Raw genomic sequence first — 229866 nt, forward strand, 5'->3', positions numbered from 1 at the left:
GGCAAGGGCCGCCCCATTTGGGGCGGCCCTTCGCATTTCCCCAGCGAGCAAGTGCTGGCACGATGGTGACGGTAGCGGCGAGACTCGCCCGCGCCGTCCGCAAGGAGACACCTCAACATGGCTGATTCATCGCACACCAACGGTTCCGACGACCGCCGCGATCGCAACGATCGGACGGACCGCGACCAAGGACGTCCCCGGAACAATGGTTCCGGTCGTTCGAGTGGGTCCGGATCTGGTGGTGGTTCACGAGGCCAACAGCGTTCCAGTGGCGGGCAACGACGCTCTTCCTACGACGATCGCCCCGGTCAGAACCGCTCTTCTGGTTCCCGCGGCAACTCTCAGAGTCGTGGACGCTCCAGCGGCGGTCGTGACGGCGCGCGGTCGTACGGTAGCCGCAACGGCGCAGGTACTTCGGGTAGCCGGGACGACCGTGATCGTGGAGGGCGTGACGGCCAGCGCACTGGCGGAAACCGTGACGGTTCCTCCCCCGACGACCGCAGTGGAGGATCACGCGACAGTTCCTCGCGCGGCCCCGCACGTGGGTCAACCTCCAGGCCTAGTTCCTCACGCGCCAGCGGCGGTCGTGACAACAGGGGCTACGACCGCGGTGGTCGGTCTGACGATCGTCGCGACGGTCGAAGCGATGATCGCAGTAGCGGTCGGCCCAGCTACGGCGGGGGGTCACGTGGCAGCTATTCGCGTGATGACCGTGACGGTCGAGGCGGCCGTGATAGTCGTCCCGGGGGAGATCGGTCGCGTGCGGGTGGTTCCTACGGCAGGTCCGATGACCGCCGTGGTGGTACCGGCGATGACCGTCGAGGCGGTTGGCGCGACGGACGGCGCGACGGTCGCCGCGACGACTCGCGTGGCAGTGGCCGCTATGAGCGTTCTGGTTCGCGTCCGCAGGGTGGACGTGACCAGGTGCGTCGTGATGACCGCCGCACGGAGCGCGACGACGGTTCACGTCGTGGCGACCGTTCGACAGTGCGTCCAGTCACCGAGGTGCCCGAGATCCCCGAGGAGATCTCGATTGGTCAGCTCGACCGTACGGTGCGGGCGCGACTGCGAACGCTGAGCAAGGACAACGCAGAGGACGTCGGTCGTCACCTCGTGATGGCTGGACTGCTCCTGGAACTCGATCCCGAGCGTGCATACAAGCACGCCCAGGTCGCCGTGGCCCGTGCGGGTCGCGTCGACGTTGTTCGCGAAGCCGGCGCGGTCGCTGCATACGCGACCGGTCGCTACGGCGAAGCACTGAGGGAGTTCCGCACAGTGCGCCGTCTCAACGGGTCTAACGAGCACGTTGCTCTGATGGCCGACTGCGAGCGCGGCCTGGGACGCCCGGAACGCGCCATTGCGCTTGGTCGTGAGTCAGAGAGCGCTGACCTTGACGCTAGGCAGCGGGCGGAGCTCGACATCGTGCTGGCCGGCGCGCGCATGGATCTCGGTGAGAACGAGGCGGCATACGTTGCACTCGGCCGGATTACGGCGCCCGACCTCGAGATTCAGCAGCAAGTCGATACTGCTCGCGCAACTGTTCTTCGTGCTTTGGGGCGCATTGCCGACGCCGAAGCGATTGAGGCAACTCTTCCCGCACCGGCTGAGGTCGAGGATCCTTGGGCCGACGACGTCACACTGTACGACGTCCAGGAACTTCCCGATCCCGCCGAGTACGAGGCACGCGAAGCCGCTCGTCAAGCTGCGTTTGCAGAGGCCAACGCTGTCGAGGAGCCCAACGTGCCCGACGTGCCCGAGGCGTCCGAGGATGCCCAACTCGATGGCGCGGACGACTCCGACCTGGCTCCGGACGCCGGTGCACCTAGCGACTACGAGCCCACGACCAACGAGGATTCACAGGAGAAGTAGACATGCTGCTCGGCACAGACGTTCCATTGTGGGAAGCGCACGACGCGGCCTTGGTCGATCTCGATGGCGTGGCCTACCGCGGCCCGCACGCAATCCCTACAGCTCCGGATGCCCTGCAGGCGGCTCGCGGTGCAGGGATGCGCATCGTCTTCGTGACAAACAACGCCAGCCGGGAGCCAAGCACCGTTGCCGACCACCTCACGGAGCTCGGGATGCCCACTCAGACCCACGAGGTGCTGACCGCGGCGCAGGCCGTCTCCTTGATGGTGCGCGACGCAATGCCGGAAGGGTCCCCGGTGTTTGTCGTGGGTGGCCAGGGCCTGAGGACCGCACTGACGGACGTCGGAATGCGCCTCGTTGATTCGGCCCACGACAATCCCGCAGCAGTCGTCCAGGGTTTCAACCCGGACGTGTCTTGGAAGGACTTCGCCGAGGCGTCGTACGCCATTTCACAAGGCGCCAAGTTCTTCGCGTCCAACATGGACCTCACCATTCCCAATGACCGCGGAGTGGCGCCAGGCAATGGTTCACTCGTCAACGTCGTGATCACCGCTACCGGCGTGACGCCTCCCAGCGCGGGCAAGCCTGCGCCAGAAATGTTCACGCTCGCCGCGCGTCAGGCAGATGCGCGAACGCCTTTGGTCATTGGCGACCGCCTCGACACCGACCTCAAGGGCGGCCGCGCTGCGGGGTACCCGGGACTCATGGTTCTCACCGGCGTCAACGACGGCCGTGACGCGGTGCTTGCGGTACCCGACGAACGCCCGTCATACATCGGCGAGGACCTCCGCAGCCTTGCCCACCCTCACCCCGCCCCCGAGCGGGACGGAGAAGGGTGGAAGGTCGGTGAGTGCAGCGCGCGTGTGAGCGATGGACACCTCTCCGTTACGGGACCAGCCGATGTGGATCGCATCCGGGCAGCGTGTGCCGCGGCGTGGGAGGCGGCCGATGCCGGGGTCACGATCGAGGTTGAGTCCCTGCCTGACCTGGGCGTATCCTCAACCCATGACTGAGTTCTCCGAGCAGCGTGAGCCCCTGGGCGAGGTCCAGTACCCATCTGAGGTCCGTGAGGCACTGCGGGCGGTCACTGAGTTGCCGACTGACTTGAACGAGCAGGCTGACTTCTTCGACAAGATCCAGTCATCGCTGTCGAATCGCCTGCGCGAAGACCAGTAGAGCGCGCTGATGCGGCTCGACCGCGCGCTCCACGTGCGCGGACTCGCTCGCTCGCGTTCCCACGCGCAGCAACTCATTGACGCTGGTGTGGTCTCCGTCGCCGGGCGTACCTTGCTCAAGGCCTCGACGACTGTCACCGACGACATCGCCATCGTGATCGACGAGTCCGAGGCCCACTACGTATCCCGTGCAGCCCACAAACTCCTAGGCGCCCTCGACGTTTGTGAACCTTTGGGTTTGAAGGTGGCCGGAGCATCGGCCCTTGATGCGGGAGCCTCAACTGGCGGCTTTACTCAAGTTCTCTTGGAACGCAGCGTAGCCCGCGTGCTCGCCGTTGACGTCGGCCACGGTCAACTCGTGCCTGAGATTGCCCAAGACCCCCGGGTGGATGCGCGGGAAGGAATCAACGTTCGCGACCTCACGGCTTCGTCGGAGGGCGCGGGTGTCGATCTCGTGGTGGCAGATCTGTCGTTCATTTCGTTGACGCACGTCATCGCTCCTTTGGCTGACTTTGCCGGCCCCGCGAGCGACTTTGTCCTCATGGTCAAGCCCCAGTTCGAGGTCGGCCGGTCAAAGCTGTCGAGCAGGGGAGTCGTCACCGATCCGCGAGATCGCGTGGCCGCGGTGACGCAAGTGGCAAACGAGATGCGGGCGCAAGGCCTTAGCCTGCACCACATTGCCCGTAGTCAGCTGCCGGGTCCACAGGGAAATCACGAGTTCTTCGTGTGGGGCTCGCAAGCATGGCAGGCTAGTGACAGTCGCGGCGGGACCAGGCCGGTTCTTAACGACATTGACCTGAAGGTACAGATCAAGCAGGAGGTGAAGGCAGGCACATGACACGCACCGTTCTGATTGTGTCCAACCCTCACCGACCCGAGATCGTTGATGCCGTCGCAGATGTCGAGGCCGCCCTGCGCGCCGAGGGCATTGATGTGCGTCATGACCTGGTCGACGGCGCCGACATCGAAGCGGCCATCGTCCTGGGCGGCGACGGCACCATGCTGCACGCCGCTCATCTCACGCATGGCACGGGCATTCCGCTGCTGGGCGTGAACCTCGGCCGTGTCGGCTTCCTCGCAGAGCTCGAGCGTGACGACGTCGTCACTGCCGCGAAGCGGTTGGCGGCGCGGGACTACACGACGGAAGCGCGCGGAACTCTGCACGTCACCGTCAAGCGTGCCGACGGCACCGTCGAAGACGGCTGGGCGCTCAACGAAGTGACGCTCGAACGCGATGAGCGCTTGCGCACCCTCGAGGTCCAGGTGGGCGTAGACGGTCACCCGCTGTCGTCCTTTGGGTGTGATGGCATCGTCGTGTCGACAGCTACCGGTTCCACGGCCCACGCATTCTCTGCGGGTGGACCGGTGATGTGGCCCAATGTTGACGCGTTGCTGTTCGTTCCGCTGTCCGCTCACGCGCTGTTTGCGCGACCACTTGTCGTGGGGCCGGACTCGACGTTCGCGATCGAGGTCGTCGATTCGTCCGATGCTGGGGGACAGGTCGTACTCGACGGGGCTCGCGCGATTGATGCCGGCCGTGGTTGCGTCATTGAGGTCAAGCGCGGTTCTGGCACGGTGCGGTTGGCGCGTATGTCCGATGCTCCGTTCACCCAGCGACTCGTCGACAAGTTTTCATTGCCAACGCAGGGGTGGCGTGGAGAGCGGGCCCGCACCACGCCTATCGGTCGTGAGATCGACGGGCACGACGCCGATGCTGTTGTCGAGGTGGAGCCGAACGTCCCCGACGAGGACGGCTGATGCTGCACGAACTATCGATCGCAGATCTTGGAGTCATCGAGTCTGCGCGCGTGGAGCTCGGGCCTGGCCTGACGTGTGTGACCGGCGAGACCGGCGCGGGCAAGACCATGGTGCTCACCGGGCTCGGGCTCATTCTTGGTGCGAAGAGCGCTCGGGCTACGGTCCGTGAAGGCGCGAAGGAAGCACTCGCCGAGGCCGTGATCGACATTCCCCGTGACTCAGAATCTGCGTTACGCCTCGAAGACGCCGGAGTGATCGTGGACGACGACGGCACTGTGGTCGTGGCCCGGACCGTGGGCGCGGCAACTCGGTCACGCACGGTGATCGGTGGGCGCACCGTTCCCCAGGCGCTCCTTGGCGACCTCGCGTCTGAACTCGTGACTGTGCACGGCCAGAGCGATCAGGTGCGCCTTCGGTCGGCGTCGCGACAGCGTGACACTCTCGACCGCTACGCAGGCCCCACGCACGCTTCATTGCTGGCGACGTACCGCGCCGCATGGGATGCGTGGAAACTCGCTGAGGAAGAGTTGCGGGTGATGCAGGAAGGCGCTGACGCCGAGCGCGCTGAGGTGTCACGCCTACGCGACGATGTTGACGCGATCGATGCCGTCGCGCCCCGTGAGGGAGAAGACGCTGAGATCGAGGCCCAGGTCCGCGTTCTCGATAACGCGGAGGCCGTGCGGATGTCAGCGGCTGCGGCACATGCCGCACTGACTGGCGACGATGAGTTCACAGTTGCTACCGCTCTCGAAGCGGCCCGCAAGGCACTGGGCGACGGCGCCCGCCACGACGCAACACTTGAGGCTCTTGAGCAACGTGTCGCGGACTTCCTCTACGGTGCGACCGACGTGGCGTCAGAGCTGACGAGTTACCTCGACGCGCTTGACGCTGACCCTGAGCGCCTCAACGAACTTCATCAACGTCGTTCTGATCTCAACACTTTGATGCGCAGAATTGGCGTGCCCGACCTTGCCAGTGTCATCGAGTACGCGGAGACGGCGCGACCCAGGATCGCGGCCGATGACGACTGGGACGCCACGCTCGAGCGCCGAGCCGCTCAGGAACGACAAGCCCGGGAGTCGCTCGAAGCCGCTGCTGGCGTGGTCCGGCAGTCCCGAGAGGGTGCGGCGGAGCGTCTGTCGCATGCGGTGGACGCCGAGCTCACGGAGCTGGCGATGGCTGACGCGTCGGTACGGATCGTGATCGAACCAACGGACCTTGCTCCCCATGGTGGCGACACCGTGACCTTCACCCTGGCTTCCCACCCTGGGGCACCGCATCGGCCCTTGGCGGAAGCCGCGTCCGGCGGTGAACTCTCGCGCATCATGCTGGCTCTCGAAGTGTCACTCGCTTCGACAGACGCCGACGCATCGCGAACCTTTGTCTTTGATGAGGTCGACGCCGGTGTCGGTGGCCGTGCTGCCATTGCGGTGGGCAACCGACTCGCTGAACTCGCTCGATCCCACCAGGTGATTGTCGTGACGCACCTCGCGCAAGTGGCGTCCTTCGCAGACACCCACGTCGTCGTGCGCAAAGCGACCGACGGAGCCGTCACGCGGGCCCAGGTCACGACCCTCGACGGCGATGCGCGCGTCGAAGAAATCGCGCGACTGCTCTCAGGGCAAGAGTCCTCGTCTGCTGCACTCGCCCACGCGCTTGAGCTACTGGAGGCATCCCGCGTGGCACGATGACGACATGAGTCGTTCCTCTCGCACACGGGACGCGGACGACGGCACGGTCATTGGACCCGTTCGCATCGATCGCAGCGCCTCCGCGCTTGCTCGTCGCCTGCGCGCGGGCGACGTTGCCGTCATCGACGTTCTCGACCTCGATCAGGGCTCCGCTGAGTCCCTTGCTGCTCGCCGTCCAGCCGCCGTCGTCAATGTCAGCACGTCGATCTCTGGTCGCTATCCTGCCGGGGGTCCACGGGTTCTGCTTGAAGCAGGAATTCCACTCCTGGATGCCGCCGGCCCCGCGGTGCTCGACCTCAAGGAAGGCACCACTGCACAGCTGCGCGACACGGACCTCGTTGTGGGTGACGCTGTCGTGGCGTCCGGCACCATCCTCGATGGCGACGCCATTGTCGACGCGATGCAATCCGCAGGCGAAGGCATGCGGGTGCAACTTCAAATGCTGACCGCGACCGCGATGGAACAGATTGCCCGTGAGGGTGACGTGCTCTTGGAGGGCCAAGGTCTTCCCGAGACTGGAGTCGACTTCACTGGCCGCCACGTCGTGATCGTCGCTCCGGGCTATCGGCACAAGGAACAGCTGAAGGAAATCAAGCGCTACCTGCGCGACGTGCGGCCCTTGGTCGTGGGCGTCGGCGCAGGGGCTGATGCGGCGCGCGACTTGGGGCCCGCCGCATCCGTCGTCGTTGGCGACGTTGAGGGCATCGAAGAAGAGACCCTCGCCACCGCCCAGCACATCGTCTTGCACGACCCTCACGGGAGCGACGTAGGTCTCATCCGCGTAGAGGCTCTCGGGGTCGACCACTCACACGTCGACTCGACGCTGTCTGCCACTGACGTGGCAATTTTGATGGCGCACGCTGGGGGAGCCGAGGTCATCGTCACAGTCGGCGTCGAATCGCGGCTGATGGACTTCCTTGAGCGCAGCCCTGCCGAGGGGGCTGGCACACTGCTGTCGCGGCTGAGCGCTGGAGCGCGCCTGGTTGATGCGACCACGCTCGCCCTCGTGTATCGCCATCGCTACGGAGCCTGGACGTTGGTTGTGCTGCTCATCAGCGCACTCCTCGCCCTCGGCGCCGCGATCTGGGTCACGCCCGCAGGACGAGCTTGGGTGGAGAGCATCTGGAATGGACTCACCGCATGGATCGGGGGCGCGTGATGATTGATTTCCGCTATCACTTGGTGTCACTTAGCGCGGTCTTCCTCGCTTTGGCCGTAGGCGTGGTCTTGGGAAGCGGGCCGATGCGCGACGCGCTCGTCGGGGACCAAGCTGGACAGATCGACGAGCTTGAACAAGAAGTGCATTCGCTCGAGGACGACATCCTGGTTCAGCAAGAGGCCGCGGTTGCTGGGGAGCAGTTCGCGGACGAGTCGTCCCAGCGTGTGCTGGCTGGCGCCCTTGGGGACGTCCAGGTCGCCTCGGTCGAGGTGGGGGAGCCTTCGGTCGAGTCAGCAGATGGCGTGCGAGCGCGTCAGGTCCAAGCCGGCGCTACCGTCACGGCACAGGTCAGCGTGCTCGACGCGTGGACTGACCCCGGCCAGGTCGCGTTCCGTAGCTCACTGGCGTCGACAGTGTCGTCCCAAGTAGCGGGAGCCACTGAGGACATGGCACCAACCACCGTGTTGGCGCACGCACTGGCTCAGGCGCTCATGCCTGGGGTTGTGCCGCCTGGCGCGGACGCGGACGCGTTCGCAGATGATCCACAGGAGCGGGCGAGCGCGCTCTTTGATCTGCTGTCAGAGGCCGACCTTGTCGATGGCAGCGTCTCCGCTGCCGCTGGCGCCGTCACCGTGATCGCGGGACCAGCTGATGAAGAGTCCTCGAGTGACTCTGCGACGTTTGCCGAGTTGTCCGGAGTCCTCGCGCAGTATGCGGAGGGCATTGTCGTGGCCTCGGGGCTGCCGTCATCAGGAGACGTTCCGACGGCCATCGCAGCGGCGCCGGACGCATCGGGCCTGGTGTCGACGGTCACGACCGGCACGACGTACTACGGACGGATCTCGACGGCGCTGGCGCTATCGGAGAACATTGGCGGAAGTGTGGGGCAGTACGCGGTCGGTGAAGGACAGACCTATGTACCGGCTCCGTAGTGATTCTTATCGCTAGAGAGGCGTTTCGGCATTCGCGGACCGCTCACGCCTGTTAGTGTTGAAGCCCGTGGAGAGATCTCGAATTTCGTCCGGTACGGACCATGTAACACGGCACATCTTCGTCACAGGGGGCGTCGTTTCCTCCCTGGGCAAGGGCCTCACTGCTTCCTCCCTGGGACGCCTTCTGCGCTCGCGCGGGCTCCGGGTGACGATGCAAAAGCTCGATCCCTATCTGAATGTGGATCCGGGCACGATGAACCCCTTCCAGCACGGCGAGGTGTTTGTCACCGACGACGGTGCAGAGACTGACCTCGACATTGGGCACTACGAGCGCTTCCTCGATGTGAAGCTCTCCGCTAGTTCTAACGTCACCACGGGTCAGGTTTACTCGCAGGTCATCGCCAAGGAGCGCCGCGGAGAGTACTTGGGTGACACCGTCCAGGTAATTCCGCACATCACCGATGAGATCAAGCGACGTATGCGCGATCAGGCGGGCCCCGAGTGCGACGTGATCATCACTGAGGTCGGCGGCACCGTCGGTGACATCGAGTCCCAGCCGTTCCTCGAGGCCGCGCGCCAGGTTCGTCACGATGTGGGTCGCGACAACGTCTTCTTCCTGCACGTATCGCTGGTGCCGTTCATTGGCCCGTCGGGGGAGCAGAAGACCAAGCCCACCCAGCACTCCGTCGCTACGTTGCGCAGTATCGGTATCCAGCCCGATGCGCTCGTGCTGCGCTCGGACCGGGACATCCCTCAGCCGGTGAAGTCCAAGGTCGCGCTCATGTGCGACGTGGAGAACGAGGCGGTCGTCACGGCGAAGGACTCGCCGAGCATTTACGACATCCCGAAGGTGCTCCACTCGGAGGGCCTCGATGCCTATGTGGTCCGTCGTCTGGACCTGCCGTTCCACGACGTGAAGTGGGGTGCATGGGACAAGGTCCTGGATCGCGTCCACCGCCCCGAACATCACGTCGAGGTCGCGTTGGTCGGCAAGTACATCGACCTGCCCGACGCGTACCTTTCCGTCTCAGAGGCGCTCCGTGCCGGCGGCTTCCACCACAGCGCCAAGGTGCGCCTGCGCTGGGTGGCCTCGGATGAGTGCCAGACGCCCGAGGGTGCCGAGAAGTCCCTCAGCGGCGTCGACGCAGTGCTGGTGCCCGGCGGCTTCGGCATTCGCGGCGTTGACGGCAAGATCGGTGCCCTGCGTTGGGCGCGCGAGAACAACGTCCCAACGCTCGGCATCTGCCTGGGCATGCAGACCATGGTGATGGAATACGCGCGCAACGTTGTCGGTCTTGAGGGAGCGTCCAGCTCTGAGTTCGATCCCGACACGCCGCACCCGGTCATCGCGACCATGGAGGAGCAGCAGGCGATCGTGGACGGCGACGGCGACTTGGGTGGAACCATGCGTCTGGGCGAGTACCAGGCCGTCCTGAAGGAGGGGTCGGTGGCCGCCGAGACCTACGGAAAGACGCAGGTAGGGGAGCGCCACCGCCACCGGTACGAGTTCAACAATGCGTACCGCGCCCAGCTCGAAGAGGCTGGACTGGTCATCTCGGGTGAGTCTCCCGACCGCAACCTGGTCGAGTTTGTCGAGCTCCCACGAGACGTCCATCCGTATTACATCTCGACGCAGGCGCACCCGGAGTTCCTGTCGCGCCCCACGGACGCGCACCCGCTGTTCGCCGGGCTGATCGGTGCGGCTGTCGCTCGGCAGTCTGCATAGGTGTCTGACTCGTTGAAGGACTCACCACGGGATGCTCCCGTGGTGAGTCGCACGCGCCAGTTCACCGGCGCGGTGTGGGACATCGACTCGGATGTTGTGGACCTCGGCGACGAGGTCACAGTGACCCGTGACTATGTGCTCCACACCGGCGCCGTCGCGATCATGGCGCTCAACGACCGCAACGAGTTGTACCTCGTCAAGCAGTACCGGCACCCGGTGCGTATGGAGTGCTGGGAGCCTCCGGCTGGCCTGATGGACATGCCCGGTGAAGAAGCGCTCGGTACCGCGCAGCGCGAGCTGTGGGAAGAAGCGGATCTCACCGCGCGCCAGTGGGACGTGCTCGTCGATTCCTACACGTCGCCTGGGGGCTCCACTGAGAGCATTCGGATCTTCCTCGCGAGAGACGTTGCTGAGGTGCCGGCCTCCGAGCGTCATCAGCGCGAAGCCGAGGAAGCTCAGATGACCGGTGCCTGGATCCCGGTGGCCGAGGTAGTGGACGCGGTCTTGACTGGTCGTGTCCACAGCCCGCCGCTCGTCATGGGTGCCCTCGCACTCGACGTGGCGCTGCGCAACGACTTCTCTACTTTGCGTCCCGTGGACGCGCCGTGGGACCGTCCGCCAACGCGCGACCTGTAAGTGTTCGCGCGCTCAATCGGATCACCGGCCGATGCTGTGGAGCCACTCCCGTCGGCTTACGAAACCCGTTGATTTCCGCCGTAGTGGCGGTACTCATCGGCCGACCGGCGAGATTCGAGGGGCAACAGTTCCGCGCTAGCGCGCGAGAGCGGGGTCAGCCGACGTCTTAAGCAAGTAGTGCAGCGCCGCGTGCGCCGCTGCAAACAAGCCAATACCGATGAGGTGAAGAGCCACGAGGACTTCGGGTAGCCCAGTGAAGTACTGGACGTAGCCGACAGCCCCTTGGAAGAGCGTGACAGCGGCAAGCACGATCCACGCTTTGCGCACCTCATCCCGGCCACCGACCGAGTGGTCGCGTCGAATCCGCCACACCAATGCGGCGAAGACGGCGAGGAAGATCCATACCGCTGCAGCGTGTGCGCGGGCGATCGCCGCAGGGTCGAGCGCGAGCCGTTCTGTGGCGTCAATGTCGCCCGAGTGGGGGCCTGCGCCCGTGGTGAGCGCCCCTAGGAACAACAAGATTGCGACGATGAGGGAGAGCCCACGCTGGTGCCACACGATTGACTTGCCGTCCCTCCTCGGTGCGCGGCGGTGTGTCAACGCGAGCCATACGGAGAACCACACGAGCGCCGCGGACAGGAGGAGATGGGGAGCGACCACCAGCGGGTGGAGCTCGACGAGCACAGTGATTCCGCCCACGACGGCCTGAACGATGACGCCGATCCCCGGTACGAGGCCCCACCATTTGAGGTCCGGGCGCGACCGCCACAGGCCGATCGCGACGCCGAGCGCCACGGCAGCGAGCACGAACGTCAGCATGCGGTTGCCGAATTCGACTGCGGGATGCAGCCACTGTTCGGGGTGGAACTCCGGCGTGAAGCTTCCCGGCTCACACTGGGGCCACGTCGAGCAACCAAGGCCCGAGCCGGTCAGGCGGACAATGCCTCCCGTGACGATGATGCCGGCCTGGGTGACGATGTTCGCCAAAATGAAGCCACGGGTGTGACGCGTGATCCAGTCAAGAACCCAGATGAAGGCGCGGCGTACGGCGGATACAGAGCGGGTGAGCACTGTCCTATCCTAGTTTCGCAACTCCGTGGGTCTGTCCACGGTGGCGGGATCCCCTGACGGCGTGCGGCTCACCCGGCGCGCAGCAGTGAATTACGCAACACTTAAGTAAGGCTTCCCTTGCTTGCCGGGAACGAATTTAGCAACAAGAATGTTGTCTACAAAGGACACCTTTGCTACCCACCTCGCATCCCTCTGGAGGGCGCTATGACGACTGACACCACGCGGGACCGCGTGCTCGGGCTCATCGCCTCGGCAGGGCCAATCACAGCATCGGCCCTTGCGGAGGAACTCGGCGTGACTGCCGCCGGAGTGCGTCGGCATCTGTCGGCGCTGATCGGTGACGGCCTGATCGAGGACCACGAACCTCCAGGGCAGCACACCCGTGGCCGTGGCCGGCCAGCCAAGTCGTACGTCGCAACAACGGATGGGCAGCGTTCGCTTACCTCGGCTTACTCATCCGTCGCGGTCGATGCCGTGGCGTTCATGCGCGAGCACGGTCAGCTTGACGAGTTCGTCGAGACCAAGGCAAAGGAACTCGAGGCGACTCTCGTGAGTTCCATTCCTGAGGGCACGCCCATCGAAGAGCGCGTGAAGTTGCTGTCCGACGCCCTCGCCGAGCAGGGCTATGCCACGTCCGTCCGGCCGGGGCCAGGCGGCTACACCGTTCAACTGTGTCAGGGACACTGTCCCGTCCAATCGATTGCCGAGGAAGCTCCGGAGTGGTGCGAGGCGGAAACTCGCGTCCTCTCCCGCGTCCTCGACGTCCATGTCCAGCGCCTGTCAACACTGGCAGGCGGAGCACACGTGTGCACCACGACCATCCCCGTCGCGCTTGCGACGTCCAAGGAAGGATGACTATGAGCACCCCTACCGAGAATGCGCCCCAGGCGACCGATGAGGAGATCATCGACTCCATCGGTGGTTATGAGTACGGATGGCACGACTCCGATGCCGCCGGCGCCATTGCCGAGCGCGGTATCAACGAGGATGTTGTCCGTAACATCTCTGCGCTGAAGGACGAGCCCGAGTGGATGCTGAACATGCGTCTCAAGGGTCTGAAGATGTTCGACAAGAAGCCGCTGCCTCACTGGGGTAGCGACCTGTCGGGCATCGACTTCGACCGCATCAAGTACTTTGTGCGCTCGACCGAGAAGCAGGCCACGAGCTGGGAAGACCTCCCGGACGACATCAAGCAGACCTACGACAAGCTTGGTATCCCCGAGGCTGAGAAGCAGCGCCTGGTCGCTGGTGTCGCAGCTCAGTACGAGTCCGAGGTCGTTTACCACCAGATCCGCGAGGACCTGGAGGAGCAGGGTGTCATCTTCATGGACACCGACACCGCTCTTAAGGAGCACCCGGAGATCTTCGAGCAGTACTTCGGCACCGTGATTCCGGTTGGCGACAACAAGTTCGCTGGACTCAACACGGCTGTGTGGTCAGGTGGCTCGTTCGTTTACGTCCCGCCGGGCGTCCACGTCGAGATCCCGTTGCAGGCCTACTTCCGTATCAACACGGAGAACATGGGTCAGTTCGAGCGCACTCTCATCATTGCTGACGAGGGTTCGTACGTTCACTATGTCGAGGGCTGCACGGCCCCCATCTACTCGTCCGACTCGCTGCACTCCGCGGTGGTTGAGATCGTCGTGAAGAAGAACGCCCGCGTTCGCTACACGACCATCCAGAACTGGTCGAACAACGTGTACAACCTGGTCACCAAGCGCGCCACCGCCGCTGAAGGCGCCACCATGGAGTGGGTCGACGGCAACATCGGCTCGAAGGTCACCATGAAGTACCCGGCGATCTACATGCTCGGCGAGCACGCTCGCGGCGAGACGCTGTCCATTGCCTTTGCAGGCGAGGGCCAGCACCAGGATGCCGGCGCCAAGATGGTGCACGCTGCCCCCAACACCTCGAGTTCGATCGTGTCGAAGTCCGTCGCCCGTGGTGGCGGCCGAACCTCGTACCGCGGACTGGTTCAGGTGCTGGAAGGCGCCAAGAACTCCAAGTCGAACGTGCTGTGCGACGCGCTGCTCGTCGACCAGATCAGCCGCTCCGACACCTACCCCTATGTCGACGTGCGTGAAGACGACGTCCACATGGGCCACGAGGCATCCGTCTCGAAGGTGTCCGAGGACCAGCTGTTCTACCTCATGTCCCGCGGTCTGGACGAGACGGAAGCCATGGCCATGATCGTGCGCGGGTTCGTTGAGCCCATCGCGCGCGAGCTGCCCATGGAGTACGCGCTCGAGCTGAACCGCCTTATTGAACTTCAGATGGAAGGATCCGTCGGTTGACCGTCACTGACCACTCCCGAGCAACTGCCGACACCGCGCACAGCCACGGTCTCGGCACCCCGACTCCCGACGCCTCGCGCGCCGACCGTCCCACCTCGTTTGAGGTGTCGGACTTCACCGTCCCCGGCGGTCGTGAGGAAGAGTGGCGCTTCTCCCCTCTCAAGGACATCAAGCCGATGCTCGCCGACGAGGCAACATCCGGTCACCTTGAGTGGGACGTGCCTGAGCTTCCTGCCGGCGTGACGCTGACCGACATCGATGTGGCGGCTGCTCGCGAACGTTCCGTTCGCGCCCCAGGCGACCGCGCATCGGCCGTCGCAGCCGCTCACTCCGGTGGAGCCCGAGTGCTGACCATTGCACCCAACACGGTTCTCGACGAGCCCCTGCAGATCTCCGTGACTGGAACCGGTCAGGACGTGCGCGGCCACCTGCTGGTCGAGGCCGGCGAGTCGTCCGAGGCAACCGTGATCTTCGAGCGCAAGGGCACTGCAACGTACTCCGAGTTCGTCTCTGTTGACCTCGCCCAGAACGCAGGCCTCAACCTCGTGTTGCTGCAGCTGTGGGACGCGGACGCCGTACACGCGGGAGAGATTGTTGCCCGTCTGGGCCGCGACTCCCGCCTGCGCGGATCCGTTGTCACGCTCGGCGGCAAGTCGGTACGCCTGAACACCTCAGCCGCTTTCGCCGGCGAGGGTGCCCGCGTTGACCTGTTCGGTCTTTACTTCGCCGACTCCGGTCAGCACCAGGAGCACCAGCTGTTCGTCGACCACGCGGTGCCGCGTTGCACCTCGCGTGTCACGTACAAGGGCGCCCTGGCAGGCAAGACTGCTCGCACCGTCTGGATCGGCGATGTGCTGATCCGCAAGGAGGCCGAGGAGACCGACACCTACGAGCTCAACCGCAACCTGGTGCTCACCGACGGTGCTCGCGCCGACTCGGTGCCGAACCTCGAGATCGAGACCGGCGAAATCGCCGGTGCCGGACACGCCTCGGCGACCGGACGCTTCGACGACGAGCAGATGTTCTACCTGCGCTCGCGTGGAATCTCCGAGGCTGAGGCCCGCAAGCTGGTCGTTCGCGGCTTCTTCGCGGACCTGGTCCAGGAGATTGGCGTGGCAAGTGTCGAGCAGTCGCTCATGAAGGCGATTGAACTCGAACTCGAGCACGTCAACGAGGAGCTTGCGGAGACAGAAGCGTGAGTGAGCAGCTCGCCTGCATGGTGACCGACCTCGAGCCGGGCTCCGCGATGGATGTGGAGCTCACGCTCGCATCCGGCGCAGACACCCCGATCGCGGTCGTGCGCAGCGATGATGGCGATTTCTACGCCATCGGTGGCATGTGCACCCACGGCGAGGTACCGCTGGGCGAAGGCGACGTTGAAGGCTGCTTCATCGAGTGCTGGGCGCACGGTTCGCGTTTCGATGCGCGTACCGGCGTTCCTGACGAGTTGCCTGCCGTCACCCCTGTGTCGACCTACCCCGTTCGGATCGATGGCGAGCGTGTGCTCGTGGACATCGACAACCCCAAGTCTTAAGAAGAGTGAATCAAGGAGCATCATGAGCACCCTGGAAATCAAGAACCTCCACGCCTCCGTGGATACCCCTGAGGGCACCAAGCAGATCCTCAAGGGCGTCAACCTGACCATTAACTCCGGAGAGACCCACGCGATTATGGGTCCCAACGGATCGGGCAAGTCGACCCTGGCTTACGCCATCGCCGGTCACCCCAAGTACGACATCACCGAGGGCTCCGTGTTCCTCGACGGTGAGGACGTGCTGGAGATGAGCGTCGACGAGCGCGCCAAGGCTGGTCTGTTCCTCGCGATGCAGTACCCCGTTGAAGTCCCCGGCGTTTCGGTGTCGAACTTCCTGCGCACCGCCAAGACCGCCATCGACGGCGAAGCACCCAAGCTCCGTACCTGGGTCAAGGAAGTCAAGGGCTCGATGGAGGACCTCCGTATGGATGCCTCCTTCGCCGAGCGCAATGTGAACGAGGGCTTCTCCGGTGGTGAGAAGAAGCGCCACGAGATCCTCCAGATGGAGCTCCTGTCGCCGAAGATCGCTGTGCTGGACGAGACCGACTCCGGCCTGGACGTCGACGCGCTGCGCATCGTCTCCGAGGGCGTGAACCGCGTCAAGGAGAACACCGGCCTGGGCGTCATGCTCATCACGCACTACACGCGCATCCTGCGGTACATCAAGCCCGACTTCGTGCACGTGTTCGTCAACGGCCAGGTTGCTGAAGAGGGCGGCCCCGAGCTCGCCGAGCGCCTCGAGGCCGAAGGCTACGACCGCTACCTGGTCGAGGCGTAAGGAATCCGTAAGCCGATGCTGCTTCCCGATCTACGCGAAGACTTCCCGCTCCTGAACCGCACGGTCAGGAACGGGAAGCCCCTCGTGTACCTCGACTCAGGAGCGACCGCGCAGAAGCCGCGCGTGGTACTAGACGCCGAGCGCGACTTTTACGAGCAGCACAACGCTGCCGTGCAACGTGGCGCTCACTTGTTGGCGGAAGAGGCGACGGAGCTGTTCGAGGGCGCGCGCACTGATGTCGCGTCCTTTGTAGGCGCTGGACCCGACGAGATTGTCTGGGCCGAGAACGCCACGGCGGCCCTGAACCTCGTAGCCAGCGGTATCGGTAATGCGTCTGCTGGCATTGGGGGAGAGGACTCCGCTCAGTTCCGCATCGGCCCCGGTGACGAGATCTGCGTCACGCAGACCGAGCACCACGCGAACTTGGTTCCGTGGCAGGCGTTGGCGACCCGAACGGGCGCGACCTTGCGATGGATCCCGGTGGATTCTGAGGGTCGCATAATCCTCGACGACCTGGACTCCCTGGTCAATGACCGTACGCGGGTGCTGGCGTTCACGCACGCGTCCAACGTGACCGGAATCATTAGCCCGGTGACAGCGTTGGTGGCCCGCGCGAAGGCCGTGGGCGCACTGACGGTTCTCGATGGGTGCCAGTCGGTGCCGCACCTGCCGGTGGACGTGAAGGCGCTTGATATCGACTTCATGGCCATGAGTGCTCATAAGATGCTCGGTCCCACGGGTATTGGCGCGCTGTACGGACGCAAGGACCTTCTCGACGCGCTCCCGCCCAGCATCTTCGGTGGTGGAGCGGTCAAGATTGTGTCGATGGAGGAGACCAGCTGGCTTGAAGCGCCAATGCGCTTCGAGGCAGGCTCGCAACCCGTGGCTCAGGCCGTCGGGATGGGGGCGGCAGCGCGGTATCTGTCAGCACTTGGCATGGACCGCGTCGAGGAACACGAGCGCGAGATCGCAGCGATCATGCGCGCGGGAGTGGCAGAGATTCCAGGCGTCCGGCTCCTCGGTCCCGTAGGCGATGCTGATGCTCGCGACGTGATTGGTGTCGCCGCAGTGGTCGTGGACGGTGTCCACCCCCACGATGTAGGACAGGTGCTCGACGACGCCGGCGTGGCCGTACGCGTTGGTCACCACTGCAATCAACCGCTACACCGGCACTTTGGTGTGACGGGTTCTACTCGGGCAAGCGCCCATGTTTACACGACCGCGGAAGACGCTCACGCCTTCGTTGAGGCGTTGGCGGGCGTCCCCGCATTCTTCGGAGTGAATAGATGAGCAGCCTTGAACAGATGTACCAGCAAGTGATCATGGACCACGCCCGTGAAGCGCACGGTCGTGGACTGAAGGATCTTGACCTCATCCAGGTCGGCGAGTCGCATCAGGTCAACACGACCTGCGGTGACGAGATCCGCCTGCGCGTTGGCCTTGACGGCGACACCGTGGCTTCCGTGACATGGGAAGGCCAGGGATGCTCGATTTCCCAGGCTTCCGTGTCCGTGTTGCACGAGCTTGTCGAAGGCGAAAGCCTTGAAGAATCCGAGCGCACGATGGAAGCATTCCGCGACCTCATGCAGGCCAAGGGCGAGGGACTGGACGAAGACAGAGAAGACCTTCTCGGCGACGCAACCGCGTTCGTCGGAGTGGGCAAATACCCGGCGCGCATTAAGTGCGCAATGCTGGGGTGGGCGGCGTTCAAGGACGCGCTCATTCAGGCACGAAAGGATCAGTGATGACTGAGACAACCACCCCGCCGAACGCGGCGGACGTCGAAGAGGCGTTGCGAGACGTCATCGACCCCGAGTTGGGCATCAACGTGGTCGACCTCGGGCTCGTGTACGGCGTCTCCCTTGACGAGAACCAGCACGCGGTCGTCGACATGACGCTGACGTCGGCGGCATGCCCGCTGACCGACGTGATCGAGGACCAGACCGGCCAGGCCCTTGAGGGCTTGGTCAACGGCTTCCGTATCAACTGGGTATGGATGCCGCCGTGGGGTCCGGACAAGATCACGGACGACGGTCGCGAGCAGCTTCGCGCGCTCGGATTCAACGTCTAAAAACTTCATGTCTCGTGAACCACGAGATGTGACCGTGGCCACCGCCGAGGGCGGTGACATTGATTCCGCGATCGAACTGATCGCAGAGGTCTTTGTCGCCGATCCGGTGGTGGCCGCGCTCGTTTCTCCCGATCTTCCCCGCCGCGACCGGGCACTACGCGCGCTGATTCGTGCTGACGCGTCGCCGCGCGGTGCCGTCGTCGACATTGCGTCGGGGGCGGATGGGGCAGTCGTCGGGGCCACGGTGTGGCATAGGGCCGATGCTGGCTCACCCGCGTTGTCGGCTCGCCTTCAGCTTGCCTGGTACGGCGGCCGTGGGACCGTGCGCGCGTTGAAGGAGTACGACGACACGGTTCGGAAGATTTTCCCCGCAGAGAATCACTGGCATCTGTTGAATATCGTCGTTTCACCGCAGGCGTCAGGAAGCGGAGTCGGGAGCACACTCCTGCAACATGGGTTGGACCGCGTTGACGCGGACGCACAATCCGCCGTGCTGGAAGCGTCGACGCCGGACAGCGCGCGGCTGTACGCGCGACACGGCTTTGAAGAACTCGCTGTGATCGAGGGCGGCCCGGCACACGGTGCCACGTTGATGCGGCGGCCACCAGGAGGCACACAATGACGGCGAAGCCGCGAGAGACATGGACGACGTACCGCAGCTCGATCGGCGACAGATCCGCCATGTTTGCGCAGGTCGCTCGCCGCTGGGACATCTCCTCCGCGGTGTACCCGGGGGCTTACCTTGACCTGTCGCCATCGGTGTCGATTCCCACCGTGACGTACAACGACATGGACCGCCGTGCAGCGCGGTTTTTCGCGGACGAAGCTCTCGTGACACAAGAACTGGACGGGCGGTCGAGCCTGGAGGCCCGTGAAGTGAGGTTCATCCACGGTGACTACACGCAGCCGTTGGACATTGACGATAACTCCCACGACCTGCTGATCTCGCTGTATGCGGGGCCGGTGTGGGATCACTGTCGACGCTACTTGCGCGACGGCGGATATCTGCTCGCCAACACCAGTCACGGCGATGGCTCCGTCGCGGCGCTAGATCCAGCGCTCACTCTTGTGGGAGTCATCGGTGGATCGGGGGAGTCGGCGGTGCTTGATGAGTCCGAGTTGGACTCCTACCTCATTCCAAAGAAGCCCGGCGAGGCTGATGCGCAGCGCATCCGGCAAGCAGGCAAAGGCATCGCGTATACCCGTACCGCGTCCGCGTATCTCTTCCGGTACGACGCCGCGCTCTAAGCGGAGGAGCTCCCGGCACGGTCGGTCCTTTCGGTCGCTACAGCGCGATCCAGCCATTGACGAGCGCCACGATGCCAACGATCGCGCCCGCAAAGGTGACCACACAGACGATCATCTCGCCCACGGTGAAGACCGTCTTGTTGCGCTGCTTGCGTGCCCATATGTAGATCAGGCTTGCTGGGGCATAGATCATGAACGACAGCAGCACATACTGGGTGCCCATGGCGTACACCAGGTACACGGTGTAGAGCGTTGCCACCACGGCCGCCGCGACGGCTGTGGCGACCCGTGATCCGCGCAAGGCAATCTTCAGGCCAAAGCCAGCCGTGAGCAGGTACGGGAGGATCGCCAGCGCACTTGTGAGTTCCAGCGAGAAATCGAACGCGCTCTCCGCGAAAAAGGCCACCACGAAGAACAACTGAGTGGTCAACGAGGTGGCTAGCAGCGCACGGAATGGCACCTCATTCTTGTTGAGCTTCGACAGCACTGGCGGCGCGTCGCCATGGACGGCAGTCATGTAGAGCGATTCGACTGCCAGCAGCGACCACGCGAGGTACGCGCCCAAGACAGAAATGAGCAACCCGATCCCAATGACCCACGCGCCCCACGAGCCCACCGCCGCTTCAAGCACGCCCGCCATGGAAGGCTCGCGGAGCGCCGCGATCTCATCCCGGGGCAGCACCCCGTAGCTGAGCATCGTGACGGCCACGAATACTGCCAAGACGGTGAGGAATCCCCACACGGTGGCCTTACCGACGTCCTCGCGCTTCTTGGCCCATCGCGAATAGACGCTGGCGCCTTCGATGCCGATGAAGACAAACACGGTGACGAGCATGGTGCTACGGACTTGGTCGGACAGGGAGCCTAGGGAGGCGTCCTCCGCATAAAGGTTGTCAGTGAAGACCTCCCAGGAGAATCCGCCACCGACAATGAGCACCGCAAAGATCGCCAGCGGCACAAGTTTCGCGACAGTCGCGATGCCATTAATCAACGTCGCGCGCGTCACACCCTTTTGGATGATGAAGTGGAAGACCCAGATGCCTGCTGTTCCGAGGGCAAGGGCCCACGCGGTGTCACCATCGCCGAAGGCAGGGACCACGCCACCGAGCGTGGAGGCCACAAGCACCCAGTACGTCACGTTTGCGACGCAGGCGCTGGTCCAGTAGCCGAACGCGGAGAAGAACCCAATGAAGTCCCCGAAGCCTGCGCGAGCGTAGGCGAAGATTCCGGAGTCCAGGTCGGGCCGGACAATGGCGAGTCGCTGAAAGACGAAGGCGAGCGCGAGCATGCCGCCACCTGCGATGGCCCACGCGATGGCGGCGCCCACGACGCCCGTGGATGATGAGAACTGTGCCGGGAGCGAGTAGACACCGGCACCGATCATGGTGCCGACGACCATCGCCGTGAGGACGGGGACCGACATCGTCTTGCGAGAGCCGCTCACCGGCGCGACGCCCGCGGCTGTGGGCGGTGGATTCTCGTTGCCGCTCATGTGTGCTCCCGTACGCCAGGGGTCAGTAGCGTCAGCCTAGCGGCGCAAAGAGCCTGGTGAGCGGTCGTGACGTGCGCTACTTGTCTGAGCTTTGCGGCCCGAGAAGGCGTTCGAAGGCCTCTTCCTTCGTCATGGTGTCCTCGCCCGTCGCGCCTTCAGGGGCCGAGTCAGCGGGGGAGTCGCCACTGTCAGGCGGAGCTTGTTGAGTGACCGCCGGGCCACGTCTACGACCGCGTCCGCGTAGCCGCTTGGCGGTCTTCTCCGCCTTTTTGGCACGGCGCCGTTCGCGCTTGGACCGGGCTTCATGAGTTGCATCGGACTCCTCGCCGATGCCCCGCGCGTGGATCGCCTGACCCAGGTCCAGTGCGAATCCCACGGTGCGCGTGGTGGTGGGGAACAGGACGGCGCGCAGCGACCGGTCAAGCCCGCGCGCACGCGCTGCCTGGCGTGACTCCGCATAGATCTGCGCGACCTCGGGTAGCGCGCGGAGCATCAGCGCGAACATCAAACCGAGCGTGTCCGGCGGCAGGATCGCGCGAATGGGCCGGGCGAGCGTGGCAATGAAGTCGAGCATCGCCGCCATCGAGGTCGAAGTGCTGACGGCAAGCGCAAGGGACACGATCGCGACCAGGTCTGCCACAACATCGGCCGCCCGTAGCCAATCTCCACGCCACATGAACAGCGCGGACGACAACAACGCGATGAGGACTGTTCCTGCGATCGTCCACAGCGTGACCTTCGCTGGTGGAACCGTGCTCACCAGCAGAAGCAGCGCCGCACACATGATGCCGAGTGACGTCACGATGTCAGAGGAAACCAGCACGACGATGGTCGTGGCGACCAGCAGGCTGACCTTGAACCACGCCGGTGCGCGGTGCAGCGGCGTATCGCGCGGCCGGTAAAGACCGAGCGTGGAGATCACTGCGAATCCGCCCTCGTCGTGCGGCCGAACATGAGGTCACGGTAAAACTTGATCGACTCGGCGGGGGCGCCATCGAAGACGACATTTCCACTATCGACCACGAGCGTGCGCTCGGCGCGTGAGGCAGAGTCCAGGTCGTGCGTGCACTCGATCAACTGCACGGGCAGCGACCTCAGGAGCGACCCCACGTGCGCGCGCCAGCGCAGGTCGAGGAGCGTAGTCGGCTCATCTGCGATGAGCGTGGTCGGCGTCACTGCAAGCACGCCTGCCATCGCGAGAAGCTGGCGTTGCCCACCGGACAACGCGGACACGGAGACGTCAGCGCGATCGCCGAGACCAATCTCTTCAAGCGCGTCCAAAGCGGCACGCGTGCGGGCGTCCTTGTTCTTGATCGAACGTCGCAGCGACAGCATCACATCTTCCACGGCAGTGGGCATGATCAACTGAGCAGAGGGGTCGGTGAACAGGAATCCCACGCGCCGGCGTACTTCTGCGCCGTGCTTGGCGACGTCCAGACCGTCAACCTCGATGGAGCCCGTCGTCGGTGGGATGAGCCCGTTGATGAGGCGTACCAGCGTCGACTTGCCACCACCGTTGGCGCCCACGATGGAGACGTGCCGCTCGGTGAGTGTCAGCGTTGTGGGCTCCAGGATCGTCACGCCGGTATCGGGCGCGATGACGGACGCCCCCTTGAACTCGATCATGCGACAAGGTTATGCGGTCGTGGGCTGCTCCACGTCCACAGGCTTCTCAGAAGGCTCGGTGCGAGGCATGAGGCGAGGGTAGGCGCGGTGGATGATCGCGGCGAGGGACGCAGCGATGGCGATCTTGATGAGGTCACCGACCATGAAAGGCGCCATCGCCACAGCGGCCTGCCACAGCGTCAGTCCGGTGTAGACGGACAGCCACGGGATGCCGATCGCGTAGGTGATGGGGATGGACACCAAGCCCGCAAGGAAGAGGACGCCGACATTCAGGCGAGTGCGCTTACGCGCGGCTCGGGTGATCCAGCCCACGGCGAAGGCCGCTGGAATGAATCCGAGGAGAAAGCCACCGGTCGGTCCCGCAACAACTGCTGGCCCGGCAGCCAAGTTGGCAAACACGGGAACACCCGCGAACCCGACCAAGATGTACAGCACTGCAGCCGCGGCTCCTCGCCACGGCCCCAGGCACATTCCTGCGAGCACGACGGCAAGAGTTTGCAGAGAGAACGGGACGCCAAATGCCAGCGTGATTTCGGGGACGAGCGTGGACGCCGCGATGAAGGCAGCGAACACCGCGATCAGCGCGACATTGCGGCCAGATAGGGCCTGGTGTGAGGACATGGCTTCTCCTTGCGATAATGGACTGGCGCTCACGCTACTGGGGTGCCCACGCCGGGAATGGGCCTTTTCGTCCTCGCCGTGAGATCGTTGTAGGAATCCCACCAATTCCCTCACCAAACGGAGAGCTCTTTAGTGATTAGCGCGCAAAATCTCGAGATGCGCATCGGCGCCCGAGTCTTGCTGCACCCCACGTCCTTCCACGTGAATGCGGGCGACCGCATCGGCCTGGTGGGACGCAATGGCGCGGGTAAGACCACGATGACGCGCATTCTGGCGGGAGAGGGACAGGCGTCAGGCGGTTCGGTGTCGCACAAGGGATCGGTCGGCTACTTGCCTCAGGACCCACGGTCGGGAGACCTGACGCAGCTCGCGATGGACCGCATCTTGGCCGCGCGCGATCTCGCCGGAATCATCACCAAGATGCGCGAGGCCGAGCAAGCGATGGCCGGCGAGGATGAGAAGGCCTCGATCAAGGCGATGGAACGCTATCCCCGCCTCGAGGAACGGTTCCGCGCCGCAGGCGGCTACGCGGCAGAGTCTGAGGCGCACCGCATCGCGTCCAACCTGGGACTTGACGAGCGCATCCTTGGCCAACCCCTCGAAACGCTCTCGGGTGGTCAGCGTCGTCGCGTGGAGTTGGCGCGCATCCTGTTCTCGGACGCCGAGACCCTGTTGCTAGATGAGCCGACGAACCACCTGGACGCGGACTCCATCGTGTGGCTGCGCGACTTTCTGAAGAACTACTCGGGCGGGCTCATCGTGATCTCTCACGATGTCGACCTGGTCCGTACGGTCGTGACCAAGGTGTTCTACCTGGACGCGAACAGGGGAGCGCTCGACCAGTACGCGATGGGTTGGGACTTGTACCTGCGCCAGCGCGAAGACGACGAGAAGCGTCGCCACACCGAGCGCCGCGTCGCAGAAAAGAAGGCCGGCGTGCTTGTCGCGCAGGCTGAGAAGATGCGTGCGAAGGCATCGAAGGCCGTCGCCGCTCAGCAGATGCTGAAGCGTGCAGAGAAGATGCTCGAGGGCACGGAGTCCGAGCGCGTGAGCGACAAGGTGGCCTCGCTGCGCTTCCCAACCCCCGCGGCGTGCGGCAAGACCCCGCTACGCGGCCATGGGCTGTCGAAGAGCTATGGCTCACTCGAAGTCTTCATGGACGTCGACCTGGCCATTGACCGTGGATCGCGCGTTGTGGTGCTCGGCTTTAACGGCGCGGGCAAGACGACTCTGCTTCGCCTCTTGTCCGGCACCGAAGACCCGGATACCGGGCTCGTCGAGGCCGGACACGGGCTCAAGCTTGGCTATTACGCGCAGGAGCACGACACCCTCGACATGGATGCAACGGTCGCGGAGAACATGCGCCATGCCGCGCCGGACCTGGGCGACACCGAAGTGCGTAAGGTCCTTGGCTCGTTCCTGTTCTCAGGTGACGACGCCGATAAGCCCACCCGGGTGCTGTCGGGAGGCGAAAAGACCCGCCTCGCCTTGGCAACACTGGTCGTCAGCCAGGCAAACGTCTTGTTGCTCGATGAGCCGACAAACAACTTGGACCCTGCCTCGCGTGCGGAGATCCTGGGCGCTCTGCGCACCTACGAAGGTGCCGTCGTCCTGGTGACTCACGATGAGGGCGCAGTTGACGCTCTCGAGCCCGAGCGCGTGCTGTTGCTTCCGGACGCGGACGAGGACCTCTGGAACGACTCCTACCGCGACCTCATCACGTTGGCGTAGCGACTACAGCGCGTCTTCGATCTCTTCGTCGCTTGGCCCACTGCGGCGTTTCTTGCGGCGGGCCGATGCTGGCTTGCGCGCCGTAGCAGCGCTCGCCTGGCCGGGTGCGGGCTCCGCGGCCCCAGGTGTTGACACGCGGGCGGCGGCAGCGATCTCGTTCGCGTCACGACGCAACAGGAGGACTGCGCCCGTGGGTGCGAGCGCGGCGAAAACCCACCACTGCCATGCGTAGGACAGGTGTGAGCCCAGAGTCAGCTCCGGCAGCGGGACTTCGTCGCCGACGACCGTGGCGGTGCATTGGTCGGCATCGCAGTACTCGCGGATCATGAGATAGCCAGGCGAGACATCCCCATGTGGCTGAGGTACCTGAGCCGGCGTGATGCGAGAGACCGAGTCCGTGGCTTCCTTGCCATCGTCCTCTTCCCATGCCCGGATCACGCCAGTGACGGTCGCCGTTCCGTTCGTGTACTCGGGCGCCTCGGGGTCCTCGTTCGGGCCAGGTTGTGGCACCCAACCAACAGATACCAGCACGGAGCGCCCATCCTCGGTGTCGAGCCATGCCAGGTATTGCCATGCCGCGGTGGAATCGATCGGGCGTCCTCGCAACACCGTCGTCGTGTCCGGCTCGAACACGCCCGTCACTGTCACCGTGCGCCACTCGGCGTCGGCGGGAAGATCCTCAGCATCGGCCGGAACGACGTCGTTCAATGGCGCAGCGGGTTCCTCCACCGCGACGCGGTACGCGTCTCTAGCCTCAACTCGGACCTCGTAACGCCCGTACTGCCACATGCCCAACACAATCGCGACCGCGGAAACAGACAGTGCAATGCCCAAAGTGAGCGCGATACGCGCAAACGACAGGCCACGGAAGAACACCTGAGCGATCGTAGTCGCGCTGGCCCGCTGATCAGAATCTGTTCGGTACCGTGGCACCCATGACACGTCACGTTCTCGTCACTGGAGCGAACCGCGGCATCGGCCGTGCAATCGCTGAATCCTTCGTCACCGCTGGCTACACCGTCAGCTCTATTCACCGCAGCGGAGACTTGCCGGAGGGCGTCGACAGCGCCATCGCGGACATCACCGACACGGAAGCGGTCAACGCCGCGTTCGACACTCTTGAGGAACGTCACGGCCGGGTCGAGATCCTCGTCGCCAATGCGGGTGTCACGAAGGACGGGCTGCTCATGCGGATGTCCGACGAGGACTTCGAGTCGGTTCTCGACGTCAACCTCGCAGGCACGTTCCGTTGCGTGAGGCGCGCGTCGAACTCGATGCTTCGTCAGCGCTTTGGCCGCATCATCCTGGTCGGATCCGTGGTGGGCCTCATGGGCAACCCCGGCCAGGTCAACTATTCGTCGTCCAAGTCCGCGCTCGTGGGCATGGCACGCTCCATCACCCGCGAGATCGGTGCGCGTGGCATTACTGCCAACGTCATCGCGCCCGGGTTCATCACGACGGACATGACCGGGGAGCTCGACGAGGACCTCGTGAAGCAATACGAGGGCAACATTCCCGCGAAGCGCTTTGGCTCTACGGACGATGTTGCGGCGGCGGCTCTGTACCTCGCTTCTGACCAGGCTGGCTACGTCTCCGGAGCCGTGCTGCCGGTCGACGGCGGCCTGGGGATGGGTCACTAATCCAACCTTCACTGCCGTGATTTCACGGTGGCAGATACTGTCTCGCGCCAGCATGGCTGTCGCGCTGACGCGAATGATTGGCTAGGCCGCTAGGCTCTGGCTCAGGAGGAAACACTTACATGGGAATTCTTGAGGGAAAGAACATCCTCGTCACCGGCGTGCTGACGGAAGGCTCCATTGCCTTCGACGTCGCACGGTTGTGCCAGGAACAGGGCGCGACCGTTGTTCTCACCGGAGTGGGACGCACACTGAAGATCACGCAGGCGATGGGCCGGCGCTTGCCCGTTGAGGCCCAAGTGGTGCCGCTTGACGTGACTGACCCTGAGCAGCTTGGTCAGTTGGCCGACTCTGTGCGTGAGCACGTGCCTCACCTCGATGGCGTGGTGCACTCCATCGGCTTCGCTCCCCAGAACGTCATGGGCGGCGGCTTCATGGACGGCCCTTGGGAAGACGTCGCGACGGCCATGCACATCTCTGCTTACTCGCTCAAGGCGCTCGCTGAGGCGACGTTGCCACTGATGAGTGGCGGCGGCTCGATCGTGGGCCTGACCTTCGACGGCACCGTTGCCTGGCCTGTCTATGACTGGATGGGTGTAGCCAAGGCCGCACTCGAATCGACGAGCCGCTACGTGGCCCGCGACCTGGGCCCCCAGGGCATCCGCTGCAACATGGTGTCCGCTGGTCCAATCAAGACCACTGCCGCGAAGAACATCCCCGGCTTCGAGCAGATGGAAGGAACCTGGTCCGAGCGCGCGCCGCTGGGATGGGACTCCACAGCAACAGAACCCACAGCCAAGGCCGTGACCGCGCTACTAAGCGACTGGTTCCCGGCCACCACCGGAGAAATGGTGCACGTCGATGGCGGCGTGCACGCGATGGGACAGTGACATGCCGACTTTGATTCTCGCGCGCCACGCTAAGGCGGAGCGCCCCGCAGGACTGCAGGACATGGACCGACCGCTCGCGCTGATTGGTCGCAAGGCCTCAGCACACCTGGGCGAGGAGCTCGTGTCTGCGGGCCTGAGCCCCACCCTCGCGCTGGTGTCCCCAGCCAATCGCACCCAGCAGACATGGGGCCTCATGTCTTCCGGGTTTGACCAGTGCGAACTGCGCACGGTTGACGACCTCTACGAGACGCACGTCGACGGACTCCTTGACGTCCTGCGTGAACTCGGTGATGAGGACTCTGTTCTTGTGGTCGGGCACGAGCCGACGTCCTCGGCCACCGCCGCATACCTGGCCTCAGATGAATCCGACACGCCCGCTTTGAAGTCCGTGGCACAGGGCCTGAGTACCGCGACGGCAGCAGTGTTGACGTTCGACGGCGCTTGGTCTGAGCTGGGCTCGCGTACCGCGCAGCTCACGCAGGTTGTGTCCGGCCGCGACGTCGAATGACCTCGTAGTACGTAGCGTGGGCGCGTGATGAGCGCGTCCACGCTTCCAGTCAGTCGTGACCGTCACCCCTGTCCATGGTGCCGGACGCATTGATCTCGATTGTGCGGTGTACCGAAGCGCGTCGTTCCGCTATCGCCCAGCGCTGAGCCTTGAGCGTGAAGTTGTCCTCATAAGTTCCAGCGGTCAGCGTGCGCGTGCCATCGGAATGCTCTGTGAGTACCCACACATCCGTGAGCACATATGCCTCGTCCGCTCCGCGCAGGGTGACAACCGTGTTGGAGTTCCAGTGGTGCATGCCAGGCTGACTGTTCCACTGCCGCAAAATGGCCTGGCGGGTCTCAGCGTGTCCGGCGAATGCGGCGCTTCCCACATCCCACACGCCATCGGGGTGAAATGCTCCCAAGAACCGAGTGAGATCACGTTTGTTGGCGCCGTGCGAGTAGGCCGCAATGACCTCTCGAATCTCTTCCCGAGCCTCGAGCGCCGCTAGGCGCTCGAGCACAGACTCGACAAGAAGGTCCGGCTTAGGGGACACCATGGCGCTTCGTGAGATGCGGGGCTCTAGCCGCGGGCATCGATGACGTCGACGACTGCCATCAAAGACGGCTCGTTCACCGCAGCATCGGCTTGACTTTGTACAACGGGCTTCGCGTTGAACGCGATCCCGAGCCCCGCTGCCGCCATCATGTCCAGGTCGTTGGCGCCGTCGCCGACAGCCACTGCATGGGCCGGATCGACTCCCACCTGTGCGGCGTACTCACGCAGCGCCGTCGCCTTCGCGGCACGGTCGATGACCGGCCCCAGTGTGCGTCCCGTGAGCTTGCCGTCTGCGACCTCGAGCCGGTTGGCCCGGTACAGCGAGATACCGATCTTTTCCGCGAGGGGACCAACGACCTCCTCGAAACCGCCAGAGACGAGCGCTGCGGTCCATCCGCGGGCCTGGAGCGTGGAGATGAGCTCGTGAGCACCAGGAGTGAACTGAACTTCGTCCAAAACTTCCGCGAAAACGGTGTCGGGCACGCCTTCGAGGGTTGCCACCCGCTGTCGCAGTGACTCTCCAAAGTCGATCTCGCCACGCATGGCGGCCTCTGTCACTGCCGCTACTTCAGGCTCCGTGCCAGCGCGCGCCGCAATCATCTCGATGACTTCGGAGGTAATGAGGGTGGAATCAACATCCAGGATGATGAGTCCTGCGCTCATGCGCTCACCACTGTGCCCTTGGGGATGACGGTGATGCCGGAGTCCGTGACAGTGAATCCGCGCTCGATGTCGCTTTGGCGGTCGATGCCGACGCGTGCGCCCTCTTCGACGACCACGTTCTTATCCAAAATGGCGCGGTGAACTTGGGCATGCCGGTGAACCATGACGTGGTCCAGCAAGATCGAGTCAGACACCGTTGACCACGAGTGCAGGCGCACGCCAGGCGAGAGCACTGAACCCGTCACTGTGGCACCTGAGACGATCACGCCAGGGGAGACGACAGAGTCTGCGGCGTGGCCGAGGCGTCCCTCCTCCGAGTGAATAAACTTCGCGGGAGGCTCGGTAATGAGTCCCTGGTGGAGGGGCCATTCGTGGTTGTACACGTTGAAAATTGGCTGCACAGCGATGAGATCCATGTGTGCGTCGTAGTAGGAGTCAATAGTTCCCACGTCGCGCCAGTAGTCGCGGTCCCGGTCGGTGGAGCCGGGCACATCGTTGTCGACGAAGTCGTAGAAGCCGCACGTGCCCTTGTCGACGAAGTGCGGGACGATGTCGCCGCCCATGTCGTGCTTGGAACTGTCAGATTCCGCGTCGGCCTTCAGCGCAGCCAGAAGCGGTTCCACGGACGCGACATAGTTACCCATCGACGCCAAGACCTCGCCGGGGGAGTCAGGCAATCCCTCGGGGTCAGTGGGCTTTTCTAGGAACGCGCGGATGCGTCCTGGGTTTTCCTTGTCGATGTCGATCACGCCGAACTGGTCAGCGAGCTCAATGGGCTGACGGATTCCTGCAACCGTGAAGTCTGCTCCCGAGGCAATGTGAGAGTCGACCATCTGCGAGAAGTCCATGCGGTACACGTGGTCGGCACCGACAATCACCACGATGTCCGGCTGCTCATCTTCGATGATGTTGACCGTCTGATAGATCGCGTCAGCGCTTCCCAAATACCAGTGCTTACCGCGGCGCTGCTGCGCCGGAACGGGAGCCACGTAGTTGCCCAGCAACGGCGACATGCGCCACGTGCGCGCAATATGGCGGTCCATCGAGTGAGACTTGTACTGCGTCAGCACCACGACGTGCAAGTAACGCGAGTTCACCAAATTGGACAACGCGAAGTCGATCAGCCGGTACGTGCCGCCAAAGGGAACTGCTGGCTTGGCACGCGCAGCGGTGAGGGGCATCAGGCGCTTGCCCTCACCTCCGGCAAGGACGATGGCAAGTACTTTCGGTTCGGGCATATTGTCAGCATAGGGGCATGTTTGGCGCGTGAACAGGGTGTACGCGCCGCTCAAAGCGATACCGTGGGATACATGCGAGCAGACATCCTCACCCGCGAGTACCCACCACACATCTATGGCGGCGCCGGTGTACACGTCACCGAACTGGCTGCAGTGCTGCGTCAACACATGGACGTCGAAGTCCGCGCGTTCGACGGGCCGCGTGATGAACCTGGCGTGACGGGCTATGACGCCCTTGGCGGTGGCGTGGGTGATGCCTCGCTCGACGTGCTGGCCCACAACCTCCCAATGGCGAACGACTGCGCCGGCGCGGACCTTGTGCATTCGCACACCTGGTACGCGAACATGGCCGGTCACTTGGCCGCGAAGCTGCATGGCATTCCGCACATCATTAGTGCCCACTCGCTTGAACCTCTGCGCCCGTGGAAGGCAGAGCAGCTCGGCGGCGGGTATCGCGTGTCCTCGTGGATCGAGCAGACGGCGTACGAAGGCGCCGACGCGATCATCGCGGTCTCCGGCGGGATGCGCGACGACGTTTTGCGCTCGTACCCCAACGTTGATCCCGAGCGCGTGCACGTGATCCACAACGGCATCGATGTGGACGCGTGGGCCGCCCCTGAGACTGATGACGAACGCACGGCGGCCGATGCCGTGGTCGCCGATTGGGGTATCGACCCCAATCGTCCTGCGATCGTTTTCGTAGGCCGCATCACGCGACAGAAGGGCTTGCCGCTGTTCTTGCGCGCTGTGGAGCAGTTGCCGCCCGAGGTCCAGGTGGTGTTGTGCGCCGGTGCACCTGACACCAAAGACATCATGACTGAGGTCTCTGGCTTGGTCTCGAGTCTTCAGGAGCGCCGCGACGGTGTGATCTGGATCGACAAGCACTTGCCGCGTCCTGAATTGGTCGCGGTCCTCGATGCCTGCACGGCATTTGTGTGCCCCAGTGTGTACGAGCCGCTGGGCATCGTGAACCTTGAAGCAATGGCGGTCGGTCTGCCCGTCGTCGCGACGGCGACGGGAGGAATCCCCGAGGTCGTTGTCGACGGTGAAACGGGAATCTTGGTCCCCATCGAGCAGGTCAGCGACGGTACGGGGACCCCGATCGATCCCGATCGGTACATCGCCGATCTCGCGGCAGCGCTGGCAGAGGTGGTGTCTGACCTAGACCGTGCCAAGGAGTGGGGCGCGGCCGGTCGAGCCCGAGCCGCGGAGCACTTCTCGTGGGAAACCATCGGCGAGCGCACGGCAGCCCTATATAACGACATCCTCCGATAGGCTGAGCGACCATGACCGAGGTGCTGAATTTCGCAGGCGTGCAGTTGCGCCGCGGAGACAATCCGATCCTGCGAGACATTGACTGGAGTGTCGACTCCTCACAGCGGTGGGTAATTCTGGGCCCCAACGGTGCAGGCAAGACGACGCTGACCAACATTGCCTCTGCCCGCATGCACCCGTCTGAGGGGCAGGTCACGGTGTTGGGCGAGGTCCTGGGCCACACCGACACTCACGACCTCCGCACTCGAGTGGGTCTCACGTCCGCAGCGCTTGCCGACCGAATCCCCGACGACGAAACCGTGCGTGACGTCGTCATGACCGCCGCGTACGGAGTGACCGGACGTTGGCGAGAAGAGTACGAGCAGATTGACGAAACTCGTGCGGATGATCTCCTCGCGGCTTTCGGCATGCTCGATTTCACGAACCGCGCGTTCTGGACGCTCTCCGAGGGAGAACGTAAGCGCGTACAGATCGCCCGCGCGCTCATGACCGACCCGGAACTTCTCATCCTGGACGAGCCTGCAGCTGGTCTGGACCTCGGAGGCCGCGAAGAGTTGCTTGCGGCCTTGACCGAGATCGCTAGCGATCGGCGTTCGCCCGCCATGGTGATGGTGACCCATCACGTCGAGGAAATCCCGCAGGACTTCACGCACGCACTGCTGTTGCGCGAGGGTCGGATCGTGGCCGCTGGACCGCTTCACCAGACCATCACGTCGGCCACCTTGTCTGAGGCCTACAACATGCCTGTTGCGCTCCACGCTCACCAGGGTCGCTGGACCGCCCGCAAGGCCTAGCTGAACCGCGCCCAAGTCATCCTTGAGGCCGATGCCTTCACAGCATCGGCCCTGCTAGGTTTCCCCGTATAGGAGGTGAAGCCATGGATTCTCTGTGGTGGTTTGTCGCTGCGATCGTGCTCGGCATCGTTGAGATCTTCACGTTAGACCTGGTGTTTGCGATGCTCGCCGCCGGGGCTCTCGCAGGTGGTGCAGCCGCGCTGCTGGGAGCACCTTTCTGGCTGTGCATGGTCATCGCGTGTGTTGTCGCGGCGTTGATGATTCTGACGCTGCGACCGTGGCTGCTGAAGTCCATTCGCGCCCGGTCTGTCCTGGTCGAGACGAACTCTGCGGCACTCGTGGGCGAAGACGCCCGCGCAGTCGATGAGGTCACCGAATTTCGTGGCCGCATCAAGTTGGGCGGCGAAGTGTGGTCAGCACGTACGCGCGATGACGCCGAGCCCATTTCAGAAGGCACGGACGTCACCGTGATCGAGATTAAGGGCGCGACGGCAATCGTCGAGCCAGAGAAGAAGGGGGAGTAACTCATGTCTATTGCACAGATTGTGATTACCATCATCGCGATTGTTTTGGCGATCTTCGTGATCGCAGCACTCGCCAAGGCGGTCCAGATCGTTCCGCAGACGGAAGCGCGCGTCGTCGAGCGCCTCGGACGCTACAACCGCACCATGGAGGCCGGCATGCACTTGCTGGTTCCCTTCATCGACAAGGTCCGCCAGAAGGTCGATCTTCGCGAGCAGGTGGTTTCCTTCCCACCGCAAAACGTCATCACCTCGGACAACCTGAACGTCGAGATCGACACGGTCGTCTACTTCCAGGTGACGAACGCCAAGGCGGCCGTTTACGAGATCGCCAGCTACATCGTTGGTATGCAGCAGCTCACGGTCACCACGATCCGTAACGTGATCGGAACCATGGACCTCGAGCAGTCGCTCACCAGCCGTGATCAGATCAATGGCCAGCTGCGCACTGTGCTCGATGAGGCCACGGGCAAGTGGGGCATCCGCGTGGGTCGCGTCGAGCTCAAGGCGATTGACCCGCCGCTGTCCATCAAGGACTCGATGGAGAAGCAGATGCGCGCCGAGCGTGACCGTCGTGCCGCCATCCTGACGGCGGAGGGTGTCAAGCAGTCGCAGATCCTCACCGCAGAGGGTGAAAAGCAGTCGGCCATTCTGCGCGCTGAGGGTGAGGCTCAGGCCGCGATCCTCAACGCCGAGGGTGAGGCCCGAGCCATTCTTCAGGTGTTCGACGCCATTCACGAGGGTGACGCGGACTCCAAGCTGCTCGCATACCAGTACCTCCAGGTGCTGCCGGAGATCGCGAAGACCGACTCGAACAAGGTGTGGTTTGTGCCCACCGAGTTCACCGGAGCGCTCAAGTCCATTTCCGCCGCCTTTGGGCAGGAAGAGCAGCTTGATCCGTTGACTCGTGACCAAGATCGCGATCGTGAGCGTTCCTCACGCATCACCTCAGCACTGGCGGACCCGGCCGAGGCGCTCCGCCAGGCCAAGCAGGAGGTCGAGGACGCGACGTCTGACGCCACCGACGCCGGAACGCGCTCTGGCCGTCCCTTCAACCCGGACGCCGAGCGCGGCCAGCAGTAGTCGCCTGTACCGCTCGTCAGCGCCCCCGTCACCGTCAAGGTGCCGGGGGCGTTGCGCTCTACCCACCCATTTCCCCTGGCCGTACATACTCGGCGGGAATTCGAGCCCCGCCGGCTCCTGGCCGTCGATTCTCGGTGGCCCGGGCGCACTGAGACAATGAGGCTGTGATCACCGACCCCACCGACCCGCGGCTTGACGACTACCGCAACCTCACCGACGTGGCGCTGCGCCGCAAACTCGAGCCCGAGCGCGGCCTGTACATGGCGGAGGGCGCCAAGGTGATCGAGCGAGCCCTCACGGCCGGACACCAGCCCCGGTCAATTCTCGTGAGCGAGAAGTGGGAACCGGGCATCCGCGAGGTCCTTGAGCGCACCGGCGCGACGACAGACGTCTACGTCGCACCAGAGTCGCTCCTTGAGAACGTCACCGGCTACCAGGTCCACCGCGGAGCTTTGGCCGCCATGCATCGGCCCGCTCTCACCGATCCCGCGGACCTGGTGAAGAATGCGCGGCGCGTGATTGTGCTCGAAAGTATCGTCGACCACACCAACGTTGGCGCGATTTTCCGCTCGGCCGCAGGAATCGGGGCTGACGCGATCCTGGTCGCGCCCACCTGCGCCGACCCGCTCTACCGACGCAGCGTGAAAGTGTCGATGGGCACGGTGTTTCAGGTGCCGTGGACACGCGCGGAAAACTGGCCCGGGACGCTCACCGACCTTCGCGACCAAGGCTTTGCTGTGGGGGCGCTGGCGCTATCGGCCGATGCTGTGAGCCTGGATGAGTTTGCGGCCGCCGGTCACGAGCGAATCGCCTTGGTTATGGGGGCTGAGGGGGATGGATTGAGTCGCGCGGCGCAGCAGGCGGCCGAGAGAATCGTCACCATACCCATGGCGGGAGGGGTGGACTCGCTCAACGTCGCCGCAGCCGCCGCGGTGGCGCTGTGGGCGGTGCGCTGAATCACGGTGAATGACCACTCTGTTGGTTGACGAAGTGGTGCATGTCAGGGTCTACTGAGATACTCGAACATATGTTCGAACGCGAGGGTTTCTCGCGATGACCAGTGGAGTGACATGTCGACCCAATCGCCGACCCCGGACGCCGCTCAGCAGCAGCGACTGGCTCGCGCGCGCGATGCGCTTCAGGGCGTGCAGGCGCGCTGGGGTGTGACGCGTGAAGCGCAGCAGGCTCCAGCTGTGTTGCCCCTGTCGGAGGGCGTAGCCGAGGTGATGCCGGCGGGGCTCACTCGCGGCCACGTGGTGCGCGTGCAGGGCTCAACCTCACTCATGCTGGCGCTAGCGGCGGAAGGGTCCAAGGAGGGGTCCTGGGCTGCAGTGATCGGCATGCCCGCGGTGGGTGCTGTCGCGGCTGCACGGCGAGGAATGGACTTGTCGCGGCTCGTCCTCGTTCCGCAGCCGGGGGCTCAAGCGGCGGCTGCTGCGGGCGCCTGCGTTGACGGCATGGACCTCATACTGCTTGGCGCGAACCTTGCCTTGTCCGACGGCGATCGTCGCCGGCTCGCGGCCAGGGCGAAGGAACGCGGTTGCGTGATCCTCACTTCGGGACGGTGGCCCGGGGCGCAGACGGACCTCCACGTGGAACGCACGCGCTGGAGCGGGCTAGGAGCAGGGGGTGGACGGCTACGCAAGAGCGAGATGACGGTGGCGGTCACCGGTCGCAGACAGTCGGGGGTGCGGCGGGTCCGGGTGGTCCTGGATCGGGACGATGCTTGGGTGTCGTCGTCAGCGTCCGCGACGGTTCGCGAGGGGGCGGCATGACCGCTCCTGTTCACGCCGGCTCTGGCGCTGTGTCGACCACACGGCGCATGGTGTTGTGGGTGCCTGATTGGCCCGTGGTTGCCGCGATGCGTGAGGCTGGCCTGAGTCCGGACGTGCCAGCGGCCGTGTTGCATGGGCGAGGGATTACGGCCGTCTCGGCCGCAGCGCGCGCTGCCGGAGTGAAGCGGGGCAGCACTAAGCGGGTGGCGCAACGACTGTGCCCTGACCTGGCTCTCTTGCCCTACGACGAGGGACGCGACTCGCGCACGTTTGAATCCGTGGCGGCGGCGGCAGAAGACGTCGTTGCCGGTGTTGAAATCTCCCGGCCCGGGCTGTTGATGATCCCGGCAAACGGAGCGGCGCGCTTTCACGGATCCGAGGAGGCCTTGGCCGAAGCCCTTGTGGGGTCAGTGGCACAACTGAGCGAACACGAATGCCTGGTGGGAGCCGCCGACGGACTGTTGGCTGCAGTCATGGCGGCACGGTCCTCCGTGCTGGTGCCCCCAGGACAGTCTCAGGAGTTCCTCGCCCGCGCGGGAGTGCAGGTGCTGACACTGGCGGCGATGGAGCGACGGCAACGCGAGGCGGTCGAGAACCTCGTAGGCGTGCTGACCCGGTTGGGGATCCAGACGCTCGCCGAGTTCACGGCGCTGCCGCTGGGGGATGTTTTGGCTCGGTTCGGCCAGGTGGGCCGGTGGGCGCATCGCGTGGCTCTGGGCGAAGATGTGCGTCCGCCAGTGCTGCGGCGCTCCGAAGAGGACATCGCGGTCTCGTTTGAGTTTGAGGAACCAGCCCAGCGGGTCGAGCAGCTTGCCTTTGTCGCGGAGCATGTCGCGACACAACTGGATGCTGCACTCTTGGAGGGCGGGGTGCGGTGCGGGCGGGTCAACATCAGTGCCAGGACGGAACACGGAGACGTGCTGGAAAGGGTGTGGCGCACGGATGTGGGGGCCCGCTCGGGAGCGTTCGCAAAGCACATGACAGACCGCGTGCGCTGGCAGCTGGAGGGATGGCTATCGGGTACGGCAACGGGGCCGGAGCCAGCCCCCATTTGCGCACTGACGGTCACGGCTCAGGACGTCGTGGCCCTCGGTGACGAACAGGCCTATCTGTGGGGAGGAACCTCAGGGGCCGATGCCCGGGCGCAGCGCACCGTTGAGAGAATGCAGTCGTTGCTGGGCGCTGATTCCGTGCTGTCGGTGCGTGAACAAGGTGGCCGTGCGCCACGCGACCGGATGCTGACATTGCCGTGGGGCCAAGAAGCGCGGACCGCACGCAAGGTTGAACACCCGTGGCCAGGGCGGATTCCTGACCCTGCACCGGCCACCGTGTTGCCGATCGCGGAGCCCATGGAGGTGCTCGACGCCGGAGGCACTCCGGTCTCGGTGGGCCGGCGTCTCACCATGAGCGCGCCTCCTACCTGGGTGCGCCTGCAGGCAGAGCCTGGCAAGGGCCCCGTCGCCGCCGCGCGCAGACACCCCGCATCGGGCCATGTGGGAGCCAGCCCCACCTGGGGCCAGGCCCGTCCGGTGGAGGCCTGGGCCGGACCGTGGCCAGTGGTGGAGCGATGGTGGTCTGAGGACTCATCCAGGCGCGCCTATGTGCAGATCACGGTGCGCGCTGAAGACGAAGGCTCTGACCTGGCCGTGCTGGCGGCATTCAGTGAAGGCCAATGGTGGCTGGAGGCGGTCTATGACTAGCCCTCCCCAGTACGCGGAACTCCACGCGCACAGCGCCTTCAGCTTTCTTGATGGGGCCAGCCAGCCGGAGGAGATGGTCGCAGAGGCCGGGCGTCTGGGGCTGAGCGCGCTCGCTATCACCGACCACGACGGTCTTTACGGCGCAGTCCGGACCGCCAACGCTGCGCGAGCGATTGGCATGCCGGCCGTCTTTGGGGCGGAACTGCACCTCGGTGCCCCCGAGGTTCCCGGCGGTCCGCCCGTCTTGGATCCCCCCGCAGGAAAACCTGATCCCCGCGGCAGTCACCTGCTGGTGTTGGCCCGCGGTGCTCGTGGCTACGGGCGCCTGTCTCACGCCATTGGCATGGCGCACCTGGCTACAGGAGAGAAAGGACTCGCGCGCTACACCCTCGAGGACCTCGCGGACGCAGGGGCAGGGGAGTTCCTCGTCCTGACCGGATGCCGTAAGGGATCGGTACGGCGGGCGCTCGCGGGCATCGGCGTGCCCGGGGTGAGTGCGCTTGGCGGGACTGTGACGCCTCAAGGATTCACGGCTGCGAAGCGAGAGCTTGAGCGCCTCACGTCCTTGTTTGGTCGCGACAACGTCGCAGTGGAAGTGACCGACCACGGCGACCCCCTCGATTCTGAGCGCAACGACGCCTTGGCGGACCTTGCTTTCGACGCCCACCTTCCACTCGTGGCCACCACGAACGCGCATTACGCCACCGAACGCGACGCCGACCTCGCCGGAGCCATGGCTGCGGTGCGGGCGCGCTCGTCACTTGACGACATGGAAGGGTGGCTACCGGGTGGAACGGGTAGTCATTTGCGGTCGGCCACAGAGATGCTGAATCGGCACCGTCGCCATCCTCAGGCGGTGGCGACCGCCGCGGCCCTTGCTGCAGAGTGCGCTTTCGATCTGCAACTCGTGGCGCCCAACCTCCCGCCGTACCCGGTGCCTGAAGGTCACACGGAGGCATCGTGGCTACGAGAGCTCGTGCGCCGGGGCGCCCATGCTCGCTACGGCTCGCCTCACGACGAACGCATTCCGGGCGCATGGAAGCAGCTGGAGCACGAGCTCAACGTCATCGAAGCGCTCGACTTCCCCGGCTATTTCCTGATCGTCCACGACATCGTGAACTTCTGTCGCGAGCAGGACATCCTGTGCCAAGGCAGGGGATCGGCGGCGAACTCAGCTGTCTGTTACGCCCTGGGGGTGACTGCGGTGGACGCCGTCACGCATGGGTTGTTGTTCGAGCGTTTCCTCGCGCCCGAGCGCGACGGTCCTCCTGACATCGACGTCGACATCGAATCCGACCGCCGCGAAGAAGTCATCCAGTACGTCTTCCAGCGCTTTGGGCGTATCAACGCCGCGATGGTGGCCAACGTCATCCAGTACCGCCCACGCTCCGCCGTGCGCGACGCTGCGAAGGCGCTGGGATACGACGTCGGTCAGCAGGATGCGTGGTCCAAAAGCATCGACCGGTGGGGCCATCTCAAAGCGCCGCAACGTGACCTGGAGAAGTGGGCCGCGACCCAGCGCGACGCCATGTGGCCTGAGCCTCCGCCTACGCAAGACCTCGATCACATTCCCGAACCCGTCGTCGACCTTGCGGAGCGACTCATGCGCCTTCCACGCCACTTGGGGATTCACCCCGGCGGCATGGTGCTGTGCGATAGGCCGGTCATTGATGTGTGTCCGGTGGAGTGGGCGCGCATGCCCGGTCGCACCGTCTTGCAGTGGGACAAGGATGACTGCGCCGATGCCGGGCTCGTGAAGTTCGACCTTCTAGGTCTCGGCATGCTGTCCGCGCTGAAGTATGCGTTCGGGTTCATCCGCGATACCGAAGGCCGTGAGCTGGGGCTGCACTCGCTCCCTCAGGAAGACCCCGCGGTCTACGACCTACTGTGCGCCGCGGACACCGTTGGTGTTTTTCAGGTCGAGTCGCGCGCCCAGATGGCGACGCTTCCGCGACTGCGTCCGCGACGTTTCTACGACATCGTCATTGAGGTCGCACTGATCCGGCCCGGTCCCATTCAGGGTGGCTCAGTGCATCCGTATATCTCCAGGGCACGGGGGAGGGAGCCCGTGACGTTCCTGCATCCATTGCTCGAGAAGTCGCTTGGCAAAACGCTTGGGATCCCCCTGTTCCAAGAGCAACTCATGCAAATGGCGATGGATTGCGCCGGATTTGATGGGGCGCTGGCGGATCAACTGCGCCGCGCGATGGGCTCCAAGCGCAGCCCGGAGCGCATGGAACAGCTCCGTGCGCGGTTCATGGTGGGCGCCCATGAGCGGGGGATTACGGCCGATGTCGCGGTACAGATTTTCGACAAGCTCAAGGCATTCTCAGACTTCGGTTTCCCCGAGTCTCACTCGTATTCGTTTGCGTACCTGGTGTACGCCTCGAGTTGGCTCAAGGTGCATCAGCCAGCCGCGTTCTATGCGGGACTCCTCGCCGCCCAGCCGATGGGGTTCTATAGTCCGCAGTCCTTGGCCGCAGACGCCCGCCGTCACGGTCAGGTGGTTCTCCGGCCGTGCGTAGATCGCTCGGACGTCTTGGCAAAGGTGGAAAGACTGGATTCCCCGTTCGAGACTCCGGAAGAGGCTCGCGATGATCTGGCGCGTCTCAGTCGCGTTGACCGCACTCTGGCGGTGCGGATGGGACTGGCCGCCATCAAGGGACTGGGCAAGGACGCTGCAACCGCCATCGCTGCGGCGCGGGAAGCAGGCCCTTTCGCATCGCTGACAGACATGGCCCGCCGCGTTCGGGTGACACCCGCGGGAGTGTCAGGTCAGGCGGGTCTTGCCCCCGCCAAGGGGCTCACGGTGGCGCAGTGGGAAGCCCTGGCCACGGCAGGGGCGCTCGAGACGCTTGGCGTGACGCGCCGTGAAGGGTTGTGGGCGGCCGGCGCACTGTCAAAGGAAGGGCCAGACACCCTTCCGGATGCAGTGCCGGGCGTTCAGGCCCCCATGCTGCCCGGAATGAGCGTGGTCGAAGAGGCAGTCGCGGACGTGTGGGCGTCCGGAGTTTCCGTGGACAGTTACCCCACAGTGTTCGTGCGCGACGGGCTCAATGCGCAAGGCGTTCTCACCGTGGCTGGGGTTCTTGACCACGAGGCAGAACGGCGCGTGAGTGTGGCGGGCGTCGTGACGCATCGTCAGCGCCCGGGGACCGCCAGGGGAGTGACCTTCATCTCCTTGGAGGACGAGACCGGGTTCCTCAACGTGATCTGTTCGGTGGGAGTGTGGAAGCGATTCCAGAAGGTGGCGCGCCGGTCCCCAGCCCTCGTGATCCGCGGGAGGATCGAGCGCGCAGACGGTGCCACGAATCTGGTCGCCGAGCACTTGGCGCCCATGTCGCTGGCTGTACCGGCGAAGAGTCGAGACTTCCGGTGACGAATGCGGGCTCGCTGGTTAACTGAGCGCCCTGAATGCGTGCTAGAGTTTCTTCTCGCTGAGCCGCTCGGAAGAGCGAAGCAGACACCCTGTCCGGGTGGCGGAATTGGCAGACGCGCTAGCTTGAGGTGCTAGTGCCCGTTTTAGGGCGTGGGGGTTCAAGTCCCCCCTCGGACACCACAGTGAAAGGGCCGGAGCAGACGCTCCGGCCCTTTCTGTATTTCAACCCTCCCGTGGCATGCGATGCCACCGCATGCGCCAACGGCGGTCACGCCACCCAGGTTTCACCAGGGGGGAATACCTGACAGACGCATCGGCGTTGCCCCTGATGTCCGAAGCAGTACTGGAATGACCAAGGCAAGGAGCGACCTCATGGCCACCATCTTGTGGATCATCGCAGTGATTGTCGGAATCATCGGAGTGATCCGTCTTATCCAGCGCGACTTCGTCTGGGGAGCAGTCCTCATCGTCGCAGCCTTCCTGATTGGCCCGGGTGGAGTCAGTATCTTCAGCCCGTAACGGGTGCGGCGTCATCACGGGCGCCCCACCCACATCAGTGAAGCCCGACGTCGAGGCTCATGCACCAAGGGCGTTAGCCTGAACGCATGAGCCTCGACGTCGTGAAAATCTGCCAGGACCTCATCCGCATCGACACCTCCAACTACGGAGACGAGCCAGGTCCGGGCGAGCGTGCCGCCGCCGACTATGTGGCCGAATTGCTGAGCGACCTCGGCCTTGAGCCCACTATCCGCGAGGCCCAGCCGGGCCGCGCCTCTGTCGTTGCCCGCTGGAAGGGCTCCGACCCCAGCCGTGATGCCCTCGTGGTGCACGGCCACCTCGATGTCGTCCCCGCATTCGCTGAGGACTGGTCCGTTGACCCCTTCGGCGCGGAAATCAAGGACGGACTGCTCTACGGCCGCGGCGCGGTAGACATGAAGAACATGGACGCGATGATCCTCGCGGCCGTCGCTCAGATGATCGGGGCGGGCGTCCAGCCTCCGCGCGACATCATTCTCGCCTTCTTCGCCGACGAGGAGCACGGCGGTCATCGCGGCGCCAAGTGGATGGTCGAGAACCACCCCGAGGACTTCGCAGGGGCCACAGAGGCCGTGAGTGAGGTCGGTGGTTTCAGCGCCTACGTCAACGGTCAGCGCGCCTACCTTGTCCAGACTGCGGAGAAGGGCATCCAGTGGCTCAAGCTCATCGCCACGGGCAAGCAGGGTCACGGATCCCTCGTGCACAGCGATAACGCCGTGGCACACCTCGCGGGCGCGCTCCAGCGCATTGCCGCCCATGAGTGGGAGGTCGACGTGACCCCCACGGTGGAGCACCTCCTACGCGGCGTTGCCAAGCTTGAAGGCGTCGAGTATGAGCCCACTGATGAGTGCATCGGCCGCCTTGTCGACGGTTTGGGCGCAATGGCTCCCATGATCGATGCCTCGATCCGCAACACCTCGAACCCGACCATGATGGACGCGGGCTACAAGACCAACGTGGTGCCCGACAACGCGGTGGGCTACGTCGACACCCGCTACCTCCCTGGCCAGCAGGAGCAGGTGCTGCGCAAGATCGAGGAACTTGCCGGCACCCACGTGAAGGTCGAGCCGTACATCACCGAGCGCAGCCTCGAGGCACCCTTTGAGGTGCCGCTGGTGGACAAGATGATCGGTGCGCTCGGCATTGAAGATCCTGGTGCGCCGGTCCTGCCGTACTCGCTCATGGGCGGCACGGACAACAAGCACCTGGCCGCGCTGGGAATTACCGGCTACGGCTTTGCTCCGCTCCAGTTGCCGCCCGAGCTCGACTTCCCGTCGCTGTTCCACGGCATCGACGAGCGCATCCCGGTCGATAGCCTGCACTTCGGCACCCGCGTGCTCGTGAACTTCATGACGGACTGCTGAGAGCCCGACGCAGACCGCTTCAGGCGGCGTCGGTCCGCTGCATGCGAATCACACGCCGCTTGAGCCACACGCGCCGCGTACCGCCCAACAGGATCTGCGAGCGGGCCAGTTCCCACTGCTCCCGCTCGGCACGCTCGGTGAGCATGGCACGGGCGTCGCCGCGACTCATGCCGCGCGGAATCTCCACGACGCGCCACTCGTAGCTTCTGGCGCGCGAATTTCCCTGTCGAGTCGGGGTGACTCGGTGAGTTCGCTGATCGTTGGAATGCATCACACCTCCCATTGAAGCGCGTTCGCGGTTATCGTCGAAACCATGAGCGCTGACGCACGCGACGCCTTACGACGTTTGACGGCCGCCTTCGAGGAGCATCTCGGGGCGATAGCGACGCGCCGCAGCGATGACGATCCCGCCGTCGATGACGCGTATGAAGCGCTCGGCGCCGCCTTCTTGGCGTATGAGGATGCGCTCGACCAGGAGTTCGCCGAAGGCGTGCCGCTGGTGATTGATGAGGACTTCGAGGACGATGCGCTCGATGGCCATGTCGCAGAAGACGACGATGCGCTCGACGACGACCTGGATGACTTCGACCTCGACCGATAGCGCACCGTCATGTCGTCACCGCCGCTCGGGATAGCCGATGCTTGGGGCAGAGATCTCGTCCAGCGCCTCACTGATGGCAGCCGGGAGTTCTTGGGTTTCGGCGTAGAGCGAGGGCTTGAGCTGCTCGGCGGTACGGGCGCCCACCACGGTTGACGCCACCGCCTCTTTGGCAAGGACCCATGCCAGTGCGGTGGCCTGCATGCTCCACCCAAGGCCCTCGGCTGCCGTAGCGAGTGCGCGTGTGACCGCGGTCGCCCTGTCATCCAGGTATGGCTCAACGAATCCGGCGAGGTGGTCCGACGCCGCGCGGGAATCCGCGGGGATCGCGTCCAGGTATTTTCCCGTGAGGACTCCGCGTCCCAGGGGAGACCAGCCCATAAAGCCCATGCCGAGTGCCTCGACGGCGGGCAGGACCTCGCGCTCGACTCCGCGCTGGAGGAGCGAATACTCGCATTGACTCAGAGCGACCGCAGGACGCCCGGTTGCCAGCGTGGCGATGCGCGTCATCGCCCAGGCCGGGAAGTTGGAGACGCCGACGTAGCGTGCCCGCCCTGAGTTCACGGCGATCTCAAGCGCGTGAAGCGTCTCTTCGAGCGGGGTGACGCCATCAAAGGCGTGGACCAGCCAGACGTCGACGTAGTCGGTTCCCAAGCGGCCCAGGGACGCATCGAGCGCCGCCAGCATTGAATCGCGCGAGGCGTCGATCATGCCGCCGCGTGCGGTCCTCCTGATTCCCGCCTTGGTGCAGATCTGAATGTCCGAGCGCTCGACGGTTCCACCGAGCATTGCTCCGATGGTCGCTTCCGCACCGCCGTCCGCGTAAGAGGCAGCCGTGTCGAGGAGGCTTCCGCCCGCGTCCAGGAACAGGTCCAGTTGCGCGCCAGCCTCATCGGCGTTGGTGTCGCGCGACCACGTCATCGTGCCCAGCGCGAGCCGGGAAACCTCGAGGCCGCTGCGGCCAACCCTCCTGCGTTCCATAACCCGTGACGCTACCGGTGTCGCGCGGCGGTGCGCGGGTGCGACGCGCGGGCGCTAGCCTTGCCGACATGAGTTGGTGGGAAGCAGTCATCCTGGGCCTCGTCCAGGGCATCACGGAGTTCTTGCCGATTTCTTCGTCGGCACACGTCCGCGTCGTTGGCCCGCTGCTTCCTCACGGTGCCGACCCGGGCGCGGCGTTCAGCGCCATCATCCAACTCGGTACGGAAGCGGCAGTGCTGCTGTACTTCCGAAAAGACATCGCACGGATCATTGCTGCGTGGTTCCGGGCCCTCGCTGGCCAGGACGGCACCTCGCGCGCGGAGCGCCTCGGTTCCAAGAACTCCGACGCTCGCATGGGCTGGTGGGTGATCCTGGGTTCGATCCCGATCGCGGTGATTGGTTTCCTCTTCCAGGACTTCATCGAAGGACACCTGCGCAACCTCTACTTGACGGCAGCGATGCTGGCAATCTTTGGTTTGGTGCTGGGCTTCGCCGACAAGATTGGCCGGAAGCAGCGCGAGTTGACCTCGTTGCGCGGCAAGGACGCGTTGTTCCTGGGACTGGCGCAGGCGATGGCCCTGATTCCTGGAGTCTCGCGTTCTGGCGGAACCATCTCGATGGGACTGTTCTTGGGGCTCACGCGTGAGGCCGCCGCGAGGTATTCGTTTCTGCTCGCGATCCCGGCCGTGCTGGGCTCAGCTGGCCTTGAGCTGGTGACCAACGCGGACGAACTCACGGCCGCCGGCGGCCCAGGCATCGTGAATACGGTGATCGCCACGATCGCCGCGTTCGTGGTGGGCTACATCGTGATCGTGTGGTTCCTCAAGCTCATCACGCACCACACGTTCTGGCCGTTCGTGTGGTACCGCCTCGGCTTCGCGGCACTGATTGTTGCGCTGCTTGGGGCCGGCATCATTCCGGCGCTGTAGCGCGCGCCGAAAAACGGGTGCGAACTACTCGCACGAGGGCTCTTGAAGTCTGCTGAGCCGATGCTGTGGTTGGGCGCGCGCTATGTGTCAGTCAGTGCGCTTGGGGCCACCATCGTCACGGCGGCGCAGGAAACGCTCAAACTCCGCGGCGATGGCGTCCCCGGATGCTTCGGGAAGGCTCGTCTCGTCCATGAGTGCTTCGAGTTGCTTGACGTGGTCGGCGATTTCTTCGTCCTCCTCGGCAAGTTCGTCCGCGCCGCGCACCCAGGCATCGGAGTCTTCGACGAGATCGCCGAGGTCGATGGACGTGTTGAGCAAGCGTTCGAGTTGGACAAGGAGCGCGGCGGTGGCCTTAGGGCTAGGTGGGTGCGCAATGTAGTGCGGCACGCCTACCCACAGGCTGAGAACGGTCATGCCGCGGTGCTGCGCCTCGTGGCCGAGAATTCCGACGATTCCGGCAGGGCCCTCGTAATCGGAGCGTTCAAGCCCGAACCGGGCGCGGGCGGCCTCCTGTTCAGAGGTGACGAAAGTCGGCAGCGGGCGGGTGTGAGGAACATCGACCAGCAGTGCGCCGCATGTGATCAGGGTGCTCACTCCCAGATTCTCCGCATGATCGAGGATCTCCTTGCAGAAGGAGCGCCAGCGCATCGACGGCTCAATGCCACGGACAATGCTGACCTCAGGCGCACCCTCGATCGAAGCCGTTGACACGATGGAGCCTGGCCAGGACACGATGCGATCGCCGTCTGCGTCGCGGGTGACCGTGGGGCGTGACACCTGGAAATCGTGGTAATCCTCGGGGTCAATCGCTGCATGCTCTTTGGCGTCCCACGTCTGCGCAAGGTGATCGAGCGCGGCTGAGGCAGAGGAGCCAGCATCGTTCCACCCCTCGAAGGCCGCGATCATCACGGACTCATCGGGACCCAATGCTGCGGTGAGATCGTCGGGAGTCATTGCGCCAGCCTAGACTCGGGAGGCGTGACTGCGCATCTCTCAAATCCCCAAGCCGTCCTGTGGGACATGGACGGCACCCTCATCGACTCCGAGCCGTACTGGATTGCGGCGGAAACGGAACTTGCCAGCCGTTATGACGTTCCGTGGAGCCATGAGGATGGGCTCCAGTTCGTCGGCAACCCGCTGCCCGTGTCAGCACGTGTTCTCCAGGAACGCGGCGTGGCCCTGAGCGAGGACGAGATCATCGGCTATTTGCTGATGCGTGTGCGCGAACAGGTTGTCGCGAACGTGCCGTGGCAAGCCGACGCCCGCGCTTTGCTCAATGCAACGGTGAGCGCTGGAATCCCGTGCGCACTCGTCACGATGTCGTACACGTCCTTGGCGCAAGCCCTGGTTGCCGCGGCTCCGGACGCGTTCTCCGTCATCGTCACCGGGGACCGCGTGACGCGAGGCAAACCGGATCCAGAGGCTTTCCTCACCGCCGCCGATGAACTGGGCGTCGACATCACCCGATGCGTGGCGTTTGAGGACTCGCCGGCGGGAGTGGCATCGGCATGGACCTCAGGCGCGCGCACGGTCGGAATTCGCAGGCTGATACCCATCGAGCAGCGAGACGGACTCAGCCGGGTGCAGTCTCTTGAGGGCTGGGATGTCGACACAGTGCGGCGCATTGCTGCCGGAGACGTCATCGATGAACTCGGTGACTCTGTCTAGCGAGGCACCGAGCAGGGAGCGCGGGCATCTAGTTTCCCGCCGACTCCTCGAGAGCGACAGGCCGCACGCCGAGAGCACGCTCGACCGCATCAGGGTCGATGTCGGGTGCGGTGCCGCCAAACTCGGGGCAGATGTCCTGGAAGTTGCACCATCCACACAGCTTGCTCTTCTTGGTGCGGAAACGGCCCGTTGAGGCGGCCGCGATGATCTCATCCCACAGTTCACGGATCTCATGCTCAACAAGGTCGAGATCTTGGTCCGTGGGCCGCAACACGAGCGTGCCGCCGTCCTTGAGGAACAGCAACTGCAGTAGCGCTGGGCGGCGTCCACGAAGCCGCTCAACAAGGAGCGCGTAGAACTTCATCTGGAACTTCTCTTTGTGCCCGTACTGGGGCAGGGGAGTCTTGCCGGTCTTGTAGTCGACGATCCGGATGGAACCGTCTGGAGCGACATCAACGCGGTCAATGAATCCGCGCAGCAATGGCCCGTCGGGGAGCGCGAACTGCACAAACTCCTCCCGGCCGGCCGGTTCGAGGCGCTGGGGGTTTTCCATCGTGAAGTAGGTGCGTAGCCGGGTGCGGCCGTCCTCGAGCCACGTCGCTTCCGCGGCGGGGCTGTCGTGCAGGTCGGCCAGTTCCGGCTTCTTGTCGAGCATGACTCGCCACTCGGGCTCGAGCATGGCGGTCGCGGTGTCTTCCGTGCGCTCTGCAGCCGGACGGTCGTAGAGGTGCTCCAAAACCGAGTGCACGAGTGTGCCGAGCGTCGCAGCGGCCGAGGGCGGCTCGGGAATCTTGTCGACCACGCGCAATCGGTACATGTAGGGGCATTGACGGAAGTCTCCGGCGCGCGAGGGCGACAGAGCGGGGGAGCGTCCAGCAGCAACCATGAGCCCAGCGTAGAAGGATCCGGTGACATCACCGTCGCGGGAGCGTCTACCGTGGTCGCCATGACATCCCCGTCTCCACGCTCCCGCGGCTGGACCTTCGGTCACGCCTTTGGCGCCCGTCTGGTGATCCAGCCCTCGACAGTGCTGATGCTGCTCCTGTTGGCGCTTCTGTTCAGCACGTCCGGTGGCGGCGAACTCAACCGGCAGACATTCACGCTGGGCCTCATCTTCGCGAGCCTGCTGTTTGCGTCCGTCTTTGTCCACGAATTGGCTCACGCAGCTACCGCGCACCGCTTCGGGCGGCAGGTACATGAGGTGGTCATCACGCTGTGGGGCGGGCACACCACCTATGACGCGAAGGGCCTGACACCCGCGGTAAGCGGACTCACGTCGGCGGCGGGGCCGGTCGCGAACCTGGTAATCGCGGCGCTGGCCGCGGTCCCGATCTGGCTGGGATGGGTAGACGTGTCACTGATTGATGCGTTGGCCGGCGACATCTGGCTGTACGCGACGCTCCAGTGGCTCGTGTGGGCGAACTTCGTGTTGGCGATTTTCAACGCGTTGCCCGGAATCCCGATGGATGGTGGACGCGTTCTGGAAGCGATCGTGTGGAAGAGCACCGGTTCACGCACCCGGGGCATGAAGATTGCCGCGTGGGGCGGGCGGGTTGTCGCGATCGGCTTCGTGATCTACGTGTTGGGTTGGCCCATCCTTCAGGGGCGTCCTCCGACAGTGTTCGAATTCGCGTGGGCCGCGTTGGTCTTCATGATCCTGTGGCCTGCGGCCTCGCAAGCGCTCAAGGCGGCCGATGCTTACGCGGCACGCGAGCGATTCTCGATCGCAGCCATCATGGTGCGGTCGTTGGCGATGCCTCATCACGCCACGGTGGCCCATGCCCGCACTGCGGCCCGTAGCCACGGCGCGGGTGAAGTCATTGTGACGAGCCCTGACGGTCACCCCGCAGGGCACTTCCCAATCGACATGCTGGATGCCGTGCCAGAAGCCGACCGAGAGAGCACCACGCTGGTGTCCGTCACCATGCCATTGCCTCGTGGCGCGCAGATCGACGCTGAAGCGGGTACGGACAGCGTGATCGAGGCCGTGCAGCAGTGGTGGGGCAAAGCCGACGCGCTCGTCGTGACCCATCACGGCGCCTATGTGGGGTTGCTGCGCTTGCAGGACGTGCTGAAGAGCCTCGAATAGCTCGCCCTAGACTGGGGGGATGACATCCACCCCTCCCACGGGCGCCTGTGAGCGCCGCGGCCCGCTTCGCGCGGGCGACCGCGTGCAGCTGACCGACGCCAAGGGCCGCCACCACACGATCATCCTCGAACCGGGCAAGATCTTTCACACGCACCGCGGGCAGTTCAGCCACGACGACATCCTCGGTGGCGACGAAGGCACGGTGGTGAGGAACACCGCCGGCTACGAGTACCTCGTGCTGCGGCCGTTGCTCAGCGACTACGTCATGTCGATGCCCCGCGGCGCTGCGGTGATCTACCCCAAGGACTCTGGGCAGATCATCCAGATGGCCGATATCTACCCGGGTGCGCGGGTCGTGGAAGCGGGCGTCGGTTCCGGCGCCCTCACCATGTCGCTGTTGCGCGCTGTGGGAGACAACGGCTCGCTGACCTCGATCGAGCGACGTGAGGATTTCGCGGACATTGCGCGCGCAAATGTGGAGAACCACTTCGGTGGCGAACACCCCGCATGGGACCTGCTGGTCGGCGACTTTGCCGAGAGAGTCAGCGAGGTGGCCGCGGAGGCTCCGGTCGATCGCATCGTTCTCGACATGCTCGCCCCGTGGGAGAACATCGAGGCTGCGGCCAATGCTTTGGCACCGGGAGGTGTCTTGCTCGCCTACGTCGCGACCACGACCCAGTTGTCGCGGCTGGCGGAAGATTTGCGCGAGCACGGTGGTTATACCGAACCTCAGGCGTGGGAGTCCATGGTCCGTACGTGGCACCTCGAAGGTCTCGCGGTGCGTCCCGATCACCGAATGATTGGCCACACAGGGTTCTTGCTATCGGCGCGACGGATGGCGCCAGGAGTCCAGGCTCCGCTACGCAAGCGGCGCCCGGCCAAGGGTTCGTACCCCACGGAAGCCGAATGGACTCCTGAGGACCTCGGAGAACGTGCCGTGTCGGACAAGAAGGTAAGGCGCGTCCGTCGTGATGTGACGGCTACGCGCGCCAGTGAGGAGCAGGAGTAGATGGTCGCCGAAGGACAGGATCGGGTTGCGGCGCTTCAGGCGCGCAACACGGAACTGCAGCGTTTGCTGGAGGCCTCCCGCGAAGCAATGGGGGAGATGCGGGCCAAACTTGCTGAAGCATCGGCCCCACCCCACACCTTCGCCACGTTCGTGCAGACAGTCGGCGACCACGCTGACGTCGTGTCCAACGGACGCCGCATGCGTGTTGGCGTGATGCCCGATCTCGATCTCGATCTCGACCTCCAGCCCGGAGACGAGGTTCTCCTTAACCCCATGAGCGTGATCGTGGGTGGGGCTGATGCTGAATTCACCGGCCAAGGTGCCCTGGTGCGTGAAGTCCTCGACGACGAACGTGCTCTCGTTGTCTCGCGCGGTGAAGATGAGCGCGTTGTGCGACTCATCGGCGGCAACGCACGTGAACGCCTCACCGAAGGCGACACCGTGATCATCGATCAGCGCACCGGCTTCGCCTCCGAGCGCATTGAGCGCACCGGTGTTGAAGCATTGCTGCTGGAAGAGGTTCCCGACGTGGACTTCGAGTCCATCGGTGGACTGGGCCGCCAGATCGACCGCATTCGCGACGCCATCGAACTTCCGTTGCGTCACCCCGACCTGTACCGCGAGCACGCGCTGACGCCGCCACGTGGGCTGTTGCTGTACGGCCCGCCGGGATGCGGCAAGACGCTGATCGCCAAGGCGGTGGCACATTCATTGGCCGATGCTGTGGGAGCCGATCGCTCCTACTTCCTATCGGTCAAGGGTCCCGAACTGCTGAACAAGTACGTCGGCGAGACTGAGCGCTACATCCGCACCATCTTTGAGCGCGCACGCGCCAAGGCGTCGCAAGGTTCCCCTGTGGTGGTGTTCTTCGATGAGATGGAAGCACTGTTCCGCTCGCGAGGCTCCGGCGTCAGCTCCGATATGGAGACCACGATCGTCCCGCAGTTGCTGACCGAACTCGACGGTGTTGAGCAGCTCGGCAACGTCATCGTTATTGGTGCCTCGAACCGCGAGGACATGATCGACCCCGCCATCATGCGCCCCGGCCGTTTGGACGTGAAGATCGAGGTGTCGCGCCCCGACGCTACCTCCGCTCGTGACATCTTCTCGAAGTACCTCACAGCGAATCTGCCCCTGGCGTCGGCTGTCGTGGACTCCAGCGGCGGCGACCGCGAGCGTGCGGTGACCGACCTCGCCGCGCACGCCGTGGGTCACCTCTATGCGGACCCCTCCAATGCGGAGTACATGTCTGGCGCGCTGATCCGCAATGTCGTCGACCGTGCCAAGACCAACGCCATCAAGGCGCTGATCGCCGGCGGCGAGCGTGGAATCTCCACGGAGCACATGGATGCCGCGTGCGAAGCGGAACTGGCTGAGGCCCGCGCCGTCGCCAGCTCTCACCTCCGCGAAGGCTGATACGTGCGCATCGCAGGAATCGAGACCGAGTACGGAATCGCCGACCCCAACAATCCCCAGGCAAACCCCATCCTGATGTCCTCACGGCTCGTCGAGGCGTGCCGGACCTGGGCGGGGGAGAACACCGCGCGCTGGGACTACGGCGGCGAAGACCCGCTCCAAGACCAGCGCGGGCACCGGCGCGAGCGCGCCCAAGCGCACCCCAGCATGCTGACGGACGAGGCCGAGTTCGACGAGAACGTGGGAGCGGTCTCGTTGCGCAAGCGCAGAGGATCGTGGGAAGACCCCGCGCATCTCAACGCCGTCCTGCCCAATGGATCACGGTTCTACGTCGACCACGCCCACCCGGAGTACTCAGGGCCCGAGGTGCGTGCGGCACGGGACGCGGTGGTGTGGGACACCGCGGGCGATGCCATCGCGCTCGCGGCGCTCGCGCAGTACCGGGAAACCGAGGGTCTTGACCTCGCGCTGTACAAGAACAATGTCGACGGCAAGGGCGCGTCGTACGGAACTCATGAGAACTTCCTGGTCCGGCGGGATCTGGACTTCGACCAGCTCGGGCGCTGGCTCACGCCACACCTCGTGACTCGCCAGGTCCTGGTGGGCGCAGGGCGTGTGGGGCTGGGCCAACGCGGGGAGGGTGCTGGATTCCAAATCTCCCAACGCGCGGACTACATGGAGGCAGAGGTCGGGCTTGAGACGACCCTGCGCCGTCCCATCATCAACACCCGCGATGAGCCTCACGCTGAACGATCCCGCTGGCGCCGGCTGCACGTGATCATCGGCGACGCCAACTGTTTCGAGATGGCCACCTTCCTCAAGATCGGCACCACGGCGCTCGTGTTGTCTGCGATTGAGGCTGAGGACGAGCGTCTTGATTCCCTCGTGCTGGCAGACGCGGTGCCCGCAGTCCAGACCGTTTCCCACGACATCACTTTGCGGGCAGCAATACCGCTGGAGTCCGGGGAGCAAGCCACAGCACTTGAGGTCCAACGCGCGCTGCTGGCGATCTGCCGGGATTACGCCGAGGATGCCGCTGACCACACTCTGCTGGCGCATTGGGAACGCATCCTTGACGCACTGTCTATCGATCCGTTCTCCGCGGCGAGAGACGTCGAATGGGTCGCGAAGCTGGCGCTCCTGGGGCGTTTGCGGGAGCGCAACGCCACACGCCACGATGATGGCTCCACGGAGCTACTCGAGTGGTCCGATGCTCGGTTGGCGGCTCTTGACGTTCAGTGGAGCAGGCTTGGCGACGGCTGGGCGGCGAAACTCACGGCAGCCGGTCAGGTCAGTCGGTTGACCGACGACATGGAAGTTGCCGAGGCAATGAAGCGCGCGCCGCGGGACACTCGAGCTGCGTTGCGGGGCCGGCTGATTGCGGCACGCCCTGATCTTGTTGACGCAGCCGGGTGGTCGTCCGTGGTGATCGACCGTGACACTGACCACGGCAACCTCGAAGTGATTCACCTCGACGACCCGCATGCGTCCACGCATCCGCTGATCGACGCCCTCGCAACTCAAACACTCTGACGCGCGCGTCTAGACTGGCGGTATGCCTCAGACACATGCTTCCGGACAGCCCTACGAGGACGATGCGCCCGAGCCCGCGGCAGCGCCCGCCAAGGCCGAGAACACTGACGCCCTTGACAGTCTGCTTGACGAGATTGACGACTCACTCCAGGTCAATGCCGAGCAGTTTGTGCGTTCCTTCGTGCAAAAGGGCGGGCAGTAATCGCGTCCGCTACACCAGTGGGTGCCGAGGTGCCCGAACCGCTCGACGTTCCCGCGCATCGGCGCATCTTTGGGCTCGAAACTGAGTTCGGGCTACACCTCGACGCCCCCAACGCGCGCTCGGTAACCCCTGAAGAGGTGGCCGGGCATCTGTTCCGTTCCGTCGTGGAGTGGGGGCGCTCGTCCAATGTGTTCTTGACGAATGCATCGCGCCTGTACATCGATGTTGGCGCACACCCCGAATACGCGACTGCAGAGTGCGACAACCTCACGGACCTGATTGCCTCGGATAAGGCGGGCGAGCGGATCGTCCACAACCTCATTGCCGACGGTGAACGACGGCTCCAAGAGGCCGGTATCGACGGCACCATCCACCTGTACAAGAACAACACGGATTCCGCCGGCAACAGTTATGGCTGTCACGAGAACTATCTCGTGCGCCGCCGCGCGGACTTCAGGGCCTTCGCCTCGGCTCTCCTGCCATTCCTCATCACTCGCCAGATCGTGACGGGTGCAGGGTGCATTACGCGCACCCCAGATGGCGGGCACTTTAGCTTCTCACCGCGCGCGGATCACATGTGGGAGGGCCTCAGTTCCGCGACCACCAGGTCGCGTCCCATGATCAACACGCGCGATGAGCCACATGCGACGGCAGAGCTGTACCGCCGCATGCACGTCATCGTCGGCGATTCCACGATGGCGGAGCCCACGGCGTTGCTCAAGGTCGGTGCCACCGATCTGATGCTGCGCTTGATGGAAGCGCACGTGAAGCTCCCCGACTTCACGCTCGCCAACGAGATGCAGGCTATCCGGGCAGTGGCCCACGACATGACGGGACAGGCGACCGTTGAACTTGCAGACGGCCGTCACCTCACCGCAGTCCAGATTCAACAGGCATACCTCGATGAGGTGAGTTCCCACGTCGGTGGCGTGATCGAACGCACAGATGAAGTCGACCAAATTCTTGACCTCTGGGACCGCGGAATCCGGGCGGTACGGGACCAGGACTTCTCGCTCGTCGAGACGGAGTTGGACTGGGCAATCAAGCATCGGCTCGTGGAGCGCTACCGGGACCGCCTGGGCTGCCGCCTCGACGATCCGCGCCTTGCCCGACTGGAGATGGCCTTCCACGACGTGTCGCCGCAGCGCGGCTTGTACTACCGGCTGGTGGAGCAGGGGCTCATCAAGCGCATCATCGACGATGCCGCGATCGAGCGCGCGATGACGGTTGCTCCGCAAACCACCCGTGCCAAGCTCCGGGGCCGCTTCGTGGATGCCGCGCTGGCGTCTGGGCAGGACTTCACTGTGGACTGGGTGCACCTCAAACTCACGGGTGCTCACCAGACGATTCTCTTGAAGGATCCCTTTCGCAACGACGATGCCCGAGTCGACGCGCTTGTGGCGAAACTTGACGCTTAGCGCCAGGTAGAATCGTCCGTTCCGTCTGCTTTGTCTGAGAGGACCACTCATGCGTAGGGCTTTTGCTGTCATGGCGACCGGTGCCGTGGCGCTGAGCGCATGCACGGGACCGTCACCGTCACCCAGCGTGTCGCCGTCGATGGTCGGTGACATCTCATCGATCGTCGTCGGTCAGAGCGATACCCAGGCGCCGTCGCTGGAGTACACGCCCGGCCTCGAATACTCCGACGAGCAGGTCGAGGTGCTGTGGGACGGCGAAGGCGAGGCGCTGACATCTGGGCAGTCGTTGCTCCTTGATGTCTACGGTGAGTCCCTGGACTCAAGCGACGTGGTGATCAACACCTTCGATGGTTCTCCTGAGCCCTACATCTTGACCCCTGACTCCGTCGGAGGCGCACTGTACGACGCGTTGCTGGACGCGCACGTGGGTGCGCGCATCATGGTGGTCGAGCCCTCGGAAGTCATCGAGAACGCCGAAGGCGTTGAAGTGGGAGACGGTGCAAACGTCGACAACTCCGCCGAGGGCGAAGCGCCGCCGGTCGCACTCGTCGTTGACGTTCGCTCCGAGCACGCGGTAGGCGCGGCTCAGCCAGCGCCAAAGACCATGCCCGAAGTAGTCGTCGGGGATGGCGGCGTGCCCCGGGTCGTGGTTGACCCGGAAGCACCACCCGTCACCGACCTGCAAGTAGCCACCCTGATCAAGGGTGTGGGCCCGCAGATCACCCCGAGCTCGCGCGCGCTCATCAACTACACGATGTTCTACTACGCCGATGGTGAGATCGAGGGCGAGGACAGTCCTGAGTCCTGGAGCGCTGGCGATGTCTTCGACACCACGTGGGACGTCGACCGTGCTCCGTACCTTCTCGATATGGCATCCGGAAGCGTCGTCACGGGACTGTCACAGGGCCTACTGGACCAGACAGAAGGATCGCAGGTCGAGCTACTCGTTCCGGGCGCAATGGGCTATCCCTCGCGTGGCACGATGGTGATTGTCGTCGACATCCTCGACGTGTGGAATTCGGAGACTTAAATGGGCGTAGCAGTAAGGGTCATTCCCTGCCTCGACGTTGATGCGGGCAGGGTCGTCAAGGGCGTCAACTTTGTTGACTTGCGCGATGCCGGCGACCCCGTTGAGCTCGCATCCGCCTACGGTGCTGCCGGTGCCGACGAGGTCACTTTCCTCGACGTGACGGCTTCATCGGCTAATCGCGCCACGACGCACGACGTTGTTGGCCGCACGGCCGAGCAGGTCTTTGTGCCGTTGACCGTTGGCGGGGGAGTGCGCACGGTTGAGGATGTTGACACATTGCTGCGCGCAGGCGCGGACAAGGTGGGAGTGAACACTGCCGCCATTGCTCGTCCGGAGCTCATTGCCGAGATCGCGGAGCGCTTCGGTGCGCAGGTTCTCGTCCTGTCTGTCGACGCCCGCCGGTGCCAAGGCGACACGTCCACTCCGTCGGGCTACGAGGTAACCACGCACGGTGGCCGTGAAGGCACAGGCATCGACGCGGTGGAATGGGCTGTGCGCGGCGAACAACTCGGCGCCGGAGAAATCCTGTTGAACTCCATGGACGCCGACGGCACCACCGACGGCTTCGATCTCGAGATGCTGCGCGCGGTGCGCGGACAAGTCTCGATTCCACTCATTGCCTCGGGCGGCGCGGGTACTGTCGACCACTTTGTCGAGGCGGCCAAAGCCGGTGCGGACGCGGTCCTCGCGGCAAGCGTCTTCCACTTCGGGAAACTATCTATTGAGCAGGTCAAGAACCACATGCGTAGCCACGGAATCGAGGTGCGGTGAGCACTCCGTCTGACGCCGCAACCGACTACCGACTTTCAGGATCGTTCAACCGCAAAGCATTTCAACTTTTGCGGCACGCGATTCGCACCGAGCGGCTGCGGTTCAGCCTTGCCATTACCTTCGCGGCGCTCTTCTCCCTCCTGACAGTCCTTTTCGGCACCCTCCTGGGTGACATCACCGACGCTGTGGTGATCCCCGCGGTCGAGGGCGACCCCATTCAGGGCGTGTGGGGAGACATGACGCAGGACCCCATCACCGCAATCTGGATTGCAGGTGGCGCTTTCCTCGCGATCGGTCTTGTCAACGCTGTCCTGGTGGGCCTGCGCCGTGGTGTGCAGGGAATCGCGGTGGCCGGTGTGGCCGCGCGCCACCGCGGCGTGGTCGCCGACGCCCTGGCAAGCCTGCCTCTTGGCTGGCACCGCGCGAACCCGTCGGGCCGTCTGTTGTCGGCAATGTCGTCGGACTCCGAGTCCGCCACCAACACGCTGCACCCATTCGCCTTCACGGTCGGATCATTCGTCATGATGTTCGCGGCCGGCTGGTCCATGTGGCGCATGGACCCGTGGCTGGCAGTGACGGGCCTCGCAGTCGTTCCCGTGATCTTCGCGATCAACCTGGCGTACGAGAAGATCATCACGCCCCGGTGGGACCTCGGACAGTCGCGTCGCGCTGAGGTGTCCACGATCGCCCACGAGAGCTTTGAGGGCGGCACTGTCGTCAAGGCGCTGGGCGCCGAGAACATCGAGAGCGAGCGGTTCCGCGAGTCCGTGTTTGCGCTACGTGACGCCGACATCAAGGTGGGGCGCACCAGTGCGTGGTTTGAGCCCATGATGGACCTGGTGGTGCCGTTGGGCTCTGTTGCGCTCATGGTCGTCGGGGCGATTCGGGCCGATGCTGGGTTCGTTTCCGTAGGCGACGTGGTCTCCGCCATTTATTTGGTGACACTGATGGCGGTTCCGATCCGAGGGCTCGGATGGGTCTTGGGCCAGATGCCTCAGGCACTCGTGGCGTTCCGCCGCGTCGGAGAAATTGCCCAGGCCGCTACCGAGGTAGACGAGCCGGGAGACACTCCGATCGCGCGTGACGGCGCGGGCCAGATGAGCTTCTCAGGCGCGGACATCGGCGCTGACGACGGGGACGGCAACCTTGTGACCATCCTGCGCGACGTGTCGCTGGACCTGACACCAGGAACCGTCACGGCACTCGTGGGCGCGACAGGATCCGGAAAGTCCACGGTGGCATTGGCCGCATCGCGACTTGCCAGCCCCACGGCCGGCACGGTTGCTTTGGATGACACCGACCTAGAAACAATCGCGAGCCTGGGTGACCACGTCGCCCTCGTTCCGCAGACGGCGTTTGTCTTCGCTGGCACAGTGCGCGAGAACGTGACACTCGGCGGCGACTTCACGGACGACGAGGTCTGGACCGCATTGCGCAGCGCCAATGTCACCGACGTTGTCGAGAAGCTGGCTCGCGACGGCGGATCTGGTTTGGACGCGACCTTGGCCGAGCGAGGTATGAACCTCTCGGGTGGCCAGCGTCAGCGCATCGCGTTGGCGCGAGCGTTGGTCCGCCACCCGCGCGTGCTCGTCCTAGACGACGCGACAAGTGCCGTCGATCCGCGCGTCGAGCAAGAGATCCTCCGTGGACTCAACGCGGACGGCAATGGTCCTACGGTCTTGATCATCGCTTACCGATTGGCCTCGATTCTGCTCGCAGATCATGTGGTCCACGTCGAGTCGGGATCCGTGGTGGACTCCGGTTCCCACGACGATCTCGTCAAACGCGACGCGGGGTATCGGGAACTGGTCCTCGCCTATGAAGAGGATTCCAAACGGCAGGCTGAACAGGAAGCGGGGTACATCGGATGAGCGACTCTCAGCCCGACATCACCACCTTCCGCGGCATGCTCAAGCGCGGTCTGCAGGTCAGCCCCGAGATTCGTAAAGGATTGTGGTTCACGCTGACGTTGGCGGCCGTCGCCGCCTCGGGAAGAGCGGCCGTCCCGTTCCTGACCCAGCGCATCACCGACTTCGGCCTCCTCGCCCCCACGGGCGTCGACGTCGAGTACGTGGTGCGGTTGGCGATTGCTGGCGCCATCGTGCTCGTCTTCACGGCGATTCTCGCGTGGCGCGTCCGCGTGCGCATGGTGTCTGCCTCGGAAAAGGGACTCGCCACGCTGCGTATCCGGGCCTTCGATAAAGTCCACGAGCTGTCAGTGCTGACTCAGAACGAGGAGCAGCGCGGACGCTATGTCTCGCGCGTCACCGGCGACGTCGAGACCATGCGTGACCTCATGCAGTGGACTGGCGCGGCGATGATGATTGCCGCTCTCGAGTCGACCATTGTGTTCCTCGTCATGCTGGCCTACTCGTGGCAGCTGTCGCTGATCATCCTGCTGGCGTTCTTGCCGATGGTGGGGTCCCTCATCTGGATTCAGCCGCGCGTTCGTGAGGCATTCCGCCACGTGCGCGAGCAGATGGCTGACCTGCTTGGCCGGACCTCAGAGCAGATCGTCGGTGTTGCCACGATCCGCGCGTATGGCGTGCAGCAGCGCATGCGCGATGAGCTCCACCAGGAGAACGAGGACATTCTGAAGGCAGAGCGCCGAGCGTCCCTGCTCGCTTCGGTGAACTTCTCGTCCACGGTCATCGGCCAGTCGCTCGCCACCGGTTTGGCGCTCGTAGGCGGAACCATCATGGCGGTGGGCGGCTCGATGTCTGTCGGTACCGTCGTGGCGATGGCCTTCTTGGTCTATCAGTTCTCCGGTCCGCTGATGTGGATCATCGAGATGCTCGCAGAGATGCAGCGCGCCGTCGTTGGTTGGCGTCGGGTCCTCGAACTCGTCGACCAGGAAGTCACTGTGAAGGACCCCGGCGAAGACGGAACGCCGATCCCTCACGGTCGTGGCGACCTTGACGTTGAGGGCGTCCGCCTGACGTATCCCGGCGGCCCGGAGGTGCTCAAGGGCGTTGACCTCAACGTCCCAGCGGGGAAGCGGATTGCGCTTGTGGGTACGACAGGATCGGGAAAGACATCCCTTGCGCGCCTGATGTCGCGGTTCTTCGATCCCTCTGGCGGATCGGTTCGCGTCGGGGGAGTGGACCTCAAGGACGTCCCCCACGGCTCGCTGCGTCGGTCCGTCGCCGTGGTGCCGCAGGAGGGGTTCCTCTTCGATGGGTCCATCTTGTCGAACCTGGCGTATGCCCTTCCAGAGGCCTCACCCGAGGATCTCGCCCATCGATCGCTTGCTGCATTCGAGTCGCTCGGCCTCGAGGGCTGGGTTGACGCGCTTCCGCTTGGCCTCGACACGCAAGTTGGGCCACGCGGAGAGTTGCTCAGCGCAGGAGAACGCCAGTTGGTGTCGATTGCTCGGGCGTACCTGCGCGACCCGGATCTGTTGATTCTTGACGAGGCGACGAGTGCCGTCGACCCCGCGACCGAGGTGCGCATTTCACGGGCCCTCGAAGGCTTGATGCAGGGCCGCACCGCCGTCGTCATTGCGCACAGGTTGTCGACCGCCGAGCGTGCCGACATCGTGGGTGTCATGGAGCACGGCGAGCTGATTGAAGTGGGTCCGCACCGTGAACTGGTCAATGCCGGCGGCGTGTACGCGTCGCTGCACCAGGCATGGGTGTCGCAGACGCGGTGACGGTGGGCCGGGCCGATGCTCGGGAGAGTTGGCAGGTCGTGGAAGGATAGGCGCCATGTCATTGGATGCGGGTATTCGCGATTCCCTCAAGCGTAATTCCGACGGTCTTGTCTGCGCAGTTGTGCAGGAGCGAGACAGCCGCGAGGTGTTGATGGTTGCGTGGATGAACGATGAGGCGTTGGCGCTGACTCTCAGTTCGGGCCGGGCGGTGTACTGGAGCCGTTCGCGCCAGGAACTGTGGCGCAAGGGCGATACATCTGGACACATTCAAGAAGTCCACTCGGTGGACCTTGACTGCGACGGCGATGCGCTGCTGCTCACTGTGACGCAAACGGGACCTGCGTGCCACACGGGCACGACAAGCTGCTTCGAGGCCGGCGGGACCCTGGCGATGGCCGGGAAGGGCGAGCAGTGACGTCGGCGCCGGAGAACATCGAATGGGGTCAGACCTGGCCAACCCTGGAGACATTCGTCGAGTTGGGTCGGACACATCGCGTTGTGCCGGTGGTGCGCAAGGTCTTGGCCGACGGTCTGACGCCCATCGCGGTGTACCGCGCCCTTGCGCAGGAGCGCCCCGGTACCTTCATCCTCGAATCCGCCGACCCCGATGGCGCTCGTGGCCGTTTCTCCTTTGTCGGCGTGAACTCGCGCGCCACGCTCTCGGTGCGCGGCGATGACGCTTCGTGGTCTGGAGACGTGCCAGTCGGTCTTGACGATGGCGCACCGCTGACCACGATCCGTGACGTTTTGCGCGAGCTGAACACGGACTCGATCCCCGGCATGCCGCCGCTGACTGGTGGCATGGTCGGAGTGTTGGGATGGGACATCATCCGTCAGTGGGAGCCCACACTCCCTGCGAAGGCACCACGAGAGATCGATGTGCCCGACGTGATGCTGCTGCTCGCGACGGACATTGCTGCGATCGACCACTACGACGGATCCGTGTGGCTCATTGCCAACGCGATTAATGGCAACGCGCAGGCGACCGGCATTGAAGACGCGCATGCCGATGCTGTCGCACGGCTGGACCGCATGGAGATTGCGCTCGCCGGGGCCGAGTCCGGTGACGTGTGGACGTTGGATCCCGACATCGAAGAACCTCAGATGCGCCAGCGCAGCGCGCCAGGGGAGTACGAGGCGGCTGTGCGTTTCGCGAAGGAAGCCATTCGCGATGGGGAAGTCTTCCAGATGGTGCCGTCGCAGCGGTTCGACGTGGACTGCCCCGCGAAGCCGCTGGACGTATACCGCGTGCTCCGCACGCTCAATCCGTCGCCGTACATGTACTACTTCCAACTTCGCGATGATGAAGATCGTGACTTTGCGGTTGTAGGAGCGAGTCCCGAGTCCTTGGCAGCCGTCAAGGACGGGCGGGTGTCGACATTCCCGATCGCCGGCTCGCGGCCACGAGGGTCCTCGGTGGTTGAGGATCAGCGACTCGAGGACGAGCTGCTGGCGGACCCGAAGGAAATCGCGGAGCACGTGATGCTCGTCGATCTCGCCCGCAACGACCTCGTGAAGGTGTGCGAGCCGACGTCGGTCGAGGTGCTCGAGTTCATGAAGGTCAACCGCTACAGCCACATCATGCACATTTGCTCGACCGTGGTCGGTGCCCTCGAACCGCAGTACGGCCCGGTTGATGTGTTGTCCGCGACCTTCCCCGCCGGCACTTTGTCGGGCGCGCCGAAGCCTCGCGCGATCGCGCTGATTGACGAGATTGAGCCCACGCGCCGCGCTTACTACGGAGGCGCGGTCGGGTACTTCGACTTCGCCGGCAATATGGACATGGCGATCACTATCCGCACCGCCCTGATCGAAAGCGGCGTGGCGCACGTCCAGGCTGGGGCGGGAGTCGTTGCAGACTCCGTGCCCGCCTCTGAAGACCAAGAGACCAAGGACAAGGCAGCCGCGATGGTGCGCGCCGTGCGCATGGCGTGTCGCCTGACGTCCACCACCACTGACTAGACTTTGGCACGCCCAACCCAAGCAAGGAGCACGCATGTCCAGCATTGAGATCGCCCCGGAAGATCTCCCTGAGGTCGCCCACACCAACCACGGCCGCACCACCGCCGCTTGGGTGACGAACATTGGCCTCGTGATTGGTGCCCTCATCGCCTCGATCGCGATGGCATTCCCCGTCTGGCCAGTTGTCTGGGTCGGCGTCGCCGTGTGCGCCGTGGCCCTCATCGTTGGCGGAGTTCTCCGTGCGCTCGGACACGGTCAGCCGCTAACCTGACCAGGTACGCGCACGCGTAGAACTTCAAAGGAGAACACCAATGTCTGATCTACCCCCTCCCTCCCAGCCGCCTAGTCAGCCGCCCTACGGTGGTCAGCCGCCTTACGGCTCCGCTCCGCCCCCCGGTGGGTTTGGTGGCGCGTCCGAGGAAAAGAACAGCCTCGGCACGTGGGCACTGGTTCTCGGAATCTTGAGTTTCGTCTGCTGTGGTGTCATCGCAGCCATCATCGCCATCGTCGTGGGAAAGCAGTCGATGACTGCCGCTGAGCAGGGCCTGGCAACCAACGGAACGCTGGGTAAGGTCGGCTGGATTCTCGGTTGGGTCAACGTGGCCCTGACCATCGTCGCCGTGGTCATCTACGGAATCCTGTTCGCGACCGGCACCTTCACGCTTGACGACTTCTCGTACTAAACCGCTGTGAACGCAGTTCTGGCCGATGCGGCTACCCGGGGTGCCAACCGCTCCCGGGGGCGGCGCCTCGTGGCGCCCGCCGCCGCATCGGCCGTTCTGCTGTCTCTCACGATTTACAACGCGCAAGGCGACCCCTACTCCGCGGGCCACTTCCCGGGCTGCATGTGGCTTGGACTGACCGGCATGTGGTGCCCCGGCTGCGGTGGACTGCGGGCCACTCACGAACTGGCGCACGGCGACATCGCCGCGGCCATGGCGCTCAACCCCGTGGTCGTCGTGCTGATTTTGCCGATGATCGCAGGCGGGCTTTTGCTGTGGTGGGCCAACGCCTGGCGAGGCAAGCCGTTTCCACGGATTCCCCTTTGGGCTGCAATCGCGGTTCCGGTCTTTCTGGGCGTTTTCTGGGTGCTGCGGAACATCCCTGCGCTCGAGCCATTTCTGGCGCCATAACAAGTGCCGCGTGGCCGCGCGTAGCGTGGGGTTCGCTGTGTATCAGGTGGGCTTACGAGGCTCAGGGACGGTCAGGAGCTTCATCTCACGGCGCTACCATGGTGGCCATGGGAGAGGTAGCCGCATGAGCGTTTTGGACAGCATCATCGCAGGAGTACGTGAGGACCTCGCTGTGCGCGAGGCCGCTACTCCGATGGACACCTTGAAGGAGCGCGCTAGCCGCCTACCGGGAGCAATCGACGCGCGCCAAATGCTGGCGCGCGACGAGGTCGCGGTGATCGCGGAAGTGAAGCGTTCAAGCCCCTCAAAGGGCGATCTTGCCGACATCACAGACCCAGCTCTCCTTGCCACGGAGTATGAGGCCGGCGGTGCATCGGTCATCTCCGTCCTCACTGAAGAACGACGCTTTGGCGGATCGCTCGACGATCTCGACAGCGTGCGCTCCAAGGTGGAAATCCCCATCCTTCGCAAAGACTTCATCGTCACTCCGTACCAGGTGTGGGAGGCCCGTGCCCACGGAGCAGATGTCATTTTGCTCATCGTGTCCGCACTGGACCAGATGGCCCTCGAAGGTCTAATCGAGCGCGTCCACTCGCTAGGAATGTGCGCGCTCGTGGAGGTGCACGACGAGGAAGAGGTCAAGCGCGCCGCTGACGCAGGTGCCCGAGTGATCGGCGTCAACGCCCGCAACCTCAAGACTCTCGAGGTCGACCGCCACACCTTCCAGCGCGTGGCTCCGATCATCCCTGAGGGGATCGTGCGCGTTGCTGAATCCGGTATTCGCGACAGCCACGACGTCGTTGAGTACGCCCGGATGGGAGCCGACGCCGTGCTCGTAGGCGAGGCACTCGTGAGGCACAAAGATCCGCGCCACGCAGTCGCGGAAATGGTGGCGGCAGGAGCGCACCCCGCACTGCGGGCGGTGCGTCCGTGACGTCTTCCCTCCAGTCAGCCCCCGGACCTTTCTTCGGTGACTTTGGCGGACGCTTCGTTCCCGAGGCGCTCATGCCCGCGCTGGATGAACTCACCGACGCCTACGAAAAGGCACGCATCGACCCCGCTTTTACCGAGGAACTGGCGCGACTGGCTCGCGACTACACCGGTCGGCCTTCGATCCTGACTGAGGTACCGCGCTTCGCGCAACACTGCGGTGGTGCCACCGTGTGGCTCAAGCGAGAAGACTTGAACCACTCCGGATCGCACAAGATCAACAACGTGCTGGGACAGGCGCTGTTGACGAAGCGACTGGGCAAGAAGCGCGTCATCGCGGAAACCGGTGCAGGCCAGCACGGCGTCGCCACTGCGACCGCAGCAGCGCTCATGGATCTCGATTGCGTGATCTACATGGGCGAGGAAGACACGGAGCGGCAGGCCCTCAACGTGGCGCGCATGCGTCTGCTTGGTGCCGAGGTCATTCCGGTGGCCACGGGCACCCGCACCTTGCGAGACGCAATCAACGAGGCATTTCGAGACTGGGTCGCGAACGTCGACACCACGAACTACATCTTCGGAACCGCCGCCGGACCACACCCGTTCCCGGCCATGGTGCGTGACTTCCAGCGCGTCATTTCCGTCGAGGCGCGCGAGCAGATGCTCGAGCGAGGCGGTCTTCCCGATGCAGTGATCGCCTGCATCGGTGGCGGGTCGAACGCGATCGGTTCGTTCGATGCATTCTTGGACGATGACGGCGTGCGGCTCATTGGCTGTGAAGCGGCCGGGGAGGGCGTCGATACGGACCGCCATGCCGCGACGCTGACCGGTGGACGCCCCGGAATCCTCCACGGCTCGCGTTCCTACATACTTCAGGACGATGAAGGCCAAACCTTGCCCTCGCACTCCATCTCTGCCGGACTGGACTATCCGGGAGTAGGACCCGAGCACACGTGGCTCGCCAGCATCGGCCGTGCTGAATACTGGCCCGTTACGGATGCCGCGGCAATGGAAGCGTTCCGTTTGCTGTCGCGGACCGAGGGTATCCTGCCAGCAATTGAGTCATCTCACGCTCTCGCGGGCGCGATGACGTTGGGCGAGGAGCTCGGACCTGATGCCACACTCCTCGTGACGCTCTCTGGGCGCGGCGACAAAGACGTAGAGCAGGCCGCTCGTTGGTTCGACATGCTCCCCGGGGGTGACGCGTGAGCGCGCTTGAGGCACGGCTGGATGAGATCAAGGCGGAGGGGCGAGCAGCCCTGATCGGGTACCTCCCCGTCGGATACCCGTCGGTCGACACGTCGATTGCCGCCATGGTCGCGATGGTTGAGGCGGGCGTTGACATCGTCGAGATTGGCCCGCCGTACTCTGACCCCGTCCTTGACGGCCCGGTGATTCAGCACGCCGCGGCCACTGCCTTGCAACGTGGGGTTCGCGTCGACGACACCTTCACTGCCGTGCGAGCCGTGGCCGATGCCGGGGCCCAGGCAGTCGTCATGTCGTACTGCAATCTCATGCTCAGCCGCGGCTACGCACGTTTCGCCAAGGACCTGCGCGAGGCCGGAGGAGCAGGCGTGATTACGCCGGACCTCACACCGGACACCGGTCAAGACTGGATCGAGGCCGCCCGCGCGGAGGGCATCGACACGATTTTCTTGGCCGCGCCGTCCACAACTCGCGAACGCATGCACATGACCGTGGAAGCGTCACGCGGATTCGTGTACGCCACATCGCTCATGGGAGTGACCGGCGCGCGAACCTCGGTCGGCGACGCGGCAGCGAAGGTTGTTACGGGCGCACGCGAGGCGGGCGCTGAGCGAGTCTGTGTGGGACTTGGAGTGTCCACTGGAAAACAAGCCGCTGAGGTTGCGACCTATGCCGATGGCGTGATTGTGGGTTCCGCGTTCGTCAAGGCGATGGGCGATGAGGGTGACCTCGATGCGCTGAAGATCAAGGTGGCAGAACTTGCCGCAGGAGTACGAGGCAACGCGTGATCGTCACATCAATTCCTAGCCCGCCTCCTGAGTGGTCCAGCATCAGCCTGGGACCCATCACGATCCACACGTACGCGCTGTGCATTTTGGCGGGAATCTTTGTTGGACTGTGGCTCACCACGAAGCGGTGGGTCGCACGCGGCGGCGATCCCGACGCCGTCGCCGACATTGCCATCTGGGCAATCCCCTTCGGCATCATCGGTGGCCGTCTCTATCACGTCATCTCCACCCCGGGCCCATATTTCGGTGAGGGCGGCAACCCTTGGGACGCGTTCAAGATCTGGGAAGGCGGCCTCGGAATCTGGGGCGCAGTCGCACTCGGAGCCGTGGGTGCTTACATCGGTGCGCGGCGCAGCAAGGTGTCGTTCTCCGCCTTCGCGGACTCCGCTGCACCAGCAGTGTTGTTGGCACAAGCTATTGGTCGTCTTGGTAATTACTTCAACCAAGAGCTGTTCGGTCGCCCCACGGATTTGCCCTGGGGCCTCGAGATTGACCCTGCCTTCCGGCCCGATGGCTATGAGCAGTACGCAACCTTCCACCCCACGTTCTTGTACGAAATGGTGTGGAACCTTCTTGGAGTCGCACTGATCATTTGGCTTGATCGCAAGTACGACCTCCGTGGCGGCCGCGTGTTCTGGCTGTACGTGATGGTCTACGTCTCCGGACGCCTGTGGATCGAAACCGTACGCATCGACACCGCAGTCCACATCCTGGGCGTGCGCGTGAACGTGTGGGTATCCATTGCGGTCCTCGCTCTCGCGATCGTGATGTTCATCGTGATGGGACGTCGTCAACGCGACACCGCGTTGTCCCGCGTGCCGCGAAATGAGTTGGCGGCGTCGACTGTTGCGGTAGCCTCGACAAGCGCATCGCACGACGCGGAGGCCTCCACCGAGGACTCCTCAGACGGCGATGCAACTTCCAGCGAGGAGGGGCCGGAGAGCTCCTCATCGTCCGCGCAGGTAGACGCCACCGACCCGGTGGCCGATGCCGACGACAGCGACCGGCGGGACAACACCTAGCCGATTCTTTACCAAGCCCTGGTTCGCGGTAGGCTTGACTCCCGTGTGTTCACCGGGTCAACGGCGCCCCGCAACCAACGAGTTCCCGGCCCCTGGCCCGGGATAAGCAAGGACGGTGTGATGGCTGCGCTCACTGGCGCCTCCCAGCCCGCAATTGGGCTGTATGACCCCGCGTACGAGCATGACGCGTGCGGAGTCGCCTTCGTGGCGACCCTGCGTGGAAAGGCTGGACGCGACATTGTCGATGCTGGCTTGACTGCTCTCAAGAACCTCGAACACCGCGGTGCCGTTGGTGCCGAGACTGAAACCGGTGATGGGGCGGGAATCCTGACACAGGTCCCCGACGCATTCCTGCGCGCCGTCGTCGACTTCGAGCTGCCCTCTGCAGGCGAGTTCGCTGTCGGGATTGCCTTTTTGACTCCCGGTGACGAGGCCTCCGAGGTCGCTGCTTTCCAGGCAGCTGCCGATGCTGAAGGCGTCACGGTCCTCGGATGGCGTGACGTTCCGGCTGTGGGCGACACCCTCGGGCCTTCGGCCCGCGCTGCTATGCCGACGTTCCGACAGGTCTTCTTGAGCGCAGACGGGCTCTCCGGCGTCGAACTCGACCGCCGTGCCTACCGTGTGCGCAAGCGCGCGGAGAGTGACGGCGGACCATTCTTCGCCTCGCTGTCGAGCCGCACGCTCACGTACAAGGGCATGCTGACGACGTATCAGCTCGAGCAGGTCTATCCCGACCTGAGCCACGAGCTGTACGCCTCAGAGATCGCACTGGTGCACTCGCGCTTTTCGACGAACACTTTCCCATCGTGGCCGCTAGCGCAGCCGCTCCGTGGCATCGCCCACAACGGTGAAATCAACACCGTGCAGGGCAACCGCAACTGGATGAGCGCCCGCGAGGGAACCCTCAAGTCAGAAATTCTGGGTAACCTCGCCGACCTCATGCCTGTGTGCACGCCGTCGGCCTCGGATACCGCGTCCTTCGACGAGGTACTCGAGTTGCTTCACTTGGGTGGCCGTTCGCTGCCGCACTCGGTGCTGATGATGATGCCGGAAGCCTGGCAGAACAACGATGAGATGGACCCCGCCCGCCGTGCCTTCTATGAGTACCACTCGGCACTCATGGAGCCGTGGGACGGTCCAGCAGCCCTGCACTTCACCGACGGCACCGTCATTGGCGCCACGCTCGACCGCAACGGGCTCCGTCCCGGTCGCTTCTGGGTGACCGACGACGGCCTCGTGGTCGCGGGCTCCGAGGCGGGCCTGCTCGACATCGACCCCGCCAAGGTTGTCCGCAAGGGTCGCCTGCAGCCAGGGCGCATGTTCCTCGTCGACACTGCGGCAGGCCGCATCGTCGAGGATGAAGAGATTAAGTCTCGCCTGGCGGCCGAACACCCCTACGAGCAGTGGGTACGTGACAACGCCGTACGCCTGTCAGAGGTACCCGACCGCGAGCACATCGTTCACTCGCAGGCCTCAGTGAAGCGTCGCCAGCGTGCGTTCGGCTACACCGAGGAAGAACTCAAGAAGCTCCTGATCCCTATGGCGGACAAGGCCATGGAACCGATCGGTGCCATGGGCTCGGATACGCCTATCGCGGTTCTGAGCGACCGGCCCCGACTGCTGTTTGATTACTTCACACAGATGTTCGCCCAGGTCACGAACCCGCCGCTGGACTCGATCCGTGAGGAGATTGTCACCGCTGTCGGCGGCGCGATCGGACCAGAGCCGAACCTGCTGGCCAGCACCTCGGACCACGCGCGCAAGATCATGCTCGAGTTCCCCGTGATCGACAACGACGAACTTGCAAAGATCCTGCACATCGACGCGGACCCGCGTCTGACCGGCATCTTCTCGTCGCGCAAGATTCGCGGCCTTTACCGGGTGCGCGACGGCGCTGAAGGCCTTGAGCGGCGCCTCGCCGACATCTTTGACGAGGTTGACCAGGCAATCAAGGAGGGCGTGTCATTCATCGTCCTGTCGGACCGTGACGGCGACCAGGACTTCGCTCCGATTCCGTCGCTCCTGCTGACCTCGGCCGTGCACCACCACCTGGTGCGCAACCACACCCGTACCCGTGCCTCGCTCATTGTTGAGGCCGGTGACGTGCGGGAAGTCCACCATGTCGCGCTCCTCGTGGGCTATGGATGTGCTGCGGTCAACCCGTATCTCGCCATGGAAACCGTTGAGGACTTGGTGGCCCGGGGATATTTGGGTGACCTCGAGCCGCAGGCAGCGGTCAAGAACCTCATTAAGGCGCTCGGTAAGGGCGTCCTGAAGATCATGTCGAAGATGGGCATCTCGACGATTCAGTCGTACCGCGGTGCTCAGGTATTCGAGGCCGTGGGACTGTCACGCGACTTCGTGAACCGACACTTTGTGGGCACGCCAAGCCAGATCGACGGCGCTGGAATCGACGTCATCGCCGAGGAGGTCGCACTGCGCCACGCGGATGCGTATCCGCCCTCGGGCGAACTGCCTGCTCACCGCCGCCTCAACACCGGTGGTGACTACCAGTGGCGTCGCGACGGCGAAGAGCACCTCTTCGATCCCGAAACCGTGTTCAAGCTTCAGCACGCCACGCGGACCGGCAAGTACGACGTGTTCCGTCAGTACACCGACCGTGTGGATGACCAGTCCAAGCGCCTCATGACGCTGCGCGGACTCTTCGAGTTCGCCTCGGACCGCGAGCCTCTCGCGATCGATGCGGTCGAGTCAGTCGAAGAGATCGTCAAGCGCTTCTCGACCGGCGCGATGTCCTACGGCTCGATCTCGGAAGAGGCGCACGAGACTCTCGCAATCGCTATGAACCGGCTCGGCGCTAAGTCGAACACGGGTGAAGGCGGCGAGTCCGTCGAGCGCTTGTACGACCCCGAGCGCCGCAGTGCCATCAAGCAGGTGGCATCTGGCCGCTTCGGAGTCACGAGCGAGTACCTCGTGAACGCCGATGACATTCAGATCAAGCTCGCGCAGGGTGCCAAGCCCGGCGAGGGTGGTCAGCTGCCCGGTTCCAAGGTCTACCCGTGGGTAGCGGAGACCCGTCACTCGACGCCTGGCGTTGGCCTGATCTCGCCGCCGCCGCACCACGACATTTACTCGATCGAGGACCTCAAGCAGCTCATCCACGATCTGAAGAACGCCAACCCTGAGGCCCGTATCCACACCAAGCTGGTGTCGGAGATCGGTGTCGGAACAATCGCGGCCGGTGTCGCGAAGTGCAAGTCCGACGTTGTGTTGATCTCGGGCCAGGATGGCGGAACGGGTGCAAGCCCACTGAACTCCCTCAAGCACGCAGGTGCACCGTGGGAGATCGGTCTGGCCGACACTCAGCAGACGTTGGTGCTCAACGACCTTCGTGACCGCATTGTGGTTCAGGTCGACGGCCAGATGAAGACCGGCCGCGACGTGATGATTGCTGCGCTCTTGGGAGCCGAGGAGTTCGGCTTCGCGACCGCACCGCTGGTGGTCGAAGGTTGCATCATGATGCGCGTGTGTCACCTCAACACCTGCCCGGTGGGCGTGGCTACTCAGAACCCTGAGCTGCGCGAACGCTTCACGGGTCAAGCGGACCACGTCGTGAACTTCTTCATGTTCATCGCACAGCAGGTCCGTGAGCTCCTTGCTCAGTTGGGCTTCAAGTCCATCGATGAGGCCGTGGGCCACGTCGAGGCGCTTGACACTCGCCAGGCGATTGATCACTGGAAGGCCAAGGGACTCGACCTCGCACCTGTGCTGGCGCGCCCCGAGCCCGGACGTGCGCTACGCAACTCGACCACGCAGGACCACTCGCTCGACGTCGCGCTTGACCGCGAACTCATCGCAGCATCGGCCCCCGCCTTGGAACGCGGCGAGAAGGTGGAACTCACCTTTGGTATTCGCAACGTGAACCGCACGGTGGGCACCATGCTCGGCAACGAGGTCACCAAGCGCTACCGCGGCGCTGGTCTGCCCGATGACACCATTGCGATCACGTTCAATGGCTCGGCTGGACAGTCGTTCGGCGCTTTCGTGCCGCGAGGCATCACGATGCGACTGCACGGTGACGCCAACGACTACGTCGGCAAGGGACTGTCGGGCGGCCGGATTGTCGTCCGCCCCGTGCGCGAGGCCATGCTCGACGATTCCAAGGACGTCATCGCTGGAAACGTGATCGGCTACGGCGCGACGTCGGGAGAGATCTTCCTGCGAGGCTTGGTCGGTGAGCGGTTCTTGGTCCGTAACTCTGGCGCGACTGCAGTCGTCGCCGGCGTGGGTGACCACGCGCTCGAATACATGACCGGCGGAACCGCTGTGATCCTCGGGCCCACCGGGCGTAACCTCGGAGCAGGAATGTCCGGCGGTACGGCCTACGTGCTCGACCTGAACTCCGAGCGCATCAATGCTCAGGCATTGGCGGCAGGGGAGCTCACGCTGAGCCCGCTCGACGCGGAGGACGAGGTTATAGTCCGCTCACTCATTGAGCGCCACGTCGAAGAGACCGGTTCGCCACGAGGCAAGGACCTTCTGGCGAAGTGGGATGAAAGCAAGGAGCGCTTCACCCGCGTGCTGCCCGCGCAGTACGCTCGGGTGCGTGAGGCGCTCGCCGAGATTGAGGCCTCCGGTGGCGACTTGCGCGCCCCCGGTGCCTGGGCCGAGTTCCTGGAGGTGACTGGTGGCTGACCCCCAAGGTTTTCTGAAGCACCGCGAGCGGGAGGTTCCCAAGAGCCGCCCGGTCCCGATTCGCCTGCTCGACTGGAAGGACGTCAAGGACGAACTGTCCAAGGACGAGCCGACCCTACGTCGTCAGGCAACTCGTTGCATGGATTGCGGAATTCCGTTCTGCCACCAGGGTTGCCCGCTGGGCAACATCATCCCTGAGTGGAACGATCTGGTCCGTCAGGGGCAGTGGGAAGACGCGATCGAGCGCCTTCACGCAACCAATAATTTCCCTGATTTCACCGGGCGCATTTGTCCTGCTCCGTGCGAGACTTCTTGTGTGCTTGGCATCAATCAGCCCGCAGTGACGATCAAGAACATCGAGGCCGAGATCATCGACCGCGCGTTCGCTGACGGCACTGTGACACCGCACATCCCGCAGCGCCAGACCGGCAAGACGGTCGCCGTCGTGGGATCCGGGCCTGCAGGGCTAGCCGCAGCGCAGCAGCTCACGCGCGCCGGGCACACTGTCCGCGTCTACGAGCGGGACGACCGTATCGGTGGTCTGATGCGTTACGGCGTTCCCGACTTCAAGCTCGAGAAGATCCACATCGATCGTCGCATCGAGCAGATGGAGGCCGAGGGCACGCGTTTCCGTACCGACGTAGAGATCGGCAAGGACATCACGTGGGAAGAACTGCGCGCCCGCTATGACTCGGTGCTCGTGGCGACCGGTTCGCCCAAGCCCCGCGACCTTCCGTTGCCGGGCCGAGACCTCGACGGCATCCACTACGCGATGCCGTACCTGCACCAGGGCAACCAGGCCGCTGCTGGTGAGACAGTCGAGAACCAGATCACAGCCGAGGGCAAGCACGTCATCGTGATCGGTGGCGGTGACACCGGCTCCGACTGCATCGGTACCGCGTTGCGCCAGAAGGCGGCCTCCGTCACGACGCTCGCGATCGGCAAGGAGTTGCCGCACGACCGTCCTGACACCGAGCCGTGGCCCACCGACCCTCGCGTGTTTGAAGTGTCGTCGAGCCACGAAGAGGGCGGCGAACGTCACTTCCTCGCCTCGACCGTTGAGTTCCTCGGAAATGAGGCGGGCCAGGTGCTTCGCTCCGGGTCGCCGAAACGCAGTACAACGCTGACGGGTCCCGTACCCCCAAGGCCGGCACCGAGCGGGACATTCCCGCGGATCTCGTGCTGATCGCCATGGGCTTCACCGGTCCCGAGACGGATGCGTTGAGTTCACAGGGCGGCGTTGCCGTCACCGACCGCGGGCGGATCGAGCGCGCGGACGATTTCCACACGTCGGTCGATGGTGTGTTTGTCGCTGGCGATGCCAGCCGCGGCGCTTCACTTGTCGTGTGGGCCATCGCGGAAGGCCGATCGGCTGCCGCGGCCATCGATCAGTACCTGACCGGCAGCACCGAGTTGCCGGCGCCCGTCACAGCCAGCACGGTAGCGCTCCGTGCGTAGAGAGACACGAGGAAGCTAGATGTCGCGAAAAGCAAAGATTGTCTGCACGATTGGGCCGGCCACCGCGCCGCTCGAGCGCATGCGTGAACTGGTCAATGCGGGCATGGACGTCGCCCGCATCAACCGTTCGCACGGCAGCACCGAAGAGCACGAGACGGTTTACAAGAACGTTCGTCAGGCAGCTGAGGAAGCTGGCCGCAACGTCGCCGTCCTCGTCGACCTGCAGGGTCCCAAGATCCGCCTTGAGAAGTTCGCCGATGGCCCCCACGACTTGGCGGTTGGTGACGTCTTCACGATCACCACGCGCGACGTCGAGGGTACCAAGGACGTCTGCGGCACGACCTTCAAGGGTCTGCCCGGAGACTGCTCCGCCGGTGACGTCCTCCTGATCGATGACGGCAAGGTTCGCCTTGAGGTGACTGAGGTCACCGACACGGACGTCGTCACCAAGGTTGTCGTTCCCGGCCCCGTCTCCAACAACAAGGGCATCAACCTGCCCGGTGTCGCTGTGTCCGTTCCCGCACTGTCGGAAAAGGACCAGGACGACCTGCGTTGGGGCCTGAAGATTGGCGCCGACTTCATCGCGCTGTCGTTCGTGCGTTCCGCGGCCGACTACGAGGACGTCGCACGCATCATGGCCGAAGAGGGCGTGACCGTTCCGGTCGTGGCCAAGGTTGAGAAGCCGCAGGCCGTGGACAACCTCGAAGAGATCGTGGACGCCTTCGACGGCATCATGGTCGCTCGTGGAGACCTCGGTGTTGAGCTTCCGCTCGAGGAGGTGCCGCTGGTTCAGAAGCGCGCCATCGAGTTGTGCCGTGCCAACGCCAAGCCCGTCATCGTCGCCACCCAGGTGCTCGAGTCCATGACTCACGCACCAGTTCCGACCCGCGCCGAGACCTCTGACTGCGCCAACGCCATCCTCGATGGAACCGACGCGGTCATGCTCTCCGGTGAAACCTCGGTGGGTGACTTCCCGATCGTGACGGTCGAGACCATGGCGCGCATCGTGCGCAACACGGAGGAGAAGGGCTACAGCCGTATCGCCCCGTTCCTCACCACGCCCAAGACCCGCGGTGGCGCGGTCACCCACGCGGCAGCAGAGATCGCCGACGTCTTGGATATCAAGTACATCGTGACGTTCACGCAGTCCGGTGACTCGGCAGTGCGCATGGCGCGTCTGCGCCCGTCGGTTCCCATGCTGGCCTTCACGCCGGAGGCCAAGACTCAGAAGCGCCTCGCGCTCAGCTGGGGAGTGGATGCCGAGCTCGTTGAGCGCGTCGACAGCACCGACGACATGGTGAACTTGGTCGACAAGTACCTCAAGGACAACGGCAAGGCCGTTGACGGCGAGTATGTCGTGGTGGTCTCTGGTTCGCCCGTGGGCGTCGCTGGTACAACCAACGCCATCTTCGTGCACAAGGTGGGCCAGGTCCGCGGCTAACTCCGCAACCCGCTTGAACGACGAGAGCCCCGCACCGGTTGGTGCGGGGCTCTCGTCGTGTGTAAGGGGGATAAACGACGTGGGGGAGGGCCGATGCCAGGGTCACCGTGGCATCGGCCCGTTACGTGAGTGCGGAAATCAGACGGAACACACCGTCGAGGAAGCGTGATCGCGCTGGCTCTTGCAGCCACTGGTCAAGGGTGAGTTCGCGGCTGGCTTCGCGGTACTTCGTCTCGATCTCGCGCATCTGGTTGACGAAGTCGTCGCCGCGGACCATGAGCGACATCTCAGCATTGAGGGTGAACGAGCGGATATCCATGTTGCTCGACCCGATCACAGCGAGGGTGTCGTCGATCGAGAAGTGCTTGGAGTGCAAGATGTACGGCGCGGGATAGAGGAAGATCCTCACGCCGGCGCGCAAAAGCGTCTCGTAGTACGACCGTTGCGCGTGGTAGACGGTGCCCTGATCGCCCACCTCAGAGACAAACAGTTGCACCTCGAGGCCCCGCTGGCAGGCCGTGGTGATCGCGTAGATCATCGCTTCGTTGGGCACAAAATACGGGCTCGTGAGGATGATGCGCTCGTTGGCGCCGTGAATGAGCGACAGGAACATACGGAGGTTGCTCTCCGTGTCGTACGCCGGCCCACTGGGCACCATCTGGCATTCGAGCGTGCCGCCGATGGGCTGTGGGACCTGCGACGCCGGAACTCGTTCTGTATCTGACAGGTCCTCGCCAGTCTCGAAGTACCAGTCGGAGAGGAAGACGGCATCGACCTGTGCGACGACCGGACCTTCGACTCTTGAGACAAGCTCGTGCCACATGAGGCCACGCTTGATGTTCTTCTCCGCGTTGTAGTCGCGCGAGATGAGGTTCTGTGACCCGACGAAGCCCACCTCACCGTCGACGACCACCAACTTGCGGTGGTTGCGGAGGTCCGGGCGCTGGTACTCGCCCTTGAACGGCCGCACGGGTAGCATCCAGGACCACTTGACACCAATCCTGTCGAGTTCCGCGAAGGTCTCCTTGGACTGCGGGATCCTGCGGGACGCGACGTAGTCTGCCAGGAAGCGGACGGTCACGCCTCGCTTGACCGCGCGCTCCATCGACTGGAAGAAGCCCCGCGTGGTGTCGTCCCAGGCCGCGATATAGAACTGGATGTGGACGTAGTCGCGCGCCTGATCGATCGCACTCGCCATGGCGTCGATCGAGCCCTGGTAGTCGTCGATGAGCTCCGCCGACGAATTGCCCACGACCGGAAGCGCGGTGAGTGACTCATTTTGTTGCGCGACGCGCTGGAGCCACCGCGGAGCGTCCACATCCGTGTGACCGTCAGACAGTTCGGCGATTCGCTTCGTCGCCGCTCTCTGTGCTTCGTGGCGCCGCTTGGGAAGGCGGAAGTTACCGATCAGGAGGTACAGCGCGAGCCCGATGAAGGGCGTCAGGAAGATCAGCAGGAGCCACGCCATCGCTGCGGTGGGCTTGCGGCCGCGCGGGATGTAGATCAGTGCGATGATGCTGATCGCGAGCTCGACGATCGCAAGGATCGGCCAGACCTGGAGCGCTGAGAAAAAGGCGGGCATGGGGTTCCTTCATGTGGGGCAGGGCCGATGCTGTGATCGCCGCGTGCCTCAGTCCGTCAGTCGTTCTCGTCGGCCTTGAGCGTGGTCCAGTCACGTGGGCCGTGCGTGGGCGTGGTGCGCTTGTAGGTGCCGCTGAACAGGGGAGAGGAGATGAGGAAGTCTGCCGTGGCCACGTTCGAGGCCATCGGAATGTTCCACACGCTTCCCAGGCGCAACAAGGCCTTCACGTCTGGATCGTGCGGCTGCGCCTGAAGTGGGTCCCAGAAGAACACCAACATGTCGATGCCGCCCTCGGCGATGCGGGCACCCACCTGCTGATCGCCGCCGATGGGGCCGGACAAGAACCGGGTGACTGGCAGCTCCAGCGCTTCCTCAAGCATCGAGCCTGTGGTGCCCGTGGCGTAAAGGTGGTGGCGAGAGAGCGAACCCTTGTTGAACGTTGCCCATTCAAGGAGTTCAGGCTTCTTGTTGTCGTGTGCGACAAGAGCGATGTGCTTCGCTCCCGCGATGGTCCGGGTCTGTTCGGTCACAGCATCCTCCAGGGACGAGAGCGTCTTCGCGCACGGCACGGGCGCCAAGGGCGCCGCGTGCCCCGAGTGGGATTCGAACCCACACTGGTACGGGTTTGAGCCGTATGCCTCTGCCGGTTGGGCTATCGGGGCCTTCGGAGACTAGGCTAGCGCCTGTGACGGATACGCAAGACACATCAGAGACCATTGCCGCGCCTGAGACGGCTGAAACTGCCGCGACCGAGGCGCCGGCGACCAAAAAGCGCCGTGCTGTCGTTGCGGAGGATGAAGCTCTCATCCGCATGGACATCGTGGAGACGCTCCGTGAGGGCGGCTACGACGTCGTTGGCGAGGGCGCCAACGGTGAAGAGGGCGTAGCGCTGGCCAAGGAGCACAAGCCCGACGTCGTCGTCATGGACATCAAGATGCCCGTGATGGATGGCATCACCGCCGCGGAGCAGATCGCTGCCGCGCGTGTTGCCCCCGTCGTGCTGCTCACCGCGTTCTCCCAGACAGAGTTGGTCGAGCGCGCGCGTGACGCGGGAGCCATGGCGTACGTCGTCAAGCCCTTCACTCCGGCAGACCTTCTGCCCGCGGTCGAGATTGCTGCGTCGCGCTTTGTGGAGATCCGCGCGCTCGAGTCGGAAATCGCCGACATCAATGAGCGCATGGACACCCGCAAGAAGGTTGAGCGCGCCAAGGGCCTGCTCATGGAAAAGATGAAGCTCAACGAGCCAGAGTCCTTCCGCTGGATTCAGAAAACGTCGATGGATCGCCGTTTGACGATGAAGGAAGTGGCAGAAGCCGTCATTGAGCAGATGTCAGGAAAGTAGTTTCCCCACTGCTACATGTCCGCATTGTCATGAATCTCGCGACAATATGTCCGGCACATCACGGAATTGTGATGCGGTTGTCCCCTACACGAAATCTAAGTTCGATAGCGTGAACTCATTGCTACCAGGGACGGTCCCTGGGGCTATGGGCTGACGAAGGCTGGTTCTTCGTCAGTTGTGGAGGGATACACCATGGCACGATGGAACACCATCGCGCGAGGTGGAGCCGTACTGGCTGCAGCCTCGCTCGCTCTCGCCGCCTGCTCGTCAGGTGACTCCGACGCTGATGCTTCGGCATCCGGCGGCGGCAGCTCCGAGGGCGGATCAACCGAAGCGCTCAAGATCGGCACCGTATTGCCGCTGACCGGTTCGCTGGCATTCCTTGGACCCCCCGAGGTCGCGGGAGTCGACCTCGCTGCGAATGAGATTAACGACGCCGGCGGCGTGCTGGGCAGCCCTGTGGAGATCATCCACGGTGACTCGTCCGACACGCAGCAGGCGAACATTGCTCCGCAGACGGCATCCGACCTCATCTCGGACGGCGTGTCCGCGATTGTCGGTGCTGCGTCGTCTGCAGTGACACTGAACTTCGTCGATGACGTTGTTGCAGCCGAGGTCGTGCAGGTGTCGCCTGCTAACACCGCGACTGCGCTGTCCGGCTACGACGACTTCTTCTTCCGTACCGCTCCGCCGGACTCGGTTCAGGGCAACGCGCTGGCCAACCTCATCCTTGATGACGGTCACACCAATGTTGGTCTGCTGGTCTTCAACGAGGACTACGGCACCGGCCTGCGCGACGTTGTGAAGGCCACGGTCGAAGAGGCTGGCGGTACCATCACGTACGGTAACCCCGGTGAAGAGTTCGACCCCGCTGCGACCAACTTCACCGCCGAGGTGGAGGCCGTCATGGCGACCGACCCCGAGGCCATCGTCGTGATCGCGTTCGATCAGACCAAGCAGATCGTTCCTGAACTGCTTTCGGCTGGCATGACCTCCGACATGCTCTACATGACGGACGGTAACACCGCTGACTACTCGGGTGACTTCGACCCGGGTGCCATCCAGGGTGCACAGGGAACCATCCCCGGTGCCCAGGCATCGGATGAGTTCGCTATGCGCCTCGAAGAGGCCTACGGCGAGCCCCTCGACTCGCTGGCATACGGTCCTGAGTCCTACGACGCAACCATGCTGATCGCGCTCGCCGCGGTTCACGCTGGTGCCACCGACGGTCCTTCGATCCAGGGCTCGATGGCTGCTGTCTCGGGTTCGACCGGCGGCACCGAGTGCACCGGATTCGAGGAGTGCGCTGGACTCCTTGAGGATGGCGAAGAGATCAACTACCAGGCAGTTTCTGGTGTTGGACCGTTCAACGAGTCCAACGACCCGTCGGCCGCATTCGTGGGTGTCTACGAATTCGACGAGAACAACACTCAGAGCTGGGTCTCTGAGGTCTTCGGTGAGGTTCCCGAGAGCTAAGCTCGCGACTCGCTGATAAGCATTAATGGAAGGGCCCCGGCTTCGGCCGGGGCCCTTCTTTGCGTCCCCTGCGCGATCTGGTGCACGGCAGGTCCGGCAGATTGCGTCGCCGTGAGGGGAGCGGTAGCTACGGGGCATTCTGCAGAGCCGCGACCATCAAGTCCCGTGGTGAACTTCCGACATCTGTGCGGTGACGGGGGAGTGCTGGCGAAGGCGTGGCCTCGTGGCCTCGTGGCAACTGGCACGGTTGGGGAGCCCCAGCGCATCCGTGGGACGTTCTCACCGGGCTCCGTGATGACGGATCCCAGCGCCTCAGGCAGCGTCATGCCTCGCTCCATCGCCACAGGCTGGGAGCGCTGCTCTACCGCCCCTCTGCGCGACAAAGCGTGCGTAGCGCTAGAGAGACGACTGAGGCCCGCCAGCGCAACGCTGACGGGCCTCAGAAGGTGAATCGGGGGAGTGCGGGACTTAAGCTCCCAGCGTTCCCAGATAGAGCTCGATGACCTTGGGGTCCTTGAGGAGTTCCTGACCCGTGGCGGTGTACGCCGTGGTTCCCTGGTCTAGGACGTACCCGCGGTCACAGATCTGCAGGCAGCGCCGTGCATTCTGCTCGACCATGATGACGGTGACTCCCGTCTTATTGATCTCGCGCGTGCGGACGAACGTCTCATCCTGACGGTCCGGTGACAACCCCGCAGACGGCTCATCGAGGAGTAGCACGCTGGGATTCATCATGAGTGCGCGGGCCATTGCGACCATCTGACGTTCACCACCAGAGAGGGATCCAGCGCGCTGATCCTTGCGCTCAATGAGCTTGGGAAAGAGCTCGCCAATGCGCCCCATCTGTTCTTTGAACATCTTGGGTCGCTGGTAGGCGCCCATTTCGAGGTTCTCCGCAACGGTCAACGAAGGGAACACATTATTGTTCTGCGGGACAAAGCCAATGCCACGCTTCACGAGATCGTCAGCGCGCTTATTGGTGATGTCTTCTTCGCCGAGTTTCACCGTTCCTGTGCGGATCGGAACCAGACCAAAGAGCGACTTCAGAAAGGTCGACTTACCGGCACCATTGGGGCCGATAATGCCGATGAGTTCGCCTTCGCGAACCTCCATCGAACAACCGTTCAGGATGTCGATACCGGGCAGGTAACCCGCGTAGAGGTCGTCAGCGTGGACGATGACAGGTGCGTCGCTCATGAGGCGTCCTCCGATAGGTCGGTGTCGTGGTGGGCTCCCAGGTATGCGTCCTGGACGGCCTTGTTCGCCATGACTGTGTTGGCGGGGCCTTCGGCAATGATCTTGCCTTCTGCCATCACCACAACCCAGTCCGCGATCCTGCGGACCATGTGCATATCGTGTTCAACGAACAGAACCGTCTTACCTTCGTCACGCAGCTCAACCACGTGCTCCAGCAGCGACTCGGTGAGGGCTGGGTTCACACCAGCCATCGGCTCGTCGAGCATGATCATCTCGGGATCGGACATGAGCGCGCGTGCCATCTCGAGAAGCTTGCGCTGACCACCGGAGAGTGAGCCCGCGTAGTCATCCTTCTTCTCGTACAGCTTGAAGCGCTTGAGGAGTACGTCAGCCTTTTCGGTGATGTCCTTCTCGCGTTGCTTCCACAAACCCGGCACGAGCGCCTGGAAGAACTTCTCTCCGCGCTGGTCAGCCGCGCCCAAGCGCATGTTCTCAATGACAGTCATGCGGTTGAGAGCCTTGGTCAACTGGAACGTACGGACCTTTCCGGCCCGTGCGATTTTTGCCGGCGAGGTGCCCACAAGCGAGTGGCCATTGAACTGCCATTCACCCGTCTGCGGCTTGTCGAACCCCGTCAAGAGGTTGAAGAAGGTCGACTTGCCTGCACCGTTGGGGCCGATCAACGCGGTGATCTGATTGCGCTGCACCTCGAAGTGTTCGACATCGACGGCCGTGAGTCCGCCGAAGTGGCGGTGCACGTGGTCGGCAATGACGATCGGGTCAGGCTTGGGTGCGCCCGGCTCGTGGGGAACATCTGCGAATGGATCAGTCATTGAAAGCCAACTCCCTCTTGTTACCGAGGATTCCTTGCGGTCGGAACACCACCAGGCACATCAGGGTGACACCCACGAGGACGAGCGAGAACGGCTCGAGCTCAACGGGCGACAGCACTGACGTCGGAATGAATGCAGACGACAGGCCCTTGACGATGACCAGCGCGCTCCAGAAGATCATGGAGCCGAGGATCGGGCCAAAGACAGTGGCCGCGCCACCGAGGAGCAGCAGTGTCCATAGCCAGAAGGTTGTGGGACGGCCCATTGAGTCCGGTTGGACCGAATTGCCTAGTGCCCACAAGATTCCGCCGAGCGCTCCGATCACGCCACCCAGAACCAGCGCCTGCATCTTGTACGCGTAGACGTTCTTGCCGAGCGATCGCACGGCATCCTCGTCTTCACGAATGCCCTTGAGCACTCGTCCCCAGGGGCTGCGCGCCAGCTGCCAGAACAGCAGGGCAAAGAGCAACACGATCACCCACGCGACGATGTGCAGCCACCAGCTCGACGACTTGGTGCCGTGGTTGGTCCAGAAGAGAATCGTGATGTTCTCATCCGGTAGCGGGCTGAGCTCTTCGAAGGTGAACTTGAAGTCGCTTCCGCGGATACCGGTTGATCCTCCGGTGAGCGCTTGAAGCGAGTTCGAGCGACCCAGGTAGCGAATGAGCTCCGCGGCGGAGATCGTCGCGATGGCGAGATAGTCGCCACGGAGTTTCAGAGTCGGCCAGCCAAGAAGCAGACCGAACGCGGCTGCAGCGAGGACACCGATCACGAGCGCCACGTAAATCGGGAGCCCGTTCTGTGTCGAGATTGCGTAGCCGTACATACCGAGCAACATGAAGCCGGCGTGGCCCATGTTGAGCAGTCCCGTGAGACCGAAGTGGAAGTTCAGACCAATAGCGGCCAATGCGAAGGCGGCTGTTGCGGGCGCAAACAGGGCCGTTACTGCATCGAGGAGAATATCCAACATGACTTAACCCACCCTTTCCGCTCGTCCGAGGATTCCTTGTGGTCTCACCAGCAGCACCAAGATCAGGATGGCGAGGGCCACCGCGTACTTGAGGTCGGTTCCGAGCCACAGGGTGGACATTTCGACAGCCACGCCAATGACCAGCGAGCCGACGAGTGCACCAAAGGCCTGGCCCAGACCGCCCAGGGTCACTGCCGCGAACATGAGGAGCAGCAAGCGCGCGCCCACGTCGAACGCGGCGGCGTTGTCGTAGATGGCAAGAAGAATTCCGCCGATGGCCGCAAGACCGGTGGCCATGATCCACACCAGGCGAATGACGCGTTCGACACGGATGCCGGAGGCCGATGCCAGGGCTGGGTTGTCGGACACTGCGCGAGTCGCGCGGCCGGTACGGGTCTTGAGGAGGAAGAACGCCACGGCTCCCAGGCAGATCACGGAGATCGAAACTGACCACAAAGTGGACTGCCCAACCTCGAACATGCCGAAGTCGATGCGGGTATCGATCGAGGTCGACAGGCGCTGGCGCTCAGCGCCAAACCACCACTGGATGAAGTTCAACAGGGCGAGAGACAGTCCGATCGACACGATCATCTGTTGCACGATCGAGACGCGGCGTCGGCGTAGCGGGGACCATAGGAAGCGGTCCTGGAGCCAACCAGTGCCGGCTGCGAGCACGATCGCGACGAGCGCCGACGGGATGAGTGGCCACCCGATCGTGAACTCCACTGGCACGAACGGGATCGACACCGTCTGCTGAGTAGTGAAGAAGAACGTCAGCAGAGCTCCGAGCGAGACCTGCTCGCCGTGGGCAAAGTTGCTGAGCCCGGTTGTTCCGTAAATGAGCGATAGGCCGACTGAGGCAAGAGCGAGCAGCAGTCCAAAGACAATGCCGTTCACAAATTGCTGCAGGTAGCGGTTGGTTTCAGTGGATCCGTCATCGGAGACGGCCTCTGCATGAATGGTGTTCGCCTGCGTGATCCCCGCTGTCGCGTCACTTGTCGCACCGGCCGCGTATGACGCGACCTCCGGCGTACTCGCGACCGCTGAGCTTCCTAGCGATCCGAGAAAAGTAACGGCGGCAGCAGCCACCACGAGGACGATCAGCGCACGGAGCACAACGCGCCGGTCGATTCTGTTCGTCAAGGCCCCTCCCAGGGTTTCGTTGTGCCGTACAACCTAACGGAGTGATGTTTCCGTCATGTGGCACGGCGCGGCCGAATCGCACAAGTCAATCGCGCCGTTGCGATTGTTTGTCCGGATTCGTCCGTAATGCCCACCGCATACGTGGCTGTCGTGCGTCCCAGGTGTAGAGGCTGGGCGACTCCGTACACGTGACCCGCTGATGCGGGGCGATGATGAGTGATGTTGAGGTCGACTCCGACGGCGATGCCGTCGGCTCCTGCATGGTGCATGGCGCCGATCGACGCCAAGGTCTCGGCGAGGGCGGCAGATGCGCCACCGTGGAGCAGGCCGTAGGGCTGGGTGTTGCCCGCGACCGGCATTGTGCCGGAGACTCGTTCGGCGGCTTCCTCGTCGATTGTGATGCCCAGCAGGGTGATGAGATTCGCCTCATCGCCGGGCAGCGAGGTGGCCGCGTCATTGTCGGTCATAGGAGATAGGTTGTCACAGTGAGCGACAACACCAGACCAACACTCTTGCTGATTGACGGATTGTCGATGGCTTTTCGAGCGTTCTTCGGGCTTCCCGTCGAGAACTTCGCGACCTCGACTGGCGTCCCAACGAACGCTGTCTATGGCTTTACGACCATGTTGGCGACTTTGATGCGCGAGCATGAGCCCACGCATGTGGCGGTGGCGTTTGACCTGCCAGGTGGCACATTCCGTACTGAACGACTCCCCAGTTACAAGGGGACGCGCGATGAGACCCCTCCGGACTTTGAGCCCCAAGTGCCACTCATCCGCGAGATGCTCGACGCGCTGCGGATCTCGGCAGTCGACAAACATCGTTATGAAGCTGATGACTTGCTAGCCACGTATGCGCGCATGGGTCGCGAAGCTGGCATGCGGGTCCTGGTGGTCTCCGGCGACCGCGACACCATCCAACTCGTGACCGAGGACGTCACGTTGCTGTATCCCCGCAAGGGAGTCTCGGACTTGGTGCACTTCACTCCCCAAGCAGTGGAAGAGAAGTACGCCGTCATTCCATCGCAGTATCCGGATTTGGCGGCTCTCGTAGGGGAGACCAGCGACAACCTTCCAGGTGTTCCCGGTGTGGGCCCCAAGACAGCTGCCAAATGGATCGGGCTGTACGGCGGTCTCGAGCAGATTCTTGAGCAGGCTGATGACCTTCCGGGTAAAGCCGGCCAGAGTTTGCGCGACCACCTCGACAACGTCAGGTTGAACCGTGAACTCAACCACCTCCTGACGGACCTTGAGGTCGTCGTCCCGCTCGAAGACCTCGAGTACCAGGGCGCGGACGCCGCCGCTGTCCATCAGGTCTGCGACGCACTCCAGTTCCGCACCTTGCGCGAGCGACTGATGCCGCTGGTGATCGGCGACTCCACGGACGACGCTCCCGACCAGCCTGACGAGGTTGATGTCGTGACAGAAGGCGCTGTCGATGCGATCGTTGGGCTCGCCGGCGAGGTCACGATCCATGTCGACGGCCGCACCGGCGAAGATGCGGACGCGTGGGCACTCGGTGTGAGCGTCGACGAACATGCCTGGGGCGTAGACCTCGCGGACCTGTCGACCAAGGACGAGAAGCGCTTGGCGACGTGGCTCGCCGACCCCGACGTTCGCGTGACGTGCCACAGCGCCAAGGACACGTGGCACGCATTGCAGTCCCGGGGATGGGAACTCAACGGGATTGTCGGTGACACGCAGATCGCGGCGTTCCTGGTGAACGCCGACCAGCGTGGCTTCGACCTCGAGGCCGTGCTTCAGCGTTACCTGGGTATCTCACCCGCGACCGGTGGCGGAGCCGGCGAACTCGACCTTGGGCTCGGTGACAGTGTTGCCATCCAAGCTGGCACCACAGCGGCACATGTCGCTGCGTTGGCGGCCGAGTTGATGGCAGAAGTCGACAGGCGTGGCATGACGCAGGTGTATCAAGAACTCGAGATTCCACTGATCGAGGTCTTGGCGCGCATGGAGCATTCCGGAATTGCCGTTGACGGCGACCGCATGGGCCATCGTCGCGACGCCGCCAGGGAGCGGGCCGATGCTGCGGCTGAGCAAGCATTTGCGGCTATCGATGGTCTTGAGGTCAACCTTGGGTCGCCTAAGCAGTTGCAAGAAGTGCTCTTCGAGCGCCTGGGTATGCCGAAGACCAAGAAGATCAAGACCGGTTACTCAACGGACGCATCGTCCCTTGCCGATCTACAGGCAAAGAACCCGCATCCGTTCCTCGAAGCGCTTTTGGCTCACCGCGACGCCACCAAACTGGGTCAGATCATCGAGACCTTGTCTGCAGCGGTTCGTTCGGACGGACGGATTCACACCACATTCAGTCAGGTTGTCGCGTCGACAGGGCGCCTCAGCTCGCGCGATCCCAACTTGCAGAACATTCCGATTCGCACCGAAGAGGGGCACCGAATCCGCGAGGCCTTTGTGGTCGGTGATGCCTTTGAAACGCTTTTGACTGCCGACTACAGCCAGATCGAGATGCGCATCATGGCCCATCTCAGTGGCGATGAAGGGTTGATCGAGGCTTTCCGTGCAGGAGAGGACCTGCACCGCTTCGTCGGTGCCCGGGTTTTTGGTGTCGAGCCTGACGATGTCACGGCGGAGATGCGCTCCAAAGTGAAGGCGATGAGTTACGGGCTGGCCTACGGCCTGTCCTCCTTCGGCCTGGCTCGCCAACTGGGAGTGCCGGTGGGAGAAGCCCAGCGGCTGATGGACGACTACTTCGCTCGCTTCGGCGGAGTACGTGACTATCTGCACCAGGTCGTCGAACAAGCTCGGCGCGACGGTTACACCGAAACGATCGCCGGGCGCCGCCGCTACTTCCCAGATCTGACATCGACAAACAGGCAGCGACGTGACATTGCGGAGCGCGCGGCGCTCAACGCCCCGATCCAGGGGAGCGCGGCCGACCTCATCAAGCGTGCAATGTTGGGCGTTGACCAGGCCATTCGGGACCAAAGTCTGCGGTCTAGGCAGCTCCTCCAGGTCCATGATGAACTCGTCGTTGAAGTTGCTCCCGGTGAATCTGAAGCCATGGAGCAGATTCTGCGCGAACAGATGCACGCCGCGGGTGAATTATCGGTGCCGCTTGACGTGAATGTCGGGTCGGGATCCGATTGGCGATCCGCCGGACACTAGGGTGAACATATGCGTATTGGAATTTTGACCGGCGGGGGAGACTGCCCCGGACTCAACGCAGCTATTCGAGCGGTGGTGAAGCGAGGAAGTTCCGAACACGGATGCTCGATCGTTGGCTTCCGCAACGGTTGGGAGGGTGTGATTGCCGGTGACGCCATCCCGTTGACCCGTGACGATGTCAGCGGAATCTTGGTCCACGGTGGCACCATGCTGGGCACCGCTCGGTGCCACCCGCACAAGGTCGACGGCGGCATGGAAGCGGTCAAGGACACCTTCGACAACGAAAAGCTCGACGGCTTCATCTGCATCGGCGGCGACGGCACGCTGAAGGCGGCCGGTAAGGTCTCGCAGAAACTGGGCGTACCCGTCATCGGAATCCCGAAGACCATCGATAACGACGTGGTCGGGACCGATGCCGCTATCGGCTTCGATACCGCCGTCTCCATCGCGACGGAGGCCATCGATCGCCTCCACTCCACGGCTGAATCGCACAACCGGGTCATGGTTGTCGAGGTGATGGGACGCCACAGCGGCTGGATTGCCGTGACGGCGGGCGTCGCCGGCGGCGCAGACATCATTCTGGCGCCAGAGGATCCTTTCGACATCGACAAGATCGCCAAGAAGATCCGCCACCGCCACCGCTACAAGGACTTCTCCATCGTTGCGGTCGCTGAGGGCGCTGTGCCCAAGGAGGGGTCGCGCTGGAACGCCGAGGACACTCTGGACGCCAAGGGGAATCCCATTGCGGGATCGATCGGCTCTGCAGTGACCCGAGCCATCGAGGAAGCGACCGGCTTTCCCACTCGTCTTACCGTGCTCGGGTATGTGCAACGCGGTGGCGTTCCGACGGCGGCCGATCGTTTGCTCGGTACCCGCATGGGAATCGCTGCCATTGACGGCATCGTCTCGGGGGAGACGGGCAAGTACACGGCGCTTCAGGGCGAGCACGTCGTGCTCGAACCTTTTGAGACCATGATGGGCAAGACCAAGTGGGTTCCTGAGGAGCTGTTCGCAGCCGCAAACGGCCTGTAGAGGTCCCCGGATATCGCGAAGGGGGCCAGCCACAATTCTGTGGCTGGCCCCCTTCGCGATGTCTACATGGCGGGGCTGACGCTAGTGAAGCAATGTAGGCGGTGCCGGCGGTAGCAACTCTTCTAGCGAGGGGTCCTCGGGGAAGAGCACGTGCGGGTGAGGGGTCCATCCGAGCACCGTCGTTGGCACCGAGCCATCGCGCGGCGGCTCTGGTTGCACAACGTCCTCGTGGAGGAATACCTTGCGCACGACGAGTTCCGCGGCGTTGCCTTTCTCGTAGGTACAGAAGCGTTCGCGAAACGATGCCCGCTTCTCTTCGTACTCGGGAGACTCATACGAAGCTGTGAGCACTGCATCGAGCAGCCCATTGGCGTTGAACGTGACCTGACCGGGGGCGTCAACCGTGATGTCGAAGTATGCCCCGCGTTCGAAGCGGTAGCGGTCCCAGTCAAAGCAGAACAGCAGGATGGGTCGATCAATGAGGGCGTAATCGAACATGGCCGACGAATAGTCGGTGATGAGCGCGTCAGAGGCGACGTACAGGTCCTCTACTTCCCAGCCCTGTGAAACATCGATCACGGAATCGGGGATCGCTTTACGCCCACGCTTGTCGTGGTAGTAGTGATCGCGAACCAGGAGACGGACTCCTTCAGGCAGCAAGGAAGCGAAGGCGGACAGGTCGAAATCTGCCTCCTTAGGGCCGCGTCGCGTTCGCCATGTCGGCATGTAGAGCAGAGCCCTCTCGCCGTCGGCGAGTCCAAGGCGCTCTCGAGCCGCTTCGCGGTCTTCGTCGGTCGCGTGAATGAGGCGATCGTTGCGTGGCGATCCGACGGGGAGTTGCGCGCAGTCGTTGTTGTACGCGCGCCGCCACACCTCGGTGAGATACGGGCTTGTTGACAGGCTGTAAGTCCAACGCTGACAGCGCTTGTGCATCGTGACGATGGTGTCGTTGGAGGGACGCTTGCCGGAGAAGTGGCGATCCGCACCCATGTACTTCAACGCCGTGCCGTGGTGAGTCTCGACATAGACCTGACCCTCGCGCGGAGGCACGCTCCAGTGCGGGTTGGCATCATCGACGAAGTACTTCGCGGTCGAAATGAGCCGCAGGTAGTCCACAGTGCGCGGCGTGACGTAGTCGAAGCCTTCGGGTACCAAGTGGACATCCTGCTTGCGGACAATCCACACGGCCTTGAGGTGTGGCGCGAGTTCCTGCTGTTTGCGGTAGATCGCGAGCGGGTTGCCGCGTGGCGCACGGTGCCACACGCACGTATAGACAATGACGTCTTCTTGCAGGGGTTGCTTAAGGAAGCGCGGTCCGAGAGTACGGTCCTGCACTGCGCGCACCAGGCGTGCCATGCGCGCACGGTTACGCCGGTATGCCCGAGAAATCCTGTTCACGGTGTACCAGTCTAGGGGCGCGAGCGGTGTTTCCCATCGCGTAACCTGGGCGTATGACCCGTGTACTCACGTTTGGAACGTTCGACGTCTTCCACATCGGCCACGTCAATATGCTTGTGCGCGCCGCAGATCTTGGCGATCACCTCACGGTCGGTGTGTCGTCAGACAACCTGAACTTCTCGAAGAAGCAGCGCTACCCGGTCTACCGCGAAGAGCACCGTGTATCGATCATCAAGTCGTTGGCGTGCGTCGATGAGGTCTTTGTTGAAGAGTCGCTAGAGCTCAAGGGCGAGTACATTCAGCGCTTCGGCGCGGACATTCTCGTGATGGGTGATGACTGGGCCGGCAAGTTCGATCACTACCGTGAGCTTTGTGAAGTGGTTTACCTTCCGCGGACCGCAGATGTGTCGACGACGGACATCATTCAGGACATCAAGGAGCGGCAGGACTGACACGCGGGCACAGCATTGTGCCCAGTGGGAGTTTCGAGGTAGGATATCCGTTGGCCGTGTGTGCGTACGTGCGCGCGGTGCAGTAACAACACACTTATCCACTTACCACCGTCCATCGGAGCTACTCCTTAATGTCCGTATCCACCCCCGAGTCCACCCCTATCGCCGTCAACGACATCGGCTCCGCTGAGGATTTCCTCGCAGCCGTCGACGCGACTATCAAGAACTTTGACGACGGCGACCTCGTCGAAGGAACCATCGTCAAGGTTGATCGTGACGAAGTTCTTCTCGACATCGGTTACAAGACCGAAGGCGTGATCCCTTCACGCGAACTGTCGATCCGTCACGATGCAAATCCTGACGAGGTTGTCGAAGTTGGCGACACCATCGAGGCCCTCGTTCTCCAGAAGGAGGACAAGGAAGGCCGCCTCATCCTGTCCAAGAAGCGCGCTCAGTACGAGCGGGCATGGGGCTCGATCGAGAAGATCAAGGAAGAAGACGGTGTTGTCACCGGTTCCGTGATCGAGGTCGTCAAGGGTGGTCTGATCGTGGACATCGGCCTGCGTGGCTTCCTGCCCGCATCGCTGGTGGAGATGCGCCGTGTGCGCGACCTCGCTCCCTACATCGGTCAGCAGATCGAAGCGAAGATCATCGAGCTCGACAAGAACCGCAACAACGTGGTCCTGTCGCGCCGTGCCTTCCTCGAGCAGACGCAGTCTGAGGTTCGTTCGACCTTCCTCACCGCTCTGCAGCCCGGCCAGGTCCGCAAGGGCACCGTGTCGTCGATCGTTAACTTCGGTGCGTTCGTTGACCTCGGTGGCGTTGACGGCCTCGTGCACGTGTCCGAGCTGTCCTGGAAGCACATCGACCACCCCAACGAGGTTGTGTCGGTCGGCCAGGAGGTCGAGGTCGAGGTTCTCGACATCGACATGGACCGCGAGCGTGTTTCGCTGTCGCTCAAGGCAACGCAGGAAGACCCCTGGGCTGTGTACGCACGTACCCACGCCATCGGACAGATTGTGCCCGGCAAGGTCACCAAGCTCGTTCCGTTCGGCGCATTCGTGCGTGTGTACGACGGCATCGAAGGCCTCGTTCACATCTCCGAGCTGGCTGTTCGCCACGTCGAGCTGCCCGAGCAGGTCGTCCAGGCTGATGAAGAGGTCTTCGTCAAGATCATCGACATCGACCTCGAGCGTCGCCGTATCTCGCTGTCCATCAAGCAGGCCAACGAGGGTGTCGACCCCGCTGGTGAGGACTTCGACCCCGCGCTGTACGGCATGACCGCGGAGTACGACGAGCAGGGCAACTACAAGTACCCCGAGGGCTTCGACCCCGAGACCCAGGAATGGCGCGATGGCTTCGACGAGCAGCGCGAGGCCTGGGAGGCGGACTACGCCAAGGCTCACGAGCGCTGGGAAGCTCACAAGAGCTTCGTTGCGAAGCAGGAGGAGCAGGCCGCAGAGGCTGAGACCACCGAGGCCGCAGCACCCCGTCGTCGTACCAAGGCTGAGGGCGGCGCAGCGTCGTACTCTTCGCAGGACGAGTCGTCGGACAGCGGAACGCTCGCTTCGGACGAGCGCCTCGCTGCACTGCGCGAGAAGCTGACTGGCAACTAAACGCCACACGCTTGACAAACGGCCCCGACACCGCATGGTGTCGGGGCCGTTTGCGTTTGTTGTGACCGGCAAGTTGCTTTAGTGGGATTCGTACTGCCAGACTCACGTCATGCTCCGCATTGGACTTACTGGGGGGATCGCGGCCGGCAAGTCCACCGCATCGGCCCGCTTCAAGGAACGTGGCGCGCTTGTCGTCGACCACGATGACCTTGCTCGGCGCGCCGTCGCGCCGGGTTCGGCCGCGCTTGTCGACATCGTCAGCGCATTTGGTGACCGGATGGTGGTTGACGGCGCGTTGGATCGCGCGGCACTTGCTGCAGTGGTCTTTCGCGACGACCACGCGCGGCAAAAGTTGAACGACATCGTCCATCCTTACGTATTCGCAATGGGCCAGGCCGCCGACAAACGTGCGCGGGCAGACGGGGTCGCTGTGGTCGTTCATGACATTCCGTTGTTGGTGGAGAGCGGGCAAGACGCCGACTTCGACATGGTGGTGACGATCGCAGCTGATCCGGATGTACGGCTGAGCCGACTCGTCGAGGGGCGCGGCCTGTCACTTGAAGAAGCCCGCGGGCGCATCTCTGCGCAAGCTTCAAACGCGGACCGTGCCGCGATCGCCGATGTCGTGCTCGATGGCAACGCGAGTCCTGAGAGTCTGCGCTCTCAGGTCGATGAGTTCTGGAAGCATCACATCCCGCAACACTGACGTTGCGTGTCACAGGTGACGCGTACCGTAGTGGCATGACCTTCGACATCCGCCGTTCTGAAGCACCGTTTCGTGTCGAATCGGAGTTTCAGCCTTCAGGCGATCAGCCGAAAGCGATCGATGAACTCGCCCGCAGGATTGAAGCGGGGGAGGACGACGTCGTGCTCTTGGGCGCGACCGGCACCGGTAAGTCCGCGACGACAGCCTGGTTGATCGAGCGGTTGCAGCGCCCCACGCTTGTGATGGCGCACAACAAGACCCTCGCCGCCCAGTTGGCGACAGAGTTTCGAGAGCTGCTCCCGCATAATGCGGTCGAGTACTTCGTCAGCTACTACGACTACTACCAGCCTGAGGCGTACGTGCCACAGACGGACACCTTCATCGAGAAGGACTCGTCGATCAACGAGGAGGTCGAGCGGCTCCGCTACTCGGCCACGAACTCCCTGCTCACACGGCGCGACGTCGTGGTGGTGTCGTCCGTCTCCTGTATCTACGGTCTTGGCACGCCGGAGGAGTACATCCAGGCGATGGTGACGCTCCAGGTCGGCGACGTCGTGGATCGCGACGCACTGCTTCGTGAGTTTGTCCAAATGCAGTACAGCCGCAACGACTTGGCGTTCACGCGCGGCACGTTCCGCGTCCGCGGCGACACTGTCGAGATCATCCCTGTCTATGAGGAGCTGGCGATCCGCATCGAGTTCTTCGGTGACGAGATTGATGCTTTGTACTCTCTCCACCCGCTCACGGGGCAGGTCGTTGAGCAGAAGAAGGACGTGCACGTGTTCCCGGCCTCGCACTACGTGGCGAGCACGGAGCGCATGGAGCGCGCGATCAGCACCATCGAAGACGAGTTGGCGGTCCGGCTTGAGGAATTGGAGCGTCAGAACAAGCTGCTCGAGGCGCAACGACTCAAGATGCGCACCACCTTTGACCTGGAGATGATGCGGTCGGTGGGCACATGTTCGGGCATCGAGAACTACTCGCGTCACATCGAACAGCGCGCAGAAGGCACGCCGCCACACACTTTGCTGGACTACTTTCCAGACGACTTCATGCTCGTGCTCGACGAATCGCACGTCACGGTGCCGCAGATCGGCGCGATGTTTGAAGGCGACCGTTCGCGCAAGCGCACACTCGTCGAACACGGCTTCCGCCTTCCCTCGGCTCTCGACAACCGCCCGCTGACGTGGGGCGAGTTCCTCAACCGCACGGGACAGACCGTGTACCTGTCGGCGACACCAGGCAAATACGAGCTTGATGCAGCCGATGGCGTGGTTGAGCAAATCATTCGGCCAACGGGCCTGGTGGATCCCAAGATCGTGGTGAAGCCTACTGAAGGGCAGATTGACGATCTCCTGGAACAGATCCGGCAGCGCGTCGATAAGGATGAGCGGACCCTGGTCACGACGCTCACAAAGAAGATGGCGGAGGACCTCACCGAGTTCTTGTCGGACAGGGGAGTGCTCGTGGAGTACCTCCACTCCGACGTCGACACGTTGCGTCGCGTGGAGTTGCTCCGAGAACTGCGGATGGGCCGCTTCGACGTACTCGTCGGTATCAACCTCCTGCGCGAAGGCCTTGACCTTCCCGAGGTCTCGCTGGTGAGCATCCTCGATGCGGACAAGGAGGGGTTCCTGCGCTCGGGGACGTCACTGATCCAGACCATCGGACGTGCCGCACGTAACGTCTCGGGTGAAGTGCATATGTACGCCGACACCGTCACTGACTCCATGGAATCGGCGATCGACGAGACCAACCGACGGCGCGAGCGTCAGGTGGCCTACAACACCGAACACGGCATCGACCCCACGCCGTTGCGCAAACGCATCGGCGACATCACCGAGATGCTGGCGAGAGAAGACGCGGACACTGCGCAGACCCTCGAACGAGCGTCCAAGAGCGCTACAAAGGCTACCTCGAAGTCGCCGATGTCGGAGCGTCCGTCTGATGAACTTGCGCAGTTGATTGAGGACCTCAGCGCACAGATGAAGCAAGCCGCCGCGGAGCTCCAGTTTGAACTCGCGGCTCGCTTGCGCGATGAGATCGGTGAGTTGAAGAAGGAACTCCGGCAGATGCTCGGTGCCACAGGTGACAGCACGTAGGATTGCCCGGTGACTGATGCATCCGTCTGGGCCGTGACCATCGCGCTGATCATTGCCCTGTTCATCTTTGACTTCGCGGTCGTGATCCGCCGGCCCCACGAGCCCACATTCAAGGAGTCAGTGGGGTGGTCGCTGTTCTACATCGGCGTCGCCGTGGTGTTCGGATTCTTCCTGCATTGGTGGCACGCGGACTTTCCGACCGCTGAGTACTTCGCCGGCTACATCACCGAGAAATCTCTCTCGGTAGATAACCTCTTTGTCTTCCTCGTCATCATGACGAGGTTCGCCGTGCCGCCTAAGTACAGATCGCGCGTTCTGCTCGTCGGCATCGCTGTCGCGCTCGTCTTGCGAGGCATCTTCATTGCGGCCGGAGCCGCTGCCCTCGACGCTTTCTCGGCGCTGTTCTACGTGTTTGGCGCTTTCCTGATCTACACGGCCTGGGGGTTGGCCAAGGAGGAACCGGAAGACGCGGCCACCGCGGAGTATGAAGAGGGCCGCATGGTGCGCATGGTGCGCAAGATGTACCCGGTGACCGACGGGTACCGCGAGGGCAAGATCTTCGTCAAGGAGAACGGCCGCAAGCTCGTCACCCCCATGTTGCTGGTGATGGTCGCGATCGGTTCCACGGATGTCCTGTTTGCGCTGGACTCGATCCCTGCGATCTTTGGACTGACTCAGGACCCGTTCATCGTCTTCACGGCCAATGCGTTCGCGCTATTGGGTCTACGTCAGCTGTACTTCCTTGTCCAGGGACTCCTTCAGCGCCTGGTGTACCTGCACTACGGGCTCGCTGCGATCCTGGCGTTTATCGGCGTCAAGCTTGTGTTGCACGCGCTTCACGAGAACAACATCCCGTTCATTAACGGTGGCGAGGGATTGCACGTTGTTGAGATCTCGACCGTGACGTCGCTCGCCGTTATCTGCGGAATCTTGGTCATCGCCACGGTGGCAAGCCTCTGGGCTACACGCAATGGTGAAGAGAGCGCACCGCCTGCCCTCGAGGACGAAGACGGCGATACCGTCGCGCCACGCTCTGGAGGCGCTAGCGACGGGGATTCCGCCGCAGGGGAGCCCAAGGACAACCGGAACTAGGCGCCTTAGGCCGCGTCGGCCCACACCGCGGGCCACTCCCGAATACGTCGGTTCGCGATAAGCCCCGCCTCTGCGTAAGGGTCCTCATCGAGCATCGCTTCAACGTCGCTACGTTGTGGGGCCTTCGCGATGAGCAACGCCCCAGCTGGTCCTTCATCCGTGTACCGGCCAAATGCGGGGAGTGATCCCTGCTCCGCGAGTTGAGACAAATAGGCCCGATGCTTGGGACGGAGTGCGTCGCGCTGCTCGGCCTGGTCGTCGTACGAGTATTCGATCATCCACGTGGTCATGTGCTCAGTCTGGCAGGTGCGCACAGGCAGAGGTGGTGCGAGTGTCAGGGGCTTGGGTGTGCCGACGAAACCCGCCGCTTGCGATTCGAACATGCGTTCGACTCGGCAATTGCGTAGCATTGCGGTGTGAATGACAGACTTCTGGTGCGTGGAGCACGCGAACACAACCTCAAAGGTGTCGACCTCGACCTCCCTCGGGATGCGCTGATTGTCTTCTCGGGGCTCAGCGGCTCGGGGAAGTCATCGCTGGCGTTCGACACGATCTTTGCCGAGGGCCAACGTCGCTACGTCGAGTCCCTGAGCGCCTACGCGCGGCAATTCCTCGGGCAGATGGACAAGCCCGACGTGGACTTTATTGAGGGCCTCTCGCCCGCAGTGTCGATTGACCAGAAGTCCACGAACCGCAATCCGCGGTCAACGGTCGGCACCATCACTGAGGTGTACGACTACCTGCGTCTCTTGTTCGCGCGGGTTGGCAAACCTCACTGCCCCGTCTGTGGCGAGAAGATCCAGGCGCAGACTCCGCAGCAGATCGTCGACTCGGCGTTGGAACTGCCCGAGGGGACGCGCTATCAGGTGCTTGCTCCCGTCGTGCGCGGTCGCAAGGGAGAGTACGCAGATCTGTTTGAGGAGCTGCAGCAGCAGGGCTTCGCCCGTGCTCGCGTTGATGGCGAGACAGTTCAACTCACGGAACCGCCCACTCTGGAGAAGAAGCTCAAGCACGACATCGAGGTTGTCGTGGACCGCCTCGTCGCGCGCGACGGTGTCCGGCAGCGCCTGACAGACTCGGTTGAGACGGCACTTAAGATTGCCGACGGGCTCGTGATCATCGAACCCGTCGACGGTGACGTGCCCTCGCGCCGCTACAGCGAGAAGCGCGCATGCCCTAACGACCACGTCCTCACGCTAGAAGAGGTCGAGCCGCGCACGTTTTCGTTCAACGCGCCGTACGGAGCGTGTCCCGAGTGCACAGGAATCGGCGTGCGGCTGGAAGTTGACGCCGGCCTGGTTGTGCCAGATCCCGAACTAAGTCTCAACAAGGGCGCCATCCACCCCTGGAGCAATACGTCGTCGGAGTACTACGGTCGCATGCTCAAGGCGTTGGCGAAGGACCTCGACTTCAGCATGGATGCCCCGTGGAACACGCTGGGGGAGGACGTTCAGCAGGCGCTCCTCGTCGGCAAGGACTACGAGGTACACGTGTCCTTCCGCAACCGGTTTGGGCGTGAGCGTCAGTACACCACCGGGTTTGAAGGGGTGCTGTCGTGGATCGAGCGCCTTCACGGCCAGACGGAGTCGGAATGGTCGCGCGAGAAGTACGAGGCCTACATGCGAGAGGTGCCCTGCCACAAGTGTGGCGGGACCAGGCTCAAGGATGAGGTCCTCGCGGTTACGATCGGCGAGAAGTCCATCGCGGAGGTGTGTGAACTCTCGATCGCACAGGCGCGCGACTTCCTGCTGACCGCGGAGCTCGATGAGCGCGGTCGCCAGATCGCCGTTCAGGTCTTGAAGGAGATTGACGCACGACTCGGCTTCCTCCTCGACGTCGGGCTCGATTACCTCACGTTGTCGCGTGCTGCCGGAACTCTGTCGGGTGGAGAGGCGCAGCGGATTCGTCTCGCGACCCAGATCGGATCTGGCCTCGTTGGAGTGCTGTACGTCCTGGACGAGCCGAGCATCGGCCTGCACCAGCGCGACAACCGGCGGCTGATCGACACGCTCACGCGCCTGCGCGACCTCGGCAACACGCTCATCGTGGTTGAACACGACGAAGACACGATCCGCGCGGCGGACTGGATCGTCGACATCGGTCCCGGTGCGGGCGAGCACGGGGGAGAGGTCGTCCACTCCGGATCGGTCGAGGATTTGCTGGCGAACGAAGCCTCCGTGACGGGCGCGTATGTTGCCGGTCGGCGCATGATCGACCTCCCCGACGACCGTCGCGTCCCCTCGAGTGATCGCCAGATCACCGTGGTGGGCGCCCGTGAGAACAACCTCCAAGACGTCGACGTGACGTTCCCATTGGGCGTGTTCACGGCGGTGACCGGTGTCTCGGGGTCCGGCAAGTCGACGCTCGTGAATTCAATCCTTTACACCGCGCTGGCGAACCAACTCAATCGCGCGCGCCAGGTCCCGGGCAGGCACACGCGCATCCTTGGTACGGATCAGCTGGACAAGATCGTCCACGTCGACCAAGGACCAATCGGCCGGACGCCGCGGTCCAATCCCGCGACGTACACGGGCGTATGGGACAAGGTGCGTAAGCTCTTTGCCGACACCAACGAGGCAAAGGTTCGTGGCTACGGTCCCGGTCGGTTCTCCTTCAACGTCAAGGGTGGGCGTTGCGAGTCGTGCTCGGGCGACGGCACCTTGCGCATTGAAATGAACTTCTTGCCCGACGTATACGTGCCCTGTGAAGTCTGCAAGGGTGCCCGGTACAACCGCGAGACGCTCGAGGTCTTGTTCAAGGGCAAGTCGGTCGCGGATGTCTTGGACATGCCGATCGTCGAGGCCGCAGACTTCTTCGAAGCGATTCCGTCGATCTCGCGCCACCTGCGCACCCTCGTCGACGTCGGCTTGGGGTACGTTCGCCTTGGACAGCCCGCACCTACGTTGTCCGGTGGTGAGGCGCAGCGCGTGAAGCTCGCCTCCGAGTTGCAGCGCCGGAGCACTGGACGGACCATTTACGTCCTCGACGAGCCCACGACAGGCCTGCACTTTGAAGACGTGAGTAAGCTCCTCGCCGTTCTGCAGGGCCTCGTCGACAAGGGAAACACCGTGATCGTGATCGAGCACAACCTCGACGTGATCAAGTCTGCCGACTGGGTCATCGACATGGGACCTGAGGGCGGCTCCGGTGGCGGCCTCGTCGTAGCCGAGGGGCGTCCTGAGGATGTGGCGGACGTCCCGGAGAGCCACACTGGCCGGTTCCTGAAGGAGTTGCTGTCCTCGCCCGCGACCGTGGCGTGAGGGTGTCGTGACTGACCCCGCCTCGTACCGCCCGGCGCCTGGAACCATTCCCACTCAACCTGGGGTTTATCGGTTCAAGGACCCTCACGGGCGCGTCGTGTACGTGGGCAAGGCCAAGAACCTTCGTGCCCGGCTGGCGAACTACTTCCAGGATCCAGCCATGCTCCATCCGCGTACCCGGATGATGGTGACCACTGCGGCTGAGGTGGAGTGGACCGTCGTCCGGTCCGAGGCGGAGTCCTTGATCCTCGAGCACACCTGGATCAAGCAGTACGACCCGCGCTTCAATGTTGTCTTTAAGGACGACAAGTCCTACCCGTACCTTGCCGTGACCCTCAACGAGAAGTATCCGCGCCTCGTCGTGATGCGGGGAGAGCGCCGCAAGGGCGTGAAGTACTTTGGCCCGTACGCCAAGGTGGGCGCAGTGCGCCAGACCGTCGACACGTTGCTGACGGCGATGCCCATGCGCTCGTGCGCACCTGGAGTGTTCCGCAAGGCCGAGCGCCAAGGGCGCCCATGCCTCCTGGGCTACATCGATAAGTGCGCGGCGCCGTGTGTGGGCAAGATCTCCGAGGAAGATCACCGTGATCTCGCGGAACGCGTCTGCGACGTCCTTGGTGGGGATGCCAAGACCATGATGCGGGACCTGACGCGATCGATGGAAGCCGCAGCGGAGCGTCAAGACTTCGAGGCCGCCGCGCGCGCACGCGACCGGATCCGCGCTCTCAATAGCGTGCTCGACCGCAACGCCATCGTGCTTGATGCCGGCACGGACGTCGACATCTTCAGCCTCGCCGATGAAGAGATGGAAGCCGCCGCCCACGTGTTCTACGTGCGTGACGGGCGCATCACTGGAGAGCGTGGCTGGGTGGTCGACAAGCCCGAGCCGCTCGATCCGTCTTCGATGGTCCTGCAGCTCGTGCAAGAGGCCTATGGCGGGGCCGATGCTGATGACATCCCTCCGGAGGTTGCCGTTCCCATCGTTCCCGCGGCTGCCGACGCTCTGCGAGACGTACTCGCATCAACCCGCGGCGGCCGCGTGAGCATCAAGGTTGCGCAGCGCGGAAAGAAGGCGGAGCTGGCCCAGACCGGCCACGCGAACGCAGAACAGGTCCTTGGTCACCACCGGCTCAAGCGCGCCTCTGACCTCACGACGCGGTCCGCGGCGCTCCAGGAACTCCAGGAGAGCCTGGGCTTGGCACAGGCGCCGTTGAGGATCGAGTGTTATGACATTTCGCACACCTCCGGCACCAACCAAGTGGGCTCGATGGTGGTCTTCGAAGACGCCATCGCCAGAAAGAAGGAGTACCGCCAGTTCGGTATAGCCGATGCTGTTGACGACACAGCGGCGATGGACCAGGTTTTGACCCGGCGTTTCACCCGCTACCTCGAGGAATCGCAGTTACCTCCCGAGGAGCGCGAGAACGCGAAATTTGCCTACCCGCCTCAGCTCGTTGTGGTCGACGGTGGACTTCCGCAGGTAAATGCGGCCAAGGCAGTGCTCGACAGGATGGGGGTGACAGGCGTTGAACTCGTGGGGCTGGCCAAGAGACTCGAGGAAGTGTGGATTCCCGGGGACGACTTTCCCGTGATCCTGCCACGTGGCTCCGAGGCGTTGTACCTACTACAACGGGTGCGCGATGAGGCTCACAGATTCGCGATTAAACACCATCGCCGCAAACGCACTAAGGCGATGACAGCATCGGACCTTGATACTTTGCCCGGGGTGGGGCCTGCGCGAGCCAAGGCGCTACTGCGTCACTTCGGATCCCTGGCGCGCGTGAAGGAAGCCTCCGTGGAACAGATCGCGCTGGTTCCGGGAATCGGCAAGGGCACTGCGCGCGTGGTGCACGATGCCGTGCGCGGTAGCAGTGGCATGCTGGAGTCATGACTGACGCTCATCCTGCGACCTATCCGTCAGGAATCCCGCGGGCCAGCGTGGCGACGGCAGCGGGCGCGGAAGTCCTGATCCTGACAGGAATGTCCGGCGCGGGACGGACGCGAGCGGCAGGAGTCTTGGGCGACCTAGGCTGGTACGTCGTCGACAACCTGCCTCCGCACATGCTCAGTGAGTTGGTGACGTCGCTCGTCGTCACAGGGAAGATCCAGCGGCTGGCCGCCGTGGTCGACGCGCGCGGCGGTCCCTTCTTCGGCGACCTCGAGCCCGTCGTGGCCGACCTTGAGGCTCATGGGTGCCCGGTAAATCTTGTGTTCCTGGAGGCCGATGACGCCTCGCTGGTGAGGCGCTTCGAGGAAGCACGTAGGCCTCATCCGCTACAGCAAGATGGCACGATCTTGGAAGGTATCCGGCGCGAGCGCGAGTTGGTGGCGCCCTTGCGGGATGACGCAGACCTCGTTCTCGACACTAGCCGGCTCAGCATTCACGACCTTCGCGACATCATCACCGAACGGATCGCTGAGGAGTCACCGGTCACGCACATCAACGTGATGTCCTTTGGCTTCAAGAACGGCGTGCCCGCGGACGCCGACTTTGTGGCGGACGTGCGGTTCCTACCGAATCCTCACTGGAATCCCGAACTACGGCCACTTACGGGACTCGACAAGCCCGTACGTGATCACGTCGTGGGATCCGTTGGAGCGTCCCAGTTCCTGGAAGGCTACGCGAGCGTCCTGGATAACGCCTTGTCCCTCTTTCGCTCGCACCACAGGCCTTCCGTGACGATTGCGGTCGGATGCACGGGAGGAAAACACCGGTCGGTTGCGATGGCGGAGGAGCTCGCGATTCGCTTGCGCGACGGCGGGCACGACGTGCGCGTCACGCACCGTGATCGGCCAGCAATATGAGTGTCTCCATCGTGGCGTTCGGGGGAGGGCACGGCCTCTACAACTCCTTGACGGCCTTGCGGGAACTCACTCACGAACTCACTGCCGTGGTCACGGTCGCCGATGACGGGGGATCGTCGGGCCGCCTCCGCGGTGAAATGGGCATTGTGCCGCCAGGGGACCTGCGCATGGCACTGAGCGCGTTGTGTGAGGACAGCGAGTGGGGGCGCACGTGGCGAGATGTGCTCCAGTGGCGGTACACCACGGACGGCCCCCTCGATGGGCACGCTGTCGGCAACCTCCTCATCGCAGCACTATGGGACAGGGACGCCGATGTCGTTGCGGGCCTTGATCTCGTGGCATCCCTCCTGAAGGCGCGTGGCCGTGTATTGCCGCTTGCTGATGAACCGCTCACGATTCACGCCGAGATTGAAGGTGCCAACGGTCGAGAAATCATCACCGGCCAGGCCGCCGTCGCCACAGCGGAAGGGCGTGTCGTTCGCTTATCCCTCGAGCCCGCACAGCCTCACGTACCCGGTGAGACCCTCGAGGCGATTGCTCAGGCCGATGTTGTGGTCCTGGGCCCCGGAAGCTGGCATACGAGCGTGCTCACCCACTTTGCTGTCGAGCCGGTAGCAGCGGCGCTGCACGACGCCGGTCCCCGATCAATTTTGGTTCTCAACGTGGGTGACGCCGACGATGAGATGAAGGGGCAGGGAAGGGTTGGCGAGGTGCGAGCACTGCGCGCGGCCGCGCCTGAGTTCACGCCCTCGGTCGTGGTGGTCGATTCCGCGGACGGAGACGACGGAGAACTCCGCCAGGAGCTTTCACGATGGGGCGTGCCCATGCGGGTGTTTCCCATTTGCGCGGCGGGAGGTGCACACGCCCACGATCCGGTCGCATTGCGCCGTGCAATGGCCCTACTGATCGCTGAACGTGAGCTAAGCGTCCGCGACGGGGGCCCGTCAATGGCAGGATAAGTGCCATGGCTCTGACGGCACAGGTGAAGGACGAACTCGCGCGGGTTCCAGTCGAAAAGACTTCCGCGCGCAAGGCTGAAGTGGCGACCATGTTGAGGTTCGCTGGCGGGCTTCACATTGTCAGCGGCAGGATCGTGATCGAAGCGGAACTGGACACAGCGGCGGCTGCCCGTCGCCTTCGCGCGTTCATTCACGAGGTCTACGGCCTCTCCAGCGAGGTCATCGTCGTCTCGAGTGGGGGCCTGCGTAAGGGCAACCGCTACGTGGTGCGCGTCGTCAAGGAAGGCGAGAACCTCGCACGCCAGACTGGTCTGCTCGACCACCGTGGACGTCCGGTCCGGGGCCTGCCGCCGCAGGTCGTCGGCGGCGCCCTTGGCGACACGGTCGCAGCTTGGCGCGGTGCCTTCCTCGCGCACGGATCTCTCACTGAACCGGGACGCTCGTCTGCCCTCGAGGTCACGTCTCCTGGGCCGGAAGCGGCCCTCGCCCTCGTCGGCGCAGCGCGACGTCTAGACATCGTCGCGAAGTCGCGCGAAGTGCGCGGCGTGGACCGCGTGGTCATCCGCGATGGAGAAGCAATCTCGCAACTCTTGGCGCGACTGGGAGCACACGATGCCGTGCTCCAGTGGGAAGAAAAGCGCACCCGTCGCGAGGTGCGTGGCACGGCCAATCGCCTCGCGAACTTTGACGACGCAAACCTGCGCCGCTCCGCACAGGCGGCCGTCGCTGCGAGTGCACGCGTCCAACGTGCGTTCGACATCCTGGGCGATGAGGTTCCCGAGCACCTCAGAGAAGCCGGCGGTCTCCGTCTCGAGCACCGTGACGCGTCGCTCGAGGAGCTCGGCAAGATGGCTACCCCGCAGCTGACGAAGGACGCCATCGCGGGACGCATCCGTCGCCTGCTCGCGACTGCCGACAAACGTGCCTCGGAACTAGGCATCCCTGACACCGAGGCGGGCATCAGCCAAGAGATCCTGGACATGGACTAACGTCCACCAGGACTTTCGTCGCGTGGGCAACGCGCTCATCGGTGTAGGGTGAATATCAGTGCCCCAGGGAAACCAAGCGGGCCACACAGTGCACGTAGAGGTGCGCAAAGAATCCACACACAATCGCGCCGGCGTTGGTCGGCGCAAGCCGAGGAGAAATACTGTGACCATCAAGGTCGGAATTAACGGCTTCGGCCGCATCGGACGTAACTACTTCCGCGCGATCCTCGCCTCCGGCGCGGACGTCGAGGTGGTCGGCATCAACGACCTCACCGACAACGCGACCCTCGCACACCTCCTCAAGTACGACTCCATCCTGGGTCGTATCGACGCAGAGGTGTCGCACACCGAAGACTCCATCACCGTCGGCGGCACCACTTTCGCCGCCTCGGCTGAGCGTGACCCCGCGAACCTCAAGTGGGCAGACCTCGGTGCTGACATCGTGATCGAGTCGACCGGCTTCTTCGTTGACGCAACCAAGGCAAAGGCTCACATCGACGCCGGCGCCAAGAAGGTCATCATCTCCGCTCCCGCGAAGAATGAAGACGCAACCTTCGTCATGGGTGTGAACCACGAGGACTACGACCCCGCGAACCACCACATCATCTCGAACGCTTCGTGCACCACGAACTGCCTCGCGCCGCTGGCCAAGGCACTGAACGAGGGCATCGGCATCGAGAAGGGTCTGATGACCACGATCCACGCCTACACCGCAGACCAGAACCTGCAGGACGCTCCTCACAAGGACCTGCGTCGTGCACGCGCCGCTGCGCTGAACATCGTTCCCACCTCGACCGGTGCTGCCAAGGCTGTCGCCCTGGTTCTGCCCGAGCTCAAGGGCAAGCTGGACGGCTACGCACTCCGTGTGCCCACCCCCACCGGCTCGGCCACTGACCTCACCTTCACCGCATCGCGCGAGACCTCCGTCGAGGAGATCAACGCGATCGTGAAGGCTGCTGCAGACGGCACCTTCCTGGAGTACACCGAGGACCCCATCGTCTCGAAGGACATCGAGACGCACCCCTCGTCCTCGATCTTCGACGCCGGCCTCACCAAGGTCATCGGCGACCAGGTCAAGGTTGTCTCCTGGTACGACAACGAGTGGGGCTACTCGAACCGCCTCGTCGACCTCACGGTCTTCGTTGGCGACAAGCTCTAAGACTCCCTAAGAGTCATCGTGGCAACGCCCGCGCACGCGCTGCGTGTGCGGGCGTTGCTATGTCACCTACGTGTGTTTGAGGAGTAATCATGAAGACTATTGACAGCCTCGGGGACCTCACCGGTAAGAAGGTGCTGGTCCGTTCCGACCTGAATGTGCCCCTGGATGGCACGACCATTACCGATGACGGCCGCGTGCGCGCATCCGTTCCGACGATCAAGAAGCTGCTCGACGCTGGCGCAGCCGTGATCGTCACCGCCCACCTGGGACGTCCCGGTGGCGAAGCAAAGCCTGAGTTTTCGCTCGCACCAGCAGCTGCGCGCCTTGCTGAGCTGCTCGGCCAGCCTGTGACGCTCGCCGGTGACCTCGTGGGAGATTCCGCCCGCGCCACGGTCGACGCTCTCGAGGCCGGCCAGGTGGCCATGCTCGAGAACGTGCGTTACGACAAGCGCGAGACCTCGAAGGTCGACGAAGAGCGCGCGGAACTCGCGCAGCAGCTCGCGTCCTTCGCCGACGCGTTCGTGTCCGACGGCTTCGGTGTCGTCCACCGCAAGCAGGCTTCGGTCTATGACGTGGCCCAGATTCTGCCGGCTGCCGCGGGCACGCTGGTCCAGAACGAGGTCGAGTCCCTCTCGCGTACGACGACCAACCCAGAGCGCCCCTACGCAGTCGTGCTCGGTGGCTCCAAGGTGTCCGACAAGCTCGGTGTCATTGGCAACCTGCTCACGAAGGCCGACCGCCTCCTCATCGGTGGCGGCATGGTGTTCACGTTCCTGAAGGCCCAGGGCTACGACGTCGGTTCGTCGTTGCTCGAAGAGGACCAGCTCGACACCGTCAGGGAGTACCTCGAGACCGCGAAGGCCAATGGCGTCGAGATTGTGCTGCCCACCGACATCGAGGTCGCGGACAAGTTCGCAGCCGATGCCGAGCACAAGACCGTTCCTGCCAACGCGATCGAGGACGGCTGGATGGGCCTCGACATCGGTCCCGACTCCGGCGCACTCTTCGCATCGAAGATTGCCGATGCCAAGACCATCGTGTGGAACGGCCCCATGGGCGTCTTCGAGTTTGAAGCGTTCGAGGGCGGCACCCGCGCTGTCGCGCAGGCCATGATCGACTCCGACGGGTTCTCCGTGGTTGGTGGCGGCGACTCCGCAGCCGCTGTGCGCCGTCTCGGTTACGACGAGGCTGGCTTCAGCCACATTTCAACGGGTGGCGGCGCGTCACTCGAACTGCTTGAAGGCAAGGTCCTGCCGGGCCTGGCCGTACTGGAGGACTGAACAATGGCACGTACCCCACTCATCGCGGGTAACTGGAAGATGAACCTCGATCACCTCGAGGCGACCCACACCGCACAGAAGCTGGCCTGGCTGCTCCAGGACGCCAAGCACGATTTCGAGGACGTCGAGGTCGCCGTGCTGGTGCCGTTCACCGACATCCGCTCCGTGCAGACCCTGATTGATGCAGATCAGTTGCAGCTCAAGTACGGCGCTCAGGACATCTCCGAGTACGCATCGGGTGCCTACACCGGTGAAGTCTCGGGAGCCATGCTGAGCAAGCTGGGCTGTGACTTTGTCGCCGTCGGCCACTCGGAGCGTCGCCAGTACCACGGCGAAACCGACGAGGTCGTGGCAACCAAGACCAAGGCCGCATTCGACAACGGCATCGTCCCCATCGTGTGTGTGGGCGAGGGCCTGGACATCCGCAAGGAAGGCAAGCAGGTCGAGTACACCCTCGCTCAGGTCGACGGTGCGCTCAAGGACCTGCCGGCCGAGCAGGCCAAGGATGTCGTCATCGCCTACGAGCCCGTCTGGGCAATCGGCACTGGTGAGGTCGCGACCCCCGCAGACGCACAGGAAGTGTGCGCAGCTATTCGCGGACGTCTTGCTGAACTGTATGACGCCGAGCTCGCCGACGGCGTGCGCGTCCTGTACGGCGGCTCCGTGAAGTCGTCGTCGATCGCACAGCTGATGGCCGAGTCCGACGTTGACGGCGGACTCGTGGGAGGCGCCAGCCTCGACCCCGAAGAGTTCTCCAAGATCGCTCGGTTCCGCTCCCACCAGGTGGGCGCCTAACCGACACTCGTCCAGGGCGGGCATCAGGAGCGCATAAGTCGCGTATCCTGGTGTCCGTCCTGAACGCGTTTGAGGAGAGCTGTGGATTTTCTGGAGACTGCGCTGTGGGTACTTCTCGTGCTCTCAAGCCTGATTATCATCGGCCTGGTGCTCATCCACCGGGGACGCGGAGGCGGCATCACTGACATGTTCGGTGGCGGGTTCGCCTCGGGTGTTCAGTCATCGGCCGTCGGAGAGCGCAATCTCACCCGGATCACGTGGATCGTCGCGATCATCTGGTTTATGACGATTGTGCTGCTCGGCCTGATCACGCGTTTCTCAATCTAGTTAACTGTCGGAGGGGATCATGGCAGGTGGTAACGCCATTCGAGGGTCACGCGTAGGCGCGGGACCCATGGGCGAGGCGGAGCGCGGAGATTCAGCGCCGCGTCAGGTTGTGCAGTACTTCTGCGCCCGCGGTCACGTCACGACGACGCAGTTTGCGCTCGGTGACGAGAATGACGCGCCCGAGGTGCCCGTGGAGTGGGACTGCCCCAAGTGCGGCCTTCCTGCGGGTCTCGACGCGCAGAACCCGCCGGAGCCGCTGCGCAATGAGCCGTACAAGACGCACCTTGCGTACGTGAAGGAGCGCCGCTCTGAAGAAGAGGGCGAAGAGCTGCTCAAGGAAGCGCTGACAGACCTGCGCGCACGCCGTGGAACGGTGACCGCAGCAGAGTAGATTCTCTACGTTGTTTCTGGCCCGTCAGTACCCACGGTACTTGCGGGCCAGAAGCATGTAGAGGGCCGATGCTGTGGTCATCACACGCTGGCCGAGCCGGGGGAGTGCGGCGGGGATGGAGCCTCGTATCTGAGAAGATAGAGGGGTCCACACCACCATGACTGGAGGCCTCGTGAAGATCGACATCGAATACTGTGTTCCGTGCGGATACCTGGACCGTGCCATTGACGCCCAGCGCACCTTGCTGGCGACCTTTGGCGGGCAACTCGACGCTGTGTCACTGACGACCGGCGACAAGGGCGTGTTCCGCGTGACCGCTGACGGAGAGCAGATCTACTCCAAGCCCGACGACTTCGACATCACGCAGCTGGTCGAGTCAGTCAAGGAACGCTTGTCCGCATAAACGACGAAAGGCCGCTACCCCCATCTCACAGGATGAGGGCAGCGGCCTTTGTCGTGTGTGAGCTAGATCTGCGTCGCAGCCGCGACGTCCAGCAGCCACAGCGTGCGGCTGGTGCCGTCGACTGCACCTCCGGGGACGCCTGTGCGCCTCACGCTGTCAGCGACGGCGTCAGACTTACCCGATCCCGCAGCGACAACCCAGACCTCACGGGCCCGATTGATGCTCGCAAGGCCCAAGCTCACGCGAGTCGGCGGGGGCTTGGGGGAGTCGTGAACGGCGTGCGTCTCGGCAGTAGGCCCGGTGAAGACCGGGTGGCCCGGAAAGAGCGACGCTACGTGTGCGTCCGGCCCGAGGCCGAGCAAGAGGACATCCCAGGCCGGCGTGCCCGCCGCAGCGATCTCCTCTTCATACGAAGCCGCCGCTTCTTCGGCCGAGGCGAAACTGTCGGAGTCTCCCATCCGGTGAATGTTGCCCTCCGGCAGCGGGACATGCGCCAGAAGCGCTTCCTGTGCCTGAAGTTCGTTGCGGTCGGAGTGGCCGGCCGCAACGAAGCGTTCGTCGCCCCACCACACGTGGACTGACGTCCAGTCGATCGATGTGACCAGGGGAGAGGCTGCGGCCGCCGCGAGGGTGGCGATGCCGACAGTGCCGCCGGTGAGGACGACGTCGGCCCGTCCCCGCACGGCGACAGCGTCACTGATCGCGAGGAGCAAACGCGCTGCCGTGGACTCAGCCACCGCATTGGAATCGGGGTAGACCCGCACTTGGCGCATTACGCCTCCTTCGCGAACTGTGCCAACGCGCCGCCGTAGACGGGGTCGTCGTCGAGTCGGCGCAGCTCTTCAGCCAGGCAGTCACCCAGCGAGCGGGGCGGCAGTGCCATGGTGTGGTCCGGCTGTCCGGGCTGGCTCAGAGTCGCATTCTCTTGGTCCGGGCGGGAGATTGAGATCTCCCCGGACTCGGTTTCGAGAACGATCGACTGCAGGCCGCGCACGTTGTCTTCGTATGACGCCTGGTAGTCACAGCCGAGCGCACGAGTGAGCCATGCCCCCAGCAACAGAATCGAGGGGCTTCCCGTGTCTCCGTGGAGACGAGCGCGCACGACCTTCTGATCCTCGACCTGCTCCAGTGCCGACGCAAGGAGCGCGCGCCAACGAGTGACGCGGGTCCACGCGAGATCCGTGTCTCCTGGCTGATAAGCCGAAGCCAAGCTACGCAAGGTCGCCGCAGCATCGGCCGCTGTCTTGGAATCCGTGATGCGTCGCGATGCCATCCGGCCGATGCCGGTACCAGCCGCGTTCTCGGGGACGTCGCCGGGCCACCAGGCCACGATCGGAACGTCCGGTAGCAGAAGCGGCATCACGAGTGTGTCGCCGTGCTCAACCTGGACGGCAGAGGGGCGTAGGACGATCACCTCGGAGGCGCCTGCGTCACCCCCGAGTCGAATCTCCGCGTGCAGGCAGTCATCGTCCCCATCGTGAGGTGAGATCACGATGATGCGGCACGGGTGCTCCCGGGACGCGACGTTGGCCGTGTCGATAACGTCTTCGACATCGGTACCCGTGGCGTCAATGACGAGGGTCATGACTCGACCAAGGGTGATGACGCCGAAGTCCTTACGTGCTTTGAGCATCCGCTTGCTGACCTCGGAGGTCGTGGTGCGGGGGAGGTCGATAATCATGGGCGCCTCCAGACACGTCCGTCTTTCGCCATCATTGCGTCCGCCGTTGCGGGTCCCCACGTGCCCGAGCGGTACTGCTCAGGTTGGCCCTCTTCCGCCCAGTGCGCGATGACAGGGTCGAGGAGCCTCCACGACAGCGCCACTTCTTCGTGCCGAGGGAACAGGGGCGGGTCACCAAGGAGCACGTCAAGAATGAGGCGCTCGTAGGCTTCGGGCGAGGACTCGGTGAAGGCGTTGCCGTACCCAAAGTCCATGGTGACGTCGCGAACTTCCATCTGCGATCCGGGCACCTTGGAGCCGAACCGCAGAGTGACACCCTCGTCCGGCTGGACGCGGATGACAAGGGCGTTCTCGCCGACGTCAGCGCCTTCGACCTCTTGGAAGTAAGGAGATGGCGCCTTCTTGAAGACTAGGGCGATCTCGGTAACGCGACGTCCAAGACGCTTGCCTGCGCGCAGGTAGAACGGCGCCCCGGCCCAGCGGCGGTTGGGAACGTCCAGGCGGATTGCCGCATACGTCTCGGTCGCGGAGTCGGAGGAGATCCCGTCCTCGTCGAGGTATCCGCCCACCTGCTCGCCGCCACGCCATCCCGCGGAGTACTGACCGCGAGCAGTGTTGGCACTGAGGTCCTCGGGGAGCTTCGCCGCCCGGAGAACCTTCTCCTTCTCTTCACGCAGGTCGTTCGCGTCGAAGGTTGCGGGCTCTTCCATGGCGGTGAGCGCGAACAACTGGAGGAGGTGGTTCTGAATCACGTCGCGGGCTTGACCGATACCGTCGTAGTAACCGGCGCGCGATCCGATGCCGATGTCCTCGGCCATCGTGATCTGCACGTGGTCAACGTATTGGCTGTTCCAGATCGGCTCGAAGAGCTGATTGGCAAATCGGAGTGCCAGCAGGTTCTGCACTGTCTCCTTGCCCAAGTAGTGGTCGATGCGGAACACCGAGTCGGGCGGGAAGACCTCGGACACGACAGCGTCGAGCTCGTTTGCCGTTTTGAGGTCGTGACCGAACGGCTTCTCGATGACGACACGGCGCCATGCATCGTTCTTGGAATCCGACAGGCCTGATTCGCGCAGTTGCGTCAGCACCTTGGGGAACGCCGATGGTGGGATCGACAGGTAGAAAGCGTGATTACCACCGGTGCCGCGCTTCTCGTCGAGTTCTTCGACTGTGGAGCGTAGGCGCTGGAAGGCCTCAGGGTCATCGAACGTGCCTTGGACAAAGCGGATGCCTTCGGACAGCTGCTTCCACGTCTCTTCGCGAAACGGGGTGCGCGCGTACTTCTTGACCGACTCGTACACGACCTCTTCGAAGTCCTGACGGTCCCACTCACGACGAGCAAAGCCGGTGAGGGCGAATGCTGGCGGCAGGAGCCCGCGGTTTGCGAGGTCGTACACGGCCGGCATCAGCTTCTTGCGAGCAAGATCTCCGGTGACGCCGAACATGACGAGCCCGCAGGATCCAGCAATGCGGGGCAAACGTCGATCTCGGGGATCGCGCAACGGGTTAGCCATGGCTCGCACTCCTCCCCTTGTGGTGTGCGAAGGGCGAGATCACCGGGCGGCCTCCACGGACTCGCGAGCCTTGGCGGCGACGTTGTCAGCAGTGAAACCGAACTCGGCGAACAGCAGGTTGGCGTCCGCGGAGGCGCCGTAGTGCTCGATCGAGACGATGCGGCCGGCGTCCCCAGCGATGTCGTGCCAAGGCTGTGCCACGCCAGCTTCCACGACGACGCGAGCCTTCACCTCGGTGGGGATCACCGACGTGCGGTACTCCGCGTCCTGCTGGTCAAACCATTCGCGGCAAGGCATGGAGACCACGCGGGCCTGGATGCCTTCTGCAGCGAGCAGGTCCTTGGCACCAAGCGCGTGCTGGACCTCAGAGCCCGTGCCGATCAGGACGACGTCAGGCGTGCCTTCGGTGTCGGCCAGGATGTAGGCGCCGCGCAGAACGCCTTCGGCGGAGCCGAATTCCGTGCGGTCGACCGTCGGGACACCCTGGCGGGTCAGGATGATGCCAGCCGGGCGATCGGTGCGCTCAAGAATTCCGCGCCAAGCCCAGGCGGTCTCGTTGGCATCTGCCGGACGGACCACGTCGAGACCGGGGATCGCACGCAGCGCTGCCAGGTGCTCGATTGGCTGGTGCGTGGGGCCATCCTCGCCCAGTCCAATGGAGTCGTGGGTCCACACAAAGGTCGACGGGATGCCCATGAGCGCCGACAACCGCACCGCGGGGCGCATGTAGTCGGAGAACTGCAGGAATGTTCCACCGTACGGGCGGGTCTGACCGTGGAGCGTGATGCCATTGAGAATTGCTCCCATGGCGTGCTCACGGATACCGAAGTGCAGCGTGCGGCCGTAGATGTTGCCGGCGAACTTCTCCGTCGAGCGGCGCTCGGGGAGGAAGGACGGCTCACCATTCATCGTGGTGTTGTTCGAGCCAGCGAGGTCGGCGGAACCGCCCCACAGTTCGGGAAGGGTGTCGGCGAGGGCGCTGAGCACTTCGCCGGACGCGGCGCGCGTCGCCAGTGACTTGCCGGCTTCGAACACGGGGAGGGAGTCTTCCCATCCTGCAGGTAGTTCACGCTTGCGCAGGCGGGCCAGCAGGGCAGCCTGCTCGGGGTTCTCGGCCTCCCAGCGGGCGAAGTCTGCGTTCCAATCGGAGTGTGCCTGCTGTCCGCGCGTGCGGGCCTGGAGAGCGTGCTCACGAATTGCGGGGTCCACCTCGAAGGTCTGCTCGGGGTCAAAGCCCAGGAGTTCCTTGAGTCCCTTGACCTCGTCGCCACCCAGCTTGGAGCCGTGGATTCCGCCAGTGTCCTGCTTGGTGGGTGCAGGCCAGCCGATGATTGTCGAGAGTGCGATGAACGACGGCTTGGAGGTCTCTGCCTTCGCGGCGTCCAGGGCGGCAGCGAGTGCGTCGATGTCCTCGATGTACTCCTGACCGTCCTGCTTCCACGCGACGTGGTGCGTGTCCCAGCCATACGCGGCATAGCGGGCGATGACGTCTTCGGTGAAGGCGACGTCAGTGTCGTCTTCGATCGAGATGTTGTTGTCGTCCCAGATCACGACAAGGTTGCCCAGTTCTTGGGTGCCCGCGAGCGACGAAGCCTCGGCAGAGACGCCTTCCTGAAGGTCTCCGTCGGAAGCGATCACATATACGTGGTGGTCGAACGGGCTGGTGCCAGCAGGCGCGTCAGCGTCGAAGAGGCCACGCTCGCGGCGTGCCGCCATTGCCATGCCGACTGCGGTGGCAACACCCTGGCCCAGAGGACCGGTGGTGGTCTCAACGCCGTCGGTGTGGCCGTACTCCGGGTGACCGGGGGTACGCGAGTTGAAGGTACGCAGCGCCTTGATGTCATCGAGGTCGAGGTCGTACCCAGCTGCGAACAGCTGCAGGTAGAGCGTCAACGACGAGTGGCCCGCGGACAGCACGAAGCGGTCGCGTCCAAGCCAAGATGAGTCAGACGGGTCGTGCCGCATCACGTTCTGGAAGAGCAAGTAAGCGGCGGGTGCCAGCGAGATTGCCGTGCCAGGGTGGCCGTTGCCTACCTTTTCCACGGCATCGGCGGCGAGAACACGGAGGGTGTCCACGGCGCGGCGGTCAGCATCGTTCCAGTTGACGGTCACAGATTTCTCCCCAGAATTGTGTGGTGATGTCGAGGCCAGCCTACCGGCCTTCGTCTCTGCACTGTCACAGCAACGGACTTCCTCGACCGAATAAGTTGTGAGCATAGCGAAATTGCCCTTGATTGACAATGACCACCGCCGTGGGTCTGTGGTGTTCACGCGCCAGGTACGATGGTCCGCATGTCGACGGCCAGTCCCGTGCGCCCTGACGCAGCCGCAACCCCCATCTCACGTTGGGCACACACGCGCGCACGCGTCGGAGCATATGTGGCACTCACGAAGCCGCGCATCATCGAACTCCTGTTGGTCACCACGATCCCCACGATGGTCCTGGCTGCCAACGGTTGGCCTGGATGGGGTCTGACGCTAGCGACCTTGGTGGGTGGCGCACTCTCCGCCGGCTCGGCCAATGCTTTCAACTGCTACCTCGACCGCGATATCGACGCGGTGATGAAGCGCACAAAGAACCGACCATTGGTGACCGGAGATATCACGGGTCGCCAGGCGCTGACCTTTGCGTGGGTTCTCGCAGTTTTGTCCACGGCGTGGTTCTGGGTCGTTGTCGACTCTCCGCTTGCGACGCTGCTTTCGGTCCTGGCCATCTTTGGCTACGCGGTCGTCTACACGATGTGGCTGAAGCGCCGTACTGCGCAGAACATTGTGTGGGGCGGAATGGCTGGCTGTATGCCAGTGCTCATTGGCTGGGCTGCCGTGACACAGAGTCTGTCGTGGGCCCCCGTGCTGCTGTTCGGCGTGATCTTCTTCTGGACGCCGCCTCACTACTGGCCGCTGTCCATGAAGTTCAAGCGCGACTATGCAGAGGCAGAAGTGCCGATGCTGCCGGTCATTGCGACCACCAAGAGGGTCGCGATCGAGATGATCGCCTATGCCTTCGGCATGGTCGTGTGCTCGCTGCTCCTGGTCCCCGTGGCCGATATGACATGGGTGTACGCCATCGTTGCGGCCTGCGCCGGTGCATGGTTCACCGCGGGGTGCATCCGTCTCTATCTGCGAGCCCAGCGCGATGAGAAGAAACTGCGAGAGATGCGCTTGTTCCATGACTCGATCACGTATCTCACGATCGTCTTCGCTGCAGTCATGATCGATCCCTTCCTGCCCGACTCTCTGACCGTGGGGCTGTTCTGAGCTCACTAGCCGACCAGCGTGAGGGCTACTTGGCCCACATCGCAGTCGAGCGTGGCCTCAGCCGCAACACACTTGCCGCGTACCGGCGAGACCTCGCGCGATATGAGCGATTTCTGGCAAGCAAGGACGTGGGCGACCTCGCCTCAATCACGCAGCGCGACGTCGAAGAGTTCGCACAAGAGCTCGGCACCGGAACTGCGGACGCCAGCCCACTCGCCCCCGCATCGGCCAGCCGAACCGTGGTTGCCGTTCGCGGCTGGCACAAGTTCGCACTAGCCGAAGGCTGGGTCACCACGGACGTGTCCCGGGACGTAAAACCGCGAGCAATTCCCCAACGTCTTCCCAAGGCCTTATCCACGGGGCAGGTTGAAGCGATCCTTGAGGCAGCATCGGCCGGGGACGGAAGCGCCCCGCTGCGGGACCGCGCACTGCTGGAAGTGGTCTACGGAACCGGCGCGCGTATATCCGAGGCCGTAGGCCTCGACGTCGACGATGTCAGCCTTGACCCCGGCGGCGCGAGCGTGTTGTTGCGAGGCAAGGGCTCAAAGGAACGCGTTGTGCCACTAGGAACTTTCGCGGTTCAGGCGCTTGAGGCGTACGTGGTGCGCGCACGATCCCCATTGGCTCAGGCCGGACGGGGGAGTGCGGCCCTGTTTCTCAACACTCGCGGAGGCCGACTGTCGCGCCAGAGCGCGTGGAGCATCTTGCGCGTGGCCGCTGAGCGAGCCGGAGTTCCCGACGTATCTCCACACACGCTTCGCCACTCGTTCGCCACGCATTTGCTGTCCGGAGGCGCGGATGTCCGCGTGGTGCAAGAACTCCTGGGACACGCCTCGGTGACGACGACCCAGATCTACACCTCTGTCACCCAGGACACCCTGCGAGAGGTCTACACGACGTTCCATCCGCGTGCCCTGGGGTAACCCTCAGTTCACGCGGGTAAGGTTGCCCATGTGACAGCCTTTCCCGTTCCCGAGCCCCTGACCAGCCACGGACCCGCACGCGTAATCGCTCTGTGCAACCAGAAGGGTGGCGTGGGTAAGACCACGACATCGGTGAACCTGGCCGCATCGCTCGCGGAGTACGGCCGCAAGGTTCTTGTCGTGGACTTTGACCCGCAGGGCGCTGCCTCCGCCGGCTTGGGCGTGAATGCCAATGAAGCTGATCTCACGATCTACGACCTGCTGATGAAGTCCTCCGTTGACGCGAAGGACGCTATCCGTCCTACGCGCGTTGAAAACCTCGACTTGCTCCCCGCCAACATTGACCTCAGTGCTGCAGAGGTGCAGCTCGTCGGTGAAGTAGCGCGCGAGAGCTCGCTCGACAGGGCGTTGCGTGGCCTCGAGGACGACTATGACGTCATCCTGATTGACTGCCAGCCGTCGCTCGGTTTGCTCACCGTTAACGCCCTCGTCGCAGCTCACGGCGTCGTAATTCCGCTCGCGTGCGAGTACTTCGCGATGCGTGGTGTCGCACTGCTGGTGGAGACCATCACGAAGGTGCAGGACCGCCTCAACCCACGTCTGACCATCGACGCGATCATTCCGACCATGTATGACGGGCGCACCCTGCACTCGCAGGAGGTCGTCGAACGCGTGCGCGAAGCCTTCGGCGAGCGTGTCACCGAGAGCATGATCCACCGGACTGTGAAGTTCCCCGACGCCTCCGTGGCCGCAGAACCCATCACGACCTTCGCCCCGTCGCACACGGGCGCTGAGGCGTACCGCGAGCTGGCACGCGAACTCGTCGCTCGCGGCGCAGTCGCATAACTGTCGTGACGGAGGAGAGCCTGACGGTAGCCCAGGAGGCGCCTCCTGGATTTGAAGTACATCTCGACAACTTCACTGGTCCGTTTGACCTCCTGCTCTCGCTGATTTCCAAGCATGAGATGGAGATCACGGACGTCGCGCTCGCACGCGTCACCGATGAATTCCTTGCGACTATCGCGGCTCACGAGACCGACTGGGATCTGTCGCAAGCCTCAGAATTCCTTGTTGTGGCCGCCACCTTGCTGGACCTCAAGACCGCGCGCCTGCTCCCGCAAGGCGAGGTCGACGACATCGAGGACCTCGAACTGCTCGAGGCACGTGACTTGCTCTTTGCCCGGTTGCTTCAGTACCGCGCTTTCAAGCAGGTGGCCGGACAATTCGCCGTGGCACTCGAGGCGCCGCGTCGCGTTCCCCGTGACGTCACGCTAGAGCCGCAGTTCGCCATGTTGTTGCCTGAACTGGTGTGGCGCGTGACGCCTGACCAACTCGCGCGTATGGCCGCCCACGCGTTGCAGCCCAAGCCGGAACTGTTGGGTGTCAACGTCGATCACCTGCACGCCCCAGCGGTAAGCGTGCGGGAACAGGCCGCACTCGTGACGACGCGCCTCCAGCGCGACCACACCGTCACCTTTCGGTCCTTGGTGGCCGATGCCGACCACGTCAATGTCGTAGTCGCACGCTTCTTGGCGCTGCTCGAGCTGTTCCGGCAATCCGTTGTCGCCTTTGATCAAGTACGCTCGCTGGGCGAACTGACGATTCGATGGACCGGCGGCGAAGATGGAGTCGACGTGTCTGACGAGTTCGACGACACTGCGGAAGATGCACAAGGATGACCGTGACGAGGCCCGATGCTCGGGTCACCAAGGAGAGCTACGCACAGTGACGAACGCGCATACCAGGGGAGCCATTGAGGCCATCCTGATGGTGGTCGATGAGCCGGTCGCATCCGCGGACCTGGCGACCGCCCTTGACGTTCCTGAGCCTGAGATCACATCCACGTTGCACCAGCTGCGCGATGAATACGCCGACGTCGAGGCGCCACGGGGCTTCGAGCTGCGTGAGGTCGATGGCCGGTGGCGCATTTACTCTTCGAGGCTCTATGCCGATGCAGTGGGAGCCTTCATCGTTGACGGTCAGTCTGCGCGCCTGTCCCAAGCGGCCCTCGAGACGCTCGCGGTCGTGGCGTACCGGCAGCCGGTGACTCGGGGCCAGGTGTCCCAAGTACGTGGCGTCAACGTTGACTCCGTCATGAAAACGCTCAGTGCCCGTGGCCTGGTGTCCGAGATCGGCGAGGTTAGTGGCGCTTTGCAGTACGGCACCACCACCGAGTTCCTCGAACGCATGGGCCTAGGGTCATTGGATGAACTTCCGGCGCTTGCGCCGTATCTGCCAGACCTGGCAGACGTTGATGGTGAGGGAGAACGATGAACCTTGAAGTCCACCGCCCCGAAGGGGTCAGGCTTCAGAAAGTCCTTGCCTCGGCAGGCGTCGGGTCTCGGCGCAAGTGCGAGGTCTTGATTGAACGCGGCCTGGTGAAGGTCAACGGACAGGTCGTGGATCAACTCGGTGTCCGCGTGGATCCACACGACGTGGTCATTGAGGTCAAGGGCGAACGCGTGTGCGTGGACGATGGCGCGCTGACCATCGTGCTGAACAAGCCCAAGGGCGTGGTGTCCTCGATGCAGGACGAACAGGGCCGCCCGGACCTCCAGCGGTACGTCAAGGACTACGACGCTCGTCTGTTCCACGTGGGCCGGCTCGACGCCGAGACCACGGGCGTATTGTTGCTCACCAACGACGGCGACCTGGCTAACAGATTGGCTCACCCCACACATGGTGTGTCCAAGACGTATGTTGCGAAGGTCTCGGGCCAGGTCCCCAAGACCATCGGCACCACGTTGCGTGCCGGCGTCGATCTCGACGATGGCCCGGTCCGCGTGGCGGCGTGTCACGTGCTCGACGTGGCCAAGGATCACTCCCTGGTGGAGGTGGTCTTGCACGAGGGCCGCAACCGCATCGTGCGACGGATGTTCGACAAGGTCGGTCACCCCGTCGAAGAACTTGTGCGCACGCAGTTTGGTCCCATCTCCTTGGGGACGCTGGTGCCTGGCGCGGTGCGTGAACTCGATCGCCAAGAGCTTGGCACGCTGATGTCTGCCGCGGGACTCTAGGGAGCCTGTCACGCCGATACGATGGTGGGCATGGCACTGCGAGCGATCCGAGGCGCGACAACTCTTGACCACGACGAGCGGGAGCACCTGCACGCCCGGACTCAAGAACTCATCACCGAGTTACTGACGGCGAACGATCTCGACACCGACGCAATTGTGTCCGTGCTCTTTACCTGCACGCCCGACATCGTGAGCGACTTTCCGGCTGCCGCCGCACGTGAGCTCGGCTTTGGCGCCGTGCCGCTGATGTGTGCCCAGGAGATGGCCGTTCCCGGCGCGCTGCCGCTGGTTGTGCGCGCGATGATCCACGCGGACACAGACCGACCACGCGACGACATTCAGCACGTGTACCTTCACAACGCCGTGTCGTTGCGTCGAGACCTCGCCCAGTGAGCACCGAAGCCCCCTGCCACGCCCACATCGTGGGGGCCGGGTTAATCGGCTCATCCATTGGCATCGGTCTGTGCAGTGCTGGATGGTCCGTGTCCCTCGAGGATCCGGACGAGCGGACGGCGAAGCTGGCACGCTCAATTGGCGCCGCAAATGTGCCAGGTACCGAGGAGCCCGCGATCGTCATTGTCGCCGCGCCCCCGGCGGTTGCCCCTGAGGTTGTTCGCGACGCGCTTCGCCGGTGGCCAAGCGCTGTAGTCACGGATGTCGCCAGTGTGAAGGCACCGATCGCCAACGCCATCGACGAGGCCGACGCTTCGCGGTACGTGGGGTCACACCCCATGGCCGGTCGAGAAATCTCCGGCGCGATTGCTGCGCAGGGAGACCTCTTCAAAGCTCGGCCGTGGGTAGTGTGTGCGGGAGCTGCTGAGGAGTCCGCAGTGTCCCTCGTGACGGATGTCGCACGCGCACTCCAAAGCGATGTGGTCTCCATGGAGGCAAAGGCTCACGACATCGCCGTTGCGCGTGTATCTCACGCGCCGCAAGTTGTTGCGTCGGCTGTGGCTGCAGCGCTCGGGTCACTCGAGGCCGATGACGTCGCGCTGGCCGGGCAGGGGCTGCGGGATGTCACGCGCATCGCCGCCTCCGATCCCGCGATGTGGGCGGATATCGCTCGATTGAACTCAGCCGCACTGGTGAGGACGTTGGATCACATCATCGCGGATCTTGAGGACGTGCGTGAGTCGGACGACATCGGCGAGGCAGTCACCGACCTCATTGCGCGTGGCCGGCTTGAGGTGCAGCGCATTCCTGGCAAGCACGGTGGACCCACGCGCGACTGGACTCCCGTCACAGTCGTGGTGCCCGATGAGCCCGGTCAGCTACTCACGCTCCTTCAGGATGCCGCTGCCGCCGGCGTCAACGTTGAAGACATCACCATTGAACACTCGCCGCGTCAGCCCGTTGGTCTGACCACGCTTCACGTCTTGCCCGAGAACGCCGGCGCGTTGCGCCAGGCACTCATCGACCACAACTGGGAGATCGCATCATCATGACCGGCATCGTTATCGCCATCGACGGACCTGCAGGCACGGGTAAATCCACGGTCTCTCGTGAGGTCGCGCGCCGCCTGGGACTGTCGTATTTCGACACAGGCGCCACGTACCGGATCGCGACGCTGACGTGCCTGCGCGAGGGTGTCGACCTCACCGCGACATCAGATGTTGCGGCCATGGTCGAAACAATGAACGTTGAGCTCGTACTTGACCCCGGCAACCCTCATTTCCTCCTGGACGGTGAGGATGTTTCCAAGCTCATCCGTAGCGACACCGTGGCGCTGTCGGTATCCAAGGTCGCGACAAACCTCGAGGCGCGCCCCATTTTGCAGCAGATGCAGCGCGACACTATTGCTCACGAAGTCGAAGGCGGCTTCTCCAAGGGCGCCGGAGTGTGTGCTGAGGGTCGTGACGTGACGACGGCGATCGCCCCAGAGGCTGACGTCCGTGTCTTGCTGACCGCCGATGAGGAGGTCCGGGTCGCGCGCCGCGCGGGCGAGGGCGCTGACGCAGCGACTGTCCGTGAGGCCGTCTTGGGCCGGGACCGGCAGGACTCGACGGTGTCGAGCTTCCACGAAGCGGCCGATGGCGTGGTCACGATTGACACGACCGCCCTCACAATCGACGAGGTAGTGTCAGCGATCCTTGACCTTGCCGAGGCCTCGCGGTCGTGACAGCGACCAGGTTGCCCAGTCCGTGGGGGCCGCGTTGGTCCCGGTGGGTGGGGCGCGCCCTCGCGCGGGGGTTGTGGAACACCGACGTCCGCGGGCGCGAAAACGTCCCGGACTCAGGTCCCGTCATCGTGGTCGCGAACCACGTGGGGCTGGTTGACGGCCCGATTCTTCACGGCGTCGTACCGCGCGGTTCCTACTTCCTGATCGGCACCCACATGTTCAAGGGTGTCCTTGGCGCGCTGCTGCGTGGAGCACAGCAGATTGAAGTCACGGGATCTGGCCGTGAGGCGCTCGCTCAGGGCTTGGGTGTCTTGAAGCGCGGCGATGTGGTGGGAGTGTTTCCCGAAGGCACCCGGGGTGCCGGACGGGCCGATGCTGTCCACGGCGGGGCAGCATGGCTCGCCGTGCAGTCCGGGGCACCCATCGTGCCCACTGCGATCGTCGGAACACGCCTGACGGGGGAGACCGTGAGCGTCTGGCCTCCGCCGCGCCGCAAGTTCGTGGTCGAGTTCGGTGAGCCCATCTCTCTTGACCTATCTCCGGACCTCAAAGGGCGTGCTCGACAAGAGGCGGCACAGGCTCAACTCGCTGAAGCCCTGCGTGGACGCGTAGAGTCGACCCTCGCCACTACTGACTTGCGACTGCCGGATGACGACGGCGACCGCACCCACAAACCTAAGGAGGACCGATGAGCGACGATCAGGAGTACTTCGGCATCGACGATGTACCGCCCGTGATGCCGATCGAGTCCGACCCAGAAGAGTCGTTGGACGAGGTGCGCGAGGCCGCTCTGCGCGCCGGCTTGAGTGACTACGACCTGACCGATGAAGACCTCGCAACCCTCGCTGGTGAGGAAATCGAGACTGAGCCGGAGCTTCCCACGCTCGCGATCATCGGCCGCCCGAATGTCGGAAAGTCGACCCTCGTCAACCGCATCCTTGGCCGGCGTGTGGCGGTCGTGGAGGACACCCCTGGCGTCACACGTGACCGAGTGTCGTACCGTGCTGAGTGGTCAGGCCGTGACTTCATGCTCATGGACACCGGCGGCTGGGAAGCGAAGGTCGAAGGACTCGACTTGTCCGTGGCTCAGCAGGCCGAGGTCGCGATCGACATGGCAGACGCCATCTTGTTTGTCGTGGACGTGACGGTCGGTCCCACCGCCTCGGACGAGCACGTTGTGCGCCTGCTACGCGCAGCCAAAAAGCCCGTAGTACTGATTGCCAACAAGTCCGACGGCCCTCAGGCTGAGCTCGAGGCCGCGGCGCTGTGGAACTTGGGGCTGGGCGAACCGCACCCTGTCTCGGCGCTTCACGGCCGTGGCATGGGCGACATGCTCGATGCCGCGATCGGGGTTCTGCCCACCGAAATGCCCGAGGTCGAGATCGACCCGGACGCACCGCGTCGCATCGCGCTGGTGGGGCGTCCCAACGTCGGCAAGAGCTCGCTGCTCAATCAACTAGCGGGGGAGAACCGCGTCGTCGTGGACGAGGTGGCGGGTACCACTCGCGACCCTGTCGACGAGATTGTTGAGATCGGTGAGCGTCGCTGGACTCTCGTGGACACCGCAGGTATTCGTCGGCGCGTGCACATGACGAAGGGTGCCGACTTTTACGCGTCGTTGCGCACCGGTGCCGCGATCGACCGCACGGAGGTCGCGCTGGTGCTACTCGACGCATCGACGCCACTGACCGATCAGGACACGCGAGTCATTGGGCAAGTAGTCGACGCGGGACGCGCCATGGTCCTTGTATTCAATAAGTGGGACCTCGTGGGCGAAGACGAGCGATTCCTGCTTGAGCGTTCTATCGAACAAGACCTGGTTCAGCTTTCGTGGGCGCCGCGTGTCAACCTGTCCGCCCGCACTGGCTGGCACACCAATCGCCTGATTCCGGCGATCGACCTTGCGTTGGGAAGCTGGGATCAGCGCATCGCCACCGGACGTTTGAATGCCTTCCTCGGTGAACTGGTGGCCGAACACCCGCACCCCGTGCGATCCGGCAAGCAGCCCAAGATCCTCTTTGCGACGCAGGCGTCCAACCGCCCACCTCGATTCGTGATCTTCGCGTCAGGATTCTTGGAGCCCACGTATCGCCGGTTCATCGAACGGCGGTTGCGTGAGGCATTCGGCTTCGAGGGCACGCCTATCCAGGTGTCCGTGCGCGTGCGTGAGCGCCGCAAGCGACGCTAAGTAGGGCCGATGCCGTGGTCTAGTCGCGTTTCCAGGCCATGGCGATGAGTTCCTTGAGGGCGGCCTCATCGATCGCGTCAAGACGCTTGATGTACAGGCACGCGACGCTGGTGGTGTGAGGACCAAGACGGTCAAGTAGGTCTGCGGACTCGGGGTGTCCCGTCAGTCCGTAGAGCGTGAGTGCCGTCTTTCTGGGCGAGAAACCCACGCGCGGCATACTTCCGGTGCGGCCGGACTCGTAGGCGTAGTCGACGCTGCCAAATCCGATGATGCTTGGGCCCCACATCACTGGTGTTTCGCCCGTCACCGCTGTCATGAGGGCGCACATGTCCTGGCCTTCAGCCTTCCTTCGCGCGGGCGCTACACCGGCGAGGAACTCTTCGACTGACGCATCGGTCGGTTGAGTCTTGTTCTCCGCCATGAGGTCACTTCTTCCTGGTCGGGTTCTGGCGGGTGGATCCCGCGAGCGTTGCAAGGTGTGCCTTGAGCGCGAGACGTCGGCTCTCGCGTGTGGCTGCATCGGGAAGCCCGGTCCACGTCGCTGTCACGACAGCGTTCTCGCCGCGTATCCCGACGTCCACGCCCAGGCGGGAGCCATCGCTCACGGATGTGCGCCAGCGACGCCACTTCGCCGTCGCGGAGGTGGTCGCCTCGCCTATGGAGACTCCGTCGAGGACCAGCCCGGTGGGAGCGGAGTCTGCCCACAGTTCGAGAGCGTCATCCCGAGATACGGCCAACGTGGTGCTCGCTGAGACTTCAAAGGTGCCGTCCTGCGCTTGACCAGGCAGGCGCCGGCCGATGTGTCGTTCGAAGGCGACAGTGACACCTTGCGCCCACCATGCAGGATTGGAGACCTCACCGGGCATGGCTGACTGAGCCACAGCAGCGAGCTGCTTGTGAGTCAGCGTTTCGCCTCCGGCGTCGCCCAGGATCGCGCACCAGTCGTTCCATGCGCGAGATGTAGCGCGCTCAATGGCTTCCGGACTGTCACTACCCATCCTCTGATCCTAATGAGGAGGCGCGCGTGGTTCTCGTCACACTCGCTATGGACGGTGTGTCCAGACGGCTACGCTCATCTCATGCTCGACATCCCGACGTTACGCCTGGCACTCAGCCTGGTTTCCGTCGTCGTGCTCGCGCTGTTCTATTTGGCTGTCTACCGACCCACGCGGTCGCTGTTCGCACTGTGGTGGTGCGTCGCGCTGATGTGTTCGGCTCTCAGCCCCATGTTGCTGCTGTTCAACGGCACCAGTCTGCAGGCGGTCGCCAATCCACTGTCATCGCTGGTGTCGGTGCTGGGCGCACTATCCGTGTGGTTCGCGACGCGTTCGCTCCGCGGGTTGCGCCCCAAGGTCTGGATCGGCTTTCTGGCGATGGGCGTCGTGTTGGCAGGCGCGGCCCTCGACTCCCCGGACACAAACATCTGGGCCGGCAATGGGCTGCTGTACATCGTCATGACAATCCTCTTTGGCCTTGCTGCCGCATCGCTCTTGGTGGCGCGTCGGGAGCGGGACAGTACCTACGACGTTCTCCATGACGCTCAGATTCGCGGAGCGCTCAACGTCGCCACGCTTGCGGCCTCAATCTTGACGGTGTTCTACGGTCTGCGCGCGGTGCTGTTCGTGTTCGTCGGTGAGACCTCAGACCTGTTCACGACCTTGGCCGGCACTGGGCCAACGACGTTGGTGTACCTGGTCACGCTCGTCGCCACGACGTTTACCGTCGCCTCATTGGGATACGACCAGCAGACGCGAGTCCTGCGTCGCCGCATCGCACACGACGACCTCACGGGCTTGCTTTCTCGCGCAGCGTTCTTGGAAGGAGCCCGTCGCGCCGTCGACTCGCTTGATTCCGGGGTCTCTGATGCGGTCTTGGTCATTGCAGATCTGGATCACTTCAAGCAGATCAATGACACGCGAGGCCACGCCGTTGGCGACGAAGTGCTGCGGGCCTTCGGAGCCGCTTTGGACAAGGCGATTGGACCGGGGGAACTGTGTGGCCGGTTGGGTGGCGAGGAATTTGGCATCGTCTTGCGAGCGGGCTTCGACGCGGATGCTGAGGAACGCCTGATGCGTGTGTCCCAGCGATTCAGCATGCTAGCTCGTGAGCGGGAAACCCCGGATGTCACCGTGAGTTATGGCGTGACGCGAATCACGAAGGGCGCTGAGATCTCCGACCTACTCGCGAGGGCGGACGAAGCCATGTACTCGGCGAAGGAACAGGGGCGCGACCGCGTTGTCGTGGCCCAGGACTCGAACCTCGACTAGTGCTCGGTACCTGCCGAGACCGACGAATCGACAGGGGAGTCCAGGGCCGTTCTGAGTGCATCGCGTAGCGCTGTGACCTGAACATCGAGCGCAGTCCATGGGAGATCTGCGGCGCGGGCGAACTCCTCGGTGGCCGGCACATGGATGAAACCTGAGTGCACTGAGCTACCCGCGGTTGCGTTTTGCAGTGCGTAGAAGAGGGCATTGCACACGTACGTGCCTGCCGAATAGGACACTTGCGCTGGCGCCCCAACTGCAGCCATGGCCGCCGTCATCGCCTTGACAGGCAGTGTGGTGAAGTAAGCCGCAGGTCCGTCCGGAACGACCTCCTCGTCGAGCGGAGCGAAGCCGTCGTTGTCCGCGATGCGTGCATCGATCAGATTGATGGCAACGCGCTCAGGGGTGAGGTGCGTGCGCCCTGCCGCGACACCCAGAGCAACGACCAGTCGCGGCTGATGTGCTGCAAGCAATGAGTGCATGTGTGTGGCTGCAGCGCCAAAAGACACTGGCAGTTGCTCGATCTCGAGCGACTCGGGCCCGCTCCAGGCGTCTGCGACTCCCTGCGCGACGTCCCACGAGGGGTTTGATTCCGCGCCATCGAACGGTGCGAATCCGGTGAGAACGATGTCTGCCATAGGTGAATGCTACGTCGCCTTCGGTCAGCGGCCTTGACGCTCAATCGCCTGAAGCGTGGCGAGGATCTGTGCGAGCAGGTCACTCTGCCTCTTCATTTCTTTGTGAAGGGCGTCGAAGTCTCGTCCGTAGTGAGCCATGGTGCTTCCTTTGTGTCGGGAGGGCCGGATGCCCGTGCCCTCCCGACAGTAAAGGAGCGGTGTGACAAAGCCTGGTCTACGAGTTGGTGCGCGACTCTTCCATCTCGCGCAGGCCACGGCGGAGCACCTTGCCGACGTTGGTCTTCGGCAGCTCGTCAAGGAACTCGATTTGCCGCGGACGCTTGTAACCCGTGAGGCGCTCCTTGAGGAAGGCCTTGAGCTCGTCGACTGTGAGGGAGTCGTCGCGGCGGACTACGAACAACTTCGGGACCTCGCCGGCGTGCTCGTCGGCCAACGGGATAGCGCCCGCCTCCAGAACCTTGGGGTGAAGCATCGCGGCGTCTTCAATGTCTCCGGGATAGACATTGAATCCGGACACCACGATGATCTCCTTCTTGCGATCAACGATGCGCAGGTAACCGTCGTCCTCGAAGCTAGCGATGTCGCCGGTGAGCAGCCAGCCGTCGTCGGTGAGGACCTGGGCGCTCTCCTCAGGCTTGTTCCAGTACCCCTGCATCACCTGCGGGCCCTTGACTACGAGCTCTCCGGGTTCACCGTTTGCGACCGGGTTGCCGTCCTCGCCAATGACCTTCACGTCAGTGGAAGGCAATGGCACACCGATGGTGCCGACGCGAGGCTTGAGGTGCGTCGGGTTCACACTGACCACGGGCGAGGCCTCGGTCAGTCCGTAGCCTTCGATGATGTCGGTGTCTGTCAGCTCGTGCCATTTCTGGGCTACCGATGACCGCAGCGCCATTCCTCCCGCAACCGAGATCTTCAAGCCGGAGAAGTCCAGCTTTGCGAAGTTCTCGTTCTCCATGAGAGCACCCGCGAGGGTGCTGACGAGCACCAAGGCGGCAGGCTTCGTGGTGTCAAGAGTCTTCACAAACGCCGGAATGTCGCGAGGGTTGGTGATGAGGACGTTGTGACCGCCGAAGCCAAAGAAGCCAATGCAGTTAACGGTCAGTGCAAACACGTGATACAGCGGCAGCGCGGCGATCACGACGGCGCCGTCATCGAGGACAGCGCGCATCTGGCCAATGAATTGTGCTTGGTTCGCGAGGAGGTTGCCATGGCTCAATACCGCTGCCTTGGTACCCCCGGTAGTGCCGCCGGTGTACTGGAGGAACGCAGTGTCATCGGGTGTTAGGTCTGGGTCTGTCCAGGCCGAAGCCTTGCCCTCAAGAAGCGCACGGAAGGGCACGGCGCCCGGCAAATTGAAAGCCGGGACCATCTTCTTGACGTTCTTGGCGACAAAGTTGACGATCGACCGCTTTGGCTGACCCAGCATGTCGCCGGCCTCGGTCACGATGATGTGTTCGACCGACACGTCCTTGAGTGCCTTCTCCAGCGTGGCCGCGAAGTTGGCGAGGACGACGATGGCGCGTGGTTCCGCATCCGCGATCACCGCGGATAGCTCCGATGCCGTGTACAGCGGGTTCGCGTTCACGACGACGAGTCCTGCGCGCAGCGCGCCATACAAAGCGACCGGGTACTGCATGAGGTTGGGCATCTGGAGCACGATGCGATCGCCGCGCTTGAGCCCGAGGTCGTTTTGGAGGTAGGACGCGACCTTGGTCGCGAGTGCGTCGACGTCGGAGAAGGTCAGTGAGCCTCCGAGGTTGCTGAACGCTGTGTTGTTGCCGTATTCGCGGGCCTTGCGGCGCGCAAAGTCGCTCAGTGACTGATCCTGCAGCGGCTCGATGACGCGGTTGACTCCTGGCGGGTAGAACTCGAACCAGGGACGCTCCTCGCCTGAAACGGGGTCAATCGAAGCGCTAGTAATGGGGTTGGACATCATCATCTCCGTTGATGTGAGTGGACAAGAAATGAAATCACGATGGGGAAGAGGGTACCCGTGTCTGGTGGGTCCATTCGCGCATCCACGCGTCGACACGCAGGTGATCTGGAAAGCCGCCGAGTGCCTCTTCAAGATCTTCAACGGCCACACTGCCGCCGGACTTGCTCAGGAATCTGGTCCGCACCAGCGCGTGGGCGTGGACGGTCTCGCCCACCATGAATCGCTGTTCGAGGTAGCACCAGCGTTCGTCGAAGCCCACCACTCGAGTGGTGAGATCAAACTTCTGGCCCAGGCGCAGCTCTTTGCGGTACGTAATGGTTTGGCCCGCGACAACCGCGAACCATCCACGTTCGTCGGCCTCGTCCCACCATCCTGATCGCTTGAGCAGGTCATACCGGCCCAGGTCCATCAGCGTGAGATACCGGCCATTGTTCATGTGACCGAGGACGTCGAGATCGGTGGGCACGACGCGAAACGAGGTGCGGGCTTCATCCCAGATCGAGCACTGGGGAGCGTTGCGGGCGCGGCCCCATCGAAGTGCGAGTCTCCACCACAGGTTCACGAAACCGCCTCGACGCGCATACGGAGGTGAGGCTTGGTGCCGTCCTTCGTCGTGACGTCAGCGGTGGTGACGCCGTCCTCGTGGCTCGATGAGAAACCGATGGTGCCCGGAAGCAACACCGGCTTCACAAAGTCCACACCGACTGAGTACGAGCTCCCCAAGGAACCTTCCAGCGCAGCCAGTGCACGTGCATGTGTCCACATTCCGTGGACGATGGGCCGCGGGAACCCGAAAGCCTTCGCAGCCAAGCGGTTGGTGTGGATCGGATTGGGGTCGCCAGAGACTCGGCGGTAGTCCTTCGCGGTACGTGCGGGTACGCGCCAGCGGGCGTGGGGTGTGACAGCTTCGAACGGCTCATGCGAGCCGTCTGGAGCATCGCCCGGCGCGGTCATGCCGCTTGCGAGGTAGGTGCTGACACCGTCCCATACCGTCTCGTCACCTGAACGGATGTCGGCGACGAGATCGACGAGCGCGCCCCGCCGATGCGGGCGCACATTGTCGGCTCGTACACCGATGGTGAGCCTTTCGGACACTGACACCGGGCGGAGCATCGTCATTCGGTTCGCGACGTGTACTGCGCCCATCAAGCGAATGGTCGAGTCCTGGCTCCCGAGCGCCTGGATGTGCAGGGGGAAAGCCAGCACGTGCAACCACGTTGCGGGCACTGTGTCGCGAAGCGTGAATCCGCAGACCCGCGCGTAGTCGGCTAGCCGCGCTGTCTCTTGCACCAGGTCGCGTACCTCGAAAGTCGAGGACGGGACGCGGGCCCGCTTATCGCGGGAGGGGACCAGCGAGCGAGCCGCCGCACCTCCCATGGACGGCATGGATTCCAAAACGATGGTGTCCGCAGGCACTATGCACCCACCAGGTTCTGGCCGCAGACGCGAATCACCTGCCCGGTCACCGCCTGCGAGCCCGGGTCCAAAAGGTAAGAGATGGTTTCAGCGACGTCGACTGGCCGTCCGCCCTGATCTAGCGAGTTACTCCGGCGGAAGATCTCGCGCTGGACAAAGGGAATCTTGCCCGTCATCTCGGTCTCGATGAACCCTGGAGCGACAGCGTTGACCGTGATCTCACGTGAAGCCAGGTCCGATGACATGGCGATCACGAGGCCTGCGACACCCGCCTTGGATGCCGCGTAGTTGGTCTGACCCTTGTTGCCTGCGAGCCCCGACGTCGAGGCGACACCGACGATGCGGCCGCCGTCGTCAAGGCCGCCGTCGGTGTCGGGGTCAAGCAGCACCTCGTTGATGCGCATCTGCGCCGCCAGGTTGACCTCGAGAACTGATTCCCAGCGGGCCGTGTCTGTGTTCACGAGCATCTTGTCGCGGGTGATGCCGGCGTTGTGCACGATTCCGTGTAGCCCACGCCCTCGTTGGGCGACGTGCTGCGCGAGCACCGCCCCAGCATCGGCCTGCGTAATGTCCAACTGGATCGCGATGCCACCTACCTCGTTTGCGACGGCAGCGAGCTGTTCACCAGCCGGCGGAATGTCGACAGCGATGACCTCAGCACCGTCGCGGGCTACAACACGAGCGATCTGTGCGCCGATGCCGCGGGCGGCACCGGTGACGATCACAGTGCGGCCCGCCAAGGGTGCGGTGACGAGGTCGTCAATCTTGGTCGCGGTAGACGCGACCTTCCACGCTTGGCCGTCCACGAACGCGGAACGTCCCTGCAACGCGAAGCCCAAGGTGGTGAGGAGGTCCGATGCGGTGGTGTCGCCAGCGACCCACACCAGTGTGGAGGTGGCGCCGCCGCGTAGTTCCTTCGCCACGGTGCGGTTGATGCCGTCGAGCGCGCGAGCAGCGGCGGCCGCCTCCCAGCCGTCATGGTCCTCGCGGGCGACGATGATGATGCGACCCGAACGCTCAATACCCCTGACGGCAGGTCGCAGCAGCGCACGGAGGCGTTCAAGCTGCGAGATGCTCGTCAGTTCCGTGGCATCCACGACGAGGGCGCCGATCTTCTGTCCGTAGCCCGGTGCGTCGGTACCGGCATCGACGACGGGCTCTTCAACCGCGCGCCCGAGGAGGTGGAGAGTGTCGGCGACAAGCGAACCGTCGCCGATGGTTCCGTGAATGATGGCGCCTGAGGGCCAGGTGCGTCCGCGGCGCAAACGTGGCGGATCCTTCAGACCCGCCTTGCGCGAGATAGCGCGTCCTGGTGCGGACGTGAACGTCTTCTCAAGAATGCTCATCACACGGCCTCCAAAATTGCGACGACGCCCTGACCGCCCGCGGCGCACATCGAGATCAGACCCCGCGAACCCGGCCCACGTTCCTGCAGGAGCTTGGCGAGTGTGGGCACAATGCGCGCGCCCGTGGCGGCGAATGGGTGGCCGGCGGCCAGCGATGAGCCCGTGACGTTGAGAATTGAAGGGTCAATGGTGCCAAGTGCACCGTCGAGTCCCAGTCCCCGGCAGTAGTCCTCGTCGTTCCACGCCTTCAAGGTGGTGGCGACAGTTGAGGCGAACGCTTCGTGAATCTCGACAAGAGCGAAGTCGTCGAGCGTGAGTCCCTGGCGTGCGAGCATGCGACCCGCAGCAGCAACGGGGCCCAGCAGGAGGTCTGCGCCGCCCGGGTGGTCCACAGCTGCGACCTCGGCATCGACGATGCGCGCAAGGATGGGCTGGTTGTGCTCCTTGGCCCACTCTTCGCTTGCGAGCAGAACGGTGGCCGCGCCATCCGAAAGAGCAGTCGAGTTACCTGCGGTCATGGTGCCCTGGGGGCCGCCAAACACGGGCTTGAGCTTCGCCAGCTTCTCCACGGAAGTGTCGGGACGCAGAATCGCGTCGCGTGCGACACCGAGATATGGCGTCACCAAGTCGTCAAAGAAGCCGTCTTCCCAGGCCTGTGCAAGCTTGTGGTGCGAAGCCTCAGCGATCGTGTCTTGCTCCTCGCGAGTGATGCCCCACGCTTCCGTGGTGAGCGCCTGGTGCTCGCCCATGGACAGCCCGGTACGCGGCTCGGTCACGCTAGGAGCCTTGGGGGCGAGGTGGCGAGGCCGAACCTGGGCGAACGCCTTCATGCGGTCGGCAGCGGACCGGGCTGCGGAGGCCTTGAGGAGGATGCGGCGAAGTGGGTCAGACACTGTGATGGGGGCGTCGGAAGTGGAGTCCACGCCGCCCGAGATGCCCGAGTCAATCTGACCCAGAGCAATCTTGTTCGCAATGTAGACCGTTGTCTCAAGTCCAGTGCCACATGCCTGCTGGAGGTCGCATGCCGGGGTGTTCGCTGCGAGTGCAGAACTGAGGACTGCTTCACGAGTGAGGTTGAAGTCGCTGGGGTGCTTGAGGACGGCGCCTGCGGCGACTTCGCCCATGCGCGCGCCACTCAATCCATACCGGGCAACCAGTCCGTCAAGTGCCGCTGTGAGCATGTCGTGATTGCTGGCATCCGCGTACGGGCCATTGGACTTAGCGAAGGGGATTCGATTTCCCCCGATTACCACCGCGTTGTGGGACATTGTGCCTCCGTCGTTGGAAGAAGTAAGTGATACCCAGAGTAGCAGATACTCGCCGTATCGGTTATATTGTCTCTATGGCCATCGACGGCAGGACCTCCCGCTGGGACGAGCATCGCGCAACGCGGCGCACCGAGCTCATCTCGCATGCGTTGCGTGCGATTCGGGTTCAGGGGCCCGCGATCGGCATGGAGGATATTGCCGTCCGCGCTGGCACGTCCAAGACCGTGCTGTACCGGCACTTCGGCGATCGTGCCGGTTTGCACGAAGCGGTCGTCGAGTCGGTCCACACCTACATTCGCAATGGTGTGTTGGCAGCCCTCGAACAGTCGGATGCGCAGGATGTCGCCCACATGATGGAGACGCTCGCGGGGACGTACCTCAACCTCGTTGAGAAGGACCCTGCGATCTATCGCTTCGTCATGAACGGCCCGGGGTCGGGGGAGACAAACCCCGCGGGCCGCGTGCCGGCGGCCATCGCCGATGCAGTGGCTCAACTGTTGGCCGAACGGCTCTCCCATGTTTCACGCCAGCGGGCTCACACCTGGGGGTACGGGCTCGTGGGCTTTATCCAAGCATCAGCTGACGCCTGGATGGACACAGAAGCAGAGGCGAGGCCGTCACGTGAAGACGTGGTTCTTGATATCTGTGCCGCCTTCTCTCATGCATTTTCCGATGCCAGCGTTCCAGCAGCATCGGCCCTGACCACCTGAACCTCACTACAGAAGGATCGACAATGACGTTGACACCCGAAGCACCCCAGACGGTCTCATCGGAGCGACTCACGACGCTGGGCTCATCTCTTCGCCAGCACCTCGACGGCGCCTACGCGGCCGAGCGCTCAGTCGCGCGCGCCACGTTCCCGACTGACAGCATGCTGCGCGATCCGGAGTGGGACGTTGAGCAGTCCCGCGAATGGACGTTGCAGCGTCTGATTGACCTTGAGAAGCACGGCTTCGGATCCGCAGGAGTGCCCGATGGGGCCGATGCTGTGCAGGACCCGCTCACCGCAGTCGTCACGTTCGAGACACTCGCGCACGCCGACCTCTCCGTCACCATCAAGTCGGGTGTGCAGTTCGGACTCTTCGGCGGCGCAGTCACGAATCTCGGTACAGCCTGGCACCACGAAGAGTTCCTTCCGAGCATCACCAATCTCACCCTGCTGGGCGGATTCGCGATGACGGAATTGGGACACGGCTCCGACGTGGCCAGTGTTGAAACAACGATCACCTACCTCCCTGAGAGCGACGAGTACGAGGTCCACTCGCCCTCGCCTGCGGCCACAAAGGCGTACATCGGCAACGCGGCCTCGCACGGAACGATGGCAGCCGTCTTCGGGCAGCTGATTGTCGGCGGCGAGAGCCAGGGAGTCCACACCATCTTGGTGCCCATTCGCGACGACAATGGCGCGGATCTCCCAGGTATCACCACCGGTGATCAAGGCCACAAGGGCGGACTCCTGGGCGTCGACAACGGCACAATCAGCTTTGACCACGTCCGTGTCCCGCGCCGGATGCTGCTTGACCGATACGGCGGAGTCACGGAAACCGGCGTGTACGAATCGTCGATCGATAACGCCAACCGCCGCTTCTTCACGATGCTGGGCACACTCGTGCGTGGCCGAGTCTGTGTTGGGGGTGGAGCGGGCATTGCCGCGCGCCGCGGTCTGTCGATTGCAATCCGCCATGCGCTGAAGCGCCGCCAGTTCCCGGCGTCCGGGCGTCCTGATGGCGTGCTCCTGCTCGACTACCTCACCCATCAGCGCCGCCTGATGCCGCGCCTGGCGCGTTCCTACGCACTGGGCTTTGCGCAGAATGAACTCATCGAGGCCCTCGTCAAGGTTCAGGGCGGGGAGCCCTCCACCGAGGATGAGCAGCGAGAGCTCGAGACGCGTGCTGCCGGCATGAAGGCCGTCACCACATGGTTTGCGAACGACACGCTTCAGGAAGCTCGTGAGGCCTGCGGCGGCGCCGGCTACCTGAGCGAGAATCAACTCGTCGAGATCCGCCGAGATGTGGATATCTTCGCGACCTTCGAGGGCGACAACACTGTGCTGATGCAGCTGGTGGCGAAGGCCTTGCTCACCGACTACCGCAAGGAGTGGAGCGACCTCGACCGCAGCGGGGTAGTGCAAGCGACCGCCCGCGTTGCTGGTGAGCAGATGGCGGAAGCGACCTCGGCGAACATCGTGCTTGACCGCCTGGCGTCTGCCGTCAGGCGCAAGCCGGAGGAAACCACCTTGGTGGACCGCCGCTGGCACGCGCTAATGTTTGAGGACCGCGCGCGCCACTCGCTTGAGTCACTTGCACGCCGCATGCGCGCGGCGTCGAAGGACAAGGGTGATCAGTTTGAGTCCTTCAACGCGATGGGCCCGCACGTGCAGTTCGCCGCGCACGCGCACATGGAAAGCGTCATTCTCAAGGCCTTCATCGATGCCCTTGAGGAGTGCCAGGACCCCGATGTGAAGGACGTCCTGGAGCGCGTGTGTTCACTCTTTGCTCTGGGGTCCATCTACGAGGACCGTGCGTGGTTCATGGAGCACAACCGCATTAGCTCAGGACGCTCCAAGGCGCTCGAGCAGCAGATCGACTCGCTGTGCCGCGAACTGCGCCCACATGCACTGCCGTTGGTCGAGGGGCTCGGTATCCCCAAGAGCTGGCTCGGCGCCGCAATCATCGACAACTGAGTCCTGTTCGTCGGTGGCTGGCGAACAATGAACTCGCTGGCCACCGACGCGCGTGGCCCTACGTTGCGCGTATCTTGCGCGGTGGGGTGGGAGGCCACGCGCCATCGTCGAGGTATTGCGCGGCGTCTCTGACGATCACGCGCGCACCCCGGTTTGCGCTGATCGTTGAGGCTTGCGGGCCGTAGCCCGCCAGGAAGATGCCTGGCGCGTCCTCCGCGTGCCCGTCTCGCACCCGCACGCCCTCGCTGGCGTCGATTCCCAGCGGCGCCAGCGCCCGCAGGTCCGCATGGAACCCAATCGCCCACACAATTGCGTCGAGCGGCATGAAGGTTCCGTCTTGAAGCACCGCGCCGTCGCGTACGAGGCGGCTGAACATCGGCTTCCGCACAAGGCTTCCTGAGTCCAGTAGGCGGCGCACGGGAGCCGTGAGCGGCGTGCCAGTGGTGGACACGATGCTGGGAAGCGGACGTCCTGCCTGAGCTGCTTCGTCCTGCATGCGGACGGATTCGCGGCCAAACTCTTGCGCGGGAGATCCGGCCACGTCGAGGTAGTCCACGGGCCGGCGCGTGAACCAGTGGACTGCATCCGCGTGGGGTGTGAGCTCGCGCACGAATCCGGTGGCTGAGGCACCTCCGCCCACCACCGCGACGCGCATTCCACGGAAATCCTCTGGCGCGCCGAATTCCGGCGTCGTGAGTTGGATCCCGTGGAAGTCCGGGGCTCCCGGATCTCTGGGCTGCCTCGGCGTGCGCCAGGTTCCGGTGGCCATAATCACGACCTGCGCCTGCAACTGATCCACGGCGCCCACAGCGTGAACCAAAAAGTCGCCGCTGGGTTCTCGATCCACCCGCGTGACATCGACGGGGCGTGTCACCTTGAGGTCGTAGTGGGACTCATACGTTGCGTACCGTTCGCGCACGACCTCGGATGCCGGAATGTGGCGCGGTGCCTGCTCAAAGGTGACCCCGGCATCGGCCATACCCGGAAGGTCTGCCAACGCGTGAGCATCGGCGAATCGAAGTGAATCCCATCGATGTTGCCATGCGCCGCCGGCCGTCGGACCGGCGTCGACAATGAGGAAATCCTTGCCCGCAACAAGGTCGCGTTGGCGAAGGTGATAGCCCACCGACAGTCCTGCTTGACCTGCGCCGACCACCACGGTGGGATGCCGAGGGTAAGACGTCATGCGACATTGTTACCGAGAAGCAGGCGTGGATGCGACCTCCGGCGCGTGGCGACGCATAAAGGTCGACGTGTGTAGCAGGCCTGCGCATGCCAATCCCACTACTGCGATGACCGAGACCGTTCCGGCGATTGCCGCGGGACCGCGTGCGGGGTCGAGGAAGGCGTAGGGCACCCAGCCGTCATAGGCGGCGCGGATGACAAGGTACGCGCACCAGCCGCCCGGTACGGCGAGCACTGTCCACCAGGTGCGGATGGGCAAGCGGCGTCGTCGTCCAATGGTCATCCAGTCGGCAAACAGGAGTATTGCTGCGCCGCCATGCAAGATTGCGTTGGCCCAAGGGACCTTCGGGATGGCGTGGTCGGCCAGGATCGCCCAGTAGACAATGCCCGCCACAGCCGTGTAGGTCGTCGCGTTCACCCGCAACGTGTCGATCCACCATTGATCAGGATGACGACTGGCCGCTGCGATCACTAGGGCGCCGATCCCTGTAAGCGCCGCCAGGGGAGTGAAGTAGCCGGGCATCTGGTCCCACGAGAAGCTTCCGAACGTGAGATCAGCCCAGGCCTGGACCGCCAGTGCCGCTGCGATGATGGCGGCAGCGAGGAGTCGCCAGATTCGGACATAAGCGCCTTTGCTCATGGCCTACATATTACCCGTTCTTTACGTTCTCCCAGTCACTGCTTGGGTTTCGGGCGTGTCTGGGCATTTCGGACATGCTCGGTACGGGGCGATGCCGGGTGAGCTGACGTTCACGAGATTCGGTTGCCGTGTGGTGAGCGGGCACAATGTGTCACGTGACTTGTCGATATGCCCCCTTGACCGCGATGCCTCCGTGTATTGAAGCCCGTGAGATAGAGGTGCGCCGGTGAGCATCGTTGACCCGCCCATTGCGGAGAAGCACAGCCTATGGGAAGACGCACTAGCGCTGGTGACCGGCGCATTCGTCATGTCGTTCGGCCTGTTCTTGTTGGAGCAGATTGGGGGAGTGTCGGGTGGCCTGGCCGGCGTCGCGATTCTTCTGAGCTACTGGACCACGGCATCGTTCGGTCTGATCTACTTCATCATCAACCTGCCGTTCTACTGGCTCGCTGTGAAGCGCATGGGCTGGCCCTTCACGATCAAGACCCTCATCGCGGTCACCCTGGTGTCCGTTCTCACCGAGGTTCACGGTCTCTATCTCGACGTCGACGATGTCAATCCGCTCTACGGAGCGATCTTCGCGGGGCTTGCTATCGGCATCGGGATGCTGATGCTCTTCCGGCATGGCGCGTCCGGTGGTGGCTTCGGAATCCTCGCTGCCTTCGTCCAGGAGACCAAAGGCATACGCGCAGGCTACGTACAGGGCGCACTCGACCTCTGCGTCGTATTGGCAGCGTTGACGATCGTGCCGCTCGATATCCTGCTGTATTCGGTTATCGGGGCCGTCTTGCTGAACGGGATACTTGCTATCAATCACCGGCCCGGGCGGTACCTCGGCTAACGAGAGCGTCACCAATGCGACATTGACGGCTTCAACAACATATGCTGGCTGGGCTCAGCGTCGAGTGCCGCCCTGTCGTCCCCAGCCGAATCGAGACACTCGATGACCACCACGCCCGCACGCCTCTCACCGGGCCACGCGCGCCTCGCGCTCCTTGCACTTGCGCTCGGCGGGTTCGGGATCGGCACCACCGAGTTTGTGGCGATGGGCTTGCTGCCGGACATCGCACGAGATCTGCTTCCAGACCTGTGGGCCAGTGACCAGGAAGCTGCTCTGGGTCAGGCTGGATGGGTCATTTCAGCGTATGCCGCTGGTGTCGTCGTCGGCGCTCCCACCATCGCCGCGTTCGCTGCCCGCTTTCCGCGTAAAGCGGTATTGCTCATCTTGGCGACTGCATTCACCCTCGGAACCGTGGCATCGGCCCTCGCTCCGACGTTTGAAACCGTCGTCGTGGCTCGATTCCTCGCGGGCCTTCCACACGGTGCCTACTTCGGGATCGCGGCGCTGGTCGCGGCGTCGCTCATGGGCCCGGGAAAACGCGGCCAGGCCGTTGCCCTGGTGCTATCTGGCCTCACGATCGCCAACGTCGTCGGCGTCCCCCTCATCACGTTCCTGGGCCAGCAGGCAGGATGGCGCATCGGCTATCTCGCCGTCGCTGGAATCTTCGCCGCCACCACGCTCGCGATTGCATGGGCAGTGCCGCGCCAGGCCGGCGACCCGCATGCCACCGTCCGCCGCGAACTGTCGGTCTTCGGTAAGCCCGCGGTGTGGTTTGCGCTGGCGACCGGCGCGATCGGCTTTGGTGGATTCTTCGCCGTTTACACCTACGTCTCGCCCCTCGCGACAGGTGTCACTGGCACAAACGAGAGCTTCGTTCCCTTTGCCCTCGTGACGCTCGGCATCGGCATGACCGCCGGAAACTTTGCAGGTGGACGACTCGCTGACAGGGGAGCGCTCCGTGCCGTCTTTTGGCTGTTTGGCGCTCTCGCCGCGTCGCTCATCTTCCTGGCGTTGGCTGCCGGACAGGTCTGGGGGCTCCTTGTGGGGCTGTTCCTGGTGGGCGCGGCCGCTGCGGCGCTGTCGCCGGCCATTCAGACCCGCCTGATGGACGTAGCAGGGGACAGCCAGACGATGGCCGCCGCGCTCAACCACTCCGCACTCAACCTTGGAAACTCCTTGGGCGCAATCCTCGGCGGTGCCGTCATTACGGCGGGATTCGGCTTCCTTGCTCCCACGTGGGTTGGCGTCGCGATGTGTGTGCCAGGTGTGTTGTTCGCTCTCGCTGGGTGGTTTGTGACGCGTCGCCAGGCGATCGGCCCAGGCGCTGTGCCCGGGGATTCGCCGGCGAATGCGGACAGCCCCGCGCTGTCCTCTGATCGAGGCTGAAACACATACCTTTCCGCCGGCTTGTGTCATCGGAGAGCCCTAGTTCTGTGTAGACTGTTCTCCGGTCCAAACACGACATTGAGTGTCTCACCTGGACCATCGGGCTGTGGCGCAGCTTGGTAGCGCACTTGACTGGGGGTCAAGGGGTCGCAGGTTCAAATCCTGTCAGCCCGACCGATGATTGAGGGCCTTGGTCCGGGAGATTCTCCCGGACCAAGGCCCTTTTTCATGTGCAGAAGCCCTTGCTGTGATGCCGTCGCTACTACCGGCATCACGGATATCCTTATCCGCGCTTGCGCGTGGTGTGTTTCAGAAAGGCAGGGGATCTGTGACTCACCTAGTCTGTGGTCGAATCCGTTTCCGCCTCTGCCACAATGCGATTCACCATGCCAGAGAACACGAGGCCGTGGAACGGCAGCATTGCGAGCCAGTACAGGCGCCCAGTGAGTCCTCGAGGGAAGAATACGGCGCGCTGTCGATATATTGCGCCGCTGCCGTGTGGCTCGACTCCCAGTTCGAGCCATGCTTTCCCAGGAACTTTCATCTCCGCGCGGAGTCTCAAGAGACGTTCTTGGTCGGCGACCTCGACTCGCCAGACGTCGATTGCATCCCCGATACGCAACTGTCCGTAAGTGCGCCGGCCACGCTTTGAGCCGACTCCTCCGGCGACGCGGTCGAGCAGACCGCGCGTGGCCCACAACACGGAGGCCGAGTACCACCCCGTCGCACCCCCGATCTCTGTGAGCACGGCCCACACTGCTGGTGGGCTGGCGGTTGTCTCGCGACTGCGGGAATCTTGAAACACCGTGCGGCCAGCCCAATCGGGGTCGCTTGGCATCGGGTCGCTCGGAACGCCGTGCAACCGCGTGTCTACCCAGCTCGTTTCGACGTCATCGATCTCGATACGCCCCAGTGCGAGTTCGACGGATTCGCGGTATCCAGTCAGTCCCGCAGGCGGCTCGGGAATGAGGTCGTCGATGTCGTGGTCCTGCATCACGCATGAATGCAAGAGCGACTCCACCAAGGGACGGGCGATCTGCCGCGGCACTGGTGTGACAAGTCCTACCCAGTGACTGGCAAGCTTTGGCGTCATGACGGGGAGGGCCGCGATTCCACGCTTGGGCAGGCTGGCAACCGCCGCGTAGCCGTTCATCATTTCTGAGTACTGCAAGACGTCTGGTCCACCAATGTCGTACGCCCTATTGACCGAGTCGGTGACACGCGCCGCGGCCAGGAGGTAGTACACAACATCCCGCACGGAGATAGGTTGAATATTGTTGCGCACCCACTTGGGCGCAGGCATGACCGGCAAGACCTCGGTCAGGTGGCGAACCATTTCAAATGAGGCCGACCCTGAGCCAATGACGACGCCCGCACGCAACTCAATGGTGGGGGTTGCCGCGGCCAAGAGAATGTCTCCCACCTCCCTGCGAGACTCCAAGTGGGGTGACAGCTCTGCCTCTTCCGGATGCAAACCGCCGAGGTAGATAATTCTGTTCACGCTGTGCGCCGCGGCCGCCTTTGCGACGATCAACGCAATGGTGCGATCAAGGCGCCCGTAGTCTTTGCCGCTATGCATCGAGTGGACTAGGTAATACACGATGTCCACACCCTCCATCGCCGCGTCTACAGCGGCCGGGTCGGTCGCGTCTCCTTCGCATATCTCGACCTCGCCTGCCCAAGGCAACGCGGTGGCGCGAGCGGTGGCGCGCGTAAGGATCCGCACCCGGTATCCGCCATTGATGAGGCGCGGGACAAGCCTGCCTCCGATATATCCAGTCGCACCGAGGACGAGAACGCGCGGCGCCAGACCTTCGCGATCAGGGATTGCGTGCAACGCAGGCTCAGACCCGAACGGGCGCGCCAGGTCGGAGGACTCATTGAAGTATGCAGTGGGCATGCCGTGCCTCCATAGGCTCAAGAACGTCACGCGGTTTCGTGGCTACGTCAACGTGCCTGCTTAGCCGGCCATTCCCTTGTGACACCTCCGGGAGATGCCTGAGATCGGCGGGGCCTCGACCTAAGACACCACGCACACACGACCGGCGGCGACCTCGGGCACGGGCTCGGGGTCGGGGTAGGGGTCGGGATGAGCCACGATTGCGTGACGACGTTACGGACGTGTCGAGGCGGTGATGGTGAATTTGGCGTTGCGGGCGACTTGCCGGGTGGGGCCTACTGTTCGTTCGAGCTGCTGGCGGTACTTCATCGCCGAGTTCCACACGCACCAGAGCTGACCTCCGGGACGCAGAACTCTGGCCGCATCGGCGAACAGTCTGGGCGCTAATAGGTCGGTCACAGCTGCGCCCGAGTGGAACGGCGGGTTCAATGCGATAACGGATGCGCTGGCGGAAGGCCGCGCGGAGAGCGCATCGTCACGGACGACCTCGGCGCGGTCCTGGACTCCGTTTGCTCGCATGGTTGCGCGTGCGGACTCGACCGCGACAGCCGACTGATCACATGCGTAGACATGCGCACTCGGGTTTCGCGTCGCCATCCACGCGCCGACGATTCCGGTCCCGCAGGCCAGGTCGATGAAAGGATCGTCTGCCGTCCCTCCGCGCGAGAGGTCAGTCGGGAGGTGCTCGAGCAAGAGACGAGTGCCGATGTCGAGCCGCGCACCCGCGAACGCACCGCCAAAGGCGCGAACCTCTATGCCCTCCACGTGCGCGGCGGCCGGAATTGGGTCGCGCCCGTCGTGGGGCTCGCGTGCAATGAGCACGCGGGACTTCTGGCGTGCGTGAGTCACGTCCACACGTCCAAAAAACTCGCTCAGCACAGTATTCATTGATACGGACATGTGCTTGAGGCGACCGCCGGCGAAGACAACTACCTCTGGATCTGCATGGGCAGCGATGAGGCCGGCAAAGTCGCGTAGCGCGTCAAGAGATCGAGGTAGGCGCAAGAGGACGACGCGCGCACCGCGGACGAGTTCGGCATTAAGCGGAAGAACTCGGAAGTGCTCGCCGAGATCGAGGTTGGCGGCATTCGATTCGAGAGCCCGCGAACCGGTGAGCGCATCGACATGCGTACGGATACCGGTGGCACCGGCATGCACTGCGCCGAGAGTGAGCGCGCCGTAAGCGTCCCCAATGACGACGAGGTCGCCGGCCGTGGCGGATCCACGCTGTGAGGCGGATTCATCCAAGACCAACCGGTCGGCCGCATCCACGGCGACAAGACCCGGCGCTTCGATGTCGGGCCAACGCCGCAGTTCTTCGAGCATGGGGGAAGCCTAGTCTCGATGCACAAATAGAGCGTGGGGCGGGGCGCCGGTGTGCTGACGATTTCCCAAACACACAGTCGCGGAGTGGAATCTGCGACGATGGAAGCATGATCGACCCAACCGACAGCAGCGGTGCCATCAGGCTTCCTGTCATAGGGGCGCGAGTGGTGGTGCGCTACCTGCTCTCGACCGGAGAAGCAACAGACGCCCTGGGTGAGCTACTGAGCGTTAACGACCAGACGGTGGTGGTGAATGGGGTCCGGGGAGTTGAGCGGATCGCCGTCAAGGATGTCGTTGCTGCGAAGGGAGTACCTCCTCGTCTGAGACGAAGGCCGCGCTCGTCGTAGCGTTCTGGTCGTCCCGGCTACCGCGCTGGTTGAGCGAAGCGGACCCCAACAAGGGTGCCTAACCCCATCGGTTTACGGTGAGTTCCTGAGGAATGTGGTCCCAAGGATTCGTGCCACTTCCGTCGGTGAAAAAGACGCTACCCACATGGCTCCGCGACGCCAGCGTGTATCTATCGGCGATCCGCTCCGTCGGCATTGAGTGCACTAGGTGGCAGATCCGGCTTTCATCGAATCGTGACATCCATTCGGAGCTACACAAGTGCTCGTATTCACTCCAACTTCCCTCGAACGTGACGGTGACGTTGGCGAGGTCAAGGTACCCGGGATGCGGTTCAGTCCCAGGGTTCAGCACGACGAACCTCGCGCCGAGCGACCGTGCCGAGACGACGCACTGCGCGTAGTGGTCAAGCGTGTTGAGTCCGGTTGCGACTTGATCGAAAAACACGCCCCGCAGCCCGTACCAAGACTGATAGGCGCGCACATCCGCCGCGACGTCATCGGTCGCACGCAGCCCGTAGTCAGTGTCGACGTACCCCACGGTTCTCACACTGGCGGCGTGCAACGCGCGAATGACAGCGGGATAGCCCGGATCGGGTGCTGTACCCGGACCGTTGTGGATATTGACGATGACGAATCGCAGCATCGGCGCGATTTCCAGGAGTTCTCGCCACGCCACTGGGTGCGTGGCGGGGTGAAAGTACGCCGGAACTGCAAGCTGAGGGACTGCGCTGCCGTGAGTCATCGGTGCACGCCGGCGCGGCTGTATTGGAGCAGCGTCACGGGCACGATGAGGAATAACAGCATGAGGAACGTCGCGAGGTGGGCGACGGCGAGCGCTTCAGGACCGGAGGACGCTAGCAGGAAGCGAAACGCGGTGTCCACGAGTAGCGCCACGGCAGTCAGTGCCAGTGCCAAACTCCGCCGCCCTAGTGAAAGCAGCAGGGTTCCACAGAAAAATGAAAGGCCGAGCACGGCGTACGCGACCGTGTTGAGCACGAAGACGGACCGAGGCTCAGAGCCATAGATAAGCACCACTGTAGTAGACAAGAATCCGAGGACGACGCAGTACATCAGCAGTGCACGCAGCAGCAATGTGCGGGCGCTGGCACGAAAACTGTCGATGCTCACTGCGCCGTGAAGCGCGGTCACCGCCTGGCTCCGCAACGTATAGACGAACCATTCTGCAACACCGAGGCTCGCGATGAGTGGCAGCATCATGAGCGCGATGGGACCTGGCCCAAATTCCGTGCCACGCATGATCGCGTCCACCACGGCGAACGCCCCGAGCACGGCTGTGACGATGCCGTAGACGAAGTATCGGGCCGCGAGGAGGTAGTCATGTCGGCCAAGACCGAACCCTGCGCGTACGTATGCCACCGTGCTCTTGGGCTTCACGCTAACTCGCACCCATCCCGCGACGACGGCACCGATCACGGAAAACGAGAGCACCGCAACAGTCGCTGCGCGTGGCACTACCGCAACGTCTGCCAACGCTGCTACAGCCACGATCACACCGGGGGTGAGTACTGCTAACAGAAGCAGGTCAGCTTCCTCCACCATGAGAACAGTTGCCGCCAGGAGGTACAGGATGAGGAAGGTTGCCACTACCAAGCTGGAGGAGAGCGTGCGAGAGGTCCACGCGACCGCCATCACGCACGTCATGCTAACTGCTCCCACGAGTAGTGCCAGTCGGAAGAATGCGCTCGCCGCGCCGCGATGTTTGCGTCCCAAGAGCACGTTTCCGAGTACGGCCACAGCCTGGCCGAGTCCAGCCGCGAACATCGCCGAGCCAAGGAGTAGCGCGCCGTTGAACCCCGCGTGCAGCATGGTCAGTGCGACGGCGTACAGGAGCCCGGGGAGCCCGTACAGGAGCCCACGCAAGAGGTGGCGATGCGGCGGTCGTGCCCACCGGTCCACGGGTTTGGCCCGGGTCGTTGGCCGACGAGGCACTAATGCGTACATCGCCTCTGCGAGTTCAAAAACGCTCGCGGCTCCAAATTCTGATCGTGCGCGGCTATCGCTGACCCCGGCAGCTTCGAGCCCTGCCGCGATCTCGAAGGAGTCAACGGCTTGCGTACAGAGATCGTTGTGAGTCCGTGTGAACTGCTTCAGACGGGTGTCGCTGCGGCGCTGCGTTCCTGTCCACTCGTCCAGTGGGGGGCTCACGGCGGCTTCGTCAGCAGGGGCGCTCCAAGCCAACGACGTGACGAGGGCTCCCGAATCTAAGGCCGTAGGGGCGCTCATCGCTGTGTCACGAGATGGTGCGCCGTCTCCATGGTGACCGGAACTGGAGCTGTGGTGTCTCTATACAATTCACGGAATGTCCCGAGCATCTGACTGAGTTGGAACATGTCGAGCGCCCGCTCTCGGGCGTGTGCTGCCAGTCGTTGGCGGGCGTTGTGGTCTTCGAGTAGGTCGATGCATTCCTGTGCGAACTTCTGCGGTGCGTGTGGTGGGACAAGTCGTCCTGCATGCCCGACCAGTTCGGGTATGCCTCCGACATCCGTGGACACTGTCGCGCGGCCGCACATCATGGCTTCCATGACGGTGTATGGAAGTCCCTCGGAGATACTCGAAAGCGCCACAACTGTTGATTCGCTATACGCCCGGTTGACGGGACGGATTGGTCCTTCGAATGAAACCGCATCGGTGATGCCGTGCTGGCCACACATCACTCGCAACCTTTCCTCGTACCCTTCGTTCCCCGCAGGAGTGGGCCCGAATAGGCGTAACACGGCGTTCGGAACCTGGTGCCGAATGAGTGCGAAGGCCTCGATAAGAGTCTCGAGGTTTTTCAGTGGGTCAATTCGTCCCACCCAGCCGATGGTGGGAATGGTCGGCTCGGGACCCGCAGGCGGGTAGTCCGTGGCTTGGATGCCGTTGAACGCCGTAGCGATCACATCTGGGCTGGCACCGTGCCGGGTCTCCCAGCGCTGGTTGTAGGTGTTGACAGGCGCGATCGCGTCCGCGGCGGCATAGCCCGTCGCGCAAAGCCGACGAAACATCGCCAGTATGACCGACTTCACCGGCCACCGGTATTCGATTTCGCGCAGTGCCAGGTAGCGCTCGCGCAGGTAAACGCCGTGTTCAGACATCACCAGCGGTGTCCCGTGTGTCCATTTTGCGGCGAGAGCTAGCAGAGCAGGGAGTCCGTTGGACACGGAGTGACACAGATCTGCCTTGATCACACGGGCTGACAGTGGGCGTAGAAAATGCTCGATGAGTTCCGTGGCTTGCACCGCATCGAACATACTCATGGGTTGCTCGGGATCGAATTGGCGCCAGATGACCGGCAACGCTTCGATCGCCGCGTCGGAATTGAGCGCCGCGGTCAGGTCGTAGTGTTGCGCGTAGGTGAAGACGCTACGGAGTGCGGTGGTGAAATCCTCCTGGGGCGCCGCCGGGTTCAACGCTGTTTCCAGTAGCTGGCTGTACCTGGCGAGGAAACTCACATCCGACGGTGTGGAGCTCTTGCGGCGCGGGCCTGGGGCGTGGTCCCACAACGGGACGACGGTGAGCGAGGACACGTTGGGAGGCAGAGAGAGCGCGAGACGCTCCCGAGCGGATCCGGTTACCGCCACGACTTCGAACTCGTGCTCGTTGAGGCCATGGATCAACTGGTCGCACCACGTGCTGACCCCGCCGGTCACAAACGGATATGACCCCTCGGCGAGCAACGCGATTCTCATGATGTGCCGATGCTTGGAACGGACGTCATTTCGGGCTTGCCTTGGCTAGTGGCGGTCACGGCGTGCCAGGCGCTGGCGACCATCTGTGACAGGTCCCTTTGTGCTTTCCACCCGAGCACGCGCTCGGCAAGAGCGGTTGCGGCGACCATGCTGGCGGGGTCCCCAGGGCGTCGCGGAAGAATCTCCGGCGTGGTGTCGAGGCCAGTCATGACGCCAATTTCCCGAAGAACTTCGAACACAGTGTGGCCCGCGCCGCACCCGACGTTCACCGCCTTCTGTGAAGCTCCCACAGACACCGCACGCACCGCTGCCACGTGAGCATCGGCCAGGTCCTCGACGTGAATATAGTCTCGGACGCAACTGCCGTCCCTAGTGGGGTAGTCCGCGCCAAAGACGACGGGGTGGTCCCCTCGTTGGAGAGCGTCAAACACCAACGGGAACAAGTTGGTGCCGTTGATTTCCACCAGCGCAGGATCGGCGCACCCGACAACGTTGAAATAGCGCAAGCTCAGAGAATCCAATCCATACGCTGCCGCCGCGTCACGAATCATCGATTCGCTTACGAGTTTGGAGCGCCCGTACGGGCTGTCGGGCAGTGTTGGCGAGTCCTCCGTCACGTAATCCGCGTCCGAGGTTCCGTAAACAGCGGCGCTAGAAGAGAACACCAACTGGTTCACGTCTTCCGCGCGCATGGCCTCAAGCAGTGCCAACGCTCCCGTGACATTCTCCCTGTAATAGTGCAAGGGGCTCGTCATCGATTCGGGAACCGACTTCTTGCCGGCCAGATGGATAACCCCGGTCACATCATGATCTCTGATTACAGTGCGCACTGTCGCCGTGTCAAGGACCGAACCCTTCACGAGCGGCACTGTCGGACGCAAGCGGCTGGCGCGACCGGTCGAGAGATCATCCAAGACAACTACGGGCACACCTGCATCCTGCATCGCTTCGGTGACGTGGCTACCAATGTAGCCAGCGCCTCCTGTTAAGAGCCAAGTCATTGACGCCCCCTCAGGCGTTAAGGCGCGACCTGCCTAGGTGCGCGCCCGGCATCGTCGCCGTTGATGCCCGTCCGGTGGCGGGACATTCAGTGAGAAACCATCGCCGTCGGGAGTGCGCGGAGAGTGGAACACAATGTTGTGGTGCACGCCGCTACCTCCTCAAGCTGCGCGGTCTCGGTTGGACCGCCGCCCTCGTCGACACGCCGAAGTGTGATGAATCTCACATTTGAGTCTAGGGTAAACCCCAAGTGCGTGCTGGTGGAGGCCCTCTGACGACGGAATACCAGGACAATTAATGTCGGTGTGCACGCTTTCCGTGCTTCTGACAATGAGCAGAATGGCCTCAGCATTCGGCTTTGGCGGTGGTGCTACTTGCCACTCGCTCATTCACATCTCCGCGGATCTAGGCATCGCGTGGCGGCAACGTAGGTCCGGCAGTGTGCCCGAGGGTAGAGAGTCGACGGCAGCGTTAGAGCAATTGCTCTTCAAGCAATGGCCTACATGCGCAGGCAACTACCAGCGCGAACGTTCGTAGTCCTTGAGGAAGAGGCCGAACAAAACTTCGCCGGCTTCTCCGCGCACGATGGGGTCGTAGACCCGCGCCGCCCCGTCCACGAGGTCTAGTGGCGCATGGAAGCCTTCGGTCGCTAGGCGAACCTTGGTGGGGTGCGGCCGCTCATCAGTGATCCAGCCGGTGTCGACGCTCGTCATGAGAATCTGATCCGTCTCAAACATCTCACGAGCGCTGGTGCGGGTGAGCATGTTGACCGCAGCCTTCGCCATATTGGTGTGCGGGTGTCCTGGACCCTTGTAGCCGCGTTCGAAGACCCCTTCCATGGCAGAGACATTCACGACGTGGCTCCTGCGCTCGGGTTGTACGGCGGCGGCCATGGCCATGCTGGCGCGTAAGCGATTGACAAGGATGAATGGTGCAGTCGAATTGCATAGCTGCACCTCGAGAAGCTCCCGAGCATCGACCTGGCCCACGCTTTGCACCCATGAGTTCGTGTCGTGCAGATCGGGAACGAGACCGCCCGCGTCAATGGCGGAGCCGTCTGCGAGCTTGTCCAACGAACTCGATCCCGGGGCAAGGGCTAGATCCGTCAATTGCTGCGCCTGCGAGGACGCGGTTTCCGCCGCGTGAGCCGACGCCAGCAACGGGTGAACGGCAATCGAGGACTCCAACGACTGTGGGTGCTCGTCGACCGTGCGGCCCAGGGTCAGGAGTTGTGGCCCTCGCCCCTCCTCCCACAGGCCCTGTTCCAAGGGAGCCGATTCTGCATCGGCCAATGGCGCATAGGCACCAGGGGAGCGCCGTACCGTTTGGGCGGCATTGTTGATGAGGATGTCGAGCGGTCCCACTGCCGCAACGGAGTCTGCCAGCGCCACCACCTGCGAGGGATCACGCAGGTCGATCCCCACCACGGTCAAGCGGTGAAGCCAGTCACTGGCATCGTCCATGGCGGCAAATCGACGTACCGCGTCGCGTGGGAAGCGCGTGGTAATCGTCAGGTCCGCACCGTCACGCAGCAATCGCAACGCGATGTGCATGCCGATCTTTGCGCGCCCTCCGGTGAGCAGTGCACGACGACCTCGCAGGTCTGTGCGCGCATGCCGCTTCTGGTGGTTCAATTCCGCACAGGCCGGGCACAGCTGGTGGTAGAAGGCATCGACCGTCGTGTACTTCTCTTTGCAGATGTAGCAGGGGCGAGCCTTCGTGTATGTGCCTGCCACGGGAGCCTCAGCACGTGCGGTCAAGGTGAGGCCGCGCGTTTCGTCGTCGATACGGTCGGGCGCACCGGTGGCGGTTGCCGCCACCACCGCGGAGTCAGCAGCAAAAATCGCAGCGCGTCGTTGACTCTTGTGTGCACGCTTGGCGGCCTTGATCATCTTCGCGGTGGCGTTACGGACAGTCACGAAGTCGGGGCTGGACTGATCCATCTCGCTGACAATCCGCAACACCTCGAGCGTGGTGGCAAGTTGAGCGGGATCGATGGCAGGAGTGTCACCGGGCGAGGTGGTGGGGGTAGGCACCCGGAAGATTCTACTCAAGTCACGTCCAGCCGGACAGCTGATGCCGTGACTGGGTGCCGCGGACTAGAACGCGTTTTGCAGTTCGCAGACGATATCTGCGTCCACGGTAGTGCCGTCTTCAAGGATTCCAGCGAAGCGGACTTCCACGATGTCGCGACTACCGTCGGCGGTGCGCGGACCCAACTCGGTCAACGTCGTGATCACGCCGTCGGCGGTGGGGTCATCTACTCCTGCAGCTCCCATGAGGTCACGGAACGTGAACTCCTCTTTATTGATGGCAACGTAGTTCATCGCAATGTCCTCGTGGGCAGCCACGTTGTCGATTGCGATCACCGTGACGATGTCGCCCTCGTTCAAGTCGCCCACGTCCTCCGCACCGTTGTTACGGCTAATTTCACAGTCCCCAAGGAAGTCAGAGAACTCGACTCCATCAACATGAAGGCTGGCGGTGCCGACATCTTCCGATACATAAGAAACCGATTCTGCTGTGTCCTCATTGTCAGCATCGTCGAGGTCTTGGACGGGGGAGGGGGACTCGGCTACGGTCGCAGACCCCGATGCCCCCGAAGGTTCTGCCTCCGCACTCGTTGGATCGGTCCCCTCCGAGGTGGAGCACGCAGCCACCAGCGCAACCGCCACCGCGGCGATTGCGCTGACCCTCAGTTGGCGTGCCCACCTGAAGGAACCAGAGTGCGGGGACAAGCGCGCAGTTTTCATGCCATCTATCGTGCGCGCTGAGGCGTCCGTTCCGCCATACGTCGTTCGACGTATGTGCGCGGGTACTGTGACGGAGTATGGACGTAATCGATGCTGACGCGCAGATGGTGCTCGGCGTCGCGAGCAAGCTCACCGAGTATCCAGCACTTGGGTTTGCTGACGTCCTCGAGTGTCTACGCGGAGTCATTTCTTGTGACAGCGCTTCCTTCAATGACATGGTGATCGCTACCCGTGATTTTCGATACGTGTTGGTGCCCGAAGTTGCGGTCTCGCTTGCCACTCGGCTCAAGCCGGAATACGACAAGTACTTTCACCAACATCCATTGATTGCCGCAGCAACCTCCACTCGGGGGCTTGGCGCCATTCGCTTTAGCGACGTCGAGCACGGCGCTGAGTTCCCATCGTCCGACCTCTTTCGTTACTTTTACGAGCCGTTCAACATCAGGTATCAACTCGTCATCGAGTTGCCTTCTCCACCCGACGTCGTAGTCGGCTACGCACTCAACCGAAGTCAAGAGATGGGGGAGTTCAGTGACCGCGACGTGGCGATCATGAACGCACTCAGTGGACATCTCGCGATGCATCACCGCACCTCGCTGGATACGGAACGTGCGGTGCTGGTGGACGCGGAGATGGATCGGTATGCGTGGGCCGTGGCGTCTGTGCGTTCCGACGGCTGGGTAGAAGCGTCGTCGTCTGAAGTACTCCAGGTAGGGACGCGCGTTCCGAACTCGATTCTTGCGCTCGTGGCCAAGCCCGCCGCAGCAGGTCAATCAGAGTCTCGCCACGAGGTCATGATGGGGACTCAACGGTGGCAGTGCATTGTGCATCCCGTGAGGCTAGGTCCCACCGTGGTGCTTCTTCGCAGACACCAGGATGCTGCGGCGGACGCCCAAGCATTGGTGGACGAGGGACTGACACGCCGGCAGGCCGATGTGGTGATTGCCCTTGCTCGCTCGGGCGGCTCCAACCGCGCGCTGGGACGGGAACTCGGAATGTCCGAAGCGACGGTAAAGAAGCACCTCGAGAGCATCTTCCGGGCCTTGGGGATCACGAGCCGTGCGGAAGCGGTGCTTTACCTGCATGGCCTGACAGGTGGCGGCAATGGTCCTTGAAGTGGCCACTCGTCATATCGACTTGTCGCGCTAAAGGACCCCGAGCAATCCCACTGTGAGCGCGACCATCATCACGATCGCCATCGGGTACCCAAGGCCCAGGGCAGCTCTGCACCCAAGATCGACTGCGCCGTCACCGGCGGCGCTACGATCTAGCGCACCCGCCGTGATTCGCGTCAGCGGGCGGATGCTGCGCGCACGGGTTGTCGCAGAATGGTCCGCCACTTCTCGGGTGCCGCCTTACGGATGTCACTCAAGTAGATCTCGTGGTGGCGGCCTGTCAGCGCGAGCCCCTGGGACGGAATGAACTCGTCGTGCAGTTGCGCGAGCACAGGCCCTTCCTCGTCGAACGGGCCCACGTGCAGGGTTTGGACACATGTTCCTTCGTCGAGCGTTTCCAATCGGACCCGGTCGAGCCCTACTGGAGCCGACTTTGCTCTGACTGTCCCGACAGCACTGGCCGTCATCTCCGGCCCGATCCAGTCGGGTGTCATGATCATGAGGTTCCACAGCCACTGTGACTTGTCGCGCCGGCTCGTAAAGACCGTCATGTCGTCTGCCCACCACAACCCCTCCAGCGGCGGCACAACGTAGTCACGACCAAGATCGACCTTGCTCATGAACTTGAGGGTGTAAGCCACGGGATAGAGCGCCGCGAGAGCCTCGCGATAGGAACTGGAGGTGCCTGGTTCTCCTTTGCCCTCGACCATGAGGTATTGCATCTCTGGCACGTCCAGCAAGCGGAACTGTCCCTTGCGTGCCGCATAGGCGTCTAGGGACTTTTTGAAGTCGATCTTGGCGCTCACACGGGACCCTTCAACTGTGGTTTCTAATCAAGGAAGATGTCGGGGAAAATCGCGTCGTCGGGCGTGCCGGGGACGGCGGCGTAGCGAGAAAAGTCGTCTACTCCCACGGACTCCAACACATCTTCCACGATCAGCGACTCGCCCGTCAGCTCCTTCGCAGGGCTCGTCAAGACGACGTGCGCCGCGTCAGCGTAAATGTCCGGCGTGCGGCTCACGCGCATGAGCCGGTCGCCGCCAATGACGTTCTTGACGGCGGCGGTAGCGATCGTGGTGCGTGGCCACAGGGTGTTTGCGGCCACGCCCTGGTCTGCGAACTCGGCTGCGAGCCCCAGCGTCGCCATGCTCATGCCAAACTTCGCCATCGAGTAAGCGGTGTGAGCGCCCAGCCAGCGGGCGGTGGTGTTGAGCGGGGGCGCCAACGACAGGATGTGCGGATTCTCGGCCTTGAGAAGGTGGGGGAGTGCAGCCCTCGAAAGCATGAATGTGCCCCGAACATTGACGTCCTGCATCAGGTCGTACTTCTTCGCGGCGACCTCGCCGCTGCCGCTGAGGTCGATCACGCTGGCGTTGTTGACCACGATGTCAATGCCGCCAAAGGTCGACACCGCCTCGGACACCGCCCGCGCAATGTCGTCGTCGTTGCGAACGTCACCCACGACCGCCACAGGCTGTCCACCGGCCGCGACGACAGCATCGGCCGCTGTATGGACCGTGCCCTCTAACTTGGGATGCGGCTGATCCGTCTTGGCCAAGAGCACGATGTTGGCTCCATCGCGCGCGGCGCGCAAGGCAATCGCGAGCCCGATGCCGCGACTTCCGCCGGACATCACGATGGTCTTGCCGTTAAGCGTTGCATCAGTCATGAGCGCTGTCCCTGCTTGGCGGCGAAGGCGGCGATTCGTGCCTGGGCCTCGGGCGTTCCGTAGGCCTGGCCGATGCTGTGGGCTTCATCGCGCAAAGACTCACCAAAACTGCGGTCGGCTGAGGCGCGCACCAGGCGAGCAGCGTGCCCCAGGGCGGCGCTGGCTCCCGTGGACCACTGTTGTGCGATCTGAGCGGCCCGGGCGTCGGGATCGTCCACTATCTCGTTGATGAGTCCCCAGTCCTGCGCGGTGGAAGCATCAAGGTCGCGGGAGGTCAGGAGCATTTCTAGTGCCCTACGCTCACCCACAGCCCGCGTGAGGAGCGTGCTGACCCCCAAGTCCGGAGTGAGACCGATGTCTGCGTACTTGCCGGCCACGCGAAGGCTTGGCGCTGCCACGATGTAGTCGGCCGCGAGCATGAGGCCGATTCCGCCACCCGCGACGGCGCCGTGGACCGCAGCGACCACGGGTTTCGCGCACGAGACCAACGATTGGATGCCTTCATGAATGACGTGTGCGGCTTGTGTCACGTCGGAGCTCGATGCGCCTAAGCCAGCCATCGCAAGCACATCGCCGCCCGCACAGAAGGCAGGGCCTTCCGCGCTGAGGACGATGGCGCGGACGTCGTCCGCTTCCACGGCAGCGAGAACCGCATCGCGATAGGCGCGCCCGCCCTCGAAGTCAATTGCGTTCAAGCGCTCCGGCCTAGAGAGCCGTAGGTGAGCGATTCCACCGTGATGGGTCGCAACGAGATAGGGGCGCATGAGTACTCCAGGGGGTCGACAATGATCCGTGCCCCCATGCTGACACGCTGAACGCCGTTCGCGACGGGTAGTACCGGGTACTTATCCGAATCTCGCGAACGGCGCTTGCGGTGTTAGCCCTTGCGGTGGCGGGGCTTGCGCTCGTGGCGCTCGTTGCCGGTGAAGGTCTGCTTCTTCTCGTCCCGCTTGCCGCCGCCGTATCCGCGAGAATCGCCGTCGCGGCTGCGACCGCCGCCCTGACGGGGCCCGCCTGGACCGCGGTCCTTCTCGATGTCGATCAGGACACCAGAGATGCGTGTGCGGGACAGCCGGCCGAGGACGTCGCCGGGCAAGTCCGCGGGCAACTCCACCAAGGAGAAGTCCGGCTTGATCGTGATGCGACCAAAGTCGCCACGGTCCAAACCGCCCTCGTTCGCGAGCGCGCCGACAATCTGTCGGGGCTCGACCTTGTGACGGCGACCCACAGCGATCCTGTATGCGACGAAGTTGCCTGAAGAACTATTGCGACGCGGGCCACGATCACCGCGGTCTCCGCGGTCGGGACGGTCGCCGCGTTCCTTGCGCTCGGAGAATCCTGCGGGCTTCACGTGCTCGTTGGGGTCCAAGAGCAGGGGAGTGTCACCCTGTGCGACGATCGCGAGCGCGGCTGCCACATCCACCTCGGGCACATCGTGGTGCTCGACGTAGTGGTTGATGATGTCGCGGAAGCGGTCAACGCGTTCGCGCTTGTCGAGTGCGGCGGTGATCGAGTCGTCGAAGCGTGACAGGCGGGTCGCGTTGACGTCGTCGGCGCTCGGAAGGGACATCGGCGTCAGCGGCTGCTTCGTGGCACGCTCGATCGACTTGAGGCGGCCGCGTTCGCGAGGCGTCACAAAGCTAATGGCGTCGCCGGTGCGGCCTGCACGGCCGGTACGGCCGACGCGGTGCACGTACGACTCGTTGTCGATCGGGAGGTCGTAGTTGATGACGTGGCTGATGCGTTCGACGTCGAGTCCGCGAGCGGCAACGTCCGTCGCGACCACGATGTCGAGCTTGCCATCGCGCAGTTGAGCGATGATGCGCTCGCGCTGGGGCTGTGCCACATCGCCACTGATGGCAGCGGCCGCGTAGCCACGTGCGCGGAGCTTCTCGGCGACCGTTTCCGTCTCGTTCTTAGTGCGAGTGAAGACAATCATCGCCGCGAAGTTCTCGACCTCAAGAATGCGGGTCAAAGCGTCGAGCTTCTGCTGGTACGCCGATACCAGGTAGCGCTGAGTGATCGTCGACGACGTCGCGGTCGAGCGCTTGACAGTGATTTCTTTCGGGTTGTTCAGGTACTTCTGCGACAGGCGACGGATCTGCGTGGGCATGGTTGCGGAGAAGAGCGCAACCTGCTTGCTGTCGGGAGTTGACGCGAGAATCGTCTCGACGTCCTCCGCGAAGCCCATCTTGAGCATCTCGTCAGCCTCATCGAGAACCAGGTAGTCCAGTTCAGACAGGTCGAGCGTGCCCTTGTCGAGGTGGTCCATGATGCGACCAGGGGTGCCCACCACAATGTCGACGCCGCGGCGTAATGCACTGAGCTGGACGCCATATCCCTGTCCGCCGTAGACGGGCAGGATGTGGACGCCGGTGCGGTGACCCGCATATTGCTCGAAGGCTTCACAGACCTGCAGCGCGAGTTCGCGCGTTGGAGCCAGAACCAGGGCGCGCGGCTTCTTGCGCCCTGGGGTCAAGCGGTCGAGGATCGGTAACGCGAACGCGGCCGTCTTACCGGTGCCTGTCTGTGCCATTCCGATGACGTCATTGCCCTCGAGCAGTAGGGGGATCGTCTCGGCTTGGATGGCGGAGGGCTTCTCGTAGCCCATCGCGCGCACCGCCTTGAGGATGGTCTCGGACAACCCCAGGTCGGCAAACGTCTGGGTCTCATCGGGGGTGGCGGTGGCGGATTCTGTTGTACTCACACCTACTATCGTCCCACCTGTCGCGTACTTCGGCTTGCCGCCGCGCAGGTTGGTCCCACTTCATCCGGCCGATGCTGGGGCCCGCTAGTCATCATCGCCCGCCTCATCGTCGGTTTCGAAGAGGTTCACTGCGGACTCTTCGACGTCGGGCTTGGCGGGTGCGCTGAACGTTCCCACAGAGGTCGCGACGTACTCAAGATGCCACCACTCGGGCTTGGATCCGCCTGAGCGTGCCCAAGCGGGGTGCACCCATCCGTAGTCGGCGCCGTTGGCAGCCATCCACTGGGCGGCATCGTAATCAAAGTCGACTGCCATGCCCCACCCGTGGTTTGAGGTACCGGGAATCGCTGCCATGTAGCCCTTCGAAGCGCGGGTGGCGACCTGAGAGGAATAGGTGCGGTAGCTGTCCGTCATCTCCAAGTGGCGCCCGGTCTGGGCGTAGTAGTCAGCATCGGCCCGCTCCAGTGACGCGGCTGCGTCGCACTGCAATACGTGTCCGGGAGCGAAGTCGATCTCGCACAAACTCGCCGAGGAGATGTTGCCGTTGGACCCCGACACTCCTGTTGGCTGTCCGCTCCAACCATTCTGGTGTAACGCGACGGCGGTGCGGTTCGCTGCCTGCCACTCGACGATGGCGTCGTCATACGTTGCCTCGTACCCGGAGAGAGCTTCCTCGTTCTCCTCGTCGATGCGCTCGTTCTCTGCGTCGACCCACGCCTGGTGGGAGCTCTTCACTGCCTCCACGGATGCGTCGAACGTGTCCCGGGCCTCGGTCGTGGCGCCAATGTAGTTGGCGACCGCGTCTGCGTCCTCCGCAGCGAAGTCATCCTCGACGGCTTCTTCGAGCGCGGCGTGCGCGTCGAGTGCTGCGTCGACCAGTTCCGGATCCTCAACGGACTCGCGCAGTTCCGGCAAGACGTCTTCGATCTGAGCGTTGAGGTCCTCCATCTGGCTGGGGAGGTCCTCGGCCTGAGCAAGGTTGCGCTCGTGCGCGGCAGTCTTCGAGGTCTCCTCGAGCTGGTCGACCGACTCGTTTACTTCTTGGGCCGCCGCTTCAATGTCAGCGATCGCTGCATCGATCTGGACTTTTGCGGCGCGGGCTTCCTCGGGGTCTTCGACTTCACCCTCGAGAACCTTCGCGACATCCACCCGAGCCTTAACCTCATCTGGGTCAGTTGTCGCGGCCGCCGGTGCCTCGGACACAGGGGTCAGGCTCGGCGATACGGGGGCGGCCTCGCCTGCGGGTTCAGGAGTCGTGGTGATGTCCGTGCCGGGAGTCTCTGCAGGCTCCGCAGTTGGGGTGGGTTCAGGAGTGGCGCTCGTCGCAGTGGGCTCGTCGGTGGGCGTCACGGCCTCGACGGCCAACACGCGCTTATCTGCCACGGGCTGAGCGTCATCAGTTGCCACGGGGGTCGATGCTGCGGCGTCGGCGGCCTTGGCCGTCGCGGCGTCAACGTCTTGCGCGGCGTCGGCGACAGGTTCGTCGTCCGCGACCTCGGCGGCCTCCGCAGCCACGGCATCGGCCCGTGCAAGGGACTCTTCGAGCTCCTCGTGGCGCTCGGTCAGTTCGGCCGCTGCTGCGCGTGCCTGGGATACCGCGATGTGTTTGTCGATCGCGAAGGCGCTCTGGGCGCCGACCATGCCGGTGCCGAAGGCGGCGAGCACGACTGTGAGGACGAAATGGGGACGGAAACGATCAAAGGAGAAGTTCATATGGGGGGAGGGGGTGGGGGAAGGTGGTGCGGTTCCACACCCCCGGGGACGATGGCGTGGTCGCGTCAGCGCATTGCGCAGCGATTCTCAGCCTCGGTGCCGAAGGGCCGGACCATCTTACATTACGTTTTGGTAACAACACGTAGGACTTGGGTCCGTGGACATTGACAGGTGTCTAACGAGCGTGCCCAAGCAGCAGTTCCCAAGCCTTCAGAGACGGCTACCCCCTCCGCGATATGAACGACACCTCAACGCGCCGGAGACCACCACCGAAGGCTGATAGCGCTCCTGGAAACTGCACAAATTGGGTTGTGTTCCACATGCTTCACGAGTACACCGGGTCCAGCGCCACGACCGCCCAGAATGTCGCAGGCACAGTGGAGGGCGCCATGCTGAATCTCTGTGGATCGTCTCAACACACGATCGCGTATGCGGCTAAGGAGTCCGTCACGGGTCTACCCACATTGGAAGGCTGATGGCGCCATCGGCACCCTGTTTGCGCGTCATCTCGCCGCGAACGAGGCGGCCACCCCCACTGACTCGCCTTACAGCGCCGATCCCTTCGCAGGTGATGCGTCAGGAATCGGAGCAGAACTACGTGATAGGACGCGCCGTATTTGGCGCTTGAGTCTTAGCGCACTACTCAGGCTGCGCGTGGGTTGTGGGAGGGTTGACGGCATGTCGGTCCCTCACGATCCGCGCTCGGCTATTCCTCCCGCCCTTGGTGGTACACGCGATCCGGGCGACGCTTGGGTGGTGGCCGCCGATGGCACCAAGTACTGGGGGCGCTTTGGCGCTGCGGGGCTTGTGGCAGTCGATCCCACCAGGGGAGTGCTGCTTCAACACCGTGCGACGTGGAGTCACCACGGCGGCACGTGGGGAATTCCTGGCGGCGCGCTCCACCAGGGTGAGACGGCTCTGACCGGTGCCCTGCGTGAAGCGCATGAGGAAGCCGGCGTCCCGCTCAGCGCGATTCGTCCGCGGCTCACGTGGGTCGCGGATATGGGTGTGTGGAGCTATACGACCGTCATCGCTGACGTCACCACTCCCTTTGAACCCGCGATCGGGGATGCGGAGAGCATCGCCTTGGAGTGGGTTTCGGTCGAAGAGCTCTCACTTGATCGCGCCACGGGACGGCGACCACTACACCCCGCGCTCGAGGCCGGGACCCATGGGCTTTTTGAGGCCATGAACCGCAGGCCCCACATCGTGATCGACGCGGCAAATGTGGTGGGCTCGACGCTGGACGGGTGGTGGAAGGACCGCCAAGGAGCCACGCAACGCCTTGTCGACTCACTTGCACACCTGTCGGTTCGTGGCCTTGCGGCTGAGTCTCTCAACTTCCCGGGGTCAACGTGGTTTCCGCCCATCTCTGTGGTCACCGAGGGCAAGGCTCGCGGCGTCCGCGGGCACGCGGAAGTCAACATCGTGGAGGCTCCGGGGGAAGGGGACGATGCCGTGGTTGAGCTGGTCACGGCGCTGCGGGCTCAGGGAGAGGAACCCCTCGTTGTCACCTCCGACCGGGAGCTTCAGACGCGTGTGCACGCCGCGGACGGTGTGGCGCGCTCAGTGAGGTGGATTCAGGACCAGCTCAGTTAGCTGTTGAACAGCTATCTGAGCGCTGAGCGAAGAAACTCCCCGACGTCGAGAAGTTCTTGTTCGCTCACGCTGTGCCCGAGGCCTGCGTAAACGCGGGACGTGAGGGATGTGTGTGAGGTGAGCCATCGCTCGGTGCGCTCAACCGCCGCGTCCCAGATGACGCCGTCGCTCTCGCCTCGACCCCAGAACACGGAAGGCGCAAGGCTACTCAAGCCAGCATCGGCCCTTTCTCCTTCTTCGGTGATAAACCCGGCCAACACGACCGTCGCCGCTACTTGTTGTGGGCGGGTACGCAGTAGTTGAGTTGCCATGAGCCCGCCTTGTGAAAACCCCACGGGAATAACCGTGCGGTCACCCAGTTCCTGATCGAGGAAGGACCACAGAGCCTCCGTGGCCTCATCGACCGGTGTCTGCGAGGGCTCATCGGGGAGCGTCAGCGGAAACCACGCCGCCGCTCCGCCGCCCATTGCCAATGGCGCCCGCACCGACACCCACGGCAAGTGGCGCGGCAACCACGCAGCAATTCCAGGTAGGTCGTGCTCGTGGGAACCATAGCCGTGCAGCAAAACCATGACGGGTGCATCCGCGGCGGCGGTGGCAAAGTTCTGGGACGCGACACATGCGGGAATCTCCATGGCGCCAGTATGCCCGCCATGCTTGACTGGACACTTCGGCACGGAACCGTGCCGTGCCCCATGACGGAAGGATGACCATGACTGCAACCAGCAAGGCCACCACACTTTGGCGCGGCGGACTCGCCGATGGCTCGGGAACAACGGCTCTAGGGTCAAAGGTCGCGACCGTTTCTGTTGACTGGAAGGCCCGTTCCGAAGGGAGCGCGGACACCACGACACCCGAAGAACTTCTCGCCGCTGCCCACGCCTCTTGCTATGCGATGGCCCTGTCACATGAGCTCGGCGGAAACGACACTCCTCCCGAAGAGGTCGATGTCGCCGTCGAGGTCGACTTTGTCCCCGGAGAGGGTGTCAAGGAGAGTCGTTTGAGCGTCACGGCCAAGGTTCCTGGTATCTCGGACGACGAGTTTCAGCGCATCGCCAATGCCGCCAAGGAAGGCTGCCCCATTTCGCAGGCGCTTGCCGGAGTCACCATCACATTGACGTCCGCAACCCTCGCTTAGCCGTTACCGGAGTTGATAAAGCACGTTGTACTATGCTTCTCAACTTCCTACCGCTAGTCGGCTAGGGGGCTGTTGACGAAGCTGAGGAGCAGTACCCATGCGTTTCCAGAAGACCACCGTTGTACGTGGACTATCCGTTCTCGCGATCGCTGGCATGGCCGGTACCTTGCTGGCGACCAGCGCGAGTGCGGACCTGCCCCCTGGTTACCCACTTCCCGCCGTCGATGGCATCATCCCCGGCGGCAACCCCGCAGGCGGCAACTGGGGCGTGTGTGAGCCTGGTGTCGACCCCGCGACAGATTGCGCTGACAACGTCTGGGGCGAGCCACAGACGGGCGTGGGTTACCAAGGCGTTGACAACGCCGCCAACGTCATTGTCGGCGGCGATTTCGCTACAGGGGCTGGTGCGGCGGAGTCCGAGGGCTTGCTCGTTGTGTTCGGCTCCGCGACTTTCCCAACCGAAACGTCGGGTTACTCGATCGGTGTGGCCGGAGTCGGTTCCCGTGTGACGCCCGAGAACTCCGCCGATATGTTCCTGGTCGGAGGGGATGCAACGGTCGCAGATAGCGAGAACGTCACGGTTGGAGACTTCAACGGGGGTTACCGCTACGGAAATATTGGTGTCGGAGGCAGCACAAACTTCAATAATGCTGCGCCTACGCCCAACACCTGGGGCACACTGGGGAATATTGATGAGGCGTCGGATACATCGGTCCCGGAGCCGAACGAGTGGAACGAGCTTCTCGATTCTGGTGCGACGAATGTCCAGTTGGATCAGTACCGAGAGCTCGTAGGCGATGGGCAGACGCCCGGCCTCATGACCGTGTACTCACAGATGTGTTACTCGGAACTGGCAACGGAGCCTGTGTCGCTGGCTGAGTACACCGGGGGGACCCGGACCGTGCACCAGGGAACAATCACTCCGTCGGGGACCGAGTTGATTCTCTCCGGCGACGGAACGTCCGACATCCAAACCTTCAATTTTGCAGGATCGTCCATCGACCTTGATGTGCTAGAGATGGAGTTCGAGGGGATCCCTGACGACGCAGCAATTCTCATCAACTTCGAAGCCACCGACTCCATCGACATCACGGTCAACTCCTTCAACACCGTGGGCGGTTCAGCATCGGACTTCTTCATTAACACGACACAACGCATCCTGTGGAACATTCCATATGCGCAGGACATCGTCATTGAGGGCTCCGCACAGTATCCAGGCTCGTGGCTGATCGGAAACGCGGCGTCGGACACGAATATGGCGACGACCAACACGAATGGCCGGTTGTACACGCCGGGCAACCTCCTGCAGGGCGGCCCCGTGAACGACCTCACGGGACTCGAATTCCACAACTATCCATTCACCGCCGGTCTGGCTTGTTTGACCGACTCGATCCCCATTGGGGACTTCTCGGTGGTCAAGGAGATCACGGGCAGCGCGACGACGGAGGTTCCTAGCGACGCAGAGTTCACCGTGAACTACACGACCAGTCCCGACGCAGGTAGCGGCACGCTCACCGTTCCGGCTGACGCCACGGTGGTCGTTTCGGACGAGTTCCCCGCTGGGACCGAGGTAACGCTGACGGAAGTGCAGCCCGCCGACACCGACGACGTCAATTGGGGAACCCCGAGCTTTGTGGGACCAAACGGCACGACGACGGATTCGGTCACGTTTACGGTCGGAGAAGACACGACCACGTCGATCACGGTTGTGAACACTGCGGACGTACCCCCGGCGCCGCCAAGCCCGAGCCCATCGCCGTCGCCTTCGACCTCGGTGACACCGTCGCCCTCGCCATCACCATCGACTTCAATGCCGACGTCGCCGTCGCCTAGCCCTTCGCACACGAATGGCGGCGAGTTGCCTGCGACTGGTGCTGATAGCGAGCAGACCGCAATTACCGTCGGATTTGCTGTGCTGCTGTTCGGCGCTGGAGTCGCACTCCTGATCGCTCGTCGCCGGAGCTAAGAAGCCGGTGTGAACCGAGAGGGGCCCTCAACCACAGTGGTTGAGGGCCCCTCTCGGTGTTTTCCCCGGATTGCGGGTCGAGATGCCTAGATGTTCCAGTGGGTGAACGAGCCCCCAACGGCTGTTGCCGCGACAGGCATCTCACGAAGCGTGTCAATGTCGCACATCAGCGGGTTCTCGTCGAGTACGACCAAGTCAGCAGTGGCTCCGACGTGGAGGCGCCGGCCATCGACGCTTGCCGCGATTGCCTGTTCGCGTGTGAGCGATTCAGCCGCGTTCCAAGGCTCGCGCTCGTCCGCGCTGCGGTGGACGGCTGCGCAGATAGCCCGCCACGGGTCGAGAGGTGCCACGGGTGCATCTGATCCCAGCGCGATCACCGCGCCTGCGTTGGCCAGTGACGCGAAGGGGAAGCAGCGATCTGCGCGGTCCGGCCAGAGCTTTGCTGTGGCGTCGCGGTCGTCCCACAGGTGTTCGGGTTGTACTGACGCAGTGATTCCCATGTGCGCGAACCGCGCCAGGTCATCGGGCCGCACAAGTTGAGCATGTTCGATGCTGCCGCGTGCTCCAGAGGAGGCAAACGCATCGAGAGCGTGCGTCACGGCCGCATCTCCGATGGCGTGGACCGCCACAGCGAACCCTGTCTCTACTGCGCGGTTCAAGAGTGCGATCGTGTCGTCGGGGGAAACCGTGAGGTCACCAACATGGGTTGTCCCGGGGTACGGATCGTGGCAGTACGCAGTACGGGTATTGAGTGAGCCATCCGTGATGATCTTGAGCGGCCCGACCGTCAGCAGACCGTTGGTGCCCTCGATGGCCGCCCCGGTGCGAAGCCCCGCTGAAACTCGGGCGTCGAACTCGCCGGGATAGAAGCCCGAGCGCACCCGGAAGGCCTGGAGCCCGCGGGACATGCGGTACGCCCAACCGTCCAGATTCTGCGCCATTTCAAGATCGACAATGCCTACGATTCCGCGTGATGCCGCAGCAGCTGCCGCGGAGGAGAACGCGACGTCCTCGTCACCGGGCGCCTCACGGTCAAGTCGCATCTGGAGGGCGAACGCTTCGTCCTCGCGGACCACGCCACCTGTTGACAGCGAAAAGCGGTCCCGAGCGGCTGTGTTGACCCAACACGCGTGCATGTCGCCGGAAAGCAGGATCACAGGACGCGTCGGAGCCACGTCATCCAGCACCGCGGCCGTCGCCTCGTCATCCCACAACGCATCGCGGTAGCCGTAACCAATAAGTGGCTCTTCGTGGTCGTACTCGGCTACAAGTCGTGCGGCGACAATCTGAGCGACACCTACCGCGGAGGTCGCGCCGGACACATCGAGTCGCCGGCGGACGATTGCCCACTGCGTGAAGTGCACATGCTGGTCCCACAAGCCCGGCATCGCCCACCGGCCCTCGAGATCGACGTCGTAGTCGGCCGTCTTGGGAAGCGACTCGACGAGCACGCCTTCGTGAATGTGGAGCGTCGTTGGCTCGTCAGTGCCGACGATGCGAACGTTGCGAAGTGAATAGGTCGTCATGCGGCGCGGATCTCCGGTGTCTCAAGGGCGAGGTTGTGCCAGCGGCCATGATATCCGCGTGCACGTCGATAGGATCCAGGCATGCCGAAGAGTCCGCCACCCGCTCGTTACGTCGGCGGGTTTTTCACTGGCGTGCAAGATGTGCTGGTTGCTACAAAAGCATGGCGGACCCACGGTCGCACGATGGCCTGGGGCGTGCTGCCAGCAGTGATCGCCGGGTTCCTCCTGGTGACTGCCGTCGTGAGCATTGCAATCGCCTCTCCGAAGGTGGGGGAGTGGAGCGCGGATCAACTCTCGGCCAGCGGATGGTGGCACACCCTTCTCCAATGGGCCGTGGCCATAGGGCTCGTTGTCGCAACCGGGTTGATCGCCATTAAGCTCTTCGTCTCGATCGCGTTAATTATTGGACAACCGTTCTACGAGCGCATCAGCGCGGACGTCGATGACCTTAATCCAGCCGATGCTGCGGCTGAGGAACGCTGGTGGGTCACCACGGCAAGGGGTGTGGGGGACGCGCTGAGGCTCCTTGCGATCTCACTGCCGACCGCGGCAGTCAGCTTCGGGGTGGGATTTGTGCCGGTTGTCGGGGCTGTCATTGGTTTCTGCCTGAGCGCCGCGATAGGTGGCTGGCTTGTGGGACTCGAGTTGACCGCGTATCCGAGCGCCCGGCGCGGAGCCGTCACCTTGCGGCAGCGCAGAGCCTTGCTGGCAACAGACCGGGCGCGTGCGTGGGGGATGGGCACTGCGGCCTATCTGCTGATGCTGATTCCAGGTGCGGCCCTCGTCGTGCTACCCGTGGGGATGGTCGCCGCGACCAAAGTAGTCAGTCAACTGCATCAAGCGGCGCTGCAGCGTCCCGAAGGGCATTAAGGACGACGGCGATTCCTGGTTCTCCGGCGGAGGACTCGCGCATTGCGGCAAAGACGGTGCGGCGCTGGTCAGGTGCATGGGTCATCGCAGTCACAGCGGCGGATGCTCGCTCCAGAAACAGGGACGGTAGGAACGCGACCGCGTGTCCGGACTCGACGAGAGCGAGGTGCGCTTGTAGGTCGGAAGTTTCGAACCGCACGTCGGGCTCAAAACCCGCGGCGCGGCAAGCCTGTTCGCCATAGTGGCGTGTCGCCGTGCCTTGGGGCTCCATCACCCAAGGAAGATTCACGCAATCGGCGAGACCCGCGACATCCTTGTGACGCTGTGCTTCGGGGCTGACGCAGAGCCTGATCGTGTCTCTGACAAGGGTTTCTTGCGTGAGGCCCTTATAGAGCGGCGCGCGGTGGTGCGGGTACTCCTCGGCAACAACGATGTCGTAGTCGCGCGCCCATGTATCGCGTAGGGCGGATTCCGGCTCCACCTGAGTCATGCGCAGTCGCAAGAGCGGGGCGCGGTCGCGAAGTGCATCGAGGGTGGCCGGCAATAAGGCTAGCGCCGCTGATTGAAAGATCGCGAGGTGAACCTCGCCGCGCAGTTCCGGAGAGTTGGCCGAAACCGCGGCTTCTGCGCGTTCCAATGCGTCGAGCACATCAGTCGACGATTGCGCCAAGGCGGTGCCTGCCGGAGTCAGCACCAGGTTGCGCCCTACACGTCGCACCAGGGGCACACGTGCTTGGCGAGCTAGTGAGGTCAGTTGTTGAGAGACCGCGGACGGCGTGTAGCCCAGAGCCTGTGCCGTCGCTGCCACTGTGCCCCGCTCGGCGAACTCCACAAGCGTGCGGAGTAGTTGGGAATCAAGCATGCCCCAATGTTAAGCATTGCTGTATGAAAAGCAACACAAAGCATCGCTGGTGCTGACGTACACCTTGAGTTCACACTGATGTGATGAGCATCGACGCACAGTCCCCCTCCACTGCGCCGCACACCACTTCACCTCACGGTGAGGCCGACGCCGCTGTCGCCCTCGCACGTGAGTGGAACAAGCAGGCAGCGGGAGTTCGCGGACACCTAGGCAGCACCCTGATGAACGACATGTTGGCAGCACCCGGCGGATTGTCGTTCCTGACCGCACTCATGGACGGAATGTTCCGTCCCGAAGACCCAAAGGTGGCGGCGCAAGCACTGCGCACGGCCGCCAGCGAGGTTCCCAAGGACGTGGCATGGCCAGTCCGCGCAAGCGTGCGTTTGGGTGGCGTGGCGGCTCGGATTGCGCCTGGAATGACGGCTGCGTTTGGGCAGCGCATCGTTCGAGGCATCGTTGGGCACCTCGTCGTTGACGCCCGTGACCGCCAGTTGTCGAAGCAATTGCGCAGTCTGCGCAGTGGCGGGGCAGAGGTGAACCTGAACCTGCTGGGAGAGGCTGTGCTCGGTCGGGCTGAGGCGGACCGTCGCGTAGAGCGCACCGCCGCGCTCATCGCTCACCCCGACGTCGACTATGTCTCGATCAAGGTCTCGGCGGCAGTTGGCCCGCACTCGCACTGGGCCGTCGAAGAGACCATTCCGGATGTCGTGGAAGCACTGCGGCCCTTGTACGTGGACGCCAAGCGCCACGGCGGTGTGTTCATCAACCTCGACATGGAGGAGTACCACGACCTCGAAATGACGGTCGAGGTCTTTACGCGCCTCATGTCCGAGCCCGACCTGAGCGACCTCAGTGCTGGAATTGTGTTGCAGGGTTACCTGCCTGAATCGCTCAGCGCGCTGGAGAAGCTCCAGAAGTTCGCGGTCGACCGAGTTGCCCGCGGCGGGGCACCGCTAAAGGTGCGCTTGGTCAAGGGGGCCAACCTTTCGATGGAGAAGGTCCAGGCCGAGATTCGGGGCTGGCGCAACGCGCCCTGGGACTCCAAGTTGGAGACGGACGCTCACTACAAGCGCGTCGTTGACGCCGCTCTCGACCCCGACACCATTGACGCTCTTCATGTTGGTCTTGCCGGCCACAACCTGTTTGACATCGCGCTCGCCGTGAACCGCGCAAAGGAGCGCGGCCTATCCCGCGGCGTCGACGTCGAGATGCTGTTGGGCATGGCTCCGGGACAGATGGCCGCGGTGGCCTCTGACACCGGCCCGATCCGGCTCTACACACCGGCCGTCGACCCTCGCGACTTTGATGTCGCGCTGGCTTATCTCGCGCGCCGCCTTGAGGAAGTTGCGTCGGCTGGCAACTATGTGGCCGACGCGGCACGCTTTGGCCGTTCGGATGAGGCTTTGCAGCGTCAGGAGAAGGCCTTCCGCGAGGCGTACGCCCTCTCGCTCGAGTCTCCGTCGCGCCTGCGTGGGCGCCAGCCACAAGATGCTCAGTCCCAAGACCTCGGTGCATTTGCCAACGCCGCAGACACGGACCCTGCAATCCCCGAGTCGCGGGCACAGATGCGCGCCGCCGTAATGCAGGCGCCAACCGCCGGTATTGGTGAAGCCACCGTCGCGGCCCACACCATCAGCTCCCATGAGCACCTGGATCAGGTCATTGGAACCGCCCACACCGCTGGGCAGTCGTGGGGACGCACCACCGGTGCTTACCGCGCAAAGGCACTGATGGCTATTGCCGACGCCCTTGAGGCGGCGCGTCCCCAATTGGTCGAGGTAACAGCGGCAGAGGCCGGTAAGACCATCGAGCAGTCGGACCCCGAAGTATCCGAGGCGATCGACTTTGCACGCTTCTACGCAACCAGCGCTGCGGAACTCGACAACACTCCTGGATCTCGGCCGGTGCCGCGCGCTCTCACGCTCGTGACCCCGCCGTGGAACTTCCCAGTTGCTATCCCGGCGGGCTCGGCGCTCGCTGCGTTGGCTGCCGGCAGCGCAGTGCTCATGAAGCCCTCTTCGGAAGCGGTGCGTTGCGCGGCCGTACTGACGTCCGTCATGCGCGATGCGCTCGCTGAGGCTGGTTTCGACCCAGAAGTGCTGCAGTTTGCCCCGATGTCGTCTCGCACGTACGGCGATGCCCTGCTTGGCGACCTGCGCATCGATCAGGTGATCCTCACCGGCGGGTTCGAGACCGCTGAGAAGTTCTTGGAGATCCAGCCGGAACTTGATGTGCGTGCGGAGACGTCGGGCAAGAACGCCATGATCATCACCCCGCACGCAGACCTCGATCTGGCGGCTGCTGATCTGGTCTACTCCGCATTTGGGCACGCGGGCCAGAAGTGCTCGGCGGCCTCGCTCGTTGTGCTTGTCGGTTCAGTCGCTGAGTCAGAGCGGTTGCGCACCCAGGTCATTGACGCCGTCACGACCTTGCGCGTTGGTCGACCTTGGGACCCCACAACGCAGATGGGGCCAGTCATCAAGGAGCCCACGGACAAGCTTCTGCGCGCACTGACGACCCTCGAGCCGGGGGAGAGCTGGTGGGTTCAGCCTGAGCGCCTGGGCGAGGCGCTGTGGACTCCGGGAGTGAAAGCGCCCGTGACCCGTGGATCGTGGTTCCACCTCACCGAGTGCTTTGGGCCAGTCCTTGGCGTGATGACGGCGCCGACGCTTGAGGAAGCGGTCGCGATGGTCAACGACATCGACTACGGCCTGACCTCGGGCATCCACTCGCTAGACGAGGATGAGATCCGCTACTGGATCGACCACGTCGAGGCCGGAAACCTGTACGTCAACCGCAGCACGACCGGTGCCATTGTTCAGCGACAGCCATTCGGTGGATGGAAGCGGTCCGTCGTGGGACCGACTGTGAAGGCTGGCGGCGTTCACTATGTCCCGTCACTCACGAACTGGACACGGGTCCCTGACGAGGGCTCGCCCGCCGTCACGCCCAATGCATCGGTGTCACGCCTTCTGGACCAGTCAAAGGCCTCGCCCTGGGTGCGGTCTGCGGCGGCGCGAGACGAAAGTGAGTGGCAGACGCGGTTTGGCGTGGGTCTTGATCCCACAGACATGGCCTCGGAGTTCAACGTCTCCCGCTACCGCGCATTCCACACTCCGATCCTGTGGGATGGGGTGTCCACGGATGACCTAGTGCGCGTGGTCGCAGCCTCGATTCGCGCGCTCGACAGTGCCCACGTGGTGGTGCGGCCCGAACACGAGGACAGCGTGCGAACGCTCCTCGGTGCACACGCACAGGTATCGGTTCTCAAGGACCAAGAGATCGTCAGCGTTGCACGTGACGCCGGTCGCATTCGCATTGTGGGCGAGGTGCCAACTGGACTGCGAGGTGTTGCAGACATCGCGGTGTACAGCACGCCAGTGACGGGTGCGGCGCGTCTCGAGATGGTCCCGTTCCTGAGGGAACAGGCAGTCTCCGTGACAGCTCACCGCTACGGAACGCCATTTCCCCCAGCGGCGCGCATTCGCACCGACTTGATCGACAAGGGCGACGTCACGCGCTAAACGCGCGGCGGTTCACGGCGGCCCGCTAGTGTGTGCTCGGAGAACCTGGGAGGGAATCTGAATGCGCACGTGGGCTGAGCGACGCCTCGACGTCGTGGGATCTATTTTTGCGGTGGCCTTTGTCGTGTTGTCGGTGACACCGTCGCTGTTGCCTCGACCGGCATGGGGTCAAGGTCTGGTCACCGGACTCGCCTTCACCGTGGGGTATGGCGTGGGAGTTCTGTTGTGGCGCACCCTCCGGCTCCTCACGCGCGGCCGTCCGCGGTGGGATGCCAGCGCACCGGCGTGGATCGTCACACTGGCGACCGTTGCGGTGCTCGCTGCAGTCACTCCGCTCGCCGTGTCATGGCAGAACTCGATTCGGGAGGCTGTCGGCGTCCCTGACGCGGACGGGCTACATGCCCTCGGACTCGCCGTGGGTGCCGGTTTGGGGCTGTGGCTTGGATTCGCGATCGGTCGAGGCATTCGGCGATTGCACAATTCGTTGCGCCCACGTGTGTCCGGCATCATGACGAAGGCTCTGCGCCGCGAATCAGGACCACGGCCCATGGCGCTGAGCCTTACCGCAGGTGTCGCGACTGCCGTAGGGACGCTCCTCATTGTTGCGGTGTCGATGTCCGTGCTCACCGTGCTTCTCAACTGGGCGTATGGGCACCGCAACGGCCAGTACGACCCGGCGTTCGCCCAGCCCACTTCGACACTGCGTTCAGGAAGCCCCGACAGCCTCGTGTCGTGGGACACCATTGGGCAAGCCGGAGTGAAGATTGTGGGTGACGGACCCACCGCAGCCACGATCAGCGCCGTCACCGGTATTGAGGCGGAGGAGCCGATTCGCGTGTACGTGGGCGTCGAATCGGCACCCACCCTCGAGGAGCGCGCGCAATTGGTGGTTGCAGAGCTTGAGCGCACCGGCGCCGCAGCGCGAGAGCACCTTCTCGTGGCAGGCACGACCGGCACTGGGTGGCTTGATCCTGCCGCCATCGACGGATTCGAGTATCTCCACGCGGGAGACACGGCGTTGGTCTCGCTCCAGTACGGTGCAACACCAAGCCCGGTGTCGGCCATCCTTACTCCCGACGTCTCGCAAGAAGGCACGGCTGCTCTCTTCGACGCCGTGCACGGATGGTGGAGTGAGCTTCCGGAAGCTGACCGCCCAGAGCTGACGGTCTACGGCCTCAGTTTGGGGTCCTTCGGCATGAATGCAGCGTTTGACAGCGAAGACGAATTGCTTGCCAACACCCAGGGTGCGGTTCTCGCAGGCACGCCTAGCTTCACGCCACTGTGGAGTGAGATTCAGGACTCACGTGATCCCGGCAGCCCCTACGCCTTGCCAGTGAAGGACGAAGGCCAGCACGTTCGCTGGGGTGACGACTGGGGCGTACTGACCTCGCTCGATGTCGCTTGGGACGACACCAAGGTCGCCTATCTCCAGCACGGTAACGACCCGATCGTCTGGATTGGACCGTCCGTGATCTGGAGCGAGCCCGAATGGCTGAAGGACGGCCAGCGCTCTGACCAGTTGAGCGACGATATGTTCTGGATCTTTGGCGTTACGGCATTCCAAGGAGTTGTCGATCTGGTGCTCAGCCAGAACGTGCCCGAGGACGCCGGGCACAAGTACGGAAACCTCGCTCTCGACGGCCTGCACCAGGTCAGCGGCGACGCCGACCTGTCGGACGAGGCCCTCGAGAATATTCGCACCATCATCGCCACCTACGACACGTACTCGCTCGTCACTAACTAAGCCCTGGCATCGGCCCGCTTGTAGGCATAGCCTGGGAACAGCGGGCCGATCGGCCGCGCGGAAACTGAGAGGAGAGAAGCCATGACTGAAGAGCACTCCACTGAGACCCGGCGGTACAAGTTCGAGCAGATTAGACACAAGGAACTTGCTCGGGGAGCGTCGGAAGACGAGGCCACGCGCATCGCATCTGAGACGGTCGACAAGGTGTTAGCCCAGGAAGCGAAGGAACAGTAGACTCCCCAATGTGAGTGACTCCCCAGCGCCCGGCACTGCGCCGGCACCGTCTGCGGCGATCTGGACACTTCCGAACGTTATTTCGTTCATCCGGATTCTGCTGATCGGGGTGTTTGGGGCACTGTTCTTTGCGGCTCAAGATGGTTGGGCCATTGTGGTCCTTGTGGCTGCAGGTTTCAGCGACTTTCTCGACGGGTTTCTTGCACGCCGATGGAATCAGGTCACCCGATTGGGCCGCCTCCTCGATCCCGCAGCAGACCGCCTTCTCACCATCGTCGTGGTGCTGGGGTTGGCCGTGCGCGACATCATTCCGTGGTGGCTGGTGATCATCTTGCTGGTCCGCGACGTGATGGTTGGCACGGCGCTGCTGTATGGCAAGTTGCGCCGGACACGAAGCCCGCAGGTGTCGTATGTGGGTAAGGCCGCCACCTTCTGCCTCTATATCTTCCTGCCGTTGGCGTATGTGGCATACGACCGCTGGGACGGCATCCACGCTGTCGCCATCGGGGGAGCGGTCTTCGCTGCAATTCTGTACTGGATCAGCGGCCTTGGGTATGTGCGAGACATTCATACACGCGCGAACCAAAAGGCCAGCATGAAGGCCTCAAAGAGCCCTACACTGGAACCCACAGATGACGACCGCAAGGAGGCGCCATGACGTATGACGAGAGTCCAGTAGAACGGACCATGTCTTTGGACGCGCAGCCACCGGCTGATGACGTCTCCCACCGCCTGTCCGCACAGGACGATGCCGCGGTCGGCGCTCTCGACGAGAACTGCGCGCTGCTGATCGTGCATCACGGCCCCAACCAGGGCGCTCGATTCCTGCTGGATGTCGAAGTGACCACCGCGGGGCGCTCGGTCAAGGGCGATATTTTCCTCGACGACGTGACCGTGAGCCGCGAGCACGTGCAGTTCATTCGCGACGGCAAGGACTTCTTTGTCCGCGACGCGGGCTCGCTCAATGGCACGTATGTCAATCGCGAGATCGTCTCGGAAGCCAAGCTCAACGCTGGCGACGAGGTGCAGATCGGCAAGTACCGCATGACCTTCCACCCAGGCGCTGCTAGCTAAGTCAATGTCCTCTGTGAGCGCCGCGCGCGATTTTCAGCCGCAGCGCCCCGAGCCGGACAGTACTGACACACCGGCCCAGGGCGCGTGGCCTCACGCGCTTTCCCACGAGCCGATGCTCCGTGTCAGCGACGTACTCGCACAGGTTACTCAGGAGTTCCCTGCGCTCACGCCTTCCAAATTGCGATTCTTGGACTCGAACGGCTTGGTCTCGCCACATCGGACCTCGTCGGGATACCGCCAGTACTCGCCCGCAGATGTGGAACGCGTGCGCTTTGTCCTCCGCCAGCAGCGCGACTACTACCGACCCCTGTCCGTGATCCGGGAGTATCTCGACGGACTCGATGCGGGACGGCTACATGAGCCCGTAGCTCCTTACGAGATCGCGCAGCGTGACTCCCTCCTGACCGCCGAGCGCTTTGCCGAGGCCGCCTCCGTTGATGTTGGCGTGCTGGAGACCCTCGAAAGCGCCGGAATCGTGGCGCAATCCCAGCCCGGCCTTTACGAGAGGGCCGATGTTGATCTTGTGGTCGCAGCGGCGGGCTACCTTGACGCCGGGGGAGACGTCCGCGCCTTGAAGCTCTTGCACCGGGCCGCCGACAGGGAGGCGCAAGCTGCACGGGATGGCTCCGTGGGCGCGCGTTCGCGTTCTCAAGATGCTCAGGCCGATGCTTTGGTCACCGCCCGTGTCAACGCTGCGGTCGCGATGTTTTCTGCTTGTGTTCACAAGGATGTCGACCGATAACAGGAGTGTGACAACTCGCAGACGCGCCGCGTGGTGCGTTGACCGGATTCAGCCCCGGCCGTAGGTTTGATCACACCGAAGGCACAACCAGGAGGGGACGATGGCGCAGACAGGTAGTCACGACATGAGTGCCGTGCAAGACCAGGGCATTCTGTTTGACGACGGCCTGACGCATCTTGATGCGAATGCCGGCTATCGCGGCCCCACCGCATGCAAGGCTGCGGGGATCACGTATCGTCAGCTCGATTACTGGGCTCGCACGGGACTTGTTGAGCCTACGGTCCGTGAGGCCACCGGCTCCGGAACGCAGCGCCTTTATGGTTTCCGCGACATTTTGGTATTGCGCGTTGTCAAGCGGCTCCTGGACTCCGGCGTATCGCTGCAGCAGATTCGCACCGCTGTGGATGCGCTCCGTGAACGAGGCGTTGAAGACCTGTCCCGTATTACGTTGATGTCTGATGGCGCCTCGGTGTACGAGTGCACCTCAGATGACGAGGTCATTGACCTGGTCCAGGGTGGCCAGGGAGTGTTCGGTATCGCGCTTGGCAAGGTCTGGCGCGAACTTGAAGGCTCGCTGTCGGAGCTTCCAGCAGACAAGGGCGAAGCCGTCGCACCGGTGGATGCCGGTCAGACTGACGAGCTTGCCGCTCGCCGCGCAAAGCGCACGCACGCCTCTTAAACTCGCAGCGGGTTCACGTCCACGGCGGTGTCAGCCAGGTTGCCGTGAACCTGGCAAACTTGAAACACCGTCGAAGGGATCTGAATTGTTCTCCAAGGTGCTTGTCGCCAACCGTGCCGAGATCGCTGTTCGCGCATTTCGTGCCTCCTTTGAACTAGGGGCGCGCACGGTCGCTGTCTTCCCCTATGAAGACCGCATGTCCGAGCACCGCGTCAAGGCGGACGAGGCATACCTGATTGGTGAAGAAGGACACCCCGTCAAGGCGTACCTCGACATCGACGAGATTGTTCGCGTCGCCAAGCACTCTGGTGCCGATGCCATCTATCCCGGTTACGGCTTCCTGTCGGAGAACGTTGACCTCGCGCGCCGGTGCGCGGACGAGGGGTTGACGTTTGTTGGCCCTCCTCCAGAGGTGCTGGCACAGGCAGGCGACAAGGTTGCCGCCCTCAAGGCCGCCAAGGAGGCGGGCGTTCCCGTTCTGGACTCGTCTGAGCCGTCGCAAGACACCGATGAACTCATCGAAGCCGCTGACCAGATCGGCTTCCCCATCTTTGTGAAGGCCGTCGCCGGTGGTGGCGGTCGTGGCATGCGCCGCGTTGAGAAGCGGGAAGACCTCCCCGAGTCCCTCGCCGCAGCAATGCGCGAGGCCGAGAATGCCTTTGGCGACTCGACAGTGTTCCTTGAGCAGGCGGTCCTTGGACCGCGCCACATCGAGGTCCAGATCCTCGCCGACGGCGACGGAAATGTGGTGCACCTCTATGAGCGCGACTGCTCCGTACAGCGCCGCCACCAAAAGGTGATCGAGATCGCGCCCGCTCCCAACCTGGATCCCGAGATTCGCGAGGCTCTTTGCGCAGATGCAGTGAAGTTCGCCGAGTCCTTGGGCTATGTGAACGCGGGCACTGTCGAGTTCCTCGTCGCTACCGAAGGCGAGCGCGCCGGTGAGCACGTCTTCATTGAGATGAACCCGCGCATCCAGGTCGAGCACACGGTGACAGAAGAGGTCACCGACATCGACATCGTGAGTGCTCAGATGCGCATCGCAGCGGGGGAGACCCTCGAGCAGATCGGCATCCGCCAAGAAGACGTCCGCACCAACGGTTTCGCTGTGCAGACGCGCATCACCACAGAGGACCCGACCAACGGCTTTGTCCCTGACACCGGACGCATCGTGGCCTACCGTTCGCCGGGTGGCGCAGGCGTGCGTCTAGATGGTGCGACCGGTATGGCTGGAAACACGGTGACGGGTCACTTCGATTCGATGCTGGTGAAGCTGACGTGCCGAGGCTCCGACTTCGACGCTGCCGTCCGCCGCGCTTCGCGTGCCCTCGCGGAGTTCCGCATCCGCGGCGTGACCAACAACATTCGCTTCCTGCGCGCCGTCCTTGACGATGAGGCCTTCCGTAGCGGGGGAGTGACGACTGCGTTCATCGACCAGCGTCCTGAGCTCCTCGAGGTGCCCGAGTCGACTGAGCGGTCAACGAAGTTGCTGACCTTCCTGGGCCACACGACTGTGAACCGTCCCAACGGTGAACCCGCGCGCTCCGTCCTCAACCCGAGGACAAAGTTGCCCGCAATCGACCTGGACTCGCCCGTGCCCGATGGCACGCGTCAGCAGTTGCTCGAGCTGGGCCCTGAGGGGTTTGCCTCCGCTTTGCGCGAAGACAAGCGATTGCGTCTCACTGACACGACCATGCGCGACGCCCACCAGTCGCTCTTGGCGACTCGAGTGCGCACCTTCGAACTGCTCGGTGCTGCCGGCCACACTGCACGAATGGCACCAGACCTCTTCTCTCTTGAGTGCTGGGGCGGTGCCACCTACGACGTGGCGATGCGCTTCCTGTCCGAGGACCCCTGGCAGCGCCTGGCTGACCTCCGTGAGGCTGTTCCCAACATTGCCCTGCAGATGCTTTTGCGGGGACGGAACACGGTCGGCTACACGCCGTACCCGGATGAGGTTGCACACGCATTCGTCGAGGAGGCGACCGAAACCGGAATCGACATCTTCCGCATCTTCGATGCGCTCAACGATGTTGAGCAGATGCGTCCCGCGATCGAGGCCGTCCGTGCGACGGGGCAATCCGTTGCTGAGGCGACGCTGTGCTACACGGGCAACCTCATCTCGCCGGATGAGGACCTTTACACGCTCGACTACTACCTCAAGCTGGCCGACAGTTTGGTGGAAGCCGGCGCGCACATCCTGGCCGTCAAGGACATGGCCGGTCTGCTGCGTCCCGCATCGGCGTTTGTCCTGGTAGATGCCCTTCGCAAGCGCTTTGACGTGCCAGTGCACTTGCACACGCACGACACCACCGGGGGACAGGTCGCTACGTTGTTGGCGGCCGCTGAAGCCGGCGTGGACGCCGTGGATGTCGCCAATGCGGCGATGGCCGGAACCACCTCGCAGCCCCCGATGGCCGCCCTGATTGCCGCGATGGAGTACACCGCACGCCAGACCGAGATCCCATTGGAAGCGACGCAGGATCTTGAGCCTTACTGGGAGTCGGTGCGCAAGCTGTATGCCCCGTTTGAGTCGGGCCTGCCCGGACCAACCGGGCGCGTGTACCGCCACGAGATCCCCGGCGGGCAGCTGTCCAATCTGCGCCAGCAGGCTATCTCGCTGGGCTTGGCGGACAAGTTCGAGCAGATCGAAGACATGTACGCGGCTGCGGACAAGATTCTGGGCCGGCTCGTCAAGGTCACGCCGTCGTCGAAGGTCGTCGGCGACCTTGCTCTGCATCTGGTTGCCAACGACGCAGACCCTGCCGAGTTCGAAGAGAACCCGCAGGCATTTGACCTCCCAGACTCGGTCATCGGCTTCCTGCAAGGTGAACTTGGCGTGCCGCCGGCCGGTTGGCCCGAGCCGTTCCGCACCAAGGCCCTTGAGGGCCGTAGCGAATCCAAGCCCCGCGCCGAGCTGAGCGAGGATGACAAGGTGGCCCTGGCATCGGCCGGACGCGAGCGTCAGCGCAAGCTCAATCACCTGCTGTTCCCGGCCCCCGCCCGCGAGTTCGACGTCTCGGTCGAGCAATACGGCAACGTCTCGGTCGTCGACACCTTCCACTACCTGTACGGCCTCACGGTGGGCAGTGGGGAAGAAGTCATGGTCGAACTCGACGAGGGAGTCCAGGTGCTGGTTTCGCTTGAGGCTCTTGGCGAGCCCGATGACCACGGCGAGCGCACCGCGATGTTCAACTACAACGGTCAGCTGCGACCGGTGCAGATTCGGGATGAGTCCGCGGCCGTCGATGTCGTGGAGCGCGAAAAGGCAGACAAGTCTCAGGCTGGACATGTGGCCTCGCCGTTCTCCGGATCTGTCACCACGTCAGTCGAGGAAGGCTCCCAGGTCGACGCCGGGCAGACTGTGGCCGTGATCGAAGCGATGAAGATGGAGTCGGCGATCACCGCTCCGGTGGCAGGCACCGTGTCGCGTGTTGTCGTGGCGGGGCCCGAAGCGTTGACCGGGGGAGACCTCATTCTCGTCATCGAGAACTAGCAGACTCGTAGTCGGCGACACGCAACGAAGGCAGCGTCGGTGTGTGTCGCCGACTTCTCTGTTTTCGAGGCAGTTTGTGAACTATTCATGATCGCGGGGACTATAGTCCCTGGAAATTCCGCGCCGGGCGAGAGATGCTAGAAGCATCATCTCCAAGGAGGAATCGTCATGAAGGTTCTGGTTGCCACTGGCTCCAAGTACGGCTCAACCCGCGAGGTTGGCGAGGCTATCGGTGCCGAACTGACCCAGCGCGGCTTCGACGTTGACGTGGCAGAAGCCGCCGACGTCAAGGGCGTTCACTTCTATGACGCATTCGTTATTGGCTCGGCCGTCTACGGTGGCCTGTGGCGACGGGACGCATCGGCGCTTGTTAGTGACAACGCCGAGGAACTTCGCCGTCGCGACGTATGGCTCTTCTCAGTGGGCATGTCCTCGGTGAAGACGCCAGGACAGCAAGCCACCGAGGCCAAGGAGTTGGCTTCGCTCGTCAATGCGCGCGAGTACCGCCTCTTCGACGGCGCACTCGACTACGACCGCCTGAACATGGGGGAGAAGGCGATCATCCGTGCACTCAACCCTCCCAAGGGCGACTTCCGAGACTTCGCGGCTATCCGCGATTGGGCAGGCAGTGTCGCGACCGAGCTGAGGACGGTCGCGGCTCTCTAGCTGCTTGTTTTCGGCCCCGCCGGCCCTCACCTGTGCAACGACGCCTCAACCACAACGGTCCGCCACAAAGATGGTGCGTGTGTGCCTAAGTGACGTGTGTGGCGTGCACTTGGTGCGCGCAACCTCCATCCGTCACACGCGTGCGGCAGGCCTGGTTTGAGGCGCGCCGGGTGAGGGGCGGTGGACTCCTTATACATTCGCCACTCCAACGCTAACTGACATAATGCACATTATCGGCGTTATGGGGCGCGTGGGGCATGATCGGTCTGTCAGTTAGTCAGTCAGTCAGCCGCGGGGTCGGCCACCTAAGGCGTCCCGCACCATAAGGACCGTTGCCTATACGTGACTCAGGCGCTCCGTGCAGGATTGCGTTCGGACCCAGCGCAACGAGCCGGATCACCTCGAAGAACCAGTGAGCATGGCCCAGCGCCGTGCGAGTAGTTCGTAAGATAGACATCCGTCCATGCCAACTCACGCGATTCGAACACCCCGCGGACCCTCGTCCTATCCACCGAGTTGACATAAGGTTGAACTCAACCGCCGGCACTCAACGCCTTAGCTCAGTCGCCTGGCCATTCGCCGGTTGCCCGCTGGAAGGCCCGCGCACCTCCGCGCGCGACAAGCGTTCGCACCACGGCGAAGATCGCGCCCTGAAGTGCCGCAGCCGCGACGATCTCCTTGAGTGGATAGCCGGTCTCGAGGCTTCCAGGTGGTTCATGCTCAGGTCCAGGGGCAGCTTTCTTCCACACCTGGTCGAAAATCTTGCCTGCAATTGCTCCTGCGATGAGGCTTCCCGCGAGTCCTACTGGCTTGTACAGCACCTTTGCCGATGTGCTTCCGGACTTCTCTACCTTGGTCATGGTCACTCCTTCTCGCTTTGGTTGTCGTCCTCGACCGCGGTCTCTTCTGCGCCGTGCGTGAGGCGGATCTGGCGCCCCTTCACAACGTCCTCGTGCATCTTCTTGTCGGCTTTATCGATCTTGGCGGTGTCCCGTAGCGGCAATTGAATGTGTTCCTCTGCGGCAATCCCGGCCTGGAGTTCGCGCCCCCGCTCCAGTTCGGCATCCAGTTCAGCTCCGAACAACAGCGCGAGGTTTGTGATCCACAACCACAGGAGGAACACGATTGCGCCTGCCAGAGCCCCATACGTTTGCTCATAACTCGAGAAGTTGGCGACGTAGAAGCCAAAGCCAGCCGAGGCCAGAATCCACACCGCAAGGGCAACGCCTGCACCTGTGCTCATCCAGCGAAACTTTGGTTGCTTGATGTTGGGGGTCGCCCAGTACAGAATCGCCACCATCATGACCACGACAAGGAGCATGACGGGCCACTTCGCGATCTCCCACACGGTGACGGCGGTTGAGCCCAGGCCCATTACGCTACCGATGGCCTCAACGACGGGACCTGTGAGCACCAGACCAAGCAATACGAGTGCAGCCAGCGTTACCAAGATGGCGGTGACAAGCAACATCACGGGACGGAACTTCCACACCGGACGTCCCTCCCGCACGCCGTACATGCGGTTCATGGCGCGTCCGAACGCGCTCGTGTAACCAGACGCTGACCACAGGGCGATCACCACGCTGACGACAAGCGCCAAGCCCGCAGACGGGGCGTTTGCAAGCTGGGTAATGATCGGCTCAAGTGTGTCGGCGACCGAACTGCCTCCCAGATCGGTGACGATCTGCAGCATGGTGTCGACGGTCTGTTCGCTCTCCCCCGTGAGGCCAATGATGGCCAACAGGGCAATGAGGGCCGGGAAGAGCGCCAACACTGCGTAATAAGTGAGCGCAGCGGCAATATCGGTGGCCTCGTCTTTGCTGAACTCCCGCACGGTTTTTCCCAACACGTAACCCCAAGAAGGCTTGGTCAAGTCCGTGGGTGAGTGCGGCTTCGATTGAATTCGCGTGGGCTCTTGCGATTCAGCGCTCACGGCTTCCTTCCCTGCGCGATGACGAATGCGATTACGCTCAGTGCTACCCCCCCGGCCGCGACGCTGATTTCTCGTGGGTGGCGAGTTACCAGGTGTTTCGTTCGCATTTGTGCGTTCTGCATCCAATCGGCGGCTCGGCTCTTCACATCGAGCCGAGTTCCGAGCTCTTCGAGCGTGGCTTCAAGACTCTCTCGCGTCTGCTCTAGGTCACGTTCGATTTGATGTGCGCTACGGGGGTCGGGCTCAGGGCTAGTGCTATCGCTCATCAGTGAGCCTCCTTCACCGTATCGATGTCACGCTTGACGTTTTCTTGCGACCTCTCCAGTGGCGGGGTTGCGTCGTCTACCTTCTTCTTACCCAGGACCGCAGCAACCCCAGCGATGGCGAACAGGGCGACTGCGATGATCAGCGCGGCAAGCCAAGTGTCGATTACGACTGCCAGGCCTGCGATGCCTGCAACGACCAAAGCTACGCCGCCGTACACGGCCATCACGCCTGCTACGCCAAACATGCCCGCACCAATCTTGGCGCTGTCAATGCTCTGCTGGATCTCCTTCTTGGCAAGAGCGATCTCGTCTTTCACCAAGGAGTTGGCATCGGCCAGTGCGCGGGCGACGAGTTGAGGCGCCGAGCGGTCGTCCGGCGCTGGAGTCTTTCCGAAGCGGGAGGTCATATTCCACCCCCCGAGCCGGCACCGCCTTGCTCCGTCGCGCTATCGGTGCCCGTAGCCTTGTCGACCAGCTCATCCGCCTTGCGTCCTACAGTGCGCTTGGCTTCTTCGGTGCGTCGCTGGACTCGAGGGTTGCCCTTGATGGATTCAACCTGTGCAACGAACCTTTCGTAGGGTTCCCTGCCGGCTCGAGAGCCCAAAAGGAACCCGACTCCACCTGCAATCAACCATGAAACTTTGCTCATGCTGCATCCTCCTCAAACTGGGAACCGCGGGAGAGTGAATCGTGTCTCCCACGCTGTGTTCCACGAACGGGTGAAAGTGCCTGTGCATAGAGTCATCGTGACCCTGTAGGACCCGTGTGCGCGTGAAGCGCCACCTGGGTATCCACGGTGGTAAACCGTGCCCGCGTCGGCAACATTCCCCTGTGACGCGCAGAGCGGTGCAACGCATCCGCGCTCCGCCCCGCGTTCCAGGCGCGGGTGAGCGGGGAACCCTTGTCCGGGTTGAGGGCTAGTCGAGGTAGGCCTTGAGGTGTTCTCCAGTAAGGGTTGCAGCTTGGCGGACCAGCGCGGCAGGTGCGCCCTCGAACACGACCTGGCCGCCGTCGTGGCCAGCGCCTGGTCCCATGTCAATGATCCAGTCGGCGTGAGCCATCACAGCCTGATGGTGCTCGATGACGATGACCGTCTTGCCAGAGTCCACCAGTCGGTCAAGTAGCCCCAGGAGGTTCTCAACATCGGCAAGGTGAAGACCTGTGGTGGGTTCATCGAGGACGTAGGTATCGCCCTTTTCGGTCATGCGCGCAGCGAGTTTGAGGCGTTGACGCTCTCCCCCTGACAGCGTTGTGAGGGGCTGACCGAGCTTGACATAACCCAAGCCCACATCCTTGAGGCGCGCAAGAATCTTGTGTGCAGCTGGAGTCCGCGCGTCGCCACCTCCAAAGAAACCCTCGGCCTGGGAAACGGACATCCCAAGCACCTGAGCAATGTTCTTCTCGCCCAGCGTGTGCTCGAGCACTGAGGCCTGAAAGCGCTCCCCCTGGCATTCTTCGCACACCGTCTCGATGGAGTCGAATGGCCCAAGGTCCGTCACGACCACGCCCGCCCCCTTACACACAGGGCACGCTCCTTCGGAGTTCGAGCTAAACAGCGCAGGCTTCACTCCATTGGCCTTCGCGAAGGCCTTGCGGATGGGGTCAAGAAGTCCCGTGTACGTGGCAGGGCTGGACCGTCGAGATCCGCGGATTGGACTTTGATCCACAGCGATCACGCCCTCGCGTGGTGTCACCGATCCGTGGATAAGGGATGACTTTCCGGAACCGGCTACGCCGGTGACGACGACCAGGACCCCCGTCGGAATGTCGACGTCAACAGAGCGAAGGTTGTGAGCATCGGCCCCACGAATCTCAATCGAGCCCGAAGGCTGGCGCCCTGTCTCCTTCAACGAAGCGCGGTCATGGAGGTGCCGGCCGGTGACGGTGTCCGCGTGCGCGAGCTCCGCCGGGGTGCCCTCAAACACCACTTCTCCCCCGTCGCGTCCGGCCCCAGGTCCCATGTCCACCACGCGATCCCCGATCGCAATGGTCTCCGGCTTGTGCTCCACCACGAGCACGGTGTTGCCCTTGTCCCGCAACTGTACGAGCAAGTGGTTCATGCGCTGGATGTCATGCGGGTGCAGGCCCACAGTGGGTTCATCGAACACGTACGTGACGTCCGTGAGCGCAGAACCCAAGTGGCGAATCATCTTGGTGCGCTGGGATTCACCGCCGGACAACGTGCCTGTGGGTCGTTCCAGTGACAGATAGCCCAGGCCGATGTCCACGAACGACCGCAACACAGCGCGAATCCCGTCTACCAGCGGACCTGCTTGCGGCAGCGAGATGTCATCGAACCAGTCAGCGAGGTCGGTAATCTGCAGGCGGCACAGCTCAGCGATGGACCGGCCCTGGACCAGTGACGACCGCGCGGTCTCGTTGAGTCGCGTCCCGTCGCACTCGGGGCACGTCTGGAACGTCACCGCCCGCTCCACGAAGGCCCGGATGTGCGACTGCATGGACTCTTTGTCCTTGCTCAGCATCGACTTCTGGATACGAGGAATGAGCCCCTCGTACGTCATGTTCATGTTCGAAGCCTTGATCTTGATGGGCTCCTTGTACAAGAAGTCCTCGCGCTCCCGCTTGGTGTAGTCCCTGATCTTCTTGTCCGCGTCGAGGAACCCTGACTCGGCAAAGATCTTCACGTACCAGCCGTCCGCCGTGTACCCGGGCACCGTAATGGCACCCTCCACGAGCGACTTGTTCTCGTCAAACACTTGGGCCAGATCGATGTCGGAGACGGTTCCCATGCCCTCACAGCGGGAGCATTGGCCGCCCTGGATCGAGAAGGACCGCACCTCTTTCTTCTCCCCGTGAGCGGTATCGAGCTTGACTGCGCCCTGACCCGAGATGGATGCGACATTGAAGGAATACGCCTGCGGGGACCCAATGCGAGGCTCGGCTACGCGTGAGAACAGCATGCGCAGCATGGCGTTGGCATCCGTCGCGGTGCCGACCGTCGAGCGCGCATTGGCGCCCATCCGCTCCTGATCAACCATGATGGCCGTCGTGAGCCCCTCGAGGGAGTCCACGTCGGGGCGATTGAGTGACGGCATGAAACCTTGCACGAATGCCGGATAGGTCTCGTCGATGAGGCGCCGTGACTCTGCTGCCACCGTGCCGAATACCAGGGAACTCTTCCCCGATCCCGACACCCCTGTGAACACGGTCAGCTGGCGCTTATGGATGTCGACCGAGACATCCTTCAGGTTGTTTTCCCGTGCCCCGCGCACCTGAATTGCCTCGTGTGACTGCTCTGTCGCCATGTCCGCTCCCCGTAGTTTCTTGGCCCTGTCGGCAAGTATGACGCAGTCGCGACTACCTCACTGGGCCGCGCGCGACACAATGGACTTCATGCAGACAATGCGGGTAGACGACGGTCGCAACATCGGTGTTCACGGCTCACCGGCGCCCGCAGGTGGTGTGACCGTCTTCTGGCATCACGGAACGCCCGGAACAGGCGCACCCCCTCCCGTTGCCCTGCCTCGCGAAGACTGGACGTGGGCGGGTGTTGACAGGCCCGGCTACGGGGGCTCGGAGCGCTTAGAGGGCCGGTCTGTGGCCGACTCCGCCGCTGACGTGCGCGCCGTGGCCGACCACTGGGGCCTAGATCGCTTTGCGGTCGTGGGGTACTCCGGTGGTGGGCCGCATGCTCTGGCGTGTGCGGGGGCCGATGCTCGGGTTCAGTGGGCCGTCACCGTCGCCTCGCTCGCACCGCGAGACGCGGCGGAGCTGGACTGGTTTGGCGGCATGATCGCATCTGGCGTCCAGGCTCTTGGGGCCGCCGAGGAAGGCGAGCTTGCTCGACGCCGGCTTGACGATGACTTGTATGACCCGGAGTTCACTCTCACGGATCAGATCGCGTTGGAGGGCGAACTGGCGTGGCTTGGCGAGGCATCTTCCGCCGCCGCACAGGACATGGACGGCCCTATTGATGACGATCTCGCGTACGTGAGGCCCTGGGGCGTCGATATCGACGCCGTGCAGTGCCCCGTAATCGCTGTCCACGGAGGCGCAGATGGCATAGCGCCCGTGTGGCACAGCCGCTGGCTGATCAAAAACCTCCGCCGGGGCTACCTGGTCGAGCGGCCCGACGCGGGGCACGTGTCCGCCTTGACCCGCTTGCCGTATGCGCTCGAGCTGATGGCGGAACGGAGCGCGGCCCAGGCGTAGTGACGTGCGTTATTGAATGAGTGCGGTGATGGGGCTGCCCGCTGCCTGCAGTCCATCACGGTCGATCGCATAGAACGCCCACGTGCCGCGCTTCTCGCGAGTAATCACGCCCGCGTCGAAGAGCTGTCGCAGGTGATGCGAGATGGTGGGCTGGCTCAAGCCCAGCGGCGACTCAAGGTCGCACGCACACACTGACCCGTTGGCGGCGACAATCCTGAGGATTGCAAGCCGGGTTGGGTCCGCAATGACCTTCAGTAGCCCGGCTTCTCGCCCAAAGTCACCTTCGGGAACAACGAGTGTCGATCCCGGTGGGCAGACGTCGCTCTCGGCTAGTAGGTTCTCGCGCACTGTCATAGCCACACAATACTCCGACTATTGACAAGCATCAATATTGACAGCCATCAATCTTTACTCCATGCTGGCTCCATGAGCGAAAACAAGCCTTCTGTCATCTTCGTCTGTGTTCACAATGCTGGTCGGTCGCAAATGGCCGCAGGCTACATGCGCCACCTCTCAGGCGGTGCCGTCGAGGTCCGCTCGGCTGGCTCTATGCCCGCCGACCAGATCAACCCCGTTGCCGTGGAGGCGATGCTCGAGGAGGGCATCGATATCCGCGAAGAGCAGCCAAAGATCCTGACGCCCGATGCCGTTGAGGCTTCCGATGCCGTGATCACCATGGGCTGCGGAGACGCGTGCCCCTACTACCCCGGCAAGCGCTACGAAGACTGGAAACTCAGTGACCCTGCAGGTCAGGGCATCGAGTCGGTGCGTCCTATTCGTGACGAGATCAAGGGTCGTATCGAAGCGCTTTTGGCTGACTTGATCTGATGAGCGCTGCAATTCCCGAGGTACCGGGCGCGGAAAAGGCGCGGCTGTCGAATCTGGACCGCTGGCTTCCCCTGTGGATCGGTCTTGCCATGATCGGCGGTGTAGCCCTGGGGCACTTCGTCCCTGGTGTGTCGACCTTCCTTGAGTCCTTGGAAATCGGCGGGGTATCGATCCCCATCGCGATCGGCCTGCTCGTCATGATGTACCCGGTCCTTGCCAAGGTTCGCTACGACAAGGTCGCGGCGGTCACGGGCGACAAGAAGCTCCTCGTCTCATCGCTCATCCTCAACTGGGTCGCGGGCCCAATGATCATGTTCGTGCTGGCCTGGACATTCCTTCCAGACCTGCCCGAGTACCGCACAGGACTCATCATCGTTGGTCTTGCTCGCTGCATCGCGATGGTCGTGATTTGGAACGACCTTGCGTGCGGCGACCGCGAGGCCGCTGCAGTCCTCGTTGCCATCAACTCGGTCTTCCAGGTGTTTGCGTTCTCGATCCTGGGCTGGTTTTACCTCACCGTCCTGCCCGGCTGGTTGGGCCTGGACACCCAGGGACTTGATGCATCGATAGGCACGATCGCCCTGAATGTGCTGATATTCCTAGGGATACCGCTGGCCGCAGGATTCGCCTCGCGCGCTATCGGTGAGCGGGCCAAGGGACGGGAGTGGTACGAGGAGAAGTTTGTTCCAGCCATTAGCCCCTGGGCACTGTACGGGCTGCTGTTCACCATCGTTCTGCTGTTTGCGCTCCAGGGTGAACAGGTCGTCGCGAACCCCTGGGATGTCGCTCGGATCGCCCTTCCCCTGTTGTGCTACTTCGCAATCATGTGGGGCGTCGGCATGCTCACTGGGCGCGCGCTGGGCCTGGGCTACGCACGGACCACGACCCTGGCATTCACCGCAGCAGGCAATAACTTTGAGCTTGCCATCGCGGTCGCCATCGGCACGTTCGGCGCTACCAGCGGCGAAGCGCTCGCCGGAGTCGTCGGCCCCCTCATTGAGGTACCGGTGCTCGTTGGGCTTGTCTACGTCACGCTGTGGCTACGCCCGCGCTTGTTCCCCAAGGAAGCCACCCAGTTCCCTGACCCTGCACAGGTCAGTCAATCCCGGTAGCGTCATCAATAGGCGGGATACCTCGGGTGACGCACTCGAGGAATTCCCGTCGCCGGGAACAATACGCACACCACGCACGTTCCCTTAGACAGCAGGCACCACCCCGCCTGACCACTTCTAGGGAGGCTGACATGGCTGATCGAGCATTGCGCGGAATGCGTCTGGGAACACAGAGCATGGAAACCCCCGCTCACGCTGAGTTGGCGGAGCGCCGTGACGTCCATTACGACTGCCCCAATGGACACATCGTGACCTTGCCATTCTCGGTTGAGGCTGACGTCCCGCTGTCCTGGGAATGCCACTGTGGCTCCCTCGCGCTGCTGCGCGACGGTGACCGCCCGGACGATTCCAATCAGAAGACTGCGCGTACGCACTGGGACATGCTCCTGGAGCGTCGCACCATCCCCGAGCTTGAGGAACTACTCGACGAGCGCTTGGCACTCCTGCGAGCCGGTCGCGTGGGCTAACGCCTCACATCAACGACTGAACGCGCGGCGCACTTGCGCCGCGCGTTCTTTTGTTCCCCACACAGTGGTCTTGACGAGAGCTTCGCGAATGATGGAACCGCTCATCTTCGATACGCCTTGCTCGCGCTCGACAAAGGTGATCGGTACTTCCGCGATGGCGCCACCGGCCTTGGCGACGCGCCAGGCCATATCAATCTGGAAGCAATATCCCTGGGACTCCACGTCCGCCAGGTCGATGCGCTTCAAAATATCCGCGGTGTAGGCCCTGAAACCTGCGGTGGCGTCGCGTACGTGGAGTCCGAGCATGAGCCGCACGTACCGGTTGGCGTTGGTGGACAAGAAGAGCCGATGCTTGGGCCAGTTCACGACGGAGCCGCCCGGCACCCATCGGGAGCCGATAGCGAGGTCCCACGGTTGCGGAGCGTCCAAGACGGACGGTAGGTCCTGCGCTCGGTGGGATCCGTCAGCATCCATTTCGACCAAGACGTCGTAGCCCCGTTCAAGCCCCCAGGAAAAGCCCGCGAGGTACGCCGCCCCCAAGCCCGCCTTACCCGGACGGTGCAAGACGTGAACATGGCTGTCCGACTCAGCCCGAGCATCGGCCCACTCCCCCGTTCCATCGGGCGAATTGTCATCAGCCACGAGGATGTCCACGTCAGGACATGCCTCGCGCACGCCGTCGACCTGCACGGGCAGGGACTCACGCTCGTTGTACGTGGGAATGATGATCAAGGTGCGGGTCACCACTCGTACCTTTCTCTCACGGTGCGAATCGTGCCGACGACCACGGCCGCGGCCGGCAAGACCAGGAAGCCGTAGTGCCACAGCCAGTCGTACTTCACAGCCGGGGTGATTTCTGTGCGCAGCGGCAAAGAGGCGTACATCTGTTCGGCGGTGAACAGCCCGGTCTCGTCGAGCAGGCGACCATTGGGTGCAACGACCCCGGACACTCCCACCGTGGAAATCTGCACCGTGGCGCGACCTGTCTCGATCGCCCGCATCCGGGTCATTTGCAGTTGCTGAGTGGATTCAGCGGTCAGGCCGAAGTTGGCGTTGTTGGTCTGGACAAAGAGCACTTCCGCACCCGCGTTGACGGCGTCAGTCACGATGCCGTCGTACGCCACCTCGAAGCAAATGATGGTGCCGACCGTAACGTCACGTCCCAGGTTCTCGACCGGAACCTCGACAGTGGCAGGGCCAACGCCCGGGATCACTTCGGTTTGGACGAGGTCGACGGCGTCAGAGAAGTACCCAGCGATCTCGCGCATGGGGATGTACTCGGCAAATGGCGCCGGACGCTGCTTGGAGTAGGTATCGAGGATCTCGCCACCGGGCGCCCACAGGAGCGAGGTGTTGTAGCGCCCCTCCTCCGGCGAATAGTCGTTGGTGCCTAGCAGAATGGGCACACCCGCAGCCTGCGCGGATTGTTCGACCATCGCAGCGGATTCCGCGTCGGTGCGGGGGTCGTAGTCGGCCGAGTTTTCCGGCCACACCACGAGGTCCATAGGGCCGGGGTCGGACTCCACCAAGGCGAGCGTGCCGTCGCGATGGTTCTCAGTAACCTGGCGTGCCTGGGCGAATGCATCGAGTCCTGCATTGGGCACATTGCCCTGGACCATGCCCGCGCGTAGCTGACCGTCCGTGGCCTGGGTGTCAAGAGGCACCAGGAAGCCGCAAGCGAGGATGGCGGCACCGCCGATGGGTAGCGCCAACGCTATGACGAGACGACGGCGCAGCAGGGCTTCCAAGCCAAGGCCGAGTGCGGCGCCAATGGTGACGGTGACGAAGCTGACGAGTGGGACGCCGCCTATCCACGCGAAGCGGGCAATGGGCGCATCGACCTGGGAGAAGCCGATCCGTCCCCAGGGAAACCCTCCGAACGGGATGATGGACCGTATTTGCTCCATCCCCACCCACAAGAGCGCGAATGCGAACGGGGACCACCAGGGGGCTTCGCTGTGGCGTGAGGGGGCACGGCGCACCACAGCCCACGCGGCTCCGAAGAGGCCGATGAAGGCGCCTTCGGCGACAGACAACGCGATCCACGGCACAGCGCCTACGGATTCATGGGCCCAGTACACGTGGGGTAGCAAGAAGGCGATGCCGAACATCCAGGTGAGGAAGAACCCACGCCATGGTGTCGCCTCCCGTAGCGCGATCCACAACATCGCGATGCCGACGAACGCGAGCGGCCACCATCCAGTGTCCGGGAACGCCAGATTCACCACGAGCCCAGCGACGATGGCCAGGATCAGATTCTTGGTCGCGACGATGAGCACCCGCCTAGCCTACGGCCCCCAGAATCTCAGATTGAACGCCTAGTAGGCCACAACACCGCGACGCATCGCGTCGATCGCGGTGCGTGCCCGGGTGCGGATCTTCTCGTTGGGTGCGACTTGCCCAATCTGGTCCAAAACGTCGATGACCTGCTTGCACCATCGGACCATGTCTCCGGGCGCGATCTCGGTATCGCGTAGCGCGGCATCGAGAGTGCGTCCTTGAGCCCACGCGTGGATCGCACTGACGATTCCCCAGTGAGGAGCGGGGGCTTCAGGCAGACGGTGTTCGTGCTGAAGGTCGTCAATGCGCGACCACACCCGGACACTGTCGCGAAGTGCGCGTCCCAGGACACCTGACGGTCCGCCAGGGATCTTGGGCGGCCGGCTGTCGTCCTCGCGCCTGCCGTTGTACAGAAGCGTCGAGACGGCGGCGGCAAGGGCGGGCGCGGTGAGCTCGCTCCAGATGTTTTGCCGCAGGCACTCGGCGATGACCAGGTCGTTTTCCGAGTACAGGCGCTTCATCATCTCGCCAGACTTGGTGACGGACGTGTCTTCGCCGGTGCCCTCGAGATATTCGAGGTCGCGCAGCACAGCGCAACGCCGGTCAAAGATCTTCGCGATCGATCCCGTCGTCCGTGTGATCTCTCCGACGAGTTTGTCCTTGTCACGCAAGGTGCGGTGATACCGCTCCGCCCACCGTGCGTGCTGTTCGCGCTCGGGGCACTGGTGACAGGGATGTTCGCGCAACTCGCGGCGCAGGGCGTCCACGCGACCATCGTCGTCAGCCGCAGGCGCGCGCTTCGAGGCACGCGAGGGCATGTCGAAGGTGTGGCGCGCGTTATCCATCTGCTGCGCCAGTTCCTTGCGCTGGCGAGGATTGCGCGAGTCGATCTTCTTGGGGACCTTGATGGCGCCCACGAGCTCGACGCCAGCTTGCAGATCGGCAATAGACAGGCGCACAGCTTGTGCCTTTGACGTTACAACCGTGGGGCGTGGGGTCGATTCGTGGTGGTCCGGGAGCACAACGGCCGCCAGTCCGGAACGCTTACCCGACGCAATCCGCACCACGTCGCCGCGGCGCAGATTGGACAGGGTCTCTACGCCCGCCTCACGCCGCTGGCGCTTCACGGCCTTGGACGCATCTTTCTGTGCGCGATTAATCCGCTCGCGCAGCGCCGCGTACGCCATGAAGTCGCCGCGGTCGCACTTCACGGACTCGCCGTAGCCCTCGATGGTTGCATCGAGTTCACGCACCCGACGCGCCTTCCCGACGACCGTCTGGTCCGCTTGGTACTGCGCGAAAGACAGCTCAAGTAGCTCGCGAGCAGTCTCGACACCCGACTGCGCCACGAGGTTGATCGCCATGTTGTACGAGGGCGAAAAACTCGACACCAGCGGGTAGGTACGCCGTGAAGCGAGCCGCCCCAGCTGGGGTGCATCAAATCCAGGATGCTCGACCACGACGGCGTGGCCCTCGATATCGATACCGCGCCGCCCGGCCCGGCCCGTCAGCTGGGTGTACTCCCCCGCCGTCAGGTCCTTGTGGCCTTGGCCGTCCCACTTGACGAGCTTTTCGAGCACGACTGAGCGGGCTGGCATGTTGATGCCGAGGGCGAGAGTCTCAGTCGCGTAGACGACCTTGAGGTATCCGGCCGAAAACAGGTGCTCGACGACCTCCTTGAACAGGGGAATCATGCCCGCGTGGTGGGCGGCGATCCCCGCCTCGAGGTGGTCGCGCCAGTGGGTGTAGTTCAGCGCGGCGAGGTCCGCCGTCGGGATGCCGGAGCAACGCTCGTCGACGATAGCCCCAATCTCGACGCGTTCTTGCTCGGTGGTGAGCGACAGCCCCGACGAGCGCACCTGGTCAACCGCGTCCTCACATCCCGCCCGCGAGAACACAAATACGATCGCGGGCAACAAGGCCTGCCGATCGAGCACGTCGACCACGGCAAATCGAGGAGGGCTGCGGCGTCCGGTGGGCCGGTTCGCGTTGCGTCCGGGGCGATACCCGCCCTTTCGAGGGTTCGAGCGACCATCAAACTTCGCCCGCTTGGAAATGTCCGCCAGTTCGGGGTTAATCGCAGGATTCACGCCGGGATCCTGGGGGTCCACGCCAGGCGCGTAGAGGTCGAAGATTCCCTCGCGCATGAGGACGTGGGGCCACAGTGGGACGGGCCGATGCTCGCTCACCACGACCTTGGTGTCACCCCGGACTTCGGTCAGCCAGGCACCAAACTCCTCGGCATTCGACACTGTCGCCGACAGTGCGATGAGCGCGGTGCGGGGTCCTAAGTGGATGATCACTTCTTCCCACACCGAGCCGCGGAAGCGATCCGCAAGGTAGTGGACCTCGTCGAGCACCACAGCGCCAAGGGTGTCGAGCGTTCGCGATCCCGCGTAGATCATGTTCCGCAGGACTTCCGTCGTCATCACGACGATGGGCGCGTCCGAGTTGATGGACGTGTCCCCAGTCAGCAAGCCGACGTTCTCCGGGCCGTATGTCTTCCCCAGATCGTGGAATTTCTGATTGCTGAGAGCCTTGATCGGCGTGGTGTAGAACGCCTTCTCACCGCGAGTGAAGGCGTGATGCACGGCGTACTCGCCCACGATGGTCTTTCCCGCGCCCGTAGGCGCAGCGACAAGCACCGAGTGCCCGTCCGCGACTGCTTCGCACGCTTCGCGCTGGAAGCCATCGAGGGGGAAGTTCAGCGACTCTTCGAACTCGCGTAGGTCGGGGCGTCGGGCATTTGCACGGGACGCGGCGTACCGCTCAGCGGGTGAGGTCATATCTGCCAGGCTAATGCGCTGGCGGCCCTAATAGGCGCAAGGCACCTGGCGCGCTTGTCACCGTCAGCGGGAGGTGCCCCACAGCTTCACCATCGGCCGATGCTACGGGAGCCGCAGCACCCGTGGAGCCTGGTCGCAAGATCACCTGGGAGACCGGCGTGATGTGGACGCGGGCGTCGTTGACGTGGGTGCCCTTGAGGAGGCGCGGAAAGATCTTGACGATGCCTCGCCTGGTGAGCGGTTCGGCGCGCACCAGCTCGAGGTCTCCGTCGCTCAGCGCGGACCCTGGACTCATGGGGATGCCCCCACCAAGGACTCCCGAATTCGACACCGCGATGAGCGTCCATTCGGAATCCGTGTCGACCACCTTCGAATCTGCGCGCCTGGCGGCAACGTGCACTCCGTACGGGGCGTACCCCGGCAGCTCGAGGGCGACCGCCACCTTGTACTTGAACTCCCCCCGCGGGATCTTCATGCGCCGACCCCGCTCGGCAACCGCTGCGTCGATGCCGGCGGACAGCACTCCCCCGTACCATCGCTCGACGCCGTCGCCAGTGGTCACCAGTCCCAGGTCGACCTCGCGCGGGCTGCCCACGCTGGCGAGTATCTGCGCCACAGCGGTTTCGGGATCGCGAATGGGCAGCCCCAGTGCCGTGGCAAAGTCGTTGCCAGATCCTGCGGCAACGATGCCCATCGGAAGGCCGGTGGAGGCGCACACTTGGAGACCGAGGTGCACCATGCCATCTCCGCCTACGACGACGAGCGCGTCAATGTGGCCAGAGGCGTCCCCGGCGGCGGTCAATGTCTCTTTCCAAGAGTGGCCGGAAAGGTCTGTGACCGACGCTCCCCCGCGTTCTAAGGCCCTACGCGTGGTGAAGGCCGCTTGTTTTCCCTTGCCAGCATCGGCCGTGGGATTGGCGGCAAGCCCAATACGGAGCATGGGGCGTTACGCGCCCTCAGCTTCCAGGCGAGCGCGTTTGCGGTCGCGTCGCTTCTCACCGAGCCGGGAGATTCCGATCGCGGCGAAGTACAGCCCCACCATGGGGACACCCATGAAGGCCATCGTCACGACATCGGGGGTTGGTGTGAGAACTGCCGCAGCGATCGCGATGATCATCACAGCCCAACGCCATCCCTTGAGCCACGTTCGGGAACGCACCACTCCCGCCCACGACAGTGCGACCATCACCACAGGGAACACAAAGGCGATTCCGAACGCGAGGAAGAGGCGCATCGTGAACGTCATGAGCATCTGTGCGTCCAGGAAGTTCGATCCCCCCTCCGGTGTGAATCCGGTCAGGATCGTCACGGCCTTGGGGTAGACCAACCAGGCAAGCGCGATTCCCGCCACAAAGAGCGGAATGGCGGCGCCCAGAAAGCCAAACGTGTAGCGCTTTTCCGTGGACCGCAGACCCGGGGCGACGAACGCCCACAGTTGGTAGAGCCACCAGGGCGCGGACAAAATGACGCCAAGGAACAGCGAGACCTTGATTTGCATATCGAGCGCCGTCGCCAGGCCTGCGAAGTTCACTGTGACGAGCGCGTCACTGTTTTCGGCAGCCTCAATGATGGGCTCCTGCAGCGCCTCGAAGACCGGCTCGTAGAGGAACCATCCCACGAGGGCTCCCACGGCGACCCCGATGGCCACCAGGATGAGCCGGTTGCGGAATTCGCGCAGGTGGGCTTTGAGCGGCATGCGCCCTTCGGGAGCCCGCCGGCGCGTTGGCTTAGCGGCCACGCTCCTCGTTGTCAGCGCCACCCTTGTCGCTCGAGGTGTCAGGCTTGTCTGAGCTGGCCTGGTCTGTGGTGGGTGCTGAGGTGTCCTTGGACGTCTTCTTGTCGTCGTCGGAGAGGTTCTTGGTCTCTTCCTTGAGGATGTTGAGCGACTTGCCGATGGAGCGCGCAAGTTCAGGGAGCTTGGGTGCCCCGAACAGCAACAGGACAATCACCAAGATGATGATGAGCTCTCTGGGCCCCATAATTACTCCCTCACTAACGGACGAACGCCGTCAGTCTAGTCGCCGTGAACGGCAAGCACGTTCGCTGCGCGCTCAGCCAACGCATCACGCAGTTCCTGCGGCTCGACGCTTCGGAGGTGCGGGGCGACGGCAAGGAGCCTGCCTGCGGCCCAGTCCGCATCTGCGACGGGGAACCGCGCGGTGACCTCGGCATCGGTTGTCTCGAGCTCGACTGAAGGCAGGTCCTCGACGGCCCAACGCCCTGCCCGCGCCACACGAACGGTCGCAGCAAAACCCGCGTCCAGGGAGAAGCCGAGCTTCTCCGCAGGAGGATGGGTCACCATGACATCGACGGCCGTTGCGGACTCGATGCGGTCCAACCTGAGCGTGCGGTAGTCGTCTGCGCGCAGGCAATAGCACTCGAGGTATCCCGCGCCGTCGATAGCGACCAGCCTGTGAGGCTCCACGACCCGCACGCTGCGCCGCTGGTGGGCGTCCACGTACGTCAGTTCAACGGCGTGACGGGTCGCGATCGACTCGTCGAGTGAGCCGCGGATAGCGGGATCGACCTCGGTTGCCGAGACCACTTCGACACCCGTGGAGCCGACAACCGTAGTGAGCTTTCCAAGCGCACTCGAGGCGGCATCGGGAGCTGCACCCGTGGCAACCAATGCAGAAAGCGCACCGATGAGGGCCGCGGCCTCTCGCGGCGAGTAGCTGACTTGCCGCAGTCCCTGAGCATTGGTGAGGTCCGCCACCTTGTCGTCGAAGGCGAAGCCGTCAAAGTCGATGAGGTCCTCGTGTGAATAGCCCGGGCGGCCCGAGAGCCACAACAGCGTGACATCCTTCTCGATCTGCGCTGCGCTGACACCAAAGTGCGCCGCCAGTTCTGCGAAGTCCGTGGCACCTTGCGTCTCGAGGTACTCGATGATTCCGAGGAGGCGAGTAACACGCCCCACGGCCCTATCCCCTGCCATGAGCCACCTCCAACGCAGCCGCTGCGTAAGTGGCAACTTCGTCGCGTAGGTCCTGGGGTTCGACGATGCGCGCAGCTCCCCCAAGCGCCAAAACCTGGCCGCGGAGGTCATCGCGGTGCACGTACGGCACCGTCACAAGGTCCCAATCGCCATCGGCACCTGCGTGGCTTCCCGCGTTGCGCAGTGCGTGCCCGGCCTCGGGACGCAACGCCACTATCGCCTCACCCTGTGTGTCACCGGCAGGCTTAAGCCCGCCAGGGAAATGAGTGGGGATCTCGTATGCGCCCGGTAGTCCGGTGAGCTTCACGGTGCTAGTCACGCGGCTGAGCCTGAAGGTGCGTTGAGCCTCGCGGTCAACGTCGAAAGCGACGAGATAGTCCGCGCCACCGCTGAGCAGAATGCGCCACGGCTGCACGGTTCGCGTTGCATCCCCTGAAGAAGCAGATGCGTACTCGAAGGTGACCGCCTGACGGAGCTGAATTGCCTCGACAAGTGCGGCGGCGGCATCGCTGAGCCGAGCCTGCGCTGTCGCGAACGGTAGCTCTTCGGCCTGGCCATGGGCCATCCGGGAAGATGCCTTGACCCACGCGAGCGAGGCATCGGCCCCAAGTGCGGCACCACGCCAATAGTCAGCGGCCAAGGCGACCACTGCGGACTCCGACGGGGTGAAGTCGATGGGCGGCAACGTCGCTTGGGACGGGTCAATGCGGTAGCCGATGTCGTCGCCATGTGCCTGCGAACGTACGGTCACGACGGGAATCCCGAGCCTGCGCAAGGTGTCCTTATCGCGCTCGAACATGCGCTCAAACGTGGCTTTGCGCTTCTTGGCCGTCGCCTCATCCGCCGAGTCATCAACCCGGTCGTACCCCGCCACGGATGCGCGAATGTCGTCCTTCGTCATGCGCACACGCGTGTGCATGAGCGCAATGATGAGGTTGAGCAGTCGTTCCTCGGGCGAGACAGCCATGGGTTAGATCCGGACGGCGAGGAGTTCGGTCGACAGAATTGCGCGGGCGCCAGCAGCGTAGAGGCGATCCATGATCTGGTTCATCTCCGCGCGGGGAACCATGATGCGCACCGCGTGCCAGTCCTTGCCGTGCAAAGGAGTCACTGTCGGTGCCTCGAACCCGGGGGTGACCGAGATCGACTCATCGAGCTTCTCCGACGGCACGTCGTAGTCAACGAGCACGTACTGGCGGGCCATCAGCACACCGCGCAGACGACCGGTGAGAACGGCGAGGTCCTCGTTGTTGGTGTCCTTGCCCCGGATCAGGATGGCCTCGGACTTGAGGATGGGCTCCCCGAAGATCTCCAGGCCGGCCGCGCGCAAGGTGGTGCCGGTCGAGACCACGTCGGCCACAGCATCGGCCACACCAAGGCGGACCGATGACTCGACTGCACCGTCTAGGCGTACAACCGTGGATTCCACGCCGAAGGACTTCAAGTGGTGCTTCACCAAGCGCGGGTAGCTCGTGGCGACTCGCTTGCCCTGGAGCTGGTCGATCGCGGTGACTTCGCCCTTGGGTGCGGCGTAGCGAAATGTGGACCCGCCGAAGCCGAGCTCAAGGTGCTCGTTGGCCTCTGCGCCGGAGTCCAGAAGCAGGTCGCGGCCGGTGATACCGGCGTCTACCGTGCCGGAGCCTACGTAGACCGCGACATCACGCGGACGCAGAAAGAAGAACTCGACGTCGTTGCGGGGGTCGGCGAGCACCAGTTCGCGGGAGTCGCGGCGCTGCTTGTAGCCGGCTTCCTTGAGAAGTTGAGCGGCGGGTTCGGACAGTGATCCCTTGTTGGGGACGGCAATGCGCAGCACTTGTGATCCTTAGAGGTTGCGGTAGACGTCGTCGAGGGTCAGGCCCTTCGCGACCATCATGACCTGTGCCCAGTACAGCAACTGGGAGATTTCTTCGGCGGCTTCTTCGTTGCTCTGGAACTCGGCGGCCATCCAGGACTCGGCGGCCTCCTCGACGAGCTTCTTGCCGATCGCATGGACGCCCTTATCGAGCATCGCGACGGTGCCAGAGCCCTCAGGGCGCTCCTCGGCACGAGCGGACAGTTCAGCAAAAAGGTCGTCGAAATTCTTCACAGTGCCAGCCTAGTGGGATGAGTGTCGGTCGGCGTGCGCGCGACCGTAGCCACTATCCGAGTGAGTCAAGTGTGAGAGCCGTCGCAAGCGCCGCTTCCACAGACTCAGCGCCCTTGTCCTCGATCGATCCCTCAAGGCCAGCACGTGCGAGAGCCTGCTCCACAGTGTCGACTGTCAACACGCCAAAGCCCACGGGCACCATGTGCTCGCGTGCAATCGCAGTCAGGCCATCGGTCACGGAGCGACAAACGTACTCAAAGTGAGGAGTCTCCCCCTGGACAACGACGCCCAGCGCAACCACAGCATCGGCCCCGCTGCGTGCAAGCTTCTCGGCAACGACGGTGAGCTCAAACGCCCCGGCGACACGGGTGACGCGGTACTTAGCGCCAGCCTTCTTGGCCGCCTCAACGGCACCGTTCACAAGCCCGTCCATGACCTCGGTGTGCCACTGGCTCGCGACGATCTCGACCTTCATGCCGCGACCGTCGATGTCGAGCTGAGGTGCTCCGTCTCCACTCATGCGTCTTCTCCTGTGAGGTGGCCCATGCGCTCGATCTTGGTGCGCAAGTAGGCGGCGTTTTCTGGGTGCTCACCGTAGCGGTGGGGCACTCGTTCGGTGATGGTGATGCCTGAGGCACGCATGGCGGCAACCTTGGCTGGGTTGTTGGTCATGAGACGCACCTCCGTCAAACCCAAGTCTGCCAGGATCGCCGCGGCCGCGCCGTATTCGCGACGGTCGATCGGCAGTCCCAAGTCCGTGTTGGCGTCGACAGTGTCGCGCCCGGCATCTTGGAGGCCATACGCACGGATCTTCGCGACGATGCCAATGCCGCGTCCCTCGTGTCCACGCAGGTAAACGACCGCACCGCCTTCTGCGGCAACGCGCGCCACGGCTGCATCCAGCTGAGGTCCGCAGTCGCAACGAAGCGAACCAAAAGCGTCGCCGGTGAGGCATTCGGAGTGGACGCGCACGACGGGCGTGCGGCCCTCGGGCGTCGGCGCTGTGAGAACGACGTGCTCGTCGCCGGTCCGTGCGTCGCGGTAGCCGTGAATCGTGAGGTCGCCGTGGCGGGTGGGCAGGCGCGCCTCCCCCTCAGCGACCACGCGGTGCGGTGCCGGCTCCACGACAGGAGCCTCGTCTCCACGGTGAATTCGGTACGCGATCAGTTCCTCGATCGTCATAAAGACAAGGCCGTCACGATCCGCGACAGCGGTGGCGTCGCCGTGACGCATCATGGTGCCGTCATCGTTGACCATCTCGGCAATGACGCCCACCGGCGAGAGCCCTGCGAGGCGGCACAGGTCGACAGCGGCTTCCGTGTGCCCGGGGCGGTGCAGCACTCCCCCAGCGACCGCGCGCAACGGCAGGACGTGCCCTGGGCGAATGACGTCATCGGGGCAGGCGTCTTCCTTCGCCAAGACGTGCAGCGTCCGGTGCCTGTCGGCGGCGGAAATGCCTGTGGTGATGCCATCCGCCGCATCCACCGAGACCGTGTACGCCGTGCGGCGTGGGTCCTGGCTGTTGGGAACCATGAGCGGGAGGTTGAGGGCGTCCGCCTTGGGACCCGGCATAGGTGCGCAGAGGTATCCGCTCGAGTGGCGGATTCCCCATGCGACCCAGTCCACCGTGGTGGTCTGCGCGGACATGATGAAGTCTGCTTCGTTCTCGCGGTGATGCGAGTCCGCAACCAGCACGGGCTTGCCGGCGCGCAGATCCTCGAGCGCGCTTTGAATGCGCGCGAGGTCCGCCTCGGTCAGTTCTACGGGTACGGCGGGGATGGGCTCGCTCATGCGCGCTCCCCCAGCATCTTCTCGACGTACTTGCCGATGACGTCCACCTCGACGTTGGCGCGGTCGCCCACCTTGGCCTCGCCAAAGACGGTTTCCGCGAGCGTGGTGGGGATCAGTGACACAGTGGCGCGATTGCCTTCAAGCTCTGCGACGGTCAGCGACACGCCGTTGAGCGCAATGGAGCCCTTGCGGACCACGTAGCGCAGCAGGTCATCTGGCAGTTCAAAGGTGAGGTTGTCCCAATCGGGCTGCGAGTCGCGGGCCACGAGCACGGCGGTGCCGTCGACGTGACCCTGCATGAGGTGCCCACCCAGGCGGCCGTCAGCACGCATCGCGCGTTCGATGTTCACGCGGTCGCCAGCTTTCAGTGCGCCAAGGGCGGTGGTGTCCAGCGTGATTTTCATGACGTCTGCCAGCCAGCTGTCGCCGGTGTGCTTGGCGACAGTGAGGCACACTCCGTTTACAGCGATGGATTCGCCGTGAATGAGGTCGGCGCCAAAGCCATCAGTGTGAATAGAGAATTGCGCTTGCGCGCCCGCGTCGGAGACGGATTCAACCGTGCCCACCGCCTCGACGATGCCCGTGAACATCAGGTTCCTTCCGTGACAAGACCAGTGACAAGGATATCCGCGCCTAGTGGCGTGTGAGTCACCTCTGTCAGTCTCAACGTGTCCGCCATCGTGGGGATTCCCAGGCCGTTCACGGCCGTGGCGCCGTCACCGAGAATCGCGGGGGCGATGTAGGTATTCACCTCGTCCACGAGGCCTGCGGCAAAGAATGCGCTCAGCACCGTGGGACCCCCTTCAACAAGCAGCGTGCGAACCTCCCGCTGATGCAGTTCGGCGAGGACTGCGGCCGGGTCGTGGCTATGAATTGCCAACGCGTTGTCGTCGCGCCACACCTTCGCTCCGTCGGTGGGCCGCGAGCCGATGACGACCCGCAGCGGCTGCGGGCCGGACTCGTCACCGCCCGGGCGCGCGGAAAGGCTGGGGTTGTCGACCTCGACCGTTGCGGTGCCGACCGCGATGGCGTCGACCTGGCCCCGCACCTGATGGACGTGTGCGCGTGCCTGCTCACCGGTGATCCAGAAAGCGGTGCCGTCTGCGGCGGCCATGCGTCCGTCGAGGGTTGAGGCCCACTTCGCGATCACGTAAGGCCGCCGGTGGGTCATTGCCTTGTGCCATCGCCGGATCAGGGCGGCGGCGCCGTCGTGAGGCGTGTGTATCGCCTCAATGCCGTTGGCGTTGAGAGTGGCTGCACCCCCGTGCGAAGCCTCACCTGGGTCGGTGACGGCGAACAGCACCCGGCCGATGCCGGCATCAGTAAGCGCCTGGGCGCACGGTCCCGTACGACCCGTGTGGTTGCACGGCTCCAGCGTGACGTGGGCGGTGGCACCGGTCACGTCGACACCGCGCTCGTGGGCGTCTGCCAATGCGGCGACCTCCGCGTGCGGCGTTCCGGCACCCTTATGCCACCCCTTGGCGAGCACGTGGCCCTCTGCGCTGGTGATGACGCATCCGACTCGAGGATTTGGGCCAGCCTGCGGCCCTTGACCGCCAAGCAACACCGCGAGGTCCATCGCCTCACCTGAGGTGAGCTGAGGTGCGGAAGAAGAGATGGGCATCGGCCCTACTTGGCCGCGTGAGCGGCAAGATCACGCAAGGCGTTGACTTCAGCAGACGGATCCGCCGCGCCATAGACGGCCGAGCCTGCGACGAACACGTCGCACCCAGCCCGGGCGGTCTCCTCAATGGTGTCGCGGGAGATGCCGCCGTCGGTCTCGATCCACAGGTCGTGCTGCGCGCTCTCGGCAGCCTTCCTGAGCGCGGTGACCTTGGGCAGCATGTCTGGCATGAAGGACTGGCCGCCAAATCCTGGCTCCACCGTCATCACGAGCACCATGTCGAAGTGCTTGATGTCATCCAGCACGGCCTCGACGGGGGTCCCGGGCTTCAGCGCGACCGATGCACGCACACCGAGCTTGCGAAGGTCCCGGGCAATGCCCTTGGGGTCCTTCGCGGCCTCGTAGTGGAACGTCACAGATGACGCACCTGCCTCGGCGTAGCGCGGGGCCCAGTGGTCGGCATCTTCGATCATGAGGTGAGCATCCACGGGCATGGGCGCTACTTGCGCGATGCGCTCCAGCACTGGCAGCCCGACAGTGAGGTTCGGCACGAAGTGGCCGTCCATCACGTCAAAGTGCAGCCAGTCGGCTGTGGAGACCTTCGCAATCTCGCTTTCGAGGTTGGCGAAGTCTGCGGACAGGATGGACGGGGCGATCTGCATTCCCATGCGTTCCAGGCTAGTCGCTGTGTGGCGCGGGCGCGGACTCGGCGCTACGCCTGCAGGAGCTGAATAAACATCGCGTCGGTGCCGTGGACGTGCGGCCACAGCTGCACGTGCGGTCCGCTCCCCCACGACTCGAGCGTGGTGTCAGTCGCCGCTGCGAGAGCCGCACGAGTGTCCAGAGTCGTTAACCCCACGGCCGCGACCACCGCGTGCGTCTCCGCGACTACAGGAGAACAGGTCACATACGCGATCACACCACCAGGCGCGACGAGCCGCTTAGCTTGATTGAGGAGCGTGATCTGCAAATCCACGAGGTCATCAAGGTCGCTTTGGGTGCGGCGCCATCGCGACTCGGGCCGGCGGCGTAGGGCGCCCAGGCCCGTGCAGGGCGCATCAAGCAAGATGCGATCGAACGACCCCGCCTCACCCCACGCGCGCGCATCGCCAGTGTGCACAGTCCACGCCTCATCCGACACCGCACGGAGTGACTTGCGCACAAGATCGGCCCGGTGCTGATGCAGTTCTAGAGCGTCGAGGTGCTCGCCCGCGCTCGCGGCCTGCGCGGCCAGTAGCGCGGCCTTGCCACCGGGACCTGCACACATATCCAGCCACCGCTGGCTCCCCTTGTCCACGGGGAGGGCCGATGCTGTGGTCTCCCCAGCATCGGCCGTAGTGGAGGCGGTGGGTAGCGCGGCGTCAGCGTGAATCAGCGCCAAGGCAGCCAACTGACTACCTTCGTCCTGCACCGCTGCGGTGCCGTCGGCAACGGCCCCGAGGGACCCAGGGTCACCCGACGGGAGCTCGACGCCCCATGGCGACAGTGTGGTCGGCATGCCCTCCGCCTCGGCTGTGAGATCGTCACGGTCAACCAGCCCTGGGCGGGCCACGAGAGTCACCGATGGCGCAGTGTTGTCGGCAGCGAGCAGAGTTTCGATCTGACCGGGCCGGCCATCGCGTTGAAGCGACTGTTCGAGTTCGCCCACCACCCATTCGGGGTGTGAGTAGCGCGTGGCCAGGGAACGCCGCGACGTGCCAGGCGCTACCCGTGAGAGCCACAGATCCAGATCCGCCTCAACGACACGTCGCATGACGGCGTTAGCAAACCCGCCCGCGCCCTTGCCGCGCTCCTGACGCACAAGCTCGACTGTTTGCGACACCGCTGCGTGCGCCGGCACGCGCATGGAAAGTGCCTGGTGTGCACCGAGCCGCAGCGCCACGAGTACCTCCACATCGAAGCCCTCCGCCGGGCGCTTTGCGGCCTTGGAAAGAATCGCGTCGTACAGACCCTGCATGCGCAGCGCGCCGTAGGTCAGTTCGGTGGCAAAGCCCGCTTCGCGGCCCTTGAGGTGTCGCTTGCGCAGGACCATCGGGAGCGCGAGATTCGCGTAGGTGTCCTGCGTCTCGACGGCGAGGCATACGTCGTAGGCGGCCAGGCGCGCGGGTTCGACTCTCATGCTTCACCCAAGATCGCACCATCGCCCAGACGAGCGCCGCGCCACCAGTCCGAGGCGTTCATCGCCTTCTTTCCCGCAGGTGCGATGGTCGAGAGGGCAACGGGATCGGTTCCGGTGCCGACCAGCACGCGGCCATCGACTTCCTTGATCTGGCCCGGGACGGTACGTGGGCCATCGACGATGGGGCTGACCGGGCTGAGCTTCGCGACCGAACCGTCCGGCAAAGTCGTCCACGCTCCCGGGGCGGGCGTGCAGCCGCGGATCTGACGATCCACCACGTGGCTGGGCCGGTCCCACACAACATAGGCGTCCTCGCGGGACAACTTCGCGGCGTAGCTCACCCCGTCCTCGCCCTGCGGCTGCGGAGTGGCTTGACCGGACACGAGCGCCTCGAGGGACTGGACCATAAGCGGCGCGCCGGCGTGGGCGAGCCGGTCGAGGAGGTCGCCCGAGGTGTCAAGTGCGCGGACGCGCTCGGTCAATGTGCCGATCACGGGTCCGGTGTCCAGGCCCTTCTCTAGCAGGAACGTGCTTGCGCCGGTGAACTCGTCACCGGCCATGAGCGCGCGCTGCACGGGAGCCGCTCCCCGCCACTGGGGCAGGAGCGAGAAGTGGAGGTTGACCCAGCCGTGCTCCGTGGCTGCGAGCATCTCCTCGGTCAGGATCTGGCCGTACGCCACCACCGCGGCGACATCCGCTTCCAGTGCCTCGATTTGCGCGATGAACTCGGGATCCTTCGCGCTCACGGGGGTGAGGACGTCGATCCCGTGCTCTTCCGCGGCTGTCTTTACTGGGCTCGGGTGCAGCGTCTTGCCGCGCTTGCCACGGGCATCGGGCTGAGTGATGACGGCAATGACCTCGTGCGGAGAATTGATCAACGCCTCGAGGGTCGGTACTGCCGCGTCTGGGGTTCCGGCAAAGATGACACGCATATGCACCATCGTAGTTGCGCGACGACCGCACACAGCCCGCGCGATGCCAGCCAGTCCGGTGGCGCCCCAGTAGGACATCTGGGTCACAATGGGCGCGAATTGTGACCCAGATGTCCTACTGGCGCACGGCTACACGGACCTAAGTTAGAAGCCGAGCGGTCCGTCGACGCGCATGCGCAGCTCGCCCCGCTCCTTGGACGCCTCGCGTTGAACCTCGCGGAACGCATCGACCGCCTTCTGAGCAGCGCCTCGCGTGATCAGGGCCGATGCTCCATCCTCCCGGGGGATCACCGTCGCCTTGGCCTGTCCATCAGTGACGCCCGCCCTGGCGAGTGCGGCATCAACCCACTGGGGCGAGCCGAACAGTTGGATGTGGCGCCGGTGTGGCGGGAAGCCGAGTTCCGAGCGTTCGGCGTAGGCGTCGCGCGCGGCGTCCGCGGGGGTCCACGTGGCGAGTGCGCGCCTCACCGCGTCAGGGAGTGCACCCACGACAGTGACGGCACCTCCATCTGCCCTGGATCTCACCAACGCTGCAGCTGACATCCACCAGCGCACTGCCTTGAGTTCTCCGCCGAGCCCAATTCCCGCGGGAACCCCCGCGTCGACAATGACCAGGTGTGAGTAGCCTCCTACGACTGCGGGAAGAGCTGCGGGCGTCGCGAGTACCAGGCCGCGTTCGACGCTGAGGTCATCGACGATCCCGGTCGCGGCGCTTGAGACCGTCAACTCCGTCCCGGGCGCCATCCGTGCAAGTTGCTCCGCAATGCGCTCCACGCCCTGGCGGATGTGCTTAAGTCTCGCCCCGTGACACTCGGGGCAGTGCCACTGCGGTTGAGCGTGGCCATTTTCGACGCAGACCGGGTCAGCATCCGCGGTCGACAGCGTCAGCGGTGACTCACAGTCGCGGCAAACAGCCCACTCGTCGCAGCGCGCGCAGGCCACTGCGTTCACGTATCCCGCCCGCGGAACGATCACCCCAACCGGCCCACGATCCAAGCCCTTCTTCACCGCACGCCAGGCTGAGCCGGGCATCCAGTGCCGTCCGGAGCCACCTTCCGCTTCGCGGCGCTCGTCGGTGAGGACATCGATGGCAGGTGTGGCGGTGCGGACCTCGTCGCGTGAGGGCTCTATCCATCGCGCCCAACCGTGCTCGGCGAGGGCGGCCGCGTCCACACTCAGCGCGTAGCCGCCAACAAGCGCTGTCACTCCCCCGGTCGCCCGCATCGCCGCGACGGTGCGCGCGTGCAGGTAGGGGGCATGAGGTTCCTCGTAGACCGTGTTGGCCTCGTCCCACAGGATCAAGGTCGATAGGTGAAGTACCGGTTGGAGCACTGACGGCCTTGTCCCCACCACGATGCGCGCATGCCCGTGCATTGCCGCGAGGTACGCGCCGAACCGTGCGCTCTGCCCGTCGTCGTGGTCGAGCACCGCGACCTGTCCCCCGCTACGCGCCGTCCAACGCTTCAGACCGACCTGTTCGCATTCCTTCAACACCGCGCGTTGTGCTCGAGCGTCAGGCACCACGATCAGTGTGGAGCCGTCCGCGCCCAGGTGAGCCAACGCCTGGGCGACGATAGTGCGGGCTGGAACCGAGCATCGGCCCTCGTCAGGCAACGCCTGCCACACGGCACGCTGTCTCTGTTGGACGACCGGCTCGCCCGCGCAGCGCTCAGCTGCGGCTGCGTACGCGGGGTCGGGCTCGGGGGCTTCCCAGGTGCGTTTCTCCACCGACGCCACACGGGGCGGGGCCATCAGGCGGCACACGTCCCACACCGACCCGCCGTACCTGCGGGCGACCTCGGCGGCGAGCGTCAGAGCCTGCGGAGTGAAACTCGGGACGGCCGATGCGCTCTTGACTTCGAGCAGTTTGCCGTCGAACCCGCTGTGGTCGGCAACCCCAGTGACGATCGCGCCGACGAGTCTGCCCGCGAACGGCACGCGCACGCGGGATCCCACGGCGACCGTGCCCGTCAGTTTCTCCGGGATCGCGTAATCGAAGTCGCGATCCAGATGCGGCAGCGGAGTATCGAGCCGCACCCGCGCAATGGGTGCGGACACGACTATTGCGCTGCGCTCAGAAGGTCGCTTGCGCGGTCGGTGCGCTCCCAGGTGAAGTCTTCGAGCTCGCGTCCAAAGTGACCGTATGCGGCTGTGGCCTTGTAGATGGGGCGGCGGAGATCAAGCGCATCGATGATGGCCTGCGGGCGCAGATCGAACACCTCGCGGATGGCCTTGACGATGCGAGCGGGGTCGACGGTTTCCGTACCGAAGGTCTCGACGTACAGGCCCACGGGGTGTGCCGTGCCGATCGCGTAGGCGACCTGAACCTCGCACCGGTCTGCCAGCCCTGCGGCGACGACGTTCTTGGCGACCCATCGCATCGCATACGCCGCGGACCGGTCCACCTTGCTCGGGTCCTTGCCAGAGAACGCGCCTCCGCCGTGACGGGCCATGCCGCCGTACGTGTCGACGATGATCTTGCGGCCAGTCAGGCCGGCGTCGCCCTTGGGACCGCCGATTTCGAACCGACCGGTGGGGTTGATGAGCGAGCGGTGCCCAGTGGCGTCGAGCTCAAAGGACGCCAGGACCGGCGCGATGACTGACTCCTCGAGGGCGAGGCGTAGGTCCAGCGTGTCCCAGGCCTCGGCGTGCTGGCTCGACAGCACCACGGTGTCGACAATGCGGGCCACATCGCCGTCGTAGCCGATCGTCACCTGCGCCTTGCCGTCGGGACGGAGCCCGTCCACGGCATCTGTCTTGCGAACCTCAGCGAGCTTCTGGGTCAGGCCGTGGGCGATCGCGATCGGAAGCGGCATGAGCGCATCCGTGTCGCGGCACGCGTAGCCGAACATGAGGCCCTGGTCTCCCGCGCCAAGCTCCGAGCCATCGGTGTCCGTTGCCGAACCCACGCCCGCCCAAATGTCCGGGCTCTGCTCGCCGATCGACACCGAGACACCGCAGGAGTCACCGTCAAAGCCGACCTTGGACGACGTGTATCCGATGCCGTTGACGACGTCGCGGATAGTGCCCGGGATGTCGACGTACGCCTCGGTGGTCACCTCTCCGGAGACGTGCACCAGACCCGTCGTGACCATCGTCTCGACCGCTACGCGCGCGGCCGGGTCCTGCCGGAGCATCTCGTCCAAGATCGCGTCGGATACCTGGTCACACACCTTGTCGGGGTGGCCTTCGGTGACGGATTCGGACGTGAAGAGGCGAAGATCTGTCATGCCGCACAGCCTAGTGGCGCGCGGTGACATTGACGTCCCTACTCTGAACAGCGGTAGGCGCCTGGGACCCAAGGCCCATTCCAGCACAAGCCCGTAGTTGCTACCGTCAGCATGGGCCACGGTTCAGGGGCTTACGCGAGAGGTGGAGGAGAAGTTATGGATACGGATCTGAGGCTCATCTCGCGAATCTTCTCCGGAGGACAGACCGGCGCCGACCGCGCGGCCCTGGACGCGGCGATCAAGGCGCGCGTTGTCCACGGAGGATGGTGCCCCGCTGGCGGGTGGGCCGAGGACAAGCCGTACCCGCCCGGCGTGCTCGTGTCTTATCCGGGACTCAAGCCGACGATCGAGTCCGAGCCCGAGGTCCGCTCCCGTTACAACATCCGCGACTCGCACGCGACGCTGGTGCTGGGCGCGGTGGAATCCTCCGAGGGGTGCCAGCGCGGGGTCGCCTACGCGCGCGCTACGTCAAGGCCGGTGCTCTTGAACCCGTCCGAGCCAGACGAGGCGCTCGAGTTCCTACGGGGCGTGGGGCGCGACTTGATTGTCAACGTCGCTGGGCCGCGCGAGTCTGAAGCGCCGGGTGGCTACGACCGCGCCCGCGAGTTCATGGATGAGTTGCTCGCTTCCGCTGCCGCCTCCACGTAGCCGCAGATGGTGCATGGAGGTGTCGATTTCGCCCCGATTCTCGACACTTTATTGCACCGGACGTGGTCACCCGCGTAGCCGTTGCTGCACGACATTTATCACCATGGATCGGCACCACTCCGGGCGCTTGGTGAGATCACGCCACGTGAGCCTCAGCGTCTGATAGCCAAGGCTCGCCGTAAGTACATCGCGCTCGCGGTCACGGGCCCACGACTGCTCATCAGCGTGGAACGCACGGCCGTCGAACTCGACAATCAACCGTGCCCGCTCATGGCACATGTCCGCCACCACAGTCCGGCGACGCGCGCGGATGGTGTGCTGCCAAGTGAACTCGGAGAACGACCGGCCCACAAATACGTCACGCTTGGCGATCACCTCCATCGGAGACTGCGCGCCGTCAAGAAAGTAGCCAAGGAGCTCAGCTAGCTCACGGCGACGCTTCAACCTGGGGCGACTCGCTAGGTCTGTTGCGAGTTCCGGTGCCGAAACAATGCGCTTCCACAACGCGCGGTAGACCACGTCCGCAGCGAGGCGCACTGGAGTCAGCGCCCACGCATCGAGGACCGCGTTCGATGGCGTCACTGTAGGCACTCCGTTCACGGTGCGGTGGGCTGGCCAGGTGCGGGTGGAACGTACCGTGAGGTTGGGCTGCACGGACACGCGGTAGCCGTGAGGAACCACGAGCACATCTTCGCCCGGGACTTGCCACGTAGGTTCGAAGAGAGCCAAAGCCGTCTGCGCTGAGACGAGGCCACGTGGGATCCACATGTGGAGCGCCGCGGCACGGCACCTCGGGTCGCGTGCGTGTTGCGCCGCTACGAAGATGCCCGGCCTGATCCGCACGACCTTTGCCGTTTCAAGTGCCTGGTCCAGGCTGTAGCGAGAGAAGGCGGCAAGAACCTGGGCCCTGGAGAGCGGTCTTTCAACCCGAGCCATGTAGCGCGACAAACATTCGCCGGCGCGCGGCGGCTCGGGAGGGATGGGGTCACTCGGCACGCCTCATTCCAGCGCGGTCAGACCCGTGCGTGGCGGTGTTGCTCCTGAGGGGTGGACAGCTGCGCGGTATCCCGGGGATGGGGACGACGCTCACGTATTGCTATGTGCAGGAAAGCGCTCAAAATCAGGGCAGAATCCGCAGTTTCATGCACCGTTTGCGTCGGCGGGAGTGGCGAGGCCACCAATCGCATCGAGGACAGCGTGTGCGACTGCGAGTTTGGTTCCCGCTGCCTCGCTGACGACTTCGCCAGCAGCATCCAGCATCACGACCGAGTTCGTGGCGGTGCCGAAGCCGACATCCTGGCCGACCTCATTCACGACGAGGAGATCGGCTCCCTTGCGCCGAGCCTTAGACGCGCCGTGCTCGACAACGGAGCCCGCATCATCACCAGTTTCAGCCGCGAACCCGACAATGACCTGGCCGCCAGTATCACCAGCGGTGCCTTCGGGAATGGTCGCGTGGCTGGCCCGCTTGCGCGCGACGAGGCCCGCAAGGAGGTCGGGGGTCTGCTCAAGCTCGAGCGTCAGTCCTTCTTCGCCGGACTTTTTGAGCTTCGACGCAGATGCGGACAACGGACGGTAATCAGCCACCGCAGCAGCCATGATCACGATGTCCGCCGACTGCGATTCACTTGCCAGAGCTTTCTCGAGTTCAGCCGCCGACTCAACATCGACTCGCGTGACGCCCTCGCCCAAGGGCAAGGTCACATTGGCTGCGATGACGGTCACGGTGGCTCCGCGCTCGCGGGCAGCCTCTGCCAGAGCGAAGCCCTGCATGCCGGATGAGCGGTTACCCAGATAGCGCACCGGATCGATGGGCTCGCGGGTGCCGCCTGCTGTGATCAGCACGCGCACCCCGTCTAGGTCGCCCCAGGTGCCGCCATCTCCGCGGCCCGGTAGGACATGCGGATCACTTTCCGCCGGATTGTGACCCAGATCCCCTACTGAGGGTGTTGAGTCCGTGGCGCGGGAGGCTGCAGAGCCCTGAGCGGGGGGTGCGGAGGTGGCAGACGCACCGGACGCACCAACCAACTCGTACAGCGCGGCCACAATGACTTCAGGATCAGGCAAGCGCCCAGGACCGGAATCGGGCCCCGTCAACCGCCCAACGGCCGGCTCCAGCACAGTCACGCCACGCGAACGCAACGTGGAAACGTTCGCGATAACGGAGGGGTCGCGCCACATCTCCGTGTGCATCGCGGGACACACCAGGATGGGGGCCTCGGTCGCAAGAAGGGCGTTCCCGAGTAAGTCGGTCGCGCGTCCGGCTGCCATCTGCGCCAGGAAGTCGGCGGTGGCGGGGGCGACAAGAACGGCCTCGGCGCGTTGGCCGAGCCGAACGTGCTGCACCGACGGGACGTCGTCAAACGTCTCCGTCGGTGCAGGATGTCCAGATAGTGCCTCCCACGTCGCGCGCCCCACAAAATTCAGTGAGGCCGCGGTGGGTGTGACACGGACGTCATGTCCGTCCTCCGTGAGCAGTCGGAGCACCAGCGCCGCCTTGTATGCGGCAATGCCGCCGGTGACGCCCAGGAGGACGCGCATGACTGAGAGTTACTTCTCGGAGTCGCCCAGGTCGAGCAGGCCGCCCTCGTTGATCTCGCGCAGTGCGACCGACAGGGGCTTGTCGGTGGAGTCGGCCTCGACGAGCGGGCCGACGTTCTCGAAGTGGCCCTCACCGAGTGCCTCGTAGTACGAGTTGATCTGACGGGCACGCTTGGAGCCGTAGATCACGAGGGCGTACTTGGAGTCCACCTTCTCGAGCAGCTCATCGATGGGCGGGTTGGTGATGCCCTCGGGGTGTGCGACGGTTCCAGCCACGGTTAACTCCTCAAATTGGCGGGACGAACGGTAACAAAACTCGCACAAGTCTAGCGTGCTTGGAGAACTATGTCCTCGAGCTCGCCCAGTGCGGTGTCGAGATCGTCATTGACGACGACCTCATCAAATTCTTCAGCGGCAGCCATCTCCTGCCGCGCGGTCTCGAGCCGGCGTTCACGCTCGGCCTCATTCTCAGTGCCGCGCCCCTCAAGACGCCTCACCAGTTCCTCCCAGGACGGGGGCGCAACGAACACAAACAGCGCCTCCGGCATGGTGCGGCGCACTTGCCGTACGCCGTCCAGGTCAATCTCGAGTACAGCAGGTCGCCCTGCGGCCAGCGCGTCGAGCACAGGCTGGCGCGGCGTGCCGTAGCGGTTGGAGCCGTGAACAACGGCCCACTCGAGCAACCCGTCCTCCGCCACCAACGCATCAAACTGCTCGTGCGTGACGAAGTGATAGTCCTCGCCGTCCTGCTCGCCGGGTCGAGCGGGACGTGTTGTCGCGGACACGGACACCCAAATCTCAGGGTGTTTGTCCAAGAGCGCCTTCAGCAAGGTTCCCTTGCCCACCGCGGTGGGACCCGCGAGCACAACGAGTTGCGCCATTCAGCCCTCGCGCTTGATGAGCGCCTCGACCTGATGTGCACCAAGTCCACGCACACGGCGTGCTGGGGAGATACCGATCTCCTCCATGGCGGTTTCGGCACGCTTGGGGCCGATTCCGGGCAGGCACTGCAATAGATCGCGGACACGAATGCCGGCCAGGGCCTCATCAGCCTTGGCTTCGTTGATGGCCTTCTCGAGAGTCATTTCGCCGTGCGTGAGCTTCTCCTTGAAGACGCGGCGTGCTGAACGCACTGCGGTCGCCTTCACGAGAGCCGCGGCACGTTGCTCATCTGACAGTTCGGGTGTCGCCACGGTCCCTTCCTTTCTCTGGGGAGGATGTGCGGACGGGTCTATCCCGCCAGCGCTGTCTTCGCTGCGTCGGTCGCCTCAATAACGGCCGCGCGCAACTTTTCAACGAAGGGACCTGCACGCAGGACCCCCCTCGATTGATTGACGAGTACGAGTCCCCGAGAGTTCCCAAATACCTGGGACAACTCCTTGGCACCCGCACCCTGTGCGCCCACTCCCGGCGCGAGGATTGGCCCGTTCAGGCCCTCGAGGCCGATGCCGAGATCCGACACCGCCGATCCGACTGTCGCTCCCACGACAAGTCCAACGGAGCCCATGGGCTCCTCCCCCACGTTCAACTCCGCAGCCTGGCGGACAATCGACGCCGCGACTGCTTCACCGTCCGCGGATCGCGCGTGCTGCACTTCGTGGCCCTCGGGGTTCGAGGTCAGCGCAAGCACGAACAGCCCCTTGCCGTGCTCCTTCGCAAGCGAAACCGCCGGCGCGAGCGAACCGAAGCCCAGGTATGGCGATACGGTCAGCGCGTCACATTCCAGCGGAGCGCCAGGTACCAGGTACGACTGCGCATAACCGGCCATCGTGGATCCGATGTCGCCGCGCTTGGCGTCCAGAATCGACAGCAGCGACGCTTCACGGGCTGCGCGCAACACCGCCTCGAGGGCTGCAACGCCCTGAGAGCCGTGCCGCTCAAAGAAGGCGGCGTTGGGTTTTACTGCTGCGGCGTGTCCGGCCGATGCTTCAATCACCGCTTCACCAAAGCTCACCAAGGATTGTGGTGAGTCGGGTAGCCCCCACTGCTCGAGGAGCTCGGGGTGGGGGTCAATGCCGACGCAGAGCGGGCCAAACTCGGCCATGGCGTTCGACAAACGTGCACCGAATGTCATTCGGTCTCTCCTTAGGCGACGCATGCAGCATCGGTCATTGTGGCCATGCTACCTGCGGATACGTCCCAATGTGCGGTCAAGCACATCGGGACGTATCGACTTGTGGTGAATGAGGTCAGGCGGTGGCGTCCTGCAGGCTCAGGACCTCGAAAGGACCGGCCTGGAGCGCCTCGATCGCCTGAACGGCGGCGGACAACTGCTGAGTCGTCGTGACGATTGCAGAGTCCGCAGCGGTTGCTGCAGCACGAATCTCGTAGCCATCGGCTCGCGCTCCCTGGCCCTCCGGCGTATTGATCACGAGCGGGACCTCACCGGCGTGGATGAGTTCCACGATCGTCGGCTCACCGTCGGGGCCCACGCCCTCGGAGTACTTGCGCACCACCGTGGCGGGAATGCCGTAGCGTCCCAGGACCTGAGCGGTGCCAGCCGTTGCGAGGATCTCGAAGCCGAGCTGAGCCAGGCGCGCGATCGGGAACGAGATCGCCCCCTTGTCGCGGTCGGCCACGGAGACGAATGCCTTGCCACCAGTGGGAAGGCCACCAAAGGCTGCGGACTGCGACTTGGCGAACGCCAGCGGGAAGGTCGAGTCAAAGCCCATGACCTCACCCGTGGAACGCATTTCCGGTCCCAGAACCGTGTCAACGACCAGGCCCTCGTGGGTGCGGAAGCGCTTGAACGGCAGCACCGCCTCCTTCACGGCGATACGCTGGTCCATGTCGATCCGCGCAGCGTCGACCTCAGGTAGCACGCCATCGGCCTTGAGCTGAGCGATCGAGGTTCCTGCCATCACGAGTGACGCGGCAGTGGCCAGCGGCACACCCGTGGCCTTCGCCACGAACGGCACGGTGCGGGATGCGCGCGGGTTCGCTTCGAGGACGTACAAGACGCCGGACTGCAGCGCGTACTGGACATTCATGAGGCCATGTACGCCGATGCCCTTGGCAAGCGCCTCGGTTGAGGTGCGGATGCGCTCGAGCTCCGACAGCGACAGCGTCACCGGAGGCAGCACACACGCGGAGTCACCGGAGTGAATACCGGCCTCCTCGATGTGCTCCATGACACCGCCGAGGTAGAGCTCCTCGCCGTCGTAGAGCGCGTCGACATCGATCTCGATCGCGTCATCAAGGAAGCGGTCGATCAGCAGGGGCGCGTCGGTGACGTGATCGCCCACGTCCGCCATGCGCGTGCCGTAGTCCTCGAGCTGCGCGCGGTCATAGACGATCTCCATACCGCGTCCACCCAGAACGTACGAAGGCCGCACCAGCACCGGGTAGCCAATGCGCTCAGCGATCTCGATGGCCTCGTCGATGCCGTGAGCCGTGCCATAGGCCGGCGCCGGAAGCGCAGCGCCATCCAGCACGCGCCCAAAGGCCGCGCGGTCCTCAGCGTTATCGATCGCCTCAGGCGACGTACCGAGGATCGGAACCCCAGCATCGGCCAAACGCTTTGCGAGCGACAGCGGGGTCTGACCACCGAGCTGTACGAACATGCCCTTGACCGGGCCCGCAGCCTTCTCTGCCTCGTACACAGCCATCACGTCCTCGAACGTGAGGGGCTCAAAGTAGAGGCGGTTGGCGGTGTCGTAGTCAGTGGAGACGGTCTCGGGGTTGCAGTTAACCATGACGGTCTCGTACTGGTCCTTGAGGCTCAGGGCCGCGTGGACGCAGGAGTAGTCGAACTCGATTCCCTGGCCGATGCGGTTGGGGCCTGAGCCGAGGATCAAGACAGCCTCGCGCTCACGCGGGGCAACCTCGTTCTCGGTCTCGTACGAGCTGTAGTGGTACGGCGTACGCGCCTCAAACTCTGCGGCGCAGGTGTCGACGGTCTTGTAGACGGGCTGAACACCCAACTCGCGCCGAGCCTCAAACACGGCCTCCACCGAGATGCCACGCAACTGGGCGATCTGAGCATCGGCCAAACCGTGACGCTTGGCGGTGCGCAGCAGCGAAGCGTCCAGCGAGGACGCGTCAGCCACATCCGCGGCAATCTCGTTCATCAGCAGCATCTGGTCCAGGAACCACGGGTCAATCTTGCATGCGTCGAAGATCTGCTCGAGGGTGCAGTTGCCGGCCAACACGGCGCGCAGGAGTTGCTGGACCTGGATAAAGCGCTTCTCCGTCGGGATCATGATCGCCTCGAGTAGCGAGGCGACCTCAGCGTCGGACGGAGCGGCACCCTCCCAGCGGAAGTTCATGCCCTTCTTGTCGATCGAGCGCAGTGCCTTGCCGAGAGCCTCGGTGAAGTTGCGGCCAATCGACATTGCCTCGCCCACGGACTTCATGGTCGTGGTGAGGACGGGGTCCGCTGCCGGGAACTTCTCGAACGCGAAGCGGGGCACCTTGACGACGACGTAGTCGAGCGAAGGCTCGAACGATGCCGGGGTGGAGCCGGTGATGTCGTTGGGGATCTCGTCGAGCGTGTACCCCAGGGCCAGCTTGGCGGCGATCTTCGCGATCGGGAATCCGGTGGCCTTCGACGCCAGCGCAGACGAGCGCGACACGCGCGGGTTCATCTCGATGACGATGAGGCGCCCATTAGACGGATCCACAGCGAACTGCACGTTGCAGCCACCGGTGTCCACGCCCACCTCGCGGATGATCGCGATGCCCACGTCGCGCATGCGCTGGTACTCGCGGTCGGTGAGGGTCATGGCGGGCGCCACCGTCACGGAGTCGCCGGTGTGCACGCCGACCGGGTCCACGTTCTCGATCGAGCAGACCACCACCACGTTGTCGTTGCGGTCGCGCATGAGCTCGAGCTCGTACTCCTTCCACCCCAGAATGGACTCCTCCAGGAGAACTTCGGTGGTGGGCGAATAGTGCAGGCCGGCACCGGCGATGCGGCGCAGGTCTTCCTCGTCGTACGCGAAGCCGGAGCCCAGGCCACCCATCGTGAACGACGGGCGCACCACGACCGGGTAGTTCAGTTCCTCCGCAGCGGCCAGGCACTCGTCCATGGTGTGGCAGATGCGCGAGGCGGCCGAGTCAGCGCCGCAGCGCTCCACGACACCCTTGAACAGCTCGCGGTTCTCGCCCAGGTTGATGGCCTCGAGGTTGGCGCCAATGAGTTCGACGTCGTACTTGGCGAGGATGCCAGCGGCGTCAGCATCGATCGCTGCGTTCAGCGCAGTCTGGCCGCCAAGCGTCGGGAGCAGCGCGTCAGGGCGCTCCTTCTCGATGATCGCCTCGATCACCTCGGTGGTGATGGGCTCCACGTAGGTGGCGTCCGCGAACTCCGGGTCCGTCATGATCGTGGCGGGGTTGGAGTTGAGCAGGATCACGCGCACGCCCTCGGCGCGCAGGATGCGGCACGCCTGGGTGCCGGAGTAGTCGAACTCACAGGCCTGGCCAATAACGATGGGGCCAGAGCCGATGACGAGGACTGAGGAAATGTCGTCGCGCTTGGGCATCAGACGCGCTCCCCCTTCATGACGGAGATGAAACGATCGAACAAGTAGGACGCATCGTGCGGACCTGCGGCGGCCTCCGGGTGGTACTGCACGGAGAAGGCGGGCAGGTCGAGGCACTCGAGGCCTTCGACGACGTCGTCATTGAGGCACACGTGGGACACCTTGACGCGGCCGTATCCGGCGGGTGAGTCCGACTCCCCCTCCAGCGGCGCGTCCACGGCGAAGCCGTGATTGTGAGCGGTGACCTCCACCTTGCCGGTGGTGCGGTCCATCACGGGCTGGTTGATGCCGCGGTGGCCGAACTGGAGCTTGTAGGTGCCGTACCCGAGCGCGCGGCCCAGCATCTGGTTGCCGAAGCAGATGCCGAAAAACGGCACCTTGGCGTCGAGCACCTTGCGCAGCTGGTCGACCGCGTGGGTCGCCGCGGCGGGGTCGCCCGGCCCGTTGGAGAAGAACACGCCGTCAGGGTTCTCGGCGAGGATTTGCTCAGCGGTCCACGAGGAGGGCACGACGGTGACGCGGATTCCGCGCTCGGCCATCATGCGGGGCGTGTTGGCCTTGATGCCGAGGTCGACGGCCACAACGTCAGCGACCTTCTCCGCACCCTCGGCGGGTTCAACCACGTAAGCCTCAGGAGCCGTGACCTCATCGGCCAGGTGTGCACCAGACATTTCGGCACCAGCCTTGACGCGCGACACGAGCTCCTCGACAGGGGCCAACGCGTCGCCGCTAAAGATGCCCGCACGCATTACGCCTTCGCGCAGGATACGCGTGAGCTGGCGGGTGTCGATGCCGGAGATACCGACAATCCCCTGTGCCTCGAGGTCGTCGTCGAGCGTGCGCTGGGCGCGCCAGTTCGAGGAACGTCGGGAGGGGTCGCGCACCACGTACCCGGCAACCCAGATCTGACGGGATTCATCGTCCTCATCGTTGACACCGGTGTTGCCGATGTGGGGTGCCGTCATGACCACGATCTGACGGTGGTAGCTAGGGTCGGTGAGTGTCTCCTGGTAGCCGGTCATGCCGGTGTTGAAGACGATCTCTCCCAGGGTTTGGCCGGTGGCGCCGTAAGCGGCGCCTTCAAACGTCCGGCCGTCCTCGAGGACGAGGACCGCGGGGCTGTCAGTCACGCGAATGCTCCTTCAAACGAAACGTCAGTGTAGGTGGGGCGGCCGCGCAGGAAGGTGGCGACGGCGCGTCCCGGAAGCTCAATCCCGCCAAAGGGCGAGTTGTTGGACCGCGAGGCGGTGGCGCTGGGCTCCACCGTCCACGTGGCCGTGGGGTCAATGAGGGTGATGTTGGCAGGCTCGCCCACCTCAAGGGGGCGACCGTGGCCCTCATCCCGGCCGATGCTGGCTGGGGTTGTCGACATGACCCTCGCCACATCGCGCCACGACAGGGCGCCACTGTCCACCATGGTCTTCTGCACGATGCCGACGGCCGTTTCGAGGCCGATCATGCCCATCGCGGCGGCTCCCCACTCGCAGTCCTTGTCCTCGTCCGGGTGCGGAGCGTGGTCGGTGGCGACGATGTCGATGGTGCCGTCGGCCAGTCCCGCGCGGACGGCGTCGACGTCGGCCTGGGTGCGAAGCGGCGGGTTGACCTTGAAGCGCGGGTCGTAGCCGCGCACGTTCTCATCGGTCAGCAGCAGGTGGTGCGGCATGACTTCGGCGGTCACGTCGATGCCCTTGGCCTTGGCCCAGCGGATGATCTCCACGGATCCGGCGGTGGACAGGTGGCACACATGCAGGCGGGAGCCGACGTGCTCAGCGAGCAGCACGTCGCGAGCAATGATCGACTCCTCTGCGACGGCGGGCCATCCGGCCAGCCCCAAATCGGTCGACACCAGACCCTCGTGCATCTGGGCACCCTCGGTCAGGCGCGGGTCCTGAGCGTGCTGGGCGATGACGCCGTCGAACGTCTTGACGTACTCGAGCGCGCGGCGCATCAGCACGGGGTCGTGCACGCACTTGCCGTCGTCGCTGAACACGCGCACCTGGGCACGCGAGTTGGCCATGGCGCCCATCTCGGAGAGCTGGTTGCCCTCGAGCCCCACGGTGACGGCACCCACGGGATAGACGTCGACCAGACCGACTTCTTTACCCCGCGAGGCAACCTGCTCCACGACACCGGCGGTGTCCGCGGTGGGGGTCGTGTTCGCCATGGCGTGGACGGCAACAAAGCCGCCCTTGGCGGCAGAACGCGACCCCGTCTCGATGGTCTCGGCGTCCTCACGCCCGGGCTCACGAAGGTGAACGTGAATGTCCACCAAGCCCGGAAGGGCGACCAGACCGGAGGCGTCGATCGTACGGGCGCCAGCCGGAGCATCGGCCCTATCCAAGGAAGCGATGCGTCCGTCAACGATCACAAGGTCGGCGGTGGTGTCGCCATACAGCGACGCGTTCTCAATGACGATGGCGTCCGTCTCAGTCATTGGGCGCCTCCTCTCCGGACAGCAGCAGGTACAGGGCGGCCATGCGCACGGCGACGCCGTTGCTGACCTGTTCGACGATCACGGACCGCGGCGAGTCCGCTGCCTCCGCAGAGATTTCCAGGCCGCGGTTCATGGGGCCAGGGTGAAGGATGATGGCGTGCTCGGGCATGCGGTCCATGCGGGCACGGTCCAGGCCAAACAGGCGCGTGTACTCCTCGGGCGAGGGGAAGAACCCCGATCCCCCGCCGGTCATGCGCTCGCGCTGGACGCGCAGCATCATGATGGCGTCGAAGTCGTGAGCCTCGAGGGCGCTGTCGAGCGTGTAGTGGACGGAGATGTCCTCACGCGCCGCCATGCCGAACGGGATCAGCGTGGGCGGTGCGACGACCACCACGTTGGCGCCCAGGGTCTTGAGCAGCGCGATGTTGGAGCCGGCCACGCGAGAGTGCAGGACGTCGCCCACGATCGCGACCGTGAGCCCGTCCAGACCCCTGCCGTCCGGCTCGGTGACGAGGTGGCGACGCATCGTGAAAGCGTCCAGCAGCGCCTGCGTGGGGTGCTGGTGCGTGCCGTCGCCAGCGTTCAAGACCGCGCCGTGCATCCAGCCGGACTGCGCGAGACGGTCTGCGGCGCCGGAGGCCCAGTGGCGGATGACAACGGCATCGGCCCCCATGGCCTGCAGCGTGAGCGCGGTGTCCTTGAGCGACTCCCCCTTGGACAGCGAGGAGCCCTTCGCGGAAAAGTTGATGACATCCGCACTGAGGCGCTTGGCGGCGGCCTCGAAGCTGATGCGCGTGCGGGTGGAGTCCTCGAAGAAGAGGTTCACGACAGTCCGGCCGCGCAATGTGGGCAGCTTGCGGATCTCGCGATCCTGCGTGGCGGCCATCTGCGCGGTGGTGTCGAGGATGAGTGTGGCGTCCTCGCGGGTCATGTCCTGGGTGCCGAGCAGGTGCTTCATGAGCGGCCTCCGGACAGGATCACGGCGTCTTCGTCATCGGTCTCGCCCAGGTGCACGTCAACGCGCTCGGAACGCGAGGTGGGGATGTTCTTGCCCACGTAGTCCGCGCGGATGGGAAGTTCGCGGTGGCCGCGATCCACGAGGACTGCGAGCTGGACGGCCTTGGGGCGGCCCTCGTCCTTGATCGCGTCCAGTGCAGCGCGGATGGTGCGGCCGGTGTGCAGGACGTCGTCGACCAGGACCACGGTGGCGTCGTCGATGCCGACTTTCGGGAGCGTCGTAGGGCCGATGCTGCGGGTGGGCTGCTTGCGCAGGTCATCCCGGTACATGGTGATGTCGAGCGCTCCGCAGCGGGCGGCGGCGTCGAAGCTGGGCTCGACCTCGGCGAGGCGCTGGGCCAGGCGGTGAGCGAGCGGAACGCCGCGGGTGGGGATTCCCAAAAGGACGAGGTGCTCGGGGCCCTCGTTGCGTTCGAGGATCTCGTGAGCAATGCGTGTGAGTGCGCGTCCGATGTCGGGCGCACCAAGAATGGTGCCAGTCATCCTGGCGACCTCCTTCCCCGCCTCTCTGGACGGTCCTTAAAGGAAATCTGTCGTCCGTCAGCCTACCTGAGGATCGCGGTCGTGAGTGTCCGAATCAGCAGGTGCATCAAGATCCGGGCGGTAGATGCGAGGACGGGACCGCCCCTGCATACCCCGCACGTAAATTCGGCGCCGTAGCCGGATGAGAGCGCGCACCAACAGCAAGATCGAACCCAACAGGTACAGGACCAGCCCGGCGGTCTCGTAATCGCTGAAGAAGTTCAGGATGGAGCCGGCGACAAACAGCAGACCCGTGAAGAGGTCATTGAGTATTGACGCGGCTTCCCAACGCTTCTCAATGTCGATCTGCCGCTTGCCAACGCGGATGCTCAGATCCCCGTAGGGCTCCGAGAAGATCGAGACGCCCTCGCCCTCACCGGCGACATATCCGTGTGCAGAATCACCGTGATGGCGAGGATCGTGGTCGGGCTGCTCCGGGTTCGCTTTGGTCATGAACTACACCTAGCACTTACCAATCGGGGTGCTCGAGTTAAGCGGGCTCCGAACCCAATGCGGGTGCGTCGCGGGCAATACGGCCCAGGACGCCGTTGATGAAGCGCGGCGAGTCGTCGGTCGACAGTTCGACAGCCAGGCTCACGGCCTCGTCGATCGCGACAGCCGAGGCGACCTCGTCATTGCACAACAGTTCCCAGGAGCCGATGCGTAGCAAGTTGCGGTCCACGGCTGGCATGCGGTCGAGAGTCCAATCAGGAGCCGCGTCCTGAATGATCGAGTCGAGTTCGCGGCGCCGCGCGATCACTCCCCTGATGATCTCGCGGGCGTACTCCGGCAATGGAGTCTCGCGTCCCGAGTTCACCAGGCGCTCTTCCAGCGCCTGTGCCAGCGGCATAGAACGCTGTTCGGCCTCGAAGAGGACGTCGAGGGCGCGCTTGCGTGCCTTGGTGCGGGCGCTCACTAGTCGTTCACGCGGCCGAGGTAGTCGCCCGACTCGGTGTTGACCTTGACCTTTGTGCCCTGCTCGAGGAACAGCGGGACCTGGATTTCCTTGCCGGTCTCGAGCGTCGCGGGCTTGGTGCCACCGGAAGAACGGTCGCCCTGCAGGCCAGGTTCGGTGTAGGTGACTTCGAGAACCACGGATGCGGGCAGCTCAAGGAAAATCGGGTTGTCGTTGTGCGACCCGATCGTGGCCTTCTCGTTCTCGAGCAGGTAGTCGGTCGCGTTGCCCATGATCTCGGGGTTGATCGTGACCTGGTCGAACGTGTTGGGGTCCATGAACACGTAGCCGGTGCCGTCGTTGTAGAGGTACTGCATGTCGCGGCGGTCGACGGTCTCGATCTCGACCTTGGCGCCAGCGTTGAACGTCTTGTCGACGACCTTGCCGGAGAGGACATTCTTCATCTTGGTGCGCACGAACGCGCCACCCTTGCCGGGCTTAACGTGCTGGAAGTCAATGACGGTCCAGAGGTTGCCGTCGAGATTCAGCACGGTGCCGTTCTTGATGTCGTTTGAAGAGGCCACGAGTGATGTCCTGTCGTTGAAGTCTTGTTTTTGAACCGCAGACGATTCTAGCGGAAAGCGCCCTACTGACCGGCGATGGCGCTCAGGGCGAGGCGGTACGAGTCCGTGCCGAAGCCTGCGATGGTGCCTGTTGCGACGCCAGAGACCACGGAGGTGTGCCGGAACTCCTCGCGCGTGTGCGGGTTGGTGAGGTGCACCTCGATGAGTAGGAGGTCCGCTCCCGTCACCATTGCGCATGCGTCACGCAGTGCGTAGCTGTAGTGGGTGAAGGCCGCCGGGTTGAGGACCACGCCCCACTGCGAATCGACTGCTTGGTGCATCCACTCGACGAGTTCCGACTCGTCGTTGGTCTGGCGCATGACGACCTCGAGGCCTTGCTCAGCTCCCCACTGCATGCACAGCGCCGCCAACTCGTCGTACGACGTTGAGCCGTACTTGTCGGGTTCGCGGGTGCCCAGACGGTTGAGATTGGGGCCGTTGGCGATGAGGACGGTCGTCATGGCGTTCAGCCTAGCGACCGTGGCGTTACAGGGACACTGCCCCGCCGCGCACTGGCGCGCTCGAGACAGCATCGTAAGCACCGAGGAGCAGCACGGGGTCTGGCCCCTCGAGTCGCACGGGGTTGCCGATTCCCTGCAGAACGACGAACCTCAGCAGATCTCCGCGAGTCTTCTTGTCGCGCTTCATGGCGGTGTGGAGTGCGTCCCAGCGCTCGGCCGGGTATGTGGTGGGCAGGCCCAGCGACGTGAGGATGCTGCGGTGGCGCTCCACGGAAGGCTCGTCGAGGCGGCCTGCGAGGTGAGCGAGCTCCGCAGCGAACACCATGCCGACCGACACTGCTGCGCCGTGACGCCACTGAAAGCGCTCCGTGTATTCGATGGCGTGCCCGAAGGTGTGGCCGTAGTTGAGGATCTCGCGCAGGTCCGATTCCTTGAGGTCGGCGGCCACGACGGTCGCCTTCACTTGGATCTTCCGCGCGATGAGTTCCTCGAGGGTCACCATGGCGGCGTCGGTGAGTTCGGGTGCCTTGAGTGCCTCAGCGTGCTCCTCGATCAGGTCGAGGATGCCGGTGTCCGAGATGAAACCACCCTTGACGACCTCCGCGAGACCAGCGACGCGGTCGTTGGCCGGCAGGGTCTGGAGCGTGTCGAGGTCGCACCAGACGCTGAGCGGCTCGTGGAATGCGCCCACGAGGTTCTTGCCCTCGTTGGTGTTGATGCCTGTCTTGCCGCCCACGGCGGCATCGACCATTCCGAGCACAGTGGTGGGCATCTGGATGACGCCCACGCCACGCAACCAACTCGCCGCAACGAACCCCGCGAGGTCGGTAACCGCTCCCCCGCCCAGGCCGATCACAACATCGGATCGTGTGAAATCAGACTTGCCCAGGACGCCCCAGCAGAACGCGGCGACCTCGGCGGTCTTGCCTGCCTCGGCATCGGGCACCTCGACCAAGATGGCGGTGCGCCCTGAGGCTTCAATGCGTCCACGCAGAACCTCGCCGCGGTCGCGGAGCGGCGCAGAGTGGACGATCAGGACACGCTTGGCTGTCTCGGGAATGGATTCGACTGCAGGATCGGTGAGATTGGTGCCGACCGTCACTGCGTACGGCGCGGACGAGGTGACCTCAATGGTCCGGCTCATGCGTGCTTCTCCAGTTTCTCGATCATCTCCGCTACCTGCTCAGGCGAGAGATTGTCGGTATCGACGCGGTCGGTTGCGAGCTCCTCGTAGATCGGGCGCCGCGCGTCCATCAGGGCTAGCCACTGCTGGCGAGGGTTGCCCACCAAGAGCGGACGCGACTTGTTCAGGCCCACGCGCGGGCTTGCCGCCTTGAGTGACACGTCAAGGAAGACCACATGAGTTCCTTCGCCGGCGGCCTGGCGCATGCGCTCCTGGGTGGCCTCGCGCAAAATTGCGCCGCCTCCCAAGGAGAGGATTCCGTCGTGGGTGGCCAGAGCATCGGCCACTGCTTGTTCTTCGAGGTCGCGGAAGACCGCTTCGCCGTCATCGAGAAAGACGTCCGGGATGGACTTGCCGGCGCGCTGCGCGATGTCCTCGTCGGTGTCCCGCCAACTGAGGCCGGTTGAGCGGGCCAGGACGCGACCGACCGAGGTCTTGCCAGACCCGGGTGGGCCCATGAGGACGATGCGCGGGCCCGCCATTAGCGCAGGTGCTCGGGGATGTTGGCGACGTAGGTCTCGATGTTGCGGCGGACCTCGGCGACCGAGTCACCACCGAACTTCTCGATGAGCGAGTCAGCGAGGGTGAGCGCAACCATGGCCTGAGCCACGACCGCTGCGGGTGCGACTGCACATACATCCGAGCGCTGGTGGATGGCCTTCGCGGCCTCCCCCGTCTCGGTGTCGATCGTGTCAAGGGCGCGGGGCACGGTGCTGATGGGCTTCATTGCAGCGGAGACGCGCAACGGTTCCCCGTTGGTCATGCCGCCCTCGACGCCGCCCGCGCGGTTGGTGCGCCGGGCAACTCCGTCTTCCTTGTACTCAATCTCGTCGTGAGCCTGCGAGCCGCGGCGTCCTGCCGTGCGGAAGCCGTCGCCGACTTCGACGCCCTTGATGGCCTGAATGCCCATGAGCGCTCCAGCGAGACGCGCGTCGAGCCTGCGGTCCCAGTGCACGTGGCTACCGAGTCCCACAGGTAGCCCGTACGCGACGACCTCGACGACGCCACCCATGGTGTCGCCCTCGTTTTGGCAGATGTCAATCTCCTCGACCATGCGGGCCGAGGTTTCGGCGTGGAAGCAGCGGATCGGGTCCTCGTCGAGCTGCGGGGTTGCGTCTGCCGGAGGCAGCGGTGCGTCCTCGGGAACACGGATGGGGCCCACCTGCGTGGTGTGCGACACGAGCTTTACCCCGGCGGCCTGCTCGAGGAACGCCTCGGCCACCGTGCCGAGCGCAACGCGTGCGGCGGTTTCGCGGGCCGATGCGCGCTCCAGCACAGGACGGGCGTCTTCAAAGCCGTACTTCGTCATGCCGACCAGGTCTGCGTGACCGGGGCGCGGACGCGTCAACGCGGCAGCCCGAGCACCGGTCAGTTCGGAAGGGTCCACGGGGTCCGCGCTCATGACGGTTTCCCACTTGGGCCACTCGGTGTTGCCCACCTGAATGGCGACAGGACCACCCTGGCTTACGCCGTGGCGCACGCCGCCCAGCAACGTGACCTGATCCTGCTCGAACTTCATGCGGGCACCACGGCCATAACCAAGCCGGCGACGCGTCAGCGCTGCCTGAATGTCGGACGACGTGAACTCAACCCCTGCGGGGAGTCCTTCGAGCGTGCCGACCAGAGCGGGACCGTGAGATTCACCTGCGGTGAGCCATCTAAGCATGGGTGTCATTGTGCCAGAGGGCACGTCGCTCCTGGTCTCGCACCGTGGACATGGCAAGGGCGGGTCGCGACCCTAGGGTAACGACCCGCCCTTCAATGCGTAAGGCGCTTGACCTACGCCGCTTCGTCCTCTTCAAGCCCATCGAGCGGCGCGAACGCGTTGTCGGGGTCTCCGCCAACTGTGTACTCAGGGAGTTGGCCCTCTTCGTCACCGGGGAAGGAGCGCTCGATATCGATCAACGAGAACACCAAACCGGAAATTTGCACCGTCCAGTCCTCTTCAGACAACTCGGGGCGCTCCGGAGTCTCCTCGCTCACCGTCGCGGTACTGACAGTGAGATTGGTGACCGTGAAGTACCGTTCCAACTGAGAGTTCATGGACTTCACGAAGTCCAGAACCGCGGCCGGGTCACCCTCTGTTGTCAGAGTCACCGGGATGCCGTACAAGCCCTCAAATGGCGGCTCTTCCGCGACTGGCTGTGCGGGCTGTTCCGCCTCACCTTCGGTCGCTGCGTCGTCACCAGCAGTCGTAGTGGGCTCAGGCGACGGCTCAGCCGACGTTTCAGGAGATGCTTCGCCATCAGTCTCTTCGTCGTCGACCAAAGCGGGCGGCTCGAACTCACCAAGTGCGAGCGGGTCAATAACAGTTGCGCGGCCGTAGGTTACGTCCACCAACGGCAATTCAACCTCCTCGAGTTCCCCAGCAATCAAACGTTCAAACTCAGACTGCTCCACGCGCGGAGGTAAATCGAGGGAGATCTTCGCGATTTCTTCACGCCAGCCGGGAACCTCCTGCTCAAGTGCTTGCATTTGCGCGATTTGGATCTCGAGAAGATCGTTCTCATCGCGCGCGAACTCAGTGTCTTCTCGAGCTGACGATGCCGAGTCAAGCTGTGGTGAGATGACGAACACGTATGCCAACGCGCCAATCAGGACGGCACCCAGAATCGTGCCAGTGATGAGCAGGCCATTCCCATTGCTCTTCGCCATTAGTTCTGCTCCTCAGTCACGTCATCCGCCAACAGTTCCGGCGGAACCTCGGTCTGTTCGGTCTCGATACGGCCAGACAGGGCGTTGAAGGTGATTCTCGTAGCACCGGCGTACTCCCAGAAACCAGTGTCGGTCTCGTCGTTGCTCTGAATCTGCTTACTGTCGATCCATGTGTCCTGGTATCCAGGGAGGGCATCCACGGCGTCAGCAAAATCTTCGACGAGCGATGGTTCGAGTGAACGTCCAACAAACGTGACCGAGCCCATGTCTAGCGAGCCAAAGATGGTCCCGTCGTCACCCGCTGAACTATATGGAGTGGCTTGCGTGACCTGAATCGCGGTCCATTGAATGTCATCAGGCATCTCCGCCATCAACCCTGAAAGCTGAGTTGCCCAGTCAATATCAGTGAGGCCAGCCCACATGCGGGCATTGGCTGAGTTCTCGAATTGGGCCTGAACATCATTCACGTAGTCGTAAGTGGCCAACTCGGCGACGAGGACCGGTCGACGGTCCTGTTCGATAGCAAGTTCCTCTTCGGCCGAGACCTTGGAGGAATAGGCAAGGAACCACGCCGCCACAAGCAGCAGCAAGAAGACAACGAAACCTGCCAAGATCCCGATGCGCGCACGCCCACGGCTACGCCGTTGCTCGATCTCTGGCGGCACCAGGTTGACCTGCGGTGAGCTAGGAGCACCGATCTGTGGTGATACGGGGTTCATATCAGACCTCCCCAAACGTTAGACCGAGCGCAATTCCCGCTTGCGCTTCGTGTCCCTGCAACGCAGTGCCATCGGCCTTCTTCCCGACCGAGATCCGCGACGTGGTGTCACCGAACCTCACCGGGAGTCTCGTGGCGCTCGCGAGATACTGTCCAAGGCCATTGAGGAGAGCGCCACCGCCAGTGATTACGACGGCTTCGATGGAGGCACCTGGATTACTGGACGAAAAGAACACGAACGTGTTGCGGACCGACTCCACGAGAGTTCGCACGGATTGCGTCAATGCCTCCTGAGCCTGCGCGTACTCAGTCGCTACGGGCGCAGCTCCAATCCCGAGACCGCGCTTGACTTCTTCGGCGCGCTGAACATCGCTATGGAGTGCACCGGCGACCGCATCCGTCATTTCTTGGCCACCGCTCGGCATCATTCGCACCATGCGTGGCTGACCATGCTGAGCGATAACGACTGTGGTGATGCGCGCGCCGATGTCAACGAATGCAACGATGCGTTGAGTGGCCTCTTCAGTGAGTTGGCTGCGTAGTAGCGCGAACGCGCTGAGGTCCACCATGGTTGGGCGCAACCCGGCGTTTTCCACGGCAAGCAAGTTCTGCGACACGACGGACTTTGGCGCTGCAACAAGGATGCCGCGAAGCAGTCGTTGTCCCTCGGCTTCGCGCTCGGCAGTCGGATAGAAGTCAAGCATCGCCTCATCAGGAGACATCGGCAACAGTTCTTGGACCTGGAACGGGAGCGAACTACGCAACTGAGCCATGGGCATCGCCGGTACTTCGAGCTCGCGGACGACCACGTTTGGAGCGCCGACTCCGACAGTTACTTCCTTGGTCGCGATCTTGCCCCGCGACAAAGCTGCTTTAATCGCCGAGCCCACACCAGCGACATCAATGACCTCTCCGCCCTGGACTGATCCTGGCGGGACTGGTTGCTCCGCGTACGCGGTTAGTGTGCCGCGCGCTTCAGCTCCAGTCTTCTTCCCTGCGAACTCGACTTCGGCAACGCGCACATGCGTGGCCCCGATGTCGAGCCCAAGCCTCTTGACACTCACGTCGTTCCCTCATTTCCCCACGAATTGCTGTGCGCACTATCGGCACGTTTCACCAAGTACTCAAGTCTCACGATGTCGTCATACCCCTACCCGACGCTCCAGGTGAGGTACAGATCCCATAGGTCCGCACCCCAGAATGTGCCGATCCAGAATCCCGCAATCATCCATGGCCCGAAGGGAACTTTGATGCCACGCACACTTCGGGCTCGGGCCATTGCGCCGACGGACCAGATCAGTCCAAGGAAAGGAGCTGCGATCGCACCTACTGCCAAGGGTCCCCACCCCAGAAAACCCAATGCTGCTCCCAAAGGGACGGCTAGCCTCACGTCTCCGAACCCGAGGCCCTGCGGGTATGCAAACCAAAGCAGAAAGTAAAACCCTCCCAAAATCGCTGCACCCGCAATGGCACGCAACGCATCGCTCCACTCGCCCTGGGCAAGGCTCAGCACGAGGGCTCCAGTGGCAACGACGCCGGCACTGGGATAGATCAGCGCACTCGGAAGTCTCATGTGCTGGAAGTCGATGACGGCGAGTGCAACCGTCGTCACGGCCAAGAACAACAGGACCACAGTCCACACGGAGATCCCGAACATCGTGACGATCGCCGCAAACAGCGTCGCAACGGTTAGCTCGACAGCGGGATAGCTCCAACTGATGGCGGAGTTGCACCTTCGGCAACGACCCCGTAGAAGCACCCAGGACAGCAAAGGAATATTGTCGTACCAAGCGATGGGTTGGTCGCACGACAGGCAGCGACTCGAGTCGCTGACCCAATTCCTTCCACTCGGTACCCGCGCGATCAGCACGTTGGTGAAAGAGCCGACGAGGAGTCCGAGAACTGCCCCAGCGGTAATCACTAACCATGAGGTCACCTACGAGACCTCGCGCTTGTACAGCAGCTCAACGACGAACCCCGAGCTCGACTGCGCCGCGGAAACGAGGTTAACGCCGGGTACACCGACGTTCGTGTAGACAAACTCGGCCGGGGTGTGAATGTCGACATCACCGCCGTAAACCTGCCCGATGAAGGAACTGTTGTTGTGAATTTTCACCGAACCTGGTGCATACCAGAATGACTCGAGCGGCGGTTCGATCGTCATCGGAGTGTGGTTAATGATGTCGCCGGACCCATGCGAGTGCGGAACGATCACCCACAGCTTGTAGTTGCCGCCGTCTCCGGAACTAAAGGTGAAGTCGTTGGAAGTCTCGAAGTTGTTCACAAAGAAGACGGTGTCGGCGTTCAGCGAAAACTCGAACCCGCTCTGAGAATAGAAGCCGTTGTCGTAGCCGTTCGAGCAGCCCCTGAGGTCGAACATCGTGGGAGCCGATGGCAGCTCAACTGGTCCCTTGATGGAACCAATCCAGCCCGCGTAGTTGCACTGGTCAATGGTGCTACGTTCCCACGCCTTCAGCGGGTACTGGTCATCGATGCGCTGAGCTAGGTCAGCGTCGTCACGGTGGACGAAGCCCGTCCAATCCGACGGTGTGTAGTCAATCACTGGAAGGCCCACCGGGACGATGTTCGTAATGGAATCAGCGCCGACGTTGTACTTCGTTGCGCCGTTGGCAACGACTGGGTGGTAACCGACCTGGCTTCCACCGGCGGTCACGTCCCCACCAATGTAGATCGGGTTGTTATTGACAAGATCACCGTTACGTACAGTCACATTGCCGTCCACGGAATACTCGGCAGAGGCTGTCGAGGGGAACCGCACGCCGAACTGCGCCCAGAGGTCCCCAGCAACATGGCATTGGCTATTGGAGAAGTTCACACTTCCATCGGGAACGATCAACGAGCCCTTCAGCGTGGCTCCACCCGAGCAATCCCAGTCTCCACCGTCAACCCAAACATCAGCTTCCTGATCAAGCAGCTGTGGGGACAAAGTGAATCCAGCACCAACAAATACGTCTGTCGCCGAGAAGATTGCCGCGTCCTCGGACAACTGTGTGCGCGGCTCCAGTGCCAGGCTGGACTGCATCACACGCTCAGGATTCAAGCCGATGCTGTCCTCGACGCCCACTGCGGTCGCCGTGACGGTCGCGCGGTTGGGCAACGCGTTCAACGTTCCACCCGTGCATGCGATGGGGTCTGCTGAGTCATCGTTGAAGTAGTCGATCGTCACCGATACAGACGTGGCCTGGGGGCCGTCGTTGAGGGTGATGGGACTGAACGATGGTGCTCCACACGGTGAGTCGTACTCCAGCTCAGCCATTGTGGCGTCAATCGCAGCCTCTGCTGCGTGCACTTCGGTTGTACGTAGCCGGTCACGACCAGAGTCGTTGACCGCGATGATCGTCTGCGTGATGACGATGCCAGCGACGGCGATACCAACTAGGCCGACTCCCATGGCCGCAACAAGTGCAACGCCCTCATCATCGCGCTTATGGTGCGCGGGTTTGAGTGTGAACATCATTGAACTCCTCACAGAGCCGGGATTGACGAGCAATAGTCGGGCGAGTAGCCGTACACAGTGTTACGGCCGGTAACGACAGATGAGACGACGGAGGGATTCGCTCCCTCGCGCTCGCCAGGGTCGCCCATGCGCAACGTAATGCGAATGTTCTGGGCTTTTGATCCTGTCGGAAGCGTCGTGTCGAGCCAGAACGGTGGCCACGTTTCGGAGTCCGCGGGATCAATGGCGGTAGCACCAGAGTCAACGACGTTGTTGGCCACGTTGAACCAGGACGTTGCGGTCGAAGGATCCCCTGCGTCCCACTCGCGATACTCGAGGTCGCCGTAGCGGCTACCTGCGTCGTGGTGGATCACTCGCCACTGCACGCACTTGTCCTCGCCGTTCTCCTGCGTGTAAACCCGGAGCGAGTAATTGGCAGCGACACCAGACTGCGCGTAGCTGTCTAGCGCTGGGTCCAAGATGACGTTTCCGGAGCGGATCTGCCTGTCGATCTGCGAAAGCCCGAGTCGGGCTTGTTCGACTGAACGAGTTCTGGCGAGGTTGTCCTCAGCTTGGTTAATCATCGTGATGAAGAGCGAGAAAATCAGCGCCATGAGGATGGAGAAGATCGTCATGGCGATCAGAAGCTCGGTCAGGCTGTAGCCACCCGCCTGGTCCCGTTCGCTCCACCGCCTACGCATTTCCTCACGCATTCTCAGGCTCCTTGTAAGAGGCCGATGCGGACGAGCCGTTGAGGGTGGTCTTGACCGACAAGATGAACGGGTCCCCCACCGTGGGCTCCACTGTGTAATTGATGGTCGCGGTGACCGTGCCCGTCGAGGCGTTCACAGAGCATGCTTCTTCCGCGCATACGGGATCCACACCGTCCACGACGTCACTAGACCGGGACACCGACACCGCACCCGATGCAGTGACAGTGACCAACGCGTTGCTCCACGTCACTTCGGGGATGGTGCCAGAGCCACTAGCACTTGGCGAGATCGACAGGCTTGAGTATCCCGAGCCGTTCCAGTACTGGAGGGAGCCCCCACGCGAAAGCTGCGCAGCAGTCGTCGTCTGGGAAGTTCCGCGTTGGGCGAGTACAGAATCGTTGTACCCCGTGATTGTCACCAGCCCGCTGGCGGCGTCACCGCCGTCCCAGCTTGAACCGACGATGGCACCAACGGAAATAGTGCCCAGCTGCCGGTTCACGCCAGCTGAGGCGCAACCAGATCCCGAGAGCACCTCACAACCGGTATTGCCATTGCCAGCGAGTCCCTCGACAAAGCGTCCCGCCCAGGCGGTTTCGACACTCGAGCCACTCTCCTGTTGGACGCGACCAAGGCGAACAATGTCGGACCCAGCGTTGAGCAGTAGGTAACCCGAATAGGTGCTCGCGGGATTCATACGTGAACTCGCGCATGGCTGTGTGGCTGGGATCGTAGCGGCGCCAGCGCCTACAGAGCACGCAAGGCTGGTCGACGCGTCAAGGGTGCCGTCGCGCGGGTCATCCGCGCGGGCTGTCAGGCTCAAACCACTCGTGCCGCCACCGATGGTGTGGCTTGAATTGTTGGCTGACATCGTTATGTCTGAAGGGTTTGCCGGCGCAGCCTCTGGGTTAACGTCGTCATCAGAGGCATCGAGTGAGAACGCCTCGTAGCCCTCAAGCCACCCAAAGTCTTCGGGCTGGTTGTCCGTATCGTCGTCGTTCCATCGCACCCCGCCATATTGACCTAGTGCGGTGGCGGTCGTCGTCTGCTGGCTCGACGTGTGCGCGACCGTCGAGGAAGTGCCCACCTGAATCTGGTGGAACGGAGAACTCTCGAACAATGGTCGCGGCAATGCTGGATCTTCCTCGTTTTCGGGAAGGGACGTGGCCGATGCTGTGAAGACCACGTTGCCGGAACTCGCCTGCGAGTAGTACAACGCTTGACAGGACGCCAGGAACGGTGCGTTATTCAGGTCACCGCACCCACCTGAAGGTGCGTATGCAGTCGAAAACAGAGTTGTGATCTCTTCGTTACCGTGCCGGATAGAGTCCCAAGTCACGACTACGGCGAGGCCATATGCGTCGTCCTGTCCCGCCTGATCGCGCGTGACGTACGAGCGCACCGTGAACTCGGTCCCACGACCTGCGCCATCGGCCTCCACCTGAGTATGAGATCCCGTGACGTCGAACAGCGGAGGCCACGCTTGAGAGAGGTCTTGATCAGACAGACCGGATGGCGCGACCTGCAGGGCAATCGACGTGCCTTCTACGGTCAGTACGTCACCGGCGACAAACGGGTCTCCACCAGAAGCGGCTTGGTAATTGCTAGACATACCCTTCTTAAGCACATTCCAAGGAATGGCGCGCATTTGCTCCA

217 protein-coding genes, 3 tRNA genes and 1 pseudogene (1 of these 221 only partly in view) are annotated in these 229866 nt (G+C 63.7%); 117 read left to right on the forward strand and 104 right to left on the reverse strand.

Annotated features, from left to right (window positions below; genetic code table 11):
* Positions 1-924: 924 nt before the first annotated feature.
* From AOP74_RS08530 to AOP74_RS08570, 10 genes are all read left to right on the forward strand, one after another.
* Positions 925-1869, forward strand: coding sequence for a tetratricopeptide repeat protein (locus tag AOP74_RS08530; RefSeq protein ID WP_082096213.1), 945 nt, complete (start codon positions 925-927; stop codon positions 1867-1869).
* A 2-nt stretch (positions 1870-1871) separates the two neighbouring features.
* The gene (locus AOP74_RS08535) at positions 1872-2882 is read left to right on the forward strand and encodes an HAD-IIA family hydrolase (protein WP_061961978.1); all 1011 of its coding nucleotides are present in this window, start codon (positions 1872-1874) and stop codon (positions 2880-2882) included.
* Complete coding sequence (locus tag AOP74_RS12235; RefSeq protein WP_160297475.1) at positions 2875-3045, forward strand: hypothetical protein; 171 nt, start codon at positions 2875-2877, stop codon at positions 3043-3045. The genes AOP74_RS08535 and AOP74_RS12235 overlap by 8 nt, the downstream gene beginning before the upstream one ends.
* A 9-nt stretch (positions 3046-3054) precedes the next feature.
* A complete protein-coding gene (locus AOP74_RS08540) occupies positions 3055-3882 on the forward strand; it encodes a TlyA family RNA methyltransferase (protein ID WP_061961979.1) in 828 nt (275 codons plus the stop codon).
* The gene (locus tag AOP74_RS08545; RefSeq protein ID WP_082096214.1) at positions 3879-4802 is read left to right on the forward strand and encodes an NAD kinase; all 924 of its coding nucleotides are present in this window, start codon (positions 3879-3881) and stop codon (positions 4800-4802) included. The genes AOP74_RS08540 and AOP74_RS08545 overlap by 4 nt, the downstream gene beginning before the upstream one ends.
* Positions 4802-6493, forward strand: a complete 1692-nt coding sequence (recN, locus tag AOP74_RS08550) for a DNA repair protein RecN (protein ID WP_061961980.1) — start codon at positions 4802-4804, stop codon at positions 6491-6493. The genes AOP74_RS08545 and recN overlap by 1 nt, the downstream gene beginning before the upstream one ends.
* Before the next feature lie 4 nt (positions 6494-6497).
* Positions 6498-7652 carry a putative cytokinetic ring protein SteA gene (gene steA, locus AOP74_RS08555; RefSeq protein ID WP_061961981.1) on the forward strand — a complete coding sequence of 385 codons (1155 nt, stop codon included), beginning with the start codon at positions 6498-6500 and terminating at the stop codon, positions 7650-7652.
* Positions 7652-8584 carry a copper transporter gene (locus tag AOP74_RS08560; RefSeq protein WP_236683820.1) on the forward strand — a complete coding sequence of 311 codons (933 nt, stop codon included), beginning with the start codon at positions 7652-7654 and terminating at the stop codon, positions 8582-8584. The genes steA and AOP74_RS08560 overlap by 1 nt, the downstream gene beginning before the upstream one ends.
* Before the next feature lie 67 nt (positions 8585-8651).
* Positions 8652-10310, forward strand: coding sequence for a CTP synthase (pyrG, locus tag AOP74_RS08565; protein WP_061961983.1), 1659 nt, complete (start codon positions 8652-8654; stop codon positions 10308-10310).
* Positions 10311-10946 carry an NUDIX domain-containing protein gene (locus tag AOP74_RS08570; RefSeq protein ID WP_152649251.1) on the forward strand — a complete coding sequence of 212 codons (636 nt, stop codon included), beginning with the start codon at positions 10311-10313 and terminating at the stop codon, positions 10944-10946. It begins immediately after the preceding gene.
* A gap of 135 nt (positions 10947-11081) precedes the next feature.
* Here the strand turns inward: AOP74_RS08570 and AOP74_RS08575 are convergent, their stop codons facing one another.
* The gene (locus AOP74_RS08575; protein WP_061961984.1) at positions 11082-12017 is read right to left on the reverse strand and encodes a COX15/CtaA family protein; all 936 of its coding nucleotides are present in this window, start codon (positions 12015-12017) and stop codon (positions 11082-11084) included.
* A gap of 204 nt (positions 12018-12221) precedes the next feature.
* On the opposite strand from AOP74_RS08575, the gene AOP74_RS08580 reads away from it, so the two are divergent.
* From AOP74_RS08580 to AOP74_RS08625, 10 genes are read left to right on the forward strand one after another with little or no spacing between them, the layout of a single operon-like run.
* A complete protein-coding gene (locus tag AOP74_RS08580) occupies positions 12222-12872 on the forward strand; it encodes a helix-turn-helix transcriptional regulator (protein ID WP_061961985.1) in 651 nt (216 codons plus the stop codon).
* A gap of 2 nt (positions 12873-12874) precedes the next feature.
* Complete coding sequence (gene sufB / locus AOP74_RS08585; RefSeq protein WP_061961986.1) at positions 12875-14311, forward strand: Fe-S cluster assembly protein SufB; 1437 nt, start codon at positions 12875-12877, stop codon at positions 14309-14311.
* Positions 14308-15510 carry a Fe-S cluster assembly protein SufD gene (gene sufD / locus AOP74_RS08590; RefSeq protein ID WP_169746276.1) on the forward strand — a complete coding sequence of 401 codons (1203 nt, stop codon included), beginning with the start codon at positions 14308-14310 and terminating at the stop codon, positions 15508-15510. The genes sufB and sufD overlap by 4 nt, the downstream gene beginning before the upstream one ends.
* Positions 15507-15845: a Rieske (2Fe-2S) protein gene (locus AOP74_RS08595; protein WP_061961988.1), complete on the forward strand. Its 339-nt coding sequence runs from the start codon at positions 15507-15509 to the stop codon at positions 15843-15845. The genes sufD and AOP74_RS08595 overlap by 4 nt, the downstream gene beginning before the upstream one ends.
* A 22-nt stretch (positions 15846-15867) precedes the next feature.
* The gene (gene sufC / locus AOP74_RS08600) at positions 15868-16623 is read left to right on the forward strand and encodes a Fe-S cluster assembly ATPase SufC (protein ID WP_061961989.1); all 756 of its coding nucleotides are present in this window, start codon (positions 15868-15870) and stop codon (positions 16621-16623) included.
* A 15-nt stretch (positions 16624-16638) separates the two neighbouring features.
* Positions 16639-17913: a SufS family cysteine desulfurase gene (locus AOP74_RS08605; protein WP_061961990.1), complete on the forward strand. Its 1275-nt coding sequence runs from the start codon at positions 16639-16641 to the stop codon at positions 17911-17913.
* On the forward strand, positions 17910-18368 hold the full coding sequence (gene sufU / locus AOP74_RS08610) for a Fe-S cluster assembly sulfur transfer protein SufU (RefSeq protein WP_061961991.1): 459 nt from the start codon (positions 17910-17912) through the stop codon (positions 18366-18368). Before AOP74_RS08605 ends, sufU begins: the two co-directional genes overlap by 4 nt.
* Positions 18368-18694 (forward strand): metal-sulfur cluster assembly factor, encoded by a 327-nt coding sequence (locus AOP74_RS08615; protein WP_061961992.1) that lies wholly within the window; start codon positions 18368-18370, stop codon positions 18692-18694. The genes sufU and AOP74_RS08615 overlap by 1 nt, the downstream gene beginning before the upstream one ends.
* A gap of 28 nt (positions 18695-18722) precedes the next feature.
* Positions 18723-19316 (forward strand): GNAT family N-acetyltransferase, encoded by a 594-nt coding sequence (locus AOP74_RS08620; protein WP_061961993.1) that lies wholly within the window; start codon positions 18723-18725, stop codon positions 19314-19316.
* A complete protein-coding gene (locus AOP74_RS08625; RefSeq protein WP_061961994.1) occupies positions 19313-19942 on the forward strand; it encodes a class I SAM-dependent methyltransferase in 630 nt (209 codons plus the stop codon). The genes AOP74_RS08620 and AOP74_RS08625 overlap by 4 nt, the downstream gene beginning before the upstream one ends.
* A 37-nt stretch (positions 19943-19979) precedes the next feature.
* On the opposite strand, the gene AOP74_RS08630 is transcribed toward AOP74_RS08625, so the two are convergent.
* The 4 genes from AOP74_RS08630 to AOP74_RS08645 form a co-directional block, all read right to left on the reverse strand.
* Positions 19980-21434 carry a basic amino acid/polyamine antiporter gene (locus AOP74_RS08630; protein ID WP_082096216.1) on the reverse strand — a complete coding sequence of 485 codons (1455 nt, stop codon included), beginning with the start codon at positions 21432-21434 and terminating at the stop codon, positions 19980-19982.
* Between the two features lie 76 nt (positions 21435-21510).
* The gene (locus AOP74_RS08635) at positions 21511-22356 is read right to left on the reverse strand and encodes an energy-coupling factor transporter transmembrane component T family protein (RefSeq protein ID WP_061961995.1); all 846 of its coding nucleotides are present in this window, start codon (positions 22354-22356) and stop codon (positions 21511-21513) included.
* Positions 22353-23060 (reverse strand): energy-coupling factor ABC transporter ATP-binding protein, encoded by a 708-nt coding sequence (locus AOP74_RS08640; protein ID WP_061961996.1) that lies wholly within the window; start codon positions 23058-23060, stop codon positions 22353-22355. Before AOP74_RS08640 ends, AOP74_RS08635 begins: the two co-directional genes overlap by 4 nt.
* Before the next feature lie 9 nt (positions 23061-23069).
* A complete protein-coding gene (locus AOP74_RS08645; protein ID WP_061961997.1) occupies positions 23070-23681 on the reverse strand; it encodes a biotin transporter BioY in 612 nt (203 codons plus the stop codon).
* A 156-nt stretch (positions 23682-23837) separates the two neighbouring features.
* Here AOP74_RS08645 and AOP74_RS08650 point away from each other — a divergent pair, with 156 nt between their 5' ends.
* Positions 23838-25412 carry an ABC-F family ATP-binding cassette domain-containing protein gene (locus tag AOP74_RS08650; protein ID WP_439645070.1) on the forward strand — a complete coding sequence of 525 codons (1575 nt, stop codon included), beginning with the start codon at positions 23838-23840 and terminating at the stop codon, positions 25410-25412.
* Positions 25413-25415: 3 nt separating this feature from the next.
* Here the strand turns inward: AOP74_RS08650 and AOP74_RS08655 are convergent, their stop codons facing one another.
* The gene (locus AOP74_RS08655; RefSeq protein WP_061961999.1) at positions 25416-26288 is read right to left on the reverse strand and encodes an SURF1 family protein; all 873 of its coding nucleotides are present in this window, start codon (positions 26286-26288) and stop codon (positions 25416-25418) included.
* Positions 26289-26347: 59 nt separating this feature from the next.
* Here AOP74_RS08655 and fabG point away from each other — a divergent pair, with 59 nt between their 5' ends.
* From fabG to AOP74_RS08670, 3 genes are all read left to right on the forward strand, one after another.
* On the forward strand, positions 26348-27052 hold the full coding sequence (gene fabG, locus AOP74_RS08660) for a 3-oxoacyl-ACP reductase FabG (RefSeq protein WP_061962000.1): 705 nt from the start codon (positions 26348-26350) through the stop codon (positions 27050-27052).
* Positions 27053-27171: 119 nt separating this feature from the next.
* Positions 27172-27939: an enoyl-ACP reductase FabI gene (fabI, locus tag AOP74_RS08665; RefSeq protein WP_061962001.1), complete on the forward strand. Its 768-nt coding sequence runs from the start codon at positions 27172-27174 to the stop codon at positions 27937-27939.
* Position 27940: 1 nt separating this feature from the next.
* A complete protein-coding gene (locus tag AOP74_RS08670; RefSeq protein WP_236683793.1) occupies positions 27941-28447 on the forward strand; it encodes a SixA phosphatase family protein in 507 nt (168 codons plus the stop codon).
* 49 nt (positions 28448-28496) lie between these two features.
* Here AOP74_RS08670 and AOP74_RS08675 read toward each other — a convergent pair whose 3' ends face one another.
* Genes AOP74_RS08675 through glgC form a run of 3 tightly spaced genes read right to left on the reverse strand, consistent with a single transcriptional unit; the run spans position 28497 to position 30885 of the window.
* Positions 28497-28985 carry a nuclear transport factor 2 family protein gene (locus tag AOP74_RS08675; protein WP_061962003.1) on the reverse strand — a complete coding sequence of 163 codons (489 nt, stop codon included), beginning with the start codon at positions 28983-28985 and terminating at the stop codon, positions 28497-28499.
* A 23-nt stretch (positions 28986-29008) separates the two neighbouring features.
* Positions 29009-29647 carry a phosphoserine phosphatase SerB gene (serB, locus tag AOP74_RS08680; protein ID WP_061962004.1) on the reverse strand — a complete coding sequence of 213 codons (639 nt, stop codon included), beginning with the start codon at positions 29645-29647 and terminating at the stop codon, positions 29009-29011.
* On the reverse strand, positions 29644-30885 hold the full coding sequence (gene glgC / locus AOP74_RS08685; RefSeq protein WP_061962005.1) for a glucose-1-phosphate adenylyltransferase: 1242 nt from the start codon (positions 30883-30885) through the stop codon (positions 29644-29646). The genes serB and glgC overlap by 4 nt, the downstream gene beginning before the upstream one ends.
* A 72-nt stretch (positions 30886-30957) precedes the next feature.
* Here glgC and glgA point away from each other — a divergent pair, with 72 nt between their 5' ends.
* The 11 genes from glgA (at position 30958) to AOP74_RS08735 (ending at position 43313) form a co-directional block, all read left to right on the forward strand.
* The gene (glgA, locus tag AOP74_RS08690; protein ID WP_061962006.1) at positions 30958-32160 is read left to right on the forward strand and encodes a glycogen synthase; all 1203 of its coding nucleotides are present in this window, start codon (positions 30958-30960) and stop codon (positions 32158-32160) included.
* Positions 32161-32171: 11 nt separating this feature from the next.
* Positions 32172-32954: an ABC transporter ATP-binding protein gene (locus tag AOP74_RS08695; protein ID WP_061962007.1), complete on the forward strand. Its 783-nt coding sequence runs from the start codon at positions 32172-32174 to the stop codon at positions 32952-32954.
* 83 nt (positions 32955-33037) lie between these two features.
* Positions 33038-33478, forward strand: a complete 441-nt coding sequence (locus tag AOP74_RS08700) for an NfeD family protein (RefSeq protein WP_061962008.1) — start codon at positions 33038-33040, stop codon at positions 33476-33478.
* Positions 33479-33481: 3 nt separating this feature from the next.
* Entirely contained in the window at positions 33482-34558 is a 1077-nt protein-coding gene (locus AOP74_RS08705; protein ID WP_061962009.1) for an SPFH domain-containing protein, read from the forward strand.
* Between the two features lie 164 nt (positions 34559-34722).
* Entirely contained in the window at positions 34723-35514 is a 792-nt protein-coding gene (locus tag AOP74_RS08710) for a TrmH family RNA methyltransferase (protein WP_061962010.1), read from the forward strand.
* 114 nt (positions 35515-35628) lie between these two features.
* Positions 35629-36333, forward strand: coding sequence for a DnaE2-dependent mutagenesis accessory factor ImuA' (imuA', locus tag AOP74_RS08715; RefSeq protein ID WP_061962011.1), 705 nt, complete (start codon positions 35629-35631; stop codon positions 36331-36333).
* A complete protein-coding gene (locus tag AOP74_RS08720) occupies positions 36330-38033 on the forward strand; it encodes a DNA polymerase Y family protein (RefSeq protein ID WP_082096332.1) in 1704 nt (567 codons plus the stop codon). The genes imuA' and AOP74_RS08720 overlap by 4 nt, the downstream gene beginning before the upstream one ends.
* Positions 38026-41412, forward strand: coding sequence for an error-prone DNA polymerase (locus tag AOP74_RS08725; protein ID WP_061962013.1), 3387 nt, complete (start codon positions 38026-38028; stop codon positions 41410-41412). The genes AOP74_RS08720 and AOP74_RS08725 overlap by 8 nt, the downstream gene beginning before the upstream one ends.
* A 91-nt stretch (positions 41413-41503) precedes the next feature.
* Positions 41504-41592 (forward strand) — tRNA-Leu (locus tag AOP74_RS08730).
* A 192-nt stretch (positions 41593-41784) separates the two neighbouring features.
* Positions 41785-41931 (forward strand): GPGG-motif small membrane protein, encoded by a 147-nt coding sequence (locus tag AOP74_RS12275; RefSeq protein ID WP_169746277.1) that lies wholly within the window; start codon positions 41785-41787, stop codon positions 41929-41931.
* Positions 41932-42017: 86 nt separating this feature from the next.
* The gene (locus tag AOP74_RS08735; RefSeq protein WP_061962014.1) at positions 42018-43313 is read left to right on the forward strand and encodes a M20/M25/M40 family metallo-hydrolase; all 1296 of its coding nucleotides are present in this window, start codon (positions 42018-42020) and stop codon (positions 43311-43313) included.
* A gap of 19 nt (positions 43314-43332) precedes the next feature.
* Here AOP74_RS08735 and AOP74_RS12395 read toward each other — a convergent pair whose 3' ends face one another.
* Entirely contained in the window at positions 43333-43596 is a 264-nt protein-coding gene (locus AOP74_RS12395) for a DUF5703 family protein (RefSeq protein WP_369345501.1), read from the reverse strand.
* A gap of 30 nt (positions 43597-43626) precedes the next feature.
* Here AOP74_RS12395 and AOP74_RS08740 point away from each other — a divergent pair, with 30 nt between their 5' ends.
* Positions 43627-43914 (forward strand): hypothetical protein, encoded by a 288-nt coding sequence (locus AOP74_RS08740; RefSeq protein WP_061962015.1) that lies wholly within the window; start codon positions 43627-43629, stop codon positions 43912-43914.
* Between the two features lie 15 nt (positions 43915-43929).
* Here the strand turns inward: AOP74_RS08740 and AOP74_RS08745 are convergent, their stop codons facing one another.
* Positions 43930-44892 carry an aldo/keto reductase gene (locus AOP74_RS08745; protein WP_061962016.1) on the reverse strand — a complete coding sequence of 321 codons (963 nt, stop codon included), beginning with the start codon at positions 44890-44892 and terminating at the stop codon, positions 43930-43932.
* 68 nt (positions 44893-44960) lie between these two features.
* Here AOP74_RS08745 and AOP74_RS08750 point away from each other — a divergent pair, with 68 nt between their 5' ends.
* Positions 44961-45821, forward strand: a complete 861-nt coding sequence (locus tag AOP74_RS08750; protein WP_061962577.1) for an undecaprenyl-diphosphate phosphatase — start codon at positions 44961-44963, stop codon at positions 45819-45821.
* 87 nt (positions 45822-45908) lie between these two features.
* Here the strand turns inward: AOP74_RS08750 and AOP74_RS08755 are convergent, their stop codons facing one another.
* Positions 45909-46775, reverse strand: a complete 867-nt coding sequence (locus tag AOP74_RS08755) for a PAC2 family protein (RefSeq protein WP_061962017.1) — start codon at positions 46773-46775, stop codon at positions 45909-45911.
* A gap of 24 nt (positions 46776-46799) precedes the next feature.
* On the opposite strand from AOP74_RS08755, the gene AOP74_RS08760 reads away from it, so the two are divergent.
* Entirely contained in the window at positions 46800-47489 is a 690-nt protein-coding gene (locus tag AOP74_RS08760; RefSeq protein ID WP_061962018.1) for an HAD family hydrolase, read from the forward strand.
* Between the two features lie 28 nt (positions 47490-47517).
* Here the strand turns inward: AOP74_RS08760 and AOP74_RS08765 are convergent, their stop codons facing one another.
* Positions 47518-48375, reverse strand: coding sequence for a RecB family exonuclease (locus tag AOP74_RS08765; RefSeq protein ID WP_201774324.1), 858 nt, complete (start codon positions 48373-48375; stop codon positions 47518-47520).
* Between the two features lie 60 nt (positions 48376-48435).
* On the opposite strand from AOP74_RS08765, the gene AOP74_RS08770 reads away from it, so the two are divergent.
* From AOP74_RS08770 to pyk, 22 genes and pseudogenes are all read left to right on the forward strand, one after another.
* Positions 48436-49578, forward strand: a complete 1143-nt coding sequence (locus AOP74_RS08770; protein ID WP_152649253.1) for a site-2 protease family protein — start codon at positions 48436-48438, stop codon at positions 49576-49578.
* A 19-nt stretch (positions 49579-49597) separates the two neighbouring features.
* Positions 49598-50587, forward strand: a complete 990-nt coding sequence (locus AOP74_RS08775) for a tRNA (adenine-N1)-methyltransferase (RefSeq protein WP_061962020.1) — start codon at positions 49598-49600, stop codon at positions 50585-50587.
* Positions 50588-52003, forward strand: a complete 1416-nt coding sequence (gene arc / locus AOP74_RS08780; protein WP_061962021.1) for a proteasome ATPase — start codon at positions 50588-50590, stop codon at positions 52001-52003.
* A 3-nt stretch (positions 52004-52006) separates the two neighbouring features.
* Positions 52007-53536: a depupylase/deamidase Dop gene (gene dop, locus AOP74_RS08785; RefSeq protein WP_061962022.1), complete on the forward strand. Its 1530-nt coding sequence runs from the start codon at positions 52007-52009 to the stop codon at positions 53534-53536.
* Positions 53537-53558: 22 nt separating this feature from the next.
* The gene (locus AOP74_RS08790; protein ID WP_061962023.1) at positions 53559-53738 is read left to right on the forward strand and encodes a ubiquitin-like protein Pup; all 180 of its coding nucleotides are present in this window, start codon (positions 53559-53561) and stop codon (positions 53736-53738) included.
* Positions 53739-53767: 29 nt separating this feature from the next.
* Entirely contained in the window at positions 53768-55156 is a 1389-nt protein-coding gene (gene pafA / locus AOP74_RS08795) for a Pup--protein ligase (RefSeq protein ID WP_061962579.1), read from the forward strand.
* Between the two features lie 49 nt (positions 55157-55205).
* Complete coding sequence (locus AOP74_RS08800) at positions 55206-56186, forward strand: FKBP-type peptidyl-prolyl cis-trans isomerase (protein ID WP_152649254.1); 981 nt, start codon at positions 55206-55208, stop codon at positions 56184-56186.
* Positions 56187-56957: an imidazole glycerol phosphate synthase subunit HisF gene (gene hisF, locus AOP74_RS08805; protein ID WP_061962025.1), complete on the forward strand. Its 771-nt coding sequence runs from the start codon at positions 56187-56189 to the stop codon at positions 56955-56957.
* A complete protein-coding gene (locus AOP74_RS08810) occupies positions 56954-58828 on the forward strand; it encodes an ABC transporter ATP-binding protein (protein WP_061962026.1) in 1875 nt (624 codons plus the stop codon). Before hisF ends, AOP74_RS08810 begins: the two co-directional genes overlap by 4 nt.
* A complete protein-coding gene (locus tag AOP74_RS08815; RefSeq protein ID WP_061962027.1) occupies positions 58825-60609 on the forward strand; it encodes an ABC transporter ATP-binding protein in 1785 nt (594 codons plus the stop codon). The genes AOP74_RS08810 and AOP74_RS08815 overlap by 4 nt, the downstream gene beginning before the upstream one ends.
* A gap of 55 nt (positions 60610-60664) precedes the next feature.
* On the forward strand, positions 60665-61024 hold the full coding sequence (gene hisI / locus AOP74_RS08820) for a phosphoribosyl-AMP cyclohydrolase (protein WP_061962028.1): 360 nt from the start codon (positions 60665-60667) through the stop codon (positions 61022-61024).
* On the forward strand, positions 61021-62571 hold the full coding sequence (locus AOP74_RS08825) for an anthranilate synthase component I (RefSeq protein ID WP_061962029.1): 1551 nt from the start codon (positions 61021-61023) through the stop codon (positions 62569-62571). Before hisI ends, AOP74_RS08825 begins: the two co-directional genes overlap by 4 nt.
* A 34-nt stretch (positions 62572-62605) precedes the next feature.
* Positions 62606-62842: an HGxxPAAW family protein gene (locus tag AOP74_RS08830; protein WP_061962030.1), complete on the forward strand. Its 237-nt coding sequence runs from the start codon at positions 62606-62608 to the stop codon at positions 62840-62842.
* 40 nt (positions 62843-62882) lie between these two features.
* Complete coding sequence (locus AOP74_RS08835; protein WP_174435645.1) at positions 62883-63254, forward strand: DUF4190 domain-containing protein; 372 nt, start codon at positions 62883-62885, stop codon at positions 63252-63254.
* A gap of 6 nt (positions 63255-63260) precedes the next feature.
* The gene (locus tag AOP74_RS08840; RefSeq protein ID WP_152649255.1) at positions 63261-63704 is read left to right on the forward strand and encodes a DUF2752 domain-containing protein; all 444 of its coding nucleotides are present in this window, start codon (positions 63261-63263) and stop codon (positions 63702-63704) included.
* Positions 63705-63828: 124 nt separating this feature from the next.
* Positions 63829-64638, forward strand: coding sequence for an indole-3-glycerol phosphate synthase TrpC (trpC, locus tag AOP74_RS08845; protein ID WP_061962032.1), 810 nt, complete (start codon positions 63829-63831; stop codon positions 64636-64638).
* Positions 64635-65843: a tryptophan synthase subunit beta gene (trpB, locus tag AOP74_RS08850; RefSeq protein WP_061962033.1), complete on the forward strand. Its 1209-nt coding sequence runs from the start codon at positions 64635-64637 to the stop codon at positions 65841-65843. Before trpC ends, trpB begins: the two co-directional genes overlap by 4 nt.
* On the forward strand, positions 65840-66628 hold the full coding sequence (gene trpA, locus AOP74_RS08855) for a tryptophan synthase subunit alpha (RefSeq protein ID WP_061962034.1): 789 nt from the start codon (positions 65840-65842) through the stop codon (positions 66626-66628). The genes trpB and trpA overlap by 4 nt, the downstream gene beginning before the upstream one ends.
* On the forward strand, positions 66625-67650 hold the full coding sequence (gene lgt, locus AOP74_RS08860; protein ID WP_082096218.1) for a prolipoprotein diacylglyceryl transferase: 1026 nt from the start codon (positions 66625-66627) through the stop codon (positions 67648-67650). The genes trpA and lgt overlap by 4 nt, the downstream gene beginning before the upstream one ends.
* Before the next feature lie 120 nt (positions 67651-67770).
* The gene (gltB, locus tag AOP74_RS08865; protein WP_061962035.1) at positions 67771-72306 is read left to right on the forward strand and encodes a glutamate synthase large subunit; all 4536 of its coding nucleotides are present in this window, start codon (positions 67771-67773) and stop codon (positions 72304-72306) included.
* Positions 72299-73764: pseudogene (locus AOP74_RS08870) on the forward strand (glutamate synthase subunit beta). Before gltB ends, AOP74_RS08870 begins: the two are co-directional and overlap by 8 nt.
* A 19-nt stretch (positions 73765-73783) precedes the next feature.
* Complete coding sequence (gene pyk, locus AOP74_RS08875; RefSeq protein WP_061962036.1) at positions 73784-75205, forward strand: pyruvate kinase; 1422 nt, start codon at positions 73784-73786, stop codon at positions 75203-75205.
* Positions 75206-75326: 121 nt separating this feature from the next.
* On the opposite strand, the gene cls is transcribed toward pyk, so the two are convergent.
* From cls to AOP74_RS08890, 3 genes are all read right to left on the reverse strand, one after another.
* Complete coding sequence (gene cls, locus AOP74_RS08880; protein WP_061962037.1) at positions 75327-76787, reverse strand: cardiolipin synthase; 1461 nt, start codon at positions 76785-76787, stop codon at positions 75327-75329.
* A gap of 56 nt (positions 76788-76843) precedes the next feature.
* Positions 76844-77317 carry a methylglyoxal synthase gene (locus tag AOP74_RS08885; protein WP_061962038.1) on the reverse strand — a complete coding sequence of 158 codons (474 nt, stop codon included), beginning with the start codon at positions 77315-77317 and terminating at the stop codon, positions 76844-76846.
* A gap of 58 nt (positions 77318-77375) precedes the next feature.
* Positions 77376-77449 (reverse strand) — tRNA-Leu (locus AOP74_RS08890).
* Between AOP74_RS08890 and AOP74_RS08895 the strand changes: the two genes are divergently transcribed.
* Positions 77422-78129, forward strand: coding sequence for an ANTAR domain-containing response regulator (locus tag AOP74_RS08895; protein ID WP_082096219.1), 708 nt, complete (start codon positions 77422-77424; stop codon positions 78127-78129). The genes AOP74_RS08890 and AOP74_RS08895 overlap by 28 nt on opposite strands.
* A gap of 192 nt (positions 78130-78321) precedes the next feature.
* Positions 78322-79605, forward strand: coding sequence for an ABC transporter substrate-binding protein (locus AOP74_RS08900; protein WP_061962040.1), 1284 nt, complete (start codon positions 78322-78324; stop codon positions 79603-79605).
* Between the two features lie 468 nt (positions 79606-80073).
* On the opposite strand, the gene AOP74_RS08905 is transcribed toward AOP74_RS08900, so the two are convergent.
* From AOP74_RS08905 to AOP74_RS08925, 5 genes are read right to left on the reverse strand one after another with little or no spacing between them, the layout of a single operon-like run.
* Positions 80074-80802 carry an ABC transporter ATP-binding protein gene (locus AOP74_RS08905; RefSeq protein ID WP_061962041.1) on the reverse strand — a complete coding sequence of 243 codons (729 nt, stop codon included), beginning with the start codon at positions 80800-80802 and terminating at the stop codon, positions 80074-80076.
* A complete protein-coding gene (locus AOP74_RS08910) occupies positions 80799-81635 on the reverse strand; it encodes an ABC transporter ATP-binding protein (RefSeq protein WP_061962042.1) in 837 nt (278 codons plus the stop codon). Before AOP74_RS08910 ends, AOP74_RS08905 begins: the two co-directional genes overlap by 4 nt.
* Entirely contained in the window at positions 81628-82605 is a 978-nt protein-coding gene (locus AOP74_RS08915; protein WP_152649256.1) for a branched-chain amino acid ABC transporter permease, read from the reverse strand. The genes AOP74_RS08910 and AOP74_RS08915 overlap by 8 nt, the downstream gene beginning before the upstream one ends.
* 3 nt (positions 82606-82608) lie before the next feature.
* Positions 82609-83748: a branched-chain amino acid ABC transporter permease gene (locus AOP74_RS08920; RefSeq protein ID WP_061962043.1), complete on the reverse strand. Its 1140-nt coding sequence runs from the start codon at positions 83746-83748 to the stop codon at positions 82609-82611.
* Positions 83749-83801: 53 nt separating this feature from the next.
* Positions 83802-84215 carry a PaaI family thioesterase gene (locus AOP74_RS08925; protein ID WP_061962044.1) on the reverse strand — a complete coding sequence of 138 codons (414 nt, stop codon included), beginning with the start codon at positions 84213-84215 and terminating at the stop codon, positions 83802-83804.
* A gap of 18 nt (positions 84216-84233) precedes the next feature.
* Between AOP74_RS08925 and polA the strand changes: the two genes are divergently transcribed.
* Together polA and AOP74_RS08935 are read left to right on the forward strand one after the other, a co-directional pair.
* Positions 84234-86891 carry a DNA polymerase I gene (polA, locus tag AOP74_RS08930; protein WP_269078716.1) on the forward strand — a complete coding sequence of 886 codons (2658 nt, stop codon included), beginning with the start codon at positions 84234-84236 and terminating at the stop codon, positions 86889-86891.
* A gap of 9 nt (positions 86892-86900) precedes the next feature.
* Complete coding sequence (locus tag AOP74_RS08935; RefSeq protein ID WP_061962045.1) at positions 86901-87923, forward strand: 6-phosphofructokinase; 1023 nt, start codon at positions 86901-86903, stop codon at positions 87921-87923.
* 81 nt (positions 87924-88004) lie between these two features.
* On the opposite strand, the gene AOP74_RS08940 is transcribed toward AOP74_RS08935, so the two are convergent.
* Positions 88005-89321: a CDP-glycerol glycerophosphotransferase family protein gene (locus tag AOP74_RS08940; RefSeq protein ID WP_152649257.1), complete on the reverse strand. Its 1317-nt coding sequence runs from the start codon at positions 89319-89321 to the stop codon at positions 88005-88007.
* A 53-nt stretch (positions 89322-89374) separates the two neighbouring features.
* Between AOP74_RS08940 and AOP74_RS08945 the strand changes: the two genes are divergently transcribed.
* The 5 genes from AOP74_RS08945 (at position 89375) to AOP74_RS08965 (ending at position 95289) form a co-directional block, all read left to right on the forward strand.
* Positions 89375-89773: an FAD synthase family protein gene (locus AOP74_RS08945; protein WP_061962047.1), complete on the forward strand. Its 399-nt coding sequence runs from the start codon at positions 89375-89377 to the stop codon at positions 89771-89773.
* Between the two features lie 131 nt (positions 89774-89904).
* Positions 89905-91389 carry a 30S ribosomal protein S1 gene (rpsA, locus tag AOP74_RS08950; RefSeq protein ID WP_061962048.1) on the forward strand — a complete coding sequence of 495 codons (1485 nt, stop codon included), beginning with the start codon at positions 89905-89907 and terminating at the stop codon, positions 91387-91389.
* 109 nt (positions 91390-91498) lie between these two features.
* Positions 91499-92095, forward strand: coding sequence for a dephospho-CoA kinase (coaE, locus tag AOP74_RS08955; protein WP_061962049.1), 597 nt, complete (start codon positions 91499-91501; stop codon positions 92093-92095).
* Positions 92096-92130: 35 nt separating this feature from the next.
* Positions 92131-94197, forward strand: coding sequence for an excinuclease ABC subunit UvrB (gene uvrB, locus AOP74_RS08960; RefSeq protein WP_061962582.1), 2067 nt, complete (start codon positions 92131-92133; stop codon positions 94195-94197).
* Positions 94198-94206: 9 nt separating this feature from the next.
* Positions 94207-95289, forward strand: coding sequence for a TerC family protein (locus AOP74_RS08965; protein WP_082096221.1), 1083 nt, complete (start codon positions 94207-94209; stop codon positions 95287-95289).
* A gap of 5 nt (positions 95290-95294) precedes the next feature.
* On the opposite strand, the gene AOP74_RS08970 is transcribed toward AOP74_RS08965, so the two are convergent.
* Positions 95295-95579: a YciI family protein gene (locus tag AOP74_RS08970; RefSeq protein WP_061962583.1), complete on the reverse strand. Its 285-nt coding sequence runs from the start codon at positions 95577-95579 to the stop codon at positions 95295-95297.
* A 126-nt stretch (positions 95580-95705) separates the two neighbouring features.
* Here AOP74_RS08970 and uvrA point away from each other — a divergent pair, with 126 nt between their 5' ends.
* From uvrA to AOP74_RS09025, 11 genes are all read left to right on the forward strand, one after another.
* Positions 95706-98549, forward strand: a complete 2844-nt coding sequence (uvrA, locus tag AOP74_RS08975) for an excinuclease ABC subunit UvrA (RefSeq protein ID WP_061962050.1) — start codon at positions 95706-95708, stop codon at positions 98547-98549.
* A gap of 7 nt (positions 98550-98556) precedes the next feature.
* On the forward strand, positions 98557-100440 hold the full coding sequence (uvrC, locus tag AOP74_RS08980; protein WP_061962051.1) for an excinuclease ABC subunit UvrC: 1884 nt from the start codon (positions 98557-98559) through the stop codon (positions 100438-100440).
* Entirely contained in the window at positions 100437-101354 is a 918-nt protein-coding gene (rapZ, locus tag AOP74_RS08985; RefSeq protein WP_061962052.1) for an RNase adapter RapZ, read from the forward strand. The genes uvrC and rapZ overlap by 4 nt, the downstream gene beginning before the upstream one ends.
* Complete coding sequence (locus AOP74_RS08990) at positions 101351-102313, forward strand: gluconeogenesis factor YvcK family protein (RefSeq protein WP_061962053.1); 963 nt, start codon at positions 101351-101353, stop codon at positions 102311-102313. The genes rapZ and AOP74_RS08990 overlap by 4 nt, the downstream gene beginning before the upstream one ends.
* Before the next feature lie 5 nt (positions 102314-102318).
* Positions 102319-103302 (forward strand): DNA-binding protein WhiA, encoded by a 984-nt coding sequence (gene whiA / locus AOP74_RS08995; protein WP_061962054.1) that lies wholly within the window; start codon positions 102319-102321, stop codon positions 103300-103302.
* 163 nt (positions 103303-103465) lie between these two features.
* Entirely contained in the window at positions 103466-104461 is a 996-nt protein-coding gene (gap, locus tag AOP74_RS09000) for a type I glyceraldehyde-3-phosphate dehydrogenase (RefSeq protein WP_061962055.1), read from the forward strand.
* 89 nt (positions 104462-104550) lie between these two features.
* Positions 104551-105741, forward strand: a complete 1191-nt coding sequence (locus AOP74_RS09005; RefSeq protein ID WP_061962056.1) for a phosphoglycerate kinase — start codon at positions 104551-104553, stop codon at positions 105739-105741.
* 3 nt (positions 105742-105744) lie between these two features.
* On the forward strand, positions 105745-106536 hold the full coding sequence (tpiA, locus tag AOP74_RS09010; RefSeq protein WP_061962057.1) for a triose-phosphate isomerase: 792 nt from the start codon (positions 105745-105747) through the stop codon (positions 106534-106536).
* A gap of 81 nt (positions 106537-106617) precedes the next feature.
* Positions 106618-106863, forward strand: a complete 246-nt coding sequence (gene secG, locus AOP74_RS09015) for a preprotein translocase subunit SecG (RefSeq protein WP_061962058.1) — start codon at positions 106618-106620, stop codon at positions 106861-106863.
* Between the two features lie 19 nt (positions 106864-106882).
* Positions 106883-107254, forward strand: a complete 372-nt coding sequence (locus AOP74_RS09020) for an RNA polymerase-binding protein RbpA (protein WP_061962059.1) — start codon at positions 106883-106885, stop codon at positions 107252-107254.
* 172 nt (positions 107255-107426) lie between these two features.
* Positions 107427-107657, forward strand: coding sequence for a SelT/SelW/SelH family protein (locus tag AOP74_RS09025; protein WP_201774325.1), 231 nt, complete (start codon positions 107427-107429; stop codon positions 107655-107657).
* Between the two features lie 62 nt (positions 107658-107719).
* Here the strand turns inward: AOP74_RS09025 and pgl are convergent, their stop codons facing one another.
* Genes pgl through tkt form a run of 4 tightly spaced genes read right to left on the reverse strand, consistent with a single transcriptional unit; the run spans position 107720 to position 112964 of the window.
* Positions 107720-108430 (reverse strand): 6-phosphogluconolactonase, encoded by a 711-nt coding sequence (pgl, locus tag AOP74_RS09030; protein ID WP_061962061.1) that lies wholly within the window; start codon positions 108428-108430, stop codon positions 107720-107722.
* Positions 108430-109338, reverse strand: coding sequence for a glucose-6-phosphate dehydrogenase assembly protein OpcA (locus AOP74_RS09035; RefSeq protein ID WP_061962062.1), 909 nt, complete (start codon positions 109336-109338; stop codon positions 108430-108432). Before AOP74_RS09035 ends, pgl begins: the two co-directional genes overlap by 1 nt.
* A complete protein-coding gene (zwf, locus tag AOP74_RS09040; protein ID WP_061962063.1) occupies positions 109335-110852 on the reverse strand; it encodes a glucose-6-phosphate dehydrogenase in 1518 nt (505 codons plus the stop codon). The genes AOP74_RS09035 and zwf overlap by 4 nt, the downstream gene beginning before the upstream one ends.
* Before the next feature lie 39 nt (positions 110853-110891).
* Positions 110892-112964, reverse strand: a complete 2073-nt coding sequence (tkt, locus tag AOP74_RS09045) for a transketolase (RefSeq protein WP_236683794.1) — start codon at positions 112962-112964, stop codon at positions 110892-110894.
* Between the two features lie 180 nt (positions 112965-113144).
* Here tkt and AOP74_RS09050 point away from each other — a divergent pair, with 180 nt between their 5' ends.
* The 11 genes from AOP74_RS09050 to der are packed head-to-tail and all read left to right on the forward strand — an operon-like array spanning position 113145 to position 122357.
* On the forward strand, positions 113145-114110 hold the full coding sequence (locus tag AOP74_RS09050) for a heme o synthase (protein WP_152649258.1): 966 nt from the start codon (positions 113145-113147) through the stop codon (positions 114108-114110).
* A complete protein-coding gene (locus AOP74_RS09055; RefSeq protein WP_061962064.1) occupies positions 114107-115033 on the forward strand; it encodes a site-specific tyrosine recombinase XerD in 927 nt (308 codons plus the stop codon). Before AOP74_RS09050 ends, AOP74_RS09055 begins: the two co-directional genes overlap by 4 nt.
* A 30-nt stretch (positions 115034-115063) precedes the next feature.
* Positions 115064-115879 carry a ParA family protein gene (locus AOP74_RS09060; protein WP_061962065.1) on the forward strand — a complete coding sequence of 272 codons (816 nt, stop codon included), beginning with the start codon at positions 115064-115066 and terminating at the stop codon, positions 115877-115879.
* 5 nt (positions 115880-115884) lie between these two features.
* A complete protein-coding gene (locus tag AOP74_RS09065; protein ID WP_082096225.1) occupies positions 115885-116712 on the forward strand; it encodes a segregation and condensation protein A in 828 nt (275 codons plus the stop codon).
* A 46-nt stretch (positions 116713-116758) separates the two neighbouring features.
* Positions 116759-117307: an SMC-Scp complex subunit ScpB gene (gene scpB / locus AOP74_RS09070; RefSeq protein WP_061962067.1), complete on the forward strand. Its 549-nt coding sequence runs from the start codon at positions 116759-116761 to the stop codon at positions 117305-117307.
* Positions 117304-118050, forward strand: coding sequence for a pseudouridine synthase (locus tag AOP74_RS09075; RefSeq protein ID WP_061962068.1), 747 nt, complete (start codon positions 117304-117306; stop codon positions 118048-118050). Before scpB ends, AOP74_RS09075 begins: the two co-directional genes overlap by 4 nt.
* 30 nt (positions 118051-118080) lie before the next feature.
* Positions 118081-118443, forward strand: a complete 363-nt coding sequence (gene aroH, locus AOP74_RS09080; protein ID WP_061962586.1) for a chorismate mutase — start codon at positions 118081-118083, stop codon at positions 118441-118443.
* Positions 118440-119495 carry a prephenate dehydrogenase gene (locus tag AOP74_RS09085; protein ID WP_082096227.1) on the forward strand — a complete coding sequence of 352 codons (1056 nt, stop codon included), beginning with the start codon at positions 118440-118442 and terminating at the stop codon, positions 119493-119495. The genes aroH and AOP74_RS09085 overlap by 4 nt, the downstream gene beginning before the upstream one ends.
* Positions 119492-120169 carry a (d)CMP kinase gene (gene cmk / locus AOP74_RS09090; RefSeq protein WP_061962069.1) on the forward strand — a complete coding sequence of 226 codons (678 nt, stop codon included), beginning with the start codon at positions 119492-119494 and terminating at the stop codon, positions 120167-120169. Before AOP74_RS09085 ends, cmk begins: the two co-directional genes overlap by 4 nt.
* 47 nt (positions 120170-120216) lie before the next feature.
* On the forward strand, positions 120217-120861 hold the full coding sequence (locus AOP74_RS09095) for a lysophospholipid acyltransferase family protein (protein WP_236683795.1): 645 nt from the start codon (positions 120217-120219) through the stop codon (positions 120859-120861).
* Positions 120862-120905: 44 nt separating this feature from the next.
* On the forward strand, positions 120906-122357 hold the full coding sequence (gene der / locus AOP74_RS09100) for a ribosome biogenesis GTPase Der (RefSeq protein WP_152649289.1): 1452 nt from the start codon (positions 120906-120908) through the stop codon (positions 122355-122357).
* 19 nt (positions 122358-122376) lie between these two features.
* On the opposite strand, the gene AOP74_RS09105 is transcribed toward der, so the two are convergent.
* Both AOP74_RS09105 and AOP74_RS09110 read right to left on the reverse strand, forming a co-directional pair.
* On the reverse strand, positions 122377-122778 hold the full coding sequence (locus tag AOP74_RS09105) for a DUF1801 domain-containing protein (protein ID WP_061962072.1): 402 nt from the start codon (positions 122776-122778) through the stop codon (positions 122377-122379).
* 4 nt (positions 122779-122782) lie between these two features.
* Entirely contained in the window at positions 122783-123355 is a 573-nt protein-coding gene (locus AOP74_RS09110) for a hypothetical protein (protein ID WP_061962073.1), read from the reverse strand.
* Positions 123356-123436: 81 nt separating this feature from the next.
* Between AOP74_RS09110 and AOP74_RS09115 the strand changes: the two genes are divergently transcribed.
* Complete coding sequence (locus AOP74_RS09115; protein ID WP_061962074.1) at positions 123437-124624, forward strand: GGDEF domain-containing protein; 1188 nt, start codon at positions 123437-123439, stop codon at positions 124622-124624.
* Here AOP74_RS09115 and pcp read toward each other — a convergent pair.
* From pcp to AOP74_RS09145, 6 genes are all read right to left on the reverse strand, one after another.
* Positions 124621-125259 carry a pyroglutamyl-peptidase I gene (gene pcp, locus AOP74_RS09120; protein WP_061962075.1) on the reverse strand — a complete coding sequence of 213 codons (639 nt, stop codon included), beginning with the start codon at positions 125257-125259 and terminating at the stop codon, positions 124621-124623. The genes AOP74_RS09115 and pcp overlap by 4 nt on opposite strands.
* Positions 125260-125473: 214 nt before the next feature.
* A complete protein-coding gene (locus AOP74_RS09125) occupies positions 125474-127195 on the reverse strand; it encodes an AMP-binding protein (protein WP_061962588.1) in 1722 nt (573 codons plus the stop codon).
* Between the two features lie 37 nt (positions 127196-127232).
* Positions 127233-127760 carry an acyl-CoA thioesterase gene (locus AOP74_RS09130; RefSeq protein ID WP_061962076.1) on the reverse strand — a complete coding sequence of 176 codons (528 nt, stop codon included), beginning with the start codon at positions 127758-127760 and terminating at the stop codon, positions 127233-127235.
* Entirely contained in the window at positions 127757-128584 is an 828-nt protein-coding gene (locus tag AOP74_RS09135; RefSeq protein ID WP_152649259.1) for a MaoC/PaaZ C-terminal domain-containing protein, read from the reverse strand. The genes AOP74_RS09130 and AOP74_RS09135 overlap by 4 nt, the downstream gene beginning before the upstream one ends.
* A gap of 29 nt (positions 128585-128613) precedes the next feature.
* Positions 128614-129960: a 3-oxoacyl-ACP reductase gene (locus AOP74_RS09140; protein WP_061962078.1), complete on the reverse strand. Its 1347-nt coding sequence runs from the start codon at positions 129958-129960 to the stop codon at positions 128614-128616.
* Positions 129960-131228 (reverse strand): acetyl-CoA C-acetyltransferase, encoded by a 1269-nt coding sequence (locus AOP74_RS09145; RefSeq protein ID WP_061962079.1) that lies wholly within the window; start codon positions 131226-131228, stop codon positions 129960-129962. Before AOP74_RS09145 ends, AOP74_RS09140 begins: the two co-directional genes overlap by 1 nt.
* Positions 131229-131302: 74 nt before the next feature.
* Here AOP74_RS09145 and AOP74_RS09150 point away from each other — a divergent pair, with 74 nt between their 5' ends.
* Both AOP74_RS09150 and AOP74_RS09155 read left to right on the forward strand, forming a co-directional pair.
* The gene (locus AOP74_RS09150) at positions 131303-131938 is read left to right on the forward strand and encodes a TetR/AcrR family transcriptional regulator (protein WP_061962080.1); all 636 of its coding nucleotides are present in this window, start codon (positions 131303-131305) and stop codon (positions 131936-131938) included.
* A 23-nt stretch (positions 131939-131961) separates the two neighbouring features.
* Positions 131962-133911, forward strand: coding sequence for an acyl-CoA dehydrogenase family protein (locus AOP74_RS09155; RefSeq protein WP_061962081.1), 1950 nt, complete (start codon positions 131962-131964; stop codon positions 133909-133911).
* 58 nt (positions 133912-133969) lie between these two features.
* Here AOP74_RS09155 and AOP74_RS09160 read toward each other — a convergent pair whose 3' ends face one another.
* Together AOP74_RS09160 and AOP74_RS09165 are read right to left on the reverse strand one after the other, a co-directional pair.
* Entirely contained in the window at positions 133970-135097 is a 1128-nt protein-coding gene (locus AOP74_RS09160; protein ID WP_082096230.1) for an NAD(P)-binding domain-containing protein, read from the reverse strand.
* Between the two features lie 9 nt (positions 135098-135106).
* Positions 135107-135736, reverse strand: a complete 630-nt coding sequence (locus AOP74_RS09165) for a Pr6Pr family membrane protein (protein ID WP_061962082.1) — start codon at positions 135734-135736, stop codon at positions 135107-135109.
* A gap of 226 nt (positions 135737-135962) precedes the next feature.
* Between AOP74_RS09165 and AOP74_RS09170 the strand changes: the two genes are divergently transcribed.
* The 3 genes from AOP74_RS09170 (at position 135963) to AOP74_RS09180 (ending at position 138137) form a co-directional block, all read left to right on the forward strand.
* The gene (locus AOP74_RS09170; protein WP_061962083.1) at positions 135963-136577 is read left to right on the forward strand and encodes a YitT family protein; all 615 of its coding nucleotides are present in this window, start codon (positions 135963-135965) and stop codon (positions 136575-136577) included.
* Between the two features lie 102 nt (positions 136578-136679).
* Positions 136680-137963 (forward strand): MFS transporter, encoded by a 1284-nt coding sequence (locus AOP74_RS09175; RefSeq protein WP_061962084.1) that lies wholly within the window; start codon positions 136680-136682, stop codon positions 137961-137963.
* A 100-nt stretch (positions 137964-138063) separates the two neighbouring features.
* Positions 138064-138137: transfer RNA gene (locus AOP74_RS09180), tRNA-Pro, on the forward strand.
* Positions 138138-138300: 163 nt separating this feature from the next.
* Here AOP74_RS09180 and AOP74_RS09185 read toward each other — a convergent pair.
* Positions 138301-139863, reverse strand: a complete 1563-nt coding sequence (locus tag AOP74_RS09185) for an SDR family oxidoreductase (RefSeq protein WP_061962085.1) — start codon at positions 139861-139863, stop codon at positions 138301-138303.
* Positions 139864-140076: 213 nt separating this feature from the next.
* Positions 140077-141189 (reverse strand): class I SAM-dependent methyltransferase, encoded by a 1113-nt coding sequence (locus tag AOP74_RS09190; RefSeq protein ID WP_061962086.1) that lies wholly within the window; start codon positions 141187-141189, stop codon positions 140077-140079.
* A 107-nt stretch (positions 141190-141296) separates the two neighbouring features.
* Here AOP74_RS09190 and AOP74_RS12470 point away from each other — a divergent pair, with 107 nt between their 5' ends.
* On the forward strand, positions 141297-141536 hold the full coding sequence (locus AOP74_RS12470) for a putative acetyltransferase (RefSeq protein WP_439645061.1): 240 nt from the start codon (positions 141297-141299) through the stop codon (positions 141534-141536).
* 58 nt (positions 141537-141594) lie between these two features.
* Here the strand turns inward: AOP74_RS12470 and AOP74_RS09195 are convergent, their stop codons facing one another.
* The 6 genes from AOP74_RS09195 to AOP74_RS09220 all read right to left on the reverse strand — a co-directional run bounded on the left by AOP74_RS09195 (position 141595) and on the right by AOP74_RS09220 (position 148977).
* Positions 141595-142278: a spherulation-specific family 4 protein gene (locus AOP74_RS09195; protein WP_061962087.1), complete on the reverse strand. Its 684-nt coding sequence runs from the start codon at positions 142276-142278 to the stop codon at positions 141595-141597.
* Positions 142275-143702, reverse strand: coding sequence for a hypothetical protein (locus AOP74_RS09200; RefSeq protein WP_152649260.1), 1428 nt, complete (start codon positions 143700-143702; stop codon positions 142275-142277). The genes AOP74_RS09195 and AOP74_RS09200 overlap by 4 nt, the downstream gene beginning before the upstream one ends.
* Before the next feature lie 74 nt (positions 143703-143776).
* Positions 143777-145225, reverse strand: a complete 1449-nt coding sequence (gene pelF / locus AOP74_RS09205) for a GT4 family glycosyltransferase PelF (protein ID WP_061962089.1) — start codon at positions 145223-145225, stop codon at positions 143777-143779.
* On the reverse strand, positions 145222-146226 hold the full coding sequence (gene galE / locus AOP74_RS09210; RefSeq protein ID WP_061962090.1) for a UDP-glucose 4-epimerase GalE: 1005 nt from the start codon (positions 146224-146226) through the stop codon (positions 145222-145224). Before galE ends, pelF begins: the two co-directional genes overlap by 4 nt.
* A gap of 513 nt (positions 146227-146739) precedes the next feature.
* Positions 146740-148260: an SDR family NAD(P)-dependent oxidoreductase gene (locus AOP74_RS09215; protein ID WP_061962091.1), complete on the reverse strand. Its 1521-nt coding sequence runs from the start codon at positions 148258-148260 to the stop codon at positions 146740-146742.
* A gap of 63 nt (positions 148261-148323) precedes the next feature.
* Positions 148324-148977, reverse strand: coding sequence for a hypothetical protein (locus tag AOP74_RS09220; protein ID WP_152649261.1), 654 nt, complete (start codon positions 148975-148977; stop codon positions 148324-148326).
* Positions 148978-149054: 77 nt separating this feature from the next.
* Here AOP74_RS09220 and AOP74_RS09225 point away from each other — a divergent pair, with 77 nt between their 5' ends.
* Positions 149055-150092 (forward strand): helix-turn-helix transcriptional regulator, encoded by a 1038-nt coding sequence (locus AOP74_RS09225; protein WP_061962093.1) that lies wholly within the window; start codon positions 149055-149057, stop codon positions 150090-150092.
* Positions 150093-150268: 176 nt separating this feature from the next.
* On the opposite strand, the gene AOP74_RS09230 is transcribed toward AOP74_RS09225, so the two are convergent.
* The 5 genes from AOP74_RS09230 to AOP74_RS09250 all read right to left on the reverse strand — a co-directional run bounded on the left by AOP74_RS09230 (position 150269) and on the right by AOP74_RS09250 (position 156181).
* Entirely contained in the window at positions 150269-150898 is a 630-nt protein-coding gene (locus tag AOP74_RS09230; protein ID WP_061962094.1) for a GyrI-like domain-containing protein, read from the reverse strand.
* Positions 150899-150921: 23 nt separating this feature from the next.
* Complete coding sequence (locus tag AOP74_RS09235; protein WP_061962095.1) at positions 150922-151761, reverse strand: SDR family oxidoreductase; 840 nt, start codon at positions 151759-151761, stop codon at positions 150922-150924.
* Complete coding sequence (locus AOP74_RS09240) at positions 151758-152456, reverse strand: enoyl-CoA hydratase/isomerase family protein (RefSeq protein WP_236683796.1); 699 nt, start codon at positions 152454-152456, stop codon at positions 151758-151760. Before AOP74_RS09240 ends, AOP74_RS09235 begins: the two co-directional genes overlap by 4 nt.
* Before the next feature lie 182 nt (positions 152457-152638).
* The gene (locus AOP74_RS09245; protein WP_061962097.1) at positions 152639-154468 is read right to left on the reverse strand and encodes a DEAD/DEAH box helicase; all 1830 of its coding nucleotides are present in this window, start codon (positions 154466-154468) and stop codon (positions 152639-152641) included.
* An 84-nt stretch (positions 154469-154552) separates the two neighbouring features.
* The gene (locus tag AOP74_RS09250) at positions 154553-156181 is read right to left on the reverse strand and encodes a M15 family metallopeptidase (protein WP_061962098.1); all 1629 of its coding nucleotides are present in this window, start codon (positions 156179-156181) and stop codon (positions 154553-154555) included.
* Positions 156182-156859: 678 nt separating this feature from the next.
* Between AOP74_RS09250 and AOP74_RS09255 the strand changes: the two genes are divergently transcribed.
* Positions 156860-157780, forward strand: a complete 921-nt coding sequence (locus AOP74_RS09255; RefSeq protein WP_061962099.1) for an NUDIX domain-containing protein — start codon at positions 156860-156862, stop codon at positions 157778-157780.
* 11 nt (positions 157781-157791) lie between these two features.
* Here the strand turns inward: AOP74_RS09255 and AOP74_RS09260 are convergent, their stop codons facing one another.
* The gene (locus AOP74_RS09260; RefSeq protein WP_061962100.1) at positions 157792-158415 is read right to left on the reverse strand and encodes an alpha/beta hydrolase; all 624 of its coding nucleotides are present in this window, start codon (positions 158413-158415) and stop codon (positions 157792-157794) included.
* Positions 158416-158492: 77 nt separating this feature from the next.
* Between AOP74_RS09260 and AOP74_RS09265 the strand changes: the two genes are divergently transcribed.
* Entirely contained in the window at positions 158493-158918 is a 426-nt protein-coding gene (locus AOP74_RS09265) for an OsmC family peroxiredoxin (RefSeq protein ID WP_061962589.1), read from the forward strand.
* 97 nt (positions 158919-159015) lie between these two features.
* Positions 159016-160884, forward strand: a complete 1869-nt coding sequence (locus AOP74_RS09270) for a choice-of-anchor A family protein (RefSeq protein ID WP_061962101.1) — start codon at positions 159016-159018, stop codon at positions 160882-160884.
* A gap of 86 nt (positions 160885-160970) precedes the next feature.
* On the opposite strand, the gene AOP74_RS09275 is transcribed toward AOP74_RS09270, so the two are convergent.
* Positions 160971-162410 carry an amidohydrolase gene (locus tag AOP74_RS09275; protein WP_061962102.1) on the reverse strand — a complete coding sequence of 480 codons (1440 nt, stop codon included), beginning with the start codon at positions 162408-162410 and terminating at the stop codon, positions 160971-160973.
* 81 nt (positions 162411-162491) lie between these two features.
* Here AOP74_RS09275 and AOP74_RS09280 point away from each other — a divergent pair, with 81 nt between their 5' ends.
* Entirely contained in the window at positions 162492-163280 is a 789-nt protein-coding gene (locus AOP74_RS09280) for an EI24 domain-containing protein (RefSeq protein ID WP_082096232.1), read from the forward strand.
* Here AOP74_RS09280 and AOP74_RS09285 read toward each other — a convergent pair.
* Positions 163234-164142, reverse strand: a complete 909-nt coding sequence (locus AOP74_RS09285; RefSeq protein WP_061962104.1) for a LysR family transcriptional regulator — start codon at positions 164140-164142, stop codon at positions 163234-163236. The genes AOP74_RS09280 and AOP74_RS09285 overlap by 47 nt on opposite strands.
* 83 nt (positions 164143-164225) lie before the next feature.
* On the opposite strand from AOP74_RS09285, the gene AOP74_RS09290 reads away from it, so the two are divergent.
* From AOP74_RS09290 to AOP74_RS09325, 9 genes are all read left to right on the forward strand, one after another.
* On the forward strand, positions 164226-167666 hold the full coding sequence (locus AOP74_RS09290; RefSeq protein ID WP_061962105.1) for a proline dehydrogenase family protein: 3441 nt from the start codon (positions 164226-164228) through the stop codon (positions 167664-167666).
* Between the two features lie 61 nt (positions 167667-167727).
* Positions 167728-169410 (forward strand): alpha/beta-hydrolase family protein, encoded by a 1683-nt coding sequence (locus AOP74_RS09295; protein WP_061962106.1) that lies wholly within the window; start codon positions 167728-167730, stop codon positions 169408-169410.
* 81 nt (positions 169411-169491) lie between these two features.
* Positions 169492-169644 (forward strand): hypothetical protein, encoded by a 153-nt coding sequence (locus AOP74_RS12240; RefSeq protein ID WP_160297477.1) that lies wholly within the window; start codon positions 169492-169494, stop codon positions 169642-169644.
* 10 nt (positions 169645-169654) lie between these two features.
* Positions 169655-170302, forward strand: a complete 648-nt coding sequence (locus tag AOP74_RS09300; RefSeq protein WP_061962107.1) for a CDP-alcohol phosphatidyltransferase family protein — start codon at positions 169655-169657, stop codon at positions 170300-170302.
* Positions 170299-170718: an FHA domain-containing protein gene (locus AOP74_RS09305; RefSeq protein ID WP_061962108.1), complete on the forward strand. Its 420-nt coding sequence runs from the start codon at positions 170299-170301 to the stop codon at positions 170716-170718. The genes AOP74_RS09300 and AOP74_RS09305 overlap by 4 nt, the downstream gene beginning before the upstream one ends.
* 112 nt (positions 170719-170830) lie before the next feature.
* Entirely contained in the window at positions 170831-171460 is a 630-nt protein-coding gene (gene ftsR, locus AOP74_RS09310) for a transcriptional regulator FtsR (protein WP_061962109.1), read from the forward strand.
* A 100-nt stretch (positions 171461-171560) separates the two neighbouring features.
* Positions 171561-172139, forward strand: coding sequence for a MerR family transcriptional regulator (locus AOP74_RS09315; RefSeq protein WP_061962110.1), 579 nt, complete (start codon positions 171561-171563; stop codon positions 172137-172139).
* 85 nt (positions 172140-172224) lie between these two features.
* Positions 172225-175635: a pyruvate carboxylase gene (locus AOP74_RS09320; RefSeq protein WP_061962111.1), complete on the forward strand. Its 3411-nt coding sequence runs from the start codon at positions 172225-172227 to the stop codon at positions 175633-175635.
* A 168-nt stretch (positions 175636-175803) separates the two neighbouring features.
* Positions 175804-176301 (forward strand): flavodoxin domain-containing protein, encoded by a 498-nt coding sequence (locus AOP74_RS09325; protein ID WP_061962112.1) that lies wholly within the window; start codon positions 175804-175806, stop codon positions 176299-176301.
* A 560-nt stretch (positions 176302-176861) separates the two neighbouring features.
* Here the strand turns inward: AOP74_RS09325 and AOP74_RS09330 are convergent.
* The 6 genes from AOP74_RS09330 to AOP74_RS09355 form a co-directional block, all read right to left on the reverse strand.
* Positions 176862-177161 carry a DUF4235 domain-containing protein gene (locus tag AOP74_RS09330; RefSeq protein WP_061962113.1) on the reverse strand — a complete coding sequence of 100 codons (300 nt, stop codon included), beginning with the start codon at positions 177159-177161 and terminating at the stop codon, positions 176862-176864.
* A gap of 2 nt (positions 177162-177163) precedes the next feature.
* Positions 177164-178234 carry a YihY/virulence factor BrkB family protein gene (locus AOP74_RS09335; protein WP_061962114.1) on the reverse strand — a complete coding sequence of 357 codons (1071 nt, stop codon included), beginning with the start codon at positions 178232-178234 and terminating at the stop codon, positions 177164-177166.
* Complete coding sequence (locus tag AOP74_RS12440; RefSeq protein WP_061962115.1) at positions 178231-178500, reverse strand: DUF3618 domain-containing protein; 270 nt, start codon at positions 178498-178500, stop codon at positions 178231-178233. Before AOP74_RS12440 ends, AOP74_RS09335 begins: the two co-directional genes overlap by 4 nt.
* Positions 178500-178907, reverse strand: coding sequence for a phage holin family protein (locus AOP74_RS09345; RefSeq protein WP_061962116.1), 408 nt, complete (start codon positions 178905-178907; stop codon positions 178500-178502). The genes AOP74_RS12440 and AOP74_RS09345 overlap by 1 nt, the downstream gene beginning before the upstream one ends.
* Complete coding sequence (locus AOP74_RS09350) at positions 178904-179149, reverse strand: hypothetical protein (RefSeq protein WP_061962117.1); 246 nt, start codon at positions 179147-179149, stop codon at positions 178904-178906. Before AOP74_RS09350 ends, AOP74_RS09345 begins: the two co-directional genes overlap by 4 nt.
* Positions 179150-179417: 268 nt before the next feature.
* Complete coding sequence (locus AOP74_RS09355) at positions 179418-181766, reverse strand: ATP-binding cassette domain-containing protein (RefSeq protein WP_061962118.1); 2349 nt, start codon at positions 181764-181766, stop codon at positions 179418-179420.
* A gap of 88 nt (positions 181767-181854) precedes the next feature.
* On the opposite strand from AOP74_RS09355, the gene AOP74_RS09360 reads away from it, so the two are divergent.
* Positions 181855-182673, forward strand: coding sequence for an alpha/beta fold hydrolase (locus AOP74_RS09360; protein ID WP_061962119.1), 819 nt, complete (start codon positions 181855-181857; stop codon positions 182671-182673).
* Between the two features lie 9 nt (positions 182674-182682).
* Here the strand turns inward: AOP74_RS09360 and AOP74_RS09365 are convergent, their stop codons facing one another.
* A complete protein-coding gene (locus tag AOP74_RS09365; RefSeq protein ID WP_082096235.1) occupies positions 182683-183027 on the reverse strand; it encodes an ArsR/SmtB family transcription factor in 345 nt (114 codons plus the stop codon).
* A 72-nt stretch (positions 183028-183099) separates the two neighbouring features.
* Here AOP74_RS09365 and AOP74_RS09370 point away from each other — a divergent pair, with 72 nt between their 5' ends.
* The 3 genes from AOP74_RS09370 to AOP74_RS09380 all read left to right on the forward strand — a co-directional run bounded on the left by AOP74_RS09370 (position 183100) and on the right by AOP74_RS09380 (position 185080).
* On the forward strand, positions 183100-183501 hold the full coding sequence (locus tag AOP74_RS09370; protein ID WP_061962120.1) for an arsenate reductase ArsC: 402 nt from the start codon (positions 183100-183102) through the stop codon (positions 183499-183501).
* The gene (gene arsB / locus AOP74_RS09375) at positions 183501-184613 is read left to right on the forward strand and encodes an ACR3 family arsenite efflux transporter (protein ID WP_061962121.1); all 1113 of its coding nucleotides are present in this window, start codon (positions 183501-183503) and stop codon (positions 184611-184613) included. Before AOP74_RS09370 ends, arsB begins: the two co-directional genes overlap by 1 nt.
* A 131-nt stretch (positions 184614-184744) precedes the next feature.
* Positions 184745-185080 (forward strand): RNA polymerase-binding protein RbpA, encoded by a 336-nt coding sequence (locus AOP74_RS09380; RefSeq protein ID WP_061962122.1) that lies wholly within the window; start codon positions 184745-184747, stop codon positions 185078-185080.
* 9 nt (positions 185081-185089) lie between these two features.
* On the opposite strand, the gene AOP74_RS09385 is transcribed toward AOP74_RS09380, so the two are convergent.
* From AOP74_RS09385 to metK, 19 genes are all read right to left on the reverse strand, one after another.
* Complete coding sequence (locus tag AOP74_RS09385) at positions 185090-185824, reverse strand: polyprenol monophosphomannose synthase (RefSeq protein WP_439645062.1); 735 nt, start codon at positions 185822-185824, stop codon at positions 185090-185092.
* Positions 185821-187359: an apolipoprotein N-acyltransferase gene (gene lnt / locus AOP74_RS09390; protein ID WP_061962124.1), complete on the reverse strand. Its 1539-nt coding sequence runs from the start codon at positions 187357-187359 to the stop codon at positions 185821-185823. Before lnt ends, AOP74_RS09385 begins: the two co-directional genes overlap by 4 nt.
* A 39-nt stretch (positions 187360-187398) precedes the next feature.
* On the reverse strand, positions 187399-190146 hold the full coding sequence (locus AOP74_RS09395) for a DEAD/DEAH box helicase (RefSeq protein WP_061962125.1): 2748 nt from the start codon (positions 190144-190146) through the stop codon (positions 187399-187401).
* A gap of 10 nt (positions 190147-190156) precedes the next feature.
* Positions 190157-191086 carry a diacylglycerol/lipid kinase family protein gene (locus tag AOP74_RS09400; RefSeq protein WP_082096236.1) on the reverse strand — a complete coding sequence of 310 codons (930 nt, stop codon included), beginning with the start codon at positions 191084-191086 and terminating at the stop codon, positions 190157-190159.
* A 6-nt stretch (positions 191087-191092) separates the two neighbouring features.
* Positions 191093-191842: a twin-arginine translocase subunit TatC gene (gene tatC, locus AOP74_RS09405; RefSeq protein ID WP_061962127.1), complete on the reverse strand. Its 750-nt coding sequence runs from the start codon at positions 191840-191842 to the stop codon at positions 191093-191095.
* 31 nt (positions 191843-191873) lie between these two features.
* Positions 191874-192125, reverse strand: a complete 252-nt coding sequence (gene tatA, locus AOP74_RS12365) for a Sec-independent protein translocase subunit TatA (protein ID WP_061962128.1) — start codon at positions 192123-192125, stop codon at positions 191874-191876.
* 35 nt (positions 192126-192160) lie between these two features.
* Positions 192161-193081, reverse strand: a complete 921-nt coding sequence (locus AOP74_RS09415) for a helix-turn-helix transcriptional regulator (RefSeq protein ID WP_061962129.1) — start codon at positions 193079-193081, stop codon at positions 192161-192163.
* A complete protein-coding gene (locus AOP74_RS09420; protein ID WP_061962130.1) occupies positions 193068-194048 on the reverse strand; it encodes a helix-turn-helix transcriptional regulator in 981 nt (326 codons plus the stop codon). The genes AOP74_RS09415 and AOP74_RS09420 overlap by 14 nt, the downstream gene beginning before the upstream one ends.
* A gap of 3 nt (positions 194049-194051) precedes the next feature.
* Entirely contained in the window at positions 194052-194894 is an 843-nt protein-coding gene (gene hisG, locus AOP74_RS09425) for an ATP phosphoribosyltransferase (protein ID WP_061962131.1), read from the reverse strand.
* A gap of 9 nt (positions 194895-194903) precedes the next feature.
* Entirely contained in the window at positions 194904-195167 is a 264-nt protein-coding gene (locus AOP74_RS09430; RefSeq protein WP_061962132.1) for a phosphoribosyl-ATP diphosphatase, read from the reverse strand.
* A 52-nt stretch (positions 195168-195219) separates the two neighbouring features.
* Positions 195220-195687: a 6,7-dimethyl-8-ribityllumazine synthase gene (gene ribH, locus AOP74_RS09435; protein WP_061962133.1), complete on the reverse strand. Its 468-nt coding sequence runs from the start codon at positions 195685-195687 to the stop codon at positions 195220-195222.
* Positions 195684-196958 (reverse strand): bifunctional 3,4-dihydroxy-2-butanone-4-phosphate synthase/GTP cyclohydrolase II, encoded by a 1275-nt coding sequence (locus AOP74_RS09440; RefSeq protein WP_061962134.1) that lies wholly within the window; start codon positions 196956-196958, stop codon positions 195684-195686. Before AOP74_RS09440 ends, ribH begins: the two co-directional genes overlap by 4 nt.
* Positions 196955-197548, reverse strand: coding sequence for a riboflavin synthase (locus AOP74_RS09445; protein ID WP_061962135.1), 594 nt, complete (start codon positions 197546-197548; stop codon positions 196955-196957). Before AOP74_RS09445 ends, AOP74_RS09440 begins: the two co-directional genes overlap by 4 nt.
* Positions 197548-198582, reverse strand: coding sequence for a bifunctional diaminohydroxyphosphoribosylaminopyrimidine deaminase/5-amino-6-(5-phosphoribosylamino)uracil reductase RibD (gene ribD / locus AOP74_RS09450; RefSeq protein ID WP_061962136.1), 1035 nt, complete (start codon positions 198580-198582; stop codon positions 197548-197550). The genes AOP74_RS09445 and ribD overlap by 1 nt, the downstream gene beginning before the upstream one ends.
* 5 nt (positions 198583-198587) lie before the next feature.
* The gene (rpe, locus tag AOP74_RS09455) at positions 198588-199250 is read right to left on the reverse strand and encodes a ribulose-phosphate 3-epimerase (RefSeq protein WP_061962137.1); all 663 of its coding nucleotides are present in this window, start codon (positions 199248-199250) and stop codon (positions 198588-198590) included.
* A gap of 44 nt (positions 199251-199294) precedes the next feature.
* Entirely contained in the window at positions 199295-200701 is a 1407-nt protein-coding gene (locus AOP74_RS09460) for an RsmB/NOP family class I SAM-dependent RNA methyltransferase (RefSeq protein ID WP_061962138.1), read from the reverse strand.
* Positions 200698-201633: a methionyl-tRNA formyltransferase gene (fmt, locus tag AOP74_RS09465; RefSeq protein ID WP_061962591.1), complete on the reverse strand. Its 936-nt coding sequence runs from the start codon at positions 201631-201633 to the stop codon at positions 200698-200700. The genes AOP74_RS09460 and fmt overlap by 4 nt, the downstream gene beginning before the upstream one ends.
* Before the next feature lie 144 nt (positions 201634-201777).
* On the reverse strand, positions 201778-203691 hold the full coding sequence (locus tag AOP74_RS09470; protein WP_152649262.1) for a primosomal protein N' family DNA-binding protein: 1914 nt from the start codon (positions 203689-203691) through the stop codon (positions 201778-201780).
* A gap of 2 nt (positions 203692-203693) precedes the next feature.
* Positions 203694-204863 carry a methionine adenosyltransferase gene (gene metK, locus AOP74_RS09475; RefSeq protein WP_061962140.1) on the reverse strand — a complete coding sequence of 390 codons (1170 nt, stop codon included), beginning with the start codon at positions 204861-204863 and terminating at the stop codon, positions 203694-203696.
* Positions 204864-205019: 156 nt separating this feature from the next.
* Here metK and AOP74_RS09480 point away from each other — a divergent pair, with 156 nt between their 5' ends.
* Positions 205020-205511 (forward strand): YpsA SLOG family protein, encoded by a 492-nt coding sequence (locus AOP74_RS09480; RefSeq protein ID WP_061962141.1) that lies wholly within the window; start codon positions 205020-205022, stop codon positions 205509-205511.
* 66 nt (positions 205512-205577) lie between these two features.
* Here the strand turns inward: AOP74_RS09480 and AOP74_RS09485 are convergent, their stop codons facing one another.
* The 25 genes from AOP74_RS09485 to AOP74_RS09605 form a co-directional block, all read right to left on the reverse strand.
* A complete protein-coding gene (locus AOP74_RS09485) occupies positions 205578-206279 on the reverse strand; it encodes an endonuclease domain-containing protein (RefSeq protein ID WP_061962142.1) in 702 nt (233 codons plus the stop codon).
* 372 nt (positions 206280-206651) lie between these two features.
* Complete coding sequence (locus tag AOP74_RS09490) at positions 206652-208052, reverse strand: bifunctional phosphopantothenoylcysteine decarboxylase/phosphopantothenate synthase (protein WP_061962143.1); 1401 nt, start codon at positions 208050-208052, stop codon at positions 206652-206654.
* 9 nt (positions 208053-208061) lie between these two features.
* The gene (gene rpoZ, locus AOP74_RS09495) at positions 208062-208328 is read right to left on the reverse strand and encodes a DNA-directed RNA polymerase subunit omega (RefSeq protein WP_061962144.1); all 267 of its coding nucleotides are present in this window, start codon (positions 208326-208328) and stop codon (positions 208062-208064) included.
* A 50-nt stretch (positions 208329-208378) separates the two neighbouring features.
* Entirely contained in the window at positions 208379-208933 is a 555-nt protein-coding gene (gene gmk / locus AOP74_RS09500) for a guanylate kinase (protein WP_061962145.1), read from the reverse strand.
* Positions 208934-209245 carry an integration host factor, actinobacterial type gene (gene mihF, locus AOP74_RS09505; protein WP_061962146.1) on the reverse strand — a complete coding sequence of 104 codons (312 nt, stop codon included), beginning with the start codon at positions 209243-209245 and terminating at the stop codon, positions 208934-208936.
* Between the two features lie 38 nt (positions 209246-209283).
* Complete coding sequence (pyrF, locus tag AOP74_RS09510; protein ID WP_201774326.1) at positions 209284-210126, reverse strand: orotidine-5'-phosphate decarboxylase; 843 nt, start codon at positions 210124-210126, stop codon at positions 209284-209286.
* A 115-nt stretch (positions 210127-210241) separates the two neighbouring features.
* The gene (gene carB, locus AOP74_RS09515) at positions 210242-213535 is read right to left on the reverse strand and encodes a carbamoyl-phosphate synthase large subunit (protein WP_061962148.1); all 3294 of its coding nucleotides are present in this window, start codon (positions 213533-213535) and stop codon (positions 210242-210244) included.
* Positions 213535-214665, reverse strand: a complete 1131-nt coding sequence (gene carA / locus AOP74_RS09520; RefSeq protein ID WP_082096239.1) for a glutamine-hydrolyzing carbamoyl-phosphate synthase small subunit — start codon at positions 214663-214665, stop codon at positions 213535-213537. The genes carB and carA overlap by 1 nt, the downstream gene beginning before the upstream one ends.
* Complete coding sequence (locus AOP74_RS09525) at positions 214662-215969, reverse strand: dihydroorotase (protein WP_061962150.1); 1308 nt, start codon at positions 215967-215969, stop codon at positions 214662-214664. Before AOP74_RS09525 ends, carA begins: the two co-directional genes overlap by 4 nt.
* A complete protein-coding gene (locus tag AOP74_RS09530) occupies positions 215962-216927 on the reverse strand; it encodes an aspartate carbamoyltransferase catalytic subunit (protein WP_061962151.1) in 966 nt (321 codons plus the stop codon). The genes AOP74_RS09525 and AOP74_RS09530 overlap by 8 nt, the downstream gene beginning before the upstream one ends.
* Entirely contained in the window at positions 216924-217469 is a 546-nt protein-coding gene (gene pyrR / locus AOP74_RS09535) for a bifunctional pyr operon transcriptional regulator/uracil phosphoribosyltransferase PyrR (protein WP_061962152.1), read from the reverse strand. Before pyrR ends, AOP74_RS09530 begins: the two co-directional genes overlap by 4 nt.
* A gap of 57 nt (positions 217470-217526) precedes the next feature.
* Complete coding sequence (locus tag AOP74_RS09540; RefSeq protein WP_061962153.1) at positions 217527-217961, reverse strand: YrhK family protein; 435 nt, start codon at positions 217959-217961, stop codon at positions 217527-217529.
* Between the two features lie 37 nt (positions 217962-217998).
* Positions 217999-218424 (reverse strand): transcription antitermination factor NusB, encoded by a 426-nt coding sequence (gene nusB, locus AOP74_RS09545; RefSeq protein WP_061962154.1) that lies wholly within the window; start codon positions 218422-218424, stop codon positions 217999-218001.
* Entirely contained in the window at positions 218424-218987 is a 564-nt protein-coding gene (gene efp, locus AOP74_RS09550; protein ID WP_061962155.1) for an elongation factor P, read from the reverse strand. The genes nusB and efp overlap by 1 nt, the downstream gene beginning before the upstream one ends.
* A gap of 62 nt (positions 218988-219049) precedes the next feature.
* Positions 219050-219487 (reverse strand): type II 3-dehydroquinate dehydratase, encoded by a 438-nt coding sequence (aroQ, locus tag AOP74_RS09555; protein ID WP_061962156.1) that lies wholly within the window; start codon positions 219485-219487, stop codon positions 219050-219052.
* Between the two features lie 25 nt (positions 219488-219512).
* Entirely contained in the window at positions 219513-220631 is a 1119-nt protein-coding gene (gene aroB, locus AOP74_RS09560; protein ID WP_061962157.1) for a 3-dehydroquinate synthase, read from the reverse strand.
* Positions 220628-221152: a shikimate kinase gene (locus AOP74_RS09565; protein WP_061962158.1), complete on the reverse strand. Its 525-nt coding sequence runs from the start codon at positions 221150-221152 to the stop codon at positions 220628-220630. The genes aroB and AOP74_RS09565 overlap by 4 nt, the downstream gene beginning before the upstream one ends.
* Positions 221152-222336, reverse strand: a complete 1185-nt coding sequence (gene aroC / locus AOP74_RS09570) for a chorismate synthase (RefSeq protein WP_061962159.1) — start codon at positions 222334-222336, stop codon at positions 221152-221154. Before aroC ends, AOP74_RS09565 begins: the two co-directional genes overlap by 1 nt.
* 113 nt (positions 222337-222449) lie before the next feature.
* Positions 222450-223325, reverse strand: a complete 876-nt coding sequence (locus tag AOP74_RS09575) for a hypothetical protein (RefSeq protein ID WP_061962160.1) — start codon at positions 223323-223325, stop codon at positions 222450-222452.
* Positions 223325-224044, reverse strand: coding sequence for a PilN family protein (locus AOP74_RS09580; protein ID WP_061962161.1), 720 nt, complete (start codon positions 224042-224044; stop codon positions 223325-223327). The genes AOP74_RS09575 and AOP74_RS09580 overlap by 1 nt, the downstream gene beginning before the upstream one ends.
* 1 nt (position 224045) lies before the next feature.
* Positions 224046-225107 (reverse strand): type IV pilus assembly protein PilM, encoded by a 1062-nt coding sequence (gene pilM / locus AOP74_RS09585; RefSeq protein WP_061962162.1) that lies wholly within the window; start codon positions 225105-225107, stop codon positions 224046-224048.
* A gap of 86 nt (positions 225108-225193) precedes the next feature.
* Positions 225194-225979, reverse strand: coding sequence for a prepilin peptidase (locus tag AOP74_RS09590; protein WP_061962163.1), 786 nt, complete (start codon positions 225977-225979; stop codon positions 225194-225196).
* Complete coding sequence (locus AOP74_RS09595; protein WP_061962164.1) at positions 225980-227521, reverse strand: hypothetical protein; 1542 nt, start codon at positions 227519-227521, stop codon at positions 225980-225982.
* Between the two features lie 8 nt (positions 227522-227529).
* Entirely contained in the window at positions 227530-228213 is a 684-nt protein-coding gene (locus AOP74_RS09600; RefSeq protein WP_061962165.1) for a PulJ/GspJ family protein, read from the reverse strand.
* Positions 228206-229866 carry the 3' portion of a prepilin-type N-terminal cleavage/methylation domain-containing protein gene (locus AOP74_RS09605; protein ID WP_061962166.1) on the reverse strand. The gene runs 190 nt beyond the window's last position, so only the last 1661 of its 1851 coding nucleotides appear in the window; its start codon lies off the right edge, out of view — the gene reads right to left on this strand; it ends in the stop codon at positions 228206-228208. Before AOP74_RS09605 ends, AOP74_RS09600 begins: the two co-directional genes overlap by 8 nt.

It is taken from the genome of Demequina flava, assembly GCF_000975035.1.
GTDB classification, from domain to species: domain Bacteria; phylum Actinomycetota; class Actinomycetes; order Actinomycetales; family Demequinaceae; genus Demequina; species Demequina flava.

Coding starts and splice junctions, on each gene's coding strand:
- AOP74_RS08535 (WP_061961978.1), top strand. CDS start 1,872: ATGCTGCTCGGCACAGACGTTCCATTGTGGGAAGCGCACGACGCGGCC.
- AOP74_RS12235 (WP_160297475.1), top strand. CDS start 2,875: ATGACTGAGTTCTCCGAGCAGCGTGAGCCCCTGGGCGAGGTCCAGTAC.
- AOP74_RS08540 (WP_061961979.1), top strand. CDS start 3,055: ATGCGGCTCGACCGCGCGCTCCACGTGCGCGGACTCGCTCGCTCGCGT.
- AOP74_RS08545 (WP_082096214.1), top strand. CDS start 3,879: ATGACACGCACCGTTCTGATTGTGTCCAACCCTCACCGACCCGAGATC.
- recN (WP_061961980.1), top strand. CDS start 4,802: ATGCTGCACGAACTATCGATCGCAGATCTTGGAGTCATCGAGTCTGCG.
- steA (WP_061961981.1), top strand. CDS start 6,498: ATGAGTCGTTCCTCTCGCACACGGGACGCGGACGACGGCACGGTCATT.
- AOP74_RS08560 (WP_236683820.1), top strand. CDS start 7,652: ATGATTGATTTCCGCTATCACTTGGTGTCACTTAGCGCGGTCTTCCTC.
- AOP74_RS08580 (WP_061961985.1), top strand. CDS start 12,222: ATGACGACTGACACCACGCGGGACCGCGTGCTCGGGCTCATCGCCTCG.
- sufB (WP_061961986.1), top strand. CDS start 12,875: ATGAGCACCCCTACCGAGAATGCGCCCCAGGCGACCGATGAGGAGATC.
- sufC (WP_061961989.1), top strand. CDS start 15,868: ATGAGCACCCTGGAAATCAAGAACCTCCACGCCTCCGTGGATACCCCT.
- AOP74_RS08605 (WP_061961990.1), top strand. CDS start 16,639: ATGCTGCTTCCCGATCTACGCGAAGACTTCCCGCTCCTGAACCGCACG.
- sufU (WP_061961991.1), top strand. CDS start 17,910: ATGAGCAGCCTTGAACAGATGTACCAGCAAGTGATCATGGACCACGCC.
- AOP74_RS08615 (WP_061961992.1), top strand. CDS start 18,368: ATGACTGAGACAACCACCCCGCCGAACGCGGCGGACGTCGAAGAGGCG.
- AOP74_RS08625 (WP_061961994.1), top strand. CDS start 19,313: ATGACGGCGAAGCCGCGAGAGACATGGACGACGTACCGCAGCTCGATC.
- AOP74_RS08630 (WP_082096216.1), bottom strand. CDS start 21,434: ATGAGCGGCAACGAGAATCCACCGCCCACAGCCGCGGGCGTCGCGCCG.
- AOP74_RS08640 (WP_061961996.1), bottom strand. CDS start 23,060: ATGATCGAGTTCAAGGGGGCGTCCGTCATCGCGCCCGATACCGGCGTG.
- AOP74_RS08645 (WP_061961997.1), bottom strand. CDS start 23,681: ATGTCCTCACACCAGGCCCTATCTGGCCGCAATGTCGCGCTGATCGCG.
- AOP74_RS08650 (WP_439645070.1), top strand. CDS start 23,838: ATGCGCATCGGCGCCCGAGTCTTGCTGCACCCCACGTCCTTCCACGTG.
- fabG (WP_061962000.1), top strand. CDS start 26,348: ATGACACGTCACGTTCTCGTCACTGGAGCGAACCGCGGCATCGGCCGT.
- fabI (WP_061962001.1), top strand. CDS start 27,172: ATGGGAATTCTTGAGGGAAAGAACATCCTCGTCACCGGCGTGCTGACG.
- AOP74_RS08670 (WP_236683793.1), top strand. CDS start 27,941: ATGCCGACTTTGATTCTCGCGCGCCACGCTAAGGCGGAGCGCCCCGCA.
- AOP74_RS08675 (WP_061962003.1), bottom strand. CDS start 28,985: ATGGTGTCCCCTAAGCCGGACCTTCTTGTCGAGTCTGTGCTCGAGCGC.
- serB (WP_061962004.1), bottom strand. CDS start 29,647: ATGAGCGCAGGACTCATCATCCTGGATGTTGATTCCACCCTCATTACC.
- glgC (WP_061962005.1), bottom strand. CDS start 30,885: ATGCCCGAACCGAAAGTACTTGCCATCGTCCTTGCCGGAGGTGAGGGC.
- glgA (WP_061962006.1), top strand. CDS start 30,958: ATGCGAGCAGACATCCTCACCCGCGAGTACCCACCACACATCTATGGC.
- AOP74_RS08695 (WP_061962007.1), top strand. CDS start 32,172: ATGACCGAGGTGCTGAATTTCGCAGGCGTGCAGTTGCGCCGCGGAGAC.
- AOP74_RS08700 (WP_061962008.1), top strand. CDS start 33,038: ATGGATTCTCTGTGGTGGTTTGTCGCTGCGATCGTGCTCGGCATCGTT.
- AOP74_RS08705 (WP_061962009.1), top strand. CDS start 33,482: ATGTCTATTGCACAGATTGTGATTACCATCATCGCGATTGTTTTGGCG.
- imuA' (WP_061962011.1), top strand. CDS start 35,629: ATGTCGACCCAATCGCCGACCCCGGACGCCGCTCAGCAGCAGCGACTG.
- AOP74_RS08720 (WP_082096332.1), top strand. CDS start 36,330: ATGACCGCTCCTGTTCACGCCGGCTCTGGCGCTGTGTCGACCACACGG.
- AOP74_RS08725 (WP_061962013.1), top strand. CDS start 38,026: ATGACTAGCCCTCCCCAGTACGCGGAACTCCACGCGCACAGCGCCTTC.
- AOP74_RS12275 (WP_169746277.1), top strand. CDS start 41,785: ATGGCCACCATCTTGTGGATCATCGCAGTGATTGTCGGAATCATCGGA.
- AOP74_RS08735 (WP_061962014.1), top strand. CDS start 42,018: ATGAGCCTCGACGTCGTGAAAATCTGCCAGGACCTCATCCGCATCGAC.
- AOP74_RS12395 (WP_369345501.1), bottom strand. CDS start 43,596: ATGGGAGGTGTGATGCATTCCAACGATCAGCGAACTCACCGAGTCACC.
- AOP74_RS08740 (WP_061962015.1), top strand. CDS start 43,627: ATGAGCGCTGACGCACGCGACGCCTTACGACGTTTGACGGCCGCCTTC.
- AOP74_RS08745 (WP_061962016.1), bottom strand. CDS start 44,892: ATGGAACGCAGGAGGGTTGGCCGCAGCGGCCTCGAGGTTTCCCGGCTC.
- AOP74_RS08750 (WP_061962577.1), top strand. CDS start 44,961: ATGAGTTGGTGGGAAGCAGTCATCCTGGGCCTCGTCCAGGGCATCACG.
- AOP74_RS08755 (WP_061962017.1), bottom strand. CDS start 46,775: ATGACTCCCGACGATCTCACCGCAGCATTGGGTCCCGATGAGTCCGTG.
- AOP74_RS08765 (WP_201774324.1), bottom strand. CDS start 48,375: ATGGTTGCTGCTGGACGCTCCCCCGCTCTGTCGCCCTCGCGCGCCGGA.
- AOP74_RS08770 (WP_152649253.1), top strand. CDS start 48,436: ATGACATCCCCGTCTCCACGCTCCCGCGGCTGGACCTTCGGTCACGCC.
- AOP74_RS08775 (WP_061962020.1), top strand. CDS start 49,598: ATGACATCCACCCCTCCCACGGGCGCCTGTGAGCGCCGCGGCCCGCTT.
- arc (WP_061962021.1), top strand. CDS start 50,588: ATGGTCGCCGAAGGACAGGATCGGGTTGCGGCGCTTCAGGCGCGCAAC.
- AOP74_RS08790 (WP_061962023.1), top strand. CDS start 53,559: ATGCCTCAGACACATGCTTCCGGACAGCCCTACGAGGACGATGCGCCC.
- AOP74_RS08800 (WP_152649254.1), top strand. CDS start 55,206: ATGCGTAGGGCTTTTGCTGTCATGGCGACCGGTGCCGTGGCGCTGAGC.
- hisF (WP_061962025.1), top strand. CDS start 56,187: ATGGGCGTAGCAGTAAGGGTCATTCCCTGCCTCGACGTTGATGCGGGC.
- AOP74_RS08815 (WP_061962027.1), top strand. CDS start 58,825: ATGAGCGACTCTCAGCCCGACATCACCACCTTCCGCGGCATGCTCAAG.
- hisI (WP_061962028.1), top strand. CDS start 60,665: ATGTCATTGGATGCGGGTATTCGCGATTCCCTCAAGCGTAATTCCGAC.
- AOP74_RS08830 (WP_061962030.1), top strand. CDS start 62,606: ATGTCCAGCATTGAGATCGCCCCGGAAGATCTCCCTGAGGTCGCCCAC.
- AOP74_RS08835 (WP_174435645.1), top strand. CDS start 62,883: ATGTCTGATCTACCCCCTCCCTCCCAGCCGCCTAGTCAGCCGCCCTAC.
- trpC (WP_061962032.1), top strand. CDS start 63,829: ATGAGCGTTTTGGACAGCATCATCGCAGGAGTACGTGAGGACCTCGCT.
- gltB (WP_061962035.1), top strand. CDS start 67,771: ATGGCTGCGCTCACTGGCGCCTCCCAGCCCGCAATTGGGCTGTATGAC.
- pyk (WP_061962036.1), top strand. CDS start 73,784: ATGTCGCGAAAAGCAAAGATTGTCTGCACGATTGGGCCGGCCACCGCG.
- cls (WP_061962037.1), bottom strand. CDS start 76,787: ATGCCCGCCTTTTTCTCAGCGCTCCAGGTCTGGCCGATCCTTGCGATC.
- AOP74_RS08895 (WP_082096219.1), top strand. CDS start 77,422: ATGCCTCTGCCGGTTGGGCTATCGGGGCCTTCGGAGACTAGGCTAGCG.
- AOP74_RS08900 (WP_061962040.1), top strand. CDS start 78,322: ATGGCACGATGGAACACCATCGCGCGAGGTGGAGCCGTACTGGCTGCA.
- AOP74_RS08905 (WP_061962041.1), bottom strand. CDS start 80,802: ATGAGCGACGCACCTGTCATCGTCCACGCTGACGACCTCTACGCGGGT.
- AOP74_RS08910 (WP_061962042.1), bottom strand. CDS start 81,635: ATGACTGATCCATTCGCAGATGTTCCCCACGAGCCGGGCGCACCCAAG.
- AOP74_RS08915 (WP_152649256.1), bottom strand. CDS start 82,605: ATGTTGGATATTCTCCTCGATGCAGTAACGGCCCTGTTTGCGCCCGCA.
- AOP74_RS08925 (WP_061962044.1), bottom strand. CDS start 84,215: ATGACCGACAATGACGCGGCCACCTCGCTGCCCGGCGATGAGGCGAAT.
- AOP74_RS08935 (WP_061962045.1), top strand. CDS start 86,901: ATGCGTATTGGAATTTTGACCGGCGGGGGAGACTGCCCCGGACTCAAC.
- AOP74_RS08945 (WP_061962047.1), top strand. CDS start 89,375: ATGACCCGTGTACTCACGTTTGGAACGTTCGACGTCTTCCACATCGGC.
- rpsA (WP_061962048.1), top strand. CDS start 89,905: ATGTCCGTATCCACCCCCGAGTCCACCCCTATCGCCGTCAACGACATC.
- coaE (WP_061962049.1), top strand. CDS start 91,499: ATGCTCCGCATTGGACTTACTGGGGGGATCGCGGCCGGCAAGTCCACC.
- uvrB (WP_061962582.1), top strand. CDS start 92,131: ATGACCTTCGACATCCGCCGTTCTGAAGCACCGTTTCGTGTCGAATCG.
- AOP74_RS08970 (WP_061962583.1), bottom strand. CDS start 95,579: ATGACCACGTGGATGATCGAATACTCGTACGACGACCAGGCCGAGCAG.
- rapZ (WP_061962052.1), top strand. CDS start 100,437: ATGACTGACGCTCATCCTGCGACCTATCCGTCAGGAATCCCGCGGGCC.
- AOP74_RS08990 (WP_061962053.1), top strand. CDS start 101,351: ATGAGTGTCTCCATCGTGGCGTTCGGGGGAGGGCACGGCCTCTACAAC.
- whiA (WP_061962054.1), top strand. CDS start 102,319: ATGGCTCTGACGGCACAGGTGAAGGACGAACTCGCGCGGGTTCCAGTC.
- AOP74_RS09005 (WP_061962056.1), top strand. CDS start 104,551: ATGAAGACTATTGACAGCCTCGGGGACCTCACCGGTAAGAAGGTGCTG.
- tpiA (WP_061962057.1), top strand. CDS start 105,745: ATGGCACGTACCCCACTCATCGCGGGTAACTGGAAGATGAACCTCGAT.
- AOP74_RS09020 (WP_061962059.1), top strand. CDS start 106,883: ATGGCAGGTGGTAACGCCATTCGAGGGTCACGCGTAGGCGCGGGACCC.
- pgl (WP_061962061.1), bottom strand. CDS start 108,430: ATGCGCCAAGTGCGGGTCTACCCCGATTCCAATGCGGTGGCTGAGTCC.
- AOP74_RS09035 (WP_061962062.1), bottom strand. CDS start 109,338: ATGATTATCGACCTCCCCCGCACCACGACCTCCGAGGTCAGCAAGCGG.
- zwf (WP_061962063.1), bottom strand. CDS start 110,852: ATGGCTAACCCGTTGCGCGATCCCCGAGATCGACGTTTGCCCCGCATT.
- AOP74_RS09050 (WP_152649258.1), top strand. CDS start 113,145: ATGTCGACGGCCAGTCCCGTGCGCCCTGACGCAGCCGCAACCCCCATC.
- AOP74_RS09075 (WP_061962068.1), top strand. CDS start 117,304: ATGAACCTTGAAGTCCACCGCCCCGAAGGGGTCAGGCTTCAGAAAGTC.
- aroH (WP_061962586.1), top strand. CDS start 118,081: ATGGCACTGCGAGCGATCCGAGGCGCGACAACTCTTGACCACGACGAG.
- cmk (WP_061962069.1), top strand. CDS start 119,492: ATGACCGGCATCGTTATCGCCATCGACGGACCTGCAGGCACGGGTAAA.
- der (WP_152649289.1), top strand. CDS start 120,906: ATGCCGATCGAGTCCGACCCAGAAGAGTCGTTGGACGAGGTGCGCGAG.
- AOP74_RS09105 (WP_061962072.1), bottom strand. CDS start 122,778: ATGGCGGAGAACAAGACTCAACCGACCGATGCGTCAGTCGAAGAGTTC.
- AOP74_RS09110 (WP_061962073.1), bottom strand. CDS start 123,355: ATGGGTAGTGACAGTCCGGAAGCCATTGAGCGCGCTACATCTCGCGCA.
- AOP74_RS09115 (WP_061962074.1), top strand. CDS start 123,437: ATGCTCGACATCCCGACGTTACGCCTGGCACTCAGCCTGGTTTCCGTC.
- pcp (WP_061962075.1), bottom strand. CDS start 125,259: ATGGCAGACATCGTTCTCACCGGATTCGCACCGTTCGATGGCGCGGAA.
- AOP74_RS09125 (WP_061962588.1), bottom strand. CDS start 127,195: ATGTCCAACCCCATTACTAGCGCTTCGATTGACCCCGTTTCAGGCGAG.
- AOP74_RS09135 (WP_152649259.1), bottom strand. CDS start 128,584: ATGCCGTCCATGGGAGGTGCGGCGGCTCGCTCGCTGGTCCCCTCCCGC.
- AOP74_RS09140 (WP_061962078.1), bottom strand. CDS start 129,960: ATGAGCATTCTTGAGAAGACGTTCACGTCCGCACCAGGACGCGCTATC.
- AOP74_RS09145 (WP_061962079.1), bottom strand. CDS start 131,228: ATGTCCCACAACGCGGTGGTAATCGGGGGAAATCGAATCCCCTTCGCT.
- AOP74_RS09150 (WP_061962080.1), top strand. CDS start 131,303: ATGGCCATCGACGGCAGGACCTCCCGCTGGGACGAGCATCGCGCAACG.
- AOP74_RS09155 (WP_061962081.1), top strand. CDS start 131,962: ATGACGTTGACACCCGAAGCACCCCAGACGGTCTCATCGGAGCGACTC.
- AOP74_RS09160 (WP_082096230.1), bottom strand. CDS start 135,097: ATGACGTCTTACCCTCGGCATCCCACCGTGGTGGTCGGCGCAGGTCAA.
- AOP74_RS09165 (WP_061962082.1), bottom strand. CDS start 135,736: ATGAGCAAAGGCGCTTATGTCCGAATCTGGCGACTCCTCGCTGCCGCC.
- AOP74_RS09175 (WP_061962084.1), top strand. CDS start 136,680: ATGACCACCACGCCCGCACGCCTCTCACCGGGCCACGCGCGCCTCGCG.
- AOP74_RS09185 (WP_061962085.1), bottom strand. CDS start 139,863: ATGCCCACTGCATACTTCAATGAGTCCTCCGACCTGGCGCGCCCGTTC.
- AOP74_RS09190 (WP_061962086.1), bottom strand. CDS start 141,189: ATGCTCGAAGAACTGCGGCGTTGGCCCGACATCGAAGCGCCGGGTCTT.
- AOP74_RS12470 (WP_439645061.1), top strand. CDS start 141,297: ATGATCGACCCAACCGACAGCAGCGGTGCCATCAGGCTTCCTGTCATA.
- AOP74_RS09195 (WP_061962087.1), bottom strand. CDS start 142,278: ATGACTCACGGCAGCGCAGTCCCTCAGCTTGCAGTTCCGGCGTACTTT.
- pelF (WP_061962089.1), bottom strand. CDS start 145,225: ATGAGAATCGCGTTGCTCGCCGAGGGGTCATATCCGTTTGTGACCGGC.
- galE (WP_061962090.1), bottom strand. CDS start 146,226: ATGACTTGGCTCTTAACAGGAGGCGCTGGCTACATTGGTAGCCACGTC.
- AOP74_RS09220 (WP_152649261.1), bottom strand. CDS start 148,977: ATGAAAACTGCGCGCTTGTCCCCGCACTCTGGTTCCTTCAGGTGGGCA.
- AOP74_RS09225 (WP_061962093.1), top strand. CDS start 149,055: ATGGACGTAATCGATGCTGACGCGCAGATGGTGCTCGGCGTCGCGAGC.
- AOP74_RS09235 (WP_061962095.1), bottom strand. CDS start 151,761: ATGACTGATGCAACGCTTAACGGCAAGACCATCGTGATGTCCGGCGGA.
- AOP74_RS09250 (WP_061962098.1), bottom strand. CDS start 156,181: ATGAACTTCTCCTTTGATCGTTTCCGTCCCCATTTCGTCCTCACAGTC.
- AOP74_RS09255 (WP_061962099.1), top strand. CDS start 156,860: ATGTCGGTCCCTCACGATCCGCGCTCGGCTATTCCTCCCGCCCTTGGT.
- AOP74_RS09260 (WP_061962100.1), bottom strand. CDS start 158,415: ATGGAGATTCCCGCATGTGTCGCGTCCCAGAACTTTGCCACCGCCGCC.
- AOP74_RS09265 (WP_061962589.1), top strand. CDS start 158,493: ATGACTGCAACCAGCAAGGCCACCACACTTTGGCGCGGCGGACTCGCC.
- AOP74_RS09270 (WP_061962101.1), top strand. CDS start 159,016: ATGCGTTTCCAGAAGACCACCGTTGTACGTGGACTATCCGTTCTCGCG.
- AOP74_RS09275 (WP_061962102.1), bottom strand. CDS start 162,410: ATGACGACCTATTCACTTCGCAACGTTCGCATCGTCGGCACTGACGAG.
- AOP74_RS09280 (WP_082096232.1), top strand. CDS start 162,492: ATGCCGAAGAGTCCGCCACCCGCTCGTTACGTCGGCGGGTTTTTCACT.
- AOP74_RS09285 (WP_061962104.1), bottom strand. CDS start 164,142: ATGCTTGATTCCCAACTACTCCGCACGCTTGTGGAGTTCGCCGAGCGG.
- AOP74_RS09290 (WP_061962105.1), top strand. CDS start 164,226: ATGAGCATCGACGCACAGTCCCCCTCCACTGCGCCGCACACCACTTCA.
- AOP74_RS09295 (WP_061962106.1), top strand. CDS start 167,728: ATGCGCACGTGGGCTGAGCGACGCCTCGACGTCGTGGGATCTATTTTT.
- AOP74_RS12240 (WP_160297477.1), top strand. CDS start 169,492: ATGACTGAAGAGCACTCCACTGAGACCCGGCGGTACAAGTTCGAGCAG.
- AOP74_RS09305 (WP_061962108.1), top strand. CDS start 170,299: ATGACGTATGACGAGAGTCCAGTAGAACGGACCATGTCTTTGGACGCG.
- ftsR (WP_061962109.1), top strand. CDS start 170,831: ATGCTCCGTGTCAGCGACGTACTCGCACAGGTTACTCAGGAGTTCCCT.
- AOP74_RS09315 (WP_061962110.1), top strand. CDS start 171,561: ATGGCGCAGACAGGTAGTCACGACATGAGTGCCGTGCAAGACCAGGGC.
- AOP74_RS09325 (WP_061962112.1), top strand. CDS start 175,804: ATGAAGGTTCTGGTTGCCACTGGCTCCAAGTACGGCTCAACCCGCGAG.
- AOP74_RS09330 (WP_061962113.1), bottom strand. CDS start 177,161: ATGACCAAGGTAGAGAAGTCCGGAAGCACATCGGCAAAGGTGCTGTAC.
- AOP74_RS12440 (WP_061962115.1), bottom strand. CDS start 178,500: ATGAGCGATAGCACTAGCCCTGAGCCCGACCCCCGTAGCGCACATCAA.
- AOP74_RS09345 (WP_061962116.1), bottom strand. CDS start 178,907: ATGACCTCCCGCTTCGGAAAGACTCCAGCGCCGGACGACCGCTCGGCG.
- AOP74_RS09350 (WP_061962117.1), bottom strand. CDS start 179,149: ATGAGCAAAGTTTCATGGTTGATTGCAGGTGGAGTCGGGTTCCTTTTG.
- AOP74_RS09355 (WP_061962118.1), bottom strand. CDS start 181,766: ATGGCGACAGAGCAGTCACACGAGGCAATTCAGGTGCGCGGGGCACGG.
- AOP74_RS09360 (WP_061962119.1), top strand. CDS start 181,855: ATGCAGACAATGCGGGTAGACGACGGTCGCAACATCGGTGTTCACGGC.
- AOP74_RS09365 (WP_082096235.1), bottom strand. CDS start 183,027: ATGACAGTGCGCGAGAACCTACTAGCCGAGAGCGACGTCTGCCCACCG.
- AOP74_RS09370 (WP_061962120.1), top strand. CDS start 183,100: ATGAGCGAAAACAAGCCTTCTGTCATCTTCGTCTGTGTTCACAATGCT.
- arsB (WP_061962121.1), top strand. CDS start 183,501: ATGAGCGCTGCAATTCCCGAGGTACCGGGCGCGGAAAAGGCGCGGCTG.
- AOP74_RS09380 (WP_061962122.1), top strand. CDS start 184,745: ATGGCTGATCGAGCATTGCGCGGAATGCGTCTGGGAACACAGAGCATG.
- AOP74_RS09395 (WP_061962125.1), bottom strand. CDS start 190,146: ATGACCTCACCCGCTGAGCGGTACGCCGCGTCCCGTGCAAATGCCCGA.
- AOP74_RS09400 (WP_082096236.1), bottom strand. CDS start 191,086: ATGCTCCGTATTGGGCTTGCCGCCAATCCCACGGCCGATGCTGGCAAG.
- tatC (WP_061962127.1), bottom strand. CDS start 191,842: ATGCCGCTCAAAGCCCACCTGCGCGAATTCCGCAACCGGCTCATCCTG.
- tatA (WP_061962128.1), bottom strand. CDS start 192,125: ATGGGGCCCAGAGAGCTCATCATCATCTTGGTGATTGTCCTGTTGCTG.
- AOP74_RS09415 (WP_061962129.1), bottom strand. CDS start 193,081: ATGGCAGGGGATAGGGCCGTGGGGCGTGTTACTCGCCTCCTCGGAATC.
- AOP74_RS09420 (WP_061962130.1), bottom strand. CDS start 194,048: ATGGCTGTCTCGCCCGAGGAACGACTGCTCAACCTCATCATTGCGCTC.
- ribH (WP_061962133.1), bottom strand. CDS start 195,687: ATGAGTGGAGACGGAGCACCTCAGCTCGACATCGACGGTCGCGGCATG.
- AOP74_RS09440 (WP_061962134.1), bottom strand. CDS start 196,958: ATGAGCGAGCCCATCCCCGCCGTACCCGTAGAACTGACCGAGGCGGAC.
- AOP74_RS09445 (WP_061962135.1), bottom strand. CDS start 197,548: ATGTTCACGGGCATCGTCGAGGCGGTGGGCACGGTTGAATCCGTCTCC.
- ribD (WP_061962136.1), bottom strand. CDS start 198,582: ATGCCCATCTCTTCTTCCGCACCTCAGCTCACCTCAGGTGAGGCGATG.
- rpe (WP_061962137.1), bottom strand. CDS start 199,250: ATGGGAATGCAGATCGCCCCGTCCATCCTGTCCGCAGACTTCGCCAAC.
- AOP74_RS09460 (WP_061962138.1), bottom strand. CDS start 200,701: ATGAGAGTCGAACCCGCGCGCCTGGCCGCCTACGACGTATGCCTCGCC.
- fmt (WP_061962591.1), bottom strand. CDS start 201,633: ATGCGTGTCATCTTTGCCGGAACCCCAGACGCGGCAGTACCGACCCTC.
- metK (WP_061962140.1), bottom strand. CDS start 204,863: ATGACAGATCTTCGCCTCTTCACGTCCGAATCCGTCACCGAAGGCCAC.
- AOP74_RS09480 (WP_061962141.1), top strand. CDS start 205,020: ATGGATACGGATCTGAGGCTCATCTCGCGAATCTTCTCCGGAGGACAG.
- AOP74_RS09485 (WP_061962142.1), bottom strand. CDS start 206,279: ATGTGGATCCCACGTGGCCTCGTCTCAGCGCAGACGGCTTTGGCTCTC.
- AOP74_RS09490 (WP_061962143.1), bottom strand. CDS start 208,052: ATGCGCGTCCTCCTGGGCGTCACCGGCGGCATTGCCGCATACAAGGCG.
- gmk (WP_061962145.1), bottom strand. CDS start 208,933: ATGGCGCAACTCGTTGTGCTCGCGGGTCCCACCGCGGTGGGCAAGGGA.
- pyrF (WP_201774326.1), bottom strand. CDS start 210,126: ATGACATTCGGTGCACGTTTGTCGAACGCCATGGCCGAGTTTGGCCCG.
- carB (WP_061962148.1), bottom strand. CDS start 213,535: ATGCCCAAGCGCGACGACATTTCCTCAGTCCTCGTCATCGGCTCTGGC.
- AOP74_RS09525 (WP_061962150.1), bottom strand. CDS start 215,969: ATGACTGAGACGGACGCCATCGTCATTGAGAACGCGTCGCTGTATGGC.
- AOP74_RS09530 (WP_061962151.1), bottom strand. CDS start 216,927: ATGAAGCACCTGCTCGGCACCCAGGACATGACCCGCGAGGACGCCACA.
- pyrR (WP_061962152.1), bottom strand. CDS start 217,469: ATGACTGGCACCATTCTTGGTGCGCCCGACATCGGACGCGCACTCACA.
- AOP74_RS09540 (WP_061962153.1), bottom strand. CDS start 217,961: ATGACCAAAGCGAACCCGGAGCAGCCCGACCACGATCCTCGCCATCAC.
- aroQ (WP_061962156.1), bottom strand. CDS start 219,487: ATGACGACCGTCCTCATCGCCAACGGCCCCAATCTCAACCGTCTGGGC.
- aroB (WP_061962157.1), bottom strand. CDS start 220,631: ATGAGCCGGACCATTGAGGTCACCTCGTCCGCGCCGTACGCAGTGACG.
- AOP74_RS09565 (WP_061962158.1), bottom strand. CDS start 221,152: ATGGCGGGCCCGCGCATCGTCCTCATGGGCCCACCCGGGTCTGGCAAG.
- aroC (WP_061962159.1), bottom strand. CDS start 222,336: ATGCTTAGATGGCTCACCGCAGGTGAATCTCACGGTCCCGCTCTGGTC.
- AOP74_RS09575 (WP_061962160.1), bottom strand. CDS start 223,325: ATGGCGAAGAGCAATGGGAATGGCCTGCTCATCACTGGCACGATTCTG.
- AOP74_RS09580 (WP_061962161.1), bottom strand. CDS start 224,044: ATGAACCCCGTATCACCACAGATCGGTGCTCCTAGCTCACCGCAGGTC.
- AOP74_RS09595 (WP_061962164.1), bottom strand. CDS start 227,521: ATGATGTTCACACTCAAACCCGCGCACCATAAGCGCGATGATGAGGGC.
- AOP74_RS09600 (WP_061962165.1), bottom strand. CDS start 228,213: ATGCGTGAGGAAATGCGTAGGCGGTGGAGCGAACGGGACCAGGCGGGT.